Below are 226,907 nucleotides of genomic sequence, written 5' to 3' on the forward strand. Positions count from 1 at the left end.
GGTCCTCCAGCTCGTCCGCCGCCATCGCCAGCGCCGTCCGCATCGCGAGCCCGGCGTGGGTGGCGTTGGCGAGCACCCGGGTGAGTTCGGGCAGTTGGCCGATGAAGGCTTCGGTGCGCTTGACGCGCTGCCAGTTGAGGAAGGCGTTGGCGCCCCACACACCGATCAGGGCGGCGAGGACACCGAAGAAGGTCGCGAAGATCGCCCCGACGACGAAGTAGAGACCGAACAGCCCGAGCACCACGTACACGACGTACTCGCCCGCCGTCAGATCGAGACCCGTCACCGCGATCTTGTGCTCGACGCGCTTGCCGAACGTCGTCCTGCGCAGCCGCCGGTCGAGGGCCGCGAAGCGGCGGCGCCTGCCGTTCACCATCGGCGTCTGTGCCGTCTGGGACATGCGGTCGATGAGCAGTTGCCGCTGTGCCTTGCCCGACGCGTACACATGCACGCCGATGACCGCGAGGGCGCAGGTCAGCAGGGTGACGCCGATCGTCAGGAGCGGGAGATTATCCATGTCGTGCGGGACCTTCTCGGTCGACGGGGACGGTGGGGGGCGGGGAGGTCTGCGGAGCGGGTACGGGAGGGGGCTTCGTCGGCCGCGCCCTCACGCCGCCGTCCTGCGTACGGCCAGGTCCTCCTCCGCGCTCGCGACGCCGAACGCCGCCGGGACGGGTTCGCCCTTCAGGTAGAGCCTGTCCGCGATCCGGCGCGGCAGCGGGTAGTACTCGAACCTGCCGTGGACACGTCCGTCCGCGCCCATCGGCTCGGCGAGGTAGCGGCAGACGGAGACGATCCGGTACTCCTCACGGCCGTGGGAGTCGACGATCGCGATCTCGGTGATCCGGCGGGAGCCGTCGGCGTGCCGGGTCAGCTGGACGATGACGTCGACGGCGCTGTTGATCTGGTCCTTGATCGCCACGAACGGGATCTCGACCTCCGACATCGAGGCCAGGGTCTGGAGCCGCATCAGCGCGTCCTCGGCGCTGTTGGCGTGCACGGTGGCCAGCGACCCGTCGTGACCGGTCGACATCGCCTGGAGCATGTCGAGTGTCTCGCCGCCTCGGACCTCACCGACGATGATCCGGTCGGGGCGCATGCGCAGCGAGTTGCGTACGAGGTCACGGATGGTGACCCGGCCCTTGCCCTCGACGTTCGAGGGGCGGCTCTCCAGGGTGATCACATGGGACTGCTGGAGCTGGAGCTCCGCCGAGTCCTCGATGGTGACGATGCGTTCGCCGTTGGGGATCAGCCCGGAGAGGGAGTTGAGCAGGGTCGTCTTCCCGGTGCCGGTGGCGCCGGAGACGATCACGTTGAACTTCGCGCGCACCAGTCCGGCCAGCAGCACCATCATCTGCTCGTCCAGCGAGCCCAGGCCGATCATCTCCTGGAGCGTGAAGGCGCGCGGGAAGCGGCGGATGGTGAGGATGGGGCCGGTGAGGGAGAGCGGCGGGATGATCACGTTGACGCGCTCGCCGGAGGGAAGCCGGGCGTCGACCATCGGATTCGCCTCGTCCACACGGCGGTTGACGGTGGAGACGATGCGCTCGATGGTCTGCATCAGCTGCTCGTTGGAGGTGAAGCGCATGGGCAGCATCTCCAGCCGGCCGTTGCGCTCGACGAAGACCTGGTCCGCCCCGTTCACCATGATCTCGCTGATGGAGGCGTCTTCGAGGAGGGGTTCCAGGATGCCGAGTCCGAGGGCCTCGTCGACCACCCGGCGGATCAGCTGGGTGCGCTCGACCGTGGAGAGGACCGGCCCCTCGCGGCTGATAATGTGGCTCAGGACCCGTTCGAGACGGGCCCGGCGTTCTGCCGCGGCCAGCGCGGACATCTCCGCGAGGTCGATCTCCTCCAGGAGCTTGGCGCGGTAGACCCCGACGAGAAGACTCTCCTCGCTCTGGCCGCTCGTCGGCTCGGGGCTGGTGATGCGCGCGCGGAGGCTCATCGTCCTCAACTCCCTCGTTGTGCTGTGCGTGGTGCGGTGCTGTTTGGCTGATGGTGTCCCGTACCGGCCGTGTGGGGCCGTACGGTCGGTCGCGGGGCCCCGCGGGTCAGTCGCGGGGCATCGTGACGCTCCTGCGGGCGTCGGGGAACGAGAAGACGCGCAGGATCGAGGGGATCTCGACGCGCGCCTCGACCTCGACGGCGGAACCGCCCTGGCTCTGCGAACGGGCGGTCACCGTCAGCCAGTCACTCGTCGCGGCCTCCGCGGCCTGCTGCGCGCTCAGCCGGGACTCCCGGTAGGTCTCCGCCCGGGCCGCCGCGCGTGCGGCCGTACCCGCCTGCTGCATGGCGTAGGCCGCGATCCCGAGCTGGATCGCCGCCAGGGCCACCAGGAGCAGCAGGGTGATCACGCCGGCGAACTCGACGGCGGCCTGGCCCCGGTCGCGGTCGCCGCCGCGTGGACGTTTCCACATGGGTCAGCTCTCCCTTACGGCGGAGGCGTGCGCGGGGACACCGATCGGGATGTTCACGCCGGGGAACAGCAGCGGGAGTTCGAGCTTGAGTTCCGCCCTGACCTCGTCCCCGGACGAGGTGCAGCTGACGTCGCGCAGCCGCCAGGCGCCGGGGAGGTACTCCTGCGCCGCCTGGAGGCAGGCGGCGGTACGCGACCCGTCGGTCACCGCCCCGGCCCGTACGGCCTGGTCCGCCGCGTTTCCCGCGAGGGAGAACGTGTAGCCGAGCAGCGCGGCCTCCCAGAGCAGGACGACGGTCGCCAGAATGACCGGCAGCACGCCGACGAACTCGACGGCCGCCTGCCCCCGGTCGTCGCGCGGGCCGCGCACCGGCCACCGGCCGCTCGCGGGCCCGCCCGGCGCCCGGCCGCCCGGTACCGGCCCGGTCACCGCCGAACCGCTCACCGCCGGCCCGCGGACAGCCCGGCGCCCGGCCGCCCGCGGGCGGCCGGGTATGCGTCCATCACGCTGCCGCGCGGCCGGGCCCGGCCCGTACCGCGCCTCGGCTCGCGCACTGCTGTGACCACTCATGGCGCAACGTGTCCCCTCAGCCTCGTCGATCCCGGTCTACGGCTTGGCGCGTCCTCGGCGGATGCCGATCGAGCCGCGGTCTCCCTTGAACGTCCCCTGTCCCGCCTTGGACTTGCCCGACTTCTCCACGGGCTCCGGGACCTTCACCAGGCCCAGCTCCCCCGCCAGCGCCCACATCGCCTGCTTCACGGTGGACTTGGACTCCAGGTCCTGCATCCGGCCCGCGTCCACCGACGCCTGAAGCTCCTTGAAGTTGGCGGGGACGGTCACCCGGGAGACCCGCGTGCCGGTGATCCGCTCGACGAGCGGCGGCTGGATCTCGGTGTTGCGCGTATGGCGGTTGACCACCGTGACGGTCTCCTCCGCCTTGCGGATCTGGAGCCGGTCCCAGAGCCGCACCATGCGCTTGGCGGCCCGGACCGACACCACATCGGGTGTGGTCAGCAGCACCGTGGTGTCGGCCATCTCGATGGCGGCGGCGTTCGCGCTGTTCATCTGGGTGCCGCAGTCGATGACCACGATGTCGTAACGGTGGCGCAGGGCGCTGACGATCTGCCGTACGGACCGTTCGTTGATCTCCTCGCCCCGCTCCCCCTCGCCCGGCGCCAGCAGCAGTCCGAGGCCGGTCGGGTGGATGAAGACCGCGTCCTGGAGCACCCGGGGCGACACGTCCTGGATGGAGGCGAGGTCCACGATCGACCGGCGGAACTGCACGTCCAGATAGGAGGCGACGTCCCCGGCCTGGAGGTCCAGATCGGCGAGCGCCGTGTTCATGCCCGACGCCTTAGCCGCCAGCGCCAGCTGGACGGCGGTCAGGGTCGTACCGACGCCGCCCTTCGCGCCGCTGACCGTGACGACGGTGCCGCCGGGGCCGGTGAAGACATCGTTGCCCTGGCCGAGATGGCGCCGTACGCCCACGGACCAGCCGGCGGCGGCCTGGACGCGCTGCGCCAGCTCCTCGTACGAGAGCGGCAGCCCGACCAGCCCCCGGGCGCCCGAGTCCATCGCGGCCGAGAAGAGACCGGGGCTCGGGTCCGTGGTGACCAGGACGACGCCCACCGCGGGGAAACGGAGGGATATTTCCCGGATCAGCTCCAGGGCCGGCACCGGGCCGATCCGCTCGTGGACCAGCACGACCTCCGGCAGTTCGTCGAGCGACTCGGCGGCGAGCCGCCCCAGCGTGTCGATCAGGGTGGTCGAGTCACCGACCGGCGCGGCCGGCTCCGCTTCCGGCAGCTGGCTGAGCAGGGTGGTGATGGAGCGGGCGGCGTCGACTTCGCCGACGGCCGGAAGGATGCGGGTGGTCATTCGTCCCTCACTTGTCCCCTTCGAGGGTGTAGATGTTCTCGCCGGGCCGCAGCGTCGTCGGGCTGCCGTCGGCGAGAAGCGCGAGCCGTACGTGCTGCGCGAAGGATTCCGCGTACGCGACGCGCTGGGCGTCCTTCGTCTTCAGCGCGAAGGTGATCGGCACGGCCTGCTTGATGGCGCCGCGGCCCCTGTCGTCCTCGTCGGGCTCCAGGGCCGTCAGCTTGCCGACGTCGATGACCTTCGCGTTGGGGACGATGATCCGGGACTCGGACTTGGCGCCCGTCTGGCTGTCTCCGGCGAAGGTGGCGAAGATGTTGACCAGGTCGCCGGGGGAGATCTTGCCCGCGACGCCGGTCGCGGCGTCGATCATGATGGCGATCTCCTGCTCGTCGTTGGCGAGCGCGGGCCGCTTGACGATCATGTCGTCCTGGAGCAGCGAGCCCTGCTTCAGCTGGGTGACGGCGATCTTCCCGCCCACGACGGACAGATCCGTGACGGCGTTCTTGGAGAGCCAGCGCCTGGGCATCGTGACTTTCTCGAACTGGTCAGGGGCGAGCTGCGTGTACGGCGCCACGTCCTCCTTCAGCCGGTAAGCGGCCACTTCGGGGCCGACTTTCGAGTTCACGTCGCTGATCACCGAGAGAACACCGGCGAAGGCCCCGAAGGCGCAGAGGACCGAGAGGAGAAGCAGTATGACGCCGCGGCGTTGCCGTGAATTCATGAGCGGGACAACCTCGTTCGGTGACGGGGGACGTAGAGCCTGGGTGGAGAAGCCGCGGCTTGGGGGCGAGCGGGGAGCGGAGGGACGGGGCAGGCGGAGGGACGGGGCAGGCGGGGGCGGGCGTGGCCGCGGGCGGGTCAGGACCCGCGCCGCGTGGACGCTCCGTGTTTCAGGACAGCGGTGGTGTGCCGTTGGTTCTCCCCCGCCGCGGGGAGTGCGGCGGGCTGCGCGGCCGCCGGTGCGCAGGAGGCGACCGGCGCCGCCGCCACCGGGGAGGCGGCGGGCAGGAGCGAGGCCGAGCAGAATCCGCAGCGATCACCTATGAGTTCGATACCGCACCAGGAACACATCTCGCGGCGAACCGAGGAAACGAGTTGGTAAAGGACCGAGATATCGGGCAGGAAAGCGGCGAATTCGACCATCTTGGGGGTTCCCCACCAGCGTCGTGAATCAGCCGGAAGCGCGCTCTCCTCGATTCCCTGGACCTTCCAGGCCGGGGCGAGGGTCGCGGTGACCCAGTCCGAAGAGGACTGTCCCTTTCCGACGATCATTTGGGTGCCGAACTCCGGACCGGTGAGTTTCCCGGACCCGATCCTGATCAGCTGGGGGGACGGCGCGGCGACCACCCCGAACTGGGAGCCGGGCACCCATGATCTGGCGTGCGCCTTGAGGCTCACCGGCACCCGGTCGAGCTTGGCGACGGTGTGCAGCAGCGCCCCGGAGTGGATGTAGTGCGACAGCAGCCGGGCCGACGAGGCGACCACCCCCGCGCTGAAGTCGCAGATCGACAGCTGCCTCAGCTGACGGACCAGCACGGCGACGCCGAGGGGCGGCAGATCGAGCTTCAGCAGCGCGATGCGGTCGCTCTCCAGCATCGATCTGACGGTGTACAGCCGCCGTTCGTGGGCCGGCGGAAGGGAGGAGGGGTAGACGGCGACGACGTAGCCGTGCTGCTCCACCAGGACCTGCATGTCGGCGAGCGCGGCGTCCAGCGGCTGGGTTTCGGGCGACTGGAGCAGCGCCGCGGTGGGCGTCTGATGGTCCGTTGGTGGCAGCACCAGATCAGGGCTGGTGACTGCGATCGCGGTGGGCACGCTGGTTCCCCGTTCGGCTCCGGACACCGGAGTCCCGGTCCCCGCAGTTCTCTACCTGCTCCGTGCTTCTGGCTGAGCACTTTATCCACGTCCTGGGGTACGGAGAACACCCTCCGGATGTCCGTCATCGGTCATCCGGGCAGCAACCTCCGGCAAAGTCGGGCGAAGCAGTCAGCAGTCACTTGCGTTACCAGGAGAATTCACTCCCCCGAATTCCGCGACCCCTCGCTCCGGCTTTGGGCCCAGGTTGGGCCCTGGGGCCCACGCAACCCTCCTGCCCCCATCCGTACGCTCCGATTCCGATCCGCGTGCGAAAAGTGCGCGGCCAGGACGGGGGCGTCGGATGGGACTGCGGGCGGGACGGGGACGGTGGCGCGACCGAGGCGCCACGGCCACCGAGTACGTGGGCGTCCTGGTGGTCGTGGCGGCCGTCGGGGGCGCGATCGTGGGCACGGGGGTGGACGCGACCATAGCCTCCCAACTGCGGTGTCTGGTCTCGTTCGGCGGTCCGTGCGATCCGGGGCGCCCCGCCGGGAGGGACCCGGAGCCCAGGACCGACGCCGACTACGAGCCGCCCCTCTGCCAGACCGCGTCCTTCACCGACAAGGCCGGCGCCCGGGCGAAGGTTCTCTTCTTCGAGTGGGGCCAGGAGTACGGCTTCCAGCAGACGACCTATCAATCGAACAAGGACATCAACGGGGACGGCACGATCGACGGCAACGACCAGCAGGTCATGCTGACGTTCACCGACGCCGCCTCCGTCGCCGCCAAAAAGGACTGGAAACCGGGCGCGAAAATAGGCAAGTTCGGGGCCGACAAGGTGGAACTCGGCGCCGGAATCAAGGTCACCAACGGAGATACGTGGGTCTTCGACAGCGAGGCGGACGCCGCCGCCTTCCGTGACGACCTCGACATGCTCAAGACGTACGAGCTGGCCAACCGGAACTCCAACTCGCGCGGCGGCGGCCTCGGCAACAGCATCCTGTACCTCTTCGGCAAGGGCCCGATGGCCGAGGAGGAGAAGCTGCGCGACCGCATCGACGCGCGGCTCGGCGACCGTCACATCACCTACGGGAAGATCGGCCTGGAGGCCGCGGCGTCGGCCGGGCTGAAGCTGTCGGCGGGCGACGAGAAGAAGCTGAGCGCCTCGCTCGGCGGCACCTTCAGGTTCGCCCCCGAGGTGACCTGGACCAACAACGACTTCAAGGGCACCAAGGCGTACACGTACAGCGCCGCCGTGCAGTACGGCGTCAAGGGCGGGTACGAGGCGGGCCCGGTCGGCGGCACCTCCGCGGCCTCCACCACCCGGACCGGCACCATCACCGTCACGTACGACAAGCACTCCGGTGAGCTGCTGCGCGTCGACATGACCCGCACCGTCGAGAAGGGCTCAGGCAAGGACGGCGTCAAGGCCGGTGGCGACAACGGGAAGAGCGGCGCCGCCAAGCGCGGCGGCGGCGGGAGCGTCTCGGGCGGCGGCGGATCGAACGGCATCGAGATCGTCACCAACTCCGTGGTCATCCCGCCCGGCTCCGACGGGGACCGGCAGCGCGCGGTCGCGCAGGCGTGGCTGGACGGCCACGGCGACACCGCCGCGCCCTTCACCTACATGTTCGACGACCACGCCCCGACCGAACGGCCGGGCGCGGACGACCCGTTCGGGCGGCTCCTCTTCGACGAGGGCCTCTCCAGCCGGACGCACTACACCGGCGAATCGGAGGCGGCCGAGTACGGCTTCGAGCTGAATCTCGGACTGAGCCTGGGCTTCTCCGTCTCCACCGAGCAGAAGGACGAGACACTCGACAAGGCACAGTTCCTGGGTGCCCCGCACGGAGACAGCCGCACCTATGTGCCGTACAGCTACTGTGCGAACTGACCCCGCCGGCGACAGGAGCGCATACCCGATGAACAGGGAAAACATCGCCCGGTGGCTGGCCGCGGCAGCCGCCTCCGCCGCCCTCGTCACCCTGACGGCGGGCTGCGGAACGGATACCGGCGGCGGTACGGGAGCGGGCGGCACGCCCGAGGGCTGGGGCACGCTGCGCACCACCGCCCTCACCGTCGCCCACCCGCCCGGCTTCACCCCGCGCGGCGCCGCCGAGCGCGGCGAGCACAACGCGGCGGCCGCGACGCTCACCGAGGGCGGCGAGGACGTCGGGATGATCACCGTGCAACTCGACTTCACCCGCGCGGACTCCGCCGAGGAAGCAGCGATCGGCGCCGAGGCGGGCGTCGCGCTCGGGTCGACGCTGGGGAAGCAGTCCGGGATCGAGGTCACCGGGCCCGGCGGCACGAAGGAGGAGGCCCGGCGCGTCGACTTCGAGTTCACCCGGAAGGGGTCCCGGGTCAAGGGCGTGATCGTCGCGGGTATCGATACGGCGAAAAAGGCGTACGCGGTACGGATCGACGCGGTCGAGGGGAAGCTCGGCGACGGCGATCTGCGCCGGATTCTCGGCTCGCTCACCCTCACGTAGGGCCCGGCCGGGCGCGTTCCGGCCGGCCGGGGCGCGGTCCGGCCACGGGGTGAGCGGATGACCACCGCCGCGCCCCGGCCGACGCGTCGGCGAACGAACCAGCGAAGGAACCACGGGGGGACCGATGGACGGCGAACCGTCCGGAAGCGAGGACCGATGACGCGGTACGACCACCCGGGCGCTCCCGCGCGGCACGGCGACGGACGCGGCGCGCCGGTGTTCGCCCTGGTACGCGCCTGGGCGGCCGGCATCGTCGTCCTGCTGTTCACCGAGTACCTCCAGGCCACCCTGGTCTACGACTATCTCGCCGCCGAGGACAGCCTGGAGACCTTCGGGGGCCGGCTGACGCTGGTCCATCTGCCGAACGCGGTGTGCCTCGCGCTGGCGACCTGGGCGGCGGGCCGCGTGCACGCCGATCCGTACCGCGACCGCGCCGCGCAGCATCTGCCGGCGGCCTTCACCGTGCCGGTGGTGGCACAGGCGATCAATATGGCGCTCCAGTGGGACCGCCTGGCGGCGGAGGGCGTGCTGATGTCCAACGCGGTGCTGGTGGTGGGCTGTGTGACCGGCTACGCGGTGGAGCGGCTCCAGGAGGAGTGACGGGCGCGGCGTACCCGGCTTTCGTATACGAACCGCTGCCAGAGGTCTTGACAACTCAATTGGTCTGGACCAGTTTTACGCCCAACGGTGGCCACCGTTCCCCTCTCGGCACAACCTCCATCCCCCGACCCCAGCGGAGGCAGCAAGTGGAACGCGCACCAGGTTCGACGGGCAGCGGCACAAGACGTACCAGGAGCTGGATCGGCGGCGCCGTGGCCCTGCTGGCCGCCGGAGCGCTGAGCGTGACCGGGCTCGCCGGGACCGCGCAGGCCGCCGACATCAATGTCGCCAAGAACGCCGGTTTCGAGTCCGGGCTCGCCAACTGGACCTGTTCGGCGGGCAGCGGCACCACCGTCGGGTCACCCGCGCACGGGGGCGCCGCCGCCCTCAAGGCCACGCCCGCCGGGCAGGACAACGCCAAGTGCGCGCAGACCGTCGCCGTACAGCCCAACGCGACCTACACGCTGAGCGCCTGGGTCCAGGGCGGCTACGCCTACCTCGGCGCCGAGGGCACCGGAACGACCGACGTGTCGACCTGGACCCCCGACAGCTCCGGCTGGAAGCAGCTCACCACCACGTTCAGGACCGGCGCCGCGACCACGTCCGTGACGGTCTACACCCACGGCTGGTACGGGCAGAGCCCCTACTACGCCGACGACGTCTCCGTCTTCGGCCCCGACGGCGGCGGGGGCGGCGACCCCGCGCCCCAGATCCCCGCCGCACCGGCCGGGGTCGCGGCGGGCTCCGTCACCTCCTCGTCCGTGACGCTCAACTGGAACGCCGTCTCCGGGGCGAGCGGCTACAACGTCTACCGCGCGGGCACCAAGGTCCAGTCGTCGAGCGGTACGTCCTCGACGGTGACCGGGCTCGCCGCCGACACCTCGTACGACTTCCAGGTCACCGCGACCAACGCGGCCGGCGAATCGGCCAGGTCCGCCACCGTCACCGCCAGGACCGCGAAGGGCGGCGGCACCGACCCGGGGCCGGGCAGCCCGGCCGTGCCCAAGCACGCCCTGACCGGCTACTGGCAGAACTTCAACAACGGCGCGACCGTCCAGAAGCTGCGGGACGTCCAGTCGCAGTACGACATCATCGCGGTCTCCTTCGCCGACGCGACGGCCACGCCCGGACAGATCACCTTCAATCTCGACCCGGCCGTGGGCTACGGCTCGGTCGCCGACTTCAAGGCGGACATCGCCGCGAAGAAGGCGGCGGGCAAGTCGGTGATCATCTCGATCGGCGGCGAGCTGGGCAACGTCACCGTCAACAGCGACGCCTCGGCCACCGCCTTCGCCGACTCCGCCTACGCGCTGATGCGGGAGTACGGCTTCAGCGGCGTCGACATCGACCTCGAACACGGCATCAACTCCACCTATCTCACCAAGGCGCTGCGCCAGCTGTCCGCGAAGGCGGGCAGCGGACTGGTGATCACGATGGCGCCGCAGACGATCGACATGCAGTCGACGTCCGGTGAGTACTTCAAGACGGCGCTCAACGTGAAGGACATCCTCACGGTCGTCAACATGCAGTACTACAACAGCGGTTCGATGCTCGGCTGTGACGGCAAGGTCTACTCGCAGGGTACGGTCGACTTCCTCACCGCCCTCGCCTGCATCCAGCTGGAAGGCGGTCTCGACCCGTCCCAGGTCGGCCTGGGCGTCCCGGCCTCCGCGCGGGGGGCGGGCAGCGGCTATGTCGCTCCGTCCGTGGTGACCAACGCGCTGGACTGCCTGGCCCGGGGCACCAATTGCGGCTCCTTCAAGCCCGCCAGGACCTACCCCGGCATCCGTGGCGCCATGACCTGGTCCACCAACTGGGACGCCACGGCGGGCAACGCCTGGTCCAACACGGTCGGCCCGCACGTCCACGGCCTGCCGTAACACCCCTCCAGCCCCCACAGGGCCGGCAGCGCCGTCGACACCCCACCCGACGGCGCTGCCGCGCGTGCGGAGCGCGCCGGGGCGGCGGCGACGGCCCCGACGCCGGCCCTACCAGGGGATCTCCCGCACCTGCTGCACACACAGCACCACGAACAGCAGCCCCGCCGCCGCCAGCATCACATTGCTCAGCACGCCGTTGCGCCACTCGGCGGGCGTGCGCTCCGAGTTGAGCAGCCAGATCAGGGTCAGCGCCAGGAACGGCATGAAGAACGCGCCCAGCACGCCGTAGGCGACGACCAGGCCGAAGGGCTCGTCCAGGAAGAGCAGGGCGATGGGCGGGAAGGTCAGCCAGAGCAGATAGGCGCGGAACGGGACCGAGCGCTCCCGGGCGCCCGCCGCCACCTCCTCGACCGTGCCGGCCGGCTCCGTGCCCGCCGGCTCCGTGCCGCCCGCCCGGCCTTTCCTCATCCGTTCCACGAAGTCCGCGAACATCAGGCTCACCCCGTGCCAGACGCCGATCAGCGACGAGAACGATGTCGCGAAGAAGCCGACCAGGAACAGCTTGGCCGTCGTCGCGCCGAAGCGGTCCTCCAGCACGGTCCCGAGGTCGATCAGCCCCCGGTCGCCGGAGGTCAGGGCGGTCCGGGTGGAGTGGAGCAGCTCCGCGCCGACGACGAGCATGGCGACGACGAAGAGTCCCGTGGTGAGGTACGCGACCCGGTTGTCCAGCCGCATCACCTTCATCCAGGTGGAGTTGGTCCAGCCCTTGGCGTTGATCCAGTAGCCGTACGCGGCCATGGTGATCGTGCCGCCGACCCCGCCGATCAGTCCGAGCGTGTAGAGCAGCGAGCCGTCCGGGAGGACCGGGGCCAGGCCGGCGAGGCTCGCGCCGAGGTCGGGGGCGACGCGGACCGCGACGTACATCACGACCACGAACATGATCCCGATCAGGGCCGTCATGACCTTCTCGAACACGGCGTACCGGTTGAACCAGACGAAGACGAGGCCGGTCAGTCCGGTGACCACCGCCCAGACCCTGAGCCCCGGACCGTCCGGGAAGAGGGCGACGATCGGGAGCGCGCTGGACGACATGGCCGCGGCGCCGTACACGAAGCCCCACACCACGACGTAGACCGCGAAGTACCCGGTGGTCCAGCCGCCCAGGCTGCGCCAGCCGTCGAAGAGGGTCCGGCCGGTGGCCAGGTGCCAGCGGCCGGCCGCCTCGGCCAGCGAGATCTTCACCACGCAGCCGATGACCGCGGCCCACATGAGGGTGTAGCCGAACCTGCTGCCCGCGATGAGTGTGGCGACGAGATCACCGGCGCCGACGCCCGTGGCCGCGACCACGATGCCCGGACCGATATAGGTCCAACTCGCCTTTCTCGGCCGGGCGATGGTGTTCTCCGCGCCGGTTTCCACGGTGTCGGCCATAGGTATCGACGCCTCCCGCTCGCCCCCCGATAAGTGACTCACGTCACTCAACGGGGGGCGGGGGTGGTCGCGCAAGAGGGCGTCGCCACCTCCGGGTGAACGCGTGCGGGCCGGGTCCGCCGGTCCCCGCCCGCCACCGTGGACTCCCCCGCCCCGCGCGGGCCGGGTCCCGTCACATCACCAGGCTCAGCAGCGCCGCCACCGCGAAACCGGCCACCGACAGCACGGACTCCAGGACGGTCCAGGACTTCAGGGTGTCCCGCTCGGAGATGCCGAAGTACTTCGCCACCATCCAGAAGCCGCCGTCGTTGACGTGCGAGGCGAAGATCGAGCCCGCCGAGATCGCCATGATGATCAGCGCGAGATGTGCCTGCGAGAGCCCCTGGCCCTCGACCAGCGGGACGACGATGCCCGCGGTGGTGACGATCGCGACCGTCGCCGACCCCTGCGCCACCCGCAGCACCACCGAGATCAGCCAGGCCAGCAGGATCACCGGCAGCCCGACGTCGTTGAAGGTGTCGGCGAGCGCGTCGGCGATGCCGCTCCCCTTGAGGACGGCGCCGAAGACGCCGCCCGCGCCCACCACGAGCAGGATGTTGCCGACCGGCTTGAGGGACGAGGTGGAGACCGTCTCCAGCGACTGGCGCGACCAGCCGCGCCGGATGCCGAGCAGGTAGTACGCGAGCAGCAGCGCGATCGTCAGCGCCACGAAGGGGTGGCCGAAGAACTCGATGACCGACCGGGCGGTCGACGGATCGAGCGCGATGGACGAGAAGGTGGCCAGCAGGATCAGGAGCAGCGGGGTGCCGATGATCGCGAGGACCGTGCCCAGCGCGACGGGTGTCTCGCGCGGGGTCACCCCGGAGGCGCGCTGTTCGGCGGCGACCGCGGCCTTCGACTCCTCGGCTGCCTCCACCATGTCCTGCGGGACGTCCACGAAGAGACGCTTTCCGATCCAGGCGGCGTAGGCCCACGCGGCGAGCACGGCCGGGACACCGACCAGCACGCCCATGAGGATGACCCAGCCCAGATCCACCTTGAAGAGTCCCGCCGCGGCCACCGGGCCCGGGTGCGGGGGCAGGAAGGCGTGGGTCATCGAGAGGCCGGCGAGCAGCGGCATCGCGTACAGCAGGATCGATTTGCCGGACCGCTTGGCCGCCGCGTAGACGATCGGGGCGAGGACGAAGATACCGACGTCGAAGAAGACCGGGATACCGAAGATCAGACCGGTCAGCCCCATCGCGAGGGGCGCGCGCTTCTCGCCGAAGAGATTCAGCAGGCGACTGCTCAACACCTCGGCCCCGCCGGACACTTCGAGGATCGCCCCGAGCATCGTGCCGAGTCCGATGATGATCGCGACATGGCCGAGGATGCCGCCCATGCCCGATTCGATCATCGAGACGGCGGCGGACTTCTGGACCGTGCCGAAGAGTTCGGTGACCGAGAGGCCGGCGGCCAGGCCGACGGCTATGGAGACGCCGAGCAGGGCGACGAAGGGCTGGAGCCTGACCTTGATGATCAGGAACAGCAGCAGCGCGATACCGAGGGCGGCGACCGTGAGCAGGCCGGCGGTCCCGTCGATGAGGAGCAGCAGGCCGCCCGTACGGGGTGGGGCCTCGGTTGGCGCGTCGGCGGCGAGCAGCATGAAGGCACCTCTGTCAGTGAGCAGGGGGGATCGCGGCACGGCCCCGACCGGAGGAGGGGAAGCGGGGGTGCCGGCGCGGAAGGAGTACGGATGCGGGGAGAGTCTCCGTGGGGGCCCGGGACGAGGGGCCGGGCCTACGGGCTTACGGGGACGACCGGTTACGGGCCTACGGGCGTACGGCGACGGCCGTCACGGGTACGGCGGGAGGTGCGGGCGCGGCGGCGATCACCAGGACGGCCGCGCCCTCGCCCCGCGTCCTAGCCGAGGACGGCCAGCGCGTCGATCTCGATCAACAGCCCCTTGGGCAGGCCCACATAGACCGTGGTCCGGGCGGCGGGCGCCTCCTTGAGCCCCTGCTCGCCGAAGTAGGTGTTGTAGATGTCGTTCATCTCGGCGAAGTGGTCGACGTCGGTGAGGTAGACGCGCATCATCATGACGTCGTCCCAGCTCGCGCCGCCCTCCTCCAGGATCGCCTTGACGTTGGCGAAGGTCTGGAGGGTCTGCTCGCGCAGGGTCGGCCCCGCCACGGTGGGCGCCTGTCCCTCGACCGCGGGGAGGAAGCCGACCTGGCCCGCGACCTGGAGGATGTTCCCCTTGCGGACGCCGTGCGAGAACTTCGCGGGCGGGGTGGTGTGGGTCGCGGGGGTGAGCGCGGTCTTGTCGGTCATGACTCGTCCTTCGTGTCCGGTGCTTGCTGTGCTTGCTGTGTTCACTGTGCTTGCTGTGTTCACTGTGCTGGATCTGCTCGCTGTGACCGCCGCCCGGCTCATGGAGACCTGCTCATGGAGACCTGCTCACGGGGTACGGCTCACGCGGGAACGGCTCATGGGGATCGGCGGGGCGGGGTGGCGGTCCCCGAGTACTCCCCGCTGATCGCGTCGGCCGTGCGGCGCACCAGCGGGAGCAGGGCGAGGAGTTCCTCGGCGGTGACGACGACGTTCGGCGCCGACACCGACATGGCGGCGACCAGCCGGCCGTCCGCTCCCTTGACGGGCGCGGCGACGCAGTTGATGGACTCCTCGTGGCCGCCGAGGTCGGTGGCCCAGCCCTGTTCCCGCACGGTCGCCAGTTCCTTGAGGAAGGCCGCGGCGTTGGGCGTGGAACGGGCGGTGTAGAGGGGGAAGTCGAGGCGCTCGGCCACCGCGCGCCGCTCGACCTCGGGCAGGTCGGCCAGCAGCAGCTTGGCCACGGCGGCGACGGTGATCGCGACGGGCTTGCCGACGCGGGAGTACATCCGTACCGGATAGCGGCTCTCGACCTTGTCGATGTAGAGGACTTCGTTGTCCTCGTGCACCGCGAGGTGGACGGTGTGGCCGCACTCCTCGTTGAGCGCGAGGAGATGGGGGTGCGCGATCTCGCGTACGTCGAGGTTCTCCACCGCCTCCGCCGCCAGCGCGAACAGGCGGGCGCCCAGCCGGTGGCGGCCGTCCTGCTGGCGGTAGACGAGGCCGTGTTCGTGGAGCGTACGGAGCAGCCGCAGCGCGGTCGACTTGTGGACGCCGAGCGCGTCGGCGACCTGTCCCAGGTCGGCGGGGCCCCGCGCGAGCAGCGGGAGGATGCTCAGCGCCCGGTCGACGGTCTGGCTCATGGGGTAGATGCCTCCTTCTCCGTGGCCGCGGTCCAGCCGGGGCCCAGCCGAAGTGTGCCCCAGGCGGTGTCGTCGAGAGCGGCCAGCCGGTCGGCCTCGGCGCGGGACGCGGGGGCGCCCAGGTCGCCGGGGACCGTGAGGGCGGCGGCGGCCATGAGGTGGCCGTGGCGCAGCCGAGCGGCGGCGGGCAGCCCGCGCAGGGTGGCGGAGAGGAAGCCGGCGGCGAACGCGTCACCGGCGCCCACGGGCGCGACGACCTCGACCCGCGGCGCGGGGACGGAGGTCACGGTGTCGCCGCCCGCCGCGCCCCGCCCGGCCGCAGCGGGTTCCCGGGTGTACAGGGTCGCGCCGGCGGCGCCGCGCTTGACGACGACGGTCTCCGGCTCGGGGAGCGCGGCCCTGATGGCGTCCGCCCCGTGCAGGTCCCACGCCTGGGCCGCCTCGTCCTCGCCGACGAGGACCAGGTCGGCGCCCCGGGCCAGTTCCAGCAGGACCCGGGCGTCGGAGGGCTTGCGCCACAGGCCGGGGCGGTGGTTGACGTCGAAGGAGACCAGCGGGCGGCCCGGCGCCCTGGCGGTCAGCTCGCGCATCAGGGCGAGGCAGCCGTCCGAGAGCGCGGCGGTGATGCCGGACAGGTGCAGTACGCGTCCGGCCCACAGGTCGTCGCGGGGCGGGTTGCCCGGTGCCATGGCGCTGGCCGCCGAGCCGGCCCGGTAGTAGGCGACCTCGTGGGCGTCGGTGGCGCGGTCCGTGGCGGTGCGGAAGTAGATGCCGGTGGGGCGGTCCGGGTCGCGGCGTACGCCCGAGGTGTCGACGCCGTACGCGGCGATCGCCCCGGTCAGATGGTCGCCGAAGCCGTCGGCGCCGACCCGGCTGACCCAGCTGACGCGGTGTCCCGCGGCGGCCAGCGCGCAGGCGACGTTGGACTCGGCGCCGCCGATCGTGCGGTCGAAGGAGGGGACGTCCGCGAGGCGGCCGGGGCGGGAGGGCAGAAAGGTGACCATGGATTCACCGAGGCAGACGGCATCCACGCCGGGGTGGCTGTCCGTGTCTGCGGTTGCGGTCACTCTGGGGCTCCTCGCCGTTCGCCGGATCGCGGGGTCACCATTGACCCGCTGTCGGCTCGGATGTTAGACAGCGTTGAGCGATATACGCAATGGGCGTTGCATGGAATGCAATGAAGTCGCGCATCGTGACCGCACGGGACCGAACACGAAGATGGACTCGACGAAGGGGAGGGGCCCATGGCAGCCGCCGAGGATCTGAGCGCGGAGCGGGTCGACCACCGTTTCAAGGGGCTGCCGCCGGACGCCGACGGGCTGACCGTCGCCGCACTCGCCGCCGAGCGCCGCTCCCTGTTCACCGGGGGCTTCACCACCCCCGTCCTCGCCCTCTCCGCCGAGTCGGTCGAGCACAACCTCGCCCTGCTGAAGACGTACTCCGAGCGGCACGGGCTCGCCTTCGCGCCGCACGGCAAGACCTCCATGTCGCCGCAGCTGTTCGCGCGCCAACTGGAGTACGGCGCCTGGGGCATCACCGCCGCCGTCCCCCACCAGGCGCGCGTCTACCGGGCGTTCGGCATCGACCGGATCTTCCTCGCCAACGAGCTGGTCGACGCGGCGGCGCTGCGCTGGCTCGCCGCCGAGCTGGACCGGGACCCCGGCTTCCGCTTCGTCTGCTACGTGGACTCGGTGCGCGGCGTCGAGCTGATGGACGAGGCGCTCACGGCGGCGGGCGCGACCCGCCCCGTGGAGGTCGTGGTCGAACTGGGCGCGGGTGAGGGCGCCCGTACCGGCGCGCGTACGGAGGCGGAGTGCGCCGCCGTCGCGGACGCGGTGGCCGCCGTACCCACGCTGCGGCTGACCGGGGTGGCCGGTTACGAGGGCGAGGTGCCGCGGGCGGACGGCGAGCGGGTCCGTGCCTGGCTGCGCCGGCTGACCGCGCTGGCCGGGGAGTTCGACGCGGCGGGACGGTTCGCGGGGGCCGGGGAGATCATCGTCAGCGCGGGCGGCAGCGCCTGGTTCGACGCGGTCGCGGACGTCTTCGCCGACATCCCGGCGCTCTCCCGGCCCGTGCTCAAGCTGCTGCGCTCCGGCGCGTACGTCTCGCACGACGACGGGCACTACCGGCACCTCACCCCCTTCAACCGGGTCCCGCAGGAGGGCTCCCTCCAGCCCGCCTTCCGCCTCTGGGCCCAGGTCGTCTCGCGCCCCTCCCCCGGCCAGGCGTTCGTCAACGCGGGCAAGCGGGACGCGGCCCACGACCTGGACCTGCCGGAGGCGCAGGTCGTACGGGACGGACGCACCGGCGAGATCCGCCCGGCCGACGGCATCGCGGTGACCGGCCTGTCCGACCAGCACGGCTGGCTGACCACCGCGCCCGGGGCGCGGCTGGAGGTGGGCGACTGGGTCGGCATGGGGCTGTCCCACCCCTGCACCTCGTTCGACAAGTGGCAGCTGATTCCGCTGGTGGAGGCGGACGGCACGGTCACCGACCTCATCCGTACGTTCTTCTGACTCCTGAGAGGCTCCGCTGTGGATCTCGTCCTGCGCGACGCGCGCGTCATCGACGGCACCGGCGGCCCGTCGTACCGCGCCGATGTCGGTGTCACCGACGGCCGTATCGCGGAGATACGGCGGGAGGGCGAGGGCCCGCGCCCGGCCGGCGCGCGCGTCGTCGACGCCGCCGGGCTCGCCCTCTCCCCCGGCTTCATCGACATGCACGCGCACAGCGATCTGGCGCTGCTGCGCGACCCCGAGCACACCGCGAAGGCCGCGCAGGGCGTGACCCTGGAGGTGATCGGCCAGGACGGTCTGTCGTACGCGCCGGTCGACGACCGGACCCTGACGCACGTCCGGCAGGCGATCAACGGCTGGAACGGCGGCGGGGAGGGCGACACCTCCGTCGACTTCGACTGGCGCACCGTCGGCGAGTACCTGGACCGGCTCGACCACGCCTTCGAGGGCCAGGGCTTCGACGGGCCGGGCATCGCCGTCAACGCGGCCTATCTGGTCCCGCAGGGCACCGTCCGTATGTTCGCCGTCGGATGGGACGACCGGCCCGCGACCGGCGCCGAACTGGCCCGGATGAAGCAGCTGGTGGCCGACTCCATGGAGCAGGGCGCGGTCGGCATGTCCTCGGGGCTGACCTACACCCCCGGCATGTACGCGGACGACGCCGAACTCACCGAACTGTGCCGGGTCGTGGCGCGGTACGGCGGCTACTACTGCCCGCACCACCGCTCGTACGGCGCCGGGGCGCTCGAAGCGTACGAGGAGATGGTGACGCTCACCGGCACGGCGGGCTGCGCGCTCCATCTCGCCCACGCCACCATGAACTTCGCGGTCAACGAGGGCCGGGCGCCGGATCTGCTGGCGCTGCTGGACCGGGCGCTGGACTCGGGCGCCGACATCTCGCTCGACACCTACCCGTACACCCCCGGCTGCACCACCCTCGTGGCGATGCTGCCCAGTTGGGCGAGCGAGGGCGGCCCCGACGCGATCACCGAGCGGCTGCGGGACCCGGCGACCGCCGAGAGGATCCGGCACCATCTGGAGGTCGTCGGCGCGGACGGCTGCCACGGTGTGCCCATCGAGTGGGACACCATCGAGATCTCCGGCGTCGCCGACCCGGCGCTCACGCGGTACGTGGGCCGTACGGTCGCGGAGTCGGCCGCCTCGGCGGGCGAGCCGCCGTGGACCACGGCGCGGCGGCTGCTGATCGAGGACGGGCTCGGCACCACCATCCTGCAACACGTCGGCCACGAGGAGAACGTCCGGCGGATCATACGCCACCGCGTCCACACGGGCGGCAGCGACGGCATCCTCCAGGGCGCCAAGCCGCATCCGCGCGCCTACGGCACCTTCCCGCACTACCTGGGCCGGTACGCCCGTGAGCTGGGCATTCTGACGCTGGAGGAGTGCGTCGCCCATCTCACCTCCCGCCCGGCGGCCCGGCTGCGGCTGCCCGACCGGGGGCTCGTACGCGAGGGATACCGCGCCGACCTGGTCCTCTTCGACCCGGACACGGTCGCGGCTGGCTCCACCTTCGAAGCGCCGCGCACCCTGCCGGTGGGCATCCCGCACGTACTGATCGACGGGCGGTTCGTGATCGAGGACGGGCGCCGCACGGACGTGCTGGCGGGCCGGTCGGTACGGCGGTCCGCCTGACGACCGCCGGCTGCCGGAGCGGACCGGATCAGGCGGACGCCAGCCGCAGCACCAGCGCCACGGCCCCGATCAGCATGAAGCCGACGACGGGGGCGACGGCGTGGTCCTTCACCCGCAGGTGCGTGATGAGCGCGCCGATGAAGTACAGCACCACGCCGATCGCCGCCGCCACGCCCAGGAACGGCACCCAGAGCCCGATCACCAGCCCCAGCGCGCCCGCGATCTTGACGAGGCCGAGGGGGACGAACCAGGAGTCCGGCACCCCGAGTTCGGACAGCGAGGTGACGATCCGCTCCGCGCGGGTGATGTCGGCGAAGGCGGAGCCCGTCAGAGCGAGGGCGAGCATGATGCCGACGACGGCGTAGGCGATGAACACGGGTGACCTCTCGGAGAATGCCCGGAGTGACGGGCGGGAAGCACGGGGTGCGCGGGACCGGTTGTCAGTCTGCCGGTAAAGATGATGTGAAGGAAGGCCGGACGAGGACCGGTGGTGACGGGGCGACAGGTCCACGACGCGGTGCCGCGGGGCGCCGTACGCCGGGGCCGCGCCGGTCCCCACCCGCCGCGGTCGACGCGACAGGCTCTGAGCTGCGCGGACCACGCCGTGGCGGCTCCACGAATTTATGAGCGATCCCCGGAAAAACGGATCCTCGGCGCCACTTCGCTCGTCTCTCTCCCCGAACACGGCATGAGCGGAGTCAGGAGCGGTGGGGGCCATGGGGCAGCGGAAGGTACGGGGGGCGGCGCGCGCCGCGAGGCGCGGGGCCGTGCGAGCGGGCACGCTGACGGCGGTGGTCGCGCTCGCCGGGGCCGCGCTGCTCGCCGGGTGCGGGCACCAGCAGGCGGCCGGGAAGCCGGACGCTCCCCGGCCGGGGAGCACCACCCGCGCGCCCGGCACGGACGACAAGCCCCTCGCGGCGCCGCACCCGCCCGAGCTGCCGGACCAGACCTCGCAGCCGAACCCGAAGCTGCCGCCGCCCCTGGTCAACATGGACATCGCGCACGCGGCGGAGAGCGGCGGCAAGGCCGTCAACATCACCGTCGACGACGGCCCGGATCCGGTCTGGACCCCGGAGATCCTCAAGATCCTCCGGGACAACGACGTCAAGGCGATCTTCTGCATGGTCGGCCCGCAGGCCGAGGCCCACCCGGACATCGTCAAGCGCGTCGTGGCCGAGGGGCACCGGCTGTGCGACCACTCCGTCGCGCACGACACCGGAATGGACCACAGGTCGAAGGCGTACCAGAAGGAGCAGATCCTCACGGCGGCCCGCCAGATCGAGAAGGCGTCGGGCGGCGTCAAGCCGCTGTACTACCGGGCGCCGGGCGGCGCGTTCACCCCGTACAGCCGGCAGATCGCGGCGGCGGCCGGGATGCGGCCGGTGGGCTGGAACGTGGACTCCAAGGACTTCGAACAGCCGGGGGCCGGGGCCATCCTGAGCACGGTCAGGAACGAGCTGTCGAACGGGCCCACCCTCCTCTTCCACGACGGCGGGGGCGACAGGTCGCAGACGGCGGCGGCGCTGCGGGAACTGCTGCCGTGGCTCGGCGAGCAGGGGTACGCGTTCAGCTTCCCGGTCCGCTGAGCGGGAACCGTCGAGTCGAATCCGTCGCACCCGGTCGCTCCGGCCGCCCCGGTCGTACGGCCGCCCCGGTCGTACGATCGGACGGTCGTCCGACCGGAGCAACGTGGGGAAAAACACCAGGCGGCCTCCGTTACACGGCCGTAAGGTGGCCGACATGCAGGTCATCCAGTCAACGAAGCTCGCCAACGTCTGCTACGAGATCCGGGGCCCGGTGCTCGACGAGGCGATGCGGCTGGAAGCAGCGGGCCAGCGCATCCTCAAGCTGAACACCGGCAATCCGGCGGCCTTCGGCTTCGAGTGCCCGCCGGAGATCCTTGAGGACATGCTCCGCAACCTCGGGGACGCGCACGGCTACGGCGACGCGAAGGGGCTGCTCTCCGCCCGCCGCGCGGTCATGCAGCACTACCAGACCAAGGGCATCGAGCTGGACGTCGAGGACATCTACCTCGGCAACGGCGTCTCCGAGCTGATCCAGATGTCGATGCAGGCGCTGCTGGACGACGGGGACGAGGTCCTCGTACCCGCCCCCGACTACCCGCTGTGGACGGCCTCGGTGTCGCTCGCGGGCGGCACCGCCGTGCACTACCGCTGCGACGAGCAGGCCGACTGGATGCCCGACCTCGCCGACATCGAGCGGAAGATCACCGATCGGACGAAAGCGATCGTGATCATCAACCCGAACAACCCGACGGGCGCCGTGTACGACGACGCGATGCTCGCCTCGCTCACCGAGATCGCCCGCCGGCACAACCTGGTCGTCTGCTCGGACGAGATCTACGACCGCATCCTGTACGACGGCGCGACCCACACCCCGACCGCCGCCGTCGCGCCCGATCTGCTGACGCTGACGTTCAACGGGCTCTCCAAGAACTACCGGGTGGCCGGGTTCCGCTCGGGCTGGCTCGCGGTCTGCGGCCCCAAGGCGCACGCGACCTCGTACATCGAGGGGCTGACGATCCTGGCCAACATGCGGCTGTGCGCCAACATGCCCTCGCAGCACGCGGTGGCCACCGCGCTCAACGGGCGCCAGTCCATCGAGGACCTGGTGCTGCCCGGCGGCCGGATCCTGGAGCAGCGCGATGTGGCGTACGACCTGCTCACCAGGATTCCGGGCGTGACCTGCGTGAAGCCGAAGGGCGCGCTCTATCTCTTCCCCCGGCTGGACCCCTCGGTCTACAAGGTGAAGGACGACCGGCAGCTGGTCCTCGACCTGCTGCGGGCCGAGAAGATCATGGTGGTGCACGGCACGGGGTTCAACTGGCCGGAGCCGGACCACTTCCGGATCGTGACGCTGCCCTCGGTGCAGGATCTGACCGACGCGGTGACCCGGATCGGTACGTTCCTGGACGGGTACGCGCAGCGCTGAGCCGCACCGGTGCGGGGCGACGACCGCCCACCGGGGTTTCGGTCAGTGACCGGCGGGGTGCACCAGGCGGCCGTGGGAGACCAGGGAGGCGGCCTGCTTGAGGCGGCGTACCCGGATGCTGACCCCGTAGGCGTCGATGCCGGGGGTGGCGGCGAGGCGGGTGGTCAGGTAGCGGTAGAGGTCCTCGGCGTCGCGGCAGACCACGATGGCCATCACGTTGTGGTCGCCGCTGGTGGCGCCGGCGAAGGCGACCTCGTCGTGCCGGGCGATCTCGTGTCCCACGCGCTCCAGCCGGGCGGGGGCGACGCGCAGCCAGAGGGTGGCGTTGAGGGGGTGGCCGAGGCGTTCGGACAGCAGCTCGATGTCGTAGGTGAGGGTGCCGGACGCCTCCAGGGTCTCCAGCCGGCGGGTGACCCGGCCCTTGGACCAGCCGGTGACCCCGGCGAGCTGCGTGTGGGTGGCCCGGCCGTCCTCGGCGAGGGCGTCGAGGAGCGGGGCGTCCGCGGCGGTGGGCGGCTGGAGCGGACCGGTGGGCGCGGGGGCCGGGTCGCCGGTCAGCGCCAGCTTCTGCTCGGGCGTGAGGTGTCCGCCGTAGCCGGTCCAGCCCGCCATGTCGGGGCCCTCGAAGGGGTGGATGAGCAGGTCGATGCTCATGTCGAGCACGGAGGCCGACTTGGGGAGCCGCTGGAGCAGCATGTCCTCGCGCTGGGCGTGGAGCGGTGAGCGGATGACGCAGATGATCTCCGAGCCGCCGGACGCGATGCCGACGTAGGAGATGTCGGGGCGCCGGGTGAGGGCGTCGGCGAGCGGGCCGACCCGGTCGGGACGGCAGCGGATACGGGCGACCCACTGCGCCTCTCCGTGCACGGCGGGGTCGACCAGCCCCACGACGCGCATGACTCCGCTGCGGCGCAGGGCGTGATAGCGGCGGGCCACGGTCTGCTCCGACACCCCGGTCACGTCGCCGATGAGCCGGAACGGAGCACGAGGCGCGCATTGCAGAGCCTGGAGGATCCGCGCGTCTGTTTCGTCGATCACGGAGGAATTGTTCCACGACTCCGGCTGTCGATGGATCTTTCTCACCGATATGAGCTGCCGCTTCGTCGCTTTGGTTTGAGTTCGCCGAAGCTGGTTCGCGTGTGTCCCACGAGAAATCGGAGTGTCTGAGTGAACGTCGCACCTTCGGCGAGCGGGGTGGCCGACCGGCGGGCGGCCACGCTCGCCATGGCCTGTCTGGGCGTGTTCGTCGCCTATTTGCCGGTGACCACCGTCGCCGTGAGTCTTCCCGCCATCCAGGCGGCGCTGGGTGCGTCGACGGCCCAACTGTCCTGGGTGCAGGACGCGTTCGTCCTCCCCATGGCCGCTTTCATCCTGACCGCCGGGGTGTTCGGCGATGTCCACGGGCGCAAGAAGGTGTTCCAGGCGGGCCTGCTGTTCACCGCCGCCGGGAGCGCCGTCGCGCTGGCCGCCCAGTCGATCCAGGTGCTGTGGATCGGCCAGGCTCTCGCCGGACTGGGCGCGGCGGCGCTGCTGCCCACGACGCTCGCCCTGATCAGCCACGCGGTGCCCGACCACCGGGAGCGCGGCAAGTTCATCGGGCTGTGGGCCACCTCGCTCCTGCTGGCACTGGCCGTCGGTCCGCTGATCGCCGGAGTCATCCTGCGGCACGCGGACTGGCGGTGGATCTATCTGCTCGCCATACCCGTGTCGCTGATCGCGATGGCCGTCGCCGCGCGGCTGCTGACCGACTCGCGTGCCCCGCACGGGCGACGGCTGGACTGGCCCGGCCAGATCACCGCGGCCCTCGCGATCACCGCGCTGGTGTACGGCGTGATCGAGGGCGGGGCCGGTTCCTTCACCGAGGTCCGGGTCCTGGTGGCGCTGGTCGTCGCCGTGGCCGGGGCGGTCGGTTTCGTCCTGGCCGAGCGGCGCGGTGACAGCCCGATGCTGGATCTGACGCTGTTCCGCAGCCGGGCGTTCACGGCCACCACCCTCGTCGCGATGATCACCTTCATGGCGCTGATCGGCTTCTTCTTCCTGCTGAGCCTCTACTTCGGCCTGGTGCAGCGGCTCGACACCCTGGAGGCGGGCTGGCGTCTCCTGATGGTCACCGGAGCGGCGATCGTCGCGGGCGCGCCCGTCGGGCGGCTCATGCACCGGGTCCCCGCCCGCGCCCTGATCACCGCCGGGCTGCTCGTCGTCTCCGGTTCGCTGGCGTCGCTGACCACGCTCGACGCGGACACGTCGTTCGTCTCCATCGCGTGGCGGCTGGCCCTGCTGGGCCTGGGGATGGGCTGCGTCCTGACTCCGATGACGGCCACCGCGGTCGGCTCCGTACCCCATCACCTGGCCGGGATGGCCGCCGCGGGCAACAACGCCTTCCGGCAGGTGGGCGGGGCGCTCGGCCCGGCCGTCCTCGGCACCCTCCTCACCACGCGGGCTCTCGGCACCTTCCCCTCGCATCTCACCGATGCCGGGATCACGGGTGCGACCCGGCAGGGCATCGTGGACACCGCCGAGTCGGGCGGGCTGGGCGCGGTCGCCCAGATGAACCTGGGCCCCGTCACGGGCCAGGCCCTGGGAGCGGTGGGTGACGCCTTCCTCGACGGTCTGCGTCTGTGCCTGACCGTGGCCGCGCTGCTCGCGCTGCTCGCCGCCCTGGTCTCCGTGGTGCTGCTGCGCGGCCCGCGCACGCCGTCCCCGTCCACGGTCGCGGCTTCCGGGGCGGCCACCACGACCGCCGCCGTACCGGCCGGGGCGCCCGCCGATGCCGCCGCCTCCGGCGTCCCCGCCGATGCCGCCGCCTCCGACGATTCCGGCGTCTCCGGCGAGCAGGCGCGGGCGACGGGGGCCCGCCCGTGACAGCGCCCGGCCCCCGGGTGCACCCTGTTCCCCATGACGAGCCCGCGCGGGCGCGGTACCGGCGAGACGTCTGAGGGGACCGCGCGACCGCGGTTTCCCGTGCGCGGGCACGGATTGCCCGCGCACGGCCGGTCCGTCCGTCCGCCCCGTCCCATGCCGGGCGGGCGGGCGGACGGGCGGACCGGCCGCGTCCGGGAGGGACCACGTGAACAAGGAGCACCAAGGACACCATGGACCGCCTCTCCACGGCCCCCGCCTCGGCCGTCACCTCTCTGCTGGAGGACTTCTCCCTGGAGATGACGGGCAAGGACGTCCCCCGGCTCGAAGAGGCCCGGGACCACATACCGGCCGGCACCCGGATCAACGTCACCTTCCTCGGCAACGAGGCCCCGGAGACGCGGCTGACCGCCGCCCGCGCGGTCCGGCGGTTCGGGTACACCCCCGTCCCGCATCTGTCGGCCCGCCGGCTGCGCTCCCGGTCGGAGCTGTCGGAGATCCTCGCCGGGCTGCGCTCCGACGGCACGGCGGACCAGGTGCTCGTCGTCGGCGGCGACCCCGCCACGCCCCACGGCCCCTACGGCGACTCCCTCGCCGTCATCCGGTCCGGACTCCTCCAGGAGTACGGCGTACGGCGCGTCGGCGTCAGCGGCTATCCGGAGGGCCACCCCGCCATCGCCGGTCCGGTGCTGTGGTCGGCGATCGAGGACAAGACCGCCGCTCTGGCGCGGCACGGACTGTCCGGCGATGTGATCACCCAGTTCGGCTTCGACGCGGAGCCGGTCCTCCGCTGGGTCGAGGAGCTGCGGAAGCGCGGCATCGGCGCCCCGGTACGCGTCGGGGTGCCCGGCCCCGCCGGAATCAAGCGGCTGATGACGTACGCCACGCGTTTCGGCGTCGGCACGAGCGCGTCCATCGCGAAGAAATATGGCTTCTCGATCACCAACCTGATGGGCACAGCGGGACCCGACCGCTTCATACGCGCCCTGGCCAGGGGGTACGACGCGGACCGCCACGGCGCGCTCAAGCTGCACTTCTACACCTTCGGCGGGATCGGGGAGACGTCGCGGTGGATCGCCGACTTCCGCGCCGATATCCGGGCAGAGGAAGTGGCGTAGCGTTCCGGCGTTCCGGGCTCGGCCGCCCGGGGTGCGGTCACTCTCGGCGACTTCAGGAATACGCTCAACTTTAGACTGATTCCAAGGTAGGATGGTCTCCTGACCCAGCACAGGAGGCCATCCCATGTATGAGCCGATCCGTACCAAGTCGGTCCACGCGATGGCCGACGCCGATGCCGACTTCCCGCACCGCAGCCGCGAGGAGGAGCTGGACATCCAGCTCGCGGGCCATCTCGCCGCGCTGCTCGCCGTCACCGACGAGCTGGGGATGGACCCGGCGGCCGAGTCCATCGCCACCCAGGTCGCCAGGCTCCGCGGCGCCCCGCCCACCCGCCACGCCGGACTCACCGGCGCCGACCCCGCCGCCCTGCACCGCCGCGCCCTCGCACTCGCGGGCCGCGCCCTGGTCGTCGCCGCCTCCCGCGCCGACACGGCCGCCGCGATCCTCGCGGCGGAACGCATGGACGCGCACACCACCGCGCTGGCCGGCCAGCCCCTCGTCGGCGCCCACTGACGGCCCCGGTCCGCACACCGCGGAGGCGTGCGGACCGGCCGGCCACCGCTCCCCTCGTACGGCGACGCGGCACGTCGGCTCACCGCGGGCGCGGTCACGGATTCCGGAGGGCCGCCGTCCAGCGGGGGCCGGTGTCCCTGTCGCCGCTCCAGATGTCCTGCCGGTCGGGCGTGCGGGTCATGCCGAAGTCGTAGAGCCCCGGTTCGTCCAGGCGCTCCCAAGTCCGCCCAGCCCGACCGATCTCGTCGGCCGGACGGCGGGGCCCTCCCTGGTACGTCACGGATGCCAGAAGGTCGCCATGCCCACGCACCTCATCTCTGTCATCGGGACCAGCCCCGGTGTCGGCACGTCCACCCTGTGCCGTGCTCTGGCCGAGTGGCCGGCCGGCACGGGCACTTCGGTCGAGACTCTGGTCGAGTCCACTCGCGCCTACGTAGCGGAGTCGGTCGCGAGCGGCATCGACTAGCTCGTGACGGACGCTCTCGTGCCCTTCATCCCGTCTCTCGTGGCCTGGGGCCTCGACGAGGGGGCCTCGTACACGTCGTGGGTGAGCAGGCACGGGCCGTGGAGCCGGCCCGGGTCACCGTGGTGTACGTCCAGGGCGCCCCGGAGGCGGCACTGCGACGCGCCGTCGAGCGGGAAGGGGACGCCTGGGAAGACTGGTACGTGCGGAAGCTTGCCGGGTCCCCCGGCACCCGGGCTGTCCATGACCTCCCGTCAACCGCCGTCCACTTCCGCTTCGAGACGAGCCTGACGCGTCGCCTCCTCGCGCGGACCCCGTGGCACGTCCTGACTGTGGATACGGGAACCCTCAACCCCCAGGAGGCACTCGCTTGCACCCGATGCCACCTGACGGACGTGCTGGGATTGGCAGGCTGACCACCGACGCGGCCGGTGGCCGCAGTCAACGCGCCGCTGTGACCGAGGCTCCGGGAACCCGAACCCGGTCACCTCGGCCGTGGTGAACGCGAGCGGGACGGTTCCCGCGCCGGTGTCCTGCGTCAGCACGTAGTTGTCGGGGAGCGGACGATCGAGTGCGGCGCCTCCCCCATGGGCCACCAAGCCCGCCGGGGTCGTCCGGGCCGTTTGCCGCTCCCCGGCGGACTCCTGCGACAGCGCTTCCCCAAGGGCACGGACCTCTTCCGGCACAGCCGTGATGTTCTCGACATCGTCGCCCCTCAACTCAACAGCCGGCCAGGCAAATCACTCGACTGGGAGACCTCGGTCGAGTGCCGAAGGATCTGATGCGTTCAGGAGCCCGACAGCACCAGAGGAGTTCCGCGCGGCACCTTGGCCCCGAGCCAAGCCCTGATACCGACCGCCTACTGGTGGTGCCAGACCAGCGTATAGCGCCAAAACAGGCGTCGGCGCAGCCGTGCGCCGGGTAGCGCCTGGTGGGCGTCGCGAACCACTTCCGCGAAGGTCATGGCCGCCGGCCGGGTCGGGGCTGCCATTGAGGCTGGTCGCGATCGCCGGCGCCCCCTGTTCTTGATCCAGGCCATGGCCACATTCGACGGAATGGCGACGGCCTCGATCAGGTGATCGCTCCGGGACTGCGGGCGGGAGAGGCCGACGACGATCAGAGTTCCGCCCGGCGCCAGGTGCTGTCGGAAGCGGGTAAGGGCGTCACTGAACGGCATGTGGTGGATGGTGGCGACGCATGTGATGACTTCGTAGGGGCCGGACGGTACCTCCTTCATCGCGTCTCCGACAGAAAAGGCGACCGGAGCTGCCGGGGCCGTGAGCTCCCGCGCGCGAGCGACGATGGTGGGGTCCGCGTCAATACCGTGCACCCTTCCGGCCCGTGAGGCCAGGAGCCTGGCGAGGTCACCGCTGCCTGATCCGACATCCAGGGCGCTGTCGAAACGTCTGGGGAGCTGACGCAGGATCCATCGGTGGTAGTGGGCGTTGTGGTCCCAGGGGCGGGTGGCGTGGAATTCCTCAAGCGTTCGCATGATGCGTGGCACCAGTGTCGTCATGAGGCGAGTCCATCAAAGCCTCAGTCGCCCGCGAAACCACATTCGAGACGGACGGGAATGCTGGCGCCCGGCGCGGTACGACCGTCAGCCGCTCGGCCGGGATGCCCGACCGAGCGGCTGTTCGGATTGCTCGCCACCACACACTCGCCACCACACATCGGTGTCACGTGTTGCGGCGTTTCCTGGCGTCCACCGAGGCCACCGAGGCTCCGGGGGCACGCCGTTTCACCGGGGCGGATCAGCCCAGGCGTTGGACCAGCGCGTGGTACTCGTCCCACAGTTCCTTCGGGGTGTGGTCGCCGAAGGTGTTCAGGTGCTCCGGCACGAGCGCCGCCTCCTCGCGCCAGACCTCCTTGTCGACGGAGAGCAGGAGGTCGAGGGCGGAGTCGGAGAGGGCGAGGCCGTCCGTGTCCAGGGACTCCTTCGTCGGGAGGATGCCGATCGGGGTCTCGACGCCGTCCGCCGTACCGTCCAGCCGCTCCACGATCCACTTCAGGACGCGGCCGTTCTCGCCGAAGCCGGGCCAGACGAAGCGGCCCGCCTCGTCCTTGCGGAACCAGTTGACGTAGTAGATCTTCGGGAGGCCGGCCGCGTCCTTGTCCTGGCCGACCTTGACCCAGTGCCCCATGTAGTCGCCCATGTTGTAGCCGCAGAAGGGCAGCATGGCGAACGGGTCGCGGCGCAGTTCGCCGACCTTGCCCTCGGCCGCCGCCGTCTTCTCGGAAGCGACGTTGGCGCCGAGGAAGACGCCGTGCTGCCAGTCGAAGGACTCGGTGACCAGCGGTACGGCGGAGGCGCGGCGGCCGCCGAAGAGGATGGCCGAGATCGGGACGCCCTTGGGGTCCTCCCACTCCGGCGCGATGATCGGGCACTGACCGGCCGGGACGGTGAAGCGGGCGTTGGGGTGGGCGGCGGGCGTGGCGGACTCCGGGGCCCAGTCGTTGCCCTTCCAGTCGGTGAGGTGCGCGGGCGCCTCCTCGGTCATGCCCTCCCACCAGACGTCGCCGTCATCGGTGAGCGCCACGTTGGTGAAGACCGAGTTGCCCCACATGGTCTTCATCGCGTTGGCGTTGGTGTGCTCGCCGGTGCCGGGCGCGACGCCGAAGAAGCCGGCCTCCGGGTTGATCGCGTACAGCCGGCCGTCCTCACCGAACCGCATCCAGGCGATGTCGTCGCCGATGGTCTCCACGGTCCAGCCGGAGATCGTCGGCTCCAGCATGGCGAGATTGGTCTTGCCGCAGGCGGACGGGAAGGCCGCCGCGACGTACTTGGCCTCCCCGCGGGGCGGGGTGAGCTTGAGGATCAGCATGTGCTCGGCGAGCCAGCCCTCGTCGCGCGCCATGACGGAGGCGATGCGCAGCGCGTAGCACTTCTTGCCGAGCAACGCGTTGCCGCCGTAACCGGAGCCGTACGACCAGATCTCGCGCGTCTCGGGGAAGTGCGAGATGTACTTGGTGGAGTTGCAGGGCCACGGCACGTCGGCCTCACCGGGGGCCAGCGGCGCGCCCAGGGTGTGCACGGCCTTCACGAAGAAGCCGTCGGTGCCCAGTTCGTCGAGGACCGGCTGCCCCATACGGGTCATGGTGCGCATGGAGGCCGCGACATACGCGGAGTCGGTGATCTCGACGCCGATCGCGGAGAGCGGTGAACCCAGCGGGCCCATGCAGAACGGGACCACGTACATGGTCCGGCCGCGCATCGCGCCACGGAAGATGCCCTGGTCACCGGCGAAGATGTCGCGCATCTCGGCCGGGGCCTTCCAGTGGTTGGTGGGGCCCGCGTCCTCCTCCTTCTCGGAGCAGATGAAGGTCCGGTCCTCGACGCGCGCCACATCGGAGGGGTCGGAGGCGGCGTAGTACGAGTTCGGGCGCTTGACCGGGTCGAGTTTCCGGAACGTGCCCTTGGCGACGAGCTCCCCGCACAGGCGCTCGTACTCGCTCTCGGACCCGTCGCACCAGACCACCCTGTCCGGTTGCGTGAGGGCGGCGATCTCGTCCACCCAGGAGAGCAGTTCCTGATGGCCGGTGGGAAGGGGGCTGGACATGCTGGTGGGAGCCGCGTTTTCGCGCGCCACGATTGCTCCTTGGTGAGGGTTTTGAGGTTGTCTGCCCCTTGGGGGCTGCGACCCGGACGCTTCGTAGCCGCTCATCCGGTGCCGACCGCACTCATTTGATCATCCGACTATGGCGCCCATATGTCCAGAGGGCCTCACACGTGAGCATCGCCACTCGCAGGCCGGGCGTGGCGCGGGTGGGACGCCGGGCGTGGCGCGAGTGTGGCGCCGGGCGTGGCGCCCTGCGCGGCACGCCGGCACGGAACCGGGGCGGCGAGAAGGCGGCGAGCGGACGGCGCGAGGACGGCGCGAGGACGGCAGAGGTCGGCGCGAGGTCGGCAGAGGTCGGCGCGAGGTCGGCAGAGGTCGGCGCGAGGTCGGCAGAGGTCGGCGCGAGTGGGGCCCCGCCCGGCCTGGCGCCCGACCTTGCGCCCGGCGTGGCCACAACCCGCCGTACCGATACGTAACCTACGGACCCGTAGGTAGCATGAGCGTATGAACCCTGCCGCGTCCGAATCGCCCGCGAACGCCCCGCAGTCCGAAGGGGGGCCGGTCGAGATCCAGCTGCCGAGCCCGGTCAAGCCGAAGCTGCGCGGCTGGCTCCACGCGGGCATGTTCCCCGCCGTACTGGTCGCCGGGCTGGCCCTGATCATCCTGACGGACTCCACCCGCGCGAGGATCGCCTGCGGGATCTATGTGCTGACGGCCTGTCTGCTCTTCGGCGTCAGCGCCATCTACCACCGGGGCAACTGGGGCCCGCGCGGCGAGGCCGTGCTGCGCCGGCTCGACCACGCCAATATCTTCCTGATCATCGCGGGCACCTACACCCCGCTGACCATGCTGCTGCTCCCCGCCTCGACCGGCCGCACGCTGCTGTGGGCCGTGTGGGCGGCGGCGGTGGCCGGGATCGCCTTCCGGGTCTTCTGGGTGGGCGCCCCCCGCTGGCTCTACACGCCCTGCTACATAGCGATGGGCTGGGCGGCCGTCTTCTTCCTCCCCGACTTCATGCGCACCGGCGGGATCGCCGTGCTCGTGCTGGTGGTCGTCGGCGGACTGCTCTACAGCGCGGGGGGCGTGATCTACGGCCTCAAGCGCCCCAACCCGTCACCTCGGTGGTTCGGTTTCCACGAGGTCTTCCACTCCTTCACCCTGGCCGCTTTCGTCGTGCACTTCGTCGGGATCTCGCTGGTGGCCTATCAGCACTCCTGAGGCACCCGAGGCACCCGAGACACCCGGAGCCGGGTCCGGGTCCGTACGGTCGGCACGAGCCGCCTCCCGCCCGTGGCCCGCTTCGGCCCCGCTGTCCCCATGGCTTCCACAGCTCTCACGGCTCCCGCCGCTCCCCCGGCCGCGGTTGCCTCGCCAGTCAGGCGAGCGCAGCCGCGGCCTCGTCCGTGGCCGTGACGCCAGGGCCACCCGCCAGGTCCCGGCCGCGACCACCAGGACGACCACGGCCCCGACCGCCGGCTCACCACCCACCATGAATCCCGCGACGCACAGCGCCGCCACGACCACGACCAGCGCGTGGATGACATTCCCCATCCCGGCCTCCCTCCGCACGGGCACGCCTTCACGGATTGTCCGCCTCTTGACCACACATCGTCACATGTCGTGCGGGCAAATCAAGAGGGCGTCCCCTGCGCGGGAGTGCACGCCGGGGCGTACAGGGCTCATCGCCCGCGCACGCCCGTCACGCTGACGCCCGCCACGCGCACGCCCGTCACGCGTTGGCGGGGAGGGCGGGGGCGGGAGAGGGCGGGGACGGGAGCGGGCGGGGACGGGCGGGGACGGGAGCGGGCGGGGACGGGAGGGGGCTCGTTCTCCGCCCCACCCGCCCCACCCGTACCTGCCGCCCCACCCGCACCTGCCACGCCCCCTTGGCTCGCCGGCTCGCCGGCGTGCGGGAGGGGCTACTCGGCCCACGGGGAGTCCAGGATGGTGCGTACGAAGTCCCCGCGCTCGAAGCCGGGCACATAGTGCGCCAGCACATCGGCCTTGACGTTGCCGAACGTGGTCTGCGGCTTGGAACGGATCCCTTCGGTGAAGGCGTCCAGGATGCGCTGCTTGAAGCCGGGCCGCGGGTGAGCGGCGACGACCGCGGCGCGGTCCGCCTCGTCGAGGTCGTGGTAGCCGATGCCGAGAACGTCGTACTCCACCCCCGCGGTCACCAACGCCACCTCCGGCTCCATGAATTCGGGGATGCCCGGGGTGGTGTGCAGGGCGATGGCGGTCCACACCCGTCGCACACTGTCCTCCGGCACCTGACGTGCCTGCAAAAAGCGCCGGGCTTCGTCGGCACTGTCCACCTCGAAGCGTCGCCCACTGCCGTGAAAGGGTTCGTTCAGGCCCAGGTCGTGGAACATCGCCGCGACATAGAGCAGCTCGGGGTCGACGCTGAGGCCCCGGTTGGCTCCCTGGAGGCTGCCGAAGAAGTAGACACGGCGTGAGTGGTGGTAGATCAGTTCACTGGTGCTGTCCCGAACGAGCTCGGTCGTCTCCCGCGCGAGCCTCGTGTCCGGTACACGCACCCCGGCCGGTACGGAGGAGTCGTCCGCCATCGAAATCACCTGGTCCCTCGGTCCCTCGTTCCGCCGGTCGCTCCGGCGGCACCGCCAGTCTCCGCAGCACCGGATCACACCGCCACGGCTGTACGGCCGTATAACCGACAGCGGGTCTGTTCAGCGTTCGGGTGCCGGGGCGGGGACGAGGCGGGTCCAGCCGGCGGGTGGGGCCAGGAGAGTGCGGACGTGGGGCTTGCGGGTGCGCAGCCGTACGTGTCCCCGGTGGGTGCGGAGGATGAGGTGGCCGAGGTGTTCGAGAGCCTTGACGGCGAAACCGTTCGCCGGGCACATGCCGTCGCCCTTGCCGAAGGGGAGGTAGGAGCGCCGCTGGTCGTCGGTCGGCTGCTCCCAGCGCGAGGGGCGGAAGTCCAGCGGCCTGTCCCACACGGCCGCCGACCGGTGGATCGCGTGCGTGCCGATCAGGACGTGCTCGCCCTCGTGGACCTGGACGCCGGCGATGTCGTGGTCGGCGGCGGCCACCCTGATCAGGCGCCACGCGGTCGGATACAGCCGCAGCACCTCCCTGACCAGCCGATGGACCTGCTCCTGCCGCACGTCCGGGGTGTCGTAGCCGTGCTGGACGCCGAGCATCACCACCCATTCGAGAGCCACACCGGTGAAACCGACCGTGGACAGGACGAGGCGTTGCAGCAACTGAGCGCGGTCGCCCGGGGACAGCTCTCCGGGCAGGCCGAGCACCAGGTCGACCAGGTCCCGCGTGCCGCCCTCCCGCGCCGGCAATCGGCCGAGTTGGTCGGCGAGCCCGGCCCGTATGGCGGGCACCGTACGGTGCGACCGTCTCAGCACATGGCCGACGATGTCGTCGGCGACGACGCTCGACGTCACATAGGCGTCGACGAGGGCGTTGATCCCGGTATGACTCCGGTGGGCGATGACGGGGGCGAAGTACCGCCGGACCAGCTCGACGCCCCAGCGCTGGTGCCGCAGGCGGCCGCGGCCGTCCCTCACCTCACCGAGCGCGGAGTCGAGGTCGAACGACGCCGGGAGGTCGTGCCGGGCCAGCGCCCTGAGCAGCTCGCGGGAGGCTTCGCCGCGGACCGCCGGGGGCAGGGATTCCGGCCCGAGGCGGAAGAACCCGGACTGGGACAGGTAGTCGCCGGCCGAGTCGACGAGTATGTCCCGGGCCGCGTCGGCGTCGGCCACGAAGAGGGTGCCGAAGCGGAGCCTGAACGGACCGTCGCGGTCCGCGGCCCGCTCCTCCCAGCGCCGCAGGTGCGGCCACAGACTCTTCCTGTCCAGGAACACGGTCGTCCGCCCGTCTGACGGAGGGAGAAGCGGGAGCCCCGGCGGTCCGGGCCGTTCGTCCCGTTCCCTTACGGAGAGGACGTCAGGAGCTGCGCCCGTATCTGTCGCCGTACTGGTTGCGGCGCGTACGCGCCTCACCGCTGAGCGCCCGAAGGCGCCTGATGATCCATGCCATGACGGCTGTCCTCCTGATCGGTCGGATGCCGGCTGCCGAGCGTCAGTCCTGCCGCCCGTAGCCGACGAAGTACCCGTGCCACCGCGCACGCATCTCACCGCTGAGCGCCCGAAGGCCACTGGTCACCCACGACATCGTCGTCCTCCTTGCCGGCCGGTGCGCCGGGGTCGTGCCGCCCGATACGGCATCCCGCCTCCTGCCGCCGCACCCGCCGTGCGTGGCCGGCACCCCGGTGACCCGGGGCCGGCGGCAAGGGCGCCCACTGGCTGTACTGACCCGTGACGCTACTCCCGCCGCGGAACCGGGTGCACTGCCGGAACCGGCCAAAAACGGGTGGTGCGCCCGGGGCAGGACGGCCACGTGCTACGACCGGGCTCCGCCGGCGCCCACGGGCGCGCCCGCCCCCGCGGTACGCGGATACGCCGCCGTCTCAGCGCCGCCCCGCGCCGCCCGTCCCGCACGCCACCCCGTCCCCGTCCGGGTCGAGGCGCAGGGGGTCGTCCTTGCCGTTGACCTTCAGGCGGCCGTAGTCGTGGGCGGCGAGCCAGGCGCAGCGGGCCTTGGTGGTGGCTGCCGGGGTGTCGCCCCGTACCGTGTCGGGGAACGCCGTCGGTACGCAGACGCCGGCCGTGCCGTAGTGGCGGTCGCATCCCGCGACCTGCGGGGTGACCGGGGCCGAAGTCCGTTTCCCTGCGGGCTTCTTGGCGGGCTTCTCCAGGTCGCCGGCGAAGTCGTGGACGTGCGCCGAGGCCATCGCCCTGTCCGCGAGGGCGGGCGGGCCGCCCAGGTGGACCCATTCCGCCACCGAGGGAACGCCGTTGGCGTCGACCGCGAAGAGCATGTACCAGCCGGGCGGCGCCAGGTTGGGGTTGCCGGTGACGTTGAGGTCGATGGTGAGGCCGTCGTCGCCGTCGACCGAGAGGGGCAGGTCCACGTACCGCTGGTTGGGGTCGGAGGAGTGGGTGACGGCCGCCGGGCGGATCAGCTCGGCCTTGGCGATGGGCCGGTCGACGGTGACGCGTTGGGTGTCGCCGTACAGCCAGTGGTCCTCCGCGAGCGAGGTGATCTCCGGCCGCGCGCCCTTGAGGAGGTACGGCGGGGTGTAGAGCGAGACGTTGTGGTTCCAGGAGCCGTTGCCCGGGTTGTCGCCGGTCGTCATCACGCGGCCGTCCGGCAGCAGGAACGCCGACGAGTGGTAGCCGCGCGCCTCGGGGTCCGCGGCCACCGGGTCGAATGTCTCCGTCACCGGGTCGAAGATCGACGTCTCGTACACCGGGTTGGCCCGGTTGTGCAGCGCGCCGCCCGTCTCCAGCACCTTGCCGTCCGGCAGCAGCACCGCCGAGCCGTACATCTTGCCCTGGTCCCCGGTCTGCGGCCGCGGGCCGGCGCCCAGGTCCACGGTGCCCTGCGGCAGCGGCGGACCCGCCACGTACCGGGGGTCGGGCTCCTTGAGGTCGATGAGGTCCGTGAGGCGGTTCGCCTCCGGGTTCGCGTCGATGTTGCCGCCGCCGATGGTCAGGACGCGCTGCTCCTGGGCGGGCGGCAGCAGCACGCTCGCCGACTGGTCGCGTTCGTCCTTGTCGCGGAGCCCCGGTACGTCGGTCACGGTGTTGGCGTCGTAGTCGTAGATCGAGGAGCCCGTGCCCGGAGTGCCGTTGCCGAAGACATGGCTGCCGGAGTAGAACAGCCGGCCGTCCTGCATGAGGATCATCGACGGGTAGAGCCCCCAGTACGACCAGGTCTGGTTGACCTGTGTCGCCGGCAGCCACTTGTCCTGCTCCGCCGACCAGCGCTCGGCGGTCACCGATCCGCTGGAGTCCTCGCGCAGCCCGCCGAAGGACATGACATCGCCGTTGCCCATGATGGTGGCCGACGGGTACCAGTGGCCGTCGTTCATGTCGTTGGTCCTGCTGTACGTCTCGGTGGCCGGGTCGAAGAGGTACGAGTCCTTGTACCCCTGGTAGCCGACCGTGCCGTCCGCCGACGGGTAGCCCTTGTTGCCGCTCATCACCAGCACCCGGCCGTCGGAGAGCTGGACATGGCCGGAGCAGAACATGTCGTCGGGGGTGGGGATCGTACGGTACGAGCCGTCGCGCGGGTCGTAGACGGCGGAGGTGAACGTACCGGCCTCGAACATGTCGGTGTCGTTGCCGGACCCGGCGATGAGCAGCACCTTGCCGTTGTTGAGCACCACCGAGTGCATCGAACGCACGGGGTTGCGGGTCGGCAGCACCTCCCACTTCCCGTCGGCGCACTCCTGGGTGGTGCCGGTGCACTCCGGCGCGACGGGCGGCGGTGCGACCTTCTCCATCGCGTAGTCGTCGGTGGTCACACCGCCCGTCCCGTACACCGAGACACCCCAGCTGATCCGGTCGGTGCCCGGCGGTACGGCGGGGGTACGGACCGATGCCTGCCGGTAACCGGCGCTCAGGTCGAGGGACTTGAGGTCCGTCCAGTACTGCCAGCCGGCCGTGGTGTCGTGACGGAACAGGGTGATCGCCGCGTCCGGAGTGGTGGACTTGTACCAGAGGGACAGGTCGTACTGGTATCCCTCCGCCACCGTCGGCGCACACGCGGCGGACTCCGTGATCAACGCCTTGCGGTCGCCCTCGGCGCGGCGGGTCAGCTCGACCCGGAGTGCCTTCGTACCGGTGCGCGCGTCGCTGACGGTGGCGAAGGTGAAGTCGTTGTCGCCCCAGCCCGACCGCTCCCAGCAGTACGGCATCCCGTCGCCGTCCGGGGCGGCGGTCTCGAACCCGGGATTCTTGATCAGGTTCACTCCGGCCGCGGCCGGGTGCTGCGCGCCGAGCAGCAGCCCGCAGGTGAGCGCGGCGACGGAGAGCAGGGCGGTACGGCGCGAGGCGCGCCGGGAGCCACGGCGCGCGGCACGCGGCGGGACGGCACCCGGCGGTACGGCACCCGGCAGCGCGGCACGCGGCGCGGCGGCGCGCGCGGTGGCGGCGCGGCCCGCGCGCGTCAGGAACCTCGTCGGGCGGCTCACCGGGCGGCCCCGCTCTCCGCCTCGGCCCCCGAGAGGTCGCCCGTCACCCGTCGCCCCGCGCGCACCCCACCGCCCCGGCCGCCCGGCGCCCTCCGCTGCCGCTTCGGCAGATACACCAGCGCCTCCGTCCCCGCGAACCGCAGCACGAACGTCGCCAGCAGCCCGCACACCGTCGCGGGCAGCACCCCCATCCCGAGCCACGCCACGAACAGCCCGATCAGCGGAATCCGCAGCAGCAGATCGGCGTTGGCCAGCAGCGCGAACCGGCCCACCCGGTCGGCCCAGTGCCGGTGCGTCCGGCGGCTGCGGAAGAGGAGCGTCTCGATCAGCAGGAAGTTCCAGACCACCCCGGCCTGGTTGGCGAGCACCTCGGCCGGCAGGTAGTGCATCCCGGCCGCCGTCAGCCCGTACAGCGCGAGCAGGTTCGGTACGAAGCCGGTCAGCCCGATCAGTCCGAAGACGGCCATCCGGGCGGCGGGCGCGGCGGTGCGCAGCTCCACCAGGTGGCGCAGGAAGCGCAGGCCCTCCTTCGCCGTGGACTTCGACTCGCCAGCGAACCGGTCGCGGAAGACGAACGGCACCTCGGCCGGGCGTTCGGGCCGGCAGCGTACCGCCAGCTCCAGCAGGATCTTGTAGCCGAGGGGACGCAGCGCCCCGGCCCCCGACCCGGCCCCGGCCCCGGCCGCCGCACCGGCCGCCGCACCGACTCCGACTCCGGCTCCCGTACCCGGTCCGGTGGTGACGGCCGAGCGCCGGATCGCGAAGAAGCCGCTCATCGGGTCGCTTATCCCGCGCAGCCTGCGCGGGAAGAGGGCTTTGGTCAGCCAGGTCGCGCCGCGCGAGACGGCGATCCGGTAGCCGCCCGCCAGCCCCGCCCGGCTGCCGCCGTCGATGTACCGGCTGGCGACGACGAGGTCGGCGCCCGCGCGCTCGCCGGCCGCGACAAGGTCGGGCACGAGCGCGGGCGGGTGCTGGAGGTCGGCGTCCATGACGACGATCCAGTCGGACCCGGCGGCCTTGAGCCCGGCGACGACGGCGCCGCCGAGGCCGCCCTCGGGCTCGTCACGGTGGAGCACATCGACGGGGAACGGGCAGTCCTGCGCTGCGGAGGCGATGACGGCCGGGGTGTCGTCCGTCGAGTCGTCGACGAAGAGGACCTCGCAGGGCAGCCTGGCCGGTACGGCGTCGGTCAGCTGCCGGAGCAACTCCCTTATGTTTTCCGCCTCGTTGTACGTCGGGATGATGACGGTGACGGCTCCGGGCTCGGCCAGGACCGCCGCCTCCAGATCCCGTCCGGTGCCCGGTCCCGGCTCGCCGCGCTCACCGTGCGTCCCGTGTCCGCCGGTTCCGATGGGGGGAAGAATGCTCATCGTCCGTCGCCTCCCGCGATCCGGTCGCCGCCCGCGATCCGCCGGATCTCGATCCGGTCCTCACCGTCCCCGAAGACGGCGACAGCGGTCGAGTGGTCCAGCGCGGCCCGCACATTGGGCAGGTCGCGCGCGTCGCGCCGTACGGTCGGAGAGGCGACGACGTAGTCCAGGTCGCGCCAGCCTCCCGGCATGGTCTTCGTGACGGCCGTGTCGAGGTCCGCCTTGTAGAACCAGATGGCGCCGAGCCCCGGCTCGTACCCCGCGTGCACGAGGTCCAGCCAGAGCGCGTCGTCCACCAGCACCCGGGCCTTCGACGGGTCCGTGACCTCCCGCGCCATCCAGGAGGCCGCCGCCCGGTACGACGCGTTGTCGTCGGCGGTCAGGGCGGTGCGGTTGCCCTCGTACCAGCGCGGTACGACGAGCACCGCAGCCGTCGCGGCCAGCGCCACCAGGGCCGTCCACCGTAAGACGCCGGTCGTCCTCCCGCCCTTCCCCGGCAGCCAGCGCCTGCGCAGGACCGCGTGGGTGACGGAGGCCGCGCCGCCCGCGAGCACCAGGGCCAGGAAGGGCAGCGCCTGGATGACGTACATCGCGGGCAGATAGCCGGTCGGGCGCATCGCCACGGCGGTGAGGATCACCACCGCGAGCGCGGGCCCGGCCAGCGCCCGCGCGGTGACCGACCAGCGCAGGGTCACCACCAGCAGGACGGCCCCGGCGATCCCGCCGAGCGGCAGGACGCGGTCGTAGTACAGCCAGGACCGGAGCACCCCGGCCGAGCCGCTGCCCGGGTCGAGGACGAAGCCGGAGCCGGGGCGGCTCATCTGGAACATCACGCCGTCCCAGAGGGAGACATGGCCGCTGCCGGGCAGCAACTCGCCCTTGAGCACGGCGAACAGCGGATACGAGAGGCCGATCAGCACGCACGCGGTGGCCGCGCCGGTCAGCGCGAACTTGCGGGTGTCGCGGTGGCCGTGGCGCCACATCGTGACCAGCAGCGCGGGCAGTACGACGAGCATCGTCTCCTTGGTGAGCACCCCGACGGCGGCGGCGACGCCGGCCGCGAAGTGGTGCCAGAGATGCCGGCTCGGCGAGGCCGCGAGGCAGAACGCGAGCAGCGTCCACATGACGGCGATGTTGTCGAGGAAGATCTCCCGCTGGAGGACGACGGAGAGCGGAGAGAGCCCGAAGAGGGCCATCGCGAGCCCGGCGGCCCAGCGCGGCAGCCACAGCCGCCGGGCCAGGACGTAAACAAGGACCGCGCTGACCGCGCCGACCAGCAGCATCGCGACCCGCATGGTGGCGACGGTCATCGAGTCGGGTGCGAAGAGGGAGGGCACCCAGGTGAGCAGGGCGATCTGGAGCCAGCCGAGCGGCGGATGGTCGTACCAGTACGTGTAGTGGGCGAGTCCCCGGCCCTGCTGGACGGCCCACGCCTGGGCGAGGTAGGTGCCCTCGTCGTCGCTGAGGGTCGGGTAGTTCTGGATGTTCCAGCCCTGGACGGCGAGGATCGCGACGAGCAGGACGCCGCAGAGGATCAGGTCGGCGGGTGAACGGCGGAAGCGTATGAGGGGCCGGGCCGCGGCCGGCCGCCTGCCCGGTCCGTCGCCCGGATCGGCGCCGCCCGGTGCCGCGCCCGGCTCCCGGCCGGGGCCGTCGCTCCGCTGCGCGGGAACAGCCGTTCTGGGCCGGCCCGGTGTCGCGGCGGGGAGGGTGGAGGTCACGCGGGGACATCCTCTCGGAGATGCGCGCCGACATGGCTGGTCAGCTCCCAGTCGCCGCGTCCCCGGTGCTCGCGCCAGACGGCGCGGATCGCCGCTCCGGCGAGGAGCACCTGGTAGAAGGGGCCGCCGACGATGAGCTTGAGGTAGTGCGAGAGGCGGACACGCAGTCCGTACTGGCGGCCGAAGTCGTGCAGCCCGACGATCTCGAAGACGAAGGTGACCAGCGCGGTGAGCAGGGGCAGAAAGGTCACGAACGCGATGGCCACCGGTACGTCGAGGAACAGCGCGACGCACACGTTCAGCGGAATGATCACGCCGGTGAACGCCTGGAGGAAGGGCGTCATCAGCGTGTAGCGCGCGAGCATCCGCTGTCCCGGCGTGCTCAGCTGGCGCCAGTCGTGCTTGCGGTAGACCTGGAGGAAGCCCTGGTTCCACCGGGTCCGCTGCTTGAGCAGGGACATCAGTGTGCCGGGGGTCTCCTCGCGGGTCACCATGTCGGAGTCGTAGGCGACGACGACCTTCTTGCCGACGCTGGACAGCCGTACGCCCAGGTCGCAGTCCTCGGCCAGGCAGTTCTGGTCCCAGCCGCCGGCCTCGCGCAGCACATCGGTCCGTACGAAGACGGTGTTGCCGCCGAGCGGGATGAAGCCTTTCTGCGCGTGCAGATGGAGCCTGCTGCGGAACCAGAAGAAGTACTCCAGGCAGTTGCGCAGGCTGTACCAGCTGGAGTGGAAGTTGATCAGCTGGACGCCGCCCTGGACCACATCGGCGCCGGTGGAGCGGAAGGCGTGGTCGACATGGGTCAGCAGCTCGGGGTGGACCTGGTCCTCCGCGTCGAAGACACCGACGACGTCTCCCCCGCAGTGCGGCAGCGCGGTGTTGAGCGCCTTGGGCTTGTTCTTCGTCTCGTGGGTGTCGACCACGACCCTGACCCGGCCGGGGTCACGGGCCGCCGCCCGCTCGGCGACCTCGGCGGTCTCCGGGTCGTCGTGCCCGACGATGACGATGATCTCGAATCGGCCGTGACTGGATTCCAGCAGCCGCTCGATGGTGTGCTCCAGTACGGCCTGCTCGTGCCGGGCGGGCAGAAGCAGCGAGAACGAGCCCTCCACACCGCCGTCGGGCGGATCGAACCTGGTGGCGGCCAGCGTCTCCGGTGTGCGCCAGGCGTGCATCTGCCACCAGAGCGTGAACGCGGCCATCCAGAAAAGCGCCAGTGAAATGGCAGCGATGAACACGGACGTGAACACTTGGCCCCCCTCGGCCGTCCGGGGGCCGGGTGGGCCTCGGCAAGGCCCCCCTGGCCGCCGGCTCACCCGCTGAGTCCCCCTGGTACTGATCACCCACCGGTGCGCGAGGCCCCCGCCCTGACGCACCGCTGTGTATCCCGTGAAGACAATAAGGGGGACCTGTGACGAGCGGGGGGCCGATTGGGTGAATACCGCGTTTCAGGCCGATTCCCGACCGGTCGGAAACGGGCCACCTTCCGCTCGAACTACTCGAACACGTTCAACTCGTCCTTTAGTTCGCTTACTTGGGTGGTCGGAGCGGCGCAGACAAAACGCCGGCAGACATAGGCCGCGGGCGATCCGTCCACGAGCGGACGGTCCGTCAGCAAGGGGAACTCCTCGCCGCCCGGCGACCCGCCCGGCGCGCCGGTGGCGACCACGGCGCCGGGCGCGGTGGCGAGCAGCGCCGTACGGTGCAGCTCCGCCGTACGCGCGTCACCCGCCGGGCCCACGACGGCGATCTCGCGCGGCCCGTCGAGCAGCGCCTCAGCCACCGCGAGCCCCCAGCCGATGAAGCGCGGGGCGCGCGGACCGAGCGCCTTGACCACCCCGAGGGCGCCTTCGGCGGCGGTCCGGTGCGCCTCGGATCCGGTGTGCGCGGCGTACGAGAGCAGCGCTCCGGCGGCGGCGGTCCAGCCGGACGGGGCGGCGTTGTCCATCGGGTCCTGCGGGCGCCGGATCAACTGTTCGGCGTCATGCGCCGTATCGAACAGCGCACCACCGCTCTCCGCCACGAACTGGTCGAGCACAATGTCCAACAGGAAACCGGCGAATTCCAGCCAAGCGCCCTCCCCGGTGACCGCCGCGAGCGCGAGGAACCCCTCCGCTACATCGCCGTAGTCCTCCAGCACCCCGGCGTTCGCCCCGGCCCGGCCGTCCTTCGAGGTACGGGCGAGACGCGCGGCGTCGTCCAGGTGCACCCGTACGAGCAGATCGGCGGCCTCGGTGGCCCGCTCCACCAGATCGGGCCGGTCGAAGTACGCCCCGGTCTCGGCCAGCGCGGCGATGGCCAGCCCGTTCCAGGCGGCCACGACCTTGTCGTCCCGGCCGGGCCGCGGGCGCAGCTCGCGGGCGGCGAACAGCCGCTGCCGGACGGACTCGACCCGCTCGGCGTCCACCAGCCCTTCCCCGACGGGGAGTTGCAGCACGGAGGCGCCCTCCTCGAACGTCCCGTCCGCCGTCACCCCGTAGTACCGCTCGGCGAACAGCCCGTCCGACTCGCCCAGCACGTCCCGCAGTTGGGCCGGCGTCCACACATAGAACGCGCCCTCGGCGTGCTTCCCGCTCCCGTCGTCGCTGTCGGCGTCCAGCGCGGAGGCGAACCCGCCCTCGGGCGTGCGCAGTTCACGCACCAGGAAGTCGGCGGTCTCCAGCGCCACCCGGCGGGCCAGATCGGAACCGGTGGAGCGCCACAGATGCGCGTACACCCGGCACAAAAGGGCGTTGTCGGACAACATTTTTTCGAAATGGGGCACGGTCCACTCACGGTCGACCGCATAGCGGGCGAAGCCGCCCCCCAGCTGGTCGTACATCCCACCGCGCGCCATCGCCTCGCACGTGTGCGCCGCCATCTGGAGCGCGCCCTCGGAGCCGGTGCGCGCGTGATGGCGCAGCAGGAACTCCACGACCATGGACGGCGGGAACTTCGGCGCCCCGCCGAACCCGCCGTGCCCCGCGTCGTACTCCCGCGTGAGCGCCAGCAGCGCCTGCGCCGTCTCCCCCTCCCCCGGCACCCCGTCCCCGCCGTGCGCGAGCGACCTCCCGGCCAGCTCCCCCACAATCCGCGCCCCCACCTCGGCGACCTCCTCGCGCCGGTCGGTCCAGGCGGCGCTGACACCCTCCAGGACCTGCGCGAAGGACGCCAGACCGTGCCGGGGCGCGGGCGGGAAGTACGTACCGAAGTAGAACGGCTCCGCGTCGGGCGTCAGAAACACCGTCATGGGCCACCCGCCCTGCCCGGTGGCGGCCTGCACGGCCTCCATGTACACGGCATCGACGTCGGGCCGCTCCTCGCGGTCCACCTTGACGCTGACGAAGTGGGCGTTCATGTACTTGGCGGTGGTGAGGTCCTCGAAGCTCTCGCTCGCCATCACGTGACACCAATGACAGCTGCTGTACCCCACGCTCAGCAACACCGGCACATCCCGCCGCCGGGCCTCCGCGAACGCCTCGGGCGACCAGGGCCACCAGTCGACGGGGTTGTCGGCATGCTGGAGCAGGTACGGAGAGGTCTCATGGGCCAGTCGGTTCGCCATGCACCCCATCCTGCCCCAGCAACCCCGCCACCCCCCGAACCGCCTACTCGCGCCTTACGGCGCGGGGGCGGTGGATGGTTTCCGCTCGCGGAGATCGGCCTTCGCCGGGAGCCCGGCGTCGTCCGCGCACTCCATCTTCTTGGCCACGGCGAGGGAGGCGGCGTGCAGGACGGTCAGATTGTTCTCGCGGCGGTCGCGGGAGTCGGTGTCGGGCTTTTTGAAGTAGACCATGCTGCCGAGAACACGGAGAGGGTCTTTGTCCGAACCGGAGACACGATGACTCACACACTCGAAGAAAAGAGAAGCCCCATCCGAGCTGGCGAATGATCGCTCGCCAATTCCATACAGATGGTCGCGTTCTGACCACCTGTCGGAATCCGCTTCCCCAGAGGGATACGTAGCAAACTTCACCTTGATCTGATTATACGGTCCATCAAGCGAAGAGAGGGTACAGAGGTAAGCTGCACCGTATTTCCCTCTCGGCTCCCCGTAGGAACGCTCAAGATTCTTGGCGACCTTATCCAGTGCACCAGGTCCGCGACCAGAGAAATTATTCGAACCCACGAGGGAAACGGCGGCCTCTGCACTACCACCGGAGAGCACTCCGTCACAGACCTCAGTCGCAGAAAACGGGCCGGCCTCATCTTCCTCATCACCTGCGCACCCGGAAATACTCAGGCCCATGATCAGCAGAGAAATTCCGACCGCGGCCTTCTTCCCAAATCGCACGACGCCACACCTTCCGAATCATCCGACTTCTGGGCCGTTACCCTGCTGACTGGCCCGGGAATTACCATTCAGATAACCCACCAACAGAGAATCATCCAGATCTTGCCCGAATTCACTCTCGCGCCCGATACCGTGATGGGCCAGGAATTTATCCACCGGCACTTCGATGCTCTCTCTGCCCGCAGAATAGATCCGCTTCTGCTGCTCCCCGGTCAGCTCCTCAATTTTATTGGCCTCTTCTTTGATGACACCGGTTGACCAGTCATCAATGGAATTCGACGCTACCTGCTGGAGGAGGCTAGAGGCCACGTCGGTAGCGAGCGGAACCAAGACCGCAGCCGCACCGGCGGCGACCGCAGCCGGTGGAATGAAAGCGGCGGCTACCGCCACTCCTCCCCCGATCGCCGTGCTCGTTCCGTAGGAGATCCATGACGCCTTTTCCTCCTGGGCAGAGACGTAATCCTCGTGCCTCTTCAACCCCTCGGCCTTCACCTGATCCGCACGCGACTGATCCAGGATTCCCTGGAACTCGGCACCAGTCTTCACCACAGCACGTGCGGGTCCCTCGTGAACAACACCGGTATCATCCACCTGAGCTTCCAACATGCTCGTGCTGTATATCTGCTGAGCCGTGCTGAGTATTGCGTACGCATCCGGATGCTGTCCCAGCGCGGTAAGGAAATCAGTGACTTGAGAACGCTCCAGAGCCACATGCTTGTCGGGATTCACATTCGGAGCAAAGAGACTGTCGTTCCCGGTCTTCCCTAGCGCCCAATCCAAGTCGTCAACATATCCCGCCCCCATGCGCCCCAAGCTGTCCGACAGGGATTCTTGACGCTTGAGCAACGACGCATCACCCCCGTACCTTTCAACAACAGACTTCATGATTGCCGAGGTTTCCGCGTCACGAGATGGCGTCGGATTCGGGTCATCCCACGCATATCCAAGTGTCGCGGATTCCAGCGCATGCCCCAATGCGTCGGGCAGGAAGTTGGAACTCTTCTCAACTTGCCCGGGATAAGTGGTCTCCATATCCGGGAAGAACTTGTAGTCACTCTTCGTGAAAAAGTCGAGGTAGTTCTGAACGGGGTAGCCGTCCCCGTCCTTACCAAGATCGGCACCCCCCTCCCCCAAGCTCCCGTCCTCGTTGTACGCCGTAGGATCGGCCGAGAAGAACTTCTTCGAAGCCTCCGGGCTGTGCCCCAGAGCCTCCAGCATCGACACCATCGGGTCATACCCGGCGCCGTTGATCCCCGACGGGTTGAACCGGTTGGCGAACGGGCCGTTCACCATCTTCGATTCGGCGAACCGGTACGGGTCCTTCTGATGCAGCTGGGCCACGTGCTCGGCGATCGGGTTGAGGAACCTCTCGTTGTAGTTCCCGTACCGCATGATGCCGCCCAACAGCTGGTAGCCGTACGGCACCCCGCTCGTCTCGTACGGCCCGAGCGGTATCTGCTGGGTGCCGAGCTTGCGCAGCTCGGGAGCCCATGTGCCGGTGAAGTTCGGATCCTGCGACGCTCCGGCGAGAGTGAGCCCGAGGTTCTGCTGGAGAGCCTGGACGTCCTTGAGGCGCTGCTTGTCGAGCTCCGTGCCCTCGTACACGTCGGTCGCGAGCAGGCCGAAGAATTCGAGTGACTTCTTGGGGCCGAGCCCCTCGTAGAAGGCGGTGGCGAACTCCCGCGAGTCGGCCTTGTAGCCCAGCAGCTCGTTCAGCTCCCGCAACTCGGCGTGCGTGAGGTCGCGTCCCTTGCGTGCCATCGTGACGGCGCGGTCCGCCGCCACCTGGTCCAGGCTCCGGAACTTCGGTGCCGTGAAGTTGTGGTCGTCGGAGACGTTGACGGTGAGAGCGCGCTCCAGCGAGTCGTCGGCGACGCCGCAGACCCCGACGATCCGGTCGATCCGCTGCTGCCAGCTCCTGACGGACGCCGTCTCCTGGCGCAGCAGATCGGGGTAGCTGGAATCGGTGCGCGCGCTGACGTCCTGGGCGACCGGGTTCCGCGGTGTCGCCTTTCCCCTGAGGTCGACGTGGATTCCCGCCTTGGGGGCTTCCTCGTCCCTGATGGCCGTCAGTTCGTCCTGAGCGCTCTTGAACGCCTTGTAGGCGTCGTCGAGGAGCAGGCCGACGCCCTTCGCCTCCTGGGCCGCGTCGCCGAACTCCTTCGCGGTCTTCCCGATGAACGGCTTGGTGACCGCGGCGTTGACGCCCTCCCAGTCGGCTTTCGCCGTCCGCGCCTTCATGCCGTCGCGTGCCTCGTCGGTGAGCCTCTCCAGCTTGGTGGTCATCTCCGACCAGTCGTCGGCCGCCGACTTGAGCTTTCCCAGCGGTGTGTTGACGATGTCCTCGTACGTCAGCACGCGCTGCCCCACATTCTGTGCTCCCGGTCGTCCGTCACTTGATGTACTCGTTGAGTACGGAGACGCGCGTCAGATCTCCCGCGATCCGGTCGTCGTCCTTCTTGTGCGACGCCTTGCTGTAGTCGAGGTGGTTGGAGATCTGCGCGCAGGCGTCCAGCAGCGTGCGGTGCTGGGTGCTCCACCGGTCGTGGAGCTTGAGCAGGGCCGGCCCGCTCGTGAAACCGTCGTTGGTGAGCGAGATCGCGACGTTGAAGGTGGACGGCCGGGCGTGGTCGCCGTCGCGCGACAGCTTGCTGTGCAGTACGTACGCGTCATGACCGATCGCGCCCAAGTCGTCGCGGCTGACCACGAGATCGGCATCACCGCCCCGCGCGGGCGAGGGCTCCGCGCTGTTCAGCCGGGTACGGGACCGCTCGGCCGCTCCCGCCACCAGGGCCGACCATTCAGCTTCAAATGACATGCGTCCCCCTCGTGTTCGTGCGCCGGCCGCCTCGGCGGCGGATGGTCACTCATGTGGTGACGCGCGGCGGCACCGGCGACCCACCGTATGCGATCGCATCGCGTCCGTAGCCGACCGGGGGTTCGCTCCCGGGGCGCCCGGAGCGAAAACGCCTGTGCGGGGGCCACTTGTCCTACCGGTCGCCCTCGCGCTCACGCGCCCGAGCCGGGACAATGACCTCTCACTCATGCTCTCGGAGGGGGACGCATATGCGGGAAAGCCACCGGGCCGAGGCCGAGAGGCTGTTGGTGCGCGCCGTGGAGGAAGAAGTCCGGCGCTCCGGCGGGCGGACCGAAGGGAACGCGCTGCTGTCTCGCGGGCGCAACGCGCTGGACGCGATGGCCGCCGGCGTCGACGAGGAGTACACCTCCTATGTGCGGGCGCTCGACGCGGACGAGGCCGAGCGGCGACCGCTGTCGCGGCGGTTCAGCAAACAGTCCATCGGCACGCCCGCGCTGGTCACCTCGGTCGCCGCCCTCGCCGCCGTCGGCGCCGATGTCGCGCTGGGTACGGCCGCGGGCGTCGCGCTGGGCGCCGGGGCCGCCGTCGCCGTGGCCGGGGCGGCGACGACCGTCGCCAAGGTGACCGCGTCGCACTGGCCGGCCGCGCACCGCAGGGCCGGGGCCGCCGGGCAGCCCGGCGGGACGGAGCAGTTGAGGCTCCAGTGGCTGACGGCGCTGGAGGTACAGGGCATCCGGCCGTTCCTGGAGCAGCAGCGGGTGCTGGCCTCCGCGACGCAGCGCACCGCCAAGAAGACCGCGACCGTGCCCCGGCTGCGTGGCGGCGACCGCAGCGCGGCGGCCAGGCGGCGCACCGTACTGGAGCAGTCCTTCGGTCATCTCCCCGAGCCCGACGGGCCGTTCGCCGGGCGGCGCGCGGAGATGGCGCAGATCGCGCAGTGGGTGCACGCGGCCCGCGCTTCGACGGAGACGAAGCCGACGGTGGTGGTGCTGCACGGCGCGCCGGGGTCCGGCCGCACCGAGCTGGCCGTACGGGCGGCGCACCAGCTCAAGGACCAGTTCCGCGGGGCGTGCGTGGTCGATCTGCGCGGCGGCGGCAGCCTGGAGGCGCCGCTGTCGACCCGGGACGCGCTGCTGCATCTGCTGAACCGGCTGGGCGCGCCCCGCGAGCAGCTGCTGTTCCGCGAGGGCTCCTCCCCCGCGCAGCAGGTGCGGCGGCTGAGCGAGCTGTACCACCAGCATCTGACGGGCCTGCCCGTGACGGTGGTGCTGGACGACGCCTCCGACCCGGAGCAGGTACGGACGCTGGTGCCGGAGCGCTCGGACAGCCTGGTCCTGGTGACGGCGCGCACCCCGCTGGAGCTGCCGGCGGATGTGCCGGCCTGGGTGCACCGGCTGCCGGTGGAGGCGCTGGACGGCGCGGGCTCGGAGGAGCTGCTGCGGATCGCGGCGGGCGAGTCCGCCGAGGCGGCGGCCGGCCCCTACGACTTCCAGTCCGCCGACAGCGTGCGCGAACTGTGCGGCGGGCTGCCGCTCGCGCTGCGCATCGCGGGCTCCTCCCTCGGCGAGCGCACCGAGCTCCAGCTGGCGGCGGACCTGGCGGCGTACGGTCCGGTGGAGCCGGTCGAGCGCGCCCTGTGGCTGCGCTACACCGACCAGAACGACCAGGCCCGCAGGTTGCTGCGGCGACTGGCGCTGGCGGGCCGCGCCTCGCTGGGCGCCGCCGCGGCTGCGGCGCTGCTGGCGACGGACGAGCAGGAGGCCGGGCGGCTGCTCAGCGAGCTGTCGCGGGCCGGGCTGATCGACCATGTGCGCGGCAGCCGCTACCGGCTGCACGACGTCGTCCGTACGTTCGTGCACGCGCGGCTGCGCGAGGAGGAGCCGCCGGAGGAGCGTACGGCCGCGCAGGAACGGCTGATCCGTAACTACGGCGAGCTGGCCGACTCGGTGATCCGGCTGGTCGACGGCAAGACCTCCACCCGCGCGGATCTCTTCCGGAGCGCGGCGGGCGGCCACGGTTTCTCCTCGCTGGACGCGGCGCTGCGCTGGCTGGACGACGAGTCGAGCTTCATCACGGCGACCCTGCGGCACGCGGAGGGTGTCGACCAGGAGGCCGTGCTGAATCTGCTGGGGGCGCTCTGCGACTACTGCCTGCTGCGCGGCGACCTCTACCGGCTCGGTGAGATCAGCGAGCTGACCCAGGCGGTGGACCAGGGGCTGCTGGTGCGGTCGGTCCAGTGGCGTACGGGCATCGCGGCGCGGCAGCTCGGCGAGCTGGACAAGGCGCGGACGACCCTGACGTCGGTCGTGAGCCTCTACCGGGAGGCGCAGCACGACGCGGGGGCGGCCCGCGCGCTGTGTTCGCTGGGGATCACGCTGCACCACCAGGGCAATCTCACCGAGGCGTCGGCGAAGCTGCGCGAGGCGCTGGCGCTCCAGGAGGAGCCGTCACTGGCCGGGGACCGGGGCTGGACCCTGCACGCCCTGGCGGCGGTCGAGCGGGACCGGGGGCAGGTCGCGGAGGCGCTCACGCTGCTGACGACGGCGCTGGCGCTGCACCGGGAGAGCGAGTCCGTGCACGGTGAGGCGTGGTCGCACTACCAGCTGGGGCAGTTGTTCCTGCGCCTGGGCGACACGGCCCGCGCCGAGGGCGAGCTGCGCGCGGCGCTCGATCTGTACGGCCGGACGCACGACGGACGCGGCGAGGCGTGGGCGACGACCCAGCTGGCCCGCGCGCTGCTGATGGAGGGCGAGCCGGGGCAGGCGGTGGACCAGCTGCGCGAGGCGCTGGCCAGCCATCGTGAGAACGAGGACGCGCGCGGCGAGGCGTGGACGCTGTACTACCTGGGGCAGGCGCTGGAGGAGGGCGGCGACCGCGATCAGGCGGTACGGGAGCTGGAGCGGGCGCGCACGATGTTCTCGCGGATGCGCGATGTGTACGGCCTGGCGTGCGCCCGCCACCACTCGGGCCGGGTCACCCGTGACCAGCGGGCCGCGCAGACCGGCAATCTGCGCAACTCGGGCTTCGCCCGTCAGCTGCTGGTCGACGCGCGCGCGGACTTCCACCGCGTCGGTGTGGCCCACGGCGAGGCGTGGACCTGCCTTGAGCTGGCGGTTGTCGACGCGGGGAACAACCGGCCCGGCCAGGCGTTGCACCTGTGCGACGAGGCGGCCGCCCTCTTCGACTCGTACGACGACCGTCGCGGCGCCGACTGGGCGCGCTTCCTGCGCTGCACGCTGCTGCCGTACGCCTCGGCGGGCGGTACGGAAGTCGGCTCGGTGGTCGCCGAGCAGGAGCTGACGGAGCTGACCGGCGCCGGTCACCCGGCGCGCGACGGCAAGCTCGCCGAGTCCGCCGCGACCTTCGCGGTGATGCTGGGCCGCGGGGTCCGGCTGGAGGACGGCTGGCAGGCGTGGAATCTGGGCATGGTCCCGAACCGCAACGCCCGCGAGGTGATGGGCGTTCCGGTGGAGGTCGCCCCGGCCTGAGCGGCAGGGGCCACCCCGGCTTGAGCGCGTCCCCGGCCCGCCCTGCGAGGGCGGGCCGGGACGGCGCACCGGGCGGTCCGGGGCCGGCCGCGCCTACTGGCCGCGCGGCTCGGCGGCCGTGGCGGCCTTGACGGACTCCGCCCGCTCCGCGGGCTCGGCCGTCTCCGCCGGGGCCTCGTCGAAGTTGACCATGTTCATGTGGCGGCTCATGGACTTCATCAGCATCCACACGCCCCCCGCCATCACCGCGAACACGATGAACCCGAGCACACCGGGCGTCACCTTGTTCTGGTCGAGGTCCTGGGCTAGGGGAACCACGTGCGTCATCGCCTGGATCGCATACATATCAGGCATTGTCGCGGATGCCCGCGAAGAGGTCGCTCTCGGGGAGGGATGTTCCGACGAGCGCCTTCGCCAGCTCGTACTCCTCCGTCGGCCAGATCTCCCGCTGGAGGTCGAGCGGGATACGGAACCAGCCGCCCTCGGGGTCGATCTGGGTGGCGTGCGCGATCAGCGCCTTGTCCCGGATCTCGAAGAAGTCGCCGCAGGGGACGTACGTGGTGAGCGTCCGCTCGTCGCGCCCGAACTCCTCCCACCGCTTCAGCCACTCGCCGTACGGGGACTCCAGCCCGCGCGCCAGCAGCGCCTCGTGCAGCGCGACCGTACGCGGCCGGTTGAAGCCCTGGTTGTAGTAGAGCTTCAGCGGCTGCCAGACGGGGCCGAACTCGTCCTCGGGGTACTTCGCGGCGTCCGCCGCGCCCTCGAAGGCCACCATGGAGATCTTGTGGGTCATGATGTGGTCGGGGTGCGGGTAGCCGCCGTTCTCGTCGTAGGTGGTGACCACCTGCGGCCGGAACGAGCGGATCGAGCGGACGAGCCGGCCGGCCGCCTCGTCGACGTCCTCCAGGGCGAAGCAGCCCTCCGGCAGCGGCGGCAGCGGGTCGCCCTCCGGGAGCCCGGAGTCGACGTACCCCAGCCATTCCTGGCCGACGCCGAGGATCTCCCGGGCCTCGTCCATCTCTTTCCTGCGCACCTCGTGGATGTTCGCCTCGATATAGGCGTCACCCTGGAGCTTGGGGTTGAGGATGGAGCCGCGCTCGCCTCCCGTACAGGTCACGACCAGCACGTCCACCCCCTCGGACACGTACTTGGCCATGGTGGCCGCGCCCTTGCTCGACTCGTCGTCGGGGTGGGCATGGACGGCCATCAGTCGCAGCTGGTCAGTCAAGACTCGGTCCTCAGTGATGTGTCGCATCGGTCGGCTTCTATAGTGACGGATATCGGAGGGCGGAAATTCCGGCTGTTTGAATCCGAAAGGAACCGATCATGGCCTCGGTGCGCGAGGATCTCCCCCAGGGCCGCTACGGCCGCTCGGCGGACGTGCGCGCGGACCGGCGGCTGCGGCGGCTGGGCGCTGTGCTCGCCGCGCTCCTGGTCGCTCTCATCGGCTGGTTCGGCTACCACTACGTGGTCGACCGGAGTGTCTCCGGCGAGCTGATCAAGTTCAAACGGATTTCCGACACGGCGGTCGAGGCGCACCTGGAGGTCCGCAAGGACGCGGGCGCCTCCGGCAGCTGTACGTTGCGTTCGCTCGCGGAGAGCGGCGCGGAGGTCGGCCGCAAGGACGTCCGCTTCGGCGGGGGCGAGACCAGGATCGACACGGTCGTCACGATCCGTACGACGGAGAGCGCCACGAGCACCGAACTGGTGGGCTGTACGTCGGACTGAGCTCCGCCGACCGGCGCCCCACGGCGCACGGCCCGGCGCACGGACCCTGCCACGAGCCGGTCCGCAGCCTGTGCGCACGCTGTGTCCCCGGTCGGCGCCCCGCCGTACACATCGGCGCTGACCTGCACCGACGCTTCCCTGACGGCAATTGTCCTCCCCCTTGCGCCACGAAATTGTTAGGCTCGTGGTTTCGCCCACCCGAGAAGGCACATCCTTCTGGGTAGGGCGTTGCTTTGTATTCCCGGTACCTACGAGGAGCACCTGTGACCCAGACCAGCGAGAACGTCACCTGGCTCACCCAGGAGGCGTACAACCAGCTCAAGGCCGAGCTGGACTACCTGTCTGGTCCCGCCCGCACGGAGATCTCCACGAAGATCGCGGCGGCCCGTGAGGAGGGCGACCTGCGGGAGAACGGCGGATACCACGCGGCCAAGGAAGAGCAGGGCAAGCAGGAGCTGCGGGTACGCCAGCTCACCCAGCTGCTCCAGAACGCCAAGGTGGGCGAGGCGCCGGCGGACGACGGCATCGTCGAGCCCGGCATGGTCGTGACCATCGCCTTCGACGGTGACGAGGACGACACCCTGAACTTCCTGCTGGCGTCGCGCGAGTACGCCAGCTCGGACATCGAGACCTACTCGCCGCAGTCCCCGCTGGGCAGCGGCGTGAACGGCAAGAAGGTCGGCGACAACGCGGAGTACGAGCTGCCGAACGGCAAGAGCGCCTCCGTCAAGATCCTCGCCGCCAAGCCCTACCAGGGCTGATGGGCGCGCGCACCTACGCGCGTCCACGAGCACACGAACACACGAAGGGCCGGTACCACCCGGCCGGCGGACGCCTGTCCGTCGGCCGGTGGTCCCGGCCCTTCGTGTGTCCCGGCCTTCCGTCCCACCGTCTTCGTTCCGGCTTTCCGTCCTGCCGTCTTCGTTCCGGCTTTCCGTCCTGCCGCCTTCCGGCCCCACGACCGCCTCAGCCCAGAATCGTGTAGCCCGCCGCCCGCAGCGCCGCCGCGACCTCCGTGCAGTGGACCGGCCCCTTCGTCTCCAGGTGCACCTCGACGTCCGCCTCCGTCAGGCCGAGCCGGGGATCGGTCCGTACATGGCTCACGTCCAGCACATTCGCGTCGGCCACCGACAGCACCCCGAGCATCGTCGCGAGCGCGCCCGGCCGGTCGGTGACCCTGAGCCGCAGGCTCAGGTAGCGGCCCGCCGCGGCCATGCCGTGCCGGAGGATGCGCTGCATCAGTACGGGGTCGACGTTGCCGCCCGACAGCACCGCGACGACCGGGCCGCGAAACGCCTCCGGGTCGCTCAGCAGCGCCGCCACCGGGCTCGCCCCGGCCGGCTCCACCACCATCTTCGCCCGTTCGAGACAGAGCAGCAGGGCGCTGGACAGCTCGTCCTCGGAGACCGTGACCACCTCGTCCACCAGCTCCTGGACCAGCTGGAACGGAATGTCGCCGGGGCGCCCCACCTTGATGCCGTCGGCCATCGTCTGCCCCGCCTCCACCGTCATCGGGCGCCCGGCCCGCAGCGAGGGCGGATACGCGGCGGCGCCCGCCGCCTGCACCCCGACCACCTTCACGTCCGGGCGCAGCGACTTCACCGCGAGGGCGATCCCGGCGGCGAGACCGCCGCCGCCGATCCCGACGACGACGGTGCGCACCTCCGGGCACTGCTCCAGGATCTCCAGGCCGACCGTGCCCTGACCGGCGATGACGTCGGGGTGGTCGAAGGGGTGTATGAAGACGGCGCCGGTGTCGTGCGCGTACTCCTGTGCCGCTGCCAGGGTCTCGTCGACGACCTGCCCGTGCAGCCGGACCTCCGCGCCGTAGTCCCGGGTCGCCGCGACCTTCGGCAGCGGTGCTCCGACGGGCATGAAGACGGTGGAGCGCACCCCGAGCAGGGTGGAGGCCAGGGCGACGCCCTGCGCGTGATTGCCCGCGCTGGCGGCGACGACACCGGCCGCGCGCTCCTCCGGGGACAGCCCGGCGATCCGTACGTACGCTCCGCGCAGCTTGAACGATCCGGTCCGCTGGAGGTTCTCGCATTTGAGGAGCACCGGGGCGCCGACGAGCTGCGACAGATATCTGCTGCCTTCCATCGCGGTCGCCCGTGCCACACCGGAGAGCATTTTCCGGGCCCCGCGGATGTCATCGAGGATGAGGGGGCTGGAGACGCGGGTGGTGCGGGACGTACCGAAGCTCATGTCTGTCAGTCTCGCAGTTCACCGGCGGGAAGGCGCCCGGCGTCCACCGGGCGGGCGGCCCTCCGGCCGGTGGCAGGTGACCGCGGGTTGTGCAGGACAGGTACGGTCCGGGCCCCGGCCGCGTACGCTTTGCCCCAGCCAACCGACCCCCGCACCAGAGAGCCCCCAGCCATGCCCCCCATTCAGGACATGACTTCCGCTGCGTCGGCCTCCCGGGAGAGGCCGGCCGAACCCTCGGACGACGCCGTTCTCCTCGATGCCCTCCAGCACCAGGTGGCCGTCTTCGCCCGGCGGGCCGAACAGACCCGGCTCGGCGGTGTCGGCCAGGTCCGCAACTCGATGGACCGTGCCGCGTATCTGCTGCTCAACCGGCTCGACCGGGAAGGCCCCATGGGCGTCAAGGCGCTGGCCGCCGGTATGGGCATCGACTCCTCGACGGTGACCAGGCAGGTCGCGCCGCTCGTCGACGCCGGGCTGGTCAAGCGCACCTCGCACCCGGAGGACGGGCGCGCGGTGGTCCTTCAGCTGTCGGCGCGCGGGCTGGCCAGGCTCGAAGAGGTGCGCTCGTCGCGGCGCGAGCTGATGGCGCAGGTCACGGGCGACTGGTCAGAGGAGGAGCGGGACTCCTTCACGGCTCTGCTCACCCGGTTCAACGGAGCGCTGGCGGCCCGTGCGGCGAGAATCCCGGCCACGGACCAGGACACCGGCGGCGCGGAGGAGCACGGCCGCGCGGCGGGGACGGGCTGACCGGGGGACGACGACGGCCCGGGGACCCGACCCGCCCCGCCCCCGCTCCGGCCTGCGCCGGGGCTGCCCTGAACCGGCCCCGGGCGGCTCGGACGCTTCGGAGGCCCTCTTGACCACGGCCCCGCACGGGCCTCAGATGAGACCGTGCGAGAGCGGCGGGCTGCCCTGGATCGCCGTCGCGCCCGGGAGTTCGAGACCTTCGCCGCGGGCGCGGCCGGCCGGCTGCTGCACGCCGCCGCGCTGCTGACGGCCGAACCGCCCGCCGCCGCGCCACGCGCCCAGCGGCTGCTGACGGCCGCGCTGGCACGTACGTACGCGGAGTGGGACCCGCGCCACGGCGAGGACCCGTACGACCGTGCCCGCCAGGCGCTGGCCCAGCGCTTCATCCGTGAGGCGTGGCGCGTCCACTGGCGGCGGCTGAGCGGGCGGCCCGCCCACGGCGTGCTCGGAGCGCTCGGCCCGCAGGAGCGTCTGGTGCTCGTACTGCGGCTGTACGAGGGGCTCCCCGCCGAACAGACCGCGGCGCTGATCGGCCTTCCGGAGGAGCGGGTGCGCGTCCTGTGCGCGCGGGCGGTGACGACGATGCGCCGGAGCGGACCGGGCCGGGGGCGGCGGACGCGGCGGGCCCGGGCGGGGCGCTCGGCGCCGACCGGTCCGCCGGCCACCACGAGCGGCCCGTGACCGGCGCGGGCGGCTCCGGCCCCGGTGGCACAGGCCCCGGCTCCCGCGATCCCGGTCCCAGCGGCTCCGGTCCCAGCGGCTCCGGCCTCAGCCGCAAGGAGGACGAGGTGTGGCACATGCTGCGCCGGGAGCGGCCCGAGGTGCCCGCAGGGCTGGTGTGCCGGGCCGCTGTGCGCGGCGCGCGGCGCCTGCGGCTTCGCCGGGCGGCGCGACGCCTGCTGTGGGCCGTACTCGTCGCCGCCGTGGTGGTGTTCGCCGTCTGGGCCTGGACGGCGAACCCCTGGTACGTCCCCCCGCCCGCCGAGACGACGCCGCCGCTGGAGGGGTGGTAGCGGAGGGGCGGGTGGCTCAGGGTACGGCGCGGGCCGGTGCCCGGAGCAGGCACCGGCCCGCCCCCGTACCCCGTACCCGCCCGCCCCTCCCCTCCGCCGTCCGTCAGCCCAGCGCCTGCTTCAGGTCCGCCAGCAGGTCGTCGCCCGACTCGATGCCGACCGACAGCCGCACCAGATCGGCGGGCACCTCCAGCGGCGAGCCCGCCGCCGAGGCGTGGGTCATGCGGCCCGGGTGCTCGATGAGGGACTCGACGCCGCCCAGGGACTCGCCCAGCGTGAACAGCTTCGCGCGGTCGCAGACCGCGACCGCCGCCTCCTCGCCGTCCTCGACCCGGAAGGAGATCATCCCGCCGAACGCCTTCATCTGCTTGGCCGCGACCTCGTGGCCCGGGTGCTCGGGCAGGCCCGGGTAGAGGACCTGGGAGACCCGGGGGTGCTGGGTGAGCATCTCGGCGAGGCGCGTCGCGTTCTCGCTGTGCCGGTCCATCCGTACGGCCAGCGTCTTGATGCCGCGCAGCACCAGCCACGCGTCGAACGGCCCGGCCACCGCGCCCATCGCGTTCTGGTGGTAGGCGAGTTCCTCCGCCAGCGCGTCGTCACCGGTGATCAGCGCACCGCCGACGACGTCCGAGTGGCCGCCCATGTACTTCGTGGTGGAGTGCACGACGACATCCGCGCCCAGCGCCAGCGGCTGCTGGAGGTAGGGGCTCGCGAAGGTGTTGTCGACCACGAGCCGCGCCCCGGCGGAGCGCGCGATCCCGGAGAGGGCCGCGATGTCGGTGATACCGAGGAGCGGGTTGGAGGGCGTCTCGACCCAGATGACCTTCGTACGCGGCGTGAGCGCGGCCCGCACCGCCTCCGGGTCGGAGGTGTCGGCGACGGAGAAGTCCACGCCCCACCGGGTGACGACCTTCGCGAAGAGGCGGAACGTGCCGCCGTACGCGTCGTTCGGGATCACGACGTGGTCGCCGGGTGCCAGCACCGTACGCAGCAGGCAGTCCTCGGCGGCGAGCCCGGAGGCGAAGGCCAGCCCGCGCCGGCCGCCCTCCAGGGCCGCGAGGTTCTCCTCCAGCGCGGTACGGGTGGGGTTGGCGCTGCGGCTGTACTCGTATCCGCCGCGCAGGCCGCCGACGCCGTCCTGCTTGTAGGTGGACACCTGGTAGATCGGGGGGACGACCGCGCCGGTGAGCGGGTCAGCGGTGTTGCCCGCGTGGATGGCGAGAGTCTCGAAGTGGTGCTGCTCGCTGCTGTGCTGGTGGCTCATGGATGACGAGCGTAGTGCCGGAGGGACCTGGTCCGTGTCGCCCTCACTCCCGATCCGAAAGGGCGAGCGATCCGGCAGGGCGGGCGGCGGGGCGTGCGGCGGGGCCGCTGGCCGGGACGCTGGAGTTCTCCGGCGTCCGGGACAATGGGACGCATGGAGATTCTCTGGTTCCTGATCGCGATGTGCATGCTGAGCGCGGTCATCGTCACGTACGTGAGGCGGCGCGGTGGCGGCATCCGCCAGGTCGCGCCCGGATCGCCCGACGCCGCCGACCCGGCCGCCTACGGATTCGTGCGGCAGGAGGAGCTGGACATCCGGCTCCCGGGGCCGGACCAGGACCTCCTCGACGTGCTCGATGTCGTCCAGCGCACCCAGGACTGGCGGGCCGCTGCGCAGCTGCTCGCCGGTACCCCGAAAGAGGGCGAGGTGCGCTGGCAGCGCGTCCAGGCGTTCGCCGGGGCGGCCTCGCTGGAGCTTCAGCGGAAGCCGGGGGCCGGGGGCGCGTGGCTGCGGGCGTGGCGTTCCGAGGCGCCGAAGGACCCGGGCGGCGCGGCGGTGCACGCGGAGTTCCTGGTGCAGCAGGCGTGGCGGTCGTCGGCCGCCGGGAGCGACGACTTCCGGATCATCCTGGAGGAGGCCCGTACGGTCTGCGCGCAGGCCGGGCTGTTCGCGCCGGGCGACCCGGTGCCGTACATCACGGAGCTGGCGGTGGCGCGCGGGCTCGGTTATTCGCCCGAGCAGTTCGACCGGCTCTGGGCGAAGATCATCGACCGTGCGCCGGCGCACATGGGCGCGCATCTGGCGGCGCTGCACTACTGGTGCGAGAAGTGGCACGGCTCGCGCAAGGAGGCGGACGAGTTCGCCACCACGGCCGCCGCACGCGCCCCGCAGGGGTCGCTGCTGGCCGCGCTGCCGCTGTTCGCGGTGTACGAGCATCTGCCCGAGGTCAATCTCGTGCGCGGCTTCTACCAGAGCGCGGTGGTCACGAAGGCGGTGGACGGCGCTCTCTACGCGGTCCACTCGGCCCGCCCGGACGACCCGATGCTCTCGCACGTACGGCACCTGCTGGTCTTCTTCCTCGTACGGTGCGAGCGCTGGTCGGACGCGATGCACCAGCTCGTACGGATCGACGGCCACGTCGGGGCGCTGCCCTGGACGCTGAACGGCGACCCGGCGGCGGAGTACGCGGTGTACCGGGCGCTGGCGGTGGCGGGATACGAGTCGAACGGCGGCAGCCCGGCGACGCTGCCGCACTGACGCCGCCGTACCCGCGCTCCCGGCGGCCCCGCCGGTGGGTGCCCGCGCGGTGACGGCCGCCGGAATGCCCGGTGCCCCGAGAGCGTTGTTCCCACACGGGCCCCGAGCCGCGCCCCGCCCGCCGGCTCCGGGACCCGAGCCACAGGACCCCCTCCCGAGGAGAGCCGCCCGATGTTCCTGACGCGTCGCACCCCCGAACTCCCCACCGCCGAAGAGGCCCTGCGCGGCCGCCCGGAACCCGAGTTCACGGTGGACTCGCGCCACACGGTCCTGGGCAACCCGCTGACGGGCCCGTATCCGGAGGGGCTGGAGGTCGCCGACTTCGGGCTGGGCTGCTTCTGGGGCGCTGAGCGCAAGTTCTGGCAGACGGAGGGCGTCTGGACGACCCTGGTCGGCTACCAGGGCGGCTACACGCCGAACCCGACCTACGAAGAGGTCTGCTCGGGCCTGACCGGCCACACGGAAGCGGTCCGCGTGGTCTACGACCCCCGGATCGTCTCCTACGCCGACCTCCTGAAGGTCTTCTGGGAGTCCCACAACCCCACCCAGGGCTTCCGGCAGGGCAATGACGTCGGCACGCAGTACCGCTCCGCCGTCTATCCGCACACCCCCGCCCACGCCGAGGCGGCCACGGCCTCCCGCGACGCCTACCAGCGGATCCTGACCGCCGCCGGGTACCGGCAGATCACCACGGAGATCCTCCCGGCCGAGGGCCGCACCTTCTACCCGGCGGAGCCGTACCACCAGCAGTACCTGGACAAGAACCCGGACGGCTACTGCGGCATCGGCGGCACCGGTGTCGACCTGGACGCCCCCTCGGAGACGAACTGGGGCCGCTCCTGCCCGACGGGCATCGCCCCGGCGCCGGAGCCGTCGGCGCGGACCGAGGACTGAGCGGGAAACACGGAACGGGGGCACCGGGGGTCCCGGCGCCCGGCGGGCCTCCCCTCGCGCACATCGTGCGCGAGGGGAGGCCCGTTTCGCGTGTCCGGGGAGAGAGCGTCCGTCGTGCCGTCGATCCGGTCCGCACGCGCGATGACACCACCCCGGTCCGCGCGCGCGATGACACCACCCCGGCCTGACGCCCCGTCAGCGAGCCGGAGCGTGCGCCCGACCGCCGGTCGTTCACCCCACCGCCACTCACCGGACAGTCGACGGCCACGGCCCGGGGCGGGTACGGATGAATGGATGTACGCGACCTTCAGCGCGCCCCCGCCTCCGGGCCCGACCCCCCACGCAGCGCTGCCGCCCTCCCGCCACCCGTGGAGACCGTATGCCCGCCTCAGCCCCTACCCAGCAGCCCCCGCGCCCCCACCGGGCCGGCCGCCCCGGCCCGCACCGTCTCGGGGCGGGCCTCGCCGCCGGGGCACTGGCCCTGAGCGGTGTACTCGCGGGCGGCGGTACGGCGACAGCGGACGCGCGCGGCGGGGCGAGCGCCCGCGCGGCAGGAGCGGCCGGCACCGGCCCGGCCGCCGCCGCTTCCCCGGCCGCCGCCACTTCCCCGTCCCCCGCCGCTTCCCGCGCCAAGGCCGGCGACCTGCTCGACGTCACCCTCGACCAGCTGCACCCCACCCAGCCCGCCATCGGCTTCGACCAGATCTACTACAAGCTCGGCCGCTACACCTCCACCAAGGACGAGGCCAACGGCGACCTCAACAAGCGCTTCGACGACTGGTGCGAGACCAACGGCCAGGAGAAGGCCGCGACCGTGACGTCCGGCGCCGTGCTCACCGACCCGTCGAGCTTCACCTGTTCCGTCCCCGTCGGCGAGGAGACGGACGAGACCCGCGCCGCGATGAAGACGGTCGTGGTCGGCCCCGGCGGCGTCCTGTACCTCACCGACGGGCACCACACCCTGACCTCCTTCCTGGAGACGCCGGGCGGCGGCCCGAGGACCCACATCAGGCTGCGCGTCGTGGACAACCTGAGCGGGCTGTCCAGCGCCGCGTTCTGGCAGACGATGCGGGAGAAGAAGTGGGTCTGGCTGCGTGACGAGAACAACCGCCCCATCACCACCGACCAGCTTCCCCAGCACCTCGGACTGGCCTACTTCCACGACGACCGCTACCGCAGCCTCGTCTACTTCACCCGCGACATCGGCTACCAGGCGCCCTCCGACGCGGCCGAGTTCCTGGAGTTCCAGTGGGGCACCTGGCTCCGTGAGCGCGTCGATCTGAACGCGTACGACCTGACCGCCCCCGCCTCGTACCTCACCGCGATCCGCACCGCCTCCGAGACGATGTCGGCCACGCCCGGCGACACCGTCATCGCCGACGGCCGCACCGCCGACGAACTCGGCCGGATGAAGGAGTGGAACAACGGCAAGAAGGCGACCGGCGGCGAGTTCGGCAAGCTCAGCGCCCCGATCTCCGAGGCGAAGCCCGGCAAGCCGGCCTACGCCCTCGACTTCCGCTCCCGCGTCCCCGCCGCCCCCGCCTGCACGAAGACGCTGACCGGCACGCACGTGGGTCCGCTGGTCGTCTCCTCCGGCGTCACCTGCCTGAACGGTACGAAGCTGACCGGCCCCGTCGTGGTCGGCGCGGGCGCGAGCCTGGTCGCGAAGGGCGCCGGGATCACCGGGCCGGTCCAGGCGGTGGGCGCCCGTACGGTCCAGATCTGCGGCACCACGCTCACGGGACCGCTCTCCGTGGTCGGTACGAAGGAACGGCTGACGCTGTCGGGACCCGGCTGCACCCCGAACTCCCTGAACGGCCCGGTCCAGTCGGTCGGCAACCCGTAGCACCGCGCTTCCCCCTTCCCGTCCCGGCCCGCGCCGCCGACGCGCCCCCGTGGCGCGCCACCGTAGGCTGGCCCGCGTGTGGATCAGCGAGGGCGCGGCCGGGCGGACGCGGGCCGATGTGGCGGACCGGGAGCACCGGGAGACCGGGGACGGCGGCGGGAGCGGCGCACCGGCCGGGGACCGGGGGCTCCGGCGGCCGGCGTGGCGGGTGCCGCTGCTGGCGACCTGTGCCGTCGTTCCGCTCTATGCCCTGTGGGCCGTGCTGCTCGCGACCGGCGGCGGCGATCTCGCGGCGCAGTTCGCTTGGGCCGGGTTCATGGCACGGCATCCGGGCTCCGCTTACAACCTGTCCTGGTACGGCGGTACGCACACCGCCAACTACAGCGTGCTGGCGCCGCCGCTGATGGCCCTCCTGGGCGTCAGAACGGTGTCCGTGGCGGCGGGGCTCGCCGGGACCTGGGCCATGGGCGCGCTGTTCGTACGCTCGGGGGTCCGGCGGCCCGGATGGCCGGCGCTGCTCGGCGCGGTGGCCCTCTGGTGCAACGTGGCCTCGGGGCGGACGACGTTCGCCCTGGGGGCGGCGATCGGCCTGTTCGCGCTGCTCCATGTGGGACGCGCGGTCCCGGCCGTGGTCCTCGCCGCGCTCGCCGCCCTGGCCAGCCCGGTCGCCGGGCTGTTCCTCGTCGTGGCGGGCGCGGCGTACGCGCTCGACCGGCGCTGGGCACGGGGGGCGTCGCTGCTCGTGCCGCCGGTGGTGGTGGTCGCGGCGGTGACGCTCCTCTTCCCGTTCCAGGGCGAGCAGCCGATGAGTCCGGGCAAGCTGACGATGCCGCTGGTGACCTGCGCGGTGCTGTGGTGCGCGGCGCCTCGGCGTTGGCGGGTGGTGCGCTACGGGGCGGCGGTGTACGCGCTCGGGGTGGTGCTGACCTTTCTCGTCCCCTCGCCCATCGGGACGAACGTGGAGCGGCTGGTGGGGCTGGCGGGGCCGCCGGTGCTGCTCGCCGCGCTGCTGGCCGCCGGTCCGCGTGCGGCGTTCCGCGCACCGGTGCGCGCGCGGGCGCTGCCCGCGCTCTTCCTCGCGGTCGCCGTCTCCGTCAACACGTACTGGCTGCTCAGCAAGACGGAGGACGATCTCGTGGTCTCCACCACCGTGCCCGGCTGGGCGGCGCACACCGACGGGGTGGTCGCCGCGCTGGACCGGCTGGGCGCCGGCCGCACCCGGGTCGAGGTGGTGCCCGCCCGCGACCACCGGGAGGCGGACGTCCTCGCCCCGCACGTCACCATGGCGCGCGGCTGGAACCGGCAGCTCGATGTCGTGCGCGGGCGTCTCTTCTACGACGGCCACGGCGGTACCGCCGCCCTCGACCCGGTCGCCTACCGCGCCTGGCTGGACCGCTGGGCGGTCGGTTTCGTCGTGCTGCCGCACGGTCGGCCGGACAGCCCGGCCGCCGCCGAAGCGGCGCTGGTCCGGGACCGGCCGGAGTGGCTGGAGCGGGTGTGGGGGGACCGCTGGTGGACCGTCTACCGGGTACGGGACGCGGCCCCGCTGGTGTCGCCGCCCGCCACCGTGGTGCGCTCCGACAGCGCGGAGCTGACCGTACGTATGAAGGCGGCCGGTTCCGTGACCGTGCGGATCGCGTACTCGCCGTGGCTCAGGGCGCCCGGCGGCTGTGTGGAGCGCGCGGGCGACTGGACCCGGCTGACGGTCCCCGCGCCGGGCGAGTACCGGCTCGGCTCCGCCTACCGGCTGCCGCGCGGGGGCGGCTGCGGCTGACCGGAGCGGCCGGCGTGGCCGCTGACGGGCACCGTGCGGAGAATCCTTACAGCTTCGTCCGGAAGATGCCGGCCGACCGCTCCCGCCGGTAGCCGAGCGATGCGTTCACCGCCAGCATCCCGGTGTTCTCGTCGGCGACGGTGGTGGTGATCTCCCGTACGCCCGGGCGCAGTTCGCCCAGCGTGTCCAGCAGATGGCGCTTGACCGCCCGCCCCAGCCCACGGCCCCTGCCGTCCGGGACGACCACGGTGTCGTACTGGAGCGCGCGGGTGTCGGCCGGGTCGGCGAGGACCACCTCGGTGTACGCCACCACCGCGTCGCCGCGCTCGGTGTCGAGCACCGCCGAGGTGTGGACGGCGCCGCCGCGCTCCTCGATCACGCGCGCGGCGGCCCGTACCCGCTCGGCGTCCCAGCGGCGGACCTGTTCGTCCGTCCCTCCGGCGGGCGCGTCGCGCATCGCGTCGTGGGCGACGGCGAACGAGGCGGCGTACGCGTCGGGGACGACGCCCGTCCAGTCCGCGAAGCGCAGTCCGGCGGGCAGCACCGGCGGTGGTATCTCCTCCCGCGTGCGCTGTACGCGCTGTACGTACCAGCCGAGCGGCAGCACGTTCGTGAAGCCGAGGCTGTCCACGAACGCCTCGCCCGCGCCGCCGACTTCGAGCACGGTCGAGACCGACCCCCGTCCGGCGGCGGCGAGTTCGGCGCGTACCGCCGCCCAGAGCGCGGCGCCGACGCCGTGCCGCCGGGCGTCGGGCCGTACCACCAGGGTGTTGAGGAAGGCCGTGTGGCGGTTCTCCGGCTCGGTGAACAGCAGCAGCGAGGCGACCCCCTCGTACGCGCCGTCGGGCGCCGTCATCGCCAGGTGCGTGCTCCGGCCGCCGACCGGCGGCACCCGCAGTTTGCCGGCCGTCTCCGTCGTGCTGGGCTCGGGGACGGAAGCGGGCAGGTCCCGGTCGTGCGCGGCGACGACCACCGTGTGCCAGGCGGCCGTTTCGGCGGCCGAGGGCGGGCTTCCCAGAGTGATCAGCATGGCTTTGAACCTACGCGTACGAGAGGGGTGACGCCCCCGGGTTACGGGGACGTCCAGACGTGGGGTGCGGGGCCGGTCGGGGACCGGCCCCGGACAGGGCCTAGGCGGCGGCGTTCTCGGTGATCGTGACCCGGCCCTTGCGGATGGTCGCGAGCCGGGGGGCGCGGCGGGCTATCGAGCTGTCGTGCGTGACCATGATGAAGGTCAGACCGTGCTCTTTCCAGAGTCCTTCCAGCAGTTCCATGATGTCGTCGCGCGTCGACTCGTCAAGGTTTCCGGTGGGTTCGTCGGCGAGCAGTACCTTCGGCTGCTTGACGAGCGCGCGGGCGATGGCCACGCGCTGCTGCTGACCGCCGGACAGTTCGCTCGGCAGATGCCCGGCCCGTTCGCCGAGGCCGACCGACTCCAGCGCCCGGGCGGCCTGTTCGCGCCGGGCGGCTCCCTTGAGGCCGAGCGGGACGAGCGCGGTCTCGACGTTCTCCTGCGCGGTCAGCGTGGGGATGAGGTTGAAGCTCTGGAAGACGAAGCCGATGGACTCGGCCCGCACCTTGGTGAGTTTCGCCTCGGACAGGTCGGCCAGGCTCACCCCGTCGAACTCGATGGTGCCGCCGGTCGGCCGGTCGAGCCCGCCGAGCATCTGGAGCAGGGTGGACTTGCCGCCGCCGGTGGGTCCCTGGATGACGAGCCGGCCGCCGTCCTCGATGGTCAGGTCGACCCCGGCGAGGGCGTCGACGGTCTTCTTGCCGCGCGTGTAGCGCTTGGTGACGCCTCTGAGCTGGTACACGGTTCAACTCCTACGGTGCGAAAGGCTGTACGGGACGACGTGGGCGCGCGCGGTCACTCGACGCGGCGCAGCGCGTCGGCCGGGCGCAGCCGCGAGGCCCGCCAGCCGCCGAACCCGCCCGCGATCAGGCCACCGGCCACGGCGAGCGCGACGGCGACGCCGATCGTGGTGAGCGAGACGGGCGCGGTGAGGGCGATGTCGAGGGCCTTGGCGGCGCTCTGCCGGCCGGCCCCGCCGCCGCCCATGGGACCACCACCGCCGCCACCGAAGCCGCCGCCACCGCCGCCGCCGGAGGAGCCGATCTGCGCGGTGAGGGTCGGGCTGATGGCGGTGACGAGATAGGCGCCGGCGAGGCCCAGCGCGATCCCGAGCACCCCGCCGAGCAGTCCGTTGACGAGCGCCTCGCCGACGACCTGCCGGGTGACCCGGCCGCTCGTCCAGCCGAGCGCCTTGAGCGTGCCGAACTCCCGTACCCGGCGGCTGACCGCCGAGGAGGTGAGCAGCCCCGCCACCAGGAAGGCCGCGACGAGGACGGCGACGGAGAGCCACTTGCCCACGTTGGCGGCGAGGTCGGAGGCGGTGGACAGGGAGCCGGAGACGGTGTCCGCGAGGTCGGCGGAGGTGGTGACGGTGGTGCCCGAGATGTTCTTCTGGATGGTGGCCTTGACGCTGTCGATCTGCTGCGAGTCGGCGGCCTTGACGTAGACCGTGGTGACCTTGTTCTTGGAGTCGGCCAGGGTCTGGGCCTTCTTGAGCGGGATGTAGAGGTTGGCCGCCGCGTCGCCGCTGTCGGCGGTGGCGATCCCGACGATGGTGAACTTCGTCTTGGAGACGGTCACGGTCTTGCCGACCGCGAGACTCTTCTCCTTGGCGTACGCGCTGTCGACGACGGCGACCGCCGCGTCGGTCTCGGTGGTCTTGAACGTGCGGCCCTTGGTGAGTTTGGAGGAGGTCAGCGGGCCGAGGGCGGGCGCGGTGACATCCGTGCCGTAGACGGTGTACGAGTCGACGTCGAACGACGCACCGCCGCCCCGGACTTCACCGCCGGAGCCGCCCGTACCGCCGGAGCCGCCGCCCGGCCCGCCGCCTCCGCCGCCCTGCTGCCGGCCTTCCTGGCTGAACTCGCCGCGCTTGAACTCACCGTTGACCTTGAGCACGGTCAGGCTCAGTCCGCCGACCGCGTCGGAGACGCCGCTCTGGTCCGCGACCTTGGTGACGGTCGAGGAGGCCAGGGTCTGGAAGCCCTGCACCATGACGCGGTCGCTGCTCTGCTCGGCGTCCGAGTCGTCGTCGTCCTTGGCGTCGAACTCGAAGCGGGGCCGGCCCGTCGTACCGCTCTCGCCGGGCGGGGTCGCGGCCTTGGTGACGGTCATGTCGGTGCCGAGGCCGTACAGCGACTGGAGGACCTGGTCCTGGGCCCGGCTCATGCCGGAGGAGACGGAACTGACGACGATGACGAGGGCGATTCCCAGGGCGAGCCCCGAGGCGACGACGAGCGCCGCCTTTCTGCGACGGCGCAGCTCGCGCCTGAGATAGGTGAAGAACATGGGCGTGAAATTAGGCGCCCGTCGTGATGAGGAGTTAAGGCCGGCGTGAGAGCTGGATGAGAACGCGCACGGCGGCGGCACCGCGAGGGGTGCCGCCGCCGGTCAGGACGTTCCGAGGGGTCAGGCTTCCGAGCCGGCCTTCCAGTCGGCCCAGCTCAGGTTCCAGCCGTTGAGGCCGTTGTCCGGCTGGATGGTCTTGTCGTCGGAGTTCTTGACGATGACGACGTCACCGATCATCGAGTTGTCGTAGAACCACGCGGCGGGGGTGTTGGGGTCGTTGGCGCCCTTGGTGTCCGAGAGGCCCACACAGCCGTGGCTGGTGTTGGCGGAGCCGAAGATCGACTTGGCGCCCCAGTAGTTGCCGTGCAGGAAGGTGCCGGAGTTGGACAGCCGCATGGCGTGCGGGACGTCCTTGATGTCGTACTCGCCCTTGCCGTCGTCGTCGGTGAAGCCGACCGTCGCGCCGTTCATCCGGGTCTCCTTGAACTTCTCGGAGATCACCATCTGGCCGTTGTAGGTCGTGTTGTCGGGGGAACCGGCGGAGATCGGGATGGTCTTGATCGTCTGGCCGTCGCGGGTGACGGTCATGGTGTGGGCCTTGGCGTCCACCGTGCTGACCTGCGCGCGGCCGATCTTGAAGGTGACCGTCTTCTCCTGGACGCCGTAGACGCCGTCGGCGCCCTCGACGCCGTCCAGGGCGAGCTTGAGGGTGACCGTGGAGCCGGCCTGCCAGTACTGGTCGGGGCGCAGGTCGAGGCGCTGGGAGTTGAACCAGTGGCCGACGACTTCCTGGCCGCTGCTCGACGTGACGGTGACGCCGTCCTGGACCGCCTTCTTGTCGGTGATCGCCTTGTTGAAGTTGATCGAGACGGGCATGCCGACGCCGACCGTGGAGCCGTCCTCGGGGGTGAAGTTCCCGATGAAGCTGTTGGCGGGCGAGACGGTGGTGAAGGACGAGTTCGCGACCGACTTGAGGTTCTTGGCGTCCTTGGCGGTCGCGGCGATCTTGTAGACGGTGGAGCGTTCGAGCTGGGCGTCCGGCTGCCAGCTCTTGGCGTCGTCGGAGAGGGTGCCCTTGACGTCGGTGCCGTCGGCGGTGGTCATCGTGACCTCGGTGAGGGTGCCCTTGGCGACGGTGACCTTGGCGTCGTTGTTGATCCCGACGTTCTTCGCGCCGTTCTTCGGCGCGATGGCTATCTGGGCCTCGGAGGTCTGCTTGGCGGCGGCCGCGTCCGCCTCCGCCTGCGACGAGGAGCTCGACGAGCCGTCGGCGCCCGACTTGTCTCCGCCGCCACCGCACGCCGAGAGCACCAGAACGCCGCCGAGCACCGCGGACGCGGCCATCAGGCTCTTGCGCCGCTTGCTGTCCGTCATCACACGCTTCTCCATCATCGCCGCTTACCCTGCCGATAACCTTTAAGAACACCCGTGGTGGTTCGTCCGGTTCCACCTGGACCGATTGTGTGGCGAACACCACTCGTCCCGGGGAATGCGGTACGGAATAACGCGCGGGCGCGGGCGAGCCCCGGCCCGTCGGCTGTCGCGGTCCCGGGGCTCGAACCGACCCGCGTTCGAGGGGGCGGCCCTCGCACCGGTCGGTATCACCAGAGTGTCATGCCCGGGCGCTACCCCCGACCAGCCCCCACCCCGCCGGCCTCGCCCACGGCCGTGACCTGCGCGGACCCATCGATTCCCGGCCCGTCACCGGCGTCCTGGTCCTCCCCGCCGGCCTCCTCGTCGTCGTCCTCGTCGTCGAGGTCCCACTCCAGCGCGTCCGGGTCGTAGTCGATCAGCTCGCTGGTCCAGGACGCCTGCGCGAGTTCGATCCCCGGAACGTCCTTGACCAGGTCGAACGGCTCCACCAGATACGCCAGGGCCTCCGCCCCGTCGTCCCGTACCGCCGCGCGGGCATGCGTCCGCTCGTCGTCGGGCAGGGTCTCGTCGGCGGCCACGCGATCGAGGGCGGCGGCGCTCAGCCGCTCGGCGTCGGCCACCTCCAGCACCAATTCCACCCGCAGCCGTACATATCGTGATGTCTCAGAAGTGCTCATACGACGGAGCGTATGGCTCCCGGCCCCCGCGATTTCCCGCGACCCGCTGCTTTCACTAGCATCAGCGCACTCAGCCAATTCGGCGTTGTCCAAAGGGGATCGATCACGTGTCCGTCGCACGCCGGCCACTGCTGACGGCGACCGCCGCCGGAACCCTGCTCTGCGCGCTGTGGTTCGTGCCTTCCGCGAAAGCCACGAGCGACACGAGCGGGCGGACCGGCGGGCAGGAGCAGTCCGCGTCATCAGTACAGAACCTCCGGCACACGGGGGTCCGGAACAGCATCGCTCTGGAGAGTGACGAGGAGTCCGGGACGCCCGGCGGCGCGAGCCCCGCGCGACCGGTCCTCGCCGACACGGGCAGCGTGGAGACCACGCCGTACGTCGTCGGCGGGACCGTCTGCCTGGGGATCGGCGCGGGCTTCGTCGCGTACTCGGTGCGCAGAGGCGCCCGCACGGTCTGACCCGGACCGTACGGGCGGGACGGGCCCCACCGCTCCCGCGCCCGACGCGCTTTACGCGAGCGGACCGGTGACCGGCTCCACGGCGGCGACCAGCGCCCCCGACCGTACGAAGGCGTCCGCCCCCGCGAGGTCGGGCGCCAGGAACCGGTCGGGCCCCGGCCCCGCCACGCCCGTGGCGCGCAGCGCGTCGATGACGGCCCGGGAGGCGGGCGCGGGCGTCAGCTCCTCGCGCAGCTCGATCGCGCGCGTCGCCGCGTACAGCTCGACGGCGACGATCCGGGTCAGATTGTCGACGGCGGTACGGAGCTTGCGCGCGGCCGACCAGCCCATCGAGACATGGTCCTCCTGCATCGCGGAGGACGGGATCGAGTCGACCGAGGCCGGGGCGGCGAGCCGCTTCATCTCGCTGACCAGCGCGGCCTGGGTGTACTGGGCGATCATCAGGCCGGAGTCCACGCCGGCGTCGTCGGCGAGGAACGGCGGCAGCCCGTGCGAACGGTCCTTGTCCAGCAGCCGGTCGGTACGGCGCTCAGCGATGGACCCGAGGTCGGCGGCGACGATGGCGAGGAAGTCCAGGACGTACGCCACCGGGGCGCCGTGGAAGTTGCCGTTGGACTCCACCCGGCCGTCGGGCAGCACCACCGGGTTGTCCACCGCCGAGGCCAGCTCCCGGTCGGCCACGAGCCGGGCGTACGCCAGCGTGTCCCGGCCCGCGCCCGCGACCTGCGGGGCGCAGCGCACGGAGTAGGCGTCCTGCACCCGGAGGTCGGCACCGGCCTTGAAGTGGCCGGTCAGCCCGGACCCGGCGAGCACCCGCAGCATGTTGTCGGCGCTGGCGCCCTGGCCGGGGTGCGGCCTGATGGCGTGCAGCTCGGGGGCGAGGACCTTGTCCGTGCCGAGCAGGGCCTCCAGGGTGAGCGCGGCGGTGATGTCGGCCGAGGTGTAGAGCCGGTGCAGGTCCGCCAGGGCCATGATCAGCATGCCGAGCATGCCGTCCGTGCCGTTGAGCAGCGCCAGCCCCTCCTTCTCGCGCAGCTCGACGGGCTCGATGCCGTGCGCGGCGAGCAGCTCACCGGCGGGCGCGATCTCGCCGCCGGGCCCCTCGGCCTCGCCCTCCCCCATCAGGGTCAGCGCGCAGTGCGCGAGCGGCGCGAGGTCGCCGGAGCAGCCGAGGGAGCCGAACTCGTGGACGACCGGGGTGATTCCGGCGTTCAGGACGTCCGCCATGGTCCGCGCGACATCCGGCCGTACCCCGGTGTGCCCCGACGCCAGGGTCTTCAGGCGCAGGAACATCAGCGCCCGCACCACCTCGCGCTCGACGCGGGGGCCCATCCCAGCGGCGTGCGACCGCACGATATTGCGCTGGAGCCGCCCCCGCAGCTCGGGCCCGATGTGCCGGGAGGCGAGGGCCCCGAACCCGGTGGAGACGCCGTACACCGGCTCCGGCTTGGCCACCAGCGCCTCGACGACCTCGCGCGCGGCGGCGAGCGCGGCGAGGGCCTCGGCGGAGAGTTCCACCCGGGCGTGCCCCCGGGCCACGGCGATGACGTCCTCGGCCGTCGTCCCCGACGCCCCCACCACGACAGTATGCATATCCATATTCAGGAGCGTACGGACTGTATCGCTAGGTGTCACTAGCGAGAGGCGCCCCCACGGGAACGAGCCACCTCTACGCGGAGGACGGCGACGCGGGCGGGTCGGGGGGCGGCGGCGCGTCGCGGAAGCGGCGGCGGTCGCCGGACGGCGGCGCGGGCGCGTCCGCCAGGCGGATCACCGCGCCGTCGCGCCCCGCCACCACCGGCTCCCGCGACCGCGCCGCCTTCGCGCGGTACTGCGCCGCGTCGGCCAGCCGGAACAGGCGGCGGGCCGAACGGACCTCCCCGATCGGGTCGCCGGTGGACGCGATACCGCAGGCCACGCCCTCGCCCAGCTCCAACTCGGCCGACCGCGAACAGACTTCACCGGCCACCGCGATCACGTCGTCCGCCTCGGGCCCCACGGTCAGCAGGCAGAACTCGTCGCCGCCGAGACGGGCCGCCAGCGCGCCGGGCAGCCGGGCGCCACAGACCGACAGCAGCGAGCCGAATCGTTCCAGCAGCCGGTCGCCGACGGCGTGCCCATGGGTGTCGTTGACCTTCTTGAGGCCGTTGAGGTCGCAGACGACCAGGCTGACGACGGCCCCCTCGTCCCGATGGCTGCCGATCGCCTCGTCCAGCCGCGCGTCGACCGCCCGCCGGTTGGCCAGCCCGGTCAGCGGATCGGTGAAGGCCAGCCTGCGGACCTCTTCCAGCCGCTCCGTCTGGGCGATCCCGGCCGCCACCACGGACGCGATGACGGTGGCGAAGTCCGCGTCCTCCGCGTCGAACAGCGGGGCGTCGCGCGGCCGGGCCACATACAGCTCGCCCCAGGCCCGCCCGTGCAGCACGATCGGGGCCACCACGCAGCAGCCCCGGCCCCGCCGCCGCAGCGCCGCGACGCGCCGGTGGCAGCGGCCGGCGTCCGCCGCCGTACCCGTGACGCCGCCGGCCGGGCCGCCGTCCGCCGTCGCCACCCACGCCTTCGCCCCGCCGCCCGTCCACCGCTCGTGCGGGAACTCCGCGATCTCGGGGAAGTGGTGGACGGGGTACGCCTCGTCCTCGGGGAACTCCTCCTCCCCGGCCACCCGCTCCCCCGCGTTCACCAGCACCTTGAGCCGCCCGAGGTCCCGCTCCCACAGCGACAGCGCCGCGAAACTCCCCCCGAGCGCCTCGCACGCCCCCCGGGCCGCCGCCAGCCAGGCGTCGCGGGCCACCGGGGCCGCGGCCATCGCCTGGGACAGTGCCACTATGGCGCGCAGTCGCCCATCCACTCCCATCACTCCACCTTAAGGTGATTTGAGGTGATTTGATCCACTGGAGCGAACGGCAGTCAGCGTGAGTTGACCCGGAAGACGGTCCAGCGGGCCGCTCACGCGGCGGCCGGGCCGGGCCCGGCCGCCGCGTCCCTCACTCCCCGGGCCAGTCCGGCGCGCGCTTCTCGTTGAACGCCGCGACGCCCTCGGCCCGGTCCCCCGAGAAGGCCACGGACCACCACGCCGCGTCCTCCACCTCCAGGCCGGCCCGCAGGTCCAGGCCGTGCCCGAGCCGCAGCGCGCGCTTGGCGGCGCGCAGGCCCACGGGCGAGTTCGCGGCGATACGGGCGGCCAGCGCGAGCGCCTCGTCCCGGTCGTCCCCCTCGGCCACCAGCAGGTCGACCAGACCGAGTCCGGCGGCCTCGGCCGCCGCCACCCGCCGCGCGGTGAACACCAGCTCGGCGGCGCGCGCGGCCCCGACCCGGCGCGGCAGCAGCTGGGTACCGCCACCACCGGGGATCACCCCGACCGACACCTCGGGCAGCCCGACCACCGCCGTCGGGTCGGCCACGATCAGGTCGCAGGCGAGCGCCAGCTCGTAGCCGCCGCCCAGCGCGTAGCCGTGGACGGCCGCGACCGTGGGCATCGGCAGCTCCAGCACGCCGGCGTACGCGCCCCGCGCGACCGGGCGCTGACGCACCAGCTCGGCGTCGCTGAGGGAGTTCCGCTCCTTGAGGTCGGCGCCGACACAGAAGGCGCGGGGGTGGGTGGAGGTCAGCACCGTCACCCGTACCTCCCGGTCCGCGCCCAGCGCCGCGCACGCGGCGCCGATGGAACGGGCCATCGCCGAGGACACCGCGTTCATCGCCGCGGGCCGGTCGAGGACCAGCTCCGCGACCCGGCCGCCCGGCCCGTGCCGCCGTACGACGACGTGTTCCCCGAATCGCTGATCGGCCTCGCTCATGACCGCACCCTCCCGGTTGACGCTGCTGACGTTAACGACGGTTCACCGGGGGTGATCCTAGGGCCTGCCGCCGAACTCCTAGGTGGTGCGCCGTCCCAGGAGCCATGGCTCGACGACGCCGAGCCCGCGCACCGGACGCTGCCACATCGGCTGGAGCCCGAAGCGGTACCCGGGCGGCGGCGTGCCCTCCTTCTCGGCCCGCGCGGCGGCCTCGGCGGCCCCCGACTCCGAGGCCGGGACGTCGCCGGTACGGATCAGCTCCTCGGCGAACGCGCCGTCGACCAGGACCGTGTCCTTGGGCGCTATCGACGTCAGCCGGCTCGCGAGGTTCACCGTCGTGCCGAAGACGTCGCCCATCCGCGTGGTGACCGTGCCGAACGCGATGCCGACGCGCAGCGCCGGCATCGTCTCGTCGTGCGTCATGGTCTCTATCAGCCGCAGCGCGATCTCGGCCGCCGTACCGGCGTCGTCCGCCGCGTACAGCACCTCGTCGCCGAGGGTCTTGATGAGCCGGCCGCCGTGCGCGGCGACGAGGTCGGCGCAGGTCGTCTCGAACGCCTCGACCAGCTCGCCCAGCTCCTCCTCCTCCAGCCGGCGGGTCAGCCGGGTGAAGCCGACGAGGTCGGCGAAGCCCACGGCGAGCCTGCGGTCCACCATCTCGTCGTCGTCCGCCGCCTGGACGACGCGCCCGGTGGCGGCGGCGAGCTGGCGCCGCCACACATAGACGAGGAACTCCTCCAGCTCCGGGAGGAGCAGCTCCACCAGCGGATAGGTGACCTCGGTGCGCGTCATCCCCGGCTCGGGCGGCTCGATGAGCCCGGAGAGGAAGGAGTCGATCTGCCACTCCGCCAGCCGGGCGGTGGTCTGCCCCGTCGACCTGGCCACCTGGATCGCCATCGGCTCGCTCAGCAGCCCCGCCTCCACCAGACCGGACAGCCTCCGCAGCGCCAGTACGTCCGCCTCGGTGAAGGCCCTGGCCTGGCCCACGTCGGCGAAGCCCATCGCCCGCCAGAAGCGGGACGCCAGGTCCATCGAGACACCGGCCGTACGGGCGGCCTGGAAGGGCGTGTAGCGGCGCTCGGCACCGAGGATCAGCTGTTCGAGCCGGATGGCCAGCGGATCGTCGGTCGGCTCGGCCGTGTGGTCGACGACGTGGTGCGGGCTCGGGTGAACCGAGGGGTCCGGCGGCGGCGACGCGTCCTCGCCGGAAGCCGAATCATCGACGGTCACCAGCCGCCTCCTGCCCGTTCCCTGCGCACTGCCCTACCGATCTGTCGTGGACCGCCTCAACGATACGGCAGATGTGCCCTGGCTCACGTATCGCCCGTCCGTCCCGGTCAGCGCCCCGGGCGTACGACCGGCCGCGCCGCCCGGTCACCGGAGCGCCCCGTTCCGGTTTGCGCCCGGCCACCGCCCTCAGCCCGCGCCCCGCACGTGCACCACGTCGCCCGCGCCCACCGGGTGGCGCGTGCCGTCCGCCGTCCGCAGGACCAGCCGGCCGTCGCCGTCGACCGCGACCGCCTCGCCGGTCAGCGCGCGGTCCCCGGGCAGCTCCGCCCGTACCGTCCGGCCGAGCGTCGCGCACCCCGCCGCGTACGCCTCCTGGAGCCCGGAGAACGCCGGGTCGCCGCCGGCCGCTCGCCACTCGCCGTACCAGCGCTCCAGCGAGCGGAGCACCGCCCGCAGCAGGGTGTCGCGGTCGAGGGAGACCGCGTCGGCGAGGGCGAGCGAACCGGCGGTGGGTACGGGCAGTTCGGCGGCGCGCAGCGAGACATTGACGCCGACGCCCACGATCACCGCGTCGTCCCCGGCCCGTTCCGCGAGAATCCCGCCGGCCTTGCGTTCCTCGCCGTCCACGGTGACGAGCAGGTCGTTGGGCCACTTCAGGGCGGTGTCCACCCCGGCGGCGCGGGCCAGCCCGGTCGCCACGGCCACGCCGGTGAGCAGCGGCAGCCAGCCGAGGCGCTCGACGGGCACGTCCGGGCCGGGCCTGAGCAGGACGGAGAAGAAGATCCCGGAGCGCGCCGGGGCCGACCACCGCCGGTCGAGCCGGCCGCGCCCCTCGGTCTGCTCCTCCGCGACGAGCACCGCGCCCTCGGCGGCGCCCCCCGCGGCGAGCGCCGCGAGATCGGAGTTGGTGGACCCGGTCGCGGCGACCACGTCGAGCGAGGTCCACAGCCCGCCCGGCACGACGAGTCCGCGGCGCAGCGCGCGGGCGTTGAGCGGGGGGCGTTCGAGGTCGGACCAGCGGCCGGCCGGGGCATCGGGCTCCATCATGCAAGCCACCCTAAGTGTGGGAAACACCGCACCGCGGATCGGTATCCGCGCGGATACCCTACGGATCAGTAGCATCCGCGCCCACACCCGATCCACCGCCAGACCCCGATCCGCCCGCACCCGCATCCGTGACCCCGCAGGGAGCCGCATCCCGATGTCCGAGCCGGAAAGCACCCAGGGAACCGCAACCCCAACCGGAACAGCCGCACCGCACACCACGGCCGGAAAGATCGCGGATTTCCGGCGCCGCGTCGAGGAGGCCACGCACGCCGGTTCCGCGCGCGCCGTGGAGAAGCAGCACGCCAAGGGCAGACTGACCGCGCGCGAGCGGGTCGATCTCCTGCTCGACGAGGGCTCCTTCGTGGAGCTGGACGAGTTCGCGAGGCACCGCTCCACCAACTTCGGCATCGAGCGGAACCGCCCGTACGGGGACGGTGTCGTGACCGGTTACGGCACGGTCGACGGCCGTCCGGTCTGCGTGTACTCACAGGACTTCACGATCTTCGGCGGCTCGCTCGGCGAGGTCTACGGCGAGAAGATCGTGAAGGTCATGGACTTCGCGCTGAAGACCGGCTGCCCGATCATCGGGATCAACGACGGCGGCGGCGCCCGGATCCAGGAGGGCGTGGCCGCGCTCGGGCTGTTCGCGGAGATCTTCCGCCGCAACGTGCACGCCTCGGGCGTCGTCCCGCAGATCAGCCTGATCGTGGGCCCGTGCGCGGGCGGGGCGGTGTACTCGCCCGCGATCACCGACTTCACGGTGATGGTCGATCAGACCTCGCACATGTTCATCACGGGTCCCGATGTCATCAAGACGGTGACGGGTGAGGACGTGGGTTTCGAGGAGCTGGGCGGAGCGCGCACGCACAACACGACGTCCGGTGTGGCGCACCACCTGGCGGGGGACGAGAAGGACGCCGTCGAGTACGTCAAGTCGCTGCTCTCCTACCTGCCCTCGAACAACCTCTCCGAGCCGCCCGCCTTCCCCGAGGAGGCCGACCTCGCGCCGGGCGCCGAGGACCTGGAGCTGGACACGCTGATCCCGGACTCGGCGAACCAGCCGTACGACATGCACACGGCGATCGAGCACGTCCTGGACGACGGCGAATTCCTGGAGACGCAGGCGCTGTTCGCGCCGAACATCATCACGGGCTTCGGCCGGGTCGAGGGCTTCCCGGTGGGGATCGTCGCCAACCAGCCGATGCAGTTCGCGGGTTGTCTGGACATCAACGCCTCGGAGAAGGCCGCGCGGTTCGTCCGCACCTGCGACGCCTTCAACATCCCGGTGCTCACCTTCGTGGACGTGCCGGGCTTCCTGCCGGGGGTGGACCAGGAGTACGGCGGGATCATCCGGCGCGGCGCCAAGCTGATCTACGCGTACGCCGAGGCCACGGTCCCGCTGATCACGGTGATCACCCGGAAGGCGTTCGGCGGCGCGTACGACGTGATGGGCTCCAAGCACCTGGGCGCCGACCTCAACGTGGCCTGGCCGACGGCGCAGATCGCCGTGATGGGGGCGCAGGGCGCGGTGAACATCCTGCACCGGCGCACGATCGCCGCCGCCGGGGACGGGGCCGCGCAGGAGACCAGGCGCGCTGAGCTGATCCAGGAGTACGAGGACACCCTGCTCAACCCGTACGTGGCGGCCGAGCGGGGCTACGTCGACGCGGTGATCATGCCGTCGGAGACCCGGGCCCAGGTGGTGCGGGGGCTGCGTCAACTGCGGACGAAGCGGGAAAGCCTGCCTCCGAAGAAGCACGGCAACATCCCGCTGTAGGCCCTGTCCGCGCGGGCCCGGAAGGAGCAGCTCATGATCAAGGTCGTACGGGGCAACCCGACCCCCGAGGAGTTGGCCGCGGCCCTCGCCGTGGTCAGGGCGGCGCACGCGGCGGCGCGGGAGGCGGCTCCGGCCGGGCCGCCACCCGCGCCGGCGGCCCGGTGGTCCGCCCCGGCCCGTATCGCCCGGCGCGGTCTGCCGAGCCCGGGACCGGGCGCGTGGTCCCGCACCTACTGGCCGGGGTAGCCCGGCCCGGCCGTCGCGGCGGGGGTACGGGATGAGTACACGTACTCAGGCGCCGCCGCCCCGCCGGCCGGAGGATCGATGACATGTTGTGGTCGGACCCGGAGGATCAGCCCCCCAAGGACATGCGCGACGCGCAGTTCATGATGCGGCGCGTGGGCGTGCTGATCGCCCTCGCCGTGATCCTGGCGATGATCGTGCTCGGCCTCCCCTGATCCACGCTCCCCGCGGGCACGGGGTGGCCGCGGGCACGGGCTCAGGCGCGGCCGACTTACCATGGCCCGCATGACCGATCAGCGCCGCCGCCTCGTCCTCGCCTCCGCCTCCCCCGCCCGCCTGGGGCTGCTCCGGCAGGCCGGGCTCGCCCCCGAGGTGATCGTCAGCGGGGTCGACGAGGACGCGCTGAGCGCCGCGACCCCCTCCGCGCTCGCGCTCGTGCTGGCCGAGGCCAAGGCCACCGCCGTGGCCGCGCGCCCCGAGACCGCGGGCGCCCTCGTCATCGGCTGCGACTCCGTGCTCGAACTCGACGGCGAGGCGCTCGGCAAGCCCGCCGACGCCGAGGAGGCCACCGCCCGCTGGAAGTCGATGCGCGGGCGTACGGGCGTCCTGCGCACCGGCCACTGCGTGATCGACACCGCCACCGGCCGCCGGGCCGGCGAGACCGCCTCCACCACCGTCCGCTTCGGGGAGCCGACGGACGCCGAGATCGCCGCGTACGTCGCCTCCGGCGAACCGCTCCATGTCGCGGGCGCCTTCACCCTCGACGGCCGTTCGGCACCGTTCGTGGACTCCATCGAGGGCGACCACGGCAACGTCATCGGGCTGTCGCTGCCGCTGCTGCGCCGCCTCCTCGGCGAGCACGGGGTGGCCATCACCGACCTGTGGGTCTGAACCCCGGCCACCGCGTGGCGGGTTGGGCTCAGGCCGGGGCGGCGGGCCGCCGGCCGGGCTCGTACTCGATCAGTATCAGCACCAGCAGCCCGGCCACGACCATCATGAACGCGAAGGCGTCCCACCCGACCAGCCCCACCGCCAACGCGGCCAGCACCCCGTGGGCGACCGCGCAGGTGATGAGCAGAATCCGGCCCACGCGCCCCGGCGCCCGGTCCCGCAGCGCCGTACGCGCCAGCAGCACGGCGCACAGGGCGAGGTAGAGGCCGAGGACCCCGCCCGTCACCCAGGTCCCGACGGACACGGCACCGGGGTCGAGGCCGCCCAGCGACATCCGCTGGTTGCCGACGACGGTGGCCAGCACGCCGTTGACGAGGACCGTGCCAACGCCCTCCAGCAGCAGCACGATCGCGGCCACCCACGCCAGTGGTCTGCGCCCCACGGTGCCCACCCGCTCCCCCTGTTACCGCCAGTACGATCGTCACCAGGAACGCTACTCATCGGTAAACGGCGCGGCAAGAGCCGGGGGCGGGGCAAAGAACCGTTCCGCCATTCGTAGGGACTCCACAAAGATTCGTGATCCGGCGAGGGGCACTCGGACAGAGAGCTGGAGCACATTCGAGCGCTACTGTGCGACGGGGGATCCCGGCGTACCGTGGTGTCACAAGGGATTTCACGATGTGGGCGCGGCTCTCATCGCGCTCCATGTGGGCGACGTCACCATGAGGGACAAGCCGAAAGGGCGTGTCGGCAGTCCCTAAACTCAGCTTTTTTCAAGGAGGGAGCCATCGTGCGCAAGGTGCTCATCGCCAACCGAGGCGAAATCGCAGTCCGCGTTGCCCGTGCCTGCCGGGACGCCGGGATCGTGAGCGTAGCCGTCTACGCCGAGCCCGACCGGGATGCCCTGCATGTCCGCGCGGCGGACGAGGCGTTCGCCCTGGGCGGTGACACCCCGGCGGCCAGCTACCTGGACATGGCCAAGGTGCTCCAGGCGGCCAAGGACTCGGGGGCGGACGCGATCCACCCCGGTTACGGCTTCCTGTCCGAGAACGCCGAATTCGCCCAGGCCGTCCTGGACGCGGGCCTGACCTGGATCGGCCCGCCGCCGCAGGCCATCCGCGACCTGGGCGACAAGGTCGCCGCCCGCCACATCGCCCAGCGCGCCGGCGCCCCGCTGGTGGCCGGTACGCCCGACCCGGTCTCGGGCGCCGACGAGGTCGTCGCCTTCGCCGAGCAGCACGGCCTGCCGATCGCCATCAAGGCCGCCTTCGGCGGCGGCGGACGCGGCCTGAAGGTCGCCCGTACCCTCGAAGAGGTCCCGGAGCTGTACGACTCGGCCGTCCGCGAGGCCGTCGTCTCCTTCGGACGCGGCGAGTGCTTCGTGGAGCGCTACCTCGACAAGCCCCGGCACGTCGAGACGCAGTGCCTGGCCGACTCCCACGGCAATGTCGTGGTCGTCTCCACCCGCGACTGCTCCCTCCAGCGCCGCCACCAGAAGCTGGTCGAAGAGGCCCCCGCGCCGTTCCTCTCCGAGGAGCAGAACGCCGAGCTGTACGCCGCCTCGAAGGCCATCCTGCGCGAAGCCGGCTACGTCGGCGCCGGCACCGTCGAGTTCCTCGTCGGCACCGACGGCACCATCTCCTTCCTTGAGGTCAACACCCGCCTCCAGGTGGAACATCCCGTCACCGAAGAGGTCACCGGCCTCGACCTGGTGCGCGAGATGTTCCGCATCGCCGACGGCGAGGAGCTGGGGTACGGGGACCCCGTCGTGCGCGGTCACTCCTTCGAGTTCCGCATCAACGGCGAGGACCCGGGCCGCGGCTTCCTGCCCGCCCCCGGCACGGTCACCTCCTTCGCCCCGCCCTCCGGCCCCGGTGTCCGCCTCGACGCGGGCGTCGAGTCCGGCTCCGTGATCGGCCCGGCCTGGGACTCCCTGCTGGCCAAGCTGATCGTCACCGGCGCCACCCGCGAACAGGCCCTCCAGCGGGCGTCCCGCGCCCTCGACGAGTTCACGGTCGAAGGCATGGCCACGGCCCTCCCCTTCCACCGCAAGGTCGTCACCGACCCGGCCTTCACCTCCGACCCGTTCACGATCCACACCCGCTGGATCGAGACCGAGTTCGTCAACGACGTCCCGCCCTTCACGGTCCCCGGCGACGCGGACGAGGACGAGTCCGGCCGCGAGACCATCGTGGTCGAGGTCGGCGGCAAGCGCCTCGAAGTCTCCCTCCCCGTCAGCCTCGGCATGTCCCTGGCCCGCACCGGCCTCGCCGCCGGCGCCAAGCCCAAGCGCCGCGCCGCCCGGAAGTCCGCCTCCGGCGCCTCCGGCGACACCCTCGCCTCGCCCATGCAGGGCACGATCGTCAAGGTCGCGGTCGAGGAGGGCCAGGAGGTCAAGGAGGGCGACCTCATCGTCGTCCTCGAAGCCATGAAGATGGAACAGCCCCTCAACGCCCACCGCTCCGGCACCGTCAAGGGCCTCGCCGCCGAGGTCGGCGCCTCGCTCACCTCCGGCGCCACCATCTGCGAGATCAAGGACTGACGTCCCGCCCGCCCGCGCCTTCGAAGGCCCCGCCCGGTGGACCGGGCGGGGCCTTCGCGCGACGCCGGTGGCATCCTTGACGCCACCCAGCGCGGCGACAGAGAGGACCGAGCCATGACGAGCAGTACCGCACCGGCCACCCCCCGGCCCAAGCGCGCCGACGCCCGCCGCAACTACGACCGGCTGCTCGCCCAGGCCCGCCTGAGCTTCTCCGAGCACGGCACGGACGCCTCCCTCGAAGACATCGCCCGCCGGGCCGGAGTCGGCATCGGCACGCTGTACCGCCACTTCCCGAACCGGCAGGCCCTCATGAACGCCGTCTTCCAGGAAGCGCTTGCTGCCCTGCTGGAGCGCTCCCGGGAGCTGGCGGAGGCGGCCGAACCGTGCGGTGCGCTGGTCGACTGGCTGGGCGCCATCATCATCCATGCGGGTGAGTACCGAGGCGTCTCACGCGCCCTCATGTCCGCTACCCACGACACCAGTTCGGCACTCACTCAGTGCAGCGTCCCCCTCCGCGCGGCGGGCGCCCGTCTGCTCGCCCGCGCGCAGGAATCCGGCCACGTGCGCGCCGATGTGTCCATCACCGACCTGATGCAGCTCACCAACGCGATCGCCCTGGCGGCGGAACAGTCCCCGACGGACCCGGACTTGGCGCCGCGCCTGCTGAAGCTGACACTGACGGGCCTACGGGCCTGACGCGGGGCCGCCTGGCGGCGGCGGGGTGCGGCGAGTTGTCGGCGGGGGCCGGTGCTCAGGTGCGGGTGGGGTCCGGAGCCCCCGGCCCCCGCACCACCACGGCGGACCCGCACCACCACCCACCGCCGCCCCCACCTCGCACCCCCACACCACCCTCAGCGTCGCCGCAAGTCCGCCACCCGCGCCCGCTCCCCCGGCTCCTGCTGCGTCAACGGCGGCGCGCTGCGCAGGCCCGGCCCGCCGCCGGGCGCGCCGCCCGGTCCGGATCCCGGCCCCGGCGCGTGCGTACGGCGCTGCCCCGGCAGCGGCACGTCGCGGCGGCTCCGGCTGCCCGGCGGGACCGCCTCGGAGCCGAGGGTTCCGGCGCCGCCCGCCCCGCCGGCTCCGCCGGCCGCCCCGGCCGCGACCGAGACCCGTACGCCCTGGTCGGCCAGGGCCTGAAGTTCCGTCGCCGCGCGTTCGTCGTGGGCCGGCGGCTCGTCGGTCACGAGCCGGCTGATCAGGTCCGTCGGCACGGTCTGGAACATCGTGTCGGTGCCGAGCTTCGTGTGGTCGGCGAGCACGACGACCTCCGCGGCCGCCTGTACCAGCGCCCGGTCGACGCTCGCCGAGAGCATGTTGGAGGTGGACAGGCCCCGTTCGGCGGTCAGCCCGCTCCCGGAGAGGAACGCGCGGGTGACGCGCAGGCCCTGTAGGGACTGTTCCGCCCCGCTGCCGACCAGCGCGTAGTTGGAGCCGCGCAGCGTGCCGCCGGTCATGACGACCTCGACGCGGTTGGCGTGCGCCAGCGCCTGGGCGACCAGCAGGGAGTTGGTGACGACGGTCAGCCCGGGGATCCTGGCGAGCCGGCGGGCCAGCTCCTGCGTGGTCGTACCGGCGCCGACGACCACGGCCTCGCCCTCCTCCACGAAGCTCGCGGCGAGGTCGGCGATGGCGGTCTTCTCCGCCGTTGCGAGATGGGACTTTTGCGGAAAGCCGGACTCTCGCGTGAATCCACCCGGCAGTACCGCACCGCCGTGCCGGCGGTCGAGGAGTCCTTCTGCCTCCAGCGCCCGCACGTCCCGCCGTACGGTCACTTCGGAGGTCTGGACGACACGGGCAAGCTCACGGAGCGAAACGGCTCCGTTGGCTCGCACCATTTCGAGGATCAATTGGCGACGTTCTGCAGCGAACACGAAACTGACAGTAACGCCAATGACCGTCTGCTATCAGCAGTTTGCGGCGAATAACAGAAGTTGCGCACGGACGGGCGCGCAGGATGGTATGAAGCCGCCCGATCCGCTCGAACCGGCCCACGGAGAAAGGGCTTTCCACGCGGGAACGGGCACAGAGCGGGCCCGAAACGGGCAGGGCGCGGCGGCGGGGCCGGGGTGCGAACGCGCCGCCGCGGCCGGGCCGTCAGATCTCGTCCGCCGACTTCCGCGTGTGCAACTGCCGTGCCACCTCGGCGATCGATCCCGACAGCGACGGGTACACGGTGAACGCCTTGGCGATCTGCTCGACCGTCAGGCTGTTGTCGACGGCGAGCGCGATGGGGTGGATCAGCTCGCTCGCGCGGGGCGCGACGACCACGCCGCCGACCACGATGCCGGTGCCCGGGCGGGCGAAGATCTTGACGAAGCCGTCCCGGATGCCCTGCATCTTCGCGCGCGGGTTGCGCAGCAGCGGGAGCTTGACGACGCGGGCGTCGATCTTGCCGTTGTCGATGTCCGCCTGGCTGTAGCCGACGGTGGCGATCTCCGGGTCGGTGAAGACGTTCGCCGAGACGGTCTTGAGGTTGAGCGGCGCCACCGCGTCGCCGAGGAAGTGGTACATCGCGATCCGGCCCTGCATGGCGGCGACCGAGGCGAGCGCGAAGACGCCCGTGACGTCGCCCGCGGCATAGACGCCGGGGGCGGAGGTGCGGGAGACCCGGTCGGTCTTGATGTGGCCCGAGTCCTTGACGAGGACCCCGGCCTCCTCCAGGCCCATGCCGGCCGTGTTGGGGATGGCGCCGACGGCCATCAGGCAGTGGGTGCCGGAGATGGTCCGGCCGTCGGAGAGGGTGACCTCGACGCGGTCGCCCACGCGCTTGGCGGATTCGGCCCGGGAGCGGGACATCACGTTCATGCCGCGCCGCCGGAAGACGTCCTCCAGCACGGCAGCGGCGTCCGGGTCCTCGCCGGGCAGCACCCGGTCGCGGGAGGAGACGAGCGTGACCCGGGAGCCCAGCGCCTGGTACGCGCCGGCGAACTCGGCGCCGGTGACGCCGGAGCCGACCACGATCAGCTCCTCCGGCAGCTCGTCCAGGTCGTACACCTGCGTCCAGTTCAGGATGCGTTCGCCGTCCGGCTGGGCGTCCGGGATCTCGCGCGGGTGGCCGCCGGTGGCGATCAGCACGGCGTCGGCGGTGAGCGCTTCCTCGCTGCCGTCGGCGGCGGTCACGATCACCTGGCGCGAGCCGTCCACGGCCTGGCGCCCGTCGAGCCGGCCGCGGCCGCGCAGCACCCGGGCACCGGCCCGGGTGACGGAGGCGGTGATGTCGTGGGACTGGGCGAGCGCGAGGCGCTTGACCCGTCGGTTGACCTTGCCGAGGTCGACGCCGACGACGCGGGCACTCTTCTCCGAGGGCGTGTCGTCGGCGACGATGATGCCCAGTTCCTCGTAGGAGGAGTCGAAGGTGGTCATCACCTCGGCCGTCGCGATGAGGGTCTTCGACGGTACGCAGTCGGTGAGCACCGAGGCGCCGCCGAGCCCGTCGCAGTCGACGACGGTCACCTCCGCGCCGAGCTGGGCGCCCACCAGGGCCGCCTCGTAGCCGCCGGGTCCGCCGCCGATGATCACGATCCGGGTCACGAAAAAGTCCGCCTCGCGTTGTCAACCCGGCCCGTCTGCCACCCCGGCCGGGGTTCCGGGGGTGTCCCCGGGGGATGCAGTACGTACTCCATTGTCCCGCACGCGCCAAGCGGCTTCGCTCCGGGGCCCTCCATCCGGGCACCGGCCGCCTGACCTGCCCGCCCCCGGCCGGCGCCGCTCGCCGGGTCGGGCCCCGCCGCCCCGTCCGGGTGGTCGCCGGGGCGGACTCATCGGCGGTCTCGCCCGTACCTCCCGTACCCTCGACCCCATGTCGCTCTACGCCGCGTACGCCGGCAACCTCGACGCGCGGCTGATGTCCCGCCGCGCCCCGCACTCTCCGCTGCGCGGCACCGGCTGGCTCAACGGCTGGCGGCTCACCTTCGGCGGCGAGCAGATGGGCTGGGAGGGAGCGCTGGTCACGATCGTCGAGGCGCCGCGTTCCCAGGTGTTCGTCGCGCTGTACGACATCGCCCCCATGGACGAGGACTCCATGGACCGCTGGGAGGGCGTCGGGCTCGACATATACCGCCGTATGCGGGTGCGGGTGCACACCCTGGACGGCGAGGAGCCGACCTGGCTGTACGTCCTGAACGGGTACGAGGGCGGCCTTCCCTCCGCGCGTTATCTCGGCGAGCTGGCCGACGCGGCGGAATCGGCCGGGGCTCCGCACGACTACGTGATGGAACTGCGCAAGCGCCCCTGCTGAGAGCGGCGCGCCCGGCCCCCGGTCGCCCCTTTCACCCGTTTCGTCCCCCGCGGCGGAACCCTCCGCCGGAAACGACAAGGCAACGATGTCCAGACCATTCGTCACATCATCTACGCGCGTAGGGCCGGACCGGCTACCCTCATCCGCGTGAACGCATCTGTTATCCCGGCCAACGCCGAAGGACCTGCCGACCCCCTCGCCGCCGCCGACGCCGCCGCCACGCGGCTGCGCGAGCTGACCGGTGCCGAGACGCATGACATCGCCCTGGTGATGGGCTCCGGCTGGGCGCCCGCCGCGGAGGCCCTCGGCGAGCCCGAGGCGGACTTCCCGGTGACCGAGCTGCCGGGCTTCCCGCCGCCGGCCGTGGCCGGCCACGGCGGCCGGATCCGCTCGTACCGGATCGCCGAGAAGCGCGCGCTGGTCTTCCTGGGCCGTACGCACTACTACGAGGGCCGCGGCGTCTCCGCCGTCGCGCACGGCGTCCGCACCGCGGTCGCCGCCGGCTGCAAGACCATCGTGCTGACCAACGGCTGCGGCGGGCTGCGCGAGGGCATGCGCCCCGGCCAGCCCGTGCTGATCAGCGACCACATCAACCTGACGGCCGTCTCGCCGATCGTCGGCGCGAACTTCGTGGACCTCACGGACCTCTACTCGCGCCGGCTGCGCGCGCTGTGCAAGGAGATCGACCCGGCCCTCGAAGAGGGGGTGTACGTCCAGTTCCCCGGCCCGCACTACGAGACCCCCGCCGAGATCAACATGGTCCGCGCGATGGGCGGTGACCTGGTCGGCATGTCCACCGTCCTGGAGGCCATCGCGGCCCGCGAGGCGGGCGCCGAGGTCCTCGGCATCTCGCTGGTGACGAACCTGGCGGCGGGCATCTCCGGCGAGCCCCTCAACCACGAGGAGGTCCTCCAGGCCGGCCGCGACTCGGCGACCCAGATGGGCTCCCTGCTGGCCCGGGTGCTGGAACGCGTCTGACCCCGGGCGCGCCCGGCCACCCGGCCGGGCGCCCCGGCGGCCACCACCCACCGAGCAACCCAGTCGACGAGCGGCCACCGCCGCCGCAGAAGCGCCGGCCGGCAGGCGGCGCAAGGAGGTACCCATCGTGGAGCAGGACGTGACGACGGCACAGCGGGATCTCCTCGCGCGGGCCAGGGCCTGGCACGGCGAGGACCCGGACGCGGAGACCCGCGCCGAACTCGGCGCGCTCATCGACGCCGGGGACCTGGCCGCCCTGGCCGACCGGTTCTCGGGCACGCTCCAGTTCGGTACGGCGGGCCTGCGCGGCGAACTGGGCGCGGGTCCGATGCGGATGAACCGCGCCGTCGTCATCCGGGCGGCGGCGGGGCTCGCCGCGTATCTCCGGGCGCGGGGGGACGGCGACGGGCTGGTCGTGATCGGCTACGACGCCCGCTACAAGTCCGCGGACTTCGCCCGGGACACCGCCGCCGTGATGACCGGCGCCGGCCTGCGCGCCGCCGTGCTCCCGGTGCCGCTGCCGACCCCCGTCCTGGCCTTCGCCGTACGCCACCTCGGCGCGGTGGCGGGGGTGGAGGTCACCGCGAGCCACAACCCGCCCCGGGACAACGGCTACAAGGTCTATCTCGGCGACGGTTCCCAGATCGTGCCGCCCGCCGACGCCGGGATCGCGGCCGAGATCGCGGCGGTGGGCGCGCTGGACACGGTGGCGCGCCCCGACGGCGGCTGGGAGATCCTCGGCGACGACGTTCTGGCCGCGTATCTGGCCCGTACGGACGCGGCGCTGACGCCGGGCTCCGCGCGTACCGCCCGGATCGTCCACACCGCGCTGCACGGCGTCGGTACCCGGACCCTCCTGGCGGCCTTCGCGCGCGCCGGGTTCCCCGAGCCCGTGTCCGTACCGGAGCAGGCCGAGCCGGACCCCGCGTTCCCGACGGTCGCCTTCCCCAACCCGGAGGAGCCGGGTGCGATGGATCTGGCCTTCGCCACCGCCCGCCGGGTGGGCCCGGATCTGATCATCGCCAACGACCCGGACGCCGACCGCTGCGCGGTGGCCGTGCCCGACGCGGACTCCGGGGCCGGCTGGCGGATGCTCACCGGCGACGAGGTGGGCGCGCTCCTGGCCGCGCATCTGGTCTCCCGGAAGGCGACGGGCGTCTTCGCCGAGTCGATCGTCTCGTCCTCGCTGCTGGGCCGGATCGCCGAAGCCGCTGGGCTCGGGTACGAGGAGACCCTGACCGGATTCAAGTGGATCGCCCGGGTCGAGGGACTGCGCTACGGGTACGAGGAGGCGCTCGGCTACTGCGTCGACCCCGAGGGCGTGCGCGACAAGGACGGCATCACGGCGGCGCTGGCGGTGGCCGAGCTGGCCTCGGAGCTGAAGGAGCGGGGCCGGACGCTGACCGATCTCCTGGACGACCTCGCCGTCGCCCACGGTCTGTACGCCACCGGCCAGCTGTCGGTGCGGGTCGAGGACCTGTCGCTGATCGCGGACGCGATGCGCCGCCTGCGCGAGCAGCCGCCGACCACGCTGGCGGGCCTGCGCGTCGTCTCGGCCGAGGATCTGAACCGGGGTACGGAGACGCTCCCCCCGACGGACGGCCTGCGCTACCACCTGGAGGGCGACTACCGCGCCCGGGTGATCGTGCGGCCCAGCGGCACCGAGCCGAAGCTCAAGTGCTATCTGGAGGTCGTGATCCCGGTCGAGGGCGCGGCGGCCCTCGCGGCGGCCAGGGCCACGGGCGCGGAGCTGCTCGCTTCGCTGAAGGGGGACCTGGCGGAGGCGGCGGGCATCTGAGGCCGCAGTCGACGCGGCGGGCGGTCGCGTCGGGGCGCGCGTCCGGCCCGCGTCCGGCCCCCGCTCCCTGCGTCAGCCCGTGGTCAGGAGCAGCACGATCAGGACGATGAGGCCCGCCGCCGAAGGCGCCAGGACCTCGTACGCCCAGCGCACCACCGGCTCGCCCTGGGCGCCGGGGCGGGCGGCCGAGCGCTGGGCCAGGTCGCGCAGCTCGGCGACGGTGCGGTCGGCCTGGGCGAGGTGCGGCTGGTCCACCGTCCCGGCGCCCGCTCCGGGGCGGACGCCGGGGCGGCCCGCGTCGCTCCGGCGGTTGGCCCGCTTGCGCTGGCGCAGGGAGACCGGGACCGCCCACAGCTGGAACTTCCGGCCGTCCTCGGTGAGCGCCTCGCAGGAGAACTCGGCGCGCACGGTCGAGACGGCGGCCCAGGGCAGCGTGATCAGCCGGAACGGATTGCGGACGCGCAGCCGGTCGGCGTCGGCGAAGACGGCCGGGCGCAGCGTGAAGGCGACGAGCAGCGGCACGGCGCACAGCATCCCGGCCAGCGCCAGCCACGGGGTGCGGCCGGTGCCCCGGAAAAGCGCGTCGCACCCGAGCCAGAGGACGATCACGAGCAGCAGGCCGCCGCCCACGATTCCGCCGGCCGACCGGTAGACGCGATCGGCGTGGCTCGGCGCGGTGGGCGGCTCAGGACTCGTCATGGGGTCGATTCTGCCGTACGGCTCCGACAGGGCCGCACAGCGCCCGTCCGTCCCACCCGTCACACCCGTGGCAGGTCATGCGGGAGCCGGGCGGGGAGCGGGCGCGGGCCGGGTCCGTCCCGCGCCGCTTCGAGCCGTATCCGTGACCGGCCACCCCCTGTACACGCCGCTACGCGCGTAGATATGCTCATCTGGTGACCATGCCCACCATCACCCCCGCATTCGCTGACGTGACCGCGTCCGACAGCACACTGCGCCGTTTCCTCCACGGGCTGCCCGGCGTCGACGCCGTCGGCCTGGAGGCGCGCGCGGCGTCGCTCGGCACGCGCTCGATCAAGACCACGGCCAAGGCGTACGCCATCGATCTGGCCATCTCCATGATCGACCTGACGACGCTGGAAGGCGCGGACACCCCGGGCAAGGTCCGGGCGCTCTCCGCGAAGGCCGTGCGCCCCGATCCGACCGACCGCACCACCCCGGCCACGGCCGCCGTCTGCGTCTATCCGGACATGGCCGGGACGGCCGTCGCGGCGCTGGCGGGCTCCGGCGTGAAGGTCGCCTCCGTGGCGACCGCGTTCCCGGCCGGCCGCGCCGCGCTGGGAGTGAAGCTCGCGGACACCCGGGACGCCGTGGCGGCGGGGGCCGACGAGATCGACATGGTCATCGATCGCGGCGCCTTCCTCGCGGGCCACTACCTCAAGGTGTACGAGGAGATCCGCGCCGTGAAGGAGGCCGCCGGGTCCGCCCGCCTCAAGGTCATCTTCGAGACCGGTGAGCTGTCCACGTACGACAACATCCGCCGCGCCTCCTGGCTGGGCATGATCGCCGGAGCCGACTTCATCAAGACGTCGACCGGCAAGGTCGGGGTGAACGCGACCCCGGCCAACACCCTGCTCATGCTGGAGGCCGTGCGCGACTTCCGGGAGCTGACCGGGGTGCAGATCGGCGTGAAGCCGGCCGGCGGCATCCGCTCGACCAAGGACGCGATCAAGTTCCTGGTGCTGGTCAACGAGACCGTCGGCGCGGACTGGCTGGACAACCACTGGTTCCGCTTCGGCGCTTCCAGCCTGCTGAACGACCTGCTGATGCAGCGTCAGAAGCTCAGCACCGGCCGGTACTCCGGCCCCGATTACGTCACGGTGGACTGAGGCAGAGATGGCATCCAAGAACGCACCCGAGACCGCGTCCGCGAACCCGTTCGCCTACGCGCCAGCGCCCGAGTCCCGCTCGGTCGTCGACATCGCCCCCAGCTACGGCCTGTTCATCGACGGCGAGTTCGCCGAGGCGGCCGACGGCAAGGTCTTCAAGAGCGTCAGCCCGTCCACCGAAGAGGTGCTGTCCGAGGTCGCCCAGGGCGGCGAGGACGACGTCGACCGGGCCGTCAAGGCCGCCCGCGCGGCGTTCGAGAAGTGGTCGGTGCTGCCCGGCGCCGAGCGGGCGAAGTACCTGTTCCGTATCGCCCGGATCATCCAGGAGCGCTCGCGCGAGCTGGCCGTCCTGGAGACGCTCGACAACGGCAAGCCGATCAAGGAGACCCGCGACGCGGACCTCCCGCTGGTCGCCGCGCACTTCTTCTACTACGCGGGCTGGGCCGACAAGCTCGACCACGCGGGCTATGGCGCGAGCCCCCGCCCGCTCGGCGTCGCCGGCCAGGTCATCCCCTGGAACTTCCCGCTCCTCATGCTGGCCTGGAAGATCGCCCCGGCGCTCGCCACCGGCAACACGGTCGTCCTGAAGCCCGCCGAGACGACCCCGCTCTCCGCGCTGTTCTTCGCGGACATCTGCCGCCAGGCGGGGCTGCCCAGGGGCGTCGTCAACATCGTCACGGGTGACGGTTCGACGGGCGCCGCGCTCGTCGGCCACCCGGGCGTCGACAAGGTCGCCTTCACCGGCTCCACCGCCGTGGGCAAGGCCATCGCGCGGCAGATCGCGGGGACGGGGAAGCGGGCCACCCTGGAGCTGGGCGGCAAGGGCGCGAACATCGTCTTCGACGACGCGCCCGTCGACCAGGCCGTCGAGGGCATCGTCACCGGCATCTTCTTCAACCAGGGCCAGGTCTGCTGCGCCGGCTCCCGGCTGCTCGTGCAGGAGTCGGTCCACGACGAGGTGCTGGACGCGCTGAAGCGCCGGCTGGCGACGCTGCGGGTCGGGGACCCGCTGGACAAGAACACGGACCTGGGCGCGATCAACTCGGCCGAGCAGCTGGCCCGTATCAAGACGCTGGCCGACGCGGGCGAGGCGGAGGGCGCGGAGCGCTGGTCGCCCGCGTGCGAACTGCCGTCGTCCGGCTACTGGTTCGCCCCGACGGTCTTCACCAACGTCACCCAGGCGCACACCATCGCGCGGGACGAGATCTTCGGCCCGGTGCTGTCCGTGCTGACGTTCCGCACGCCGGACGAGGCGGTCGCGAAGGCCAACAACACGCAGTACGGGCTGTCGGCGGGCATCTGGACGGAGAAGGGCTCGCGCATCCTCGCGGTCGCGAACAAGCTCCGGGCGGGCGTCGTCTGGGCCAATACGTTCAACAAGTTCGACCCGACCTCGCCCTTCGGCGGCTACAAGGAATCGGGCTACGGCCGTGAAGGCGGCCGTCACGGCCTGGAGGCATACCTCGATGTCTGACCGTCTGAACGTCCTCAAGACCTACAAGCTGTACGTCGGGGGCAAGTTCCCCCGCAGCGAGAGCGGCCGGGTGTACGAAGTGACGGATGCGAAGGGCGCCTGGCTGGCCAACGCCCCCCTGTCCTCCCGCAAGGACGCCCGTGACGCGGTCGTCGCGGCCCGCAAGGCGTTCGGCGGCTGGTCCGGGGCCACCGCCTACAACCGGGGCCAGGTCCTCTACCGCGTCGCCGAGATGCTGGAGGGCCGCCGGAGCCAGTTCGTACGGGAGGTCGCCGACGCCGAGGGCCTGTCCAAGCCGAAGGCGGCGGCCGTGGTCGACGCGGCCGTCGACCGCTGGGTCTGGTATGCGGGCTGGACGGACAAGATCGCCCAGATCGCGGGCGGGGCGAACCCGGTCGCGGGTCCGTTCCTCAACCTGTCCACCCCGGAGCCGGCCGGTGTCGTCGCGGTGCTCGCGCCGCAGGACTCGTCCTTCCTGGGGCTGGTCTCGGTGATCGCCCCGGTGATCGCCACGGGCAACACGGCGGTCGTCGTCGCGAGCGAGCGGCATCCGCTGCCGGCGCTCTCCCTGGGCGAGGTGCTGGCCACCTCCGACCTGCCGGGCGGCGTCGTCAACGTACTGTCCGGCAGGACCGCCGAGATCGCGGCGCCCCTCGCCGCGCACCAGGACGTCAACGGGATCGACCTCACCGGCGCGGACGAGCCCCTCGCCAAGGAGCTGGAGATCGCGGCGGCCGACAACCTGAAGCGGGTACGGCGCCCGAAGCCGGAGGACTGGACCGCCGACCAGGGCACCCACCGGCTGACGGCCTTCCTGGAGACCAAGACGGTCTGGCACCCGACGGGCAGCCTGGGCGCGTCGGGCTCGTCCTACTGACAGTCCGGCACACCGGCGCTGCGGACCCGAAGTCCCGCATTCCCCTGCTCGGGGGAGTGCGGGACTTCTTCAGCGCACAGCACTGTGCAGAAAAGTGCGCTTCTGTACATGACCGAGACCTACGCGATGACGGAAGCCGGACGGTCTCCTACAGGTCTTCGCCTCTGTTGACCTGTCGGCCCACGAGCCACGTCCCGACGGATCCTTCGCATACGGCTCTCCGGACCTCCGTCATCCAGATCGGGCTGTATCGACTTGTCTACGAGATCGATGACGCAGCGATCACCGTCACCGTCATGCGCCTGGGGCGCGGCACCTGAGCGAAGCCCCCTCACCCCGGCAGCAGCCCCACCACGTCCCCCACCAGCGGCAGGTCCTTGAGCGCGCCGCCGTCCGTGATCGGGCCGGTGACCGCCGCCGTGGAGATCGGCTTGAAGTCGGCGATCTGGGTGCCCAGGGCGTTGTCGAGCGGATCGGTGCCCGTACCCGCCAGCGGGTCCAGCTGGAGGCTCTTGACCGGGCCCAGCGCGCCCGCGGCGGAGTGGCCGAGGGCCGTGCTGACGGCCTGGCCGGCGATCGGCAGCTCCGCCGCGTCGAGGAGCGGCTTGTCCGTACCCGACAGGGGCGGTGGCGCGGCCGGAGCCGCCGCCTGGGCCGCCGCCGTGCCGAGGCCCAGCGCCGCGCCCGCCGCGGTGATGGTCAGACCCGCGCGCAGCAGAGTGCGGCGTGGAGGGGTGGGAGCTGCGTGACGCGCCATGGGATGTCCTGCCTGGCCGGTGGATCGGGCCGTGGATCGGGTAAGCGGAATGACACGCAGCGTAGTTGACATGAGGCGTGCGATTCCACCAAACCCGCCAAACCGGATGAAGCCGGCCGCCGATGCCGCTCAAAGGTTCCCCGGGGGTTCACTTACCGCTCGCATGCCGCACACTGGTGTCCCGTGACCGCTCCCACCATGCCGACCCGCGTCGTGCTGCTCGCCGGCCCCTCCGGTTCCGGAAAGTCGTCCCTCGCCGCCCGTACCGGCCTGCCCGTGCTGCGTCTTGACGACTTCTACAAAGAGGGTGACGACCCGACGCTGCCGCTCGTCCCGGACAGCACGGACATCGACTGGGACTCCGCCAGGTCCTGGGACGCGGACGCCGCCGTGGCGGCGGTCGTGGAGCTGTGCCGTACGGGGCGTACGACCGTTCCCGTCTACTCCATCGCGACCAGTTCACGGGTGGACACCGAGGTGCTCGACATCGACCGCACCCCGCTGTTCCTCGCCGAGGGCATATTCGCCGCCGACATCGTGACGCGCTGCCAGGAGCTGGGGGTGCTGGCCGACGCGATCTGTCTGCGCGGCCGCCCTTCCACGACGTTCCGGCGACGGCTGACGCGCGATCTGCGCGAGGGCCGGAAGTCGGTGCCGTTCCTGCTGCGGCGCGGGTGGCGGCTGATGCGGGCGGAGCGGGCGATCGTCGGCCGGCAGACGGCGCTCGGCGCGTATCCGTGCGACAAGGCGGAGGCGCTGGGCCGCATCACGGCCGCGGCGGCGGGCCGGTGCGTGAAACCGCGCAAGGACCAGGCCCCGAGCGGCGCCGCCCCCGGCGGCGGAGCCGCCCGTACCGTACGCGGCTGACGGGACGCGCGGGACGCGGCGAGACGCACGGAAAGCGGGACCCCACAAGCCCCCCGGCCTGTCGGGTCCCGCCTTCTTCCCGTGTTCCCCCGTGCCCCCGTGTTCTTCCCCCTCGGGCCCCCGTTTCCCCCCGGGTTCCCGTGTTTCCCCTCCCCCGTGCTCCCGACGCCTCCCCCCGGGGACATCGGGCCCCGCACGTCCTTCAGGCGACCAACTCGCCGAAGGACTCCTCCTCGTCACGGCCGAAGCTGAGGACCTCGTCCTCGCGCAGCCGGCGGAGCGACCGCCAGATGCTCGATTTCACCGTGCCGACGCTGATGTCGAGGATCTCCGCGATCTCCGGATCGGTGCGGCCCTCGTAGTAGCGCAGTACCAGCATGGTGCGCTGGAGTTCCGGGACGCGGGCGAGCGCCTGCCAGAGCACCGCGCGCAGTTCCGTACCGCGCATCGCGTCCGTGTCGGCCGCCGTCTCCGGCAGCTCCTCGGTCGGATACTCGTTGAGCTTGCGCCTGCGCCAGGCGCTGATGTGCAGATTGGTCATGGTGCGGCGGAGGTAGCCCCCGAGCGCCGCCTTGTCGCTGATCCTGTCCCACGCCCGGTAGGTGGAGAACAGGGCGCTCTGGAGCAGGTCCTCGGCCTCGAAACGGTCACCGGTCAGGTGGTATGCCGTCGCGTACAGGGAGGCGCGGCGCTCCTGGACGTAGGCGGTGAACGCCGCTTCGGCGTCCCCCGTTTCCCCCGTGCCCGCCGTGTCCGTCCGGAGCGTCCGCTCCCCCGAGACCTCCCCGTACGCGACTCCCCCGCCGGCCACCCGAGGTGACGGGGGGAGCCTGGGGGCGTCGAAGGCCGCCATGTACGGCGGCCTGTGCTGACGCCCGGTGCCGCGAACGCACCCCCGTCCGTTCCCGGCACCGGACTTCTCGCCGCTCCTCGCGACGTCGTGCAGACGCGTGACCACTGCCGTGCTCGTCGCCGTGCCGTGCGGTGCGTTCATCCCGCGCCCCCCGTCGGTTGGAGTTGCTTTCGTTCCTTGTGCCAATGAGCTTGCCGGGGCAGTTTCATCACCCTGTCCTCCGACTGTCACAGCCGTGTCACAGGGGTCCCTCTTCCGTGTGGAAGAAGTGCGGGAACAGGTGGGAACCGTCCGGCAGTCGAACTCCGGTCCCCCATGAGACAGAATGCTCCCTGTGCCTTTTCTGTTGCTGATCGAGGACGACGACGCCATCCGCACGGCCCTCGAACTCTCGTTGTCACGCCAGGGTCACCGTGTGGCCACCGCGGCGACGGGCGAGGACGGCCTGAAACTGCTGCGGGAGCAGCGCCCGGACCTGATCGTGCTGGACGTCATGCTGCCCGGGATCGACGGCTTCGAGGTGTGCCGGCGCATCCGGCGCACCGATCAGCTGCCGATCATCCTGTTGACGGCGCGCAACGACGACATCGATGTGGTGGTCGGCCTGGAGTCGGGCGCCGACGACTATGTGGTGAAGCCCGTACAGGGCCGGGTCCTGGACGCCAGGATTCGCGCGGTGCTGCGGCGGGGCGAGCGGGAGTCCACGGACTCCGCGACCTTCGGCGGTCTGGTGATCGACCGGGCCGCCATGACGGTCACCAAGAACGGTGAGGACATGCAGCTCACCCCGACCGAGCTGCGGCTGCTGCTGGAGCTGAGCCGGCGTCCGGGCCAGGCCCTGTCGCGGCAGCAGCTGCTGCGGCTGGTGTGGGAGCACGACTATCTCGGCGACTCACGGCTGGTGGACGCGTGTGTCCAGCGGCTGCGCGCGAAGGTGGAGGACGTGCCGTCCTCGCCGACGCTGATCCGTACCGTACGGGGTGTGGGCTACCGGCTGGACGCGCCTTCGTGACGGATACGACCTCGGGGGGCGGGCCGGACCAGCGGCCGCCGGGCAGGGACGAGGATGTGGCGGACGGGTCCGCGGCGGGCGGTGGGGCCGGTGCCACGCGGAGGGCGTTGCTCACCGGGCTGCGCTGGTCGAGTCTGCGGCTGCGGCTGGTGGTGGTCTTCGGCGCCGTCGCGCTGACCGCGGCCGTCTCGGCTTCGGGGATCGCGTACTGGCTCAACCGCGAGGCCGTACTGACCCGTACGCAGGAGGCGACCCTCAAGGACTTCAAGCAGGAGATGCAGAACCGCGCCGCCGAGCTGCCGCTGCGGCCGGCCCAGACCGATCTGCGGACCACCGCCGATCAGATGGCGGGCGACAACTCCGGCTACAGCGTGCTGCTGATCGGGGAGCGGGATGAGGGAAAGCCGATCGTGGCGGCCTCCGATCCGGACACGTTCACCCTGGACGACGTGCCGAAGTCGCTTCAGGACGCGGTGAACGACCGGCAGCGGGTCACCTCGGCCAACCAGCACGAGTTCCATGTCTTCTGGCAGCGGACCGAGCGCGGTGACACCCCGTATCTGGTGGCCGGTACCCGGATCATCGGGGGCGGGCCGACCGGTTATCTGTTCAAGTCCCTCGACCAGGAACGCGCCGATCTGAACTCCCTGTCCTGGTCGTTGGGGATCGCCACGGCCGTCGCGCTGATCGGCTCGGCCCTGCTCGCGCAGGCGGCGGCGACGACCGTGCTGCGGCCCGTGCAGCGGCTGGGCGAGGCGGCGCGGCAGCTCGGCGAGGGGCAGTTCGACACGCGGCTGCGGGTCTCGGGCACGGACGAACTGGCCGATCTCTCCCGTACGTTCAACAGCGCGGCCGAGTCGCTCCAGAAGAAGGTCGCGGACATGAGCGCGCGGGAGGAGTCCAGCCGTCGCTTCGTCGCGGACATGTCGCACGAGCTGCGTACCCCGCTGACCGCGCTGACCGCCGTCACCGAGGTGCTGGAGGAGGAGGCGGACAGCCTGGATCCGATGATCGCGCCCGCGGTGACGCTGGTGGTGAGCGAGACCCGTCGGCTGAACGTCCTGGTGGAGAATCTGATGGAGGTCACCCGCTTCGACGCGGGTACGGCGCGGCTGGTGCTGGACGATGTGGACGTGGCCGACCAGTTGACGGCGTGCATCGACGCGCGGGCCTGGCTGGACGCGGTGGATCTGGACGCCGAGCGCGGCATCATGGCGCGGCTCGATCCGCGCCGGCTCGACGTGATCATGGCGAATCTGATCGGCAACGCGCTCAAGCACGGCGGATCGCCGGTGCGGGTGGCGGTGCGCACGGAGGGCGACACGCTGGTCGTGGAGGTACGGGACCACGGCCCCGGCATCCCCGAGGAGGTGCTGCCGCATGTCTTCGACCGCTTCTACAAGGCGAGCGCCTCGCGTCCCCGGTCCGAGGGCAGCGGGCTCGGCCTGTCGATCGCGGTGGAGAACGCGCACATCCACGGCGGGGACATCACGGCGTCGAACGTGCCGGACGGCGGGGCGATGTTCGTCCTGCGGCTGCCGCGCGACAGTGGCGAGGACGCGCTGCGGGACCCGGACGGGCAGGCGGACGACGGACGGACGGGCGGCGGGCCCGAGCGGCGGTCGCAGCGGCGAGAGGGAGGCGACGCGTCGTGACGCGCGCGGACACGAGCGGGCGCGGGAACATGAGCGGGTACGGGGGCCGGGCAGCGGGCGGGCCCGCCGCCGCGCGTCCCGCGAGCCCGGCCCGCCCGGTGCGTCTCGGTCGCCTCGCACGCCTCGTACGCCTCACCGGTGTGCTCGCGCTCGCCGTACTCGCCCCGGCGTGCGGGATCAGGACCACCTCGATACCGGTGGACGCCGGAGCGGCGCCCTCGCGGATGCCCTGCGAGATCTCCGACGAGAACGTCGTCACGCAGGCCCGGCCCGGCGTCCCGGCCCGGGTCTATCTGGTGTGCTCCTCCGGTCTGACGCCCGTGGAGCGCTCGGCAAAGGTTCCCGAGGCCGGCGCGTCGGACGACTCGCGGAGGAAGATCGCGCAGGGACTGCTGGACGAGCTTCAGACGCAGCCCTCGGCCGCCGAGCGCGAGGCGGGCTTCACCACCTCGGTACGGGGGCCGCTGCTGGTCTCCGCTCCCCGTAAGGGGGACCCTTCCGGGACGCTGCGGATCAATCGCCAGCCGGAGGACCTGCCGGCGGTGGCGCTCGCCCAGATCGTGTGCACGCTGGCGGAGAGCGGGGCCACGGACGGCGCGGTCGTGCTGGGCGGTCCCGGCGACTACCGGGCGCGCGGTTACACGTGCGACCAGGAGACGAAGACCCATCCGGACAGCGACGTGCCGACCACCGGACCGATCGCCGCCCCGGCAGACGGACGGCCGGGGCAGAGGGACGACGGCGAGTGGCTCGTCGCCCGCTCGCCCGACGCGTCTCCGGAGTGAGTCAGGACAGTCAAGACCGCCACGCGGGTGACGCCCGTCTCATGAGGGTTTTCTTCCGTGCCCGGCGGAACCGTTTCCGCCGGGCGGCGCGTCTTGGGCATCGTGCGTCAAGGTCCGGGCGGCAGTGCCGTCATCCGCTCCCGTAGGGCGGGATTCGTCCTCCTCCTCATGCATCTGCTGCTGGTGGGGTGGCTGACGCTCCGCCCACTGGACGTCATGTGGGTGGACGCGGCCAATCTGACGCCGTTCGCCGGTATCGAGGCGAGTCTGGCCCTCGGTCCGCTGGAGGCCGTGCGCCGGATCGGCGGCGGGCTGATGCTGCTGGCGCCGCTCGGTGTACTGCTGCCGGTGGTCGACGGCCGGCTCTCGGTCTCCTTCTGGGCCTCGCTGACCCGCACGGTGACGGCCGGTGCGCTGGTCTCGCTCGGGATCGAGCTGGTGCAGACCGCGGTGCCCGGCCGCGTGGCCGACGTGGACTCGCTTCTGCTGAACACGGTGGGGGTGGCGCTGGCCCATCTGGTGGTGGTGCCGGCGGGCCGGGCCAGGCTGCGTCGCGGCGTCCGGCTCCGTACGGTACGGGGCGCGGGCCGGCTGAGGGGCGGCTCCGGGGGCGAAGGGCCGCGGGGGTGGCTGTCGCGGGGGCCGGCGTCGGGCGGGGTTCCGCGGGGCGGGGTGCGGGAAGCGTCACGCGGTGGGTCACGGGACGTTGCCCCGCAGGGGGCGACCCCGACGATTTCCAGGGTCGGTATCGCCCCTTAGAGCGACGCTTCGTCCGCTTTCCCGTTCCACCATGGGAGAGGACGGGAGCACGAAGGAGAGGCTCCCGCGACGCGCTCGCGAAGGAGCCCACCATGCCAGGACTGGTCCGCCCCCGTGAAGGACGCATGCTCGGCGGGGTGTGCGCGGCGCTGGCACGGCGCTTCGGTATCTCGGCCGGCACGATGCGGGTGATCTTCGTGGTCTCGTGTCTGCTGCCGGGACCGCAGTTCCTGCTCTATCTGGCGCTGTGGATGCTGCTGCCGGGAGAGAAGACCGCCTCGACCGCCTGGTAGACCCGGGCGGCCCCGGCCACCCGGCCCTGATCACGGCCCGGTGGCCCCGGCGCACACACATATGCGCGGTGGGGCGACGGAGACCCGAGGGGGTTCCGCCGCCCCACCGCGCAGGTGCGGCGTCGGCCGGGATCAGCCGAGCGGCAGTCCGTTGAGGCCGTTGCCGCCGGCCGAGGTCAGGCCGTTGATGGGCAGACCGCCGAGCAGGCCCTTGAGCGGGTCGGCCTTGGCGGCGCCCTTCGCCTTCGAGCCGGGCTTGGTGGTCTTCTGCACGCCGTTGAGCACGGAGCGGCCCGTGGCGACCACCTCGGAGGCGGGCGCGGGGAGCTTCTCCGCGACCGTCTCCAGCGGCAGGGTCTGCGCGACGACACCGACGGTGTCCAGAGCCGCGCCGGTCTCGGGAAGGGACGGCGCGGCGGAGGCGCTGCCCGCGGCGGTGGCGGCGAAGGCGGCGCCGAGGGCGGCGGCACCGATGGTCTTGACGGCGGACTGCTTCATCTGGGGTTTCGTCCTTGGGGAAGGCGGGATATGGGCAGCTCCGCAAGTTAGCCAGAGGGGCCCGCTGCCCGCAATCACCCGGAAGGGTCCGGGACATGCGTGTCCCGGACCCTTCCCCGATTTATGCGATGAACGTATTCAGCCGGTGGATCCGCTGGTCACAGCCGCCTGCTGGAACAGCCATTCGGACTTCAGTCCGGCATATCCGGGCTTGATCACATCGTTGATCATGGCCAGTCTTTCATCGAAAGGAATGAAAGCTGATTTCATCGCATTGACTGTGAACCACTGCAAGTCATCGAGCGTGTAAGCGAACGCGTCGACCAGCAGCTCGAATTCCCGGCTCATGCTCGTACCGGACATCAGCCGGTTGTCGGTGTTGACCGTGGCCCGGAAGTGGAGCTTGCGGAGCAGCCCGATGGGGTGCTCGGCGTACGAGTCGGCGGCCCCGGTCTGGAGGTTGGAGCTGGGGCACAGCTCCAGCGGGACACGCTTGTCCCGTACGTAAGCGGCGAGCCGGCCCAGCCGGACCGAGCCGTCCTCGGCGACCTCGATGTCGTCGATGATCCGCACCCCGTGCCCGAGCCGGTCCGCGCCGCACCACTGGAGCGCCTGCCAGATCGACGGCAGCCCGAACGCCTCGCCGGCGTGGATGGTGAAGTGGTTGTTCTCCCGCTTCATGTACTCGAACGCGTCGAGGTGCCGGGTGGGCGGGAAGCCCGCCTCGGCGCCCGCGATGTCGAAGCCGACGACACCCGTGTCGCGGTAGCGGTTGGCGAGTTCGGCGATCTCCAGCGCGCGGGCCGCGTGCCGCATGGCGGTGAGCAGGGCGCCGACCCTGATCCGGTGGCCGTTCTCGCGGGCGCGCCGCTCGCCCTCGCGGAAGCCCTCGCTGACGGCCTCGACGACCTCTTCGAGGGTGAGGCCGGTCTCCAGGTGCTGCTCCGGGGCGAACCGCACCTCCGCGTAGACCACCCCGTCCTCGGCGAGGTCCTCGGCGCACTCGGCGGCGACCCGGAAGAGGCCGTCGCGGGTCTGCATCACGGCGCAGGTGTGGGCGAAGGTCTCCAGATAGCGCTCCAGCGAGCCGGAGTCGGCCGCCGCGCGGAACCAGAGGCCGAGCTTGTCGGGCTCCTGCTCGGGCAGGGCCTCGTAGCCGACCTCACGGGCGAGATCGATGATCGTGCCGGGACGCAGGCCGCCGTCCAGATGGTCGTGGAGCAGGACCTTGGGGGCGCGGCGGATCTGGTCGACGGTGGGCGGACGGTACGTCTGGCTCGTCATCCGAGCACTCTAACGCCTCAGCGCCTACGCGCGTAGAGTGCAGCGGGACGATATCCAACGGTGACCGTGCGGACGGGTGGCGTACACCCGTCCTTCTGAGACTGTTCTGCCATGGGACAGCAGGCGGTTCCCGCGCCGGGGGGACACACGGACGGCCGGGACGGGGCAGCACACACGCTCCGTGACGAGCGCGGGACCAGGCTCGGGCGGGCCGTACTGCCGCTCGTGGAGGGGGCCGCCGTCGCGGGGGTGGTGCTGGTGCTGCCCCCCGGTGAGCCCGTCTCCACCAGGGGCCCCTCGCGCCTCGCCGCGCTGCGGATGCTGCCGCTCGCCCGCTCGCTGGCCAGGGTCGGGACGGCCGAGGGAGTGCTGGTGCACCCGGTGCGCTACGGCACGCGCGGCTGGAACGGCGCGGACGCCTCGCTCGCGGCGGACGCCGCGTGGGCGGTACGGGAGGTCGTACGGCGGTACGGGGACGTGCCGGTGTGTCTGGCGGGCCACGGCATGGGCGGCCGGGCGGCGCTGCGCGCGGCGGGGCACCCGGCCGTCAACTCCGTACTGGCGATGGCTCCCTGGCTGCCGGAGTCGGAGCGGGAGCGGGAGCAGGCCCGCGAGCCGGACGGGGAGCGGAGCCGGGGCGGGGGCCGGGACACCGTACGACAGGGGGAGCCCGTACGGCAGTTGGTGGGCCGTCAGGTCCTGATCATGCACGGCACCGACGACGCCCGCACCGATCCCGAACTCTCCTACCGGCTGGCCGAGCGCGCCAAGAAGGCGAACCGGGACACCTGCCGCTTCGAGGTCCACTCCGACGGCCACGCGCTGCGCCAGCACCACGCCGAAGTCCTGGCGCTGGCATCGGACTTCGTGCTGGGCGCGCTGCTGTCGCGCGCCTACTCCCGGCCGGTCACGGACGCGCTGGCGGCGCCGCCGCCGCTGGGGCTGCGGATGCCGCTGGCGGCGGGGTTCGGGCGGTCGCTGCGGCGCTAAGGCGTGTTGGCCCACCGGGCCGGGTCCCCCTCAGTCCGGCAGGAGTTGGCCCTTGCGGGAGAGCAGGAAGCGCTTGAAGGCCGCGACCGGCGGGGTGTCCGGGTGGCCGTCGAGCCAGGCGACCCCGATCTCGCGCACCGCGCGCGGCGCCGTGACCGTCAGCTCGACCACTCCGGGGCGGGCCACGGCCGGTGGCGGCAGCAGCGCGACGCCCAGCCCGGCCGCGACCAGGCCGCGCAGCGTCTCGGCCTCCTCGCCCTCGAAGGCGACGCGCGGCCGGAACCCCGCCTCGGCGCAGAGGTCGTCGGTGATCCGGCGCAGCCCGTACCCCGGTTCGAGGGTGACGAACGTTTCGTCGGCCGCCTCCGCCAGGCGGACCCGGCGGCGGCCGGCGAGCCGGTGGTCGTCGGGGACGACGAGCCGCAGCCGCTGCTCGTCCAGTCTGCGGGCGACCAGGTCGGGGGCGTCCGGCACGGGTGAGGTCAGGCAGAGGTCGAGGTCGCCAGCGCGCAGCCGCTCGATCATCGCCTCGCCGTAGTTCTGCACGAGCTGGAACCGCACCCGGGGGTGGTCGGCGCGGAAGGCCCTGATCAGGCCGGGTACGGTCTCCGAGCCCATGGTGTGCAGAAACCCGAAGGCGACCTTGCCGGACGCCGGGTCGGCGTCGGCCCGTACGGACTCGGCGGCGCGCTCGACCTCGGCCAGGGCCCGTTCCACCGAGCCGAGGAACGTCCGGCCCGCCGGGGTCAGCGAGACCGTACGGCCCTTGCGGGCGAACAGGGCCACGCCCAGGTCCTGTTCGAGCCGGACCATGGCGCGGGAGAGCGTGGACTGCGGGACGCCCGTGTCCCGGGCGGCGCGGGTGACGTGCTCGTGGCGGGCCACCCCGGCGAAGTACGCGAGCCGGGGCGCGAGGAGGGCGGGCCAGGACTCGGCGTCCAGCCCGGCGGCGGGGGTCGCGCGGTCTCCGCTCGCGGTGTGGTCCATGTCGTGTTCGTCACCGCTCCATGACAGCCGCCGCTGTGACCTCTGCTCATGCGTCATGGGAACGATTATCGCCATTCTGTGCATTGGACGCATGAACGGCGGGTGCTTACGTTCGGACCATGCCTTCAGCCAGTACCGAGGCACCCGTCACCCCGGGTGCCTCCGCCGCGCCGTCCGCTCCGACCGAGTCCGTACCCGAGCGGCTCTCCCCCGGCGGCCCCGGCTACCGCCGGATGAGTTTCGCCCTCTTCGCCGCCGGGGTCGCGACCTTCGCACTGCTGTACTCCACCCAGGCGCTGCTACCCGCGATCTCCGCGGGTTTCGATGTGACGGCGGGCCGGGCCAGCTGGACGGTGTCGGCGGCGACGGGCGCGCTGGCGCTGTTCGTCCTGCCGCTGAGCGCGCTGTCCGAGCGCTTCGGCCGGCGCACGCTGATGACGGTCTCGCTCGCGGTGGCGGTGGCGGTCGGGCTGCTGGTGCCCTTCGCGCCGAACATCGAGGTGCTGGTGGCGCTGCGCGCGCTCCAGGGCGCGGCGCTGGCCGGGCTCCCGGCGTCGGCGATGGCGTATCTCGCGGAGGAGGTACGGCCGAAGGCGCTGGTCGCCGCGATCGGGCTGTTCGTCGCGGGCAACAGCGTCGGCGGGATGAGCGGCCGGGTCCTCACCGGCTGGGTCGCCCAGCTGTGGGGCTGGCGCGCGGCGCTGGGCGCGGTCGGGCTGCTGGCGGTGGCGTGCGCGGTGGTCTTCCGCCTCATGCTCCCCAAGGCCCGTAACTTCACCCCTCGTTCGCTGAGCCCGCGCGCGCTGGCGGGGACGGTCGGCGGGCACCTGGCCGACCCGTTGCTGCGCCGGCTGTACGCGATCGGCGGGCTGTTCATGGTGGTGTTCGGCGCGGTGTACACCGCGATCGGCTACCGGCTGGTGGCGGCCCCCTTCCAGCTGCCGCAGGGGATCGTCGGCTCGATCTTCCTGGTCTATCTGGTCGGTACGGTCTCCTCCGCCGCGGCCGGCCGGCTGGTCGAGCGGCTGGGCCGGCGCGGCGCGCTGTATCTGGCGGTGAGCACGACGGCCGCCGGGCTGCTGCTGTCGCTGTCCGACGCGCTGGCGGCGGTGCTGCTCGGGCTGGTGCTGATCACGGCGGGCTTCTTCGCGGGCCACTCGGTCGCCTCGTCCTCGGTGAGCCGTACCGCCAAGTCGGGCCGCGCGCAGGCGTCGGCGCTCTACCAGTCCGCGTACTACCTGGGCAGCGGTGCGGGCGGCACGCTCGGCGCTGTCGCCTTCCACGCGGCCGGCTGGAGCGGGACGGTGCTGCTCGGGCTGGTGGCGGTCCTCGGGGTCGTCTCGATCACGCTGTACGGCTCGCACCGCGCCCGGACGGCGCGCGGGGGAACCGCCCCGGCAGCCGCTTGAGCGGTGGGGCCGGCGTTCCAGCGACGGAGACGCGGGTCCCGTACCGAGGAGCCGCAGGCCCCGGCCCCGGGCGGAAATAAACCGCCGTGTCCGGGCAACTGCGCACCCCTCCCGGCCGTCTATCCCCCCGGAACGCCCCGTACAGGCACGGGGCCCGCACACATGCGGAGGGGGACGGGACGGATGGGACACATATCCCGCGGAGGGGCCGTGGCGGCCGGCATCACGGCGCTGCTGCTGCCCTTGGCCGTGACGGTCGCGGGGGCCGCGCCGGCGCAGGCGGCCTCCTGCACGGCGAGCAAGGGCCCGTACCAGAAGCAGGTCGAGAAGTTCCTCGGCCGGCCGGTGGACGGCAAGCAGTCCACGGCCGACTGCAACGCCATCCGGGCCTTCCAGTCGAAGCACGGCATCACCCCGACCATCGGCTACGCGGGTCCGGTCACCTGGGGCGTGATGGACCTGATGAACCAGCAGAAGGCGGCGGGCAAGAACCCCAACAAGGCCGGCAAGTGCCCCACGAACAAGGGGCGGGTCGCCTGCGTCGACCTCACGCGTCAGCTGAGCTGGATCCAGGACGGCAAGAAGCTGGCGTACGGTCCGGTGCCGGTGCGCACCGGGCGCAAGGGCTACGCGACCAGGACAGGGCTGAAGAAGGTCTACTGGCGGCACAAGAACCATGTCTCGTCGATCTACGACGTGCCCATGCCGTACAGCCAGTTCTTCGACGGGGGCCAGGCGTTCCACTCGGTGAACCTGAGCATGTGGAACCCGCCGGGCTCGCACGGCTGCGTGAACATGACCAAAACCGTCGCCGCGAAGTACTGGGCGATGCTGAAGAACGGCGACGCGGTCTACGTCTACGGGCGCAAGCCGGGAACCTGACCGGACCCGGCCGATCCTCTGCGCCGGGCGCCCGCTTCCGGGAGACTGGCCCCGTACTGGTTTCACAGGGGGCTACTGGGGTGACGCGATGAGTGAAGTGGCATCGACGCAGGGATCGGCACCGGACTCGGCCTCGGCTCCGGATCCGGACGCACGGCTGGAGAAGTACCGCACGGAGCTGACCGGTTACTGCTACCGGATGCTGGGGTCGCCGTTCGAGGCCGAGGACGCCGTGCAGGACACGATGGTGCGGGCGTGGAAGAGTCTCGACAGGTTCGAGGGCCGGTCCTCGCTGCGCTCGTGGCTCTACCGCATCGCCACCAACGTCTGCCTGGACATGCTCAACGCGGGCAACCGCAGGGCCCGCCCGATGGATCTGTCGGGGCCGACGCCCGTCGCGCAGGCGCAGCTCACCGCGCTCCCGGAGAACACCTGGCTGGAACCGGTGCCGGACGGCCGGGTGCTGCCGTCGATGACGGACCCGGCGGAGGCGGCGGTCTCGCGCGAGACGATCCGGCTGGCCTTCGTCGCGGCGCTCCAGCATCTGCCGCCGAAGCAGCGGGCGGTGCTGATCCTGCGCGAGGTGCTGTCCTGGAAGGCGAGCGAGGTCGCCGAGCTGCTGGAGACGACGGTCGCCTCGGTCAACAGCGCGCTCCAGCGGGCGCGCGCGACGATCGCCGAGTCCGAGCCGGCCGCGACGCGGACGGCGGACCCGCTGGACGAGGAGCACCAGCGGCTGCTGGAGCGCTATGTCGCGGCCTTCGAGGGGTACGACATGAAGGCGCTGACGGCGCTGCTCCACGACGACGCGAAGTTCACCATGCCGCCGTTCGCTCTGTGGCTCCAGGGTCACGACGACATCACCGGCTTCATGCTCACCATCGGCGCGGGCTGCCGGGGTTCGCGTCTGGTGCCGACGGTCGCCAACGGGACGCCGGCCTTCGCGCACTACAAGCCGTCGGAGTCGGGCGACGGGTTCACGCCGTGGGCGCTCCAGATCATCGAGATCGAGGACGGCAGGATCTCGGCGATGAACTGCTTCCTGGACACGGACCGTTGGTTCCCGCTGTTCGATCTGCCGCCGACGCTGGAGAACGCGTAGGGCTGAGCGGGGCCGGGGCTGAGCGGGGTGGGGCTCAGTCCCGGGCCAGGTCGCTCAGCCCCACCAGGTCGAGCAGCGTCCGCAGCTCCCGCCCGGCCCCGCGCAGCCGGAGCCGGCAGCCGCGCCGGCGAGCTGTGAGCCGAAGCCGGGCGAGCACCTCGACGGCCGCCAGCGTCGGCCGGACGAGACCGGCCACGTCACAGATCACATCGGCGGCGGTCGCGGGCAGTGCGGCGTTCAACTCCTCGTGGAGCCGGGGCACATCGGCCGGGGTGAGGTGCCCGGCGACGACGAGAACGATCGGTTTCGTGACATCCACACGGAGAAGACCGGTCAAGCCGCCGGAACTCATCGCACCCGCGCGGGCACGGCCCGTACGCTGCGGAGCATGACCCACGAACCTGTCGAACTGGTGATCTTCGACTGCGACGGTGTGCTGGTGGACAGCGAGCGCCTGTGCGTCCGGGTGGACGCGCAGGTCTTCGCGGCGCTGGGCTGCGACTTCACCGAGGAGGAGATCATCGAGACCTTCGTCGGATCGTCCGCCGAGGTCTACAACAAGGCCCTGGAGGAGCGGCTCGGGCGTCCGCTGGAGCCCGGCTGGAACAAACCGTACGACCATCTCTACCAGCGGGCGTTCGAGACCGAGCTGGTCGCCATCGACGGCGCGGCGGACGCGCTGGAAGCCCTGGACCTGCCGTTCTGCATCGCCTCGAACTGCGGCCACCGGACGCTCCGGCGGAACCTGCGGACCACCGGTCTGCTCCACCACTTCGACGACGGCCACATCTTCAGCGCCGAGGACGTCGCACAGGGCAAGCCCGCGCCCGATGTCTTCCTGCACGCCGCCCGGTCGATGGGCGTGCCACCGGCGCGCTGCGCGGTCGTGGAGGACAGCCCGTACGGGGTGACGGCGGCCCGCGCGGCGGGCATGCGGGTCTTCGGCTACGCGGGCGGCCTGACCGCCGCGCACCGGCTGGCGGGGCCGGACACGCGGGTCTTCGAGGACATGCGGGAGCTGCCGGAGCTACTGGCGGGACGGGCGGTCAGCTGACGGTGAACTCGCCGGTGTCGACGGCCAGGTCGAAGGGGGGCGGGGAGGGTGAGCTTGCCGTACTCGACCGTTTCCAGCATGCGGTACGTTCCGGCCCGGGGCTCGCCGTGGAGCGTGGCGGTCGGGGAATCCGACACCCCATGGAAGCGGTGGAATCGTGGTCCCAGGACGGCGACGGTGACACGGTGATGATCCCCTCGATGATCTCCACCTTGCGGCCCTCGGGTGCGTCCGTCCCCTTCCAGGTCGGGTGCGCCCGTCCCCTTCCAGGTATGGACAAGGTCGTCCCAGCCCTGCTCGGGCTCGTGTGCGACGGTGAGTGCGCTCATGGCCGTCCCCTTCGCTGTGTCACCGCTCCCAGCAAGCCGAACGGGACCGGTGGCCGTCCACCGATCCCGTTCACCCGAATGGGTATCCGCGCAGGTCAGGCGATACGTTCCCGCACCACCGGTGTGGCCTCGTACGCCGAGCCGGTCGCGCCGATGTCGTACGTGCCCTCCAGCGCCTCGGCCGCGTAGGCGAACTTCTCCGGGGTGTCCGTGTGCAGGGTCAGCAGGGGCTGGCCCGCCGTGACGGAGTCGCCCGGCTTGGCGTGGAGTTCGACGCCGGCGCCGGCCTGGACGGGGTCCTCCTTGCGGGCGCGGCCCGCGCCGAGGCGCCAGGCGGCGACGCCGACTCCGTAGGCGTCGAGGCGGGTGAGGACGCCCGAGGAGGGCGCGGTGACGACCTGGTGTTCGCGGGCGACCGGCAGCGCGGCGTCCGGGTCGCCTCCCTGGGCGGCGATCATGCGGCGCCAGACGTCCATCGCGGAGCCGTCGGCCAGCGCCTTCGCCGGGTCGGCGTCGCGCAGGCCCGCCGCGTCGAGCATCTCGCGGGCGAGGGCGAGGGTCAGCTCGACGACGTCGGCCGGGCCGCCGCCCGCGAGGACCTCGACCGACTCGCGGACCTCAAGGGCGTTGCCCGCGGTCAGACCGAGCGGTGTGGACATGTCGGTGAGCAGGGCGACGGTCCGCACGCCGTGGTCGGTGCCCAGGCCCACCATGGTGGAGGCCAGTTCGCGGGCGTCCTCGATGGTCTTCATGAAGGCGCCGGAGCCGACCTTGACGTCGAGGACCAGTGAGCCCGTGCCCTCGGCGATCTTCTTGGACATGATCGAGGAGGCGATCAGCGGGATGGCCTCGACCGTGCCGGTGACGTCGCGCAGCGCGTACAGCTTCTTGTCCGCCGGGGCGAGCCCGTCGCCCGCCGCGCAGATGACGGCGCCGGTGGTGTCCAGGACGTTCAGCATCTCCTCGTTGGAGAGCAGTGCCCGCCAGCCGGGGATGGACTCCAGCTTGTCGAGCGTTCCGCCGGTGTGGCCGAGTCCCCGGCCGCTGAGCTGCGGCACGGCCGCGCCGCACGCGGCGACCAGCGGGGCGAGCGGCAGGGTGATCTTGTCGCCGACGCCTCCGGTGGAGTGCTTGTCGGCCGTGGGGCGCGAGAGCGCGGAGAAGTCCATGCGCTCGCCGGAGGCGATCATGGCGGCGGTCCAGCGGGCGATCTCCGTACGGTTCATGCCGTTGAGGAGGATCGCCATGGCGAGCGCCGACATCTGCTCGTCGGCGACCTCGCCGCGCGTGTAGGCGTCGATCACCCAGTCGATCTGCTCCGGGCTCAGCTCGCCCCGGTCGCGCTTGGTGCGGATGACGGAGATGACGTCCATGGCGTTCCTTTCGACAACGAACGTACGTGTGCGGGTGGTACAGCGGTCCCGGTGGAGCCGGATCGCGGCGCCACCGGGACCTGGTGCGGGGGCCGCGGCCTCGGTGGGGAGGCCCGGACCCGGCCGGGGGCCGGCGTCAGCCGAGATGCTCCGGGCCGAACGCCTGCGGGAGCATTTCGTTCAGCGTGCGGAGCCCGTCCGGGGTCTCCAGGACCAGCTCGGGGCCGCCGAACTCGTACAGCAGCTGCCGGCAGCGCCCGCACGGCACCAGCACCTCGCCCGCGCCGTCGACGCAGGTGAAGTGGGTGAGCCGGCCGCCGCCGCTCAGTTGCAGGGCGGAGACCAGGCCGCATTCGGCGCACAGCCCGATCCCGTACGACGCGTTCTCGACGTTGCAGCCGGTGACGGTACGGCCGTCGTCCACCAGGGCGGCGACGCCGACCGGGTACTTCGAGTACGGGGCGTACGCGTGGGACATGGCGTCCCGGGCGGCCGTGCGCAGTGCGGCCCAGTCGACCTCGGGCGCGGGTGCGACCGCGGGTCCTGTCATTTGCCTTGCCCCTTCCGGTAGGGCATTCCGTCCGCCTTCGGCATGCGCAGCCGTTGCGCGGAGAGCGCCAGGACCAGCAGCGTAGTGACGTAGGGGGCCGCGTCCACGAACTGGCTGGGCACCTGGTCGGTCAGCGCGTACCAGACGAACAGCAGCGCGGCCACGGCGGCCGAGATCGCGGCGGTCACGTACTTCTTCTTGTAGAGCTGCCAGGCCACGGCCAGGACGAGCAGGATCGCCAGCAGGAGCAGCATCGCGTGGACGTTCTCCGCGCCGCCGCGCAGCTTGAGGCTGTCGGTGAAGCCGAAGAGTCCGGCGCCGAGGGCCAGGCCGCCGGGCATCCAGTTGCCGAAGATCATCGCGGCGAGGCCGATGTAGCCGCGTCCGCCGGTCTGGCCCTCCTGGTAGATGCCGGTGGCGACGATCGCGAGGAACGCGCCGGCGAGTCCGGCCAGGCCGCCGGAGACGGTGACGGCGATGTACTTGTACTTGTAGACGTTGACGCCGAGGGACTCGGCGGCGATCGGGTTCTCGCCGCAGGAGCGCAGCCGCAGCCCGAAGGCCGTGCGCCACAGGATCCACCAGGTGGCCGGGATGAGCAGCAGTGCGACGACGGTCAGCAGCGACAGGCCGGTCACCAGGCCGCCGATGACCCCGGCGAGGTCGGAGATCAGGAACCAGTGCCGTTGCTGGAGGTCCTGCATCCAGTCGGAGAGTCCGGGGACGGTGATGTCGGTGATCGCGTCGATGCGCGGCGACTGCTTGGAGGAGCCGCCCTCCACGCCGTCGAAGGCGAAGTTGGACAGGTAGCGGGTGACGCCGACGGCGAGGATGTTGATGGCCACACCGGAGACGATGTGGTTGACGCCGAAGGTGACGGTGATGACGGCGTGCAGCAGTCCGCCGAGGCAGCCGCCGAGTATCCCGAAGACGACTCCGGCCCAGGGGCCCCACTGGAAGCCGGCCCAGGCGCCGAACCAGGTGCCGAGGATCATCATGCCTTCGAGGCCGATGTTGACGACGCCCGCGCGTTCGGCCCACAGGCCGCCGAGTCCGGCGAGGCCGATCGGTACGGCGAGTTCCAGCGCGCCGGCGACCTGGCCGACGGAGGTGATGTCGTCGGCACCGCTGATCAGCCGGACCAGCGACACGAGGGCCAGCGCCCCGGCGACGATCAGCAGGACGACGGGCAGGGAGAGTGTGCGGCGGCCGCCGCCCTTCTTGGGGGCGGCGCTCGTGGCAGAGACGGTGCTCGTGCTCGTACTCACAGCGCTGCCTCCTCCTTCTCGGTCTTGAGGGCGCCTCCGGCGGCGAGTTCCTCGCCGACCTTCTGCTGCTGGCGGCGGAGCCCGTAACGGCGGACGAGTTCGTAGCTGACGACGACCGAGATCACGATCAGGCCCTGCATGATCGTGGCGATCTCCTTCTCGTACCCGAACTGGTCGAGGGAGGAGGAGGTCTTGTCGAGGAAGGCGATCAGCAGGGCGCTGATGAGCATGCCCACCGGGTTGTTCCGGCCGAGCAGGGCGATGGTGATGCCGGTGAAGCCGATACCGACCGGGAATTGCAGGCTGTACGTGTGGGACTCGCCGAGCAGGGTCGGCATCCCGACGAGCCCCGCGACCGCGCCGGAGATCAGCATCGCGGTGAGGGTCATCTTCTTGGCGTCGACGCCGGACGCCTGGGCGGCGCTCTCGCTGGCGCCGGTGGCGCGCAGGTCGAAGCCGAAGCGGGTACGGCCGAGCACGAACCAGTAGACGACACCGCAGGCGATGGCGACGAAGGTGAAGCCGTAGATGTCACCCGCCTCCGGGCCCAGGGACAGGCTGGGGAACCAGCCGGACTCCGGGATGTCGCCGGTGGTCAGGTTGTTGGACCCGGCCGGCTGGACGCCGAGGTTCGCCGGCTGGATCAGCCAGGCGATCAGGCTCGTGGCGATGGCGTTGAGCATGATCGTCGCGACGACCTCGCTCACTCCGCGCGTCGTCTTCAGGATGCCGGCGATGCCCGCCCAGAACGCGCCGACCAGCATCGCGACCAGCACGATCAGCAGGAGGTGGAGCGGTCCCGGCAGATCGACACTGGCGCCGACGAGCGCGGCCAGCATGGCGGCGAGCCGGTACTGACCGTCGACCCCGATGTTGAAGAGGTTCATCCGGAAGCCGACGGCGACCGCGAGGGCGGCCAGGTAGTACGTGCCGGTCTGATTGATGATCAGGACCTGGACGTCCTCGTACTGCGTGGAGTCGAACATCAGCTGGTAGAGCCGGAACGGGTCCTTGCCCGAGGCGATCAGCACCACGGTGGTGAGGGCGAAGGCGGCGACCACGGCGAGCGCCGGGCCGGCGACTCCCATGATCAGCCTGTCCTTGTCGAATTTCTTCATCGGGCGTCGTCCTCCGGGCGTGCCTGAGCGGCGTCTGCTGCGTTCGCCGCGTCCAGATGACCGGCGGCGGCGCCGGTCATCGCCGAGCCCAGTTCCTCCGGAGTGATGGTGGCGGGGTCCGCGTCGGCGACGAGCCGGCCGCGGTACATGACCCGCAGGGTGTCGGAGAGCCCGATCAGCTCGTCCAGGTCGGCGGAGATCAGCAGGACGGCGAGTCCCTCACGGCGGGCCTCGCGGATCTGGTCCCAGATCTGGGCCTGCGCGCCGACGTCGACGCCGCGGGTCGGGTGCGCGGCGATGAGCAGCTTGGGGCTGTGGCTCATCTCGCGGCCGACGATCAGCTTCTGCTGGTTGCCGCCGGACAGGGAGGCCGCGGTGACCTCGATGCCGGGCGTACGGACGTCGTACTCGCGCACGATACGTACGGTGTCGGCGCGGGCGGCGCGCGGGTCGAGCAGCACGCCGCGGCTGTTGGGCTTCTCGGTGACGTGGCCGAGGATGCGGTTCTCCCAGAGGGACGCCTCCAGCAGCAGGCCGTGCCGGTGCCGGTCCTCGGGGATGTAGCCGACGCCGGCCTCGCGGCGCTTGCGGGTGGGCGCGTGCGAGATGTCGGCGCCGTCGAGGGTGATCGCCCCGCCGTCGGGGTCGCGCATCCCCATCAGCGCCTCGATCAGCTCGGTCTGGCCGTTGCCCTCGACACCGGCGATGCCCAGGACCTCGCCCTGGTGGATGGTGAACGTGATGCCGTCCAGCACCTCGCGGGTGACGCCGTCGGGGTCGGTGGCGGTGAGCCGCAGCCCTTCGACACCGAGCATGGGCAGGTCGGTGACGGTCGACTCGCGGGTCTCGGGCGACGGGAGTTCGCTGCCCACCATCAGCTCGGCGAGCTGCTTGGGGGTGGTCAGCGCGGGGTCGGCGGTGCCCACGGTCGTGCCGCGGCGTATGACGGTGATGTCGTCGGCGACCGAGAGGACCTCGCCCAGCTTGTGCGAGATGAAGATGACGGTCAGGCCCTCGGCCTTGAGTCCGCGGAGGTTGTCGAAGAGCGCTTCGACCTCCTGCGGGACGAGGACGGCGGTGGGCTCGTCGAGGATCAGGATGCGGGCGCCGCGGTAGAGGACCTTGAGGATCTCCACGCGCTGACGGTCGGCGACTCCGAGGTCCTCGACGAGGACGTCGGGGCGGACGCCGAGGCCGTAGGCGTCGGAGATCTCCTTGATCTTCCTGCGGGCCTTCCCGCCTATGCCGTGGAGGTGTTCGCCGCCGAGGACGATGTTCTCCATGACGGTGAAGTTGTCGGCGAGCATGAAGTGCTGGTGCACCATGCCGATGCCGCGGCTGATCGCGTCGGCGGGGCCGGCGAAGTGGGCCTCGGCGCCGTCGATGGCGATGGTCCCCTCGTCCGGCTTCTGCATGCCGTAGAGGATCTTCATCAGGGTCGACTTGCCGGCACCGTTCTCACCGACCAGGGCGTGGACCGTGCCCTGGTGGATGGTGATGTCGATGTCGTGGTTGGCGACGACTCCGGGGAAACGCTTGGTGATACCGCGCAGTTCCACCGCGGGGGGAGCGGGAGGGCTGCTGGTCGGACTGCTGGACGCGTTGATGACGCACTCTCCTTGGCCGGAAAGGAGTGGAGACGGGTGGGTGGCAGGGCGGGGTGAAGCTATCGCGCCGGAGGGCCGTCTACACGCGTAGCGCTGCCGAATCGTAAAGCGGGACCGTGGAGCGGGGTCGTGAAGCGGGACCGTGCGGTGGGGGGCGGGGTTCCGGTGGACCGGACCACGGCCGGGGGGGTACGCGGTCCCGTGGGCGCCGGACCGGCCTGTTCCCGGCCGGTCCGGCGCTCATGGCTGCGGGGCGCTGCCCCGTCCGCCGACTGCTACGGGGTGGTCTTGACGGTGATCTTGCCGTCGACGATGTCCTTCTTCGCCTTGTCGACCGCAGCGGTCACATCGGTCATCTTGGTGAAGGCCGGGTTGGAGTCGGCCAGGGCGACGCCGTCCTTGTCCAGGCCGTAGCGGATCTCACCGGACTGCGGCTTGCCGTCCTGGACCGACTTGATCAGGTTGAACACGGAGTCGGCGACGTCCTTGGTGACCGACGTCAGGATCTGGGCCTTGTAGGCGTCCAGGCCCTTCTGCAGGTACTGGTCGGAGTCGACGCCGATGGACCACTTGCCGTTCTTGGCGACGGCCTCGATGGAGCCGGAGCCCGCGAGACCGGCTGCCGAGTAGATGACGTCGGCCTTCTTGTCGAGCTGCCCCTGCGCGGCGGCCTTGCCCAGGTCGGGCTTGGAGAAGCCGTCGAAGTTCGGCGGCTGGGTCAGGTACTGGGACAGCACCTTGATCTTCGGATCGGTGTCCGCGACACCCTGCACGAAGCCCGCCTCGAACTTCTGGATCAGCGGGGTCTCGACCCCGCCGATGAAGCCGACCGTCTTGCTCTTGGAGACCGTGGCGGCGGCGACACCCGCGAGGTAGGAGCCCTGCTCCTCGTTGAAGACCAGGTTGGCGATGTTCTTGCCGGTCACCGAGGCGTCGTCGATGATGCCGAAGGTGGTCTTCGGGAACTTCGGCGCGACCTTCTTCAGGGCGGGCGCGTAGGCGAAGCCGACGCCGATCACCGGGTTGTTGCCGGCGCGGGCCAGGTCGGTCAGACGCTGGATCTTGTCGGCGTCCGACTCGCCGTCCGAGGGCTCGGTGGCACTGCCCTTGATCTTCAGTTCCTTCTGGGCCTTCTCCAGGCCCGCGTACGCGGCGTCGTTGAACGACTGGTCGCCGCGGCCACCGATGTCGTGCGCGATGGCCGCCTTGGCTCCGTCGGAGTCCCCGGCCGCCCTGTCCGACGACGATTTGTTGCCACACGCGGTGGCAGCCAGCGCGAGCGCGGCCGTAGTGGCGCCCACGGTGACTATCCTGGTGATCCGGCGCAAGAGAGGCTCCTTCAACCTGACCGAAGCGCCTCTTCCGGCGCTGGTTTCGCGGCGATCGTAACGCGCGTAGATGTCAGTTAAAGACCTGTACGGAAGCCGTTATCGGATCGTCGCGAACGCGAGGTGTCCTGGCTGATTACAAACGGTTGCCATCGATCAACGCGGCGGCGGTGAAAAGCTCCACGCCGACCTCGATCGCCCGCTCGTCGACATCGAAATCGCCGCGATGCAGGTCATAACGGTCCTGGCTGCCGGGGCTGCGGACGCCGAGGCGCGCCATGGCTCCCGGCACCTGTTCCAGATACCAGGAGAAGTCCTCGCCACCGAGGCTCTGCTCGGTGTCCTCGATTGCATACGACCCGCGCCGCGCTGTCTGGGCGGCGTGCAGCAGCTCGGTGACGACCGGGTCGTTGACGACCGGCGGGACGCCCCGGACGTACTCGATCTGCGTCTTGGCCTGATGGAGCGCGGCGATCTCGTCGATGGCCGCGTGCACCAGGTCCGGCGCGTCGCGCCAGGCGGGCAGGTCGAGGCAGCGGACGGTGCCGGAGAGTTCGGCGTGCTGCGGGATGACGTTGCAGGCGTGGCCCGCCGCGATACGGCCCCAGGTGACCGCCATCCCCGAGCGGGCGTCGACCCGGCGGGCGAGCAGCGCGGGGACCTCGGTGGCCACCTTGGCGGCGGCGGTGACCAGGTCGGTGGTCAGATGCGGGCGCGCGGTGTGGCCGCCGGGCCCGTCCAGGCTGATTTCCAGCCGGTCGCAGGCGGAGGTGATCGGCCCCTGGCGCAGCCCGATGGTGCCGGCGTCGACCCGGGGGTCGCAGTGCACGGCGATGATGGAGCCGACCCCCTCCAGCACCCCGGATTCGATGGCGTCGAGGGCGCCGCCCGGCAGCACTTCCTCGGCGGGCTGGAAGATCAGCCGTACGGGGTTGGGCAGCAGCCCGCGCCGGTCCAGATCGGCCAGCACGAGCCCGGCGCCGAGCACGGCGGTGGTGTGGACGTCGTGTCCGCAGGCGTGCGCCCGGTCGGGCACGGTGGAGCGGTACGGGACGCCGGTCTTGGTGTCCGGGATCGGCAACGCGTCGATGTCGGCGCGCAGCGCCAGCATGGGGCGGACGGCGCCGCCCGGCCCGCGCTCCCCCGTGTCGGCGTCGGCTCTGCGGTGGCTGCCGATGTCGCAGACGAGCCCGGTCCCGGTGTTCAGGATCCGGGGCTCAAGACCGGCCCGCTCCAGCCGGCTCTTGATCGCGGCGGTGGCGCGGAACTCCTGATTGCCCAGCTCGGGATGCATGTGCATGTCCCGGCGGAAGGCGATCAGCTCGGCCCGCAACTCGGGCGGCAGCGCGCCGGGCAGTGCGGCCGAGGGCGTCGCGGGAAACGCCTCGTCGCTGGAGCGGTCGGTTTCGGACTCACGGGACATCAGCTGGCTCACCTGTTGAAGACTAGGCCCCTTCACTGATCAACGAACCATGGATCAACAAAATTTCAGCCAGTCAGGGGAAGAAATCCGCAGTCGGTGCGCATGACTCCAGGACGGAGCGGGTATACCCGCGCGTCCCCGCCGGAGCCGCCCCGCTCCGCCCGGCCCCCGCGGGGTGTTTCCGCCCTCGCCGGGTCCGTACCGCGCTGTGTCGCCCGACGTGCCGCGCCCTTGACCGCCTCCTCATCCCGCCCGGACAATCCATGAGCACCTTTCAGCAGGTTTCGAGAAAGGATCAGCATGCGTGCGCGTTTTCTCGGCAAGGACCCCGAGTCCCAGGTGGGACAGTCACCTACGCTGTTCGCGACGGACCGGACGGATCGCAAGACCTGCATCGCCCAGGGCTGGGTGGTGACCGACCGGCAGGCTCTCATCGACGTCGGTCCCGTCCCGGAGGGTGAGGCGATCATCGAGATCCCCGAAGAGGTGCTCAAGTTCTACGCGCGCCGGTACCACGAGGAGGGCGAGCACTGAGCCTGATCACGGGCGACGCGTTCAGCCGCCTCTTCGAGACGTTCGAGCACACCGCGTTTCGTCTGGAGGTCCGCGACCGCTACGACGCACCGTACGAGAACGAATCGCTGGCCAAGTTCCTCTCGGCCGAAGAGGACGACCTGCTGTGGATGCGGGACTGGCTGTCCATGATCCGTGAGGCAACGGAGAACGGCCGGCGCTTCTCCCGGGTACGTGTGGTGAGCACTCCCCTCACCGACTACAGCCGTTTCGGTGTGTGGTGCGCGCAGTTCACCAACGGAGCCGGCGAGGACATCCGCTACCTCGAACGCCCACGGGCCAGGGCGGAGAACCTACCGGACCACGACTACTGGTTGTTCGACTCAAGCAGGCTGATCAGGATGCACTTCGATGAAGCGGACCGTTTCCTCGGCGGTGAGCTGATCGACGATCCCGCCACCGTCGTGCAGCACGGCTACTGGCGGGACGCGGCCTGGCATCACGCCCTGGGACGGGACGAATTTGCGACCGAGTAGGGCATCGGGCGTCACTACCGTTCACGAGGCGCGCGGCGCTCTCGGGCAACGGCTCCGTGAGCTGCGCCAACGGGCCGGAATGACCGGCAGGCAACTCGCGGAGTCGCTGTCGTGGCCGCCTTCCAAGGTCTCCAAGCTGGAGAACGGCAGGCAGACACCGACGGCGGAGGACATCCGCGACTGGACCGGGGCGACCGCGGCCGAGGACCAGTCCGAAGCTCTGCTCACATCGCTGCACACCTTGGATCTCCAATATGCGGAGTGGCAGCGTCAGCTGAGGACCGGCTTCACGTCCCATCAGAGCTCGATCGCCCGGCTGGACGCGCGGACCAGGTTCTTCCGGGCGTTCGAGCCGACCGTTGTTCCCGGCCTGCTTCAAACAGCCGGATACGCGCGGGAACGTTTCACGCAGGGCGCCACCACCCTCAAGGTGCCCCACGACGTGGACGAGGCAGTGCGGGTACGAACGCAACGCCAGGAGATTCTCTACCGCCCCGATAAACGCTTCCACTTCGTTCTCACCGAGGCGGCGTTGCGTTTTCGGCTCTGTGCGCCCGAGGTCATGCTGGGGCAGCTCGATCGCCTGATCTCTCTGTCGACGCTGCCGAACGTCAAGCTCGGCATCATCGGGTTCGGCACCCGGTATGACGTGGCCCCCTGGCACGGTTTCTGGATCCTTGATCATGACCGCGTGATGGTGGAGACCTACTCCGCCGAGCTGAACCTCGCCCAGCCGTCGGAAGTGAAGCTGTACGGCACGGCCTTCGAGCGGCTGGCGGCCGTGGCCGCATACGGGCGTGCGGCACGCGCTCTCATCACCCAGGTGACCGAAGACCTTTCCGCGGAGACCCCCGAAGCCCCGGCGGATGGCGAGTGATTTCACGGTTTCCCGTTACTTCCAGGCATCTCTGGAAATACCGAGAAATTCTCTGTCCTGATGGAGAGGGCCTCCTCTACGCTCCCCGGAACGTCCGGAGAAGAGAGGAACCGTCATGAGTGCTCCGCTTCGTACCGACACCGGCAGTGAGGACGAGCTGTTGCCGGTCGCGGTCGGTGACATCGCCGAGCTGACCGAAGGCCAGGGCGGCGGCCAGAGCGAAGACAAGCGTCGCGCCTACAACTGCTGACCCGCATGAGCGGCGGTACGGACACGGGCAGTGGCTTTTTCGGCGCCGTACCGCCTCACTTCCCCGTGCGACCGGGACGGCAAGTGGAGGGCCAGTGACTTTCGGCGGTTTCAGCACCACCAGAAATATTCTTCTCCTCCCCGAAGGAGCCGGTCGCCTCGGCACCGGATCTTCCGCCTGGCGACTCGGCGGCGCCCCCGCCCGCCTCATCTCGGCCCGGGACGGGCGCCGGCGCATCCTGGTCCTGGGCTGGTGCGGTGCCACCGGTCCGGAGCTCAGCCGACTGGCCGATTCTCCGCTGCCCACCGATATCGCCTGGCGGTGGCCCGGCACCTACACCGTTGTCGAGGAGACTCCCGGCGGCGTGGTCTGCCACACCGACCCGGCCTCGGCCCTGCCCGTCTACGCGACGGCCTGGTCGAACGGCTGGGCATGGTCCACCTCGGCCAGGATGCTCGCCCGCCTCACCTCGGCCCCTGTCGACTCCCGGCGACTCGCCTGCGCCGTCCTCGCGCCGTCGGTGCCCGCACTCGTCGGCTCGCACACCTACTACGCCGGCGTCGAACAACTGACCCCCGGCTGCCGGACCGAGCTGCCCTCGGACGGAGGCAGCCCGCGGTCCACCGCCCTCTGGCGTCCCGATCCGGTTCCGGGCCCGCCGCACCCCCGCCTGCGCGTGGCTCTCTCGGCGGCCGTGGCCCTCCGGACGAAAGCCGCCCCGGACCTGTCCTGCGACCTCTCCGGCGGACTGGACTCGACCTCGGTCGCCGTCCTCGCGGCGACGTCCCTGCCCGCCCGGTACAAGCTCAACGCCGTCACGATCCACCCCGAGGGGAACGTGGACGGTGCGGATCTGCGGTACGCGAGGCTGGCGTCCGACGCTCACGCGGACCGCATCACCCATCACCTGCTTCCGCTGGCCGCTGAGCACCTGCCGTACACGGGGATCACCTCCGTGCCGGCCACAGACGAACCCGCCCCCTCCACCCTTACCCTGGCCCGGCTGACCGCTCAGTTGCGCTGGATGCGCCAGCACCTGGGCAGCAGGACGCACCTGACCGGGGACGGCGGTGACAGTGTGCTGTTCCAACCGCCCGCCCACCTCGCCGACCTCATCCGTCATCACACATGGCCCCGGGCACTGAGCGAGGCTCTCGGCTGGGCCCGTCTACGACACCGCTCGATCGCACCGGTCCTGGTGGATGCCGCGCTCACAGCCCGGACCACCCGACGCGACGCCCTCGTCGCCCTGGCCCGTTCCCTGGCATCTCCGGGCCTCCCCCGGGACACCCGTCAAGACCGGGTCGCGTGGTTCCACCCGCTGCCCGCGCCTCCCTGGGCCCGGCCCGAGGCCCTGCGGCTTCTGGCCGACGCGGGCACCGAGGCCGTGGACGGCGAAGACCCTCTGCCGGGGGTGGACATCTCGGTGCGCACTCTCGTGGACGAGATCCGGGAGGTCGCCCGAACCGCGGCCGCCGACGCCCAAGTCGGCACCGCCTGCGGCATTGACCTGCACAACCCGTTCCTCGACGCGCAGGTCATGGACGCGGTGCTGCGAACCTCCCTCGACCGGCGTCCGCGCGTCCACCTCTACAAACCGGTCCTCGCCGGTGCGATGCGGCACCTGCTGCCGACCGAGGTCGCCGCCCGCACGACGAAAGGCAGCTTCAACACCGATCACTACGCCGGGCTGCGAGCCAACCTGCCCGACCTCACAGCTCTGGTCGACGGCCACCTCGCGGGTCTGGGGCTCATCGACCCCGACCGGCTGCGCGTCCACCTCCGCCGGGCCGCTGCGGGCATCCCGATGCCGCTGGCCCCGATCGAGCAGGCGCTGTCAGCCGAAGCGTGGCTGCACGCACACCACCACACCCCCGTCCCCGCCTGGACCGACCGAGCGGCAAGGAGCTCAGGTGCCTGAAGTGCCCCGCTACGCGACGTCCCCCGGCCATGTCCACGCCGTGGACTTCGGACATGTCCTGGTCCTCATCGACTACCGCAGCGGCCTCGTCCACTGCCTTCTGCCCGCAGCCGCGCTCCAGTGGCGGGATTCCGCCGGCGTCGGCTGCCTGGCGGCCATGGCCCCCGCGCTGGCGACAAGCCTCCTCACCACCGGACTGCTGAATCCCACCCGCTCACCCGAGCCGTGGCCCGCGCCGGTCATCGTCGACCCCGCCCAGGCGAGTTGGGGCAGCGCGGAGCATCCTGCGGGAACGGTCCGTCCCCCGGCCGTGCCCTACCGGTCGGCCATCGCGGCGGCGGCAGCCCTGACATTCGTCGTCGCGGTCAAGCGGACGGGAGACACAGGGTCCGCCATGCGACGCGTCACGACAGCTCTGAGCACCGCCGCGTCAACCTGTCGTCACGCGGCCACCCCCGCCGAGGCCCGCGCCGCCGTCCGCGCCGTCCGTTACGCCGGGTGGCACTTTCCGGGCCGCACGGCCTGCCTGGAGGAGTCCGCCGCCGCGCTGCTCCTCCTGGCCGCACGGCGGCTCGCGGTCCGGTGGTGTCACGGCGTCGCCCCGGACCCGGTACGTCTGCACGCCTGGATACAGATCGCGGACGGCGCGCCCGTCGCGGAACCGTCCTCAACGCTCGCCTGTACGCCCGTACTCACCATCGGAGCACCTCATCGACACCGGCCCTGACCCGATCCTGTGGATCGGCACCGACATCTGCGCCCTCGGCCCCTACCGCGCCGACCTGGTCGAAACCTACTGGCGTTGGGAACAGGACCCGGCCCTGCTCGTCGGCTACGGCCGCCAGGCACCCGAGTCCCTCGAAGCCCGCGCCGAAGGCATGGCCCAGCAACTCCGCGGGGAGAACATCCGGTTCACCGTCTACGACCTGTCCTCGGGCACCCCGGTCCCGGCAGGAGTCACCACGCTCCTGCCGGACCACTCCGTGCGGACTGCCGAGTTCGTCATCATGCTGGCCCCGGAGGCCCGGGGGCGCGGCCTCGGCACCGAGGCGACCCGGCTCACTCTCGACTACGCCTTCCACATCACCAACCTGCGGATGGTCTGGCTCAAGGTCCTCGCCCCGAACACCGCGGGCGTACGCGCCTACGGGAGGGCCGGTTTCCGTACGGCGGGAACGCTCCGCGAGTCCGGTTACTGGCTGGGACGGATCTGCGACGAGGTCATCATGGACGCCCTCGTGGAGGATCTCACCGGTCCCTCCGTCATCACTCCGCTGCCGGCGGGAGTCACGCCGGCGACGGCAGCCTCGGGAGGCGGTGGACGTCGCGGGCCGTGCCCGTGACGCCGGAGAGGAAGCCCTGCGCGCGCGGGGACGCCGTCTCCTTCAGCCATTCCGGGGCTATGTCGCAGACCGCGACCCGTACGCCCGTGCCCGCCAGGGCCAGGGGCAGGGTGTGCACCACGGTGGAGGGGAAGCTGAGGATCGTGGAGCCGATCGGGCCGCGCCGGGCGATCAGCTCCAGCGGCAGGTCGGGGCGGACGATCTCCAGGCCGGTCGCGGCGTGGAGGCGGTGCAGTTTGTCGGCGTTCTCCCGGCGGTGCGCGAAGTAGCGGGTGGCGCCGTGGCTGCGGGCGAGGGCGATGACCGCCGCCGTGTACTGGTCGGCGTCCACGACGCCGGTCTCGACCAGCGACGTACCGACCATGTCGGCGCCCGCCGAGATCCGGGGCGGGCCGAAGGTGGCGCGGGTCCACGCGAAGCGGTTGGCGCGCACGGTGACGCCGTCCGGCACCTGCTCGACGGGCATCGAGGTGAAGACCTCGACGGTACGGGCCGCCGACGGCGTCAGCCGGCGCCGGGCGATCGCGGTGACGGGCGCGAGGACCAGCTCACGGGGCGAGCGGCCGGTGCCGCGCCGGTGCCAGCGCACCAGCCGCTCGCCCCGGGCGAGCTGGCCGACGAACTCCATGGTCGCCGTGCCGTCGTCGACGACGGTCAGCTCCTTGCCGCCGACCAGGGTCAGCAGCAGCTGTACGTAGCGCGAGAACGGATCGCCGATGACGATCCGGTCCGCCCCGCGCAGCAGCGGGGCGAGCTGGCGCACCGTCTTCAGCGGCGCGCCGGCGCCGCCGCGCGCCTCCTGCCAGCGCACGGCGAATCCCGCGTCGCGGGCCAGCTCGGCCATCCGGCGGAGCTGGCCGCGCGACATGGGGTCGGTGGGCGACAGGACGACCAGGGTCAGTTCGGTGTGACCCGTCTCGCTCGCGTTCGCCCACTCCAGCACATTGAGCAGCTGGACCGGGCTCTCCACGAAGGCGATCGCAGGAGTGATCACACGAGGGTGCGGGGTGGCGTCCCCGACGGCACCGGTCAGCATCATGGCGTCAGACCGCCACCGGCTCGGCGGACTCGGCGACGACGCCCGCGACGCGGCGGAGCTTCTTCATCGGGCCCAGCTCCGACTCGTAGACCTTCTTCACGCCGTCACCGAGGGACGCCTCGATGGTGCGGATGTCACGGACGAGGCGCGTCAGGCCCTGCGGCTCGACGGAGGCGGCCTGGTCGGAGCCCCACATGGCGCGGTCGAGGGTGATGTGACGCTCGACGAACGCCGCGCCGAGCGCGACGGCGGCGAGGGTGGTCTGGAGGCCGGTCTCGTGGCCGCTGTAACCGATCGGGACGTTCGGGTACTCGGCCTGGAGGGTGTTGATCACCCGGAGGTTCAACTCCTCGGCCTTGGCCGGGTACGTCGAAGTGGCGTGGCAGAGCAGGATGTTGTCGCTGCCCAGGACCTCGACGGCGTGCCGGATCTGCTTCGGCGTGGACATGCCGGTGGAGAGGATGACGGTGCGGCCGGTGGCGCGCAGGGAGCGCAGCAGCTCGTCGTCGGTGAGCGACGCGGAGGCGACTTTGTGGGCGGGGACGTCGAACTTCTCCAGGAAGGCGACGGCCTCGGTGTCCCACGGGGAGGCGAACCAGTCGATGCCGCGCTTGCGGCAGTGCTCGTCGATCGAGCGGTACTCGTCCTCGCCGAACTCGACGCGGTGGCGGTAGTCGATGTACGTCATCCGGCCCCAGGGGGTGTCGCGCTCGATGTCCCACTGGTCGCGCGGGGTGCAGATCTCCGGGGTGCGCTTCTGGAACTTGACCGCGTCGCAGCCGGCCTCGGCGGCGGCGGCGATGAGAGCGAGGGCGTTGTCCAGCTCGCCGTTGTGGTTGATGCCGATCTCACCCGTGACATAGACAGGACGGCCGGGGCCTGCGGTCCGCGTGCCGAGCGTGCGCAGGCGGGAGGTGGCGTTGGTGCTCATGTGGGGTCGGTCCTTACGTGTCGGATGTGGGGTGACATGCGTGTCGGGGAGTGTCAGGGGGTGCTGTCGGGAGGGCTCAGGTGTCGAGGGCGTGGTAAGGCGTGTGGTGAGGGGGCTGGAGGGCCGGGCCCAGGAGCCAGCCGGCGATCTCGCGGATCGCCCCTTCCCCACCGGGTGTCGCGGTGACGGCACGCGCCTCGGCGCGTACGGCGTCATGGGCGCTCGCGACGGCCACCGGCCAGCCGACGAGGCCGAAGCACGGGAGATCGTTGACGTCGTTGCCGACGTAGAGCACCCGTTCGGGCGCGATCCCGTGCTCGTCGCACCACTGCTTCAGTGCGAGGTCCTTGCGGTCGATGCCGTGGAGTACCGGCACGTCGAGTTTGCGGGCGCGGGCGGCGACGACCGGGTTGCGCTCGGTGGAGAGGATGAGCACCTTGAGCCCGGAGCGCCGCAGCGCGGCGATGCCGAGGCCGTCGCCCCGGTGGACGGCGACGGTTTCGCGGCCGTCCGCGTCGATGAGGACCTTGTCGTCGGTCTGGGTCCCGTCGAAGTCGAGGACGACGGCGTCGATGTCGCCGTGGGCCGGGAGCACCGGGGGTTCGACGAGCGGCGCCAGGGCCCGGGCGCGGGCCAGGTCGTGCGGGTCGTCGATCTCCAGGACGCGGGAGGCGTCGGTCTCGACGAGCGCCGTGCGGCCGAAGAAGCGGTGCCGGGCGGTACGGAATCCGTCGGCGCGCATCGCGTAGGCGGCGCCGGTCTCCAGGAACTCGCGGGGCCGGTCCTGGCGGCGCGGGCGGTTGGCCCTGTCGTGGTTGACGCCGTAGCCGCCGAGCCGGAGCGAGGCGTCGCGGACGTGCTCGGGGCTGCCCTCGCCGTCGAGGCGCCACAGGAAGCCGTGGGTGGGGGCGACGGTCAGCGCGGTGTCGGCGCCCTCGTCGGTGACGGCGCGCACCACGCCGTCGAGGTCGCCCGCGGTCAGGAACGGGCTGGTGGCCTGGACGAGCAGGACGACCTCGGCCGCTGCGCCGCTCATCGCCTCGTACGCGTCCATCGCGTGCAGGACGGCGGCCTCGCTGGTCGCGGTGTCGCCGGCGATGGCGGCGGGGCGCAGCACGATCTCGGCGCCGGCGGTGCGGGCCGCTTCGGCGATGGCGGCGTCGTCGGTGGAGACGACGACGTCGGTCACGCGGCGGGCGGCCAGCGCGGCGCGGACGGCGCGGACGACCAGCGGGATGCCGCCGACGGGGGCGAGGTTCTTGGCGGGGACGCCCTTGGATCCGCCGCGTGCGGGGATCACCGCGAGGACGGTCATCAGGTCTCCTTGGGTGGCTGCCGGGCGGTCGGTGTCGGGGCGGTCCGTGTCGGGGCGGTCCGTGTCGGGGCGGTCCGTGTCGGGGCCGGACAGGCGAGGACGGTCGGTGTCCGGGCCGGTCACAGCTCGCCCATCCGGCGGATGACGGGGGCGACCCGCTGCACGCCGTGCCGGTAGGCGCCGCGCGCGGCGCCGCGTACGGCCTCGCGCACCACGCGCCGCAGTCCGCCGGTCTCGGTCCGCGCCGTACGGGACGACGGCAGCGGGGTACCGTCCGCCGCCAGGTGGTAGCGGGCCAGCAGGCCCGGCAGGTATCCGGGCGCGGTGGTGGTCGTGTAGTACGGGCTGATCGCGGGGAGTTCGCCGGTGTCGACCAGCTTCGTGAGCCGCGCGCGGGCCTCGTCGAAGGCCGAGGCGTACGAGCCGTCGGCGGCGACGCCGTGCCGGTCGGCCCAGACGGCGTCGGCGCGCGGGCGTCCGCCGCCGTCGAGCTGGTCCCAGGAGGCCAGGCAGCCGGAGCCGATGAAGTGGTGGTTGCCGAGCGGTTCGCGGATTCCGAAGTCGGTGAGGATCGCGGTCGGGACGGACCGGTGCAGGGCCTCCAGCGCCGCCGTCGAGGAGACGGTGACCAGCAGGTCCGTGCGGTCCAGGACCTCGCCCATGTTCCCGTACACCAGGCGGAAGTTGGGCGGCGTGCCGCCGGGGAGCCGCTCGGCGAGGCGCTGGTAGGGGAACTCCTCGATGTGCGTGGTGTGTTCGCCCGGCTTGGAGCGCAGCTTGAGCAGGACCTCGCGGCGCGGGTGCAGCCGGGCGTGCTCGACCAGCCGGCGCAGCAGGTACGCGCGGTCGGCGCGGGTGGCCGGTACGGACGGCTGGGCGGCGAAGACGAGCGTGTCGCGGCCGGTCTCGGGGACGTAGCGTTCGCCGCCGAGGAAGGGCAGCGCGGCTTCGGTGACCGCGCCGGCGTCGGCGCCCACGCCCTCGTACACGGCGCGGAACCGCTGCGCGTCGTAGCGGGAGTTGGCGAGGACGATGTCCGCGCCGTGCCTCAGCAGCAGCCCGTCGGAGAGCTTCTCGTAGACGACCCCGACATAGCCGGTGACGACGACGGGGCGGCGGGCGAGGTCCAGCGCGGCGATCCCGTGCAGCATGGCCTGGACGGCGCCGCCGACCAGGGCCAGGACGACGATGTCGTACGGCTCCTCGCGCATCTCCCGGAGGAACGCGACGCCGGTCACCTCCCGCGGCGCCCCGTCGGCCGAAGCGCCGACCTCGTCGAGCTGCCGGGCGGTGGGCGTGGCCCGGCCGCGCAGCAGGAAGCCGCTCAGTTCGGTGGGGCGGCCGTCGGGGGCGATACGGCGCGCGGTGAGCGCGCCCCATTTCCACCGGGTGTCGGAGTCGGCGAGCACCGCGACCCGGACCGCTTGGCTGGTAGGTGAGGACACGACACGGACGTTAGGAAGCGATTCCGTTCGTCGGCCCAACTCGACCGCAATAAAGGGTTAACAGCACCTCTACGAATGGCGTCGCGGGCCGGAAAGCGGAGGAAAGCGACGCGCCGGGGTCCGGTGGGGAAAGCGCGGAGAAATGCGGGGCGGCCGGATTCACCGTTCCGCCACTCTTCGTTCACCCGGCGGGTGCCCGGATGTCAGGCCGCGGGACGGGCCCGCGCCTAACGTCACCTGGGTGGTCAAGCTCTCTGTTGTCGTGCCGTTCTACAACGTGCAGACATATGCCCTCGAAACCCTGAGAAGTCTGCGTGCGAACAGCCGTGGAGACTTCGAATTCCTGTTGGTCGACGATTGTTCGACCGACTCCACCCCGGACATCCTCGACCGGGCCGTGCGCGATCTGCCGGGGGCGGTCCTGCTGAGACACGAGCGCAACGGCGGGCTGGCCACCGCGCGCAACACGGGCCTGGACGCGGCGCGCGGCGAGTACGTCACCTTCCTCGACGGCGACGACTGGGCGGCCCCCGGGTACTACGCGCGGCTGGTCGCCGCCGCCGAGGGGCTCGGCTGCGACTTCGTCCGTACCGACCATGTCCAGTTCACGGCACGGGCCCGTACGGTCCACCGTGTCCCGGTCGGCCGGCGCGACGAGGTGCTGAACCCCCGCGAAGCGATCCTGCCCGCCGACCGTTCCACCTCCGTGGACTACGCGTACGCCTGGGCGGGCGTCTACCACCGGCGGCTGGTCGACCGGGGGCTGGTGCGCTTCACGGACGGTCTGCGGACCGCCGAGGACCGGCCGTGGATCTGGCGGCTGCACCGCGAGGCGGAGTCGTTCGGCGTCGTCGGTCTGCTCGGGGTGTTCTACCGGCGGGGCGTCGCCTCCTCCCTCACCCAGATCGGTGATGTGCGCCAGCTGGACTTCATCCGGGCCTTCGACCAGATCATCGAGGACACCTCGAAGGACGCGGACGCGGACCTCCTGCTGCCGAAGGCGGTCCGTACGTACTGCGCGATCATCGCCCACCACCTGGCCGCGAGGGACCGGTTCGAACCGGCCGTCGCCCGGCAGTTGCGCGCCATGAGCGCCGCCGCGCTGACGCGGCTGCCCCGGGACCTCCTGAAGGAAGCGCTGGACTCGATGGACCTGGACCGCTCGGACCAACTGCGACGACTGCGCCGGCGGATGCCGTCCGCCGGAAGGGCGGCGGCCTGATGGCGCCGACCGGCCCGGCGACCCCGGCGGCCCGGCCCGCGCGCTCCGCCACTCAGGTCCTCTGCGTCTCCACCCTGTACGGGGCGGCCACCCTCGCCGCCGCGCTCGACGCCGGGCTCCTGCGCCCGGCCGACCGGCGGCTGCTGGTCGTCTGCAACAACACCGGGACGCCCGAACTGACCCCGTCCGTCGACGAGATGCCCGGCTTCGAGCGGCTGCGCGGCCGGTTCGACGACCTGGTGTCGTGGAACGGCACGATCGAGCCGTTCCACCCGGGCTCCTGGTCGCCGAGGCCCGACGACATCCCGCTCTGGGAGCGCCATCTGCGGCTGGCCTGGCACCTCGGCGACGACGAGGTCGAGCTGGTCCTCGAATCGATCCAGGTCAACCCGGCGCTGGCCATCGCGCAGATCTTCACGGGCGCGCCCGTCACGGTGTACGCGGACGGGCTGATGAGTTACGGACCGACCCGCTCCAAGATCGAACCGCTGGTCGGCGAGCGGGTGCGCCGGGTGCTGCACCTCGATCTGGTGCCGGGACTCGACCCGATGCTGCTCACCGAGTTCGGGGTACGGCCCGAGGTGATCCCCACGGAGGCGTTCACCCGGGTCCTGGACCAGCTCTCCGACGCCGCGAGCGGGATCGCCGTCCCGGTTCCGCCCGTACCTCCGGCGCTGCTGCTCGGCCAGTACCTCTCCGCGCTGTCCATCCTGACGGAGGACGAGGAGGAGGAGCTGCACCTGCGGATGGTGCGGGGCGCGGTGGCGCTCGGCCACACCCGGCTGGTGTTCAAGCCGCATCCGGCGGCGCCCGCCGTCCTGTGGGCGCGGCTGGAGCGGGAGGCGGAGCTGCTCGGCGCCGAGCTGACCGTCCTGGACACACCGGTGCTCGCCGAGGTGCTGTACCGGCGGCTGAGTCCGGCGCTGGTGATCGGCTGCTTCTCCACGGCCCTGTTCACGGCGTCGGCGTTCTACGGCGTCCCGGTGCGCCGCACCGGGACCGAACTGCTGCTGGAGCGGCTGGCCCCGTACCAGAACAGCAACCGGGTGCCGGTGACGATCGTGGACGCGCTGCTGCCGCCGCTGGAGGACGGGGAGCCCCACGAGCCGGACGCCCGGATCGGGGAGCTGGTCACGGCGGTGGGCTTCGCGATGCAGCCGGGGCTGCATCCGGGTCTGCGGCCGGCCGCCGAGCGGTTCCTCGCGGCGCTCCCGGACGAGCGGGTGCGGCGCTACTTCAAGCGGCGCCGGCTGACCACCCTGGGGCTGCCGGGCGGGATGCCGGGGCAGCTGGCCGGCCTCCCGCGCAACGCGACGGCGCGGCGGATGGTCCGGCGGGCCCGGAAGCTGCGCCGGGTGGTGCTGCGGACCGGCACGGGCTGAGCGGGCCGAAGGCGAGGAGGGGCGGACCGCGGTGCGGTCCGCCCCTCCTGTCTGTGCGGTGTCATGAGCGTCGTGAGGCGTCGTGCGCGACCGTACGGTTCCGACCGTACGGTTCCCTCAGCGGACCGGCGAGCCCAGGATGACCCGCAGGTCCGCCGCGTTCGCCTCGGTGATCTTCCACAGCTCCCGCTGCCGGCCGTGCACGTCGGCGACGGACTTGGCGTGGTCGGCCAGCAGCCCCGCCGCCCGCTCGGTGAGCACCGCGCCGAGGTCCTTCTCGTGGACGGAGACGCCCCACTCCGGGCGTTCGATGTCGGAGAGGAAGTACGCCATCTTCGGGTGCGAGATCAGGCTGATGATCGGCGTCCCGCAGCCGAACGGGATCATGCCCGCGTGTCCGCGCATCCCGATGACCAGCTTCGTACGGGCGTAGGTGTCCCTGATCGCGTCGTTGCCGAAGTCGTACATCGGGATCACCGGGAGCGAGATGCCGTGCTCGCGCCGCAGGTCGAAGGCGATCTTCTCGTCGTCCAGGGAGTGCGCCACGCACTGGACCTCGGCGTAGTCGCCGAGCGCCCGCACCGCCTTCGCCATCTCGGCCAGGAAGTGCGCGTAGTCGTGGCCGAAGCGCAGCCCGGCCCGGTCGTACGCGGCGTTGACCAGGATCGTGTCCTCGCGCTCCGCGGGGTCGGTCCAGCCCTCGACCAGCTGCCGGGTGACGGTGGTGGGGCAGGGCTGGAAGCGGACCTTGTCGTGCAAATCGGCGGGCAGCAGCGCCCGGACCTTCTCGATCGAGCCGTGGTTGCGCAGCCCGAAGAAGGAAGCGCGCTCGACGAGTTGGCGCAGGCTGGAGTCGAAGCGCTCGCGCCGGTAGGACTGGCCGTCGAAGGCGTTGAAGCCGACGGCGTAGACCATGATCGGCACGTCGATCCGGTTGAGGTTCTCGTCCGGGACGTTCCACTGCCAGGCGCTGTTGCCGTTGGGCGCGGTGTCCGGGATGAACAGCCCGCCGCCGCCGATGACCAGCCCGCGCCGGGCGTTGACGCGCTCCAGCGCCGCGTCGTCGAACAGCCGGTGCGCGTGGACGGAGTGCCAGCGGCGCGGGCCGGTGTCGGGGCCGAAGGTCAGCCGTACGGACTCGGGCAGGAGCTTGTCGCCCGCGTTGCCCTGCTGGGGCATGTAGAAGGCGACGTGGGCGAGTTGCTCGTCCGGTGAGCCCTCGCGCCGCTCCGGGGCCCCGTCGCCGGCGGCGCCGCCCGTGCGCAGTCGCATCAGCCGGTTGGCGCGGTGGGTGGGGTCGACGGAGAGGCCGTCCACCGCGTACGCGTGCGCGGCCGTGTCGTCGCCGTGGATCCAGGCGATCTGCGCGAGCCGGGCGAAGGCGGTGGCGGCGCGGTTGGGGGCGGCGGCGGCCAGCAGCAGCTGGGCCTGGGCCTCCGCGTAACGCGACACGCTCATCAGCGCGTGCCCGTACACCTCGTGCGGCCACGCCGAGTCGACCGGGATGCGGACCGACCCGAGGATGTCGACGGCCTCCTGGAACTCCCCCGCGCCGATGTGCGCGAGCGCCACCCTGCGGGCGGTGTCCACGTCGCCGGTGCGCCTCACGTGCGGGGTGCCGTAGTGCACGAGCAGATCGTGGTGGGCGCTCCCGGACCGGGCCAGGTAGGCGGCGTGGAACTCGGCGTCGGACATCTCGAACGCGTGCCAGCGCTCCTCGGCCTGCCCGTAGCCCGCCTCCCCGCCGAGCCAGGGCTTGTGCCGTCCGGTGAAGTGCAGGATCGCGGTCTCCTCCGGGACGGGCAGATCGCCGGAGAGCCGCCGCTTGACGAAGTTGAAGCGGCTGTCGAGCTGAAGGAAGTCCCCGTCGAGCACGGCGTTGAGGATGCCCTGGTCGTGCTTGTCCAGCTCGTAGTCGCCCGAGCGCCCCGTGGCGTCGAGCCGCGCGCAGAACGCGTCGGTCAGGTAGGGGCGCTGGATGACCAGGAGACCGCTGTTCAGCTTGTGCCGGCCGTAGAAGAACTGCGGTACGGCGGCGAGCCCCTCGCGCAGCTTCAGCAGCTCGCCCAGATCACCGAGCACCACCATGTCGGTGTCCAGGGTGATCACGGTGTCGTAGTCCCGGACCCGGAACACGTCGAGGATGAAGTACGCCTTGCGCACCAGGTAGTTGTCCTGGTCGCCCTTGGCGTACGAGTCGTAGCGCGCCGCGTCCACGCGGCGCAGCTCGACGCGCGGGTGCAGGGCGCGTATCCGGGCGACGGAGGAGGGTCTGAGGCCGTCGTGGAAGACGAGGAAGTCCTCGCAGAGCTTCGGGTTGGACAGCGCGAGGCTGCGCAGCAGCGCCAGGAAGCCGGGCAGGTAGTTCTCGTCGACGAAGCTGGCGAAGGCGATGCGCCGTTTGCCGGTGAGCGCGTGGGCGGAGGCTCCGGCGGGCGGCCGTGCGGCGCTGGTGGTGCCGGTGGTGCCGGCGTCGGTGGGAAGGGTGTCAACGGTCATCGAAGTGAGATCCTCGTGTCGGTCACGCTCTGGGCGCGTTCCATGACCCACGCCTTCTCGCTGGTGTATTCGTGCACGGACGTGATGGGCATCTTCATCGCCTCCTGGAGGCGGTAGGCGCCGCTCTCGTAGAAGTCGAAGCCGATCAGGTCGAGGGTCGGGCTGACGTCCAGGAAGTCCAGCAGCCAGAGCATGTTGAACCCGCTGGTGGGGATGGACGGCCAGACGGACGCGCCGATCTGCCCGATGTTCCGCAGCGGCCAGCGCAGCGACTCGTCGCCGAGATACCGCTGCGCCCCGGGCACCAGCCGGTTGCGCAGCGAGTACTTCCAGTCGCCGGAGATCCCGCCGAAGACCAGCCGGGTGGTGACGGGCTGGTCCCAGTTGAAGCCGTGCTTGTGGATGGAGGCGTGGATGTCGGTGCGGCGGCCGGTGGCCGGCGCGTCGATACGGTACGAGTTGAAGCGGACCACCAGGTCGTACGCGTCGATCTCGGGGCCCAGCGAACCGCGCCCCACGCTCTGGGAGTTGGCGATCAGGCAGATGGACTTCCCGGCGATCTGGTTGCGGAACTCGCCGAGGGTGAGCCAGGTGACCCCGCCGAACGTCGGGTCGTCGACGGGCCCGCGCATCCGGTTGCGGCGCATCTCGGCGTAGAGGCCGACCAGTTCGCGCAGGGTGGAGGCGTCGCCCGAGTGGGCGGCGATCCGCAGGTCCAGGTAGTGGCCGATGGCCTCCTGGAGGTCCGGCAGCGGGGTGGCGGTGTCCCGGTCCATGGCCAGCAGCGCGCCGACCAGCCGGGGTTCGGCGCCGGCCGGGTCGCCGAGGTCGTGCAGCGCCAGGCCCTCGGCCCAGACGTCGGTGGCGGGGCCGCCCGCGTACAGCGCGGCGAGCGGGGTCTCGCGCTCCAGCAGCGCCAGCAGCTGCCGGCCGCGCTCGCGGCCGACGCGCAGTCCGGCGTTCTTCGCCGCGACGCCGAACCCGTCGTCGTCGGTGAGCGCGAGGTAGCGGTCGTACGCGTCGATCGTGCCGGCCTCGTCGCCGAGCGCCTCCAGCGTCCTGGCGCGCAGCCGCCAGCCGGCGCGGGAGCCCTTGCGGTGGGTCAGCACGGTGTCGCTGATGAGCAGGGCGAGCTTCGACTCGTCGTCGTAACCGCAGTCCAGCGCCTTGTTGCCGACGGCGAGCAGCGCGTCGAGCAGCTCGCCGTCGACGGCGGACCGGGGCCCGGAGGCGCGCCGCAGCAGGGTGGCGGTGCGCGCGGGCGCGGCGGGCTGCTCGGTGACGGCGTGCACGGCGAGCAGCTGCCGCAGCTTCTCGGCCAGCTCGATCCGCCTGCGGCCGAGGCTGCCGACCAGCTTGCCGCTGTGTGCCGCGCAGGCGCGGACGCACGCGTCGAGCCCGGTGGGGCTGATCCGGACCTCCGGCACCGCGGCCAGGGGCGGTGCGGCCGGGCTGTCCCCGTTAAGCGGCATCGGCCATCGATTGCGGCCCATTGTCATGCTTCTCCAAGCGTCTGCCCCGCGGACGGTGGGCGGGGGGCAAAACGCTAGTAAAGGCAGACGACTTGGAAGTGAACCCGGTTCGTCGGGAGGGGAAACGCGCCCCTTCGGACGGCGGGGCCGGGGGCCGCGCGTGCGGCTCCCGGCCCCGGTGGTGCGGACGGTGTCACGGGGTGCGAAGGCCCCTGAGGGTGTCCGTGGCGGTGTTATCGCTTGACGAAGGTGATCCGGCCCGGCGCCGGCACGGGGGCGGGGCTCAGTGCCGACGTGGTGTCCCCCAGGTACGCGACGAGGGCGTCGAGGTCGACGGTGTCGCCGCCCTCGCGGGTGGTGATCTCACCGAAGACGTCGAAGTCGTTCCCGCCGTTGGCGAGGAACTCGTTGAGCGTGACCTTGTAGGTGGCCGCCGGATCGAGCGGCTGCCCCTTCAGCCGGACCGTGTCGACGAGCAGCCGGTCCGCTCCTGTCCTGCTCATGTCGACGGAGTAGCTCAGCTCCTTCGACAGTTGCAGGAAGCGCGGGCTCGCCTCGTTGGCGCCGCTGAGCTGCTGCTTGAGCGCGGTCACGAGCTGCTCCCCGGTGATGGGCAGCACCCACAGGGCGTTGGCGAACGGCTGGACGCGGTAGGCGTCCGCGAAGGTGACCGCGCCGCCGTCCTTGTGGATGAGGTCCGCGCGCATGCTGCCCGGATTGGTCAGCGCGAAGTCGGCGCCGTACTGACGGCCCGCCGCGGTCTGGGCGTCGGTGATGAAGCTGCCGAGCGGCGTCTCGGGGTCGGTGGAGCCGCGGCCCGGCAGGTCCCCGGCGATATGGCCGACGACCCGGTTGGCCTGCTCCTGCGACCGGCCGCGCCACGTGTCGACGAGCTTCGACATGGCCGGCTGCCGGGCGGTGACGACGGGGACGGCGCGGTGCTGGGCCCGTACCGTGCTGCGGACGATGTCGCCCTGGCTGTTCAGCTCGAAGCGCAGGTCGGTGAAGGACCGGCCGAAGGAGTCCGCCTGGGTGACCGTCCGGCGCTTCTTCGCCGGGTCGAGGACGGTGCACTCGTAGGAGTCGTGCGAGTGGCCGCTGACCACCAGATCGACGGCGGTCGGGGCCTTCTCGGAGATCTCCTTGATCCGGCCGTTGAGTCGGGCGGCGGGGCCTCCCGCGTCACAGTCAGCGCCCGCGACACCGTTGACGGTCTCGCCCTCGTGGATCAGCAGGACCTGGGCCCGCACCCCTTGCCCGGTCAGCTCCTTCGACGCCTTCTCGATGGCCGGGATCTCGTCGTGGAACTCCAGCTCGCGGACCATGGAGGCGTTGATGACGGTGGGGGCGTTCTTGGTCACCACGCCGATGAAGCCGATCTTCTGCCCGGTGGGCAGGGTCTCGACCTTGTACGGGCGGAGCAGCGGGGTGTCGCTGCCGCGCGCGGTCACATTGCCGCCGAGATAGGCGAACCCGGTCCCGGTGTACGGGGCGTCCGGGGCGCACCCGTCCTGCGCGTGGCAGCCGCCCTCGATGATGCGGCGCAGCTCCTGCGGGCCCTCGTCGAACTCGTGGTTGCCCACCGATGAGGCGACGACGCCGAGTTCGTCGAGTGCCGCGACGGTCGGCTCGTCGTGGAAGATCGCCGACAGGAGAGGGCTGCCGCCGATCATGTCACCGCCGGCCACGGTCAGGGTGTTCGTCCGGCCGGCACGGGCCTCGTCCAGCAGCGTGGCCATCTGTGCCACCCCGCCCGCCTGAAGAGATGTGCCGCGGTGGGTGATGCGGCCCGCCGCGCCTTCCACGGGTTCGAGGTTGCCGTGCAGGTCGTTGATGGCGAGGAGTTGGACGGGGACGCGCTCGGCGGCGCGTGCGGGGGTGGGCGCCGCCTGGAGCGCGAGCAGGGCGGTGGTGGCGGCGAGGACGCCTGCGGCCAGCGCGCCGCGGGTACGAAGTCGGGGTAAACGGGTATGTGTCACGCCCAGATCCTAGGGAGGACGCGTATCCGGGTGGCCCACGACACACCACGGCCCGGCGCCGCCGCGACGGCCCGGCGGCGGGGCGGTCGGCGCGGGCGCCGGGGCCCGCGCCCGTACCGCGCTACGCCGGACCGGGCTCCGGTCTCACGGCCGGGCCTGCTTCGGCAGGGTGAGGATCTCGGCTCCGTCGTCGGTGATGGCGATCGTGTGCTCGGTGTGCGCCGTCCGGCAGCCCGTCGCGCTGCGGAGCGTCCACCCGTCGGCGTCGGTGACGAGTTTCGCGGTGTCCGCCATGACCCACGGCTCCAGTGCCAGCAGCAGGCCGGGGCGCAGCTTGTATCCACGGCCGGGCCGTCCGGTGTTCGAGACGTGCGGGTCCTGGTGCATCGTCGATCCGATGCCGTGCCCACCGAACTCGGTGTTGATCGGGTACCCCGCCTTGCCGAGGACCGTGCCGATGGCGTGCGAGATGTCGCCGATGCGAGCGCCGGGCCCGGCGGCGGCGATCCCCGCGGCCAGCGCGCGTTCGGTCGTACTGATCATCGCGACGCTCTCCGGGGGCCGCGCCTCGCCCACGAGGAAGCTGATGGCGGCGTCCGCCGCGACTCCGCCCTTGGAGACGGCGAGGTCGAGTGTGAGCAGATCGCCGTCGGCGAGCATGTAGTCGCTCGGCCGCCCGTGGAGCACGGCGTCGTTGACGGCCGTGCAGATGTAGTGGCCGAACGGACCTCGGCCGAAGGACGGCGCGTAGTCGACGTAGCAGGACTGCGCTCCGGCCTCGAAGATCATGGCCTTGGCCCACCGGTCGATGTCCATGAGGTTCGTGCCGACCGTGCTACGGCCCTTCAGCGTCTGGAGGATCTCGCCGACCAGGGCGCCGGTGTCCCTGGCTCGGGCCAGCAGGGCGGGGTTCAGGATCTCGATCATGCGGTGTCCTTCTCATGCAACCAATAATTATACCGTCCATACTGTACCGGTACGAGAATTGGCGCCCTGGTCGGGCCGCCGCCCGCGCCGCCACCAGATCAGCCGGCGGCTGCGACTGCGGACACGGCGCGTCCAGCCCTGCGGTCCTAGACGCCGCTCAGCGACAGCTTGACGGCGAAGCCCAGGAACAGCGCGCCCGCCGCCGTCGTCATGCCCGCCGAGAGACGCTTGCGGCGGCGGAAGGCGGCGGCCAGCCGGGTGCCGCCGAAGATCAGCGCGGAGAGGTAGAGGGCGCTGGCGAGGTTGGCCAGCAGGCCCAGCAGCACGAAGGACAGGGCCGGGTGCGCGTAGCCGGGGTCCACGAACTGCACGAAGAACGAGATGAAGAAGAGGATCGCCTTCGGGTTGAAGAGGCTGATCACCAGGGCGCGGCGGTACGGCCGCTCGACCGCTTCCGGGGCGGCCGTGGCGTCGGCGCCGGGCCCGGCCGCCTGCTCGTGCTCGTTCCGCTGCCGCCACAGCGACCACGCCGCGCGCATCATCCCGATCGCCAGCCAGGTCAGATAGCCGGCCCCCGCGTACTTGACGATGCCGAAGAGCAGCGCGTTGCCCTGGAGCAGGGAGGCGACGCCCGCGGCCGAGAGCACCATCAGGACCGTGTCGCCGCACCAGACGCCAGCGGCGGCGCGATAGCCGGCGCGTATCCCGCGCCGGGCGGCGACCGAGAGCACATAGAGCGAATTCGGTCCCGGCAGCAGAACGATCAGCGCGAGGCCGACCAGATAGGTCGGCAGATCAGTGACACCCAACATGAGCCGGAGTGTGGCACAGGCATCGGTGTGATCACACAAAGGGTCCGAGGGCCGGACCCGGGCCCGGAAACACCCGGAACGAGCACACGCACCACGGGTTGACGCCCGCCTCCGCCGGGCTTCACAACTATGGCTGTTTCTCACAGGAGTCGCTTCTTTTTCCCTGGACGGCGCGTAAGAATTCACCTCTTGCCCGGGAAGTCGAATGGGGGAATGGACATGCTCGGCTCAGCAGCCCTGTGCAGGGGCCTCGCCACCGCGGCCGTGCTCGTGGCGGGTGTCGGTTGCACGGTCCAGCCGGACACCGGCGCCCCGGCGGGCGACGCCAAACCGGGCGGCGGCGCGCTGGGCGTGAGCGTCGCTCCCGTGCCCGACCCGGTCACCGCCACCCCGGAGCCGACGGCCACGCCGTCCAGGACCACCACCGGCCGGACGTACTCGCCGACGCCCGTACCGTCACCGTCCTGGACCCCGGCCCCGCCGCCGGCCCCGAGCCCGAGCGTCCCGAAGCCCGCGACGCTGATGGCGGTGGGCGTCCAGAGCGACCAGGTGCGGGAACTCCAGGCCAGACTGCGGCAGATCGGCCACTTCGACCAGTCGCCCACCGGCTACTACGGCAGCGTCACCGCCTCCGCCGTGTCGTCCTTCCAGGACAAGCGCGGACTTCCCCGTACCGGTACGACCGACACCGTCACCTGGCAGCGCCTGCTCGGTATGACGAAACAGCCGACCCGCGACGAACTGCGGCCGCCGACCGCCAAGCCGGTGGCCGCGCCCGATCCCCGGTGCATGAAGGGGCGGGTGATGTGCATCAGCAAGAAAAGCAGCACGCTCGCGTGGATGATCGACGGCAAGGTGGAGTCCGCGATGGACGTGCGCTTCGGCTCGGAGTACACCCCGACCCGGGAGGGGGTCTTCTCGGTGGGGTGGAAGTCCCGCGACCATGTCTCGACGCTGTACGACTCCCCCATGCCGTACGCCATGTTCTTCAGCGGCGGCCAGGCGGTGCACTACTCGGCGGACTTCGCGGCGCGGGGGTACGAGGGCGCTTCTCACGGGTGCGTCAATGTGCGGGACAAGAAGCGGGTCGCCGCGCTCTTCGACGAGGTCGAGACGGGCGACAAGGTGGTCATCTACTGGTGACCGGAGCATCCGCCGATCGAGCGCTGCGTCGGGTGAGCGCGCGTCGACCGAGCAGACCGCCGATCGCGGTGCGGGTCGGCGTGGAATGGGCGCGGGCGGGACCGGGGGAACGTGTCCCGCCCGCGCCGGGTGCGCCGAGCCGTAGGTACGGGGGGAACCCCGGCTCACTGCGCGGCCGATGACCAGTCGGCTCACTCTGTACTGCGCCATGACCGGAAAAAATGTCACACCTGACGGCGGATGGCGGCGGATCGGGAGGGAACCAGCAGGTCAGGAGCGTACGGCGGACAGCTCGGCGTCGGCGCCCGGCGCGGGCGAGGCCCCCGGCTCGGGCGTGGTCTCGGGCGCGGTCCCGGTGGCCGAGGCGATCGTGGTGACCGAGGGGACGGCGGGGGTGTCCGAGGGGGCCGGGCTCCCGGGCGGCGGCCCGCTCAGCGACGCCGTGGGCATCGGCGTCGGCTTCGGATGCGGCTTCGGATGCGGGGAGTCCGACGGGTCCGGGCTCAGGGACCACTGGATGCCCGGGGTTTCGGCCCCGCCGCCGCCCCGGCCACCGCCTCCGTCCCCGTCGCCTTCGTGGCCCCCCTCGTGCTCATGCGGGCCGTTCCGGTCCCCGCCACCCCGGAAGGGGCCGGTTCCGGCCTCCTTGAGCAGTTCGGCGCAGTACCGCTCGGCGCCCTCCGGGCCCTGGGTCGCCGACTCCAGCGCCCTTCTGCGCTGCGGGTCGATGTCGCCGTTCGTGTAGTCGCGGCAAGCGGCGCTGGTCCTGGCGTACCAGTGCACCGTCTCCGCGTCCGCGCCGGGGCCCGGCCGGCCCCGGTGCTCACCGTCCGGTCCGATCGCCGGGCCGTCGCCGGCCCCGGCCTCCCGCCCCGCCCCGACGCCGCCGGCCGTACCGCCGTGTCCCGCGGCGCCGAGCGCGACGCCGTCCGGGCCCGTACGGCCGGCGCTGCCGGTGACGCCCGCCGCCGACGACACCGCCGAGGAGGGCTCTCCGGTGCCGCGCCGAGGCGGGCCGTCCGGTGGTACGCCCCCGCCCGGCTCCCCGGTCGGCGCGGGGTCTTGGGAGGCCGCGGCGGAGACGGAGTTCGCGGGGGCGTGCAGGGCCTCCCCGTCGAACAGCGGGGGCAGCATGCCGGCCGCCGCCGCGACCGCCATCGCGCCGAGCGCGCATCCGGTCATCGCCACCACCAGCCGCCCGCGTACGGGACGGGCGGGGCGGGCGGCGCGCGCGGGGAGCACCGAGCGGGTGACGCGGGTGATCCGTACCGTGACGGGCAGTTCGTCGCCGCTCGGAAGCTGCTGGTGACCGCCCGTCGTACGCGCCTGCCGGAAGGCGGCCAAGGCGGCCTCTTCGCCGGGCAGTTCCGTATCGTTTGCGTACGTAACGGCGGTCATGTCCCGCAGGGCTCTGCCGAGCCTTTCCGAACGGACCACGACCTCGTCGTCGGAAGCCGCGACAGGCTCCCCGCGCAGCAGTCTTTCCGCCGCGTGTTTGTCGAGCCACGCGTCACGCTCGTCGGCCATCACATGTCCTTCTGCGTCCGCAGCCGCGAATGCGTCACACCCGCCGACGCCGTGGAGGCCGGCCGGACGGTGCGCTGCGGCGGGACCGCGCCGAGCCCCTGGCCCACGCGTCCGGGGCCCGCCGGAGCGGCGCCGGGGCGGTCCGCCGCCGGGTTCACCGGGCCGCCCGCGCCACCGCCCGTGCCGGGGTCCGGCACGTCGCGTGCCGCGTCGGGGCCCTCGTCGGCGGCGGCCAGCAGCTCCGCCAGCCGCTTGAGCCCCCGGTGGGCGGCGGTCCGCACCGCGCCCGGCCGCTTGCCCAGCGTCTCGGCCGCGCTCTTCGCGTCGAGGCCGACCACGACCCGCAGCACCACCGCCTCGGCCTGGTCCTGCGGCAGCCGGGCGATGAGCGCCATCGTCCGGCCGGTGTCGAGCGCCTCCATGGCCTCGACGGCGGTGTCGGACTCGGCGGGCTTCGCGGCGAGTTCGGTCTCGTCGGCCCCGACGGCCGGGCGTCTGCCGCGCATCCGGAGGTGGTCGAGGGCGCGATTGCGGGCTATCCGCGCCGTCCAGCCCCGGAAGCGGTCGGCGTCACCGGTGAAGCGACCGAGGTCGCGGGCGATCTGGAGCCACGCCTCGGAGGCCACGTCCTCGGCGTCCGGCTCACCGACGAGTGTCCGCAGATACCCCAGCAGCCGCGGGTGCACCGCGCGGTACACGGTCCGGAACGCGTGCTCGTCCCCGCCCTGTGCCGCGAGCACCGCCGCGGTCAGCTCGTCGTCCCCCAGTACTCCCACAACCTGTCCCGCCAAGCTGTCCTGAAAATCGCGGCCGGTCACCGCCGCGCGCCCCCACGCCCTGCGAACGCTACGGCTTTCCCGGGTCCGCGTCCATGTCCTGTGCACTCTGCAACATCCTCAGTGGCCCCTCCCGTCCCACCGGGAGCGTCAGGGACCGCGCCGGGTGTGACAGAAAACGCGCCCGCGGCGCTGTGTTGAGTACGGGGCCGTGTTCCGGCTCCGGCGGACGGCGACCGGGGTCTCTCCTGTGGGGGGTGGCGACCCCGGCCGTCGCTCCAGTCACACCGCCCCGAGCGGGCGACATCGCCGGCACCGGGCTCGTTCACGACCGGCGCGCGACCAAAGCGTCCACGCGACAGCCCCGCCAGCCCCGTCTTCCCGGGCCGTTGTGCGGCGCCGCTCCCCGGAGAGCAGAGACCTGCGGCGCGACCCGCACGGTCCCGCCGGCGCTTCACACCGTCTGCGCCGCTACGCGCCACGCGCACGCAAGAGTGACGTGGGTCACATTTCAAGGCCCACGCGAGGCGCCCATCCGGCACAACGCCTAGTTTCCCGCGCCCTCAAGCAGCAGGAACACGGCCCACAGACAAGCGCAGTAGCACTGCGCGGTTACCTACGCGGCACGCAAGATGCCGCCGACACTCCCGCGACAACCTCCCGGGACTGTTAATTTTGCGACATCTCCTCAGCCATTTGGCACCAGCCTCAAAGAATCAGCACGAGAGGCATGAGGGCGAAATTAATGCGCAGAAGCTCTGCGCAACTAGATCGTGTACGGTACGAGAAGACCCCAAAGGAGCTTTCAGTGGAGAGCAGCGAGACGGACCGCCCCGCCGCAGAGGTCGTCGAACGTCTCTGGCGTACGTACGCCCCCTTCCAGAGGGGCCGAAGTACGGACCGTGATCTCACCGCCATGCTCACCATCCTGGTGCTGGCGAAATTCCTGGACTCCGTGAGCGATCCGGGCGAAGAACTGCTCAAACGGTGGTCCAGGGCCGTGGCGGAGGCGAGAGTCGGGTATCCACCGCTGAAGGACCTGCACGACGCGTTCTCCCTCGCAGCCAGGCACGACCGGTTTCCCGCGCTCGCACCGTGGGATACGGAGAACGTGTTCGCCGGCACGGGCGATGCGGACGACCTGCCGTGGACACCGGCCTTCCTGACCGCGCTCCAAGAGCCTCCCAGAGCCGTCGAGGCCGGACTTGGCAAGGTCAGCGAGCTGCTGCTGGAACGCTACGTCTCGGAAAGCGCCCCTCAGACGGGCGAGTACTACACGCCGCCCGCCCTGACACGACTGCTCGTGGAGACCCTGTCCCCCCAACCCGGCGACCGGGTACTCGATCCCGCCTGCGGCACCGGGGGGTTCCTCACCGCCGCCGCGCAGCACATCGCGCAGCAGGGACACGTCGGCGGCGTCTCGCTTGAGGGCTACGCCATGGATCATCGCAACCCCCAGCTGGCCATGCTGAACATGGCTCTGCACGGAATCGACCGGCCCATGGTGCGCGCCTCCGACCCCGCCTCGCTTTTCCGGGGGCCGGGCATCGGCATGGCCGAATTCGTGCTGGGCAATCCGCCGTTCAATCAACGCGTCCAAGGTCTGGAACACCTCGACTGGCCTTTCGGGGTTCCTCCCGAATCGAACGCGAACTTCGCCTGGCTCCAATTCGCGTGGACCCGACTCAGCGACAAGGGGAAGGCGGGCCTCGTGATGCCAACCGGTGCCGCCTCCGTACGCGGCCACGGAACGGAGACACGCAAGGCGATACTGGCCGCAGGCGCGCTTCTCGGCGTCGTCGCACTACCGGCCGGGATGTTTTCCCACACTGCCATCCCTGTGCACATCTGGCTGCTCGCCCGTGACGCGTCCCAGCATTTGCCGATCGGGGAGACCAGGTCCGCCCTCTTCATCGACGCGAGCCGCCTGGGCACGCAGACCTCGCGTGGTGCGCGTGTGGTCGGCCCGGTCGACAGGGAACGCGTCAGCGGACGGTTCCACGCCTGGCTGCGGTCTCCCCGTGCGACCCCCGACGAACCTGGATTCTCCCGCTCGGTCCCGTACGACGAGATCCTGGAGAACGACGGCTGTCCTTTCGACCCCCGGCTGTACGTGGAGCCGGTCCGGGAGCGACCGGCAGCGGCGCTGGGCGCACGCCGCCTGCTCGATGAGCTGGCAGAGCTGGCCGTTTCGACGGCCGACGCGACGGCCCCGCTCGGCATGAGCTTCGACCGGAGCGAGCGAGCGGCGCGCGGCGAGATCGAAGTCCCGCGTGAAGACCTCCGGAGCTTGGTGCAAGGCGGGGAAGGCACTACGGAAGGACCGCTCAGGGCCCAGGCGAAATTGCTCGCGGGGCCGTCGGGAAGTCTGATCCGCGCCGACCACTACGTCGATGGCGAGGGCGTCCCCGTGGTGATGCCCAGGGACCTGACAGGGAGCGGCTTCAGCACGACGAGCATCCGGCGTATCAGCGAGCAGCGGGCAAGCGGGCTGGAGCGCTTCCGTCTGCGCCCCGGCGATGTCGTTCTGGCGCGCCGGGGAGAGCTGGGCCGAGCCGCAGTCGTTCGCGAGGAACAAGCCGGCTGGGTGTGCGGCACAGGATGCTTCCTGCTGCGTCCTCCCGCAAGGCTCGATGCCGACTACTTCGCCGCGTACCTGCGCGGGCCGGAGGCGCGTGCATGGCTGGAAGCCCACTCCACAGGGAGCATGAAGATGCAGACCATCTCCCTCGACGTTCTCCATGGCCTGCCCGTGGCGCTGCCCGGCCTCTCCACCCAGCGCTCGATCGCCGACACGATGAACCGGCTGGACGAGCATGAGCGCCTGCTGCTCGACCAGCTCGCCCTGACCCGCCGTATCCGCCACGCCGCGCTGGACGGAGGCGTCGTCCCCGCGCCGTAGGGGCGTACGGCCATCGCGAAGCCGGTTCCGGGGATCCTGAGCGCTCCGGCTCGCTGTGGCCGGACCCGCTACCGTGAAGCCATGACCGCACTGCCCGACTGGATGCGCCCGCCCCGCGCGGAAGGCTGGTTCGCGGAGGACCTGGATCACCTCCCCGAGGCACCGCGCCACACCGAGTTGATCGACGGAGCCCTCGTATTCATGATGTCGCCCCAGCGGTCCTGGCACGGCCGGCTCATCACCGCTCTCACCACCACACTTATGGCTCAGGCGCCGGACGGCGTAGAGGTCGAACGGGAAATGACCGTCCGCCTCGATGCCCGGAACCGGCCCGAACCGGACCTTTTGCTGACGGACCTGCCCTACGACCCCGACCGGACCTGGTATGCCCCCGGTGACGTGAAACTCGTCGTGGAAGTGGTCTCCCCCGAGTCCGCCCACCGTGATCGCACGGTCAAGCTCCGCAAGTACTCGGAAGCCGGCATCCCGCACTACTGGTGCATCGAGGAAGAGGACGGCGCACCCGTCGTCCACGTGTACGAGCTCGACGAACCTACGGGTGCCTATGCGCCCGCCGGAATCTTTCGGGGCTCGCTTCAGCGGCCGGTGCCCTTCGACATCAGTCTCGACCTCGACAAGCTCACGCCCCCCCGGAGCCGCTGAGGGCCCATGGCCGGATCGGCGTCCGGCCATGGAACAGGCCGGATGGCCAACGCGTGACAGCGGCCGGGAAAGCCAGCCCCCCTTACCGGGACGCGCCAGCCCGTGACGAGTAATTCGCCTCGCTTCGCAAAGTGCCTGTTGAGAGCCCCTTGCAGGCCCGGCCGGGCCGGGGGTGGCAACCCCCGGCCTCAGCGCTCCGTCCCCCGCGCCCCCCGTACCCCGTCCCCCGCACCCCCCGTGCCCCGTCATGACCACCCGTCACCCGCGCCATTCCGACCAGCCGCGGCGGTTCCTGACAGTTGGTTATCGGAATCCGAGGACACGAAAGGCAATCGTGAGCAGGGAAGAGAGGAGGAAGAGGGGAGGGGAGGGGAGGAGGGGGAGGAGGAAACGCGGGACGCGCCCCCGTGGCAGCCCGGTATGGGGGCCGCGACTTCATCGCGGCGTCACACGCCTTTCGTGCAATTGTGACCAATTTTGCTCTTTTCATCCCGCCTTCGTGCGGAGATTTCGAAAAGATCGCTGATAGTTTTGTATATTTGCGAGGACCGCGGGGGCGGCTGGGGGGAGGGGGATGGCAGTCGTGTCTACGGCAGCTGTGTCGACCTGTCCGAGCCACACGTCGTGCGGAGGGGAGACGGTGTGACAGGGACAGGGTGGGGGAAGCACGGCCCGGAGGACGCTGACGGGCCGTCGGACCGACGGTGGACCGCCTCCCAGGAGCCCCTCACCGGCGAGCAACGGGCCGACCGGGCACCGGTGTCCGGGGACCCCGAACGCACGATGCAGCTGAAGTTCGACCCGCCCGAACCCCCCGGACCTCCTGAGCCCACCGGACCCCCAGAACTCCCCGAGCCCACCGACGAGACCATGGCGCTGCGAATACGCGGGCCGGAGCCGTCCAGTGGGCGGGCCGACCGGCGCAAGGCCGCGCGACCGCCGTCGGTCTTCGCGCGCGCGGGCGCACTGCCGGCCTCCCTCACCGCCCGCCTGGCGCCGTACGCCCGCCGGCTCAAGCCCCTCTACCCGCGCCCGAGTCGGACCGGATGGCGCCGCTGGATACCCTCCGGCCGGCAGTGGCTGTGCGGCGCGGCGATCGTCGGCGGCCTGTCCGGTCTGTCCCTGACCGTCGCCTACGCCGTCACGGACATACCTCACGACCTCAACGCGTACGCCACCCAGCAGGACAACGTGTACTTCTGGTCCGACGGCAAGCCCATGGCCCGCACCGGCTGGGTACAGCGGCAGGCGATGCCGCTCAAGGACATACCCGAGGACGTCCGTTGGGCCGTGCTGGCGGCCGAGAACGAGAGCTTCTACAGCGACCCCGGAGTCTCCATGAAGGGCCTCACCCGCGCGCTGTGGCGGACGGTCGGCCAGGGCGACACCCAGGGCGGTTCGACCATCACCCAGCAGTACGTGAAGAACGTCTACCTGAACCAGAATCAGACCCTCAGCCGCAAGTTCACCGAGGCGATGATCGCTCTCAAGCTCGACAACCGGACGAGCAAGGACACGATCCTGGAGGGCTACCTCAACACCAGCTGGTTCGGCCGCGGCACCTACGGCATCCAGCGGGCCGCGCAGGCTTACTACGGCAAGGACGTCAGCGAACTCAACGCGAGCCAGGCCGCCGTCCTCGCGTCGCTGCTCAAAGGGGCCGGGCTGTACGACCCGACGCTGAGCGCCGCCAACCACGACCGGGCCGAGGAGCGCTGGAAGTGGATCCTGGACCGGATGGTCAAGTTCGGCAAGCTGTCGGCGTCCGAGCGGGCCGAGTACCGGACCTTCCCCGAACCGCTCAAACAGAACCCGCTGTACGACACCGGTCAGCAGAGCGACTACCTGGTGGAACTCGCCTCTCAGTACGCGAAGAAAGACGGGCACATCTCGGCCAGGGAATTCGACCTGGGCGGCTATCAGATCTACACGACCTTCGACCGCGAACGGGAGGCGGCGCTCGACACCGTGGTGGCCGAGGAGCGCGAGAAGGCCCGGCAGAGCGACCCGAAGGCGGCGGCCACCGCCCACTACGGCGCCGCCTCGGTGGCCGCCGACGGCCGCATCCTCGCCGTCTACGGCGGTCCCGACCACCGGAAGCAGGGCTACAACGAGTCCAATGCCACCACGGTGCCGGCCGGTACGGCCTTCCTGCCGTTCGTGTACGCGGCAGGTCTTCAGCACGGCGTGGTCAAGCAGCGTGACGCGCCGCGCGAGCAGATCACCCCGCAGTCCGTCTACGACGGCGACGACGGCGTGCCCGTCAGCACACCGGAGGGCCCCTACTGGGACCGCAGCGGCAAGAAGGTCGCCGCCCACAACGACGACGGGAAGTCCTGGGGCCGGCTGACGCTGCGCGAGGCACTCGCGGAGTCGGTCAACACACCCTTCATGCAGCTGGGGATGGACACCGGCCTGGACAAGGTGAAACAGACGGCCCAGGCGGCCGGGCTGCTGCCCTCCAGTATGGGGCCGCAGGTACCCGCCCTGTCGCTGGGCAGTTCCACCCCGAGCGCGATCCGCATGGCCGGTGGCTACGCCACCTTCGCCGCGGCGGGGCAGCACACCGAGCCGTACTCCGTGCGCCGCGTCACCCGCAACGGCTCGACCGTGCCGCTGCCCACCCCGGACAAGCGACGCGCCGTCGACGCCCGGGTGGCCGAGGAGGTGACGCAGGCCCTCACGGACTCCTTCCGGTCGGCCCACCCGGACGCGGCCCCCGCCACCGCCGCGGTGTCCGGCAAGGCCGGCAGGGCCACCGACGACACCGCCGCCTGGTACGTCGGCACGGCCCGCGACGTGTCGACCGCCGTCGTCGTCTACCGCATGGATCTGGCCAAGAGCCTCGAACCGCTGCCGCTGAAGGGGCTCGCGGGAACCGGCTCCGACAGCGTCCCGTACGACATCTGGGCGGGCGCCATGAGCCCACTGGGCTGACGGCGAATCGCCCGCACCTTCCCCGTACCGGAACCTCCCTCGCAGATTTGAGCCCGCATGAAGTCGACTCCCAGTCGCCGCCGCAAGGCGCGCGCACCCCGCGCCGTCCGTACGCGTTTCATGGTTCTTGCGGCAGCCCTCGTCATCGTCTGCTCGGTCGTGGCGGGTTACCTGGTGCTGAACCAGACCGACAGCGACGCCCTGGTCACCTCCGGCCACGACGGAACGGCCGACCGGAGCTCCACACGGTCCGGAGAGAAGTCGGAGTGGGACGGCACGACCAAGATCCTCGGGGACGGGTCGATGTCCGACACCGGCCCGCAGAAGGGGCGGTTGAAGGCGACACCGCTCAAACCGGGTGAGAAACCCCCGCAGTTCGTCGTCTTCTCCTGGGACGGTGCGCTGGAGGGCGACGACCTGCTCTTCTCCCACTACCGGGAGCTGGCCAAGGAGTACGACGCCCACATGACCTTCTTCCTCACCGGCATCTACCTGCTGCCCAAGAGCAAGAAGGACCTCTACCACCCGCCCCAGCATCCGCCGGGCTCCGCCGCGATCAGCTACCCCACCGACGAGCACATCCGCACCACCCTCACCCAGCTCGCCACGGCCTGGGAGGAGGGCAACGAGATCGGCACCCACTTCAACGGCCACTTCTGCGACGCCAAGGGCGGCGGCGACTGGAGCGTGCAGGAGTGGAAGAGCGAGATCGACCAGTTCTACGGCTTCGTGGAGAAGTGGAAGACCAACACCGGCTACCGGGAGGACGCCCCCCTGCCGTTCGACGTTCGCGACGAGGTGACCGGAGGCCGCGCCCCCTGCCTGGAGGGGCAGCCGAACCTGCTGAAAGCCATGAAGAGCTACGGCTGGCGCTACGACGCCAGCTCTCCCGGCGACTTCCAGATATGGCCGTCCAAGAAGAACGGCATCTGGGACTTTCCGTTGCAGATGCTTCCGTACCCCGGCGGCGATTACCAGAGCCTGTCGATGGACTTCAACTTCCTCTACAACCAGTCCGACGGCGAGACCCAGGGCGACCCGGCCAAGTTCCCCGACTGGGAGGAGCAGACCGTCGCCTCCTACATGGCGGGCTTCAACCGCGTCTACTACGGCAGCCGGGCACCGCTGTTCATCGGCAACCATTTCGAGGACTGGAACGGCGGCATCTATATGAAGGCCATCGACCAGGTGATCAAGAACATCTGCCCCAAGAAGGGCGTCAAGTGCGTGTCCTTCAAGGAACTCGCCGACTGGCTCGACGTCCAGAAGCCCGAGACGCTCCAGCGCATGCGCAGCCTGGACCCGGCCCAGTCGCCGGACTGGTCCACCGTGGTCAAGTGACCCTGGAATCGCTCGGGTTCCGTTGACGTACACCCCTTCACACCCTCGCCACATCTCGTGCGAAGATGCGAACGCCCGGTCCGGGTACCGGCGTAGAAGGGAACACATTGAAATCCAGAAGAATGAGCCGTAAGCGGAGCCGTGTCGGCATAGTCACGGTCGCGGCGGCCTCGGTGCTCGCCGGCCTCGCGCTGCCCAGCTGGAGCGCGGGCGCGGCGGTGGTCGACGACCCGAAGGTGGACGCGGCGACCAAGGCGACGTTCCAGCAGCTGGCCGACGCGGTCTTCGCCGACCGCACGCAGGCCCTCGTGGGCGAGGCCAGGAGCGGCCAGCAGAAGCGGACGCCGCAGCGGACGTCCGACTTCACCGGACGGGTACGGCTGTCCGGAGCGCAGTCGCGCGAGGAGAGCTCGACGCTCGACGAGCTGCGCACCCGCAAGTCCCGGCTGGCGCGTCTCGGCGAGAAGTACAGCGGCGCCACCACCAGCGTCACCCTGGACGCCACCAGCGTGAAGGGCCGGCGCGCCACGGTCGCCGTCACCGAGACCACGAAGCTCACGTACGAGAAGGCCAAGGGCGACGCGCCCAAGGCCACCGGCTTCCAGGCCCACCACGAGCTGACCTTCCAGGCCGACCGCAAGGGCGCCTGGCAGCTCACCGGGGTCCAGGAGACCGACGACGGCTACCTCGCGGTGAACCAGGTCGCCACGCCGCCGTCCGTGCCCGCGCCGGCCGATGCCGCCACCGCCGCCGACGACATGCCGTCGGCGCCTCGCGCGGCCATCACGCAGCCCGCGCCGGCCAAGCCGAAGAACCTCACGGCGAGCGGGTACGACTACAACGCCATGGTCGCCTACGCGACGAAGTACTGGAGCAAGTACAACCCGGAGTACCCCTCCTTCGACGGCGCCGGAGCCGGTGGCGACTGCACCAACTTCGTCAGCCAGGCCCTGAAGGCGGGCGGCTGGAAGCACGTCCCCGGATACACGACGGACGTCACCAAGTGGTTCGGCAACTCCGAGATCCAGTCGTACTCCTTCATCGGGGTCAACGAGTTCTCCTGGTTCGCCCTGAATTCCCAGCGGACCACCAGCCTCGCCAACGTCTACCAGATGGACATCGGTGACGTGCTGCAGCTGGACTTCGACAAGGACGGGTCCAAGGACCACTCCATGATCGTCACCAACCGCAGCCAGCAGGGCGTGCCGTACCTCACGTACCACTCCACCAACACCTACAACAGGTCGGTGGCCAGCCTCATCGCGTCGTACCCGAACGCGGCGTACTACGCCTACCGCACCTGACCGGCGCCCCACGCGAGCGGGACCGGGACCCGGCCACGGCCCGCTGTCCCAGGTGATCGGCCGGGACCGGCTCAGCCTCCGGTGATCACCGCTCGCGAGGACGTGCCTACCTGACTCACTCGCAGGTGGGCACGTCCGGGGCGTCGTGGTCGCGGAGCACCGGCCTCGCGCCGTCCGCCGCGCTCATGTCCTCCCGCGCGCCTCACTCGCCGGAATCAGTGACCTCGTCCGCCCTGCCCGGTGACCCCCGGCGGCTCAGGCACCCCAGGACCCGGGAAACGGTCGGCCTCCGCCCGGTCCCCCGCGCCACCAGCTCGTGCGATGAGAGGTGCGGACGCGGCGGCGCATCCCATGAGGGTGACGCCGCTGGGGGTCTCCGCGGTCCGGTCCGGGCTGCCGCCGCCGGCTCCCCCGGCCGTCGTCCCTCAACTGCGGGCCCGCGCACGGCGCGAGACCACCGCGCGCAGCACGCGCTGCCCCTCGGTGGACAGTTCCATGGCCCGGCGCAGTCCGGCGGGCCCCTCGGTCTCGGCCAGGATCTCCAGGATGCTGATCTGCCGCCGGAGTTCGCCGGCGACCAGCGGGCCGACGCCGTCGCCGCCCTCGGCACCCTCCACCGCGTCCGGCACGGCCGCCGCGTCCTCGCGGCAGCGGGCCAGCCGCTCGGCCGCGGCGGCGTCGCCGCTCGTGTCGCCCACGGCGTCGAGCTTCTGGTGGATCTCCAGCGCGACGACGGAGCAGGTGTCGGCCCAGGTGCGCAGTTGCCGGGCCGCCCACTGCTCGGGGGCGGACGCGAGCAGGGTCCCGACGAGTACGGCGGTGACGTCGGGGGCGGTCGGGTCGGGGGCGGCGCCGGTCGCGGTCCGTGCCGCCACGGCCTCGTCGAGGGCGAGCCGGGTGGCGGCCAGCCGGCCGGCCCACTCCTGTCCGCCGCCGCCGATGCCCGCCCACAGTGGCCGGAAGACATCGCTCCCGGCCTCCTGGACCGGCAGCGGCAGGCAGCGTTCGAGGCAGGCCAGCCCGCTCGCGGCGAGACCTCGCTCGTCGGCTGCGTCGATCAGCTTCACCAGACTCATGCGCACGTCTCCTGTCGCGGACGCGTACCGGCCAGTACGTACCGGTACTACCCCCTACTGCGCCAAAGGACCGGAAAACGTCACCCGTTCATCGCGCGTAGACCGCCGCGCGGGCCCGCCCCCGGGCCGTCACACCTCGCCCCGGGGGGACGACACGAGGAGGCACCGCGCCCTCGGCCGCGGTGCCTCCGTACAGGGGCCGGTCCCCTCGGCCGGTCCCCTCAGCCGGTCCCCGCCGTCTTCGCGTCCAGCGCCTTGAACTCGCTCCAGCTCAGCGTCGGCTTCGCCGGGTTCCAGGTCTTCTCGGCCGTCGCCGCCAGCGGCAGCCTGATCCCGGCCGCCACCTGGTCCTGGGTCTGCGCGTTGGGGAAGTCGCCCCAGATCGCGAACATCCCGCCCTGGATCTGCCCCTGGTGGGCCGTCGGCACCGGCTTCGTGCCGCGCAGCACCAGCGGGGTCCACTGCTGGTAGATCCGCCGGCCGTCCGGATAGACGAAGGTGTTGGGCTGCCCGAGCACGTAGTAGAGGTACTCGTCGTTGAGGTTCAGGACCTTGCGCCCCTCGTCGAGATACTCCTGCGGCGGTCGCGCGCCCAGCTCCTTGCCGGTCCAGTACTGCACCTCGAAGGCGGGGTCGGCCTTGACGACGCCGCCCTTGAAGAGTCCGTCGTTCCAGACCTTGAACTTCTTGTCGAACGACTTCAGCGCCGCCGCCCGGTCGTTCGTCCACGCGGTCGTCAGGTCCTGGACCCGCGCGCCGGAGCCGTACTTGCTCGCCGCGGCCCGCGCGAGCTGCGGATACGACGCCTCCGGATCGCGCACGACCAGCGCCTGGTACTCGTCAGCGCCGAGGTTCCAGTACCGCCCGGGGAAGAGACCGGCGAACTCGCGGTCCAGCTCGTCCACGAGCTTGGCCGAGGCGTCCTTCGAGATGTCGATCGCGCCCTGGGTGGCCACGCCGTTCGCATTGCGCAGCTGGAGATCCGGGTGGGCCTTGAGCACGGCGCCGAGGTGTCCCGGCGAGTCGATCTCCGGGACGACGGTGATGTGCAGCTGGTCCGCGAGCGCCAGGATCCGGCGGACATCGGCCTGGGACAGATGCTGCGCGGAGACGATCTCGGGATGGCTGGTGGACTCGATGCGGAAGCCCTGGTCGTCGGAGAAGTGCAGCCCCAGCATGTTCATCTTGAGGTCGGCCATCTCGCGCATCCGGGCCTCGATCCAGTCCGGCGTGTAGTACTTCCGCGCGATGTCGAGGTTGAGTCCGCGCTGCTGACGGGCCGGTTCGTCCCGTACGACGCCCTCCGGCACGGTGCCGTCGGCCCGTACGGACTGCTTCAGCGTGCGCGTCCCGTAGAAGACCCCGGCCTGGTCGGGGCCGCTGATCCGGACCCGCCCGTCGCGCGTGGTCAGGGTGTACGACTCGGCCGCGCCGGAGCCGCTCCTGAGCGCCAGCTCCACATCGCCCGCGCGGGCGGCGGCGGTGCCCCGGTAGGCGATCTTCAGCTCCCGCGAGAGCAGCTTCCCCTCGTCGGCGAGTCCCTCGCTGCCCCGGGCGATGACGACGCCGCTGTTCGCGCCGGGCCGCCAGCCGGGGCCGCGCGCCGCCTCGTGGGTGCGTACGGAGGGTATGGAGCGCGGGGTGGTGGAGAGCGGATACGTCCGAGTGGGTGACGGGGAGGCCGAGGCGCTCGCCGCCGAGTCCGCGCCGGTGGCCCTCCCCGACCGGGCGCCGTCCGAGGATCCGTCGTTGTTGCCCCCCGAGCCGCAGGCCGCGACCGTCGTGGCGGTGACCAGCACGACGACCGCGCCGGTTATCCGGGCCCCCGGAGATGACCTCATCACGTAAACCTCCCATGTGCGAAAACCGCACGACATGTACGTACGTACCGGCCTGCTCCCCGCCGCTCCACCGGTATGTCCACTGCCGGCGCGTCCGCCGCCGTGTACGGCGAAAGCGTGACGCGACTACGGCGAAGGTCCCACGCCGGCGGCCGTCCCGCGCGCCGAAACTCTCCCATCCGGGTGAAGAACGGGGGTGGGGACGGTGCAGGAGCGGCCCTCCCCTTCCGACCGCCGACAGGGTGTACGGCGGATCCGTCCCGGTTGCTCAACCGCCCCGCGCCCCTGACCCCGGCCCCGGGGCCCCTCCGCCCCCTCCGGTCCCGTGGTCACCTCGTTTCCCACCTCATCATTTTTCTCACCCGACCGGACCCTTCACGCAACCGTCACGCCCGTCCGCACGTCTGCTCCTACGCCTCCGTCGCCCGTATCCCCCGAACCACCGCGTTTCCGCCCGCCTCAGTCCGCGTTCGAGGAGCCCCCGCTGTCCCGCGCACCCACCGCCGGCCCCCCGCACGGGCTCCGGCGCTTCAACACCGCTCCGCGGACCGTCATCGAGCCCGCGCTGCTCGCCTGTCTCGGCAGCGGCCGCTGGGCCCGGCGGATCGCCGCGCACCGCCCGTACCCCGATCCGGACTCGCTGCTCGCGGCGTCCGACGAGGCGGGTTACGACCTCTCCTTCAGCGATCTGGCGGAGGCGCTCGCCGCCGAGTCGCCCGCCGCGCCGCCGCCCGGCGCCCCGGCCGCCGCCACGACCGCGCTGCGCGCCGCGCACGCCGCGTACGAGAGCCGCTTCGGCCACGCCTTCGTGATCGGCCCGGCCGGCCTGCGGCCCGAGGAGTCCCTCGATCACATCCTGGCCGCCATCAGGACGCGGCTCGGTCACGATCCCGACCACGAGCGGTCGGTCTCCGCCGACGAGCTGCGCCGACTCGCCCGGAGCCGCCTCACCCGGCTGATCCAGGACCCGCCCCGGCTGGTGGGACGGCAGCCCGGTCCGGGGGCGGACTTCCCCGGCTGCCCGGGTAGCCCGTCCGTGGCCGTTTGATTGCCTGTTTGATCACACCTGGGGACCCGGCGCGAACGAACCGACAACTCGTCGCTACGATGGCCGGGGCCGGTGGACCGTACCCGGCCGGGCGCGACCGACACCACTGTGCTTGCTTGAGTAGAAGATGGCGGCCGGCCCCGATCCCCGCTCCCGGAGGGTTTTTCCGTGCCGGCTGGAACGCTGTACCGCGGCCGGGAAGGAATGTGGTCGTGGGTGGCTCATCGAGTCACCGGCGTGCTCATCTTTTTCTTCCTGTTCGTACACGTGCTCGACACTGCTCTCGTCCGTGTCTCACCCGAGGCGTACGACGATGTCGTGGCGACCTACAAGACACCGGTCGTCGCGCTGCTCGAGTACGGCCTCGTGGCCGCCATTCTCTTCCACGCGCTCAACGGCCTGCGGGTCATCGCCGTGGACTTCTGGTCCAAGGGCCCCCGCTACCAGAAGCAGATGCTCTGGTCCGCCGTGGGCATCTGGATCGTCCTGATGGTGGGCGCCCTCTACCCCGTGCTCGGCCATGCCGTACGCGAAGTCTTCGGGAGCTGAGAGACCGCATGTCCACTGACACCACGTCTTCCGCGATCAGTCCCGTCGAGGGCGCGAGCCTGTACGACGCCGACTTCCCCGCGCCGGTCATCGAGCCGCCGCGCAAGCGCACCGCCAAGACCCCCAAGACGACCCGGGGCAACTTCGAGATGGCCGCGTGGCTGTTCATGCGGCTGTCCGGCGTCGTGCTGGTCGTCCTGGTCATCGGCCACCTGCTCATCCAGCTCGTGCTGGACGGCGGCGTCTCCAAGATCGGCTTCGCCTTCGTGGCCGGCCGCTGGGCGTCCCCGTTCTGGCAGGTCTGGGACCTGGCGATGCTGTGGCTGGCGATGCTGCACGGCGGCAACGGCCTCCGCACGATCATCAACGACTACGCGGAGCGCACCAACACGCGCCTGTGGCTCAAGGGCCTGCTGTACACCGCCACGGTGTTCACCATCCTTCTCGGCTCGCTGGTGATCTTCACCTTCGACCCGAACATCCGCTAAAGCCGGGGCTGACGAGACTTCATGAAGATCCATAAGTACGACACCGTCATCGTCGGCGCCGGTGGCGCCGGTATGCGCGCGGCCATCGAGTCGACCAAGCGCAGCCGTACCGCCGTGCTGACGAAGCTGTACCCCACCCGCTCCCACACGGGCGCCGCGCAGGGCGGCATGGCCGCCGCGCTCGCCAACGTGGAGGAGGACAACTGGGAGTGGCACACCTTCGACACGATCAAGGGCGGTGACTACCTGGTCGACCAGGACGCCGCCGAGATCCTGGCGAAGGAGGCCATCGACGCGGTCCTCGACCTGGAGAAGATGGGCCTGCCGTTCAACCGCACCCCGGACGGCACCATCGACCAGCGCCGCTTCGGCGGGCACTCCCGCAACCACGGCGAGGCGCCGGTCCGCAGGTCCTGCTACGCGGCGGACCGCACCGGCCACATGATCCTCCAGACGCTGTACCAGAACTGCGTCAAGGAGGGCGTGGAGTTCTTCAACGAGTTCTACGTCCTCGACCAGCTGATCGCCGAGGTCGACGGGGTCAAGAAGTCCGCCGGTGTGGTCGCCTACGAGCTGGCCACCGGCGAGATCCACGTCTTCCAGGCGAAGGCCGTCATCTACGCGTCCGGCGGCACCGGCAAGTTCTTCAAGGTGACCTCGAACGCGCACACCCTGACCGGTGACGGCCAGGCCGCGTGCTACCGGCGCGGGCTGCCCCTGGAGGACATGGAGTTCTTCCAGTTCCACCCGACGGGCATCTGGCGCATGGGCATCCTGCTGACGGAGGGCGCCCGCGGTGAGGGCGGCATCCTCCGCAACAAGGACGGCGAGCGCTTCATGGAGAAGTACGCGCCCGTCATGAAGGACCTCGCCTCCCGCGACGTCGTCTCGCGCTCCATCTACACGGAGATCCGCGAGGGCCGCGGCTGCGGCCCCGAGGGCGACCACGTCTACCTCGACCTCACGCACCTGCCGCCGGAGCAGCTGGACGCCAAGCTGCCCGACATCACCGAGTTCGCGCGGACGTACCTGGGCATCGAGCCGTACACGGACCCGATCCCGATCCAGCCGACCGCGCACTACGCCATGGGCGGTATCCCCACCAACGTCCAGGGTGAGGTCCTCGCGGACAACACCACGGTCGTGCCCGGCCTGTACGCGGCCGGCGAGGTGGCGTGCGTCTCGGTGCACGGCGCCAACCGGCTCGGCACCAACTCGCTGCTGGACATCAACGTCTTCGGCCGCAGGTCCGGCATCGCCGCCGCCGAGTACTCCGCGGCCAACGACTACGTCGAGCTGCCCGAGAACCCGGCCGAGCTGGTCGAGGCCCAGGTGGAGCGGCTGCGCAACTCCACGGGCAAGGAGCGGGTCGCCGAGCTGCGCCTGGAGCTCCAGGAGTGCATGGACGCCAATGTGATGGTGTTCCGCACCGAGCAGACGATCAAGACGGCCGTCGAGAAGATCGGTGAGCTGCGCGAGCGCTACCTGAACGTGTCCGTCCAGGACAAGGGCCGGCGCTTCAACACGGACCTGCTGGAAGCCATCGAGCTGGGCAACCTGCTCGACCTGGCCGAGGTCATGGCCGTGTCCGCGCTCGCCCGCAAGGAGTCCCGCGGCGGTCACTACCGCGAGGACTTCCCGAACCGCGACGACGTCAACTTCATGCGCCACACCATGGCGTACCGCGAGGTGGGCGACGACGGTGCCGAGTCGATCAGGCTCGACTACAAGCCGGTCGTCCAGACCCGCTACCAGCCGATGGAGCGTAAGTACTGATGGCTACCCCGACGACCATGGACAAGCTGGCGACACTGGAGGCGGACTCCACCTCTTCGCACCTCATCGCGGTCACCTTCCGGATCCGGCGCTTCAACCCCGAGGTCTCGGACGAGGTCCAGTGGCAGGACTTCCGGATCGACATCGATCCCAAGGAGCGTGTCCTCGACGCCCTCCACAAGATCAAGTGGGACGTCGACGGCTCGCTCACCTTCCGGCGCTCCTGCGCGCACGGCATCTGCGGCTCCGACGCGATGCGGATCAACGGCCGCAACCGGCTGGCGTGCAAGACGCTGATCAAGGACCTCGTCACGCTGGACAAGGACGGGACGGTCAGCAAGCCGGTCACGGTCGAGCCCATCAAGGGGCTCACGGTCCTCAAGGACCTGATCGTCGACATGGACCCGTTCTTCCAGGCGTACCGCGACGTGATGCCGTTCCTGGTCACCAGCGGGAACGAGCCGACCCGTGAGCGGCTCCAGTCCGCCGAGGACCGCGAGCGCTTCGACGACACCACCAAGTGCATCCTGTGCGCGGCGTGCACGTCGTCCTGCCCGGTGTTCTGGAACGACGGCCAGTACTTCGGTCCGGCCGCGATCGTCAACGCGCACCGCTTCATCTTCGACTCGCGCGACGAGGCCGGGGAGCAGCGCCTGGAGATCCTCAACGACAAGGACGGTGTGTGGCGCTGCCGCACCACGTTCAACTGCACGGACGCCTGCCCGCGCGGTATCGAGGTCACGAAGGCCATCCAGGAGGTCAAGCGCGCGCTGATCACGCGTCGCTTCTGACGGTACGGCCGCTCGCGGCCGGGGGCCCGCTTCCGTAGGTACGGAAGCGGGCCCCCGCTGTGTCAGGATCGGAGCGCCGACAGTATCGGGAGAGCGGGGAGAGAGATGAGCGAGCCGAATCCGTACGGGAAGATCGACGGCGGGTACAACTGGGGGCCGCCGGACGGGGCGACACCGTCCAGGCCGGCCGGCGCGCCGTCGGGGCCCCCGCCCGGGACCCCTGAGTACGACTTCCCGCCCCCGACGCTCGCCGACGGAGCGCCCGGCGGCGCGGGAACCCCGCCTTACGGTCACCCCGCCACACCGCCCGGCTACGGATATCCGCAGGCGGGACCCGCGTACGCGGAGCAGCTGCCGGTGCCGATGGGCGTGGGCGGCGGTGCGCCGGTGCTGGCGATCGGTGACATCACGGTGGTGGGCGACCGGGTCGTCACCCCCTCGGGGACGATCCCGCTGCGGGGGGCGGTGTGGAACGCCACGGACATGTCCCGCACGGAGGAGCGTATTCCGCCGGTCGCGATCGTGCTGGCGATCGTCTTCGCGCTGCTGTGCCTGGTCGGTCTGCTCTTCCTCCTGATGAAGGAGAAGAGGACGACCGGCTTCATCCAGATCACGGTCACCGGCGGCGGCAGGCACCACGCGACGATGGTCCCGGCGGATCACCCGGACGCCTTCCAGCGGGTCATGGGCCAGGTCAACTACGGGCGTTCGCTCAGCGCCATGTGAGCGGGACGGCGGAGACGGCCGTCGGCGTGGCCGGCGCGAGGCCGGCTTCGACGACCGGCCGCGCCACGTCGTCCATCACGCCGTAACGGTGGCGGGCCCTCGCCCGGCCGTCCCGGCTTCGCCCGGCCGCGCATGTCCCGGCCGGGCGCCCCCGGCTCACCGGGCCGGCCGGGGCGCGTCCGGCGGTCAACTCCCGCTCTCCCAACCGCCGTCCGGGCCCGGTACGTCGGGAATCTCCTCGTCCGGGCGGCACTTGGGGCCGCCGCACTGGCAGGGCGGCCACGCGCGCGACAGGGTCGGCGCCGGCTCGGCCGGCCGCACCGGCGCGTCCTCCCCGTCCCACCGGGCCGCCCACTGATCGCCCCAGTCCGGCGCGGTGTCCGGTCCCCACGCGCGCATGAAGTCCCGCAGCTCCGGGGTCGGTTCCTCGCGCGGCATGATCAGGGTGCCGTCCGAGCCGAACGTCCCGGTCAGGAGCGACAGCCACCAACGCGCCTCGCTGCCTCCCGTCATACGACCGGCTCCCCTGCCCGGTGCCGTAACCGGCCCGGCAACTCGGCGAGGGGGAGCGACCCGTCCGGGGCATCCGTCCCCGTATCGGTGGTTCGGTCACACATGGGAGATGTACCTTCCGTTATCCCGTACTCGCTTTCCGTGTCCAGTCTCGGTGTCCGCGAGCACATACACCAGGCATCGGGCCATGACATGGCGTTGGTCATGACGGAGGAATACGCAGATGACGGCAGAGACCAGCGCGCCGGACCCCACTTCCTCGCTTCTCGCCTTCTTCGGCAGCGAGCTGAGGCGTATCCGTACGGTCTCCGGGGTCTCCCAGGACGAGGCGGCGGCCCGCGCCCACACCACGCAGTCGATGATCAGCAAGGTCGAGGCGGCCAAGCGGGTACCGTCCGAGGACCTCGCCTGCGATCTGGACCTGGCCTTCGGCACCGACGGGCATTTCGGGCGGCTGTATCCGCTCGTCATCACGTACGCGTACCCGTCGTGGTTCCTGCCGTTCGTCGAACTCGAACGCGAGGCCACGGCGATGCGGGTGTTCGAGAGTCAGATCATTCCGGGGCTCTTACAGACGGAGGACTACGCGCGCGCCATGCTGCACGCGGTACGGCCGGAGAATCTGGACGGGCTCATCGCCGCGCGGATGACCCGCCAGGAGGTGTTCGAACGGCAGTCGCCTCCCCGTACCTGGTTCGTCATGGACGAGAATGTGCTGCTCCGGCAGATCGGCGGCCCCGCCGTCATGCGTCTCCAGCTCGCGCGCCTGCTCCAGCAGGGGCGGGACCCGCGCTGCGTGATCCAGGTCGTCCCCCGCACGGTGCCCGCCCATGCCGGGCTCGCCGGCCCCTTCACCGTGCTGAGTTTCGAGGAAGGGGCCGACGTGCTCTTCGTCGACGGCTTCTCCCAGGGCCGCATGGTCCTGGACACGCACGAGATCGCCAACGCCACATACTCCTTCGACCTGCTGCGGGCGGTGGCTCTCTCACCCGAGGAGTCCGCCGGCCTGATCCGCGGGCATCTGGAAGGACTGCGCCGATGATCGGCACGGAATCGCTCTCCGTCGCGTGGCGGAGCAGCAGTTACAGCACCAATGGCGCCAACTGCATAGAGGTGAACGACACGTTCGCGCGCTCGGTTCCGGTCCGTGACTCCAAGAACCCGGCCGGGCCCGCGCTCGTCTTCCCGCTGTGGGCCTTCTCGTCGTTCATCCGGGCCGTTCAGCGCGGCGAGTTCATAGCCTCCTGAGACCGCCCCTCCTGCTCGGGCTCGGCCCGGCCCGGCGGATGCCTCGCGGTCCCCCGCCCGCGCACACCCCGGAAACGCCCGCGCGCGCCGGCCGGCGTGGGTTCGCCGGACGGCGCGCGCGGCGCGGTCGTGGGTGCCGGTACGGTCAGAGCTGGCCGGAGGCGGCGATGGTGATCTTGGCGCTGGTCGCGCCGGAGCGCGAGCCGTAGCCCTCGATCTTCTTGACGAGGGCCAGGCTCTCCTCGTCGGCGACCTCGCCGAACACGACGTGCTTGCCGTCGAGCCAGTCCGTCACGATGGTGGTGATGAAGAACTGCGAGCCGTTGGTGTTCGGGCCCGCGTTGGCCATCGAGAGCTGGCCGGGCTTGGTGTGCTTGAGCTGGAAGTTCTCATCGGCGAACTTCTCGCCGTAGATGCTCTTGCCGCCCGTGCCGTTGCCGCGGGTGAAGTCGCCGCCCTGAAGCATGAAGTCGGGGATGACCCGGTGGAAGGAGGACCCGGCGTAGCCGAAGCCCTTCTCGCCGGTGGCCAGCGCGCGGAAGTTCTCGGCCGTCTTGGGGACGACGTCCTCGAAGAGGTTGAAGGTGATCCGCCCGGCGGGCGCGTCGTCAATGGTGATGTCGAAGTAGACCTGAATCGTCATATCACCATCCTGACATTCGCCTCGGCGGACGCGTCCGCGCCCCCTCTCCCACGCCCGCGCCGCCCGCCCTGCCGCGTGCCGCCGCGCGCGACCCGCGACGGCCGCCCCCGCCGGGCACGGGTCACCGGGGGTCCTCGGTGGGGCCGGGGCGGGTACGGGCGTGGTCGGCCGCCGCCAGCAGAGCGGCGTACTGCATTCCGGCGAGGGTGGCGATCGGGATGGGGTCGCCGGTCGCCGGCTCCGCCTCGTCCTCCCAGACGGTGTAGGTGGCCAGCAGCTCGCGGTGGGCCGCGCGGACCGGCGGGGTGGCGGTGCCGGCGGCGAGTTCCGCTTCGAGGGCGCGCAGCAGCATGCCCCCGAACCGGATGCGGAAGCTGTGCACGGACGCCCGGCAGCCGTACCGCTCGGCGACGGTGGCGGGCCGGTTCGCCAGGCCCTCGGCGCGCTCCGCCTCCAGGGCGGCCACCTTGGTGAGCGAGGGGACGAAGTCCTGGACCGACCGGAGGAACGGGGTGGGTACGGCGAGATGCGGTGCGGCGGCGTCGAGGACGGCGCCCAGGAACTCGCCGGTCTCGCGCAGTCCCTCGGCGCGGCGGCGGACGAGGTCGGCGTATCCCTCGGTGGTGAGGGTGTCGTCGTCGGCCTCGGGGTGGGACCAGTGCGGGACCTCGGTGACGAAGTAGAAGGTGCCGTACTTCTCGGCGTAGGCGGCGCTGGACGCGCCGCCGATCTCGGCGGCCGGGTCGGCGCCGAGGCTTTCGAGGTAGTCGTAGGCGTCCCGCATGTCGATGGCGCCGAAGACGGCGGGTGCGTAGCGGGGGGTGTGCGGGGTTTCGGGTTCGCCGGTGGAGAGCGGGACGCAGACGGCGGCGGGGACGGCGGCGAGCAGCTCGTACAGCTCGGGGGCCGGGCGGTTGAGGTAGTAGTAGACGCCGCCCGCCTCGCTGTTGTGCAGGGTGGTCAGGAAGCGCGGCCGGGTGGCGTCGATCAGCCGCATCAGCGCGAGGGTCTCCGGCAGGACGCGGTCGAAGTAGGCGTCCTTGTAGGCGAACGGGAAGGTCCACTCGACCTGTTCCCGGCCCGCCGGACGGTAGAAGTGGCGTCCGTAGAGCCGCTTGTCGGTGGGGTGGGCGTACCAGCCCTCGTTGAGCCGGGCGCCGTCCGGGTCGACGCAGGGCACGATGTGCCAGGCGCCGCCGAAGTGGGTGCGCAGGGCGTCGTCCTCGCACAGGGTGGTGGCGAGGTGGAGTGCGGTCACGGCGCCGACGGGCTCGTTGGGGTGGACCCCGCCGACGACGACGTAGTCGGGGCTGTCCGTGGAGTCGCTCCGGCCGTCGGCGGGGGTGTCCCGCACGGTGAAGCAGTAGAGCGGTTCGCCGAGGGTGGAGGTGCCGATCCGCTCCTCGGTGACCAGCGCGGGGTGGCGTCCGGCCAGCGCGCGGAAGGCCGCCAGCAGGTCGTCCACGGCCGGGTACGCGGAGGTCGGGGGGACGGTCGTGGTGCGCCGTACCCAGCTGTCGGGGACGGCTGAGGTCGGCGCGGGGGCCGGGGCCTGGGCGGGGGTCACTGTCGCCATGGGATGCGGGTCTCCGGAGTTGCGGGTGGAACGGGGGCACCGGCCTCGGTCCCGGTGGGAATCCGTGTCGGAGCAAAGGTACGGAACATTCGGCGGAGGTGAGCCGCCGAGCCTCCTTCCACCCCCGCTTGAACATGTTCAAAAACGGGTCTACAGTCCAGGACATCAGCTTTTTGAACACGTTCAAAGGGAGGGTGGGGGATGGACCTCACTGTTGTCGCGTATGTGGCCTACCTGCTGATCAGCGTGGCGCTCACCATGTGGGTGGCCCGGACGCTCAGCGGAAACGGGCGTGTCTTTCTCGCCGACGTGCTCCAGGGGAACGAGAAGCTCGCCGACGCCGTCAACCACCTCCTGGTGGTCGGCTTCTACCTGGTCAACCTCGGCTTCGTCGCGCTGTACCTGAAGGCGGCCGACGCGGTGACGAACGCGCGCGGCCTCTTCGAGGCGCTGTCGGTCAAGCTCGGAGTGGTCCTGCTCGTGCTCGGCGTCATGCACCTGGGCAATGTGTACGTGCTCAACAGGATCCGGCGGCGCGGCATCATGGAGCGCGACCAGATCCCGCCGGTGGACCCGCAGGGGTGGACCGGCGGCCCCACGCCGGCGACGGGTGTGTGAGCGCGGTGACCACCGGACCCGTACGGCAGCTGCCCGTCGACCGGCTGCCCGCCCTGCGGACGCCCGCAGCGCCGCCCCCGGCGCGGCGGGCCCGGGCCCGCCGGTCCGCCGCTCCCCGGCCCCCGGCTCCCCGGCCGATGGCTCACCGCGGCCCGGCGCGGCGGACTCCCGTACGGCGGCTGACGGTGCTCTACGACGCCGACTGCCCGCTCTGCGTACACCTGCGGGCCTGGCTGATCCGGCAGCGCCAGCTCGTACCGCTCGACCTGGTCCCGGCCGGGTCGCGGGAGGCACGGCGGCGCTTCCCCGGCCTCGACCACGCGTCGACGCTCAAGGAGATCACCGTCATCGGGGACAGCGGGCAGGTCTACCGGGCCACCGCCGCCCTGATCGTCTGCCTCTGGGCGCTGGCCGAACACCGGCCCCGGGCCAACTGGCTGGCCACCCCGGCCGGTGCGCCCTTCGCCCGCGTCAGCGTCCTGGCCGCCGCCAAGTACCGGGCGCTGACGGCGTCCCCCTGCGACGGGGCGTGCGAGGTGCCCGCGCCGTCGGATTAGGCTCGGGGACTGTGAAGGACGAGAAGGACCAGAAGGACACCCGGCCCCCGGCCGCCGCCCCGGCGCCCGCCCCCAAGAGCGAGCAGACCCGCACGCTCATCCTCGAAACGGCGCTGCGGCTGTTCCGGGAGCGGGGGTACGACAAGACGACGATGCGGGCCATCGCCAAGGAGGCCGGGGTCTCCGTGGGGAACGCGTACTACTACTTCTCGTCCAAGGAACATCTCGTCCAGGGCTTCTACGACCGGATCGCCACCGAGCACCGCGCGGCGGTCCGGTCCGTGCTGGACCGGGAGGTCCGGCTGGAGGCGCGCCTCGCCGGTGTGCTGACGGGATGGCTCGACATCGCGGAGCCGTACCACGAGTTCGCCGCCCAGTTCTTCAAGAACGCGGCGGACCCCGACAGCCCGCTCAGCCCCTTCTCCCCCGAATCGGAGGCCACCCGCGAGGCGGCCATCTCCGTCCACCGGGAGGTGCTGGCCGGCTCCCGGACGAAGGTCCCGGCGGAGCTGGCGGACACGCTGCCCGAGGTGCTGTGGCTGGCGCAGATGGGGCTCGTGCTGTTCTGGGTGTACGACCGCTCGGAGGGCTCGGAGCGCTCCCGCCGGCTCGCGCTGCGCGGCGCCCGGCTGACCGCCCGCTCCGTCGCGCTCTCCCGCTTCCGGGTGCTGCGTCCGCTGATGCGGGAGGTGCACGACCTGTTCGCCGACTTCCTGCCGGGCATGGCGCGGACGGCGGCCTCCCGGGCCGGGAAGTCCTGAGCGGACGTCACGGCGCCGGGCGGCGCGCTCACGCCTGGCGGGAGGCCAGCTCCACGACGGTGATGTCGGACGGCGCCCCGACCCGTACGGGCGGACCCCAGGCACCCGCGCCGCGCGACACGTAGAGCTGGGTGTCCTCGTACCGCTCCAGACCGGCGACGGTGGGGTTGGCCAGCTCGGCGACCAGACTGCCCGGCCACAGCTGACCGCCGTGGGTGTGGCCGGAGAGCTGGAGGTCGACGCCGTGGCGCACCGCGTCGTGGATGACCACCGGCTGATGGGCGAGGAGTACGGACGCCCTGGCCGGGTCGCGGCCGCCGAGTGCCTTGGCGAAGTCGGGGCCCGAGCCCTCGCTCTCGCCCGCGATGTCGTTGACCCCCGCCAGATCGAAGCCCGCGATCTCGACGCGCTCGTTCTCCAGGGGCCGCACGCCCAGTTCGCGTACGTGGTCGACCCATTCGGCCGCCCCCGAGAAGTACTCGTGGTTCCCGGTGACGAAGAACGCGCCGTACCGCGACTCCAGGCCCGCGAGCGGCTCGGCCGCCGGGCCCAGGTTCTCCACGGTGCCGTCGACCAGGTCGCCGACGACCGCGATCACGTCGGGCCGGGTGGCGTTGATGGTGTCGACGATGCGCTGGGTGTGGGCGCGGCCCAGGATCGGGCCGAGGTGGATGTCGCTGACGACGGCGATCCGGACGCCGTGGGCGGCGCGCGGCAGCTTGGCCAGCGGGACGGTGATCCGCTTGACGCGGGGGCCGCGCATGACGCCGTACATGCCGTTGCCCACGGTCGCGAGGGCCGCGGCGGCGGCGGCGCCTCCGACGACCCGGGAGACGAACAGCCTGCGGGACGGTGCGGTGGTGGCCGCGGGCGCGGAAGCCGCTGTCGAGCCGGGGGCGGCGGACGGCTCGGGCGGAGCGGACGGCTCCGCGCCCTCCGGCGCCGGGGGTACGGCGACCGGCTCGGGCGCGGGCTGCGGCACTTGGGAGGCTTGGGACGCTTGGGGCACCGCTCCCATGGACCGCTTCGCCTCGCCGTCCCGGCGGAGCGCTGGCAATCTCCTCAGTAGAGGCCGCAGCGCCTCGCCCACCAGCAGTGCCAGCAGCAGATACAGCAGCATCGCCAGCCAGAGGAACCCGGGCCAGGCCAGCGCCTGCTGCAACCAGAAGGGCGTGCCCACGCGCCCCGAGACGGCAGCGCCCACGGCCAGCAGCGGCAGGATCACCGCGGCGACCGTGCCCGCCCCGCGAGCGACGCCCCCCGGGACCGTCGTGTCGCGCACCAGGCGCAGCCACAGGTACCAGTGGGCCGCCGCGACCAGCGCGACGGCCACGAGCGCCACCAGAACGACGACGACCACCACGAACGAGCCCCCTTATTCCTTTTATCCCTGCTTGTCCGCGTTGTCAGTGCTGTTCGCGGCGGAGCGCACGTACGCCCCGGAACCCGATGACGCCGATGGCCGTCCCCAGAAGAAAGGACACGATGGCGAGGGTCAGATGCACCCAGAAGTACGCCGTCGGAGCGCCGGCGTCGTCGAAGGCGAGTCCGCTGCCGTCCTGCCAGAGGTTCTTGACGAAGGTGACCCAGATGAACCAGCTCCAGACCCCGAACGCGAGCAGGAACCAGGACACGGGGCGGCTGAGCTTCATGGGTTCAGTATCGCCGGGGCCCTCCGCGCCCCGGTGGCGGGGTCCCGGGGAACGGCCGTCGCCGGGGCCATGTACGTTCTCGGTCGTGTCCGCTCTGAAAAAGACCGCTGTGACGGTCGCCGCCGCGCTTCTGCCCGTCCTGACCGCCGTACCCGCGTCGGCGGTCGGAAAGGCCGACGGCCCCGACCGGAATCAGCCGCAGCCGCCCGCCTCGATGTCCACGGTCGGCGGGGCGAGGCTCGGTGTGGCGGGCACGCAGGTGGAGTTGGGGGCGGGCGCGCCGGTGCTGCCCAAGAAGCTGAGCGGCCGGTCCTGGATCGTCGCGGACGCCGAGCACGGCGATGTGCTGGCCGCGCACAACGCGCACTGGCGGCTGGCCCCGGCCTCCACGCTGAAGATGCTCTTCGCCGACACCCTGCTGCCCCGGATGTCCAAGGACGACAAGCACAAGGTCGCGCCGGCCGATCTGGAGGGCATGGGCGCGGGCAGCAGCCTGGTCGGGGTGAAGGAGAACCTGACCTACAGCGTCCACGACCTGTGGCTGGGGGTGTTCCTGAAGTCCGGCAACGACGCGGTGCACGTGCTCTCGGAGATGAACGGCGGGATCGGCAAAACCGTCAAGGACATGCAGAAGCACGCCGAGGAGCTCCAGGCGCTGGACACCTATGTCGTCTCGCCGGACGGGTACGACGAGAAGGGCCAGGTCTCCAGCGCGTACGACCTCACCCTCTTCGCGCGCTCGGGCCTCCAGAAGAAGGACTTCCGGGAGTACTGCGCGACGGCGACGGCCCAGTTCCCCGGGGAGAAGAAGAAGGGGAAGAAGCGCGAGACCTTCGAGATCCAGAACACCAACCGGCTGCTGACCGGCGCCAACGGTGTCGCCCAGTACCCGGGGATCGCCGGGGTGAAGAACGGCAGCACCACCCACGCGGGTACGACCTTCACCGGCGTCGCCGAGCGGAACGGCAGGAAGCTGCTGGTCACCGTCATGAACCCGTCGTCCACCGAGCCGCACGCGGTGTACCAGGAGGCGGCGCGGCTGCTGGACTGGGGTTTCGCTGCCGCCGGCAAGGTGACGCCGGTCGGCGAGCTGGTGCCGCCGAAGTCCGCCACCGAGGAGGCCGGCGCGAGCCCCACCCCGGTGAGCGGGAAGAAGCCGGGGGCCGCCGCTCCCGCCGAGGCGGTCACCGCGGCGAGCAACGGCGGCTCGGACGGCGTGGGCATCGCGCTGGCCGTCGCGGGCGGGGTGCTGATCGCGCTGGCGGGAGGCGTGTTCCTGGTCAACCGGCGCTGGCCGCTGCCCGATCTGGTCCGCCGCCGTCCGCGTCCGTAGCCTCGCCGCCCCCGCCCCCGTCCCCGCTGCCGCCGTCGTCCGCCCGCTCCGCCTCGGCGCGCCCGCGCGTGGCCGTCCAGGCGGCGCAGAACAGCAGCAGCTTCGCGGTGAAGTTGATCCACAGCAGCAGCGCCACCGGCACCCCGAACGCGCCGTACATGCTCTTGGCCGCCACGCCCTTCATATAGCCGCCGAGCAGCAGCTTGAGCAGCTCGAAGCCGACGGCGCCGACGAGCGCGGCGACCACGAGCCGGCGGCGCGGCGGCTGTACGCGGGGCAGCAGCGTCAGGACGTACAGCAGGAGCAGGAAGTCGGCGAGGACCGCCACGGCGAGGGCGGCGATCTGGAGCAGCACGCCGCCCGCGCCGCCCTCGGGGATGCCGAGGCGGGCGGCGGTCCAGCCGATGGCCGTGGAGCCGAAGCCCGAAGCGCCCAGTGAGGCGAGCCCGACGGCGCCGAGGCCGAGGAGCACCAGCCCGTCCTTGCCCTTGAGCACGACCGGGTTGCCCTCTTCGCCGGCGTCCAGCTCCCACACGGCCCGCAGGCACTCGCGCATCGAGCCGACCCAGCCGATGCCCGTGAAGAGGAGCAGCGCGCCGGCCACCAGTCCGACCGTGCCGGCGTTGGCGACGAGGGCGTTGATGTCGAGCTGGTCGGAGATGCCGGGCACTTGCTTCTCGATGCCCGCCTGGAGCCGGTCGAGCTGCCCCTTGCTGAGCAGTGCGGCTCCGACCGCGGCGCCCACGGTGATCAGCGGGAACAGCGCGAGAAAGCTGATGAAGGTGATGGCGGCGGCGAGCCGCGCCCAGTGGACGCGGTCGAGCGTCTCGTACGAGCGCCAGGCGTGAGTCCGCATCAGGCGGGCCACGAACGGACCGATGACGGGGAGTTTCTTCAGCCAGTCCATGGCGAAGATCTACCCACGGATCGGCGAACATGCGTGGAAGGCGACACGAATCCGGGCCCGCTTCGCTCGGCGCGGGCCGCTCAATCACCCGTTCATACGAGTTCATCCGGGCAGCCCAACAAACGCGACAAAGAATGCGCTATGAGGGCGATACGGTCACCTCCATGTCTGTCGACACCGCCGAGCACGGCTCTCACGCGCACGACTACGACAACGACTACTACGACGACGATTCCGTCGTCTCCCTGACCGGCCGGGGCGGCACCGCCCCGACGACCGCGCTGCGGTTCGCCCCGCGCTCGCCCGACGAGGTGGCAGCGGCGGTGCGCGGCAGCGGGGCGCGCGGCGCCATCGCGCGCGGGCTGGGGCGCGGCTGCGGCGACGCGGCGCAGAACGCGGGCGGTTCGGTCCTCGACATGACGGGGCTCGACCGCATCCGCGCGCTCGACGCGAACGCGGGCGTCGTCGTGTGCGAGGCGGGGGTGAGCCTGGGCCGGCTGACGGAGGTGCTGCTGCCGCTGGGCTGGTACCCGCCGGTGGCGCCCGGCAGCGGGCGTACGACGGTCGGCGGGGCCATCGCGGCGGACGTCCACGGCGGCAACCATCCGGCTGCGGGGTCCTTCACCCGCCATGTGGAGTCGCTGGAGCTGCTCACGGCGGACGGCGAACGGCGGACGGTCCCACCCTCCACCCGCCTCTTCGACGCGACGGCGGGCGGCCTGGGGCTGACGGGGGTGATCCTGTCGGCGACCGTGCGGCTGCGACGCGTCGGGACCTCGCTGCTGCGGGTGGACACGGAGCGGGCGACGGACCTCGACGACCTCCTGGCGCGCCTCACGGCGGCGACCGGGACGGCGGGCGCCGATTCCGGGACAGGCACCGGGGCGAGTGGCGCGGCGGGTTCCGGGACAGGTGCCGGGCGCGCCTCCGGGTACACCGTGGCCTGGGTCGATCTGATGGCGCGCGGGACGGCCCTGGGGCGCTCCGTACTCCTGCGCGGGGAGCACGCGCCGCTCAGCGCCCTCCCGCCGCGCGCCCGGCGCAGGCCGCTCACCCACCGGCCGGCCCGGATCGCCGCCGACGCGCCCGCGCCCGTACCGCCGGCCGGGCCGGTGGGGCGGGCGGCGGCGGCCCTCTTCAACGAGGTCTGGTACCGCACGGCCCCCCGCGCGCGCACCGGTGAGCTGCGGCACCTCCCGGCGTTCGGCCGGCCGCCGGGCGGCCCGGTCCGGCGGCCCGGGATCTACGGACGCGACGGCTTCGTCCGCTACCAGTTCGCCGTCGGGTACGGGCAGGAGGAGGCGCTGCGCCGGATCGTGGAGCGCGTCGCGCACCGGGGCTGCCCGGTCTTCCCCGCCGAACTCACCTGCTTCGGCGCCGGCGGCCCCGGCTGGCTGTCGTTCCCCACGCCCGGCTGGACGCTCGCCATGGAACTGCCGGTCGCCGGCCGGTCCTGGCTCGCGCCGTTCCTCGACGAGCTGGACGAGGAGGTCGCGGCGGCCGGCGGCCGGGTCTGTCTGGCGCAGGACGCCCGGCTGCGCCCGGAGGCGCTGGCCGCGATGTATCCGAGGCTGGCGGAGTTCCGGGCGCTGCGGGCCGAGCTGGATCCGCGGGCGGCCTTCACCTCGGACCTGTCCCGGCGGCTGTCGCTGTAACGCCCCGACGTAACGCCCGACCACGCTCAATCGCAAGGAGCACTGAACGATGAAGGACGCCTTCGGCACCCCGCAGTCCCTGCTCGTCCTCGGCGGCACGTCGGAGATCGGGCTCGCCACCGCGCGCCGGCTGATCGCCCGCCGTACCCGTACGGTCTGGCTAGCCGGCCGCCCCTCCCCCGCCCTGGAGACCGCGGCCGGCCGGCTGCGGAGGCTGGGCGCGGAGGTCCGTACCGTCGCCTTCGACGCGCTGGACCCCGGCGCGCACGAGGAGTCGCTCGGGAAGGTCTTCGCTGAGGGCGACATCGACATGGTGCTGCTCGCCTTCGGAGTCCACGGCGACCAGGCGCACGACGAGGCGGACCCGCTCGCGGCGGTCCGGGTCGCGCAGACCAACTACACGGGGGCGGTCTCGGCGGGGCTGGTGTGCGCGGGCGCGATGCAGACGCAGGGGCACGGCTCGCTGGTGGTGCTGACTGCGGCGGCCGGTGAGCGGGCCCGCCGGGCCGACTTCATCTACGGGTCGAGCAAGGCGGGCCTCGACGCGTTCGCGCAGGGGCTGGGGGACGCCATGCACGCCACGGGGGTGCACGTCATGGTGGTGCGGCCGGGGTTCGTCCGGACCCGGCGGACGGCGGGGCGCCCGGAGACACCGCCGGTCACGACCCCGGAGGCGGTGGCGGCGGCGATCGAGCTGGGGCTGCGGCGACGCTCGGAGACGGTGTGGGTGCCGGGGGCGCTCCGGGTGGTGATGGCGGGGGTGCGCCATCTGCCGCGTCCGCTCTTCCGGCGGCTGCCGGTCTGATCCTCCGGCGGCCGGGTCCGGGGCAGGGGCGACAGACACGGGCCCCGCGCCCCGGAAGCCGGCGCTCAGGGGCGCAGCGTGGGCCGGTCCAGGTCGGCCGAGGTGCTCTGGGAGGGAACCGCCGAGGTGTCCCCGCCGCCGCCGAACGCGTACTCGTGCAGCTTGCGCCACACCCCGTCCGTGCCCTGCTGGTACAGGGCGAAGGAGGCGCAGCTCCAGGCCGCGCCGTAGTCGGACAGCTCCTCGTATGCCCGGTCCATCGCCTCCTCGGCGATGCCGTGGGCGACGGTCACATGCGGGTGGTAGGGGAACTGAAGCTCGCGGACGAGCGGCCCCGACGAGTCCCTGACCCGCCGTTGGAGCCACATACAGGCCGACGCGCCCTCCACGACCTGGATGAAGACCACCGGGGAGAGCGGGCGGAACGTACCGGTGCCGGAAAGACGCATCGGGAAGGGCCGGCCGGCCGACGCGACCGCGGCGAGATGCGCCTCGATCGCGGGCAGCGCGGACGCGTCGGCCTCCGTGGGCGGCAGCAGCGTGACATGGGTGGGGATGCTGTGTGCGGCGGGATCGCCGAAGCCCGCACGCCACTCCTGGATCAGGCTGCCGTACGGCTCCGGGACCGCGATCGAAACGCCGAGCGTTACGGTCCCCACATCGTGCTCCTCAGTAGTCCGTAGTAGTCCGTGTGCCGGGTGGGTGGGTGAGAGCGGGACCTCAGTGCTTGGCGGGCAGGAAGCCGACCCTGTCGTACGTCTGGGCCAGCGTCTCGGCCGCGACGGCGCGGGCCTTCTCCGCGCCTTCCGCCAGGATCGCGTCCAGCGTCTCGGGGTCGTCCAGATACGCCTGGGTGCGGGCCCTGAACGGAGTGACGAAGTCCACCATCACCTCCGCCAGCTCCGTCTTCAGCGCACCGTAGCCCTTGCCCTCGTACCTCCGCTCCAGATCCGCGACGGAGACGCCCGACAGCGTGGAGTGGATGGTGAGCAGATTGGACACGCCGGGCTTCTCGACGGCGTCGAACCGGATCTCCGTACCGGTGTCCGTGACCGCGCTCTTGATCTTCTTCGCGGTGGCCTTGGGCTCGTCGAGAAGGTTGATCAGGCCCTTGGGGGTGGAGGCCGACTTGCTCATCTTGATCGTCGGGTCCTGGAGGTCGTAGATCTTCCCGACCTCCTTGACGATGTGCGGCGACGGCACCGTGAACGTCTGCCCGAAGCGGCCGTTGAAGCGCTCCGCGAGATCGCGGGTCAGCTCGATGTGCTGGCGCTGGTCCTCGCCCACCGGGACCTCGTTGGCCTGGTAGAGCAGGATGTCCGCGACCTGGAGGATCGGGTACGTGAAGAGACCGACCGTGGCGCGGTCGGCGCCCTGCTTGGCCGACTTGTCCTTGAACTGGGTCATCCGGGACGCCTCGCCGAAGCCCGTGATGCAGTTCATCACCCAGCCGAGCTGCGCGTGCTCGGGCACATGGCTCTGGACGAAGAGCGTGCAGCGCTGCGGGTCGAGCCCGGCGGCGAGCAGCTGGGCGACCGCGAGGCGGGTATTGGCGCGCAGCTCGGCCGGGTCCTGCGGAACGGTGATGGCGTGCAGGTCGACGACCATGTAGAAGGCGTCGTGGGTGTCTTGCAGCGCTACGTACTGGCGCACCGCACCGAGGTAGTTCCCGAGGTGGAACGAGCCGGCGGTGGGCTGGATCCCGGAGAGGGCGCGAGGACTGTCGGATGCCATGTTCACCATTGTCTCAGGTGCGACCGACAGCTCCGCGACGCAACCGCCCGGACCCCGGCGGCCCGGCCGACCCGCCCCGGCGCGGCCGACCCGAGCCGGACCCGAACGCACCGAGCCGGACCCGAACGCACCGAGCCGGACCCGAACGCACCGAACGGCGCCTAGAGTCCCTCTTTGTGTTCCTTGGGATGATCTGCGCGCTGGGCGCCGCCGTCTGCTACGGCACCGCCTCCGTCCTCCAGGCCGTGGCCGCCCGCGCGGCCGAGCCCGGTACCGGGTCGGGGGTGGATACGGCGCTGCTGGTGCGGGCGGTGCGGCAGTGGCGGTACGTCGCGGGGCTCGGTCTGGACGGGGCGGGGTTCGTCCTCCAGATCGTGGCGCTGCGGGCGCTGCCGATCTACGCGGTGGGCGCCGCGCTCGCCGCCAGTCTCGCCGTGACGGCGGTGGTGGCGGCGCGGCTGCTGCGCGTACGGCTCAGCGCGACCGAGTGGGGCGCGGTCGCGGTGGTCTGCGGCGGCCTCGCGATGCTGGGGCTGGCCTCGGGGACGGAGGGCGGCGGTACGGGTCCGGTCGCCCTGCGCTGGGCGATGCTCGCGGTCGCGGGCGCCGTTCTGCTGCTCGGCGCGGTCGCGGGAGGGCTGCCGGACCGGCCGCGCGCGCTGGTGCTGGGGCTGGGCGCGGGGTTCGGGTTCGGGGTGGTGGAGGTCTCGGTCCGGCTGATCGACTCGGCGGACCCCGCCAACCCGGCGGTCTACGCCCTGCTGCTGGGCGGCGGGGCGGCGTTCCTGCTGCTGACCTCGGCGCTCCAGCGCGGTGCGGTGACGACGGCCACGGCGGGCCTGGTCCTCGGCGAGACGATCGGCCCGGCGCTGGTGGGCGTGGTCTGGCTGGGCGACCGCACCCGCGGCGGGCTGGAGTGGCTGGCGGTGGCGGGGTTCGCGGTCGCGGTGGCGGGGGCGCTGACGCTGGCCAGGTTCGGGGAGCCGCCGGTGGCGCGGGACGGGGCCGGTCCCGTGGAACCGCTGGAGCGAACCCGCCCGAGATAATTGACCGCTCGTTTCATTATCTCTTACAGTGCAGCGGTGGCCAGGACCAAGGAATTTGATCCGGACGCCGCCTTGCGGGCAGCCCTGGAGCTGTTCTGGGAGCGCGGTTACGAGGCGACCTCGATGGCGGATCTGGTCGAGCGTCTCGGCGTCGGGCGCGCCAGTCTCTACGCGACCTTCGGCAACAAGCACGAGCTGTACCTCAAGGCGCTGGACCGGTACAACGAGTCCCGCGACGGGGAGCTGCTGCGCGAGCTGTCCCCGCCGGGCCCCACGCTGCCCGCCGTCCGCGCGGTGGTACGACGCTTCGCCGCCGAGGCCGGCACCGGCGAACACCGCCTGAACGGGTGCTTCGTGACCAACACCGCCGCCGAACTCGCCGCGCGCGACCCGGCGGCGGCCCGCCGCGTCGAGGCGAGCTGGGACCATCTGGAGACCCTGCTGCACTCCGCGCTGCTGCGGGCGCGGGCCCAGGGCGAGCTGCGCACCGACCGCGATCCGCGCGCGCTCGCGCGCATGCTGCTGGTCCTCATGCAGGGGCTGCGGGTGACCGGCAAGGCGTCGAGCGACCCGGCCAGGGTCCGCGAGGCCGCCGACCAGGCGCTGGCACTGCTGGACTGACCGCCGCACCACCCCTCGACGGGTGCCCGCACGCTGCCCACATTCTGGAACGTACGATCAAATATCAATCCCGTTCGGAACCCGACAAGGGAGTCGTCACCATGTCCGCTCGCTTCACCGGCAAGACCGTCCTCGTCACCGGAGCCGGTTCGGGCATCGGCCGCGCGGTCGCGCGCGCCTTCGCCGCCGAAGGGGCCTCGGTGGTCGTGTCGGGCCGCACCGCCGCCCCGCTCGACGAGACCGTCGCCCTGATCGGGAAGGAAGGCGGTACGGCCGTCACGATCACCGCTGACGTGACCCGCTCCCCGGAGGTCGGCAACCTGGTCGGCCGTACCGTCGAACGCTTCGGCGGCCTCGACATCGCCGTCAACAGCGCGGGCGTCTTCCGGGGCGGCACGCCCGTCGCCGATCTCGCCGAGCGGGACTGGCACACCCTGCTCGACGTCAACGTCACCGGCGTGCTGCTCAGCCTCCAGGCCGAGATCGCCCGGATGCGCGACCAGCCCGGCGGCGGCGCCATCGTCAACATCTCCTCCAACCTGGGGGCGCACACCCGCATCCCGGGCGCGGCCGGCTACATCGCGGCCAAGGCGGCCGTCTCCGCGCTGACCCGGGCCGCCGCCCTGGACCACATCGCCGACGGGGTCCGCATCAACGCCGTCAGCCCCGGCCCGGTCGCCACCGCCATGTCGCTGCGGCCGGGCGAGACGGACACCGACCGGGCGGCGCGGATGACGGACGAGTCGCCGCTGGGCCGGGTCTCCTCCACCGCCGAGGTGGCGGCGGCCGTGCTCTACCTGGCCTCGCCGGAGGCGGCTTCCGTGGTCGGCACCGACCTGGTGGTCGACGGCGGCGCCGCCGCCTGACGAGCACGGCGGCGCACGGGAGGGCGAGCGGCTCCGTCAGCTCCAGGTCATGTTGGTCTCCCGCTCGAAGCCGACGTATGCGGCACGCCGGAACGCCTTCGCCATCGGGACGTTGCCCAGATCCACGGCCACCCGGATGCGCGGCACGCCCCGGGAGGAGACAGGCGCGACGATCATGGCGATCATGGGTCTGTCCCTCCTCTCACGGTCGTGACCCCCGGCCGTGTGCCGGAGGCCCGACCGTGAGACCCACCCGCCCCGTCGAGCCGCGCGCAAACCTTTCTCCGCCCGCCGGTCAGCCGCCGTACGGCCGGGTGATCGCTTCCAGCGCGTGACCGGACGGGTCGAGGAAGTAGACCCCGCGCCCGCCGTCGTTGCGGTTGATCTCGCCCGGCTGCTTCTGGTGCGGGTCGGCCCAGTAGTCGAGCCCGTCCGCCTGGATCCGCCCGAAGATCCCCTCGAACTCCGCCTCGGTGACCAGGAAGGCGTAGTGCTGCGCGGTGATCGACTCCGCCGGGAGGGTCGCGAAGTCGAGGGTCACGTCGTTGCTCAGTACGACGGGGACGAACGGACCGAATTCCGGGGCGACTTCGAGGTCCATGATGTGCGCGAAAAAGGCCGCGGACTCATGCTTGTCCTTGGAGTGGACGATGGTGTGGTTCAACTGAACGGACACGGTGGATTGCCTCCGTAAGGCAGTCTCACGGGCACCTCCATGCCTCACCCGGCCGGTGACCGGCACGCGATGCCGCACAAGGAAGCCTAAAACGGACCGGCCCCGCTGTCACGACGGCAACACACGGCACAGCGCCTCCAGGGCGCCCGCCCACGCGCTGTCGGACGGCGTTCCGTACCCCACCACCAGCGCGTCGGGGCCGGGCGGCGCCGCCGGGTGCGGGAAGGACGGGTGCGGGAAGGACGGGTGCTGGAAAGACGGGTGCTGGAAAGACGGGTGCGGGAAGGAAGAGTGCGGGAAGGACGGGTGCCGGAAGTAGGACAGGCCCTGCAACGCCAGCCCCTGGTCGCGGGCCGCCGCGAGCGTCGACTGCTCGGTGCCGGGCGGGAGTTGGACGACCGCGTGCAGTCCGGCCGCGATGCCGGTGACGCGGACCTCCGGGGCGGCGTCCGCGAGGGCGGCGGTCAGTTGGTCGCGGCGGCGCCGGTAGCGCCCGCGCGCGGCGCGGATCTGACGGTCGTAGGCGCCCGAGGTGATGAACTCCGCCAGCGTCAGCTGGTCCGGCGTGCCCGACAGCCGGTCCGTCTCCCCCTTCGCCGCCACCACCTCCCCCACCAGCCGTTCCGGCAGCACCATCCACGCGAGTCGCAGCCCCGGCGCCAGGGACTTGCTCGCCGTGCCCAGGTACACCACCCGCTCGGGGTCGAGTCCCTGGAGCGCCCCCACGGGCTGCCTGTCGTACCGGTACTCCCCGTCGTAGTCGTCCTCCAGGACCAGCCCGTCCGTGGCGCGCGCCCAGTCGACGGCCGCCGCCCGCCGTTCGGGGTGCAGGGCGCCGCCGGTGGGGAACTGGTGGGCGGGGGTGAGCAGTACGGCTCCCACACCGGCGGCCCGCCCCGTACCGCCCGGCCCCACCAGCTCGTCCGTACGGGTGCCGCGCGCGTCCAGCGCGAGCGGGGGCGTCCGCAGTCCGGCCTCGGCGAGGATGCTCCGGTGGGCGGGAAGCCCGTACGCGTCGACGGCCACCTCCCGCACCCGGCGCGCCCTGAGCACCTTGCCCAGCAGCGCCAGCCCGTGCGCGAAGCCCGAGCAGATCACGATCCGCTCGGGCGAAGCGTGCACCCCGCGCGCCCGCGCCAGGTAACCGGCGAGGGCGGTGCGCAGCTCGATCCGGCCGCTCTCCTCGCCACGTCCGTACCCGAAGGCGTCGTGCGGTGCGGCGGTCAGCGCGCGGCGGGCGGCTCTGATCCACTCCTGGCGGGGAAAAGAGGCGAGGTCGGGGGTGCCGGGCATCAGGTTGTACGAGGGCCGCCCGCGCGGGTCGGGCGCGGCGGCCCGCGCGGGCTCGGCCCGCCGGGGCACGGCCCGCGCGGCGACCCGTGTCCCCGACCCCTGCCGGGCGGTGAGCCAGCCCTCGGCGACGAGTTCGGTGTAGGCGGCGGCCACGGTGTTGCGGGCGATGCCCAGATCGGCGGCGAGCGTACGGGAGGACGGCAGCCGGGTGCCGGGCGCGAGCCGTCCGCCGCGTACCGCCTCGCGCAGCGCGTCCATCAGGCCGGAACGCAGCCCGGAGCCGCGCGGATCGAGGTGCAGGTCCACTCCGCCGACGCGCGTACCGGCCTGCGGATTGGCCCAGGAATCCGTCATGGAAATGGACCATACGCCTGCGCCACCGGGCGCGTAGCTTTGTAGGTATGACGAACGAATACGCGGCCCCGCACACCCCCCGTCTGGAGTGGGCGGATGCCGCCCCCGAGGTCTTCAAGGCGATGATCCGGCTCGACCGGGCGACCCGCGAGGGCCTGGAGCCGGCACTGCTCGAACTCGTCAAGATCCGTGCCTCGCAGATCAACCACTGCGCGTACTGCCTCGACATGCACACGAAGGACGCCTTGGCGGCGGGCGAGACGGTCCAGCGCATCGTGCAGCTCAGTGCCTGGGAGGAGTCGCGGCACTTCTACACGCCGAGGGAGATCGCGGCGATCGAACTGACCGAGGCGGTGACCGTCCTGACGGACGGCTTCGTGCCGGACGAGGTGTACGAGCGGGCCGCGAAGGTCTTCGACGAGACCGAACTGACCCGGCTGATCGCCGCGATCGCGGTGATCAACGCGTGGAACCGCTTCGGCGTGACGACCCGGAGGGTGCCGGGCGGATACGAGGCCGGTCAGTTCGAGCACTGACGGGCGCCGCCGGGCGCCGATCGCGGCGCTACGGCAGCCGGCGTCCGTGACCGAGTACGTCGCCTCGGGCTCCACGGGCGGCGGCTTCGGCCCGCCCTCGCCCGCCCGGCGATCCGGCCGCACGGAGCACGCCGCGTACGAGCGTGGCGAAGCTGATGGCCGGGGCGACCACACCCCAGCAGGTCTCGTAGGCCACGGCGGCGGTCACCGCGCCCGAGGCGTGAGGCCGATCTCGGCGAACACGGTCTTGCCGACCGTTCGCGGATCGACACCCCACCGGTCGGCCGACTCCTTCCGCGACGCGACCGGCACAGCGACCGGCACGGCGAACGCCACCGGCACGGGCACCGGCACCGGCACCGGCACCCGCACCCGCACCCGCACCCGCACCTGACGGAACCGGAGTCCGGAGCGAGCCCCCCAGAGACCCCCAGTCCGGACGCGTCGCCTAAGGGCTGTCCCGGCGTCACTTCTGGGGGCCACCGCCGCTGTCCCCTGGCCATCCATGGCCGCCCCGCCTCCTGGCGTGGTGATCTCCCCTCGCTCCGGGCACCTTGACGCCTACTCACAGCGCACGCCGGTCGCGGAGCGAGTCGCGCGTCCATCCGAGTACGGCGGTCAAGCGGATCGGCTCGGGGAGACATGACGCGGACCCGTCCCGCCGAAGTGTTGTCGGGGAAACTCTCTTCGCTGTCGCCCTTACCGTCCCCAACCGGCCGGTCGTCGTGCGGCGGATGGAGTCCGCCCAGACCTGATCACCTCATCCGTCGCACCCCGCTGCGTGGAATGAGCGTGCAGGCCGTTCACCTGGGGAACCGAAAGGCCGCTGAGCGACTCGCCAATGCTTCGCACTCGCCACTCTGTTCAAGGGGTATGAGTGCGGGGCTTCGGGCGGATCAGCCGTCCACACCGGTCGGCCATTGATTCTCACGCCCCTTTGACGGCCGAAATCCGAATTCAGGCGCCCAGAGAAGCCGTGCGAAATCGGGGAGTTTCGGGAGCGGGTTCAGGAGCACTCCCCTTCGGCCGGACAGGCGGACGCTCGCCGGTCTCTCGGCGGGAACGCGTTTCCGCAGCACATTCGCCAGGCCGCCTCCGTGCGACTCGCGGTTACAGCACGGCACACACAACGGCCGAGGATTCGTCGCAGCCTCCGGACCGGCCTCGTCGCTCGGGCAACTCGCGGTGCGACAGCGGGAAAATCCCCACCACGTTCGACGGCCTCCCACACCACACACACCACGGATTCGCATACAGGTAGGCATGGCGCACACGCGACCGCATACGCCCGCAGGCGCTCATCCCCGCTGCCCTAGGTAGCTGCGAGGGCTTTCGGGATCGGGGGACCCCTGAACGAGTGACGAGGAATCGTTTTTTCGTGGCACTTTTTGCAAGATGTGCTATTCATTCCTCTCGGGCGATTCGCCCCGCACTCGTTCTGCGACATTCAGGAAAGGGAAAACGTATGCGCCTTCGCAACACCGTGGCTGCCGGCCTCGGCGCACTCACGCTTCTGCTGACCGTTTCCACCCCGGCCAACGCGGCCACGGGAACATTGGAGTACAAGCTCCGCGACACGGTGAACATGAAGAAGCTCGAACTCAAGATCACCGACCCGGAAGAAGGGAAGTGCTACACCGTTCCCGGCAACGGTCGAGACCGCGGATACTACGCGTACAACGGCACCGATGCTTCCGCCACTGTCTACTACGGGTTTAATTGCGAGGGTGCGACCCGCAAGATTGCCCCGGGGAAGACCGGCGTGGATCGCGGAGGCCACTGGTATTTCGGGTCGGTTATCTTCTGGAAGGTCTGATTCCCGGCGCTGCCCCCGTCACGCCACCGCCCCGGTACAGCGCGCGACGCTGTACCGGGGCGGAGCCGTGTCAGGAGTCGCGCAGCCACTTCTTCCACGTCGGCCCGTTCTCCTCGACCCACTTCTCGGCCGCCGCCTCCGGGGACATCTTCCGGTCCGCGATCATCAGGGCGACCTCGTTCTGCTGCTCCGTCGTCCAGGCGAAGTTCTTCAGCAGAGCCGCCGCGCCGCCGCCCTCGCGGGCGAAGTCGGCGTTCAGGAACTTCCGGAGCGGGGTGTGGGGATAGGCGCAGGCGACCTTCTTCGCGTCGGCGTCGCAGCCTTCCTTGTAGGCCGGGAGCTTGACCTCGGTCATGGGGACCTTCTGGAAGAGCCACTGCGGCTTGTACCAGTAGGTGAGGAAGGGCTTCTTCTCCTTCGCGAACTGCTTGATCTGGGTGATCTGCGCCGCTTCGGACCCGGCGAACACCACCTGATAGTCGAGCCCCAGGTTTTTCACCAGCGCCTTGTCGTTCGTGACGTACGACGGCGAGCCGTCCAGCAGCTGCCCCTTGCCGCCGCTCTCGGCGGTACGGAGCTGGTCCGCGTACTTGTCGAGGTTGTGCCAGTCGGTGATGTCGGGGTGCTGCTCGGCGAAGTACGTCGGTACGAACCAGCCGATGTGGCCCGTGACCCCCAGTTCGCCGCCGGGCGCGATCGTCTTCTTGTCGGTGACGTAGCGCTGCTCCTGTTCGGGGTGGCCCCAGTCCTCCAGGATGGCGTCGACCCGGCCCTGGCTGAGGGCGTCCCAGGCGGGCACCTCGTCGACCTGCACCGTGTCGACGCGGTAGCCGAGTTCGTGTTCCAGCAGATACGTCGCCACCGCGACGTTGGCCTGTGCGCCGACCCAGGACTGCACGGAGAGGGTGACGCTCTTCGAGCCGCCCGCGTTGGCGTACGGGGACGCCTGCTTGGTCATGTCGGCCGCGCCGCAGCCGGTGAGGGCGACGAGCGCGCCCGCCGAGGCGAGGGCGGCGATCTTCCTGTGGATACGCATCTCAGGCGCCCTTCCGTCGTTCCGTCGGCTGCGTCACGCGGTCGAGCGTCAGCCCCAGGCAGACGATCGCTGCGCCCGCGACCAGGCCGGTCGCCAGGTCGCCCTGGGCCAGGCCGAAGACCACGTCGTAACCGAGCGCTCCGCCGCCGACCAGACCGCCGATGATGACGACGGCGAGTACGAGGACGACGCCCTGGTTCAGCGCCAGCCGCAGCGCGGGCGCGGCGAGCGGCAGTTGGACCTGGCGCAGCTGCTGGCCACCGGTCGCTCCGAGCGAGCGCGCCGACTCCAGCGCGGCCGCGTCGACCTGCCGCAGCCCCTGGGTGGTGATGCGGACGACGGCGGGCAGCGCGTAGACCACGGCGGCGGCGACCGCCGGGGCGCGGCCCACGCCGAACAGGGCCACGACGGGGATCAGGTAGACGAACTGCGGGAGCGTCTGGAACACGTCGAGCACCGGCCTGAGCAGCGCCTCGAAGCGGGAGCTGCGGGCGGCGGCGATCCCGGCGGCGAAGCCGATGACCAGGGTGACGGCCACGGCTGCCAGCACCTGGGACAGCGTGTCGAGCGAGGGCTTCCACACGCCGAGGACGCCGATCGCGGCCATCGCGAGTACGGCGGTCAGCGCGGTCCGCCAGGTGCCGATGAGCAGCGCGAGCGCGGCGACGACCAGCAGCAGGGCCCACCAGGGCAGGGCCTGGAGGCCGCCGCGCAGCGGGTCGAGGATCCAGGTGGTGAAGTGCCCGGCCCAGTCGGCGGTGCCGCCGATGACGGGGACTCCGGAGTAGAGGTGGTCGGTCATCCAGTCGACGACGCGGTTCACCGGTTCGGCGATGGCCACGGTCCCGCCGGACGGCCAGTCGAGCCGGCCCGTGAGGCGCCCGGCGACGGCGACGAGTGCGACGCCCAGCGCGACGAGGGACCAGCCGCGCCAACCGGTGCGGTAGCGGGGTCCGTCCGTGCGGTCGAGGCCGGAGCCGGCCGCGTTGGTCGTACGGTCCAGCACCACGGCGAGCAGCACGATGGGCAGCCCGGCCGCCAGCGCCGCGCCGACGTCGACCGAGGCGAGTGCCTGGTAGACGCGGTCGCCGAGGCCGCCGGCGCCGATCACGGACGCGATCACGGCCATGGAGAGCGCCATCATGATCGTCTGGTTGAGGCCGAGCAGCAGTTGCTTGCGGGCGAGCGGCAGCCGGGCCGTCAGCAGCCGCTGCCGCGCGGTCGCGCCGAGCGAGGCGACGGCCTCCATGACACCGCCGTCGGCCTCGCGCAGCCCGAGTGCGGTGAGGCGGGCCATGGGAGGCGCCGCGTACACGACGGTCGCCAGGACCGCCGCCGGGACGCCGATCCCGAAGATCAGCACGACGGGCAGCAGATACGCGAAGGCGGGCAGCACCTGCATGGTGTCGAGCAGCGGGCGCGTCATCCGGTGGAACCGGTCGGACAGCCCGGCCGCGAGTCCGAGCAGCGCGCCGAGCACCACGGACGCGGTCACGGCCACCACCATCAGCGCGAGCGTCTGCATGGTCGGCACCCACATGCCGAGTGCGCCGCAGAGGGCGAAGGCCACGGCGGTGGTGAGCGCCAGTCGTACGCCGGCGACCCGCCAGGCGATCAGCCCGGCCGCCGCGGTGACGCCCGCCCAGCCGACGGCGAGGAGCAGCAGGTACACGGCGCGTACGGACAGCACCACGGCGTTGCTGACGTGCCCGAAGAAGTAGAGGAAGAGGGGGTGGTGGTCGCGGTTGTCGATGATCCATTCGCTGGCGTCACCGAGCGGCCCGGAGAGGTCGACGGTGAGCGCGTCGGGCCAGGCGGTCGAGCCGGACCAGCGGGTGAGGGCGAGCGGGACAAGGACGGCGGCGAAGACGGCGAACGGCAGGAGCTTGCCGGTGACCGTACGGTTCGCGAGCAGGGCGGACGGGCCGCCGCGCCCGGCGGGCGCGGCGGTGGGAGAGGCGGTGGTCATCGCAGCGCGGCCGCCTCTCCGGAAGCGGTATCGGCCTCGGGCGAGGGCGCGGGCGCGGGCGCGGTCCCGGCCGCAGCCCCGGCTCCGGCTACCGCCCCGGCCCCGGCCGGCGTGTCGGCCGCGGCGTCGGCTCCGAGCGGCTCGGCCGTACCGGCGACGACGCCGAGCAGCCCCTCCCGGTCCACGACCCCGAGCAGCCTGCCCCGGTCCATCACGCGCGCCGCCGGGTCACCCGAGCGCGCGACGGCCTCGATCGCCTCGGAGACGGTCGCGGACGGCGCCAGCGCGGGACCCGAGGCGGTGTCGCCCGGCTCCGGGTCGCGCATCGCGGTACCCACCGTGATCACCTGCTCGCGCGGCACATCGCGGACGAAGTCGCGTACGTACGCGTCGGCGGGCCGGCCGACGATCTCCTCGGGCGTGCCGAGCTGGACGACCCGGCCGTCGCGCATCAGCGCGATACGGTCGCCGAGGCGCAGCGCCTCGTTGAGGTCGTGGGTGATGAAGACCATCGTGCGGTGCTCCTCGCGGTGCAGCCGGATGACCTCCTCCTGCATCTCGCGCCGGATCAGCGGGTCGAGCGCGCTGAACGGCTCGTCGAACAGCAGGACTTGAGGGTCCACCGCGAGCGCGCGGGCCAGTCCGACGCGCTGTTGCTGACCGCCGGAGAGCTGGCCGGGCCTGCGGTCCTCCAGCCCTTCGAGGCCGACCTTGACGACGACCTCGGCGGCCTTCTCGCGGCGTTCGGCGCGGCCCATCCCCTGGATCTCCAGGCCGTAGGCGACGTTGTCGAGCACGGAGCGGTGCGGCAGCAGGCCGAAGTGCTGGAAGACCATGGCGGCGCGGTGGCGGCGCAGTTCGCGCAGCCGGGTCCTGTCCATCGACAGGACGTCCTCGCCGTCGATGGCGAGCGTGCCGGAGGTCGGCTCGATGAGCCGGGTCAGACAGCGGACGAGGGTGGACTTGCCGGAGCCCGACAGGCCCATGACGACGAAGACCTCGCCCTTGCGCACGTCGAAGGAGACATCGCGTACGGCGGCGGTGCAGCCGGTGCGTTCGCGCAGCTCGGCCGGGGTGAGCGCGGCGAGTTCCGGGTCGGCGGGGACGCGCTCGGCCTTGGGGCCGAAGACTTTCCACAGGTCGCGGACGGCGAAGACCGGCGGGCGCTCCGGCACCTCGGACTCGGTGCCGGGCGGGGTGAGGTCCTTGCCGGCGACGTCCGCGCTCCCGGCTGTCCTCGTACCCGTACCCGTACCCGCACGCGTACCGGCGCCCGCGTCCGCAGCCGTTCCCGCGTCCGTAGCCGTTCCCGTGCCCGTGCCCGTGCCCGTGCCTGTTCCTGTGCCCGTGCTGCCGTTGGTCTCGCTCATCGGTTCAGCCCTTCCTCGTCGGCGGTGGCTCCCGTGAGCAGTTCCGCGCACTTCTCCCCGACCATCAGGACTCCGATCATGGGATTCACCGCGGGCATCGTCGGGAAGACCGAGGCGTCGGCGATGCGGATGCCGTCGAGCCCCCGGATTCTCAGTTCGGGGTCCACGACGGCCTGTTCGTCGGTGGCGGCGCCCATCCGGCAGGTGCCGGCCGGGTGGTAGACGGTGTGCGCGCACTTACGGGCGTACTCGCTCAGTTCTTCGTCGGAGGTGATCCCGGGCCCGGGAGCGACCTCCCGCTTCAGCCAGTGGGCCAGCGGCTCGGACGCGGCGACCCGGCGGGCGATCCGGATGCCGTCCACGAGGGTGCGGCCGTCGTAGTCGTCCTCGTCGGTGAAGTAGCGGAAGTCCAGGGCCGGTTTGACCTCGGGGTCGGCGCTCGTGAGGTAGAGCCGGCCTCTGCTGCGCGGCTTGGGGATGTTCGGGGTCATGGACACGCCGTGCTCGGGGCGTTCGTACCCCAGTCGCTCCGGATGGTCGGTGAAGGGGATCTGGTAGAAGTGGAACATCAGGTCGGGCCCCTCGGCGGCCGGGTCGCGCCGGACGAACAGACCCGCGTCGGAGTCCATCGCGGAGTTCTCCGGGATGGGCCCGTCGGTCTCCCAGACGATCACCGACTCGGGATGGTCGAGGAGGTTCTCCCCGACGCCGGGCAGGTCGTGGACGACGGGTATGCCGAGCTTCTCCAGGTCGGCGCGGGGGCCGATGCCGGAGTGCAGCAGCAGCCGGGGCGTGTCGACGGCCCCGGCGCAGACCAGGACCTCGCGGCGGGCCTCGATCAGCCGCTCCTCGCCGTCCGCCGTCCGTACCCGTACGCCGGTGGCGCGGGTGCCGTCCAGCTCCAGCCGGTAGGCCCAGGTCTCCAGCAGGAGACGGAGGTTGGGGCGGTCGAGGAAGGGGTGGAGATAGGCGACGGAGGCGGAGGAGCGCTTGTTGTCCTCCGGGTGGTAGGCGAGATCGAAGAAACCGGCGCCCTCGTGGAAGGGCTGCCGGTTGAAGCCCTCGACGCGCGGGACGCCCAGCGCTTCCTGCGCCGCGTCGACGAAGTCGCGTGCGATGGCGTTGCGGTCGCGCTCGTCGACCGGCACGACGTTGTTGCGCAGCCGCCCGAAGTACGGGTCCATCGCGGCGGCGTCCCAGCCCTCGGCGCCGGCGGCGGCCCACTCGTCCCAGTCGGACGGCAGCGGCTTGAACGCGATGAGCGTGTTGTGCGAGGAGCAGCCGCCCAGCACCCGGGCCCGGCTGTGCCGGATGTGCGAGTTGCCGCGCGGCTGTTCGGTGGTCGGGTAGTCGTAGTCCAGCTCCCCGCCGAGCAGCCCCATCCAGCGGCGCAGGGTCAGCACGTCCGGGCGGTCGACGTCGGAGGGGCCGCCCTCGATGACGGCGACGCTGAGGTCCGGATTCTCGGTGAGCCGGGAGGCGATCACCGAGCCGGCGGTGCCGCCCCCGATGACGACGTAGTCGTACTGGGCGTCGTACTCGGCCGTGGATGCCATGCGTGTTCTGCTCCTCTGCTGGAGGTGTGACGTGACGATCTCGGCCCGGGGGCGGGTCGGGGAAGGCTCCGGGGGTGGGCCGGGCGACGGCCCGCCGGCCCGGCCCGCGAGCGGTTCGACGGCCCGGCCCGGGGGGCCGGTCAGCCCGCGAACCAGCGCACCGGGCGCGGCTCCAGGTTCTGGTAGACGTGCTTCGCCTCGCGGTACTCGGCGAGCCCGGCCGGCCCCAGCTCGCGTCCGATGCCGGACTTGCCGAAGCCGCCCCACTCCGCCTGCGGGAGGTAGGGGTGGAAGTCGTTGATCCACACGGTGCCGTGGCGCAGCCGCCCGGCGACCCGCCGCGCGCGCCCCGGATCGGCGGTCCAGACGCCGCCGGCGAGCCCGTACTCGGTGTCGTTGGCGAGGGCGACGGCCTCGTCCTCCGTACGGAACGTCTCGACGGTCAGGACGGGACCGAAGACCTCCTCCCGTACGACGCGCATCTCGCGGTGGCACTGGTCCAGCACGGTCGGCCGGAAGAAGTAGCCGCCCTCGGGCCGTACGTCCGACGGGTCGGGACGGCCGCCGCCGACGCGCAGCACGGCGCCCTCGGCGAGCGCGGAGGCCACGTACTCCTCGGTCCTGGCGAGCTGCGCCGCCGAGACGAGCGGCCCGCACTCCACGCCCTGCTCGGTGCCCCGGCCCAGCCGGATGCGGTCGGCGCGGCGGGCGAGTTCCGCGACGAAGCGCTCGCGCACCGACTCCTCGATGATCAGGCGCGAACCGGCGGAGCAGACCTGGCCGCTGTGGATGAAGGCCGCGTTCAGCGCCTGGTCGACGGCGGTGTCGAAGCCCTCTTCCGTGGCGCAGGCGTCGGCGAAGACGACGTTGGGGTTCTTGCCGCCGAGTTCGAGGGCGACCTTCTTCACGCCGGGCGCGGCGGCCTGCATCACCTTCGTACCGCTGCTGAGCCCGCCGGTGAAGGAGACCAGGTCGACATCGGGGTGCGCGGACATCCGGGCGCCGACCGGGTCGCCGGCGCCGGTCACGAGATTGGCGACGCCCGGCGGCAGACCGGCCTCGGCGAGGAGGTCGATGAGGTCGACCGTGGAGAGCGGGGTGATCTCGCTCGGCTTGATCACGAAGGTGTTGCCCGCGGCGAGCGCCGGGGCGATCTTCCAACTGGCCTGGAGCAGCGGGTAGTTCCACGGCGTGATCAGTGCGCAGACGCCGACGGGCTCGTGCACGACCACGCTGTGGACGGTGTCGGAGCCCGCGTCGACGACCCGGCCGCCGCTCTCGTTCATCACGAGGTCGGCGAAGTAGCGGAAGGCATCGGCGACGCAGTCGACGTCGACCCGGCCCTCCTCCACGGTCTTGCCCGAGTCCCGGCTCTCCAGCAGGGCTATCTTCTCCCGGTTGCGGACGAGCAGCTCGGCGGTGCGCCGCAGCAGCCCGGCCCGCTCGGCCACCGGGGTGCGGGGCCAGGGGCCCTCGTCGAATGCCGTACGGGCCGCGGCGATCGCAGCGTCGGCGTCCTCGGCCCCTCCCTCGGACACGACGGCGAGCACCGTCGCGTCGGCGGGGTCGAGGATGTCGCGTGTGGCGCCGGAGGCGGCTTCACGCCACTTTCCGTCCACATGAATCGTCTGTTGTGCCGACACGTCGCGTATTGCCTTCCCTAACCGGAACGTTCCCCACCAGCGAGAACTGGCGATCCCGGCGCCTGCCCCGAGGGGCGGAAAGCATGCGTGACCCCTGACCGAAAGTGCTCAGAGTCACGCGGCGGGGCGCGCCCCGGCGCGGGGCGCGGCTGTCCCGCCGGGCCGCGCCCCGCATCGGTCCGGCTGCTCACCACCGACTATTGACTACTGGTCCGCCGGCTCGTCCCGGAGCAGCAGACCGGCCACCCACAGCGGCATGAGCCAGTGCACGAGGAACGCCCCGGCCAGGGCGGGGACGAGCAGCGCGCCTATCCGCACGTCACCGAGCCCACCGCCGTCGAGCCCGCCGCCGTCGAGCCCGCCGACCGCGACGGCGCCGAGGGCGGCGGCGAGCAGCACCAGCGTGGTCACCCGGTGGGCGCGCGCCAGCACCCGGTCACGTTCGGCGAGCTGCCGCTCGTCGAGGACCCGGCCGCGCAGCTCCAGCAGCCCGCGCGTCGCGCTGTTGAGCACGCCGGTCGCCAGACACCAGGGCAGCAGCAGCCCGAGCATCACGAAGAGGGGCCAGGTCCGGCCGGTGAACTCCGCGACGAACGGCGCCGATCCCCCGAGCACGCTGAGTACGACATGCGCCCCGACCACCCCGCGCCTGCGCCCGGCCGTCGCGTGGAACGACCGCGCCCCCTCCCTGTTCATCAGCGCCACCATCCGCCGGTCGTACGCCGTCGGCTCCCACGTCTCCCGTGCGCTCATCACTGCTTCCTCCCGTAGACCTCGTCGGTGAGCGGGCTGAAGGGCTTCAGGGAGAACAGCGCCTCCACGGGCAGACCGAAGAACTCCGCCACCCGCAGCGCCAGATCGAGACTCGGGTTGTACTGGCCCCGCTCGATGTAACCGATGGTCTGGTAGTGGACCCCCACCGCCTCGGCCAACTGCTGGCGGGACACCTTCCGCTCAGCCCTGACAACCGCCAGCCTGTTGTGCACCTGCTCGCTCATGTATAAGAAGTACTACATTTGAGCGCAGGGACGCAACAGCACTGCTCCAGCGCGGGAGTCCCCCCACTCAGCGCGCCCCGGCGCAGGGCGGCCCGATCCCGCCCGCATCACCGCCGGGATCCTCGGGGCCGGGCCCCCGATTCCCCCCACCCCGTCACGAGGAGTGACGAGGCGCATTGGTTAAGTTGTTGTCCGTACCGAGTCATCCGTACGCGTACACAGCACACAGCCTGCGATCGAACACCCGCTCGGCGCCCCTGCGCGACGCCGGGCGGGCCCAGCACAAGGGGGGAAATTTGTCGCTCCAACCGGGATGGGCCCAACGCATCGCGGCAGCGGACTCGCCGGATTCCGCCGTCCCTGCCGTCCCCGCCGCCACGACCAGACTCAACGGCCTTCCCACCGAAGGCGGAGGCGGCGGAGGATCGGGCGGGTCGGGCGGATCGGGCGGGTCGGGGGACCTTCAGGTCACGTACGAGGACCTCGGCGCGATCGGGCATGAGGCCCATCTGCTGCACGGCCGGCTGATCAAGGACGGTGACGTCGCGCGCGAGAGCAGCTTCAAGGCCGGAACAGCCCTGGGCAACCACGGCTTCGACCTGGGGACCGAGTTGAGTACGACCGCCGAGCTGTGGGAGTCGAAGGTCAAGACGCTCCTCCAGGCGTGCGCGCACATCTCCAACCATCTGAAGTACTCGTCCACGACCCACGCCGACCAGGACAGCGAGATCGCCGCGTCCCTCAGACGGCGGGACGGCAGCCCCGTACCCCCGTCGAAGATCAACGACCTGCTCACCTAGGGAGGACCGCAGCATGGCGAAGCTCACGCTCGACGATCTCCGTCAGGTGTCGTTCACATCGCTCGCGGAGGCCGTGGCCGACTGGCAGGACATGGTGGGCCGGCTCGACAAGCTGGCCGACTCGGCCAAGGACGAGATGGCGGCAACCTCGGACAAGGCCAGATGGGCCGGCGAGAACGCCGGGGTGACGAAGCCGTTCGTACGCAAGACGGCGAAGGAGTTCCGGGACGCGCACGCCGAGGCGAGGAGCGTCTGGGAAGTCCTCGACGACGGCCACCGGGAACTCACCAAGATCCAGGCGGACCTCAAGAAGGCCGTCGATGTGGACGCCGCCACCCTGGGCGTCAAGGTCGAGGACAACCGGGACGGCACGGTGCGCTGCTTCTTCCCGCACGTACGCGGCGACAGCGACGCGCGTACCCAGCAGCAGCTCGACGACGCACAGGCCCTCGCCACCCGGGTGGCCCGGCTGATCGCGCACGCGGACGAGATCGACGACTCCGTGGCCCGCGCGCTGCGCAAGAGCCACGGCAATGACAGCCACGACTTCGGGCACTCCACGTACACGTCCCTGGACGACGCCCAGCAGGAACGGTCGCTGGAACTGGCCCGGCTGGGCCCGAAGATGACCGACAGCCAGCTCGCCGAACTCAACACGCACCTCAAGTTCAACGCCAGGGACCCGGAGTTCACGACGGCGTTCTTCACGGGCCTGGGCGGACCGGAGGAAGCCCTCAAGTTCTACGGTCTGATGTCGCTCGACGGCACCGAGGGGACCGACAAGGAACGTCTCGCCCTGACGAAGGAACTCCAGCGCGGCCTGGGCACCTCACTGGCGACAGCGACCGACCCGGACAACAAGACGCATCTCCCCGCGAGCTGGGGCGCGGAGTTCCGCAAGCTCGGCACACAGCCCGTCCGGCTCTATCCCGGTTCGATGAACGACCCGTACGGATACCAGATCCTGGGCGGAATGCTCAGGTACGGAAACTACGACGCGCGCTTCATCAACCCGATCGCGGAACACATCACCCAGCTCCACCACGACGATCCCGACAAGTTCATGCTGAACAAGCCGGTCGGTATCGCGGACCTCGACTACGGCTTCAACCCGTCGGGCCGGACGGGCGCCGGATACGACCCGCTGACCAGCGTGCTGGAGGCGCTGGGACACAGCCCGGAAGCCTCGCTGAAGTTCTTCTCGGAAGAGACGACGCCCACGGTGTACCGGGAGGACGGCACCGTCGACAAGAACGCGATACTCGACTACCGCTATCTAGACGACTTCCTCAAGAAGGACTTCAAGTGGCCGCCGGACACACTGGCCATGCCGTCGGGGGACATCAAGGACGCCTTCAACCACGGCCCCGACGCCCTCGGCCACGCCCTGGAGTCAGCGACCACCGGCCGCCCGTACGACAGCGGCGCCACAGCGGACGCGGTCAGACACTCCCCGGAGGCGGCGCGGCTCACGGAGCGGCTGGTGAGCGCCTTCGGCGACAGCCCGGGGCTGTTGCAGCACAACGAGAACGGCGATCTCGACAGCGTGGACTCGGGACCGCTGTACGCGATGCGCGACAGTCTGGGAAACATCACGGCGGAATACATGGGCGATTTCCAGCGTGCTATGTATGAGGGGCAGAGCGACGCCGACCTCCCCTCCTTCGGCGAACCGGCTAACTTGGATTCGAATCAGACGGAGAGATTCCTCTCTGCGGTCGGGCAGGATCCAGACGCCTACGCATCGATCACCAGCGCGCAACAAGCGTATTCTTCGCAACGAGTTGACGACGTCATCAATGGCCAGAGCAATTCATCCGCATCCATCGACGGCCGTGTGCGCGATGCCGTAGCACCTGGAGCCACGATGGCCGGCATCATGAGTCAGGCCCGCGGCCAGGCCGTACTCGACTACCACTCAGCCAGCGACGCGGAGTTCAACGCGGCAGCGGAAGAAAACGCCGCCTGGGTGAACCGCATCGTCGGTATGGGCATCGGTTCGGTAGCAGAGCGCGTACCCCTTGGGGGTGAGGTTTTGGGCTGGCTCCAGGAAGACATCACCGCGAGCGTATTGGAGAGCATCGCACAGGACTCCACCGAAGAAGCTCAGGGCGAATCGAGCCGCAGCTACACAGAGGGCCGTGTCTCGATCATCCATGCCTCGGAGGCGGCCGTCACCCGAGCCGCGATGAACAATCCCGACATCCACCCGGATACGGTCGCCGATCTCAAACGCTCCGCCCGCACCCAGGCGGGCGACAGTCACAGCGCGGGAGCCCAATGGAATTCGGCAGGACATTCATGAACAGGCCCTCGGCACTGATGGCCCTGACTCTCGCCCTCGGCGCCACGCTTTCGGGATGCGGTGGAGAAGAGAGAGAATACGCCGTACCGAAAACACTGTGCGATGTTCCGGTGGATTCCAGCCTTCTGGCACCCCTCCTCCCACCGGGAAAGAAAGTTCGCGTCAACATAGGACACTACAGTTCGGGGGTCCCACAGGAGAACTGCGAAGTGCTGATTGACGGAGAAGTATGGCTCACTATCTACGGCAGATGGGAAAAAGCCGGAGTCACCGCTCTCGAAGCAACGTACCGTAATCGCGGCCGGGGCCTTGAACACAGCAGCGACAACGGTAAATTTGTCTCCTGGGACAGAGGCGCCGCAACCGTCGTCGCCTGCCCCAGCGCGAAATGGAAAACCGAGGACTTCTCCATCGTCGCCAGCGCCGTCCACCGGACAGAATTCGAGGCGAACGAGAAAGCCATCAAGGAATTCCTCGTCTCCTACAGCGAGGCATTCGCCGCGAAGCCCTCATGCAAGAGCGGTACCTGAAGATCGGTACCTGAAAGACGACCGCCCCCGGCAGCCTGGAACGGCTGCCGGGGGCGGTCGGAGGTCCGTACGGCGCGCGACGCGGGCGCGGAGCCGGGACGGGGTGCGGTCAGATCAGGCCCAGCTCGCGGACCGCGTCGCGCTCCTCCGCCAGCTCCTGGACCGAGGCGTCGATGCGGGTGCGGGAGAAGTCGTTGATCTCCAGGCCCTGGACGATCTCGTAGGCGCCGTCCTTGGTGGTGACGGGGAAGGAGGAGATCAGGCCCTCCGGCACGCCGTAGGAGCCGTCCGACGGGATGCCCATGGAGGTCCAGTCGCCCGCTGCGGTGCCGTTGACCCAGGTGTGGACGTGGTCGATGGCCGCGTTGGCGGCGGAGGCCGCGGAGGACGCGCCGCGGGCCTCGATGATCGCAGCGCCGCGCTTGGCGACGGTCGGGATGAAGGTGTCGGCCAGCCACGCCTCGTCGTTGACGACCTCGGCGGCGTTCTTGCCGGCGATCTCCGCGTGGAAGATGTCCGGGTACTGGGTGGCGGAGTGGTTGCCCCAGATCGTCAGGCGCTTGATGTCCGAGACGGCCGCACCGGTCTTCGCGGCGAGCTGCGAGATCGCGCGGTTGTGGTCGAGGCGGGTCATCGCGGTGAAGCGCTCGGCCGGCACGTCGGGGGCGGCGGAACGGGCGATCAGGGCGTTGGTGTTGGCGGGGTTGCCGACGACGAGGACCTTGATGTCGTCCGCCGCGTGGTCGTTGATGGCCTTGCCCTGCGGCTTGAAGATGCCGCCGTTGGCGGAGAGCAGGTCACCGCGCTCCATGCCCTTCGTACGGGGGCGGGCGCCGACCAGCAGGGCGACGTTCGCGCCGTCGAAGGCGACGTTCGGGTCGTCCGTGATCTCGATGCCGCTGAGCAGCGGGAACGCGCAGTCGTCCAGCTCCATCGCGGTGCCCTCGGCGGCCTTGAGGCCCTGCGGGATCTCAAGCAGCCGCAGCTTGACCGGCACATCCGCGCCGAGCAGGTGCCCGGAGGCGATGCGGAAGAGGAGTGCGTAGCCGATCTGGCCGGCCGCGCCGGTGACGGTGACATTCACGGGAGTGCGGGTCATGGCGATCTCCGTAAGACAGCTGGCGGTGGCGGGGGTCCCTGCCCCTTGGTGCGGGACATCTCCCCCATCCCCATCGCCGAGACGAATCTTGATGTGAAGAGATATCCGGCGGCCAGGCTATCGGACCCGGCTCAGCGCTCACCCATGCCCCCTTTGTGGCACGGCTCACGCGCCCCTCGCATGCGGGTCCGGCACCGGTACGGCCTGATGCGGCGCCCGGCCCCGGTCCCCGTGCGCGGAGTGTGCACGGGGAGCGGGGCCGGGCGTACGGGGCCGGGGCCGGGCGGCGGCTACGGCACCGTCGAGTGGACGATGTCCTCCAGGAACGGGATCTCCAGCCACGGTCCGGGCTGGGTCATCAGCGAGAGCATGACGATCGCCACGCCCAGCAGGCCGTACGTCAGCATGTCGGTGAAGCGCGAACGCACCGCGAGCATGCCCACGGACGGCATGACGCGCCGCAGGGCCGCGCCGCCGATCAGCGCGAGACCGATCAGGATCGTGCCGATCCGGAACGCCTCGGCGAAGGGGTGCAGTCCGACGATCAGCAGCCCCAGACCGATCGTCCCGAGCACGCTGAGCAGCGGCCACTGGCGGGCCGGCGCGGGAGCGTCGCGCGGGGCGGCACGGCCGCCGCCCTCGGGACGCGCCGTGTCCTGGGTGAGCGAGAAGCGGCTGCCGGGCTCGGGCTGGTCGGGGGCGTCGCCCCCGACCGTCGCCGAATCGGCGGATTCTGCGGAATCCGAGGAATCCGCGGAATCGGCCGGAGTCCCGGGCGCCTCGGACGCGCCGGACGCGCCGGAATCCGCTGCTTCCCCGGAGGGAGCCGTTTCCGCCTCACCAGCCGGGCCCGCCTCACCGGCCGACTCCGACTCCGACGCCCCGGCCGCCTCCGAAGCCGAGCGCGGTGCCGCCTCCGAAGCCGAGCGCGCTGCCGCCTCCGGTGCCCGCTCAGCCGGAGCGACCGCCGTACCCGCCGCCTCCGGCGTGCCTTCGCTCCCCGTAGCAGCGGCCCCCGCCGCCGTGCCGGGCACCGACGCCCGCCGCGACCGCGCCGCGCCGTCCGCGCCCGTACCAGCGGCGCTCGTACCAGCACCCATGAGGTGGTGCCCCTTTCCGGTTCGGCTCGCGCTCAGCCCGCGTCCCCGACAGCGGCGCGTTCGGCCGCCTCGACGACATTGACCAGCAGCTGCGCGCGGGTCATCGGGCCGACGCCGCCCGGGTTGGGCGAGATCCAGGCGGCCACGTCCGCGACGCCCGGGTGGACATCGCCGACGATCTTGCCGTTCTCGTCCCGGCTGACGCCGACGTCGAGGACCGCGGCGCCCTCCTTGACGTCCTCGGGCTTGATGATGTGCGGCACCCCGGCCGCGGCCACGACGATGTCGGCCTGCTTGAGGAGCGCGGGCAGGTCACGTGTGCCGGTGTGGCACTGGGTGACCGTCGCGTTCTCCGACTTGCGGGTCAGCAGCAGCGGGATCGACCGGCCGACCGTGATGCCGCGGCCCACGACGACGACATGCGCGCCGTTGATCTCGACGCCGTGGTGGCGCAGCAACTGGATGATGCCGTACGGGGTGCAGGGCAGCGGCCCCTCCTCGTTGAGCACCAGGCGGCCCAGGCTCATCGGGTGCAGCCCGTCGGCGTCCTTGGCCGGGTCCATCAGCTCCAGGACCCGGTTGGTGTCGATGCCCTTGGGCAGCGGGAGCTGGACGATGTACCCCGTGCACTCGGGGTTGGCGTTCAGCTCCGCCACGACCGCCTCGATCTCCTCCTGGGAGGCGGTGGCGGGCAGTTCGCGCTGGATCGAGGCGATGCCGACCTGCGCGCAGTCGCGATGCTTGCCGTTCACGTACCAGCGGCTGCCCGGGTCGTCCCCGACGAGCAGTGTTCCGAGTCCGGGAGTGATCCCGCGTTCCTTCAGGGCCGCCACGCGGACGGTCAGATCGGACTTGATCGCGGCTGCGGTGGCCTTGCCATCGAGAATCTGGGCGCTCATACCCCCATCCTCGCGGATGACCCCTCCGCTGTTCCAATCCGGTCGGCCGCCGGCTCCCGTACGCGCCTCCCGGTCACCGCTGGTCACACGGGTGATCACGCGAGGTCGCCGCCCGGACCGGGCCGACCTGCGGCGGAGCGGGTTGCACTTGCACAACGGCCACGGAATGCGACTGGACAAGATTGGGCTGTTGATAACACGATTACCGCGCAGCGCGCGGCCGGCGTATCGGGGGGCGGACCGCTCAGTTCTGAGAAGTTCCTCCACGCGGGCCTCGCCGTCCCCGCACCACCCAACGGAGGAAATCCCCATGAGCTTCGGCGACCCGAACAACCCGTACGGCCAGCAGGGCCAGCCGGGTCAGCAGCAGCCCGGATACGGCCCGCCCCAGGACCAGCAGCCGGGTTACGGCTACCCGCAGCAGGCCCCGCAGGGCGTACCGCCGCAGGGGTACGGATACCCCCAGCAGCCGGGCCAGCCGTACGGCGCCTACCCGCAGCAGCAGCCCGGGTACGGCGGCGCCATGCCGGAACTCGCCCACTGGGGCCTGCGGGTGGGCGGCAAGCTCATCGACGGACTGCTGTACCTGGTGCCGTACGTCCTGTTCCTCTACGGCGCCAACACCAGCGGTGGCGTCACCCCGATTCTCGCCGTCATCGGGGCGCTGGGCATGCTCGCCATCTTCGTCTGGCAGCTGATCCAGGAGGGCTCGACCGGTCAGACGGTCGGCAAGAAGGTCGTGGGAATCCGGCTGCTGCGCGAGAGCGACGGCCAGCCGATCGGCGCCGGCATGGCGTTCCTCCGCACCCTCGCCCACTTCCTGGACAACATCGCCTGCTACCTGGGCTGGCTGTGGCCGCTGTGGGACCAGAAGAAGCAGACGTTCGCCGACAAGGTCTGCTCGACGGTGGTCATCAAGTCGCAGTGAGGGGAGCCCGTTCAACGGCTCCTCGACACGGCGAAGGCCGCGCTCCCTCGACGGGAACGCGGCCTTCGCCGTAGCAGCGGGATCGCAGCGACCGCCCCGGACCGGCGGCGGTCGCTGCGGTCGCTGCGGCCGCTCAGTGGAAGAAGTGGCGCGTCCCGGTGAAGTACATCGTCACGCCCGCCTTCTTCGCCGCCTCGACGACCTGCTCGTCCCGGACCGAACCGCCGGGCTGCACAACCGCCTTGACGCCCGCGGCCAGCAGGATCTCCAGGCCGTCGGGGAACGGGAAGAACGCGTCGGAGGCCGCGTACGAGCCGCGGGCCCGCTCCTCGCCCGCGCGCTCGACCGCGAGCTTCGCGGAGTCGACGCGGTTGACCTGGCCCATGCCGACGCCGACCGAGGCACCGCCCTTGGCGAGCAGGATCGCGTTGGACTTGACCGCGCGGGACGCCTTCCAGGCGAAGGCCAGCTCGCGCAGCCCGGCCTCGGAGAGCGCCTCACCCGTGGCGAGCGTCCAGTTGGCCGGGTCGTCGCCGTCGGCCTGGAGCCGGTCGGTGACCTGGAGCAGCGCGCCGCCGTCGATCGGCTTGACCTCGACCCGTGCCGAGGGCGCGGCGGGACAGCGCAGCACGCGGATGTTCTTCTTGCGGGCCAGCACCTCGACGGCGCCGTCCTCGTAGCCGGGCGCCACGATGACCTCGGTGAAGATCTCCGCGACCTGCTCGGCCATCGCGACGGAGACCGGACGGTTGACGGCGATCACCCCGCCGAACGCGGACAGCGGGTCGCACTCGTGCGCCTTGCGGTGCGCCTCCGCGACGTCCTCACCGATGGCGATGCCGCACGGGTTGGCGTGCTTGATGATCGCGACGCAGGGCTCGGCGTGGTCGTACGCGGCACGGTGCGCGGCGTCCGTGTCGGTGTAGTTGTTGTACGACATCTCCTTGCCGTGCAGCTGCTCGGCCTCGGCGAGGCCGCCCTCGGCGCTGGTGTAGAGCGCGGCGGGCTGGTGCGGGTTCTCGCCGTAACGGAGCACGTTCTTACGGGTGTACGTGGCGCCCAGGAAGTCCGGGAAGCCCCCGCCGTCGGTGTCGGCGGCGTAACCCTCCGCGAACCAGGAGGCGACGGCCACGTCGTACGCGGCGGTGTGCTGGAACGCCTCCGCCGCGAGGCGCTTGCGGGTCGTCAGGTCGAACCCGCCGTCCTGGACGGCGCCGAGGACATCCGCGTACCGCTCGGGGCTGGTGACGACGGCGACCGAGGGGTGGTTCTTGGCGGCGGCGCGGACCATCGAGGGGCCGCCGATGTCGATCTGCTCGACGCACTCGTCGGGTGTGGCGCCGGAGGCGACGGTCTCGCGGAACGGGTAGAGGTTCACGACGACCAGGTCGAACGGCTCGATGTCCAGCTCGGCGAGTTGGGCGCGGTGCGCTTCGAGCCGCAGGTCGGCAAGGATGCCGGCGTGGACGCGCGGGTGCAGCGTCTTGACCCGGCCGTCCAGGCACTCGGGGAAGCCGGTCAGCTCCTCGACCTTGGTGACCGGGACCCCGGTGGCGGCGATCTTCGCGGCGGTGGAGCCGGTCGAGACCAGGGTGACGCCCGCCTCGTGCAGCCCGCGCGCCAGCTCTTCCAGACCTGTCTTGTCGTAGACGCTGACCAGGGCCCTACGGATGGGCCGCTTCGTACCTTCGGCGGTCACAGGATCGTTACCTTTCGTCCCTCAATGCGGTAGCCGTGCCGGGCCAGACGCCCCACGACCTCGACGAGCAGGCGTCGCTCGACTTCCTTGATGCGCTCGTGGAGAGCGTCTTCATCGTCCTCGTCCCGCACCTCGACCACGCCCTGCGCGATGATCGGGCCGGTGTCGACACCGTCGTCGACGAAGTGGACGGTGCAGCCGGTGACCTTCGCTCCGTAGGCGAGCGCCTCGCGCACGCCGTGGGCACCGGGAAAGCTGGGGAGCAGTGCGGGGTGGGTGTTGACGAACCGCCCGCCGAAGCGCGCGAGGAACTCCTTCCCCACGATCTTCATGAAGCCCGCCGAGACCACCAGGTCCGGCTCGTACGCCGCGACCGCCTCGGCGAGCGCCGCGTCCCACTCGTCCCGCGACCCGTAGTCCTTGACGCGCCGGACGAACGTCGGCAGCCCGGCGCGCTCGGCACGCTCCAGACCGGTGATCGCGCCACGGTCCGCGCCCACGGCGACGATGTGCGCCCCGAACGCGGCGGGGTCGCCGCCGATGGCGTCCAGCAGAGCCTGGAGGTTCGTACCGGAACCGGAGACGAGGACCACCAGCCGTACCGGGCGGGCGGGCGGGCCGGCCGAGGAGGACGGGGCGGACGGGACGGGCGGCGAGGCCAAGACGGGCGCCTTTCTCGGGGCGGGCACGGCCTCTCGGGGGCGTGCGGCGTTGTGTGGACGGCGACTTGGCGCGACGGTTCGACTTTGTGCGGTCGTACGAACGAGTCACGTTCCCGAATACGGGGAACTCTACGAAGGGGCCGACCGTCAGCAACGATACCGGCAGTTCGAGCGGCCCCCAAGGGACGGGGGCCAGGGCCCTGCCACCGTCCGCCGGGCGGTGATCATGGTCTGACGCCCCTTGACGACAAGTTCTGGGCCGGGAGGTAGCGTCAGGGGACAGGGTCTGTCTCCCGGACGGACCATGACGAGAGAAGACCCCCGCGCGCAGGGTCTGAGGGGAAGACGTTCACCAGATGCCGGACCGACGCCGCCGCACGGCGCTCCACCTCCCGACGCCCTCTGGGCCGGTGCTGCTGCCACGGGAACGCCAGTCCTCCTCCACGGGCGCCTCGGGCGCCTCGGGCGCCTCGGGGTCATCGGACTCCCCGGGAGCACCGGACTCGCCGGACTCGCCGGGGCCGTCGGGGTCCGCCGGGTCCGCCGGGTCCGCCGGGTCCGCCGGGTCCGCCGGGTCCGCCGGGTCCGCCGGGTCCGCCGGGTCCGCCGGGTCCGCCGACGACAATCCGTTCGCGGCGCCGCCCGAGGGCAGGCCCGACCAGCCCTGGCAGCCGCGTCACCCCGCCAACGGCGATTCACCCGACGCCGATTCCGGCTCCGGTTCCGACACGGGCTCCGGCCGGGGCGGCTGGGGCAGTCAGTGGAGCAGCCGCCAGCCCGGCCGCTCGTCGGGCGGCTTCGGCAGCCGCCCCGGAAACCAGAACGGACAGAACGGGCAGAACGACCCTGGCAGCGGCAAGGACGGCCCCGAAGGCGGTCGCGGCGGGCTGCGCTGGGACCCGACGGACGTGTCCCAGCGCCGGGCCCGGTACGCGCTGCTCGCCGGCATGTGGGCCCTGTTCTTCGTGCTCTTCGACCTCCCGGAGATCGCGCTGCTCCTCGGCTCCCTGGCCGTGTACTGGGGCGCCAGCTCGCTCCGCAACAAGTCGGACAAGGCACCGGAGGAAGGGGAGAAGGCGGTCACCGGCGGCTCCTCCCCGGCTCCGGTACGGATGGAGAAGACCCCGCCCGCCGGGGCGCGGACCGACCCGTGGTCGGGCCGGGACAGCGCCGACCGGGAAACGTCCCCGGCGGCCACCCGGCCGCAGACGACAGCCGCCGTGAGCGGTCTGGTGGCGGCCGGCATCGCCCTGGTGTTCGTGGCGACGACCTTCACCGTGCAGCTCGTCTACCGCGACTACTACTCCTGCGTGAACGACGCCCTGACGAAGACCGGCCAGCTCTCGTGCAACGAGCTGCTGCCGCATTCGCTGGAGCCGGTGTTCGGCGTGAAGGAGTAGCGCCCCGCGCGCGAAAAACGCCCCGCCGTGCTCTCCGGGCCAGAAGGTCCGGACGCACGGCGGGGCGTTTTTCGCGCGCCATCAGCGCCGCCGGTCAGCCGCCGTCACCGCCGCCCGCTCGCCCGCCCTCACCGCCGTCCGCTCGCCCGCTCCCGCCGAAATCGCCGTCGTCGCCGGAGGGCGATTGCGGCGGTTCCGCCCGCGGGGCCGGGCCCGAAGCCGGAGTCCCGGCCGGGATCACGGCCGGGGTGGTGGCCGAGGTGGTGGCCGAGGTGGCGGGGGTTGCCGCGGGGAAGTCGGCCATCAGACCGCCCGACGCCTCCTTGAACGAGGCCCAGCGCGCCTCCCGGGCCCCGCGCTCGTGCCAGGCGTCGGCCGGCAGGAACTCGTACGGCTCGTCGCCCGGACCGTCCAGGACCCCGACGCCACCCGTCGCACCGGTACCGCTACCGGCAACCGCACCGCTTACGGCGACACCGGCGCCCCCACCCGAGCCGGCACCGGCACCGGCACCCGATACGGCTTCGGCGCGTGCGCGTGCGCGTGCGCGTGCCCGTGCGCCTACGCCTGCGCCTGTGCGCCGCCGCCAGGGCGCCCACCGTCGGCCCCGCCCGCCCGCGGAACCGTCCTCGGCGGCCCCGGCCGTCCCTGACCCCCCGGCGTCGGCGGCTCGGCCGATGGTCTCCGGATCCTCCCGCTCAGCCGCGCGGAAGCGGCCCGCCCGCCGCTCCCGGAGCCGCCAGGCCCGCAGCAGCAGCGCCGTCGGCACCCCTAGGGTCGCCGTCCACACCAGGGCGGCGGCGCCCGTCCGCCACCACACCGGGCCGAAGGCCGCCAGATCCGCGGTCCCGAGCGGGCCCCCCGACATCGCCGCCAGAATCGCCGTCAGAACGGCGCAGACCACAGCCGCGAGGGCCGCGGCCGACGCGGTGGCCCGCGCCCCCCACGCCTCCTCCCGTACGGAGAACGGCGGCGCCGCGGCACGGACGGTGAACCAGGCCACCGTCAGCCCGGCGGCGACCGGCACCGCGCCCGCCGCCCAGTTCAGCGCGGTCCCGGTGCCGCTCGGCACCGCCGCGAGAAGCGGGAAGGACGGGAGCGCGGGGTTGCCGACGACTCCGAGAGGGGTGGCGGTCGCGGCCGTACCGAGCGCGAAGCCGGGTCCCAGGCCGTAGGCCGCGCCCCAGACCGCCGCGTTCGGCACCAGGGCCAGCCCCAGCAGCAACAGCGCGAACCGCCCCGACCAGTCCCCGGCGAGCCGGGTGAACGACGCGTGGGCCGGGTCGGTGTGCCAGCACAGGGAGGCCCCGACCAGCAGCGCGCCGCCGCCCAGCAGCAGCAGAACGGCCGCGGCCCCGGCCCGCACCCCAGCGGCGGTCCTGCGACGCGTCTCGGGCGCCCACACCGTACGGACCAGCACCGCCCGCACACCCCCCGGCAGCCACAGCGGCAGTGGACCGCGCGCCCGGCCACCGCCCGCGCGCCAGGCCCCGGCCGTCGCGGACAGCAGGGTCAGCAGCGGCAGCGCGAGGGCGGCGCGCGCCGGGGGCGCGATGAGCGGCCCGTCCGCCGCCCAGAGCACAACCGCCCCGCCGACCAGCAGATATCCGCCGGACACCGTGCAGACCGCGCCGATCGCGGTGAGCTGCGGGCGCCCCTCGTCGGGTTCGAGCGTGTCCCTCGCCGCCCGGTACACCAGCCAGACCGGCAGGGCCGTGAGCAGCAGCGGCACGACACCGAGCGGCGCGGGGGCGCCGGAGAGCGTGTCGGGGCGCACCAGTTCGACTCCGTGCGCCAGCAGCCACAGCCCGGCGGCCACCCGCAGTCCGGGGCCCGCTCCGCTGTCGGGGTACGGCGAGATGATCCACATCGCCATCACGAGCACGGCGAGTGCGCCGAGCCCGACGCCGGCGGCGAGGGCTCCACGGAGAAAAGAGGTGGTCAGCGCGGCGGCCCGGCCACGCTCCACGGCCGAGGCCGAGGACAACGGCGTGCCGCGATCGGTCAATTGGGTCACGTCGCCATGCTGCCCACGACACGCGCCTTATCCGCGTAACAGGCGAATACTCGCCGTGTCGCTCAATATACGTTTATGTGCTTTTATGCCAAGGACAGGGCTGCGGGGAGTCCCACATGACGCAGAACACCACGCGGAGCGCCGCCGAGCCGGCCGCCACCGCCATCCCCGGCACTCCCGACGCCTCCCTGCCCTCCCCCACGGAGCGCCGCAGACTGCGCGAGGCGAAGTCGCTGACCGAGAAGCAGGTCGCGACGGCGGTGGGTGTCACCCGGTCGACGATCCGGTCCTGGGAGACCGGCCGTACGGCTCCCCGAGGGCGCAAGGGGGAGACGTACGCCAAGCTGCTCGCCGGGATCGAGAGGGAGCTCCGGGAGAAGGCGGCGCAGGCGCGGCGGGCCGAACGGGAGGTGGTGAAGGCGGCCCAGGCACGCTCGGCGGCGCGCCTGCACAGCACACACGGCTCCCGGCCCGATGACCCGGCGCCGGACGGTACGGGTGCGGGAGCCGTCTGTCCGGAGGCGAAGGAGCGGTCCCCGGCACCGGCACCGGTCCCGGCCACGGCCCGCCCCGCCACGGGGACGGAGACCGCGACCGAAGCTGAGGCGGTGGCGGTGGCGGGCGCCGACCGTGAGGCGGACTGCGCGAGCGCGGCCGAGGAAGGGCCCGGTACCGACGTCACGGCCGCCCCCGTACCCGTACCGGACACGCCCGACCAGGCGTTCGACGCGCTGTACACCCACTCCGCGCCCTCCCTCGCCCGCCAGGCGTTCCTGCTCACCGGGCGGCGCGCGCTGTCCAAGGAGTCCGTCGAGCAGGCGTTCCATCTGGCCTGGCAGCGCTGGCCGGAGGTCGCCGTCGACCGGGACCCGGCGGGGTGGGTGCGGGTCGCGGCGTACGAGTACGCCATGTCGCCCTGGCACAAGATGCGGCGCGCGCATCGTCGCCCCGACCGGGCCGGGCCGGGCGAGCGTCAGGGGCCCGGCGCGAAGGCGCTGCACGAGGCGCTGCTGGCCCTGCCGCCCTCGTACCGGCGCACGCTGCTGCTCTACGACGGGCTGGGGCTGAATCTGCCGGAGACCGCGGCCGAGACCGAGGCGAGCACCCCGGCCACCGTCAACCGGCTGACGCACGCCCGCGACGCGGTCGCCGCGCGGCTGCCCGAGCTGGCCGATCCCGCTGTGCTGCACGAGCGCCTCGACGCGCTCGCCCGCACGGTGACGCCGCCGAAACTCGCCCCGCCCCTCACCGTACGGTCGCGCAGCGAGCGGCGGATCCGGCTCTGGACGCGGGCCGCCATCGCCTTCACGGCGCTGATCCTCGGGGCCACCTCCTTCACGCTGGCCACCGCCCCGACCCATTACGAACCCCGGCTCGCCCCGGCCGAGCCGGTCGGCGGGGTGCCGGTCGCCGCGGGTCCGCAGCGGCTGAGCGCGCAGGACCTGAAGCTGCGCGACCGGCTGCGCGCCGCACCGATGAACGGCCCGTACCGTCTCCTGCCGCGACCGGTCTGAGGAGACGGTGGGGCACGGCCGTCCCGAGCACGCACGGTCGTTCCGGGGACGGCCGTCCCGGCGCACGCACGGCCGTCCGCGAGCGCGTCACCCGCCGGGGGCGGCGGGGCGGCGGGGCGGCGGGGCGGCGGCAGTACGGAGCCGGAGCCGCGTACGCGCGTGGGCCCGCACCCCGGTCGGGGTGCGGGCCCACGCGCGTGGTGCCGAGAGCCCAGGGCTCAGCCGGCGAGGATGGCGCGGGCGAGCCCGGCCGTCTCGGTCGGCGTCTTGCCGACCTTCACACCGGCGGCCTCCAGGGCCTCCTTCTTCGCCTGGGCCGTGCCGGAGGAGCCGGAGACGATGGCGCCGGCGTGGCCCATGGTCTTGCCCTCGGGCGCGGTGAAGCCCGCGACGTAGCCGACGACCGGCTTGGTGACGTTCTTCGCGATGAAGTCGGCCGCGCGCTCCTCGGCGTCGCCGCCGATCTCGCCGATCATCACGATGAGGTCGGTCTCGGGGTCGGCCTCGAACGCGGCGAGGGCGTCGATGTGCGTCGTACCGATGACCGGGTCGCCACCGATGCCGACGGCGGACGAGAAGCCGATGTCGCGCAGCTCGTACATCATCTGGTAGGTCAGCGTGCCGGACTTGGACACGAGACCGATGCGGCCGGGCTTGGTGATGTCGCCCGGAATGATGCCGGCGTTGGACTGGCCCGGGGTGATGAGCCCGGGACAGTTGGGGCCGATGATGCGGGTCTTGTTGCCCTTGACGCCCGCGTACGCCCAGAAGGCGGCGGAGTCGTGGACGGCGATGCCCTCGGTGATCACGACGGCGAGACCGATCTCGGCGTCGATCGCCTCGACGACGGCGGCCTTGGCGAAGGCCGGCGGCACGAAGACGACGGAGACGTCGGCGCCCGTCTTCTCGATGGCCTCGGCCACGGAGCCGAAGACGGGTACGGCGGTGCCGTCGAAGTCGACGGACGTACCGGCCTTACGGGGGTTCACGCCACCGACGATGTTGGTGCCGTCGGCGAGCATGAGCTTGGTGTGCTTCATGCCGGTGGCGCCGGTCATGCCTTGGACGATGACCTTGCTTTCCTTGGTCAGGAAAATAGCCATGGTTGTGGTTTCCCTCGTCCCTTACTTGGCCGCGGCCAGCTCGGCGGCCTTGTCGGCCGCCCCGTCCATGGTGTCCACGCGCTGCACCAGCGGGTGGTTGGCGTCGGAGAGGATCTTGCGACCCAGCTCCGCGTTGTTGCCGTCAAGACGCACGACCAGCGGCTTCGAGACGTTCTCGCCCTTGGTCTTGAGCAGTTCGAGCGCCTGGACGATGCCGTTGGCGACCTCGTCGCACGCGGTGATGCCACCGAAGACGTTGACGAAGACGGACTTGACGTCCGGGTCGCCGAGGATGATCTCCAGGCCGTTCGCCATGACCTCGGCCGAGGCGCCGCCACCGATGTCGAGGAAGTTGGCGGGCTTCACGCCGCCGTGGGCCTCACCGGCGTACGCGACGACGTCGAGGGTCGACATGACCAGACCCGCGCCGTTGCCGATGATGCCGACCTCGCCGTCGAGCTTGACGTAGTTGAGGTTCTTGGCCTTGGCGGCGGCCTCCAGCGGGTTCGCCGCGGCCTTGTCCTCCAGCGCCTCGTGCTCGGGCTGCCGGAACGCGGCGTTCTCGTCGAGCGAGACCTTGCCGTCGAGCGCGATGATCTTGCCGTCGCCGGACTTGATCAGCGGGTTCACCTCGACCAGGAGGGCGTCCTCCTTGATGAAGACCGTCCACAGCTTCTGGAGCACGTCGGCGACCTGGTCGGCGATCTCGGCCGGGAACTTCGCGGCGGCGACGATCTCGGCGGCCTTCTCGGGGGTGCAGCCCTCGTAGGCGTCCACCGGGATCTTGGCCAGCGCGTCGGGGTTCTCCTCCGCGACGACCTCGATCTCCACGCCGCCCTCGACGGAGGCCATGGCGAGGAAGGTGCGGTTGGTGCGGTCCAGCAGGAAGGAGACGTAGTACTCCTCCGCGATGTCCGCGGTCTGGGCGAGCATCACCTTGTGGACCGTGTGGCCCTTGATGTCCATGCCCAGAATCTGACCGGCCTTCTCCACGGCGTCAGCGGCGTCGGAGGCCAGCTTCACGCCACCGGCCTTGCCACGGCCACCGACCTTGACCTGCGCCTTGACGACGGCCTTGCCGCCGAGACGCTCCGTCACCTCGCGCGCCGCTTCAGGCGTCTCGATGACTTCACCGGCCAGCACCGGTACACCGTGCTTGGCGAAGAGGTCCCTCGCCTGATACTCGAACAGGTCCACGCGCGTCCGTCCCTTGTCTTTAAAAACCGCAGCCTGGTGATCGCGGGTTCGTTGTCTGCGTGGGCGTGCCGCGGAGGGCAACGTGACTGCGCTGTCACTGAGGAAGGCGTACACGCGGTCCGGTACGCGGCATGTCCGTCTCGCAGGTTATCCCCGTGGGCCGTGGGTCCCGAAATCGCATGTCACAGATGAGCGGTGATACCTGTCACAGAGCGGTGATACCTGTCACATCCTGCGCCGGCGCCCCGTGACCGCCCGTTCCCGACCGCCCTCCCGCCGCACGGTCGACGGGCGGTCGACGGGCGGCCGACGGGCGGTCGACGGGCGGTCGACGGGGCAGCCACGGGGCGCGGGCCGGCCGGTCACCGGGCCAGGGCCGGGCCCGGCAGGTCCGGGTCGGGGACGGGTATCGGGCGCCTCTCCATCGCCGCCGCCATCACCTCGGGAAAGAGATCCGGCGTGCAGGCGAACGCGGGCGCCCCGAGGGCGGCGAGGGCCGCCGCGTGATCACGGTCGTAAGCGGGCGCCCCCTCGTCCGACAGCGCGAGCAGCGCGACGAACCCCACGCCGGACGCCTTCATCGCCGCGACCCGCTTGAGCATCTCGTCACGTATCCCTCCCTCGTAGAGGTCGCTGATGAGGACGACGACGGTGTCGGCCGGGCGGGTGATCCTGGACTGGCAGTAGGCGAGCGCCCGGTTGATGTCGGTGCCGCCGCCGAGCTGGGTGCCGAACAGCACGTCGACCGGGTCGTCCAGCTGGTCGGTGAGATCGACCACGGCCGTGTCGAAGACCACCAGGCGGGTCGCGATGGAACGCATGGACGCCAGGACGGCTCCGAAGACGGAGGCGTAGACGACCGACGCGGCCATCGATCCCGACTGGTCGAGGCAGAGGACGACTTCCTTCTTCACGGACTGGGAGGCCCGGCCGTATCCGATCAGCCGCTCGGGGACGACGGTGCGCTGCTCGGGCAGGTAGTTCTTGAGGTTGGCCCGGATCGTGCGGTCCCAGTCGATGTCCCGGTGGCGCGGTCTGCCGATCCGCGCGGACCGGTCGAGCGCGCCGGTGAGGGTGGCCCTGGTGCGGGTGGCGAGGCGCTTCTCGATCTCCTGGACCACCTTGCGCACGACAGCGCGGGCGGTCTCCTTAGTCGTCTCGGGCATCGCCTTATTGAGCGAGAGCAGGGTGGAGACGAGATGGACGTCGGGCTCCACCGCCTCCAGCATCTCCGGCTCCAGCAGCAGCGAGGCGAGTCCGAGCCGGTCGATCGCGTCATGCTGCATGACCTGGACGACGGAGCTGGGGAAGTACGTACGGATGTCACCGAGCCAGCGCGCCACGGACGGCGCGGAGGCGCCGAGCCCCGCCGTCCGCCGGCCGCCCCGGCCGCCTCCTCGGTCGGCTCCGTACAGCGCGGTGAGCGCGGCGTCCATCGCGGCGTCCGTGCCGGAGAGCGGATGTCCCGTACCGTCGGCGCTCTCCCCTCCGAGCACCATCCGCCAGCGGCGCAGCCGCTCGCCGCCGTCGATGCCGGTGTCGTCGTGGGTACCGGTGTCGTTGTGGATGCCCGTGTCGTTGTGGCTGCCGGTGCCGTTGTGGCTGCCGTTGTCTCGGGTCATGCCGTCGCCTCCGCGAGTTCGCGACGGTCCCGGGCCTCGGGGTGCCGCGCGTCGAGGTTCGATGCGTCAGGGTTCGATGCGCCAGGGTTCGATGCCCGGGGGTGTTCGTCCGCGCCCAGGATGAGCCTGAGCACCGGCAGTACGGCGTCGGCGCGGGCCGGGTCCAGACCGGGACCGAACCCCGGCAGGCCGGCCTCGGCTCCCGCCGGTCCCCCGCCCGTACCGACGCCGCCGGACCCGCGCCGTACGAGTTCGCCCAGCGTGCGGCGTACGCCCGGCTCGTATCCGGAGAACGTCCGGCGCAGCAGCGGCAGTACGTCGGTGAAGGAGCCGGGGTCAACTCCGGTCAGCCAGGCGTCGATCAGGCCGAGAAGCCGTTCGTCGTGGACCAGCAGCATGCCTCCCCCGGACGCGCCGCCCACGAAGCCCTCGATCCAGGCGGCGGCGTCGGGCGGCGGGGTGCCGGGTGAGAGCGCGAGCCCCATGAGCAGCGCGGCCCGCTCGGGTGTGAGCCGTCCGTCGTCCAGCAGGAGCCTGGCCGCCCGCCCCCGGATCAGCCCGGGCACGGTGTCGCGCTCCGCGAGCTTGCGCAGGACGGTCTCCCAGCGCCCGGCCGGGCCCGCGCCCCGGCCGTCGCTCAGCAGGCCGACGGCGGTGTGGACGTGGTCGAGGTGGCGCCGCATCCGGGCGGCTCCGTCCGCGTCGAGTCCGGAGCAGGCGGGCGGCAGTCCCACGCAGATCCGCTCGGCGAGCCCGGTCGCCACCTCCCCGAGGGCGCCGGTGTCGGTGGACCGTACGTCCCCGTAGCGCAGGGAGCGGGCCAGCGCGGGCAGTGCCTCGGCGAGCCGGCCGACGTCGGTGTCGAGGGCGGCGCGGTCGGCGAGGGCCCCCAGCACGGCAGGCAGGGCGTCCGGGAGACCGGCCGGAAGGCAGCGCTCGGCGAGTTCGGTGACCTCGGCGAGCGTGGTGGCGGAGCGGGCGCGCGACTCGGCGTTGGCGGTGGCGGCGGAGAGCACGGTGGTGCCCCAGACGCCGGCTTCCGCGACCCGCACGGACAGTTCGGGCTCCCAGCACAGCCGCCAGGTCTCCCGGAAGGTGCCGGTGCCCGCCCGGCCGGCGACGGGCTCGCCCCAGTCGATGCCGAGCAGCCGCAGCCGGTGCAGCAGCGCGCTCTTCGCCGCGTCGGTCTCCTTCCGGAGGTCGAGGTCCACTTCGCGCTCCAGGGCCCCCGGCTTGAGGCGCAGGGAGCGCTGGAGCCGGGTGAGATCGCGCTGCAGCGGCACGGCGGGGGCCGTGTCGGGCACTTCGCCGAGCACGTCACCGACGACGAGCCGGTCCCTGATGAGCCCGAGCGGTACCTCCGAGCCCTCGCACAGGACGGCTCGGGCGGCGTCGATGGTCTCGGTGAGCCCGGCCAGTGGTCTGCCGCGCACGGTGGCGAGGGTCTGCGCGAGCCGTACCGCTTCGATGACGTGGGCGGAGGAGACGGGCCGGTCCTCCTCCCTGAGCAGTCCGGCGACCTTGGTGAGCCAGCGCTCCACGGGCCGGTCGGGCGCGTCGAAGAGATGTCCGTACCAGCCGGGCGAGTCGATGCCCGCGCCGTAGCCGCTGTGCCGGGCGAGCCGGCGATGGGTCCAGGGCACCCAGGTGAGGTCGGCCTTGACCTTGGGCAGTCCCTTGAGCAGGGCGCGATCGGCGGCGACGGCGGTCTTCTCGCGCAGCGCGGGCACGTGCCAGGCGCCGCAGACGACGGCGATCGACTCGTCGCCGTACTCCTTGAACTCCCGGCGGGCCGAGCGCAACTGGAGCCGCATATGGGCTTCGCGGACCCGATCGCGCCGGTGTCCGCCGTCGCCGTACTCGGCGCGCAGCGCGCCCATGGCCTCGGCGACGCCCTCGAACGGCGCGAAGGGGTCGGATTCCGCTCCCGGGGTCCGGTGCTCGACGACGTCCTCCCACCACCGCTCGGGGTCGTCGTATCCGGCGGCTTCGGCGAGGACGGCGAGCGGATCGACGCGCAGCGCGGTGCTGTCGGGGCCGTGCGGCGCTCCGGGCACGCCCTGCTCGTCCCGCTCCTGGGCTTCGTCCTCCTGAGCGAGGGCCAGCGAGTGCGCCGCCGGCAGATCGATGAACCGCGCCGGTACGCCGTGCTCCAGGGCCCAGCGGATCGCGACCCACTCCGGGGAGAACGCGGCCAGTGGCCAGAACGCCGCGCGGCCGGGGTCGTCCACGGCGTGCGCGAGGAGCGCGACGGGAGGGCGCATCGCCTCGTCGGCGGCGAGGGCCAGCAGCGCGTCGCCCTCGGGCGGTCCCTCGATGAGCACGACCCGCGGCGCGCTCGCGTCGAGCGCCTCGCGTACGGCGCGGGCGGAGCCGGGGCCGTGGTGGCGGATGCCGAGCAGCAGCGGCCCGTCGGCGCGGGGCACGTCCCGCGCGTCCGGCGTGCGTGGTGTGTGCGGTGTCCGCGGGGTGCGTGCCGTGGTCATGCGCTCACCTCGCGGCAGGCGCGATAGAAGTCCTTCCAGCCGTCGCGCTCCCGCACGACGGTCTCCACGTACTCCTGCCAGATCACCCGGTCAGCCGCCGGGTCGCGGACGACCGCGCCGAGGATGCCCGCCGCGACGTCGCCGGGCCGCAGCACGCCGTCGCCGAAGTGGGCGGCGAGGGCGAGGCCGTTGGTGACGACGGAGATCGCCTCGGCGGTGGAGAGCGTTCCCGAGGGGGACTTGAGCTTCGTACGGCCGTCGGCCGTGACGCCGTCGCGCAGCTCGCGGAAGACGGTGACGACCCGCCGGATCTCGTCGATGCCCTCGGGCCCGCCCGGCAGGTCGAGTGCGCGGCCCAGCTGGTCGACGCGGCGGGAGACGATGCCGACCTCCGCCTCCTGGGTCGCGGGCAGCGGCAGGACGACGGTGTTGAACCGGCGGCGGAGCGCGCTGGAGAGGTCGTTGACCCCACGGTCCCGGTCGTTGGCGGTGGCGATCAGATTGAATCCGCGGACGGCCTGCACCTCCTGTCCCAGCTCGGGCACCGGCAGTGTCTTCTCCGACAGGATCGTGATGAGCGAGTCCTGCACATCGGCGGGGATACGGGTGAGTTCCTCGACGCGGGCTGTCATGCCGTCGGACATGGCCCGCATCACCGGGCTGGGTACGAGCGCGTCGCGGCTGGGGCCGTGGGCGAGGAGCTGCGCGTAGTTCCATCCGTAGCGGATCGCCTCCTCGGGTGTGCCCGCCGTGCCCTGCACCAGCAGGGTGGAGTCACCGCTGACGGCGGCCGCGAGATGTTCGGAGACCCAGGTCTTCGCGGTGCCGGGCACGCCGAGGAGCAGCAGGGCCCGGTCGGTGGCGAGGGTGGTGACCGCGACCTCCACGATCCGGCGCGGGCCGACGTACTTCGGTGTGATCACCGTCCCGTCGGGCAGCGTGCCGCCGAGCAGATAGGTGGCCACGGCCCAGGGCGACAGCCGCCATCCGACGGGCCGCTGCCGGTCGTCGGACGCGGCCAGGGCTGTCAGCTCGGCCGCGAACGCGTCCTCGGCGTGCGGGCGCAGCACCGCCTCTGCGGTGACCTCGGTGGTCTGCGGCGTGGTGTTTTCGGGCACGGTCATGGATCCCCCTCCAGATCGATGGACCTGATGTGGGTTCCACGGTGCACCACGCCACTGACAATCGGTCATCTCCGCAGGCCGGGGCCCGGATGCGGTGACGCGGCGGACGTCACTCCAGGATCGGCCACGCGGTGACGCGGCCGTGCGCGCCGCCCTGCCCTCGCCCGTCCCCTCGGACCGCCGGAGCGAGGGCCGCCGTCGTCGTTCCGCCCGGCCCTCGCAGGTCAGGGCGATTGTCAGTGGCGGGTCCTACCGTCTTGGACATGGATGACACGGGGGTGCGCCCGACGGCGGAACAGGTGCTGGCTCTGGCACCTGACGCCGCGTCGCGCAAGGCGGGGATCAAGTTGGGTACGGCGGGGCCGTGGTCGGACACGGGCGGCGCCGAGGGGGCGGTGTGGGGGCTGTGCGCGGGCAGCGGCAGCAAGCCGTACCGGACCGTGGTGGACATCACGGGGCCCGCGTACAGGTGCAGTTGCCCGAGCCGGAAGTTTCCGTGCAAGCACGCGCTGGGCCTGCTGCTGCTCCTGGCCTCGGACGAACAGGCCGTCGGCGGGCCGGCGTCGGCGCCCGGCTGGGCCGAGGAATGGCTCGCCAAGCGCCGCGAGCGTGCCGCGGCGGGCGCGGGGAGCGCGGGGACCCCGGCCGGGCCCGCGCCGGGCGGGCCGGCCGACGCGGAGGCCGCCCGGCGCAGGTCCGAGCGGCGGGCCGAGCGGATCACGGCGGGGGCCACGGAGTTGGAGCAGCGGCTGGCGGACCTGCTGCGCGGCGGGCTGGCGGCGGCGGAGCAGTCGGGATACGGGCTGTGGGAGGAGACGGCGGCCCGGATGGTGGACGCGCAGGCGCCGGGGCTGGCCGCCCGGGCACGGGAGTTGGGGGCCATCCCCGGATCGGGCCCCGGCTGGCCGGTGCGGCTGCTGGAGGAGTCCGCGCTGCTGCATCTGCTGAGCACGGCGTGGCTGGGGCGCGACCGGCTGCCGGAGCCCCTGGCGGCCACGGTCCGCACCCGGGTCGGGCTGCCGTCGGCCGCCGGGGGCGCACCGGTCCGGGACCACTGGCTGGTGCTGGCGCAGTCCGATTCCTCGGAAGGCAAGCTCGTCACGCGCCGGATCCGGCTCCACGGAAGGGACTCGGGGCGTTCGGCGCTGGTGCTCTCCTTCGGCGCGGGCGGGCGGTCTCCGCAGCTGGGGCTGCCGGTGGGTCTGATGATCGAGGCGGAGATCGTGCCGCATCCGGGTGCCGGGCAGCTGCGGGCCGACTGGGGCAGGCAGTTCGGCGCGCCGGGTCCGATCGAGGAGCCGCCGCCGGGCGGACCCACGGCGGCGGCCGTCGAGGCGTACGGCGCGGCGCTGGGCGCCGACCCGTGGCTGGACTCCGTACCGGTGACGCTGTGCCAGGTCGTGCCCGTCCGAATAAGCGGTGGTGGGTGGCAACTGGCCGACGCGGGCGGCGAGTCCGCGCTGCCCCTGGTGTCCACCGGCCTGTCCCGGTCCGGCCTGTGGAAGCTGGCCGCGCTGTCCGGCGGCGGCCCGGTCACGGTCTTCGGCGAGTTCGGCCACCGCGGCTTCCAGCCGCTGGCCGCCTGGGCGAAGGACGTGGCGGGGACGGTCCCGCTCACTCCCTGACCATGCCTCTTCGACCGCGCCCCTTCGGAGGGCCCGACCCCGCACGGAGGACCCGATGACCAGCCCCACGACCACCACGACCGGCACCACCACCACGACGACAAGCACGGACACAGGTACGTCCACCGCGTCCGGCACCACCACCGCCGACGCCACGGAGACCGCCACCACGCTCTGGGAGAAGCTCGTCGTCTCGGCGCTGCTCGGCACGGACCGCCGCACACCGCCCGCGGGCCTTCCGGGCGGCAAGGACGCCCCCGTGGCGCTGCTGGACGCCGCCGCGCTCCACACCGTACGGCGCAGGGCGGGCCTGATGCCCCCGAGCGCCGCGCGACCGCCCGAGGTCGCGCCCCGCGACGACCGGCGGCCCCTGCCGGAAGCGGCCGGGAGACGGCTCGGCCACCTGCTCGCCGACCGGTCGGCGCACTCCGGCGGCGGACGCCGGGGCGCGGCGCCGGACCTCGGCGAGCTGCTCCCGCAGTGGCTGGCAGCCGCCAACGCGCAGGGCTATCGCGCGCCCGCCGCCGCCCTGCCCGCGCTGCTGGACGCCGCCCGCGCCCGCACCGATCTGCGACCGCACGCCCTGACGTTCGCCGGGCCGCGCGGGCTGTGGCTCGCCGGGCTCAACCCCGAGTGGAAGTTCGCCCTGCGGGGGACGCCGGGCCATTCGGCGCTGCCCCCGGCACGGGACACCGAGGCCGTCCGGCGGCTCTGGGAGGAGGGCCTGTTCGCCGAGCGGATCGCGCTGCTCTCCGCCGTGCGCGCCGAGGACGCGGGGGCCGCGCGGGCGCTGCTGGGCACGACCTGGCCGACCGAGCGCGCCGAGGACCGGCTGCTGTTCCTCGACTCCCTGCGGACCGGGCTCTCGGCCGCCGACGAACCCTTTCTGGAGCAGGCGCTGTCGGACCGCAGCCGCAATGTCCGCTCGACCGCCGCCGAATTGCTCTCGGCGCTGCCCGGCTCCGCGTTCGCCCGCCGGATGGCCGCCCGCGCGGCGACCTGCGTGAGCATGGACCGGACCGGGGGCGGGCAGGTCGTCGTGGTCGAGGCACCGCACGAATGCGATACGGACATGCAGCGTGACGGCGTCCTCCCGACCCCGCCCACCGGCCGTGGCGAACGTTCCTGGTGGCTGGGCCAGTTGGTGGAGGCGGCGCCGCTGGGCACCTGGCCGGACAGGCTCGGGGGCCGGACACCCGAGGAGATCGTCGCGCTGCCCGTCCTGGACGAGTGGGCGGACGATCTGCACGCCGCGTGGTGCCGGGCGGCCGTCAGGCAGCGGGACGCGCGCTGGTCCGCCGCGCTGCTCGGCCCGCCCTCGGTCGCCCCGACCGGCGGCACCGGCACCTCGTCGCTGGCCGAGCGGGCCCAGCTCCTCGCCGTGCTGCCCGCCGGCGAACGGGCGGCGTGGACCGCCTCGTTCATCTCCGCGCACGGCCTGTCGGAGGCGTTCCAGCTGCTCGGCGTCTGCGCGGTGCCCTGGGCCGAACCGGTGGGCCGCGCGGTCGTGGACGCCCTGGACACGGCCAGGGACGCGGGCAGCTATCCCTGGAGCTTCAGCGGGGTCATGGGGCTCGCCGAGCGGTGCCTCGACCCGGCGGAAGCGCCCCGGCTGGAACTCCTCACGGCCACCCCCGACGAGCCGGAGGACGCGTCGCCCGGCGCGGGCGGGTACTGGTCGGAGGCGTTCCGGCGCCTGGTGTCCACGCTGCGGCTGCGCTCCTCCATGCTGGCGGAGCTGGCCGGCCCCGAGGAGGCCCCGGGGCGAGCCGTGCGGGAGCCGTGAGCGGAGCCGCCGGCCGAGTTGACGGGCGAGCTGCCGGGGCCGGGGTGGGCCGCGCGTTAGGCACCGGCCGGCTGACGGACATGCGCGTTGACCCAGTCGACGATGGCCGTGGTCGTGGCGCCCGGCGTGAAGATCTCCGCGACCCCCAGCTCCTTCAGCGGACCGATGTCGTCGTCGGGGATGATGCCGCCGCCGAAGACCTTGATGTCCTGCGCGTCACGCTCCTTCAGCAGCTCGATCACCTTGGCGAAGAGCGTGTTGTGGGCGCCCGAGAGGATGGACAGGCCGATCGCGTCGGCGTCCTCCTGGATCGCCGTGTCCACGATCTGTTCCGGAGTCTGGTGCAGACCCGTGTAGATGACCTCCATACCGGCGTCGCGCAGCGCCCGCGCGATCACCTTCGCCCCTCGATCGTGGCCGTCGAGCCCCGGCTTGGCCACCACCACACGAATCGGACCAGCCACACCCATCACTGCCTCCACATACGACGATGCCGTCTACGGCATGTGCCTTCACGCCCGGCACCGGTCGGGTACCGGGCACGAAGTAGTGAACGAACGTTATCCACAGCATCCCGCAACTCGTCGTTTCGCAAAGGTCCGCGAGGGGGAAATCACACGTGGGACATGTTCGCTTTGCGGCGTTCCGTCACACTCGGCACACCCGGCCGGGCGGGAGGGCCGCAAGGGGAGCCGCAGCGGAAGTCGCCACACGGGCGGCCGGTCCACCGTGCCGCCAGCCGCGCGGCACGGTGGACCGGCTCCTGCGGCGGCCTCCCGGCGGGTCGGACAGCGGCAGCGGTCCGACGCCCGCCGGAGCGCGGCGCCCCATGAGGGCGCGCGGGGGACAGAGCCGTCACCCGGGCGCCGTGCCGGAGGTCGGCCATGAAGGTCTTGCCGTTCCATCCCTCGCTTCCATCCCTGCCCTCCCTGTGCTCCGTTCCCCTCTCCCTCCCGTACCTGGGCCGCGCCCTCCCGTATCTGGGCCGCGCCCTCCCGTACCTGGACCGCGCCCTCCCGCACTTGGGCAGTGTCCGACACGCCCGGCTCCCTGTGGCCCTTCTCCGCGCCACCGCGCTCGACCTGGCGATCCTCACCGGCCATGCCCTGCTCTATCCGGCCGGGATCACCCAGGAGCGCCGGGCCGCCCCACTGCCGCCGGAGACCTCCCCGCTGCCCACCGAGGGCCGCGCCCTCCCTCCCGTCGTGCTGCTCCACGGCTTCGCCGACAACCGCTCGGCCTTCGTCCTGTTGCGCCGCTCCCTCGCCCGGCACGGCCGACGCCACCTGGTATCCCTCAACCACTCGCCGCTGACCTGTGACATCCGGGCGGCCGCCGAACTGCTCGGCCGGCACATCGAGGAGGTCAGCACGCGTACGGGACACCAGCGGGTCGACATCGTCGGGCACAGCCTCGGCGGCCTCATCGCCCGCTATTACGTACAGCGCCTGGGCGGTGATGTCCGGGTGCGGACCCTCGTCACTCTCGGCACGCCCCACGCGGGCACGACCGTCGTCCCGCTCGCGAACGCCCACCCCGTCGTCCGGCAGATGCGGCCCGGATCGGCGGTGATCGAGGAGTTGCGCCGGCCCGCGCCCGGCTGCCGCACGCGATTCGTGTGTTTCTGGAGCGATCTCGACCAACTGATGGTCCCCGTCGGGACGGCACGCATCGAACATCCCGATCTGTCCGTCGAAAACGTGCGGGTCAGCGGGGTCGGCCATCTCGGCCTGCTCGTCCACCCGGCGGTCGCCGCCGGCGTCCGGCACGCCCTGGAGACGGAGCCCACGCCCGAGGCGCACCCCGCTTCCGACGGCGGATCCATATCGGTCGCCTGACCCGACAGCCGCGGCCTCGAAGGCAGTTACTCGAACGCTTATCGAACGTAAGGCCAAAGCTGCGCCCGCAGTTCCCCGAAACACGGCCGAATGACCGTTTCCGTGAACCGCGAAACCCACGGAAGATTGTCGCCGTCGCATACCGCCGGGTACAGTCGCGGCCACTGCTTTCCCTCCGGGGCCCTGCCGATCGATCGATGCGATCACGACGAGCCCCGGACACCCTGGTTCTGCTGCCGAGGCGAGAGAGAAGTTGGTGAACGACCAGCACGCCCACGCCGGGTACGCCGCACACGACGGTTACCAGAACGGCAGCTTCGCGACGGATCCGCTTTTCGGTAACCTTCCGGACGGATCGACCGGTTCGGCGGCCCACACCGGCCACCCGGGCCACTCCGGTTACGACACGTCCGGCTACGAAGACCCTGCTGCCCTCTCCTCGCCGTACGAAACCGGCCAGTACGACTCCACGCAGTGGAACACCGGCGCCCACGCGACGGTCGGGTACGACGCGTACGGCACGCCGCAGTACGACACCAGCGGCCAGTGGGTCACCGTCCCCGCCGAATCCCCGGACCAGTGGGACGCTCCCTGGAACCCGGCGCCCGAGGCGAGTCAGCCGAACGGGTCGGGCACGACAGGTCAGTTCGAGAACGCTCAGTTCGACGGCGGACAGTTCGAGAACGGACAGTTCGAGAACACCCCGTACGAGACCGGTCAATTCGACAGCAGGGAACTCCAGAACCCCTCGTTCGGCTACGACACCACGGACCAAGGGCAGCCCCAGGGCCAGGGCCAGGATCTCGGCACCTCGGCGTCCTTCGGGACCGCCCCGTTCGAATCCGAGCAGTTCAGGACCGCCCCCTTCGCGTACGAGGCGACCGCCCAGTGGGCGGCTCCCGCGTTCGGGGCCGACGCGTACGAAGCCGCCTGGAACGCGCCCGGCACGACCTCCGAGTCCCACCAGGACACGGTCCTCGTGGAGGCGGTCGTACCGGAGCAGTACGGCGCGGACTCCCCGTACGAGACGGACCCCGCCTCGCCGTACGGCTCAGGCGCCGACTTCAGCGCGCCGGGCCCCGAACCTGAACGGGCGTACGACACGGAGGCCGACGCCGAACCGGCGTCCGTGACCGATTCCGCCCCCGGCCCCGGCTCCCCAGCCGAGGACACGCACGAAGCCGAAGCAGTGCACATGGCGGCCACCATGACGGTCCCCGCCGTGAGCGTCACCCCCCGCCCGACGGGCCGGGCAGGCGGCAGTGGAAGCGGTGGCCGAGGCCGCCGCCGTCCCCCCGCCAAGCGCTCCGCACTCCTCACGATCGCCGTCCCCTCCGCCTGTGTGATGGGCGTCGCCGGTGTCGCGGCCGCCTCGGTCGGTGGCCTCGGCGGCGGCGAGGAGGACAAGGCGACCACGGCCGCCGCGGCCGACACCACCCCCGAGAAGCCCGCGGCGGCGGCCGCCGCCAACAAGAAGCTGGACACCCAGCTCGCCACGCTCAGCGCGGGCGCCCGCGACTTCGGCGACCGCGCCAGCCGTACGCAGGAGCGCATCGACCTCCAGGCCCGCAAGGAAGCGGACCGCAAGAAGCGCGCGGAGGAGGCGGCCCGCAAGGAAGCGGAACGCCCCAAGTTCGTGCTTCCCGTCTCGCAGCACGGACTCAGCGCCTACTACGGCCAGGCCGGCGTCAACTGGATGTCGGTGCACACCGGAATCGACTTCCCGGTCTCGTACGGGACGCCGGTGATGGCCGCGACGGACGGCACCGTACGGACGCAGTACAACAGCGCCTACGGCAACATGGCCATCGTGACCTCCCCCGACGGCACCGAGACCTGGTACTGCCACCTCAGCAGCACCAAGATCCGGTCCGGTTCGGTCAAAGCCGGTGACGTGATCGCCTACTCGGGAAGCTCCGGCAACTCCACAGGCCCGCACCTGCACTTCGAGGTACGGCCCGGCGCCGGCGCCGCGATCGACCCGCTGCCGTGGCTGCGCAGCCACGGCGTCGACCCGACCTGACCGACCGGGTACGGCGACCGCCGCCGTACCGCCGGACATCCACCTGCCTACGATCGTGCCGGTGCCCTCTCCTCGGAGAGGGCACCGGCACGATCCGGTCGGGTCCCGCGACCTAGAGTTTCTCGACCGGCGCGTACCGCAGCAGCAGCCGCTTGGGCTTGGTGTCCCCGAAGTCGACCGTCACCTGCGCGTCCGCGCCCGTCCCCGTCACCGCCATGACCGTGCCGAGGCCGAACTGATCATGTGTGACGCGGTCTCCGACGGCCAGGGAGATCACCGGCTTGTCGGTCGTACGCCGGGTGGCGAAGCCCGTCGGACCGCCGGACCGCGACCGCGCGGAGGCCGAGGACGACAGCGAGGACGTGATCCCGGATGTCGGACCCGCCGGGATCTGCGCGCCGGTCCGCTTCCACTCCAGGTGCTCGCCCGGAATCTCCTCCAGGAAGCGCGAGGGCGGGTTGTACGAGGGCTGTCCCCAGGCGCTGCGCATCGAGGACCGCGTCAGATAGAGCCGTTCACGGGCGCGCGTGATGCCCACGTACGCGAGCCGCCGCTCCTCCTCCAGCTCCTTCGTCTGGCCGAGGGAACGCATGTGCGGGAAGACGCCGTCCTCCATGCCCGACAGGAACACCACGGGGAACTCAAGGCCCTTGGCGGTGTGCAGCGTCATCAGCGTGATGACCCCGGAGCCGTCCTCGTCCTCGTCGGGGATCTGGTCCGAATCGGCCACCAGGGCCACCTTCTCCAGGAACTCGGCGAGGGTGGGAGGTCCGGCGGGCGCGGGCGCGGCCTCCTCGCCCTCACCCTGGCTCTCGCCCTCGCCCCGTCCGGCGGCCTGGCCGCGCTCCTGCTCGAATTCCAGCGCCACCGCGGCCAGTTCCTGGAGGTTCTCGATACGCGTCTCGTCCTGCGGGTCCGTCGACGCCTGGAGCTCCGCCAGATAGCCGGTCCGTTCGAGGACGGCCTCCAGCACCGTCGCGGGCCCCGCACCCGACTCCACGATCGTGCGCAGGTCCTCCATCAGCGTGTTGAAACGCTTGACGGCGTTGGCGGAGCGCGCCGCCATCCCGTACGCCTCGTCCACGCGCCGCAGCGCCTGCGGGAAGGTGATCTTCTCCCGGAGTGCGAGGGCGTCGATCATCGCCTCGGCGCGGTCCCCGATGCCGCGCTTGGGCACATTGAGGATGCGGCGCAGCGGTACGTTGTCCTCCGGATTGGCCAGCACGCGCAAGTAGGCCAGGACGTCGCGGACCTCCTTGCGCTCGTAGAAGCGCACGCCGCCGACGACCTTGTACGGCAGGCCGACCCGGATGAAGATCTCCTCGAAGACACGGGACTGCGCGTTCGTCCGGTAGAAGACGGCCACGTCGCCCGCCCTGGCGTCGCCGGAGTCCGTCAGCCGGTCGATCTCCTCCGCGACGAACTGCGCTTCGTCGTGTTCGGTGTCCGCGACGTAGCCGGTGATCCGGGCGCCGGCTCCGGCGTTCGTCCACAGGTTCTTCGGGCGGCGGCTCTCGTTGCGCTCGATGACCGCGTTGGCGGCGCTGAGGATCGTCTGTGTGGAGCGGTAGTTCTGCTCCAGGAGGATCGTGGTCGCGTCCGGGTAGTCCTCCTCGAACTGGAGGATGTTGCGGATCGTGGCGCCCCGGAAGGCGTAGATCGACTGGTCGGCGTCCCCGACCACGCACAGCTCGGCCGGGTGGCTTCCCTCGCCCGAGGGGCCCACCAGCTCGCGTACGAGCGTGTACTGAGCGTGGTTGGTGTCCTGGTACTCGTCCACCAGGACATGGCGGAAGCGCAGCCGGTAGTGCTCGGCGACGTCGGGGAACGCCTGGAGCAGATGGACCGTGGTCATGATGATGTCGTCGAAGTCCAGGGCATTGGCCTCGCGCAGCCGCGCCTGGTACATCCGGTACGCCTCGGCGAGCATCTTCTCGAAGCCGTCGGCCGCCTGGCCGGCGAAGGTCTCCTCGTCGATCAGCTCGTTCTTCAGGTTCGAGATCTTGGCGCTGAAGGACTTGGGCGGGTAGCGCTTGGGGTCGAGGTCCAGATCGCGGCAGACGAGGGCCATCAGGCGCTTGGAGTCGGCGGCGTCGTAGATCGAGAAGGACGAGGTGAAGCCGAGCTTCTTCGACTCGCGGCGCAGAATCCGCACGCAGGCGCTGTGGAAGGTCATGACCCACATGGCGTTGGCGCGCGGGCCGACGAGCTGTCCGACGCGCTCCTTCATCTCGCCGGCGGCCTTGTTGGTGAAAGTGATCGCCAGTATCTGCCCGGGGTGGACGCCGCGGGTCCCCAGCAGGTGCGCGATCCGGTGGGTCAGGACGCGGGTCTTGCCGGATCCGGCCCCGGCCACGATGAGCAGGGGCGATCCGGTGTGCACGACGGCGGCGCGCTGCTCGTCGTTCAGCCCGTCGAGCAGCGCGGCGGGGTCGACGACCGTGCGCGGGGCACCGTCGCGGTGGTACGGGTCCCGGGCCGGGGGCGCGTCGAACGCGCCCCCGAAGAGGTCGTCGGGCACCTGCTCCGGGGCATGGTCGTCCGGCTCCTCGGGCGGCGGCGGGTGTTCGTCGCCGGAGGGCTGGAGGTCCGCCAGGAAACTGTCGTCAAAGAGGCTGCTCATCGCTTTCCGAGTCTAGGCCGCCGCACTGACAGCCCGCGCCCGCCTTCCGAAGTCTCCCCGTAGCCGGACCGTCACCGACCCGTGCGGGCGCCCTTTCCCCGGTTCCCCGGCCTCACGGTGGACTCCGTCTCCTCGCAGAACCTACGGTCAGGCGATCAGGGGATCACCGAGCGTGACGCTATACCCTCCATTGCCCCGCCTCGCACCTCACTCCCGTAAATGGTCACGAAAATGTTTCGGGCATATCGACCATCCACCTTCACATCAGCAGCACAACTTGGCTAGCGTGCTCGATCAGGCAGCCCGTCTCCCCCAGGCGACCCACGCCAAGCGGGCGGCCCGCGCCGAATTCGGCCTTCCCGCAGGGAAGTTCGAAACCGGGGACCCACTCTGCACCACCGGGGTGAATCGGGCCGTACGCTCCCCCGTACGCATCAGGCCCGTAGGGCAGCCTTCCGTTCCGCCCGAACCCGACAGCTAACCCGGTAGGCGGTCCACGGAAGGAGATGCCGACCTTGGCGTCGCATCGCAAGCCGCGCAACCGCAGCGGAGTCCGCACCAACTCCCCCGCCGTCGGGGTCACCACGGCCGCCCTCGCCTCGGTCACGCTGCTGTCGACGCAGAACGCGGACGCCACACCGGCCGAACCGAACCCCTCGGTGGAAGAGGTGCGGAAGAAGGTCGACGACCTGTACCGCCAGGCCGGGAGCGCGACGCGGCAGTACGACAAGGCGAAGGCGAGCACGGCGAAGCAGAAGCGCACGGTCGACCGGGTGCGCGACAACGTCGCCAAGAGCGCGGACAAGCTGAACGAGGCCCGCCGCACGCTCGGTTCGTACGCCGCCGCCCAGTACCGGGAGGGCACCGTCGCGCCGGCCGCCGCCCTGATGTTCGCGGACGGCCCGCGGCCGTTCCTGGAGCAGAAAGAGGTGACGGACCGGCCGGCCGGGCGGCAGCGGAGCGCCGTCGCGGACTTCCAGTCCCAGCAGGCCGACCTGGCGAAGCGGCGCGCGCGGGCCACCGAGGGCCCGGAGTCGCTCACCGACTCCCCGACTTCCTTGCGCACCAGCAAGGAGACCGTCCAGAAGAAGCTGGCCGAGGCACGCACCCTGCTGGCGCGGCTGACCGCCGAGGAGCGGGCCCGGCTGGCCGCGCTGGAGCTCAGGAGAGAGGCCGAGGCCCGGCGCGAGGCGGAGGCGAAGTCCAAGTCGGCGGCCCGCGACGCGGCGCGGGCCGCCGAGCGCGAGCGCCAGGAGCGGCGCGACCTGCGGGAGCGCACCTCGGCTGCCGCCGGAACCGCGTCCCCGGCCGCCACGGACGCGGGCACGCCGGACGCGGACACGGGCAGCGGTACGAGCACCACGACGGCCGGCGGTACGGGCAGCGGCGCGGGTGGCGGTACGGGCAGCGGCGCGGGTGGCGCGCCCGCCGCGTCGGCCAGTACGTACGCCACCAAGGCCGCGAAGGTGCTCGCCTTCGCCCGCGCGCAGATCGGCAAACCGTACGTCCGGGGCGCCTCGGGCCCCAGCTCCTACGACTGCTCGGGCCTGACGCAGGCCGCGTGGAAGGTCGCCGGAGTGGAGCTGCCGCGCACCACCTGGGACCAGGTGAACACCGGCACCCGCGTCGCGACCGACAGCCTGCTCCCGGGCGACCTGGTCTTCTTCTACGACGACATCAGCCACGTGGGCATCTACATCGGCGACGGCATGATGATCCACGCTCCCAAGCCGGGCGCGAACGTCCGCGAGGAATCGATCTACTACATGCCGATCCACGGCAGCGTGCGACCGGCCTGACCGCCGCTGCCGCAACGGCCCTGGTGTGGGGCCGCTCGCTGATCTGCCGGATGCTCGGCGGTCTGTCGTCAACTTGGCGCCTGCGACAGACCGCTGAGAATCGCTCCGGAGAGTGGCCCTCAGCCACTCGGTGGGCCGAGCCGGTGGTCGAGTGCGGCACCGACATCGGGGCAGTTCGTACGGATGACGTCGAGGAAGGCGTTCAGTGCCGGGGAACGGTCCCGGGCGCTGAAGGACAGCACCAGATCGGGCAGGGGCGTGCGCGGGGTCACCTCGCAGAGCCACGTGCCCCGTCGTGGGGCCGCCAGCATCCGGGAGGGCCCCAGACCGACACCCACACCGCACGCGGCGAGACCGATGATCGTGTGGATGTCCCTCGCGACGGTCGCGCCGGAGAGCGCCGGGGAGTCCTTCCCCAGCAGGGTCCGCAGCCCGGCGACGACCGCGGGCTCGTCCTCGCCCGGCGCTACGATCAGCGGCTGTCGCCGCAGCCGGTCCACGTCCACCGACGGCTGACCCGCGTACGGGTGCGTGCTGCTCACGACCGCGACCAGGTGGTCGTGCCCGATCGGCACCGATACCAACTGCTCGGCCCCGACGCCCCGTGGCCGGCCGAGGCCGATCGCCACGTCCAGTTCGCCGGCGACGAGTGCGGCCGTGCTGCGGTTGGTCGCCATCTCGTGCAGTTCCAAGCGCACGTCGGGCCGTTCACGGCCGAACCGGCCGAGGACGTCCGGCAGGGGTTCGAGCAGCGCCGAGGCGATGAAACCCAGGCGCAGCCGGCCCGTCTCGCCGCGTGCCGCCCGGGCCGCGTCGACCGAGGCCGCCCTGATCTCGTCGAGCGCCCTGCGCGCCCGGGAGAGGAAGGCCACGCCCGCAGCCGTCGGGAACACCCCCTGGCGGGTTCGATCGAACAAGCGGGCGCCCACCTCCCGTTCGAGGTCGGCGATCTGCTTGGACAGCGGAGGCTGCGCGATGCCCAGCGCACCGGCCGCCCGGCCGAAGTGTTCGTGCTCGGCGAGGGCCAACGCGTACCTCAGATGCCGTGCCTCCACGCCGGCCTCCCGTCATATCCGATAAGTATTGCCGACCAGCTTGTCAGATCTTTCAGTGGATGACCGGGGCCGGGTCGCGTGGAATGCGGTCATGACTGATTCTTCCTCCCCGGGCACCGTCCTCACTGATTCCTCCTCCCCGGGCACCGTTTTCGTCTTCGTGCACGGGGCCTGGCACGGCTCCGGGCAGTGGGCGGCGACGCAGCGCGCACTCGCCGGACTCGGTGCCGCGAGCATGGCCGTCGACCTGCCGGGGCACGGCTTCGACGCACCGCTGCCGAGCGGATACCTCCGGCCCGGCCAGCCGGGCCTGCTGACCGAGAAGTCCGCGCTCGCCGCCGCGACGATGGACGACTGCGCCACGGCCGTGCTGGACACGCTGCGCCAGGCCCGCCACCACCGTCGTGTCGTGCTCGTCGCACACAGCGCGGGCGGCGGCCCCGCGTCACTGGCCGCCGAGCGGGCACCCGAACTCGTCGACGAAATCGTCTACCTCTCCGCCTTCGTGCCGGCGGGACGGCCTCGGTTCTTCGACTACCTCGGCTCACCCGAGAACGCCACGGCACGGGGCCAGAGCCTCAATCTCGGCGACCCCGGGGAACTGGGCGCCGTGCGGATCAACCCGCTCTCACAGGACCCCGCCTACGTCGAGGAGTTGCGGCAGACCCACTACCACGACATCCCCCCGGACCGCTTCGACCGCTGGCGCTCGGCCCTGAGCCCCGATCTGCCGCTGGCGATCCCCACCACCCCGGTCATCGTGACCCCGCAACGGTGGGGACGCGTCCCGCGGACCTTCCTGCGCTGTGCGGACGACCGGGCGCTGCCGGTGGCCGTGCAGGATCTGATGATCGCGGAAGCCGACCGGGCCGTGCCCGGCAATCCGTTCACCGTGCGCACCCTCCCGGGCGGCCACAGCCCGTTCGCCGCCCGGCCCCGTGAGCTCGCCGCGGCTCTGCTTCCATGACTCGCCGCGGCTTTGCTTCCATGACTCGCCGCGGCTTTGCTTCCATGAGCAGCGGACGCCTCGTGCTGCCGGTGGTGCTCAGCGCCACTTTCGTCCAGCTGCTCAACGTCACCGTCGCCCAGGTCGCCGCTCCGGCGATCCAGGCCGGTCTGGGCGCCGGTCCCGGCGCCGTGCAACTGGTCCTCGCCGGATACACCCTGACGTACGCGTGCCTGCTCATCCCCGCCGCGCGGCTGGGCGACCGCTACGGCTACCGCCGGCTGTTCATGATCGGCACCGTGGTCTTCATCGCGGGCTCGGTGGCCGGCGCGTGTGCCCCCGACGCCGCGTCGCTGGTCGCGGCCCGGCTCGTGCAGGGCGCGGGCAGCGGCCTGGTCGCCCCCCAGGTCCTCTCGCTCATCCAAGCCGTCACCCCAGCGGCACGCCGGCCGCGCGCCCTCGGCCTGTACGGCGCCGCCATGGCCGTCGCGTCGCTGGCCGGGCCGCTGATCGGCGGCCTCGTCCTCAGTGCCGACCTCTTCGGCCTCGGCTGGCGGCCGGTGCTGCTCCTCACCGTGCCGGTGGCGCTCGCCTCGCTGGCCGGAGCGACCGCACTGCCCGGCATACGCGGCACGGACGGAGTCCGCGTCGACAAGCTGGGGGCGCTGCTGGTCACCGTGGGAGCCGCCGCGCTGGTCATGCCCCTGGCGCTGGGGCGGGAAGCGGGCTGGCCCTGGTGGACATGGGCGGGTTTCGCCGTGGCCGCGGCCGCCCTCGGCCACTTCGTCCGGAGCCTCCCGCACCGACCTGACCCTCTGATCCATCCCGCGGTGCTGCGTGACCGGTCGGCGCGCAGGGGCACACTGCTGGTGTTCGCGTTCAACACGGGGGTGCCCTCCTTCACCTACCTGCTCTTTCTCCACCTCCAGTCCGCCGTCGGGTACTCGGCGTTGTCAGCCGCACTGACCTCGGCGCCGTTCGCCGCCGCCGCCGTTCTGGGCAGCAGGGCCGCACCCGCTCTCACCCGCCGTCACGGACCGGCGGTGCTCACCACCGCGTCGCTGGTGCTGGCCGGGATGTGCCTGGCACTGGTCCCGCTCGTCGGCTCGACGGGTGGACGCCAGGTGGCACTGCCCGTGCTGGCCGTCGGCGGGGCCGCGTTCGGCGCCTTCACCGCGTCGGTGTTCGCCTTGGTCCTGGCCCAGGTGCACGGCCCCGCGGCCGGTTCGGTCTCCGGGCTGCTGCCCACAGCACAGCAGCTCGGCGGTTCCATCGGAGTAACCGCGGCCGGCCTCGCCTACTACGCCCCCGCCTCCGACGCGGACACCGCGTTCCTGCACGCCATGCTCTACCAGGCCGTCGCCTTCACCGTCACCGCGCTGATCAGCCTCCGGCTCCGCGACCGGCCCGGCCCCAAGGCCCTGAGCGACCACAGCAGTCACAGCAGTCACAGCAGTCGGCGGAGAGGGGCACGTATGCGGCGCACGCCGCCGGACGGCGCAAGGCGCTGCCCGACGAAACCACCGGCAGGCATCCGGGCATCGACATCACCGTCGCTCCTCGACCCGCCACAGGATCAATGAAATGACGGGGGACCTACGCGCGCGCGAGGACCTGGCCGACGGACGCGAGCGTACGTCAGGTCCAGAGCGTCGCGATGAGGATATTGGCCACGGTCAGTCCGCCCACCGCACCGAACAGCGGCTTCGAGGCGGTCTTCTCGTCGCGTTGCACGTACACGACACAGAGGATCACGATCAGGACGGCCATCTTGATGCCGATCTTGATGTTGTTCAGCGTATGACCGTCGGCCTGGTTGAGGCCCACCAGCGCCACCCCGGTGATCAGCATCGTCAGCGCGCCGTGCAGCATCGCCGGGCTGAACCGGGCCGTCCCCGCGCTCATCGACTTCATCTGGGTGAGGAAGCCGCCGAGCAGCGAGGCTATGCCGATGATGTGCAGGGCGACGAAGAGATTGATGAGTACGTCCATGGTTCGGAGCCTATGTGCCGCGACCGGCCGTCCTC

199 protein-coding genes, 1 pseudogene and 1 riboswitch (1 of these 201 only partly in view) are annotated in these 226,907 nt (G+C 71.7%); of the genes and pseudogenes, 96 read left to right on the top strand and 104 right to left on the bottom strand.

Going from position 1 to position 226,907, the window contains the following annotated elements:
• The 7 genes from ACFY6S_RS13820 to ACFY6S_RS13850 all read right to left on the bottom strand — a co-directional run.
• Positions 1-517 carry the 5' portion of a type II secretion system F family protein gene (locus ACFY6S_RS13820; protein ID WP_388815552.1) on the bottom strand. Its footprint begins 425 nt before the window's first position, so 517 of the gene's 942 nt are visible here — the first part of the coding sequence; its start codon is at positions 515-517; its stop codon lies off the left edge, out of view.
• A 90-nt stretch (positions 518-607) separates the two neighbouring features.
• Positions 608-1,948, bottom strand: coding sequence for a CpaF family protein (locus tag ACFY6S_RS13825; protein WP_388815554.1), 1,341 nt, complete (start codon positions 1,946-1,948; stop codon positions 608-610).
• Between the two features lie 106 nt (positions 1,949-2,054).
• Entirely contained in the window at positions 2,055-2,420 is a 366-nt protein-coding gene (locus tag ACFY6S_RS13830) for a TadE/TadG family type IV pilus assembly protein (RefSeq protein WP_388815556.1), read from the bottom strand.
• Positions 2,421-2,423: 3 nt separating this feature from the next.
• Positions 2,424-2,849: a TadE/TadG family type IV pilus assembly protein gene (locus ACFY6S_RS13835; protein WP_388815558.1), complete on the bottom strand. Its 426-nt coding sequence runs from the start codon at positions 2,847-2,849 to the stop codon at positions 2,424-2,426.
• Positions 2,850-3,026: 177 nt separating this feature from the next.
• Positions 3,027-4,298 carry a CpaE family protein gene (locus ACFY6S_RS13840; protein ID WP_388815560.1) on the bottom strand — a complete coding sequence of 424 codons (1,272 nt, stop codon included), beginning with the start codon at positions 4,296-4,298 and terminating at the stop codon, positions 3,027-3,029.
• 7 nt (positions 4,299-4,305) lie between these two features.
• Positions 4,306-5,019, bottom strand: coding sequence for a Flp pilus assembly protein CpaB (gene cpaB, locus ACFY6S_RS13845; protein ID WP_388815562.1), 714 nt, complete (start codon positions 5,017-5,019; stop codon positions 4,306-4,308).
• Between the two features lie 137 nt (positions 5,020-5,156).
• Positions 5,157-6,113 (bottom strand): hypothetical protein, encoded by a 957-nt coding sequence (locus ACFY6S_RS13850; protein ID WP_388815564.1) that lies wholly within the window; start codon positions 6,111-6,113, stop codon positions 5,157-5,159.
• Between the two features lie 343 nt (positions 6,114-6,456).
• On the opposite strand from ACFY6S_RS13850, the gene ACFY6S_RS13855 reads away from it, so the two are divergent.
• The 4 genes from ACFY6S_RS13855 to ACFY6S_RS13870 all read left to right on the top strand — a co-directional run bounded on the left by ACFY6S_RS13855 (position 6,457) and on the right by ACFY6S_RS13870 (position 11,067).
• On the top strand, positions 6,457-7,989 hold the full coding sequence (locus ACFY6S_RS13855) for a hypothetical protein (RefSeq protein WP_388815565.1): 1,533 nt from the start codon (positions 6,457-6,459) through the stop codon (positions 7,987-7,989).
• A 28-nt stretch (positions 7,990-8,017) separates the two neighbouring features.
• The gene (locus ACFY6S_RS13860) at positions 8,018-8,587 is read left to right on the top strand and encodes a hypothetical protein (protein WP_388815567.1); all 570 of its coding nucleotides are present in this window, start codon (positions 8,018-8,020) and stop codon (positions 8,585-8,587) included.
• A gap of 156 nt (positions 8,588-8,743) precedes the next feature.
• On the top strand, positions 8,744-9,187 hold the full coding sequence (locus tag ACFY6S_RS13865; RefSeq protein ID WP_388815569.1) for a hypothetical protein: 444 nt from the start codon (positions 8,744-8,746) through the stop codon (positions 9,185-9,187).
• 146 nt (positions 9,188-9,333) lie between these two features.
• The gene (locus tag ACFY6S_RS13870) at positions 9,334-11,067 is read left to right on the top strand and encodes a chitinase (RefSeq protein ID WP_388815571.1); all 1,734 of its coding nucleotides are present in this window, start codon (positions 9,334-9,336) and stop codon (positions 11,065-11,067) included.
• A 108-nt stretch (positions 11,068-11,175) separates the two neighbouring features.
• Here the strand turns inward: ACFY6S_RS13870 and ACFY6S_RS13875 are convergent, their stop codons facing one another.
• The 5 genes from ACFY6S_RS13875 to ACFY6S_RS13895 form a co-directional block, all read right to left on the bottom strand.
• Entirely contained in the window at positions 11,176-12,498 is a 1,323-nt protein-coding gene (locus ACFY6S_RS13875; protein ID WP_388815573.1) for an Nramp family divalent metal transporter, read from the bottom strand.
• Positions 12,499-12,670: 172 nt separating this feature from the next.
• A complete protein-coding gene (locus ACFY6S_RS13880; RefSeq protein WP_388815575.1) occupies positions 12,671-14,143 on the bottom strand; it encodes a GntP family permease in 1,473 nt (490 codons plus the stop codon).
• A 257-nt stretch (positions 14,144-14,400) separates the two neighbouring features.
• On the bottom strand, positions 14,401-14,811 hold the full coding sequence (locus ACFY6S_RS13885) for a RidA family protein (protein WP_388815577.1): 411 nt from the start codon (positions 14,809-14,811) through the stop codon (positions 14,401-14,403).
• A 155-nt stretch (positions 14,812-14,966) separates the two neighbouring features.
• The gene (locus tag ACFY6S_RS13890) at positions 14,967-15,731 is read right to left on the bottom strand and encodes an IclR family transcriptional regulator (RefSeq protein ID WP_388815579.1); all 765 of its coding nucleotides are present in this window, start codon (positions 15,729-15,731) and stop codon (positions 14,967-14,969) included.
• Positions 15,728-16,735, bottom strand: coding sequence for a sugar kinase (locus ACFY6S_RS13895; protein ID WP_388817901.1), 1,008 nt, complete (start codon positions 16,733-16,735; stop codon positions 15,728-15,730). Before ACFY6S_RS13895 ends, ACFY6S_RS13890 begins: the two co-directional genes overlap by 4 nt.
• 240 nt (positions 16,736-16,975) lie before the next feature.
• Between ACFY6S_RS13895 and ACFY6S_RS13900 the strand changes: the two genes are divergently transcribed.
• Together ACFY6S_RS13900 and ACFY6S_RS13905 are read left to right on the top strand one after the other, a co-directional pair.
• Positions 16,976-18,247, top strand: coding sequence for an amino acid deaminase (locus ACFY6S_RS13900; protein WP_388815581.1), 1,272 nt, complete (start codon positions 16,976-16,978; stop codon positions 18,245-18,247).
• 18 nt (positions 18,248-18,265) lie between these two features.
• A complete protein-coding gene (locus tag ACFY6S_RS13905; protein ID WP_388815582.1) occupies positions 18,266-19,900 on the top strand; it encodes an amidohydrolase family protein in 1,635 nt (544 codons plus the stop codon).
• Between the two features lie 28 nt (positions 19,901-19,928).
• Here the strand turns inward: ACFY6S_RS13905 and ACFY6S_RS13910 are convergent, their stop codons facing one another.
• Positions 19,929-20,276: a DoxX family protein gene (locus ACFY6S_RS13910; RefSeq protein WP_388815584.1), complete on the bottom strand. Its 348-nt coding sequence runs from the start codon at positions 20,274-20,276 to the stop codon at positions 19,929-19,931.
• 340 nt (positions 20,277-20,616) lie between these two features.
• On the opposite strand from ACFY6S_RS13910, the gene ACFY6S_RS13915 reads away from it, so the two are divergent.
• On the top strand, positions 20,617-21,486 hold the full coding sequence (locus ACFY6S_RS13915; RefSeq protein WP_388815585.1) for a polysaccharide deacetylase family protein: 870 nt from the start codon (positions 20,617-20,619) through the stop codon (positions 21,484-21,486).
• Positions 21,487-21,640: 154 nt separating this feature from the next.
• Positions 21,641-22,852, top strand: a complete 1,212-nt coding sequence (locus ACFY6S_RS13920) for a pyridoxal phosphate-dependent aminotransferase (RefSeq protein ID WP_388815587.1) — start codon at positions 21,641-21,643, stop codon at positions 22,850-22,852.
• A gap of 42 nt (positions 22,853-22,894) precedes the next feature.
• Here the strand turns inward: ACFY6S_RS13920 and ACFY6S_RS13925 are convergent, their stop codons facing one another.
• Positions 22,895-23,890: an Lrp/AsnC family transcriptional regulator gene (locus ACFY6S_RS13925; protein ID WP_388815589.1), complete on the bottom strand. Its 996-nt coding sequence runs from the start codon at positions 23,888-23,890 to the stop codon at positions 22,895-22,897.
• A 129-nt stretch (positions 23,891-24,019) separates the two neighbouring features.
• On the opposite strand from ACFY6S_RS13925, the gene ACFY6S_RS13930 reads away from it, so the two are divergent.
• From ACFY6S_RS13930 to ACFY6S_RS13940, 3 genes are all read left to right on the top strand, one after another.
• The gene (locus ACFY6S_RS13930) at positions 24,020-25,714 is read left to right on the top strand and encodes a DHA2 family efflux MFS transporter permease subunit (RefSeq protein WP_388815590.1); all 1,695 of its coding nucleotides are present in this window, start codon (positions 24,020-24,022) and stop codon (positions 25,712-25,714) included.
• Positions 25,715-25,944: 230 nt separating this feature from the next.
• A complete protein-coding gene (locus ACFY6S_RS13935) occupies positions 25,945-26,829 on the top strand; it encodes a methylenetetrahydrofolate reductase (protein WP_388815591.1) in 885 nt (294 codons plus the stop codon).
• Between the two features lie 124 nt (positions 26,830-26,953).
• On the top strand, positions 26,954-27,343 hold the full coding sequence (locus tag ACFY6S_RS13940; protein ID WP_388815592.1) for a hypothetical protein: 390 nt from the start codon (positions 26,954-26,956) through the stop codon (positions 27,341-27,343).
• 94 nt (positions 27,344-27,437) lie between these two features.
• Here the strand turns inward: ACFY6S_RS13940 and ACFY6S_RS13945 are convergent, their stop codons facing one another.
• Positions 27,438-27,623: a hypothetical protein gene (locus tag ACFY6S_RS13945; RefSeq protein ID WP_388815594.1), complete on the bottom strand. Its 186-nt coding sequence runs from the start codon at positions 27,621-27,623 to the stop codon at positions 27,438-27,440.
• An 18-nt stretch (positions 27,624-27,641) separates the two neighbouring features.
• On the opposite strand from ACFY6S_RS13945, the gene ACFY6S_RS13950 reads away from it, so the two are divergent.
• Positions 27,642-27,809, top strand: coding sequence for a hypothetical protein (locus tag ACFY6S_RS13950; RefSeq protein ID WP_388815596.1), 168 nt, complete (start codon positions 27,642-27,644; stop codon positions 27,807-27,809).
• 635 nt (positions 27,810-28,444) lie between these two features.
• Positions 28,445-28,588 (top strand): annotated as a pseudogene (locus ACFY6S_RS13955) (IS30 family transposase); the annotation flags it as partial.
• A gap of 77 nt (positions 28,589-28,665) precedes the next feature.
• Here ACFY6S_RS13955 and ACFY6S_RS13960 read toward each other — a convergent pair.
• Positions 28,666-29,322: a class I SAM-dependent methyltransferase gene (locus ACFY6S_RS13960; RefSeq protein ID WP_388815598.1), complete on the bottom strand. Its 657-nt coding sequence runs from the start codon at positions 29,320-29,322 to the stop codon at positions 28,666-28,668.
• A gap of 238 nt (positions 29,323-29,560) precedes the next feature.
• Complete coding sequence (locus tag ACFY6S_RS13965; protein ID WP_388815600.1) at positions 29,561-31,396, bottom strand: phosphoenolpyruvate carboxykinase (GTP); 1,836 nt, start codon at positions 31,394-31,396, stop codon at positions 29,561-29,563.
• Between the two features lie 474 nt (positions 31,397-31,870).
• Here ACFY6S_RS13965 and ACFY6S_RS13970 point away from each other — a divergent pair, with 474 nt between their 5' ends.
• A complete protein-coding gene (locus ACFY6S_RS13970; RefSeq protein WP_388815602.1) occupies positions 31,871-32,584 on the top strand; it encodes a hemolysin III family protein in 714 nt (237 codons plus the stop codon).
• 701 nt (positions 32,585-33,285) lie between these two features.
• On the opposite strand, the gene ACFY6S_RS13975 is transcribed toward ACFY6S_RS13970, so the two are convergent.
• The 10 genes from ACFY6S_RS13975 to ACFY6S_RS14020 form a co-directional block, all read right to left on the bottom strand.
• Positions 33,286-33,933, bottom strand: a complete 648-nt coding sequence (locus ACFY6S_RS13975) for an HD domain-containing protein (RefSeq protein ID WP_388815604.1) — start codon at positions 33,931-33,933, stop codon at positions 33,286-33,288.
• A gap of 120 nt (positions 33,934-34,053) precedes the next feature.
• On the bottom strand, positions 34,054-35,202 hold the full coding sequence (locus tag ACFY6S_RS13980; protein ID WP_388815606.1) for a cytochrome P450: 1,149 nt from the start codon (positions 35,200-35,202) through the stop codon (positions 34,054-34,056).
• Positions 35,203-35,807: 605 nt separating this feature from the next.
• Entirely contained in the window at positions 35,808-38,222 is a 2,415-nt protein-coding gene (locus tag ACFY6S_RS13985) for a galactose oxidase-like domain-containing protein (protein ID WP_388817904.1), read from the bottom strand.
• 152 nt (positions 38,223-38,374) lie between these two features.
• Positions 38,375-39,748, bottom strand: a complete 1,374-nt coding sequence (locus tag ACFY6S_RS13990; RefSeq protein WP_388815608.1) for a glycosyltransferase — start codon at positions 39,746-39,748, stop codon at positions 38,375-38,377.
• Complete coding sequence (locus ACFY6S_RS13995) at positions 39,745-41,469, bottom strand: ArnT family glycosyltransferase (protein ID WP_388815610.1); 1,725 nt, start codon at positions 41,467-41,469, stop codon at positions 39,745-39,747. Before ACFY6S_RS13995 ends, ACFY6S_RS13990 begins: the two co-directional genes overlap by 4 nt.
• Positions 41,466-42,719: a glycosyltransferase gene (locus tag ACFY6S_RS14000; protein ID WP_388815612.1), complete on the bottom strand. Its 1,254-nt coding sequence runs from the start codon at positions 42,717-42,719 to the stop codon at positions 41,466-41,468. Before ACFY6S_RS14000 ends, ACFY6S_RS13995 begins: the two co-directional genes overlap by 4 nt.
• Positions 42,720-42,964: 245 nt before the next feature.
• Positions 42,965-45,013 (bottom strand): thioredoxin domain-containing protein, encoded by a 2,049-nt coding sequence (locus ACFY6S_RS14005; protein WP_388815614.1) that lies wholly within the window; start codon positions 45,011-45,013, stop codon positions 42,965-42,967.
• Positions 45,014-45,067: 54 nt separating this feature from the next.
• Complete coding sequence (locus ACFY6S_RS14010; RefSeq protein ID WP_388815616.1) at positions 45,068-45,742, bottom strand: hypothetical protein; 675 nt, start codon at positions 45,740-45,742, stop codon at positions 45,068-45,070.
• 18 nt (positions 45,743-45,760) lie between these two features.
• Positions 45,761-48,100, bottom strand: a complete 2,340-nt coding sequence (locus ACFY6S_RS14015; protein ID WP_388815618.1) for a hypothetical protein — start codon at positions 48,098-48,100, stop codon at positions 45,761-45,763.
• 34 nt (positions 48,101-48,134) lie between these two features.
• Positions 48,135-48,560 (bottom strand): hypothetical protein, encoded by a 426-nt coding sequence (locus ACFY6S_RS14020; protein WP_388815620.1) that lies wholly within the window; start codon positions 48,558-48,560, stop codon positions 48,135-48,137.
• A gap of 248 nt (positions 48,561-48,808) precedes the next feature.
• On the opposite strand from ACFY6S_RS14020, the gene ACFY6S_RS14025 reads away from it, so the two are divergent.
• On the top strand, positions 48,809-52,048 hold the full coding sequence (locus tag ACFY6S_RS14025) for a tetratricopeptide repeat protein (protein WP_388815622.1): 3,240 nt from the start codon (positions 48,809-48,811) through the stop codon (positions 52,046-52,048).
• A 93-nt stretch (positions 52,049-52,141) separates the two neighbouring features.
• Here the strand turns inward: ACFY6S_RS14025 and ACFY6S_RS14030 are convergent, their stop codons facing one another.
• The gene (locus ACFY6S_RS14030; protein WP_388815624.1) at positions 52,142-52,393 is read right to left on the bottom strand and encodes a hypothetical protein; all 252 of its coding nucleotides are present in this window, start codon (positions 52,391-52,393) and stop codon (positions 52,142-52,144) included.
• 1 nt (position 52,394) lies between these two features.
• On the bottom strand, positions 52,395-53,276 hold the full coding sequence (mca, locus tag ACFY6S_RS14035) for a mycothiol conjugate amidase Mca (protein ID WP_388815626.1): 882 nt from the start codon (positions 53,274-53,276) through the stop codon (positions 52,395-52,397).
• Positions 53,277-53,374: 98 nt separating this feature from the next.
• On the opposite strand from mca, the gene ACFY6S_RS14040 reads away from it, so the two are divergent.
• Both ACFY6S_RS14040 and greA read left to right on the top strand, forming a co-directional pair.
• Positions 53,375-53,776 (top strand): DUF4307 domain-containing protein, encoded by a 402-nt coding sequence (locus ACFY6S_RS14040; RefSeq protein WP_388815628.1) that lies wholly within the window; start codon positions 53,375-53,377, stop codon positions 53,774-53,776.
• Positions 53,777-54,039: 263 nt separating this feature from the next.
• Positions 54,040-54,537 (top strand): transcription elongation factor GreA, encoded by a 498-nt coding sequence (gene greA / locus ACFY6S_RS14045; RefSeq protein ID WP_388815630.1) that lies wholly within the window; start codon positions 54,040-54,042, stop codon positions 54,535-54,537.
• 205 nt (positions 54,538-54,742) lie between these two features.
• On the opposite strand, the gene ilvA is transcribed toward greA, so the two are convergent.
• On the bottom strand, positions 54,743-55,981 hold the full coding sequence (gene ilvA / locus ACFY6S_RS14050) for a threonine ammonia-lyase (RefSeq protein ID WP_388815632.1): 1,239 nt from the start codon (positions 55,979-55,981) through the stop codon (positions 54,743-54,745).
• 171 nt (positions 55,982-56,152) lie between these two features.
• Between ilvA and ACFY6S_RS14055 the strand changes: the two genes are divergently transcribed.
• The 3 genes from ACFY6S_RS14055 to ACFY6S_RS14065 all read left to right on the top strand — a co-directional run bounded on the left by ACFY6S_RS14055 (position 56,153) and on the right by ACFY6S_RS14065 (position 57,741).
• The gene (locus ACFY6S_RS14055) at positions 56,153-56,728 is read left to right on the top strand and encodes a MarR family winged helix-turn-helix transcriptional regulator (protein ID WP_388815634.1); all 576 of its coding nucleotides are present in this window, start codon (positions 56,153-56,155) and stop codon (positions 56,726-56,728) included.
• A 144-nt stretch (positions 56,729-56,872) separates the two neighbouring features.
• A complete protein-coding gene (locus ACFY6S_RS14060) occupies positions 56,873-57,409 on the top strand; it encodes a sigma factor-like helix-turn-helix DNA-binding protein (protein ID WP_388815636.1) in 537 nt (178 codons plus the stop codon).
• Entirely contained in the window at positions 57,406-57,741 is a 336-nt protein-coding gene (locus ACFY6S_RS14065; protein WP_388815638.1) for a hypothetical protein, read from the top strand. Before ACFY6S_RS14060 ends, ACFY6S_RS14065 begins: the two co-directional genes overlap by 4 nt.
• Positions 57,742-57,844: 103 nt before the next feature.
• On the opposite strand, the gene ACFY6S_RS14070 is transcribed toward ACFY6S_RS14065, so the two are convergent.
• Entirely contained in the window at positions 57,845-59,005 is a 1,161-nt protein-coding gene (locus ACFY6S_RS14070) for a cystathionine gamma-synthase (RefSeq protein WP_388815640.1), read from the bottom strand.
• 153 nt (positions 59,006-59,158) lie between these two features.
• On the opposite strand from ACFY6S_RS14070, the gene ACFY6S_RS14075 reads away from it, so the two are divergent.
• From ACFY6S_RS14075 to ACFY6S_RS14090, 4 genes are all read left to right on the top strand, one after another.
• A complete protein-coding gene (locus ACFY6S_RS14075; protein ID WP_388815642.1) occupies positions 59,159-60,262 on the top strand; it encodes a hypothetical protein in 1,104 nt (367 codons plus the stop codon).
• Positions 60,263-60,433: 171 nt separating this feature from the next.
• A complete protein-coding gene (msrA, locus tag ACFY6S_RS14080) occupies positions 60,434-61,156 on the top strand; it encodes a peptide-methionine (S)-S-oxide reductase MsrA (protein ID WP_388815643.1) in 723 nt (240 codons plus the stop codon).
• A gap of 379 nt (positions 61,157-61,535) precedes the next feature.
• Positions 61,536-63,002 (top strand): ParB/Srx family N-terminal domain-containing protein, encoded by a 1,467-nt coding sequence (locus ACFY6S_RS14085; RefSeq protein WP_388815646.1) that lies wholly within the window; start codon positions 61,536-61,538, stop codon positions 63,000-63,002.
• 208 nt (positions 63,003-63,210) lie between these two features.
• Positions 63,211-64,776 carry a hypothetical protein gene (locus ACFY6S_RS14090; protein ID WP_388817907.1) on the top strand — a complete coding sequence of 522 codons (1,566 nt, stop codon included), beginning with the start codon at positions 63,211-63,213 and terminating at the stop codon, positions 64,774-64,776.
• Between the two features lie 46 nt (positions 64,777-64,822).
• On the opposite strand, the gene ACFY6S_RS14095 is transcribed toward ACFY6S_RS14090, so the two are convergent.
• The 5 genes from ACFY6S_RS14095 to ACFY6S_RS14115 all read right to left on the bottom strand — a co-directional run bounded on the left by ACFY6S_RS14095 (position 64,823) and on the right by ACFY6S_RS14115 (position 70,188).
• The gene (locus tag ACFY6S_RS14095; protein ID WP_388815649.1) at positions 64,823-65,806 is read right to left on the bottom strand and encodes a GNAT family N-acetyltransferase; all 984 of its coding nucleotides are present in this window, start codon (positions 65,804-65,806) and stop codon (positions 64,823-64,825) included.
• Positions 65,807-65,906: 100 nt separating this feature from the next.
• Complete coding sequence (locus ACFY6S_RS14100; protein WP_388815652.1) at positions 65,907-66,590, bottom strand: ABC transporter ATP-binding protein; 684 nt, start codon at positions 66,588-66,590, stop codon at positions 65,907-65,909.
• A gap of 53 nt (positions 66,591-66,643) precedes the next feature.
• On the bottom strand, positions 66,644-68,137 hold the full coding sequence (locus ACFY6S_RS14105) for an ABC transporter permease (RefSeq protein WP_388815655.1): 1,494 nt from the start codon (positions 68,135-68,137) through the stop codon (positions 66,644-66,646).
• Positions 68,138-68,257: 120 nt separating this feature from the next.
• Positions 68,258-69,526 carry an Ig-like domain-containing protein gene (locus tag ACFY6S_RS14110; RefSeq protein ID WP_388817910.1) on the bottom strand — a complete coding sequence of 423 codons (1,269 nt, stop codon included), beginning with the start codon at positions 69,524-69,526 and terminating at the stop codon, positions 68,258-68,260.
• 236 nt (positions 69,527-69,762) lie between these two features.
• Positions 69,763-70,188: a hypothetical protein gene (locus ACFY6S_RS14115; protein ID WP_388815658.1), complete on the bottom strand. Its 426-nt coding sequence runs from the start codon at positions 70,186-70,188 to the stop codon at positions 69,763-69,765.
• Between the two features lie 107 nt (positions 70,189-70,295).
• On the opposite strand from ACFY6S_RS14115, the gene ACFY6S_RS14120 reads away from it, so the two are divergent.
• The gene (locus ACFY6S_RS14120) at positions 70,296-70,649 is read left to right on the top strand and encodes a hypothetical protein (protein ID WP_388815661.1); all 354 of its coding nucleotides are present in this window, start codon (positions 70,296-70,298) and stop codon (positions 70,647-70,649) included.
• A gap of 51 nt (positions 70,650-70,700) precedes the next feature.
• Here the strand turns inward: ACFY6S_RS14120 and hutH are convergent, their stop codons facing one another.
• The 5 genes from hutH to ACFY6S_RS14145 all read right to left on the bottom strand — a co-directional run bounded on the left by hutH (position 70,701) and on the right by ACFY6S_RS14145 (position 76,720).
• Positions 70,701-72,242 (bottom strand): histidine ammonia-lyase, encoded by a 1,542-nt coding sequence (gene hutH, locus ACFY6S_RS14125; RefSeq protein WP_388817913.1) that lies wholly within the window; start codon positions 72,240-72,242, stop codon positions 70,701-70,703.
• Between the two features lie 76 nt (positions 72,243-72,318).
• Positions 72,319-73,503: a diguanylate cyclase domain-containing protein gene (locus tag ACFY6S_RS14130; protein ID WP_388815663.1), complete on the bottom strand. Its 1,185-nt coding sequence runs from the start codon at positions 73,501-73,503 to the stop codon at positions 72,319-72,321.
• A 130-nt stretch (positions 73,504-73,633) separates the two neighbouring features.
• Positions 73,634-74,443 carry an enoyl-CoA hydratase/isomerase family protein gene (locus ACFY6S_RS14135; protein ID WP_388815666.1) on the bottom strand — a complete coding sequence of 270 codons (810 nt, stop codon included), beginning with the start codon at positions 74,441-74,443 and terminating at the stop codon, positions 73,634-73,636.
• A gap of 78 nt (positions 74,444-74,521) precedes the next feature.
• On the bottom strand, positions 74,522-75,673 hold the full coding sequence (locus ACFY6S_RS14140) for an adenylate/guanylate cyclase domain-containing protein (protein WP_388815669.1): 1,152 nt from the start codon (positions 75,671-75,673) through the stop codon (positions 74,522-74,524).
• A 186-nt stretch (positions 75,674-75,859) separates the two neighbouring features.
• Positions 75,860-76,720, bottom strand: coding sequence for a biotin--[acetyl-CoA-carboxylase] ligase (locus ACFY6S_RS14145; protein ID WP_388815672.1), 861 nt, complete (start codon positions 76,718-76,720; stop codon positions 75,860-75,862).
• A 154-nt stretch (positions 76,721-76,874) separates the two neighbouring features.
• On the opposite strand from ACFY6S_RS14145, the gene ACFY6S_RS14150 reads away from it, so the two are divergent.
• From ACFY6S_RS14150 to ACFY6S_RS14165, 4 genes are all read left to right on the top strand, one after another.
• Positions 76,875-78,497, top strand: coding sequence for an acyl-CoA carboxylase subunit beta (locus ACFY6S_RS14150; RefSeq protein WP_388815675.1), 1,623 nt, complete (start codon positions 76,875-76,877; stop codon positions 78,495-78,497).
• 33 nt (positions 78,498-78,530) lie between these two features.
• Positions 78,531-78,743 carry an acyl-CoA carboxylase epsilon subunit gene (locus ACFY6S_RS14155; RefSeq protein ID WP_388815678.1) on the top strand — a complete coding sequence of 71 codons (213 nt, stop codon included), beginning with the start codon at positions 78,531-78,533 and terminating at the stop codon, positions 78,741-78,743.
• A gap of 83 nt (positions 78,744-78,826) precedes the next feature.
• Positions 78,827-78,955, top strand: a complete 129-nt coding sequence (gene mmpB, locus ACFY6S_RS14160; RefSeq protein ID WP_388815681.1) for a morphogenic membrane protein MmpB — start codon at positions 78,827-78,829, stop codon at positions 78,953-78,955.
• A gap of 61 nt (positions 78,956-79,016) precedes the next feature.
• Entirely contained in the window at positions 79,017-79,631 is a 615-nt protein-coding gene (locus ACFY6S_RS14165; protein ID WP_388815684.1) for a Maf family protein, read from the top strand.
• A gap of 28 nt (positions 79,632-79,659) precedes the next feature.
• Here the strand turns inward: ACFY6S_RS14165 and ACFY6S_RS14170 are convergent, their stop codons facing one another.
• Entirely contained in the window at positions 79,660-80,073 is a 414-nt protein-coding gene (locus ACFY6S_RS14170; protein WP_388815687.1) for a hypothetical protein, read from the bottom strand.
• A 348-nt stretch (positions 80,074-80,421) separates the two neighbouring features.
• On the opposite strand from ACFY6S_RS14170, the gene ACFY6S_RS14175 reads away from it, so the two are divergent.
• The gene (locus ACFY6S_RS14175; protein WP_388815690.1) at positions 80,422-82,173 is read left to right on the top strand and encodes an acetyl/propionyl/methylcrotonyl-CoA carboxylase subunit alpha; all 1,752 of its coding nucleotides are present in this window, start codon (positions 80,422-80,424) and stop codon (positions 82,171-82,173) included.
• Between the two features lie 114 nt (positions 82,174-82,287).
• On the top strand, positions 82,288-82,869 hold the full coding sequence (locus ACFY6S_RS14180; RefSeq protein ID WP_388815693.1) for a TetR/AcrR family transcriptional regulator: 582 nt from the start codon (positions 82,288-82,290) through the stop codon (positions 82,867-82,869).
• Positions 82,870-83,024: 155 nt separating this feature from the next.
• Here the strand turns inward: ACFY6S_RS14180 and ACFY6S_RS14185 are convergent, their stop codons facing one another.
• Positions 83,025-84,008, bottom strand: coding sequence for a DeoR/GlpR family DNA-binding transcription regulator (locus ACFY6S_RS14185; RefSeq protein ID WP_388817915.1), 984 nt, complete (start codon positions 84,006-84,008; stop codon positions 83,025-83,027).
• A gap of 259 nt (positions 84,009-84,267) precedes the next feature.
• Positions 84,268-85,704, bottom strand: coding sequence for an NAD(P)H-quinone dehydrogenase (locus ACFY6S_RS14190; protein ID WP_388815696.1), 1,437 nt, complete (start codon positions 85,702-85,704; stop codon positions 84,268-84,270).
• A gap of 268 nt (positions 85,705-85,972) precedes the next feature.
• Here ACFY6S_RS14190 and ACFY6S_RS14195 point away from each other — a divergent pair, with 268 nt between their 5' ends.
• The 3 genes from ACFY6S_RS14195 to ACFY6S_RS14205 all read left to right on the top strand — a co-directional run bounded on the left by ACFY6S_RS14195 (position 85,973) and on the right by ACFY6S_RS14205 (position 89,186).
• Positions 85,973-86,410 carry a gamma-glutamylcyclotransferase gene (locus tag ACFY6S_RS14195; protein ID WP_114621718.1) on the top strand — a complete coding sequence of 146 codons (438 nt, stop codon included), beginning with the start codon at positions 85,973-85,975 and terminating at the stop codon, positions 86,408-86,410.
• Positions 86,411-86,557: 147 nt separating this feature from the next.
• On the top strand, positions 86,558-87,388 hold the full coding sequence (locus tag ACFY6S_RS14200; protein WP_388815700.1) for a purine-nucleoside phosphorylase: 831 nt from the start codon (positions 86,558-86,560) through the stop codon (positions 87,386-87,388).
• A gap of 127 nt (positions 87,389-87,515) precedes the next feature.
• Positions 87,516-89,186 (top strand): phospho-sugar mutase, encoded by a 1,671-nt coding sequence (locus ACFY6S_RS14205; RefSeq protein ID WP_388815703.1) that lies wholly within the window; start codon positions 87,516-87,518, stop codon positions 89,184-89,186.
• Between the two features lie 72 nt (positions 89,187-89,258).
• On the opposite strand, the gene ACFY6S_RS14210 is transcribed toward ACFY6S_RS14205, so the two are convergent.
• Entirely contained in the window at positions 89,259-89,885 is a 627-nt protein-coding gene (locus ACFY6S_RS14210; RefSeq protein ID WP_388815706.1) for a PH domain-containing protein, read from the bottom strand.
• 200 nt (positions 89,886-90,085) lie between these two features.
• Between ACFY6S_RS14210 and deoC the strand changes: the two genes are divergently transcribed.
• The 3 genes from deoC to ACFY6S_RS14225 are packed head-to-tail and all read left to right on the top strand — an operon-like array spanning position 90,086 to position 93,384.
• On the top strand, positions 90,086-91,033 hold the full coding sequence (gene deoC / locus ACFY6S_RS14215; RefSeq protein WP_388817917.1) for a deoxyribose-phosphate aldolase: 948 nt from the start codon (positions 90,086-90,088) through the stop codon (positions 91,031-91,033).
• A 7-nt stretch (positions 91,034-91,040) separates the two neighbouring features.
• Positions 91,041-92,507 (top strand): aldehyde dehydrogenase family protein, encoded by a 1,467-nt coding sequence (locus ACFY6S_RS14220; protein ID WP_388815709.1) that lies wholly within the window; start codon positions 91,041-91,043, stop codon positions 92,505-92,507.
• Positions 92,500-93,384: an aldehyde dehydrogenase family protein gene (locus ACFY6S_RS14225; RefSeq protein WP_388815711.1), complete on the top strand. Its 885-nt coding sequence runs from the start codon at positions 92,500-92,502 to the stop codon at positions 93,382-93,384. The genes ACFY6S_RS14220 and ACFY6S_RS14225 overlap by 8 nt, the downstream gene beginning before the upstream one ends.
• A 331-nt stretch (positions 93,385-93,715) precedes the next feature.
• On the opposite strand, the gene ACFY6S_RS14230 is transcribed toward ACFY6S_RS14225, so the two are convergent.
• On the bottom strand, positions 93,716-94,141 hold the full coding sequence (locus ACFY6S_RS14230) for a hypothetical protein (RefSeq protein WP_388815714.1): 426 nt from the start codon (positions 94,139-94,141) through the stop codon (positions 93,716-93,718).
• 198 nt (positions 94,142-94,339) lie between these two features.
• On the opposite strand from ACFY6S_RS14230, the gene ACFY6S_RS14235 reads away from it, so the two are divergent.
• Positions 94,340-95,008, top strand: coding sequence for a uridine kinase (locus tag ACFY6S_RS14235; RefSeq protein ID WP_388817921.1), 669 nt, complete (start codon positions 94,340-94,342; stop codon positions 95,006-95,008).
• A gap of 202 nt (positions 95,009-95,210) precedes the next feature.
• Here ACFY6S_RS14235 and ACFY6S_RS14240 read toward each other — a convergent pair whose 3' ends face one another.
• Positions 95,211-96,002 (bottom strand): SigE family RNA polymerase sigma factor, encoded by a 792-nt coding sequence (locus ACFY6S_RS14240; protein WP_388815717.1) that lies wholly within the window; start codon positions 96,000-96,002, stop codon positions 95,211-95,213.
• A 193-nt stretch (positions 96,003-96,195) separates the two neighbouring features.
• Between ACFY6S_RS14240 and afsQ1 the strand changes: the two genes are divergently transcribed.
• The 5 genes from afsQ1 (at position 96,196) to ACFY6S_RS14265 (ending at position 100,365) form a co-directional block, all read left to right on the top strand.
• A complete protein-coding gene (gene afsQ1, locus ACFY6S_RS14245; RefSeq protein ID WP_388815720.1) occupies positions 96,196-96,873 on the top strand; it encodes a two-component system response regulator AfsQ1 in 678 nt (225 codons plus the stop codon).
• Between the two features lie 56 nt (positions 96,874-96,929).
• Entirely contained in the window at positions 96,930-98,528 is a 1,599-nt protein-coding gene (locus tag ACFY6S_RS14250; protein ID WP_388817924.1) for an ATP-binding protein, read from the top strand.
• Positions 98,525-99,313: a hypothetical protein gene (locus ACFY6S_RS14255; RefSeq protein ID WP_388815723.1), complete on the top strand. Its 789-nt coding sequence runs from the start codon at positions 98,525-98,527 to the stop codon at positions 99,311-99,313. Before ACFY6S_RS14250 ends, ACFY6S_RS14255 begins: the two co-directional genes overlap by 4 nt.
• Positions 99,314-99,415: 102 nt before the next feature.
• Entirely contained in the window at positions 99,416-100,072 is a 657-nt protein-coding gene (locus ACFY6S_RS14260; protein WP_388815726.1) for a VanZ family protein, read from the top strand.
• Between the two features lie 92 nt (positions 100,073-100,164).
• Positions 100,165-100,365 (top strand): PspC domain-containing protein, encoded by a 201-nt coding sequence (locus ACFY6S_RS14265; protein ID WP_388815729.1) that lies wholly within the window; start codon positions 100,165-100,167, stop codon positions 100,363-100,365.
• Positions 100,366-100,497: 132 nt separating this feature from the next.
• Here the strand turns inward: ACFY6S_RS14265 and ACFY6S_RS14270 are convergent, their stop codons facing one another.
• On the bottom strand, positions 100,498-100,863 hold the full coding sequence (locus ACFY6S_RS14270) for an ATP-binding protein (protein WP_388815732.1): 366 nt from the start codon (positions 100,861-100,863) through the stop codon (positions 100,498-100,500).
• Positions 100,864-101,001: 138 nt separating this feature from the next.
• A complete protein-coding gene (locus ACFY6S_RS14275) occupies positions 101,002-102,147 on the bottom strand; it encodes an adenosine deaminase (protein WP_388815735.1) in 1,146 nt (381 codons plus the stop codon).
• Between the two features lie 111 nt (positions 102,148-102,258).
• Between ACFY6S_RS14275 and ACFY6S_RS14280 the strand changes: the two genes are divergently transcribed.
• A complete protein-coding gene (locus tag ACFY6S_RS14280; protein WP_388815738.1) occupies positions 102,259-103,137 on the top strand; it encodes an alpha/beta hydrolase family protein in 879 nt (292 codons plus the stop codon).
• A 30-nt stretch (positions 103,138-103,167) separates the two neighbouring features.
• Here the strand turns inward: ACFY6S_RS14280 and ACFY6S_RS14285 are convergent, their stop codons facing one another.
• Complete coding sequence (locus ACFY6S_RS14285) at positions 103,168-104,124, bottom strand: LysR family transcriptional regulator (RefSeq protein ID WP_388817927.1); 957 nt, start codon at positions 104,122-104,124, stop codon at positions 103,168-103,170.
• A 119-nt stretch (positions 104,125-104,243) separates the two neighbouring features.
• Here ACFY6S_RS14285 and ACFY6S_RS14290 point away from each other — a divergent pair, with 119 nt between their 5' ends.
• The 3 genes from ACFY6S_RS14290 (at position 104,244) to ACFY6S_RS14300 (ending at position 107,517) form a co-directional block, all read left to right on the top strand.
• A complete protein-coding gene (locus ACFY6S_RS14290; protein ID WP_388815741.1) occupies positions 104,244-105,533 on the top strand; it encodes an MFS transporter in 1,290 nt (429 codons plus the stop codon).
• A 183-nt stretch (positions 105,534-105,716) separates the two neighbouring features.
• Positions 105,717-106,415: a L,D-transpeptidase family protein gene (locus ACFY6S_RS14295; protein ID WP_388815744.1), complete on the top strand. Its 699-nt coding sequence runs from the start codon at positions 105,717-105,719 to the stop codon at positions 106,413-106,415.
• An 88-nt stretch (positions 106,416-106,503) separates the two neighbouring features.
• Entirely contained in the window at positions 106,504-107,517 is a 1,014-nt protein-coding gene (locus tag ACFY6S_RS14300; RefSeq protein WP_388815747.1) for a sigma-70 family RNA polymerase sigma factor, read from the top strand.
• A 34-nt stretch (positions 107,518-107,551) separates the two neighbouring features.
• Here the strand turns inward: ACFY6S_RS14300 and ACFY6S_RS14305 are convergent, their stop codons facing one another.
• Positions 107,552-107,836: an STAS domain-containing protein gene (locus ACFY6S_RS14305; RefSeq protein ID WP_388815750.1), complete on the bottom strand. Its 285-nt coding sequence runs from the start codon at positions 107,834-107,836 to the stop codon at positions 107,552-107,554.
• 69 nt (positions 107,837-107,905) lie between these two features.
• Between ACFY6S_RS14305 and ACFY6S_RS14310 the strand changes: the two genes are divergently transcribed.
• Positions 107,906-108,571 carry an HAD family hydrolase gene (locus tag ACFY6S_RS14310; RefSeq protein ID WP_388815753.1) on the top strand — a complete coding sequence of 222 codons (666 nt, stop codon included), beginning with the start codon at positions 107,906-107,908 and terminating at the stop codon, positions 108,569-108,571.
• Positions 108,572-108,995: 424 nt separating this feature from the next.
• Here the strand turns inward: ACFY6S_RS14310 and ACFY6S_RS14315 are convergent, their stop codons facing one another.
• From ACFY6S_RS14315 to ACFY6S_RS14345, 7 genes are all read right to left on the bottom strand, one after another.
• Positions 108,996-110,273, bottom strand: coding sequence for a thymidine phosphorylase (locus ACFY6S_RS14315; protein WP_388815756.1), 1,278 nt, complete (start codon positions 110,271-110,273; stop codon positions 108,996-108,998).
• Positions 110,274-110,409: 136 nt separating this feature from the next.
• Complete coding sequence (locus tag ACFY6S_RS14320) at positions 110,410-110,823, bottom strand: cytidine deaminase (RefSeq protein ID WP_388815759.1); 414 nt, start codon at positions 110,821-110,823, stop codon at positions 110,410-110,412.
• Complete coding sequence (locus ACFY6S_RS14325; protein ID WP_388815762.1) at positions 110,820-112,091, bottom strand: ABC transporter permease; 1,272 nt, start codon at positions 112,089-112,091, stop codon at positions 110,820-110,822. The genes ACFY6S_RS14320 and ACFY6S_RS14325 overlap by 4 nt, the downstream gene beginning before the upstream one ends.
• Positions 112,088-113,209, bottom strand: a complete 1,122-nt coding sequence (locus tag ACFY6S_RS14330; protein ID WP_388815765.1) for an ABC transporter permease — start codon at positions 113,207-113,209, stop codon at positions 112,088-112,090. Before ACFY6S_RS14330 ends, ACFY6S_RS14325 begins: the two co-directional genes overlap by 4 nt.
• Positions 113,206-114,768 (bottom strand): ABC transporter ATP-binding protein, encoded by a 1,563-nt coding sequence (locus tag ACFY6S_RS14335; protein WP_389462324.1) that lies wholly within the window; start codon positions 114,766-114,768, stop codon positions 113,206-113,208. The genes ACFY6S_RS14330 and ACFY6S_RS14335 overlap by 4 nt, the downstream gene beginning before the upstream one ends.
• Positions 114,769-115,091: 323 nt before the next feature.
• Entirely contained in the window at positions 115,092-116,144 is a 1,053-nt protein-coding gene (locus ACFY6S_RS14340; protein WP_388815768.1) for a BMP family protein, read from the bottom strand.
• 136 nt (positions 116,145-116,280) lie between these two features.
• Complete coding sequence (locus ACFY6S_RS14345) at positions 116,281-117,567, bottom strand: amidohydrolase (protein ID WP_388817933.1); 1,287 nt, start codon at positions 117,565-117,567, stop codon at positions 116,281-116,283.
• A 300-nt stretch (positions 117,568-117,867) separates the two neighbouring features.
• On the opposite strand from ACFY6S_RS14345, the gene ACFY6S_RS14350 reads away from it, so the two are divergent.
• The 7 genes from ACFY6S_RS14350 to ACFY6S_RS14380 all read left to right on the top strand — a co-directional run bounded on the left by ACFY6S_RS14350 (position 117,868) and on the right by ACFY6S_RS14380 (position 123,007).
• Positions 117,868-118,101 carry a hypothetical protein gene (locus tag ACFY6S_RS14350; RefSeq protein ID WP_388815770.1) on the top strand — a complete coding sequence of 78 codons (234 nt, stop codon included), beginning with the start codon at positions 117,868-117,870 and terminating at the stop codon, positions 118,099-118,101.
• 5 nt (positions 118,102-118,106) lie between these two features.
• Positions 118,107-118,616, top strand: a complete 510-nt coding sequence (locus ACFY6S_RS14355; protein ID WP_388817937.1) for a DUF6879 family protein — start codon at positions 118,107-118,109, stop codon at positions 118,614-118,616.
• A complete protein-coding gene (locus ACFY6S_RS14360) occupies positions 118,603-119,493 on the top strand; it encodes a helix-turn-helix domain-containing protein (protein WP_388815773.1) in 891 nt (296 codons plus the stop codon). Before ACFY6S_RS14355 ends, ACFY6S_RS14360 begins: the two co-directional genes overlap by 14 nt.
• A 115-nt stretch (positions 119,494-119,608) precedes the next feature.
• Positions 119,609-119,743, top strand: coding sequence for an albusnodin family lasso peptide (locus ACFY6S_RS14365; protein ID WP_388815776.1), 135 nt, complete (start codon positions 119,609-119,611; stop codon positions 119,741-119,743).
• Between the two features lie 94 nt (positions 119,744-119,837).
• A complete protein-coding gene (locus ACFY6S_RS14370) occupies positions 119,838-121,664 on the top strand; it encodes an albusnodin/ikarugamycin family macrolactam cyclase (protein ID WP_388815779.1) in 1,827 nt (608 codons plus the stop codon).
• Entirely contained in the window at positions 121,657-122,391 is a 735-nt protein-coding gene (locus ACFY6S_RS14375) for a lasso peptide biosynthesis B2 protein (protein ID WP_388815782.1), read from the top strand. The genes ACFY6S_RS14370 and ACFY6S_RS14375 overlap by 8 nt, the downstream gene beginning before the upstream one ends.
• Before the next feature lie 4 nt (positions 122,392-122,395).
• Positions 122,396-123,007: a GNAT family N-acetyltransferase gene (locus ACFY6S_RS14380; RefSeq protein WP_388817940.1), complete on the top strand. Its 612-nt coding sequence runs from the start codon at positions 122,396-122,398 to the stop codon at positions 123,005-123,007.
• Here ACFY6S_RS14380 and ACFY6S_RS14385 read toward each other — a convergent pair.
• The 4 genes from ACFY6S_RS14385 to ACFY6S_RS14400 form a co-directional block, all read right to left on the bottom strand.
• Complete coding sequence (locus tag ACFY6S_RS14385) at positions 122,952-124,046, bottom strand: hypothetical protein (protein WP_388815785.1); 1,095 nt, start codon at positions 124,044-124,046, stop codon at positions 122,952-122,954. The two genes, ACFY6S_RS14380 and ACFY6S_RS14385, sit on opposite strands and share 56 nt — an antisense overlap.
• Before the next feature lie 4 nt (positions 124,047-124,050).
• Positions 124,051-124,977 carry an N-acetylneuraminate synthase family protein gene (locus ACFY6S_RS14390; protein ID WP_388815788.1) on the bottom strand — a complete coding sequence of 309 codons (927 nt, stop codon included), beginning with the start codon at positions 124,975-124,977 and terminating at the stop codon, positions 124,051-124,053.
• A 76-nt stretch (positions 124,978-125,053) separates the two neighbouring features.
• On the bottom strand, positions 125,054-126,292 hold the full coding sequence (locus ACFY6S_RS14395; protein ID WP_388815791.1) for a cytidylyltransferase domain-containing protein: 1,239 nt from the start codon (positions 126,290-126,292) through the stop codon (positions 125,054-125,056).
• A 119-nt stretch (positions 126,293-126,411) separates the two neighbouring features.
• A complete protein-coding gene (locus ACFY6S_RS14400; protein ID WP_388815794.1) occupies positions 126,412-127,737 on the bottom strand; it encodes a DUF6716 putative glycosyltransferase in 1,326 nt (441 codons plus the stop codon).
• 241 nt (positions 127,738-127,978) lie between these two features.
• On the opposite strand from ACFY6S_RS14400, the gene ACFY6S_RS14405 reads away from it, so the two are divergent.
• Together ACFY6S_RS14405 and ACFY6S_RS14410 are read left to right on the top strand one after the other, a co-directional pair.
• Complete coding sequence (locus tag ACFY6S_RS14405; protein ID WP_388815796.1) at positions 127,979-128,959, top strand: glycosyltransferase family 2 protein; 981 nt, start codon at positions 127,979-127,981, stop codon at positions 128,957-128,959.
• Entirely contained in the window at positions 128,959-130,341 is a 1,383-nt protein-coding gene (locus tag ACFY6S_RS14410) for a polysialyltransferase family glycosyltransferase (RefSeq protein WP_388815799.1), read from the top strand. The genes ACFY6S_RS14405 and ACFY6S_RS14410 overlap by 1 nt, the downstream gene beginning before the upstream one ends.
• A gap of 117 nt (positions 130,342-130,458) precedes the next feature.
• Here ACFY6S_RS14410 and ACFY6S_RS14415 read toward each other — a convergent pair whose 3' ends face one another.
• The 5 genes from ACFY6S_RS14415 to leuE all read right to left on the bottom strand — a co-directional run bounded on the left by ACFY6S_RS14415 (position 130,459) and on the right by leuE (position 138,030).
• A complete protein-coding gene (locus ACFY6S_RS14415; RefSeq protein ID WP_388815802.1) occupies positions 130,459-132,840 on the bottom strand; it encodes a glycosyltransferase in 2,382 nt (793 codons plus the stop codon).
• Positions 132,837-134,333, bottom strand: a complete 1,497-nt coding sequence (locus tag ACFY6S_RS14420) for a hypothetical protein (protein ID WP_388815805.1) — start codon at positions 134,331-134,333, stop codon at positions 132,837-132,839. Before ACFY6S_RS14420 ends, ACFY6S_RS14415 begins: the two co-directional genes overlap by 4 nt.
• 212 nt (positions 134,334-134,545) lie before the next feature.
• On the bottom strand, positions 134,546-136,291 hold the full coding sequence (locus ACFY6S_RS14425; RefSeq protein WP_388815808.1) for a bifunctional metallophosphatase/5'-nucleotidase: 1,746 nt from the start codon (positions 136,289-136,291) through the stop codon (positions 134,546-134,548).
• A gap of 144 nt (positions 136,292-136,435) precedes the next feature.
• Positions 136,436-137,218 (bottom strand): type I methionyl aminopeptidase, encoded by a 783-nt coding sequence (gene map / locus ACFY6S_RS14430; protein ID WP_388815811.1) that lies wholly within the window; start codon positions 137,216-137,218, stop codon positions 136,436-136,438.
• A gap of 146 nt (positions 137,219-137,364) precedes the next feature.
• On the bottom strand, positions 137,365-138,030 hold the full coding sequence (gene leuE / locus ACFY6S_RS14435; RefSeq protein WP_388815814.1) for a leucine efflux protein LeuE: 666 nt from the start codon (positions 138,028-138,030) through the stop codon (positions 137,365-137,367).
• Positions 138,031-138,249: 219 nt separating this feature from the next.
• On the opposite strand from leuE, the gene ACFY6S_RS14440 reads away from it, so the two are divergent.
• Positions 138,250-139,173, top strand: a complete 924-nt coding sequence (locus ACFY6S_RS14440; protein ID WP_388815817.1) for a L,D-transpeptidase family protein — start codon at positions 138,250-138,252, stop codon at positions 139,171-139,173.
• 270 nt (positions 139,174-139,443) lie between these two features.
• Here ACFY6S_RS14440 and ACFY6S_RS14445 read toward each other — a convergent pair whose 3' ends face one another.
• Positions 139,444-140,700: a hypothetical protein gene (locus tag ACFY6S_RS14445; RefSeq protein WP_388815820.1), complete on the bottom strand. Its 1,257-nt coding sequence runs from the start codon at positions 140,698-140,700 to the stop codon at positions 139,444-139,446.
• A complete protein-coding gene (locus tag ACFY6S_RS14450; RefSeq protein WP_388815823.1) occupies positions 140,700-141,476 on the bottom strand; it encodes an RNA polymerase sigma factor in 777 nt (258 codons plus the stop codon). Before ACFY6S_RS14450 ends, ACFY6S_RS14445 begins: the two co-directional genes overlap by 1 nt.
• A gap of 916 nt (positions 141,477-142,392) precedes the next feature.
• Here ACFY6S_RS14450 and ACFY6S_RS14455 point away from each other — a divergent pair.
• The 5 genes from ACFY6S_RS14455 to ACFY6S_RS14475 all read left to right on the top strand — a co-directional run bounded on the left by ACFY6S_RS14455 (position 142,393) and on the right by ACFY6S_RS14475 (position 150,623).
• Entirely contained in the window at positions 142,393-144,378 is a 1,986-nt protein-coding gene (locus tag ACFY6S_RS14455) for an N-6 DNA methylase (protein WP_388815826.1), read from the top strand.
• An 81-nt stretch (positions 144,379-144,459) separates the two neighbouring features.
• Positions 144,460-145,041 carry a Uma2 family endonuclease gene (locus tag ACFY6S_RS14460; RefSeq protein WP_388815829.1) on the top strand — a complete coding sequence of 194 codons (582 nt, stop codon included), beginning with the start codon at positions 144,460-144,462 and terminating at the stop codon, positions 145,039-145,041.
• An 870-nt stretch (positions 145,042-145,911) separates the two neighbouring features.
• Positions 145,912-147,978: a transglycosylase domain-containing protein gene (locus ACFY6S_RS14465; RefSeq protein ID WP_388817943.1), complete on the top strand. Its 2,067-nt coding sequence runs from the start codon at positions 145,912-145,914 to the stop codon at positions 147,976-147,978.
• 57 nt (positions 147,979-148,035) lie between these two features.
• Positions 148,036-149,319, top strand: coding sequence for a hypothetical protein (locus tag ACFY6S_RS14470; protein WP_388815832.1), 1,284 nt, complete (start codon positions 148,036-148,038; stop codon positions 149,317-149,319).
• Between the two features lie 122 nt (positions 149,320-149,441).
• A complete protein-coding gene (locus ACFY6S_RS14475) occupies positions 149,442-150,623 on the top strand; it encodes an amidase domain-containing protein (RefSeq protein ID WP_388815835.1) in 1,182 nt (393 codons plus the stop codon).
• 425 nt (positions 150,624-151,048) lie between these two features.
• Here the strand turns inward: ACFY6S_RS14475 and ACFY6S_RS14480 are convergent, their stop codons facing one another.
• Positions 151,049-151,699, bottom strand: a complete 651-nt coding sequence (locus ACFY6S_RS14480) for a hypothetical protein (RefSeq protein WP_388815838.1) — start codon at positions 151,697-151,699, stop codon at positions 151,049-151,051.
• A gap of 221 nt (positions 151,700-151,920) precedes the next feature.
• Positions 151,921-153,540, bottom strand: coding sequence for a glycoside hydrolase family 20 protein (locus ACFY6S_RS14485; protein WP_388815841.1), 1,620 nt, complete (start codon positions 153,538-153,540; stop codon positions 151,921-151,923).
• Positions 153,541-153,865: 325 nt separating this feature from the next.
• On the opposite strand from ACFY6S_RS14485, the gene ACFY6S_RS14490 reads away from it, so the two are divergent.
• The 6 genes from ACFY6S_RS14490 to ACFY6S_RS14515 all read left to right on the top strand — a co-directional run bounded on the left by ACFY6S_RS14490 (position 153,866) and on the right by ACFY6S_RS14515 (position 158,918).
• Positions 153,866-154,588: a 2-oxo-4-hydroxy-4-carboxy-5-ureidoimidazoline decarboxylase gene (locus ACFY6S_RS14490; protein ID WP_388815844.1), complete on the top strand. Its 723-nt coding sequence runs from the start codon at positions 153,866-153,868 to the stop codon at positions 154,586-154,588.
• Between the two features lie 168 nt (positions 154,589-154,756).
• The gene (gene sdhC, locus ACFY6S_RS14495; RefSeq protein ID WP_114626872.1) at positions 154,757-155,137 is read left to right on the top strand and encodes a succinate dehydrogenase, cytochrome b556 subunit; all 381 of its coding nucleotides are present in this window, start codon (positions 154,757-154,759) and stop codon (positions 155,135-155,137) included.
• An 8-nt stretch (positions 155,138-155,145) separates the two neighbouring features.
• Positions 155,146-155,625, top strand: coding sequence for a succinate dehydrogenase hydrophobic membrane anchor subunit (locus ACFY6S_RS14500; protein ID WP_388815847.1), 480 nt, complete (start codon positions 155,146-155,148; stop codon positions 155,623-155,625).
• Positions 155,626-155,646: 21 nt separating this feature from the next.
• Positions 155,647-157,401, top strand: coding sequence for a succinate dehydrogenase flavoprotein subunit (gene sdhA, locus ACFY6S_RS14505; RefSeq protein WP_388815850.1), 1,755 nt, complete (start codon positions 155,647-155,649; stop codon positions 157,399-157,401).
• Complete coding sequence (locus tag ACFY6S_RS14510; protein WP_388815853.1) at positions 157,401-158,192, top strand: succinate dehydrogenase iron-sulfur subunit; 792 nt, start codon at positions 157,401-157,403, stop codon at positions 158,190-158,192. Before sdhA ends, ACFY6S_RS14510 begins: the two co-directional genes overlap by 1 nt.
• Positions 158,193-158,297: 105 nt before the next feature.
• Positions 158,298-158,918, top strand: a complete 621-nt coding sequence (locus tag ACFY6S_RS14515; protein ID WP_388815856.1) for a hypothetical protein — start codon at positions 158,298-158,300, stop codon at positions 158,916-158,918.
• A gap of 186 nt (positions 158,919-159,104) precedes the next feature.
• Here ACFY6S_RS14515 and ACFY6S_RS14520 read toward each other — a convergent pair whose 3' ends face one another.
• Entirely contained in the window at positions 159,105-159,431 is a 327-nt protein-coding gene (locus tag ACFY6S_RS14520; protein ID WP_388815859.1) for a hypothetical protein, read from the bottom strand.
• A gap of 223 nt (positions 159,432-159,654) precedes the next feature.
• Between ACFY6S_RS14520 and ACFY6S_RS14525 the strand changes: the two genes are divergently transcribed.
• Positions 159,655-160,473 carry a helix-turn-helix domain-containing protein gene (locus ACFY6S_RS14525; RefSeq protein WP_388815862.1) on the top strand — a complete coding sequence of 273 codons (819 nt, stop codon included), beginning with the start codon at positions 159,655-159,657 and terminating at the stop codon, positions 160,471-160,473.
• Positions 160,470-160,679: a DUF397 domain-containing protein gene (locus ACFY6S_RS14530; RefSeq protein WP_388815865.1), complete on the top strand. Its 210-nt coding sequence runs from the start codon at positions 160,470-160,472 to the stop codon at positions 160,677-160,679. Before ACFY6S_RS14525 ends, ACFY6S_RS14530 begins: the two co-directional genes overlap by 4 nt.
• Positions 160,680-160,824: 145 nt before the next feature.
• On the opposite strand, the gene ACFY6S_RS14535 is transcribed toward ACFY6S_RS14530, so the two are convergent.
• Together ACFY6S_RS14535 and ACFY6S_RS14540 are read right to left on the bottom strand one after the other, a co-directional pair.
• Positions 160,825-161,322, bottom strand: a complete 498-nt coding sequence (locus ACFY6S_RS14535; protein ID WP_388815868.1) for a peptidylprolyl isomerase — start codon at positions 161,320-161,322, stop codon at positions 160,825-160,827.
• Positions 161,323-161,443: 121 nt separating this feature from the next.
• Complete coding sequence (locus ACFY6S_RS14540) at positions 161,444-162,898, bottom strand: M14 family zinc carboxypeptidase (protein WP_388815871.1); 1,455 nt, start codon at positions 162,896-162,898, stop codon at positions 161,444-161,446.
• A gap of 201 nt (positions 162,899-163,099) precedes the next feature.
• Here ACFY6S_RS14540 and ACFY6S_RS14545 point away from each other — a divergent pair, with 201 nt between their 5' ends.
• The 3 genes from ACFY6S_RS14545 (at position 163,100) to ACFY6S_RS14555 (ending at position 164,834) form a co-directional block, all read left to right on the top strand.
• Positions 163,100-163,516: a hypothetical protein gene (locus ACFY6S_RS14545; protein WP_388815874.1), complete on the top strand. Its 417-nt coding sequence runs from the start codon at positions 163,100-163,102 to the stop codon at positions 163,514-163,516.
• Positions 163,517-163,653: 137 nt separating this feature from the next.
• Complete coding sequence (locus tag ACFY6S_RS14550) at positions 163,654-164,073, top strand: thiol-disulfide oxidoreductase DCC family protein (protein WP_388817946.1); 420 nt, start codon at positions 163,654-163,656, stop codon at positions 164,071-164,073.
• Positions 164,074-164,084: 11 nt separating this feature from the next.
• Positions 164,085-164,834 carry a TetR/AcrR family transcriptional regulator gene (locus tag ACFY6S_RS14555; RefSeq protein ID WP_388815877.1) on the top strand — a complete coding sequence of 250 codons (750 nt, stop codon included), beginning with the start codon at positions 164,085-164,087 and terminating at the stop codon, positions 164,832-164,834.
• 28 nt (positions 164,835-164,862) lie between these two features.
• Here ACFY6S_RS14555 and ACFY6S_RS14560 read toward each other — a convergent pair whose 3' ends face one another.
• Together ACFY6S_RS14560 and ACFY6S_RS14565 are read right to left on the bottom strand one after the other, a co-directional pair.
• Positions 164,863-166,197, bottom strand: coding sequence for a metallophosphoesterase (locus ACFY6S_RS14560; RefSeq protein ID WP_388815880.1), 1,335 nt, complete (start codon positions 166,195-166,197; stop codon positions 164,863-164,865).
• 43 nt (positions 166,198-166,240) lie between these two features.
• Complete coding sequence (locus tag ACFY6S_RS14565) at positions 166,241-166,486, bottom strand: SCO4848 family membrane protein (protein ID WP_388815883.1); 246 nt, start codon at positions 166,484-166,486, stop codon at positions 166,241-166,243.
• 85 nt (positions 166,487-166,571) lie between these two features.
• On the opposite strand from ACFY6S_RS14565, the gene ACFY6S_RS14570 reads away from it, so the two are divergent.
• Entirely contained in the window at positions 166,572-167,819 is a 1,248-nt protein-coding gene (locus ACFY6S_RS14570; protein WP_388815886.1) for a D-alanyl-D-alanine carboxypeptidase family protein, read from the top strand.
• Here ACFY6S_RS14570 and ACFY6S_RS14575 read toward each other — a convergent pair.
• A complete protein-coding gene (locus ACFY6S_RS14575) occupies positions 167,767-168,726 on the bottom strand; it encodes a YihY/virulence factor BrkB family protein (RefSeq protein WP_388815889.1) in 960 nt (319 codons plus the stop codon). The genes ACFY6S_RS14570 and ACFY6S_RS14575 overlap by 53 nt on opposite strands.
• 164 nt (positions 168,727-168,890) lie before the next feature.
• On the opposite strand from ACFY6S_RS14575, the gene ACFY6S_RS14580 reads away from it, so the two are divergent.
• Entirely contained in the window at positions 168,891-170,381 is a 1,491-nt protein-coding gene (locus tag ACFY6S_RS14580; RefSeq protein WP_388815892.1) for an FAD-binding protein, read from the top strand.
• 49 nt (positions 170,382-170,430) lie between these two features.
• On the top strand, positions 170,431-171,186 hold the full coding sequence (locus ACFY6S_RS14585; protein WP_388815895.1) for a decaprenylphospho-beta-D-erythro-pentofuranosid-2-ulose 2-reductase: 756 nt from the start codon (positions 170,431-170,433) through the stop codon (positions 171,184-171,186).
• 65 nt (positions 171,187-171,251) lie between these two features.
• Here ACFY6S_RS14585 and ACFY6S_RS14590 read toward each other — a convergent pair whose 3' ends face one another.
• Positions 171,252-171,845 (bottom strand): 2'-5' RNA ligase family protein, encoded by a 594-nt coding sequence (locus ACFY6S_RS14590; protein ID WP_388815897.1) that lies wholly within the window; start codon positions 171,843-171,845, stop codon positions 171,252-171,254.
• A gap of 61 nt (positions 171,846-171,906) precedes the next feature.
• Positions 171,907-172,920 (bottom strand): tryptophan--tRNA ligase, encoded by a 1,014-nt coding sequence (gene trpS, locus ACFY6S_RS14595; protein WP_388815900.1) that lies wholly within the window; start codon positions 172,918-172,920, stop codon positions 171,907-171,909.
• A 188-nt stretch (positions 172,921-173,108) separates the two neighbouring features.
• Between trpS and ACFY6S_RS14600 the strand changes: the two genes are divergently transcribed.
• The 3 genes from ACFY6S_RS14600 (at position 173,109) to ACFY6S_RS14610 (ending at position 175,453) form a co-directional block, all read left to right on the top strand.
• Positions 173,109-173,966: a hypothetical protein gene (locus ACFY6S_RS14600; RefSeq protein ID WP_388817948.1), complete on the top strand. Its 858-nt coding sequence runs from the start codon at positions 173,109-173,111 to the stop codon at positions 173,964-173,966.
• Between the two features lie 36 nt (positions 173,967-174,002).
• Positions 174,003-174,587, top strand: a complete 585-nt coding sequence (locus ACFY6S_RS14605; RefSeq protein ID WP_388815903.1) for a TetR/AcrR family transcriptional regulator — start codon at positions 174,003-174,005, stop codon at positions 174,585-174,587.
• Positions 174,588-174,688: 101 nt separating this feature from the next.
• Positions 174,689-175,453, top strand: coding sequence for an SDR family NAD(P)-dependent oxidoreductase (locus ACFY6S_RS14610; protein WP_388815906.1), 765 nt, complete (start codon positions 174,689-174,691; stop codon positions 175,451-175,453).
• A 36-nt stretch (positions 175,454-175,489) separates the two neighbouring features.
• Here ACFY6S_RS14610 and ACFY6S_RS14615 read toward each other — a convergent pair whose 3' ends face one another.
• From ACFY6S_RS14615 to ACFY6S_RS14625, 3 genes are all read right to left on the bottom strand, one after another.
• A complete protein-coding gene (locus ACFY6S_RS14615) occupies positions 175,490-175,639 on the bottom strand; it encodes a hypothetical protein (RefSeq protein WP_388815911.1) in 150 nt (49 codons plus the stop codon).
• A 109-nt stretch (positions 175,640-175,748) separates the two neighbouring features.
• Complete coding sequence (locus ACFY6S_RS14620; protein WP_388815914.1) at positions 175,749-176,129, bottom strand: VOC family protein; 381 nt, start codon at positions 176,127-176,129, stop codon at positions 175,749-175,751.
• Positions 176,130-176,237: 108 nt separating this feature from the next.
• Positions 176,238-177,776, bottom strand: coding sequence for a PLP-dependent aminotransferase family protein (locus ACFY6S_RS14625; RefSeq protein ID WP_388815916.1), 1,539 nt, complete (start codon positions 177,774-177,776; stop codon positions 176,238-176,240).
• 47 nt (positions 177,777-177,823) lie between these two features.
• On the opposite strand from ACFY6S_RS14625, the gene ACFY6S_RS14630 reads away from it, so the two are divergent.
• From ACFY6S_RS14630 to ACFY6S_RS14640, 3 genes are all read left to right on the top strand, one after another.
• Positions 177,824-178,312 carry a carboxymuconolactone decarboxylase family protein gene (locus ACFY6S_RS14630; protein ID WP_388815919.1) on the top strand — a complete coding sequence of 163 codons (489 nt, stop codon included), beginning with the start codon at positions 177,824-177,826 and terminating at the stop codon, positions 178,310-178,312.
• A gap of 247 nt (positions 178,313-178,559) precedes the next feature.
• Entirely contained in the window at positions 178,560-178,706 is a 147-nt protein-coding gene (locus ACFY6S_RS14635) for a hypothetical protein (protein WP_389462341.1), read from the top strand.
• Between the two features lie 1,071 nt (positions 178,707-179,777).
• The gene (locus ACFY6S_RS14640) at positions 179,778-180,128 is read left to right on the top strand and encodes a hypothetical protein (RefSeq protein WP_388815925.1); all 351 of its coding nucleotides are present in this window, start codon (positions 179,778-179,780) and stop codon (positions 180,126-180,128) included.
• 70 nt (positions 180,129-180,198) lie between these two features.
• Here ACFY6S_RS14640 and ACFY6S_RS14645 read toward each other — a convergent pair whose 3' ends face one another.
• The 7 genes from ACFY6S_RS14645 to ACFY6S_RS14675 all read right to left on the bottom strand — a co-directional run bounded on the left by ACFY6S_RS14645 (position 180,199) and on the right by ACFY6S_RS14675 (position 188,700).
• Positions 180,199-181,164: an ABC transporter substrate-binding protein gene (locus tag ACFY6S_RS14645; RefSeq protein ID WP_388815928.1), complete on the bottom strand. Its 966-nt coding sequence runs from the start codon at positions 181,162-181,164 to the stop codon at positions 180,199-180,201.
• 1 nt (position 181,165) lies between these two features.
• Entirely contained in the window at positions 181,166-183,133 is a 1,968-nt protein-coding gene (locus ACFY6S_RS14650; RefSeq protein ID WP_388815931.1) for an ABC transporter permease subunit, read from the bottom strand.
• Entirely contained in the window at positions 183,130-184,503 is a 1,374-nt protein-coding gene (locus tag ACFY6S_RS14655; protein WP_388815933.1) for a glycine betaine/L-proline ABC transporter ATP-binding protein, read from the bottom strand. The genes ACFY6S_RS14650 and ACFY6S_RS14655 overlap by 4 nt, the downstream gene beginning before the upstream one ends.
• Positions 184,500-186,059 (bottom strand): GMC family oxidoreductase, encoded by a 1,560-nt coding sequence (locus ACFY6S_RS14660; protein WP_388815935.1) that lies wholly within the window; start codon positions 186,057-186,059, stop codon positions 184,500-184,502. Before ACFY6S_RS14660 ends, ACFY6S_RS14655 begins: the two co-directional genes overlap by 4 nt.
• A gap of 140 nt (positions 186,060-186,199) precedes the next feature.
• Complete coding sequence (locus tag ACFY6S_RS14665; protein ID WP_388815938.1) at positions 186,200-187,702, bottom strand: aldehyde dehydrogenase family protein; 1,503 nt, start codon at positions 187,700-187,702, stop codon at positions 186,200-186,202.
• 204 nt (positions 187,703-187,906) lie between these two features.
• Positions 187,907-188,455, bottom strand: a complete 549-nt coding sequence (locus ACFY6S_RS14670) for a hypothetical protein (protein WP_388815941.1) — start codon at positions 188,453-188,455, stop codon at positions 187,907-187,909.
• Complete coding sequence (locus ACFY6S_RS14675) at positions 188,455-188,700, bottom strand: helix-turn-helix transcriptional regulator (RefSeq protein ID WP_388815944.1); 246 nt, start codon at positions 188,698-188,700, stop codon at positions 188,455-188,457. The genes ACFY6S_RS14670 and ACFY6S_RS14675 overlap by 1 nt, the downstream gene beginning before the upstream one ends.
• Before the next feature lie 296 nt (positions 188,701-188,996).
• Between ACFY6S_RS14675 and ACFY6S_RS14680 the strand changes: the two genes are divergently transcribed.
• Genes ACFY6S_RS14680 through ACFY6S_RS14690 form a run of 3 tightly spaced genes read left to right on the top strand, consistent with a single transcriptional unit; the run spans position 188,997 to position 192,335 of the window.
• Complete coding sequence (locus ACFY6S_RS14680) at positions 188,997-189,500, top strand: hypothetical protein (RefSeq protein ID WP_388815947.1); 504 nt, start codon at positions 188,997-188,999, stop codon at positions 189,498-189,500.
• Positions 189,501-189,513: 13 nt separating this feature from the next.
• Positions 189,514-191,805 (top strand): hypothetical protein, encoded by a 2,292-nt coding sequence (locus ACFY6S_RS14685; RefSeq protein WP_388815948.1) that lies wholly within the window; start codon positions 189,514-189,516, stop codon positions 191,803-191,805.
• Positions 191,781-192,335: a hypothetical protein gene (locus ACFY6S_RS14690; protein ID WP_388815951.1), complete on the top strand. Its 555-nt coding sequence runs from the start codon at positions 191,781-191,783 to the stop codon at positions 192,333-192,335. Before ACFY6S_RS14685 ends, ACFY6S_RS14690 begins: the two co-directional genes overlap by 25 nt.
• Before the next feature lie 109 nt (positions 192,336-192,444).
• Here ACFY6S_RS14690 and ACFY6S_RS14695 read toward each other — a convergent pair whose 3' ends face one another.
• From ACFY6S_RS14695 to ACFY6S_RS14705, 3 genes are all read right to left on the bottom strand, one after another.
• Positions 192,445-193,434 carry a malate dehydrogenase gene (locus ACFY6S_RS14695; RefSeq protein ID WP_388815954.1) on the bottom strand — a complete coding sequence of 330 codons (990 nt, stop codon included), beginning with the start codon at positions 193,432-193,434 and terminating at the stop codon, positions 192,445-192,447.
• Between the two features lie 290 nt (positions 193,435-193,724).
• Positions 193,725-194,534: a DUF3017 domain-containing protein gene (locus ACFY6S_RS14700; RefSeq protein ID WP_388815957.1), complete on the bottom strand. Its 810-nt coding sequence runs from the start codon at positions 194,532-194,534 to the stop codon at positions 193,725-193,727.
• Positions 194,535-194,566: 32 nt separating this feature from the next.
• Entirely contained in the window at positions 194,567-195,433 is an 867-nt protein-coding gene (locus ACFY6S_RS14705; protein ID WP_388815960.1) for a bifunctional methylenetetrahydrofolate dehydrogenase/methenyltetrahydrofolate cyclohydrolase, read from the bottom strand.
• A 310-nt stretch (positions 195,434-195,743) separates the two neighbouring features.
• Here ACFY6S_RS14705 and ACFY6S_RS14710 point away from each other — a divergent pair, with 310 nt between their 5' ends.
• Positions 195,744-196,361, top strand: coding sequence for an RDD family protein (locus tag ACFY6S_RS14710; RefSeq protein ID WP_388815963.1), 618 nt, complete (start codon positions 195,744-195,746; stop codon positions 196,359-196,361).
• 133 nt (positions 196,362-196,494) lie between these two features.
• Here ACFY6S_RS14710 and purH read toward each other — a convergent pair whose 3' ends face one another.
• Both purH and purN read right to left on the bottom strand, forming a co-directional pair.
• Positions 196,495-198,060, bottom strand: coding sequence for a bifunctional phosphoribosylaminoimidazolecarboxamide formyltransferase/IMP cyclohydrolase (gene purH / locus ACFY6S_RS14715; RefSeq protein ID WP_388815965.1), 1,566 nt, complete (start codon positions 198,058-198,060; stop codon positions 196,495-196,497).
• Positions 198,057-198,722 (bottom strand): phosphoribosylglycinamide formyltransferase, encoded by a 666-nt coding sequence (purN, locus tag ACFY6S_RS14720; protein ID WP_388815968.1) that lies wholly within the window; start codon positions 198,720-198,722, stop codon positions 198,057-198,059. Before purN ends, purH begins: the two co-directional genes overlap by 4 nt.
• 356 nt (positions 198,723-199,078) lie before the next feature.
• Here purN and ACFY6S_RS14725 point away from each other — a divergent pair, with 356 nt between their 5' ends.
• Positions 199,079-200,122, top strand: a complete 1,044-nt coding sequence (locus tag ACFY6S_RS14725; protein ID WP_388815971.1) for a hypothetical protein — start codon at positions 199,079-199,081, stop codon at positions 200,120-200,122.
• Between the two features lie 94 nt (positions 200,123-200,216).
• Here ACFY6S_RS14725 and ACFY6S_RS14730 read toward each other — a convergent pair whose 3' ends face one another.
• Entirely contained in the window at positions 200,217-202,139 is a 1,923-nt protein-coding gene (locus ACFY6S_RS14730) for a DUF6350 family protein (RefSeq protein ID WP_388815974.1), read from the bottom strand.
• Positions 202,140-202,255: 116 nt separating this feature from the next.
• Here ACFY6S_RS14730 and ACFY6S_RS14735 point away from each other — a divergent pair, with 116 nt between their 5' ends.
• Positions 202,256-203,653 carry a helix-turn-helix domain-containing protein gene (locus tag ACFY6S_RS14735; RefSeq protein ID WP_388815976.1) on the top strand — a complete coding sequence of 466 codons (1,398 nt, stop codon included), beginning with the start codon at positions 202,256-202,258 and terminating at the stop codon, positions 203,651-203,653.
• A 218-nt stretch (positions 203,654-203,871) separates the two neighbouring features.
• On the opposite strand, the gene sucD is transcribed toward ACFY6S_RS14735, so the two are convergent.
• The 5 genes from sucD to ACFY6S_RS14760 form a co-directional block, all read right to left on the bottom strand.
• Positions 203,872-204,756 (bottom strand): succinate--CoA ligase subunit alpha, encoded by an 885-nt coding sequence (sucD, locus tag ACFY6S_RS14740; RefSeq protein ID WP_388815978.1) that lies wholly within the window; start codon positions 204,754-204,756, stop codon positions 203,872-203,874.
• 21 nt (positions 204,757-204,777) lie between these two features.
• A complete protein-coding gene (sucC, locus tag ACFY6S_RS14745; protein ID WP_388815980.1) occupies positions 204,778-205,953 on the bottom strand; it encodes an ADP-forming succinate--CoA ligase subunit beta in 1,176 nt (391 codons plus the stop codon).
• Positions 205,954-206,315: 362 nt separating this feature from the next.
• The gene (locus ACFY6S_RS14750) at positions 206,316-207,452 is read right to left on the bottom strand and encodes a VWA domain-containing protein (RefSeq protein ID WP_388817951.1); all 1,137 of its coding nucleotides are present in this window, start codon (positions 207,450-207,452) and stop codon (positions 206,316-206,318) included.
• 119 nt (positions 207,453-207,571) lie between these two features.
• Entirely contained in the window at positions 207,572-210,061 is a 2,490-nt protein-coding gene (locus ACFY6S_RS14755) for a DUF5682 family protein (RefSeq protein ID WP_388815983.1), read from the bottom strand.
• Positions 210,058-211,185 (bottom strand): AAA family ATPase, encoded by a 1,128-nt coding sequence (locus ACFY6S_RS14760; protein ID WP_388815986.1) that lies wholly within the window; start codon positions 211,183-211,185, stop codon positions 210,058-210,060. The genes ACFY6S_RS14755 and ACFY6S_RS14760 overlap by 4 nt, the downstream gene beginning before the upstream one ends.
• 263 nt (positions 211,186-211,448) lie before the next feature.
• Here ACFY6S_RS14760 and ACFY6S_RS14765 point away from each other — a divergent pair, with 263 nt between their 5' ends.
• Both ACFY6S_RS14765 and ACFY6S_RS14770 read left to right on the top strand, forming a co-directional pair.
• On the top strand, positions 211,449-212,810 hold the full coding sequence (locus ACFY6S_RS14765; RefSeq protein WP_388815989.1) for an SWIM zinc finger family protein: 1,362 nt from the start codon (positions 211,449-211,451) through the stop codon (positions 212,808-212,810).
• Positions 212,811-212,865: 55 nt separating this feature from the next.
• Positions 212,866-214,596: a DUF5691 domain-containing protein gene (locus ACFY6S_RS14770; protein ID WP_388815993.1), complete on the top strand. Its 1,731-nt coding sequence runs from the start codon at positions 212,866-212,868 to the stop codon at positions 214,594-214,596.
• A 56-nt stretch (positions 214,597-214,652) separates the two neighbouring features.
• Here the strand turns inward: ACFY6S_RS14770 and ACFY6S_RS14775 are convergent, their stop codons facing one another.
• The gene (locus tag ACFY6S_RS14775) at positions 214,653-215,066 is read right to left on the bottom strand and encodes a cobalamin B12-binding domain-containing protein (protein ID WP_388815996.1); all 414 of its coding nucleotides are present in this window, start codon (positions 215,064-215,066) and stop codon (positions 214,653-214,655) included.
• Positions 215,067-215,480: 414 nt separating this feature from the next.
• Between ACFY6S_RS14775 and ACFY6S_RS14780 the strand changes: the two genes are divergently transcribed.
• Together ACFY6S_RS14780 and ACFY6S_RS14785 are read left to right on the top strand one after the other, a co-directional pair.
• Positions 215,481-216,434: an esterase/lipase family protein gene (locus ACFY6S_RS14780; RefSeq protein WP_388815999.1), complete on the top strand. Its 954-nt coding sequence runs from the start codon at positions 215,481-215,483 to the stop codon at positions 216,432-216,434.
• Positions 216,435-216,690: 256 nt separating this feature from the next.
• Positions 216,691-218,457 carry a peptidoglycan DD-metalloendopeptidase family protein gene (locus ACFY6S_RS14785; RefSeq protein ID WP_388816002.1) on the top strand — a complete coding sequence of 589 codons (1,767 nt, stop codon included), beginning with the start codon at positions 216,691-216,693 and terminating at the stop codon, positions 218,455-218,457.
• Between the two features lie 112 nt (positions 218,458-218,569).
• On the opposite strand, the gene pcrA is transcribed toward ACFY6S_RS14785, so the two are convergent.
• Positions 218,570-221,080 carry a DNA helicase PcrA gene (gene pcrA / locus ACFY6S_RS14790; RefSeq protein WP_388816004.1) on the bottom strand — a complete coding sequence of 837 codons (2,511 nt, stop codon included), beginning with the start codon at positions 221,078-221,080 and terminating at the stop codon, positions 218,570-218,572.
• A gap of 332 nt (positions 221,081-221,412) precedes the next feature.
• Positions 221,413-221,588, top strand: a riboswitch (cyclic di-AMP (ydaO/yuaA leader).
• On the opposite strand from pcrA, the gene ACFY6S_RS14795 reads away from it, so the two are divergent.
• The gene (locus tag ACFY6S_RS14795; protein WP_388816007.1) at positions 221,587-222,879 is read left to right on the top strand and encodes an NlpC/P60 family protein; all 1,293 of its coding nucleotides are present in this window, start codon (positions 221,587-221,589) and stop codon (positions 222,877-222,879) included. (Overlaps the previous riboswitch by 2 nt.)
• Before the next feature lie 119 nt (positions 222,880-222,998).
• On the opposite strand, the gene ACFY6S_RS14800 is transcribed toward ACFY6S_RS14795, so the two are convergent.
• Positions 222,999-223,934 (bottom strand): LysR family transcriptional regulator, encoded by a 936-nt coding sequence (locus ACFY6S_RS14800; protein ID WP_388816010.1) that lies wholly within the window; start codon positions 223,932-223,934, stop codon positions 222,999-223,001.
• 91 nt (positions 223,935-224,025) lie between these two features.
• Between ACFY6S_RS14800 and ACFY6S_RS14805 the strand changes: the two genes are divergently transcribed.
• Both ACFY6S_RS14805 and ACFY6S_RS14810 read left to right on the top strand, forming a co-directional pair.
• Positions 224,026-224,901: an alpha/beta hydrolase gene (locus tag ACFY6S_RS14805; protein WP_388816013.1), complete on the top strand. Its 876-nt coding sequence runs from the start codon at positions 224,026-224,028 to the stop codon at positions 224,899-224,901.
• A gap of 44 nt (positions 224,902-224,945) precedes the next feature.
• A complete protein-coding gene (locus ACFY6S_RS14810) occupies positions 224,946-226,463 on the top strand; it encodes an MFS transporter (protein WP_388816016.1) in 1,518 nt (505 codons plus the stop codon).
• Positions 226,464-226,518: 55 nt separating this feature from the next.
• Here the strand turns inward: ACFY6S_RS14810 and ACFY6S_RS14815 are convergent, their stop codons facing one another.
• The gene (locus ACFY6S_RS14815) at positions 226,519-226,872 is read right to left on the bottom strand and encodes a hypothetical protein (protein ID WP_388816019.1); all 354 of its coding nucleotides are present in this window, start codon (positions 226,870-226,872) and stop codon (positions 226,519-226,521) included.
• Positions 226,873-226,907 lie beyond the last annotated feature (35 nt).

Source organism: Streptomyces sp. NPDC012835 (assembly GCF_042900885.1).
In the GTDB taxonomy this organism is placed as follows: domain Bacteria; phylum Actinomycetota; class Actinomycetes; order Streptomycetales; family Streptomycetaceae; genus Streptomyces.

Coding starts and splice junctions, on each gene's coding strand:
- ACFY6S_RS13825 (WP_388815554.1), bottom strand. CDS start 1,948: ATGAGCCTCCGCGCGCGCATCACCAGCCCCGAGCCGACGAGCGGCCAG.
- ACFY6S_RS13830 (WP_388815556.1), bottom strand. CDS start 2,420: ATGTGGAAACGTCCACGCGGCGGCGACCGCGACCGGGGCCAGGCCGCC.
- ACFY6S_RS13840 (WP_388815560.1), bottom strand. CDS start 4,298: ATGACCACCCGCATCCTTCCGGCCGTCGGCGAAGTCGACGCCGCCCGC.
- cpaB (WP_388815562.1), bottom strand. CDS start 5,019: ATGAATTCACGGCAACGCCGCGGCGTCATACTGCTTCTCCTCTCGGTC.
- ACFY6S_RS13855 (WP_388815565.1), top strand. CDS start 6,457: ATGGGACTGCGGGCGGGACGGGGACGGTGGCGCGACCGAGGCGCCACG.
- ACFY6S_RS13860 (WP_388815567.1), top strand. CDS start 8,018: ATGAACAGGGAAAACATCGCCCGGTGGCTGGCCGCGGCAGCCGCCTCC.
- ACFY6S_RS13865 (WP_388815569.1), top strand. CDS start 8,744: ATGACGCGGTACGACCACCCGGGCGCTCCCGCGCGGCACGGCGACGGA.
- ACFY6S_RS13875 (WP_388815573.1), bottom strand. CDS start 12,498: ATGGCCGACACCGTGGAAACCGGCGCGGAGAACACCATCGCCCGGCCG.
- ACFY6S_RS13880 (WP_388815575.1), bottom strand. CDS start 14,143: ATGCTGCTCGCCGCCGACGCGCCAACCGAGGCCCCACCCCGTACGGGC.
- ACFY6S_RS13885 (WP_388815577.1), bottom strand. CDS start 14,811: ATGACCGACAAGACCGCGCTCACCCCCGCGACCCACACCACCCCGCCC.
- ACFY6S_RS13890 (WP_388815579.1), bottom strand. CDS start 15,731: ATGAGCCAGACCGTCGACCGGGCGCTGAGCATCCTCCCGCTGCTCGCG.
- ACFY6S_RS13895 (WP_388817901.1), bottom strand. CDS start 16,735: ATGGTCACCTTTCTGCCCTCCCGCCCCGGCCGCCTCGCGGACGTCCCC.
- ACFY6S_RS13900 (WP_388815581.1), top strand. CDS start 16,976: ATGGCAGCCGCCGAGGATCTGAGCGCGGAGCGGGTCGACCACCGTTTC.
- ACFY6S_RS13915 (WP_388815585.1), top strand. CDS start 20,617: ATGGGGCAGCGGAAGGTACGGGGGGCGGCGCGCGCCGCGAGGCGCGGG.
- ACFY6S_RS13920 (WP_388815587.1), top strand. CDS start 21,641: ATGCAGGTCATCCAGTCAACGAAGCTCGCCAACGTCTGCTACGAGATC.
- ACFY6S_RS13935 (WP_388815591.1), top strand. CDS start 25,945: ATGGACCGCCTCTCCACGGCCCCCGCCTCGGCCGTCACCTCTCTGCTG.
- ACFY6S_RS13940 (WP_388815592.1), top strand. CDS start 26,954: ATGTATGAGCCGATCCGTACCAAGTCGGTCCACGCGATGGCCGACGCC.
- ACFY6S_RS13950 (WP_388815596.1), top strand. CDS start 27,642: ATGCCCACGCACCTCATCTCTGTCATCGGGACCAGCCCCGGTGTCGGC.
- ACFY6S_RS13960 (WP_388815598.1), bottom strand. CDS start 29,322: ATGACGACACTGGTGCCACGCATCATGCGAACGCTTGAGGAATTCCAC.
- ACFY6S_RS13970 (WP_388815602.1), top strand. CDS start 31,871: ATGAACCCTGCCGCGTCCGAATCGCCCGCGAACGCCCCGCAGTCCGAA.
- ACFY6S_RS13975 (WP_388815604.1), bottom strand. CDS start 33,933: ATGGCGGACGACTCCTCCGTACCGGCCGGGGTGCGTGTACCGGACACG.
- ACFY6S_RS13990 (WP_388815608.1), bottom strand. CDS start 39,748: ATGAGCATTCTTCCCCCCATCGGAACCGGCGGACACGGGACGCACGGT.
- ACFY6S_RS14005 (WP_388815614.1), bottom strand. CDS start 45,013: ATGGCGAACCGACTGGCCCATGAGACCTCTCCGTACCTGCTCCAGCAT.
- ACFY6S_RS14020 (WP_388815620.1), bottom strand. CDS start 48,560: ATGTCATTTGAAGCTGAATGGTCGGCCCTGGTGGCGGGAGCGGCCGAG.
- ACFY6S_RS14025 (WP_388815622.1), top strand. CDS start 48,809: ATGCGGGAAAGCCACCGGGCCGAGGCCGAGAGGCTGTTGGTGCGCGCC.
- ACFY6S_RS14030 (WP_388815624.1), bottom strand. CDS start 52,393: ATGTATGCGATCCAGGCGATGACGCACGTGGTTCCCCTAGCCCAGGAC.
- ACFY6S_RS14040 (WP_388815628.1), top strand. CDS start 53,375: ATGGCCTCGGTGCGCGAGGATCTCCCCCAGGGCCGCTACGGCCGCTCG.
- ilvA (WP_388815632.1), bottom strand. CDS start 55,981: ATGAGCTTCGGTACGTCCCGCACCACCCGCGTCTCCAGCCCCCTCATC.
- ACFY6S_RS14055 (WP_388815634.1), top strand. CDS start 56,153: ATGCCCCCCATTCAGGACATGACTTCCGCTGCGTCGGCCTCCCGGGAG.
- ACFY6S_RS14070 (WP_388815640.1), bottom strand. CDS start 59,005: ATGAGCCACCAGCACAGCAGCGAGCAGCACCACTTCGAGACTCTCGCC.
- ACFY6S_RS14075 (WP_388815642.1), top strand. CDS start 59,159: ATGGAGATTCTCTGGTTCCTGATCGCGATGTGCATGCTGAGCGCGGTC.
- msrA (WP_388815643.1), top strand. CDS start 60,434: ATGTTCCTGACGCGTCGCACCCCCGAACTCCCCACCGCCGAAGAGGCC.
- ACFY6S_RS14085 (WP_388815646.1), top strand. CDS start 61,536: ATGCCCGCCTCAGCCCCTACCCAGCAGCCCCCGCGCCCCCACCGGGCC.
- ACFY6S_RS14095 (WP_388815649.1), bottom strand. CDS start 65,806: ATGCTGATCACTCTGGGAAGCCCGCCCTCGGCCGCCGAAACGGCCGCC.
- ACFY6S_RS14105 (WP_388815655.1), bottom strand. CDS start 68,137: ATGTTCTTCACCTATCTCAGGCGCGAGCTGCGCCGTCGCAGAAAGGCG.
- ACFY6S_RS14110 (WP_388817910.1), bottom strand. CDS start 69,526: ATGGAGAAGCGTGTGATGACGGACAGCAAGCGGCGCAAGAGCCTGATG.
- ACFY6S_RS14115 (WP_388815658.1), bottom strand. CDS start 70,188: ATGAGCACTTCTGAGACATCACGATATGTACGGCTGCGGGTGGAATTG.
- hutH (WP_388817913.1), bottom strand. CDS start 72,242: ATGCATACTGTCGTGGTGGGGGCGTCGGGGACGACGGCCGAGGACGTC.
- ACFY6S_RS14130 (WP_388815663.1), bottom strand. CDS start 73,503: ATGGGAGTGGATGGGCGACTGCGCGCCATAGTGGCACTGTCCCAGGCG.
- ACFY6S_RS14135 (WP_388815666.1), bottom strand. CDS start 74,443: ATGAGCGAGGCCGATCAGCGATTCGGGGAACACGTCGTCGTACGGCGG.
- ACFY6S_RS14145 (WP_388815672.1), bottom strand. CDS start 76,720: ATGATGGAGCCCGATGCCCCGGCCGGCCGCTGGTCCGACCTCGAACGC.
- ACFY6S_RS14150 (WP_388815675.1), top strand. CDS start 76,875: ATGTCCGAGCCGGAAAGCACCCAGGGAACCGCAACCCCAACCGGAACA.
- ACFY6S_RS14155 (WP_388815678.1), top strand. CDS start 78,531: ATGATCAAGGTCGTACGGGGCAACCCGACCCCCGAGGAGTTGGCCGCG.
- mmpB (WP_388815681.1), top strand. CDS start 78,827: ATGTTGTGGTCGGACCCGGAGGATCAGCCCCCCAAGGACATGCGCGAC.
- ACFY6S_RS14165 (WP_388815684.1), top strand. CDS start 79,017: ATGGCCCGCATGACCGATCAGCGCCGCCGCCTCGTCCTCGCCTCCGCC.
- ACFY6S_RS14180 (WP_388815693.1), top strand. CDS start 82,288: ATGACGAGCAGTACCGCACCGGCCACCCCCCGGCCCAAGCGCGCCGAC.
- ACFY6S_RS14185 (WP_388817915.1), bottom strand. CDS start 84,008: ATGGTGCGAGCCAACGGAGCCGTTTCGCTCCGTGAGCTTGCCCGTGTC.
- ACFY6S_RS14195 (WP_114621718.1), top strand. CDS start 85,973: ATGTCGCTCTACGCCGCGTACGCCGGCAACCTCGACGCGCGGCTGATG.
- ACFY6S_RS14210 (WP_388815706.1), bottom strand. CDS start 89,885: ATGACGAGTCCTGAGCCGCCCACCGCGCCGAGCCACGCCGATCGCGTC.
- deoC (WP_388817917.1), top strand. CDS start 90,086: ATGCCCACCATCACCCCCGCATTCGCTGACGTGACCGCGTCCGACAGC.
- ACFY6S_RS14220 (WP_388815709.1), top strand. CDS start 91,041: ATGGCATCCAAGAACGCACCCGAGACCGCGTCCGCGAACCCGTTCGCC.
- ACFY6S_RS14225 (WP_388815711.1), top strand. CDS start 92,500: ATGTCTGACCGTCTGAACGTCCTCAAGACCTACAAGCTGTACGTCGGG.
- ACFY6S_RS14230 (WP_388815714.1), bottom strand. CDS start 94,141: ATGGCGCGTCACGCAGCTCCCACCCCTCCACGCCGCACTCTGCTGCGC.
- ACFY6S_RS14235 (WP_388817921.1), top strand. CDS start 94,340: ATGCCGACCCGCGTCGTGCTGCTCGCCGGCCCCTCCGGTTCCGGAAAG.
- ACFY6S_RS14240 (WP_388815717.1), bottom strand. CDS start 96,002: ATGAACGCACCGCACGGCACGGCGACGAGCACGGCAGTGGTCACGCGT.
- ACFY6S_RS14265 (WP_388815729.1), top strand. CDS start 100,165: ATGCCAGGACTGGTCCGCCCCCGTGAAGGACGCATGCTCGGCGGGGTG.
- ACFY6S_RS14270 (WP_388815732.1), bottom strand. CDS start 100,863: ATGAAGCAGTCCGCCGTCAAGACCATCGGTGCCGCCGCCCTCGGCGCC.
- ACFY6S_RS14275 (WP_388815735.1), bottom strand. CDS start 102,147: ATGACGAGCCAGACGTACCGTCCGCCCACCGTCGACCAGATCCGCCGC.
- ACFY6S_RS14280 (WP_388815738.1), top strand. CDS start 102,259: ATGGGACAGCAGGCGGTTCCCGCGCCGGGGGGACACACGGACGGCCGG.
- ACFY6S_RS14285 (WP_388817927.1), bottom strand. CDS start 104,124: ATGGACCACACCGCGAGCGGAGACCGCGCGACCCCCGCCGCCGGGCTG.
- ACFY6S_RS14290 (WP_388815741.1), top strand. CDS start 104,244: ATGCCTTCAGCCAGTACCGAGGCACCCGTCACCCCGGGTGCCTCCGCC.
- ACFY6S_RS14295 (WP_388815744.1), top strand. CDS start 105,717: ATGGGACACATATCCCGCGGAGGGGCCGTGGCGGCCGGCATCACGGCG.
- ACFY6S_RS14300 (WP_388815747.1), top strand. CDS start 106,504: ATGAGTGAAGTGGCATCGACGCAGGGATCGGCACCGGACTCGGCCTCG.
- ACFY6S_RS14310 (WP_388815753.1), top strand. CDS start 107,906: ATGACCCACGAACCTGTCGAACTGGTGATCTTCGACTGCGACGGTGTG.
- ACFY6S_RS14315 (WP_388815756.1), bottom strand. CDS start 110,273: ATGGACGTCATCTCCGTCATCCGCACCAAGCGCGACCGGGGCGAGCTG.
- ACFY6S_RS14320 (WP_388815759.1), bottom strand. CDS start 110,823: ATGACAGGACCCGCGGTCGCACCCGCGCCCGAGGTCGACTGGGCCGCA.
- ACFY6S_RS14330 (WP_388815765.1), bottom strand. CDS start 113,209: ATGAAGAAATTCGACAAGGACAGGCTGATCATGGGAGTCGCCGGCCCG.
- ACFY6S_RS14345 (WP_388817933.1), bottom strand. CDS start 117,567: ATGTCCCGTGAGTCCGAAACCGACCGCTCCAGCGACGAGGCGTTTCCC.
- ACFY6S_RS14350 (WP_388815770.1), top strand. CDS start 117,868: ATGCGTGCGCGTTTTCTCGGCAAGGACCCCGAGTCCCAGGTGGGACAG.
- ACFY6S_RS14365 (WP_388815776.1), top strand. CDS start 119,609: ATGAGTGCTCCGCTTCGTACCGACACCGGCAGTGAGGACGAGCTGTTG.
- ACFY6S_RS14385 (WP_388815785.1), bottom strand. CDS start 124,046: ATGATGCTGACCGGTGCCGTCGGGGACGCCACCCCGCACCCTCGTGTG.
- ACFY6S_RS14390 (WP_388815788.1), bottom strand. CDS start 124,977: ATGAGCACCAACGCCACCTCCCGCCTGCGCACGCTCGGCACGCGGACC.
- ACFY6S_RS14395 (WP_388815791.1), bottom strand. CDS start 126,292: ATGACCGTCCTCGCGGTGATCCCCGCACGCGGCGGATCCAAGGGCGTC.
- ACFY6S_RS14410 (WP_388815799.1), top strand. CDS start 128,959: ATGGCGCCGACCGGCCCGGCGACCCCGGCGGCCCGGCCCGCGCGCTCC.
- ACFY6S_RS14415 (WP_388815802.1), bottom strand. CDS start 132,840: ATGACCGTTGACACCCTTCCCACCGACGCCGGCACCACCGGCACCACC.
- ACFY6S_RS14420 (WP_388815805.1), bottom strand. CDS start 134,333: ATGGGCCGCAATCGATGGCCGATGCCGCTTAACGGGGACAGCCCGGCC.
- map (WP_388815811.1), bottom strand. CDS start 137,218: ATGATCGAGATCCTGAACCCCGCCCTGCTGGCCCGAGCCAGGGACACC.
- leuE (WP_388815814.1), bottom strand. CDS start 138,030: ATGTTGGGTGTCACTGATCTGCCGACCTATCTGGTCGGCCTCGCGCTG.
- ACFY6S_RS14440 (WP_388815817.1), top strand. CDS start 138,250: ATGCTCGGCTCAGCAGCCCTGTGCAGGGGCCTCGCCACCGCGGCCGTG.
- ACFY6S_RS14445 (WP_388815820.1), bottom strand. CDS start 140,700: ATGGCCGACGAGCGTGACGCGTGGCTCGACAAACACGCGGCGGAAAGA.
- ACFY6S_RS14455 (WP_388815826.1), top strand. CDS start 142,393: ATGCTCACCATCCTGGTGCTGGCGAAATTCCTGGACTCCGTGAGCGAT.
- ACFY6S_RS14460 (WP_388815829.1), top strand. CDS start 144,460: ATGACCGCACTGCCCGACTGGATGCGCCCGCCCCGCGCGGAAGGCTGG.
- ACFY6S_RS14465 (WP_388817943.1), top strand. CDS start 145,912: ATGGCGCTGCGAATACGCGGGCCGGAGCCGTCCAGTGGGCGGGCCGAC.
- ACFY6S_RS14470 (WP_388815832.1), top strand. CDS start 148,036: ATGAAGTCGACTCCCAGTCGCCGCCGCAAGGCGCGCGCACCCCGCGCC.
- ACFY6S_RS14475 (WP_388815835.1), top strand. CDS start 149,442: ATGAGCCGTAAGCGGAGCCGTGTCGGCATAGTCACGGTCGCGGCGGCC.
- ACFY6S_RS14480 (WP_388815838.1), bottom strand. CDS start 151,699: ATGAGTCTGGTGAAGCTGATCGACGCAGCCGACGAGCGAGGTCTCGCC.
- ACFY6S_RS14485 (WP_388815841.1), bottom strand. CDS start 153,540: ATGAGGTCATCTCCGGGGGCCCGGATAACCGGCGCGGTCGTCGTGCTG.
- ACFY6S_RS14500 (WP_388815847.1), top strand. CDS start 155,146: ATGTCCACTGACACCACGTCTTCCGCGATCAGTCCCGTCGAGGGCGCG.
- sdhA (WP_388815850.1), top strand. CDS start 155,647: ATGAAGATCCATAAGTACGACACCGTCATCGTCGGCGCCGGTGGCGCC.
- ACFY6S_RS14510 (WP_388815853.1), top strand. CDS start 157,401: ATGGCTACCCCGACGACCATGGACAAGCTGGCGACACTGGAGGCGGAC.
- ACFY6S_RS14515 (WP_388815856.1), top strand. CDS start 158,298: ATGAGCGAGCCGAATCCGTACGGGAAGATCGACGGCGGGTACAACTGG.
- ACFY6S_RS14520 (WP_388815859.1), bottom strand. CDS start 159,431: ATGACGGGAGGCAGCGAGGCGCGTTGGTGGCTGTCGCTCCTGACCGGG.
- ACFY6S_RS14525 (WP_388815862.1), top strand. CDS start 159,655: ATGACGGCAGAGACCAGCGCGCCGGACCCCACTTCCTCGCTTCTCGCC.
- ACFY6S_RS14530 (WP_388815865.1), top strand. CDS start 160,470: ATGATCGGCACGGAATCGCTCTCCGTCGCGTGGCGGAGCAGCAGTTAC.
- ACFY6S_RS14535 (WP_388815868.1), bottom strand. CDS start 161,322: ATGACGATTCAGGTCTACTTCGACATCACCATTGACGACGCGCCCGCC.
- ACFY6S_RS14540 (WP_388815871.1), bottom strand. CDS start 162,898: ATGGCGACAGTGACCCCCGCCCAGGCCCCGGCCCCCGCGCCGACCTCA.
- ACFY6S_RS14545 (WP_388815874.1), top strand. CDS start 163,100: ATGGACCTCACTGTTGTCGCGTATGTGGCCTACCTGCTGATCAGCGTG.
- ACFY6S_RS14550 (WP_388817946.1), top strand. CDS start 163,654: ATGGCTCACCGCGGCCCGGCGCGGCGGACTCCCGTACGGCGGCTGACG.
- ACFY6S_RS14565 (WP_388815883.1), bottom strand. CDS start 166,486: ATGAAGCTCAGCCGCCCCGTGTCCTGGTTCCTGCTCGCGTTCGGGGTC.
- ACFY6S_RS14575 (WP_388815889.1), bottom strand. CDS start 168,726: ATGGACTGGCTGAAGAAACTCCCCGTCATCGGTCCGTTCGTGGCCCGC.
- ACFY6S_RS14580 (WP_388815892.1), top strand. CDS start 168,891: ATGTCTGTCGACACCGCCGAGCACGGCTCTCACGCGCACGACTACGAC.
- ACFY6S_RS14585 (WP_388815895.1), top strand. CDS start 170,431: ATGAAGGACGCCTTCGGCACCCCGCAGTCCCTGCTCGTCCTCGGCGGC.
- trpS (WP_388815900.1), bottom strand. CDS start 172,920: ATGGCATCCGACAGTCCTCGCGCCCTCTCCGGGATCCAGCCCACCGCC.
- ACFY6S_RS14600 (WP_388817948.1), top strand. CDS start 173,109: ATGATCTGCGCGCTGGGCGCCGCCGTCTGCTACGGCACCGCCTCCGTC.
- ACFY6S_RS14610 (WP_388815906.1), top strand. CDS start 174,689: ATGTCCGCTCGCTTCACCGGCAAGACCGTCCTCGTCACCGGAGCCGGT.
- ACFY6S_RS14615 (WP_388815911.1), bottom strand. CDS start 175,639: ATGATCGCCATGATCGTCGCGCCTGTCTCCTCCCGGGGCGTGCCGCGC.
- ACFY6S_RS14625 (WP_388815916.1), bottom strand. CDS start 177,776: ATGACGGATTCCTGGGCCAATCCGCAGGCCGGTACGCGCGTCGGCGGA.
- ACFY6S_RS14630 (WP_388815919.1), top strand. CDS start 177,824: ATGACGAACGAATACGCGGCCCCGCACACCCCCCGTCTGGAGTGGGCG.
- ACFY6S_RS14640 (WP_388815925.1), top strand. CDS start 179,778: ATGCGCCTTCGCAACACCGTGGCTGCCGGCCTCGGCGCACTCACGCTT.
- ACFY6S_RS14645 (WP_388815928.1), bottom strand. CDS start 181,164: ATGCGTATCCACAGGAAGATCGCCGCCCTCGCCTCGGCGGGCGCGCTC.
- ACFY6S_RS14650 (WP_388815931.1), bottom strand. CDS start 183,133: ATGACCACCGCCTCTCCCACCGCCGCGCCCGCCGGGCGCGGCGGCCCG.
- ACFY6S_RS14655 (WP_388815933.1), bottom strand. CDS start 184,503: ATGAGCGAGACCAACGGCAGCACGGGCACAGGAACAGGCACGGGCACG.
- ACFY6S_RS14660 (WP_388815935.1), bottom strand. CDS start 186,059: ATGGCATCCACGGCCGAGTACGACGCCCAGTACGACTACGTCGTCATC.
- ACFY6S_RS14670 (WP_388815941.1), bottom strand. CDS start 188,455: ATGAGCGCACGGGAGACGTGGGAGCCGACGGCGTACGACCGGCGGATG.
- ACFY6S_RS14675 (WP_388815944.1), bottom strand. CDS start 188,700: ATGAGCGAGCAGGTGCACAACAGGCTGGCGGTTGTCAGGGCTGAGCGG.
- ACFY6S_RS14685 (WP_388815948.1), top strand. CDS start 189,514: ATGGCGAAGCTCACGCTCGACGATCTCCGTCAGGTGTCGTTCACATCG.
- ACFY6S_RS14690 (WP_388815951.1), top strand. CDS start 191,781: ATGGAATTCGGCAGGACATTCATGAACAGGCCCTCGGCACTGATGGCC.
- ACFY6S_RS14695 (WP_388815954.1), bottom strand. CDS start 193,434: ATGACCCGCACTCCCGTGAATGTCACCGTCACCGGCGCGGCCGGCCAG.
- ACFY6S_RS14700 (WP_388815957.1), bottom strand. CDS start 194,534: ATGGGTGCTGGTACGAGCGCCGCTGGTACGGGCGCGGACGGCGCGGCG.
- ACFY6S_RS14705 (WP_388815960.1), bottom strand. CDS start 195,433: ATGAGCGCCCAGATTCTCGATGGCAAGGCCACCGCAGCCGCGATCAAG.
- ACFY6S_RS14710 (WP_388815963.1), top strand. CDS start 195,744: ATGAGCTTCGGCGACCCGAACAACCCGTACGGCCAGCAGGGCCAGCCG.
- ACFY6S_RS14725 (WP_388815971.1), top strand. CDS start 199,079: ATGCCGGACCGACGCCGCCGCACGGCGCTCCACCTCCCGACGCCCTCT.
- ACFY6S_RS14735 (WP_388815976.1), top strand. CDS start 202,256: ATGACGCAGAACACCACGCGGAGCGCCGCCGAGCCGGCCGCCACCGCC.
- sucD (WP_388815978.1), bottom strand. CDS start 204,756: ATGGCTATTTTCCTGACCAAGGAAAGCAAGGTCATCGTCCAAGGCATG.
- ACFY6S_RS14750 (WP_388817951.1), bottom strand. CDS start 207,452: ATGGTGCTCGGAGGGGAGAGCGCCGACGGTACGGGACATCCGCTCTCC.
- ACFY6S_RS14755 (WP_388815983.1), bottom strand. CDS start 210,061: ATGACCACGGCACGCACCCCGCGGACACCGCACACACCACGCACGCCG.
- ACFY6S_RS14760 (WP_388815986.1), bottom strand. CDS start 211,185: ATGACCGTGCCCGAAAACACCACGCCGCAGACCACCGAGGTCACCGCA.
- ACFY6S_RS14765 (WP_388815989.1), top strand. CDS start 211,449: ATGGATGACACGGGGGTGCGCCCGACGGCGGAACAGGTGCTGGCTCTG.
- ACFY6S_RS14770 (WP_388815993.1), top strand. CDS start 212,866: ATGACCAGCCCCACGACCACCACGACCGGCACCACCACCACGACGACA.
- ACFY6S_RS14775 (WP_388815996.1), bottom strand. CDS start 215,066: ATGGGTGTGGCTGGTCCGATTCGTGTGGTGGTGGCCAAGCCGGGGCTC.
- ACFY6S_RS14780 (WP_388815999.1), top strand. CDS start 215,481: ATGAAGGTCTTGCCGTTCCATCCCTCGCTTCCATCCCTGCCCTCCCTG.
- pcrA (WP_388816004.1), bottom strand. CDS start 221,080: ATGAGCAGCCTCTTTGACGACAGTTTCCTGGCGGACCTCCAGCCCTCC.
- ACFY6S_RS14795 (WP_388816007.1), top strand. CDS start 221,587: ATGCCGACCTTGGCGTCGCATCGCAAGCCGCGCAACCGCAGCGGAGTC.
- ACFY6S_RS14805 (WP_388816013.1), top strand. CDS start 224,026: ATGACTGATTCTTCCTCCCCGGGCACCGTCCTCACTGATTCCTCCTCC.
- ACFY6S_RS14810 (WP_388816016.1), top strand. CDS start 224,946: ATGAGCAGCGGACGCCTCGTGCTGCCGGTGGTGCTCAGCGCCACTTTC.
- ACFY6S_RS14815 (WP_388816019.1), bottom strand. CDS start 226,872: ATGGACGTACTCATCAATCTCTTCGTCGCCCTGCACATCATCGGCATA.